Source organism: Streptomyces sp. NPDC090994, from assembly GCF_044768905.1.
Lineage (GTDB): Bacteria > Actinomycetota > Actinomycetes > Streptomycetales > Streptomycetaceae > Streptomyces.
This window is the reverse complement of record NZ_JBIVWS010000004.1, coordinates 1-226,824: the sequence shown is the minus strand read 5'-3', so window position 1 is coordinate 226,824 and position 226,824 is coordinate 1. Positions and strand designations below refer to the sequence as shown.

General features: G+C 72.2%; 193 protein-coding genes, 3 tRNA genes, 2 pseudogenes and 1 riboswitch (1 of these 199 only partly in view). Of the genes and pseudogenes, 112 read left to right on the top strand and 86 right to left on the bottom strand.

The genetic code is table 11. The features are described from left to right. On the top strand, positions 1–1,951 hold the 3' portion of the coding sequence (locus ACIQR3_RS11175; RefSeq protein ID WP_403537789.1) for a fructose-specific PTS transporter subunit EIIC. The gene continues 134 nt to the left of window position 1, outside the view; only the last 1,951 of its 2,085 coding nucleotides appear in the window; the start codon falls outside the window, past its left edge; it ends in the stop codon at positions 1,949–1,951. A 75-nt stretch (positions 1,952–2,026) separates the two neighbouring features. Here ACIQR3_RS11175 and ACIQR3_RS11170 read toward each other — a convergent pair whose 3' ends face one another. From ACIQR3_RS11170 to ACIQR3_RS11160, 3 genes are all read right to left on the bottom strand, one after another. Further along, positions 2,027–2,779, bottom strand: a complete 753-nt coding sequence (locus ACIQR3_RS11170) for a DUF6227 family protein (RefSeq protein WP_403537271.1) — start codon at positions 2,777–2,779, stop codon at positions 2,027–2,029. Positions 2,780–2,936: 157 nt separating this feature from the next. Continuing rightward, complete coding sequence (locus tag ACIQR3_RS11165) at positions 2,937–4,142, bottom strand: Ig-like domain-containing protein (protein ID WP_403537268.1); 1,206 nt, start codon at positions 4,140–4,142, stop codon at positions 2,937–2,939. Positions 4,143–4,321: 179 nt separating this feature from the next. Continuing rightward, complete coding sequence (locus tag ACIQR3_RS11160; RefSeq protein WP_403537266.1) at positions 4,322–5,353, bottom strand: P1 family peptidase; 1,032 nt, start codon at positions 5,351–5,353, stop codon at positions 4,322–4,324. Positions 5,354–5,394: 41 nt separating this feature from the next. Between ACIQR3_RS11160 and ACIQR3_RS11155 the strand changes: the two genes are divergently transcribed. Further along, on the top strand, positions 5,395–5,580 hold the full coding sequence (locus tag ACIQR3_RS11155; RefSeq protein ID WP_403537264.1) for a hypothetical protein: 186 nt from the start codon (positions 5,395–5,397) through the stop codon (positions 5,578–5,580). A gap of 148 nt (positions 5,581–5,728) precedes the next feature. Here ACIQR3_RS11155 and mscL read toward each other — a convergent pair whose 3' ends face one another. From mscL to ACIQR3_RS11125, 6 genes are all read right to left on the bottom strand, one after another. Next, complete coding sequence (gene mscL / locus ACIQR3_RS11150) at positions 5,729–6,202, bottom strand: large conductance mechanosensitive channel protein MscL (protein WP_403537261.1); 474 nt, start codon at positions 6,200–6,202, stop codon at positions 5,729–5,731. A gap of 126 nt (positions 6,203–6,328) precedes the next feature. Next, the gene (locus ACIQR3_RS11145; protein ID WP_403537258.1) at positions 6,329–6,853 is read right to left on the bottom strand and encodes a hypothetical protein; all 525 of its coding nucleotides are present in this window, start codon (positions 6,851–6,853) and stop codon (positions 6,329–6,331) included. A 292-nt stretch (positions 6,854–7,145) separates the two neighbouring features. Further along, on the bottom strand, positions 7,146–7,988 hold the full coding sequence (locus ACIQR3_RS11140; RefSeq protein WP_403537256.1) for an S-methyl-5'-thioadenosine phosphorylase: 843 nt from the start codon (positions 7,986–7,988) through the stop codon (positions 7,146–7,148). 195 nt (positions 7,989–8,183) lie between these two features. Continuing rightward, positions 8,184–8,489, bottom strand: a complete 306-nt coding sequence (locus ACIQR3_RS11135; RefSeq protein ID WP_403537253.1) for an FmdB family zinc ribbon protein — start codon at positions 8,487–8,489, stop codon at positions 8,184–8,186. Positions 8,490–8,556: 67 nt separating this feature from the next. Then, positions 8,557–9,879, bottom strand: coding sequence for an MFS transporter (locus ACIQR3_RS11130; RefSeq protein WP_403537250.1), 1,323 nt, complete (start codon positions 9,877–9,879; stop codon positions 8,557–8,559). Between the two features lie 313 nt (positions 9,880–10,192). Next, the gene (locus ACIQR3_RS11125; RefSeq protein WP_403537787.1) at positions 10,193–11,725 is read right to left on the bottom strand and encodes a potassium/proton antiporter; all 1,533 of its coding nucleotides are present in this window, start codon (positions 11,723–11,725) and stop codon (positions 10,193–10,195) included. 394 nt (positions 11,726–12,119) lie between these two features. On the opposite strand from ACIQR3_RS11125, the gene ACIQR3_RS11120 reads away from it, so the two are divergent. Then, positions 12,120–14,957, top strand: a complete 2,838-nt coding sequence (locus ACIQR3_RS11120) for a penicillin acylase family protein (protein ID WP_403537247.1) — start codon at positions 12,120–12,122, stop codon at positions 14,955–14,957. Positions 14,958–15,027: 70 nt separating this feature from the next. On the opposite strand, the gene ACIQR3_RS11115 is transcribed toward ACIQR3_RS11120, so the two are convergent. Continuing rightward, a complete protein-coding gene (locus tag ACIQR3_RS11115) occupies positions 15,028–15,681 on the bottom strand; it encodes a 5-formyltetrahydrofolate cyclo-ligase (protein WP_403537244.1) in 654 nt (217 codons plus the stop codon). Positions 15,682–15,773: 92 nt separating this feature from the next. Between ACIQR3_RS11115 and galU the strand changes: the two genes are divergently transcribed. From galU to ACIQR3_RS11065, 10 genes are all read left to right on the top strand, one after another. Continuing rightward, complete coding sequence (galU, locus tag ACIQR3_RS11110) at positions 15,774–16,676, top strand: UTP--glucose-1-phosphate uridylyltransferase GalU (RefSeq protein WP_215166186.1); 903 nt, start codon at positions 15,774–15,776, stop codon at positions 16,674–16,676. Positions 16,677–16,681: 5 nt separating this feature from the next. Further along, the gene (gene glp / locus ACIQR3_RS11105) at positions 16,682–18,019 is read left to right on the top strand and encodes a gephyrin-like molybdotransferase Glp (protein WP_403537241.1); all 1,338 of its coding nucleotides are present in this window, start codon (positions 16,682–16,684) and stop codon (positions 18,017–18,019) included. A gap of 117 nt (positions 18,020–18,136) precedes the next feature. Beyond that, entirely contained in the window at positions 18,137–18,616 is a 480-nt protein-coding gene (moaC, locus tag ACIQR3_RS11100) for a cyclic pyranopterin monophosphate synthase MoaC (RefSeq protein ID WP_403537239.1), read from the top strand. Continuing rightward, positions 18,613–19,137 carry a molybdenum cofactor biosynthesis protein B gene (locus ACIQR3_RS11095; protein ID WP_403537236.1) on the top strand — a complete coding sequence of 175 codons (525 nt, stop codon included), beginning with the start codon at positions 18,613–18,615 and terminating at the stop codon, positions 19,135–19,137. Before moaC ends, ACIQR3_RS11095 begins: the two co-directional genes overlap by 4 nt. A gap of 26 nt (positions 19,138–19,163) precedes the next feature. Beyond that, positions 19,164–19,769 (top strand): GNAT family N-acetyltransferase, encoded by a 606-nt coding sequence (locus ACIQR3_RS11090; RefSeq protein ID WP_403537234.1) that lies wholly within the window; start codon positions 19,164–19,166, stop codon positions 19,767–19,769. Between the two features lie 134 nt (positions 19,770–19,903). Further along, the gene (gene glpR, locus ACIQR3_RS11085) at positions 19,904–21,097 is read left to right on the top strand and encodes a gephyrin-like molybdotransferase receptor GlpR (protein WP_403537231.1); all 1,194 of its coding nucleotides are present in this window, start codon (positions 19,904–19,906) and stop codon (positions 21,095–21,097) included. Between the two features lie 77 nt (positions 21,098–21,174). Further along, positions 21,175–21,248 (top strand) — tRNA-Ala (locus ACIQR3_RS11080). Positions 21,249–21,548: 300 nt separating this feature from the next. Next, positions 21,549–22,352: an alpha/beta fold hydrolase gene (locus ACIQR3_RS11075; RefSeq protein ID WP_403537228.1), complete on the top strand. Its 804-nt coding sequence runs from the start codon at positions 21,549–21,551 to the stop codon at positions 22,350–22,352. Further along, entirely contained in the window at positions 22,352–23,638 is a 1,287-nt protein-coding gene (locus ACIQR3_RS11070) for a PP2C family protein-serine/threonine phosphatase (protein WP_403537225.1), read from the top strand. Before ACIQR3_RS11075 ends, ACIQR3_RS11070 begins: the two co-directional genes overlap by 1 nt. Next, positions 23,635–24,003 (top strand): STAS domain-containing protein, encoded by a 369-nt coding sequence (locus ACIQR3_RS11065; protein WP_403537222.1) that lies wholly within the window; start codon positions 23,635–23,637, stop codon positions 24,001–24,003. The genes ACIQR3_RS11070 and ACIQR3_RS11065 overlap by 4 nt, the downstream gene beginning before the upstream one ends. Before the next feature lie 49 nt (positions 24,004–24,052). On the opposite strand, the gene ACIQR3_RS11060 is transcribed toward ACIQR3_RS11065, so the two are convergent. Beyond that, entirely contained in the window at positions 24,053–24,415 is a 363-nt protein-coding gene (locus tag ACIQR3_RS11060; protein WP_403537220.1) for a helix-turn-helix transcriptional regulator, read from the bottom strand. A 182-nt stretch (positions 24,416–24,597) separates the two neighbouring features. On the opposite strand from ACIQR3_RS11060, the gene ACIQR3_RS11055 reads away from it, so the two are divergent. Together ACIQR3_RS11055 and ACIQR3_RS11050 are read left to right on the top strand one after the other, a co-directional pair. Further along, positions 24,598–24,903: an STAS domain-containing protein gene (locus tag ACIQR3_RS11055; RefSeq protein ID WP_308114512.1), complete on the top strand. Its 306-nt coding sequence runs from the start codon at positions 24,598–24,600 to the stop codon at positions 24,901–24,903. 143 nt (positions 24,904–25,046) lie between these two features. Next, entirely contained in the window at positions 25,047–25,289 is a 243-nt protein-coding gene (locus tag ACIQR3_RS11050) for a DUF5133 domain-containing protein (RefSeq protein ID WP_403537217.1), read from the top strand. A gap of 29 nt (positions 25,290–25,318) precedes the next feature. Here ACIQR3_RS11050 and ACIQR3_RS11045 read toward each other — a convergent pair whose 3' ends face one another. Both ACIQR3_RS11045 and ACIQR3_RS11040 read right to left on the bottom strand, forming a co-directional pair. Further along, a complete protein-coding gene (locus tag ACIQR3_RS11045) occupies positions 25,319–27,769 on the bottom strand; it encodes an ABC transporter permease (RefSeq protein WP_403537214.1) in 2,451 nt (816 codons plus the stop codon). Then, positions 27,763–28,536: an ABC transporter ATP-binding protein gene (locus ACIQR3_RS11040; RefSeq protein ID WP_403537212.1), complete on the bottom strand. Its 774-nt coding sequence runs from the start codon at positions 28,534–28,536 to the stop codon at positions 27,763–27,765. Before ACIQR3_RS11040 ends, ACIQR3_RS11045 begins: the two co-directional genes overlap by 7 nt. A gap of 165 nt (positions 28,537–28,701) precedes the next feature. Here ACIQR3_RS11040 and ACIQR3_RS11035 point away from each other — a divergent pair, with 165 nt between their 5' ends. Both ACIQR3_RS11035 and ACIQR3_RS11030 read left to right on the top strand, forming a co-directional pair. Then, a complete protein-coding gene (locus tag ACIQR3_RS11035; RefSeq protein ID WP_215166245.1) occupies positions 28,702–29,964 on the top strand; it encodes a sensor histidine kinase in 1,263 nt (420 codons plus the stop codon). Continuing rightward, positions 29,937–30,596, top strand: a complete 660-nt coding sequence (locus tag ACIQR3_RS11030) for a response regulator (protein ID WP_403537209.1) — start codon at positions 29,937–29,939, stop codon at positions 30,594–30,596. Before ACIQR3_RS11035 ends, ACIQR3_RS11030 begins: the two co-directional genes overlap by 28 nt. Positions 30,597–30,601: 5 nt before the next feature. On the opposite strand, the gene ACIQR3_RS11025 is transcribed toward ACIQR3_RS11030, so the two are convergent. Continuing rightward, positions 30,602–31,438, bottom strand: a complete 837-nt coding sequence (locus ACIQR3_RS11025) for an inositol monophosphatase family protein (protein ID WP_403537206.1) — start codon at positions 31,436–31,438, stop codon at positions 30,602–30,604. Positions 31,439–31,494: 56 nt separating this feature from the next. Between ACIQR3_RS11025 and ACIQR3_RS11020 the strand changes: the two genes are divergently transcribed. Then, positions 31,495–32,394 carry a LysR substrate-binding domain-containing protein gene (locus ACIQR3_RS11020; protein ID WP_403537203.1) on the top strand — a complete coding sequence of 300 codons (900 nt, stop codon included), beginning with the start codon at positions 31,495–31,497 and terminating at the stop codon, positions 32,392–32,394. On the opposite strand, the gene ACIQR3_RS11015 is transcribed toward ACIQR3_RS11020, so the two are convergent. The 4 genes from ACIQR3_RS11015 to ACIQR3_RS11000 form a co-directional block, all read right to left on the bottom strand. Beyond that, positions 32,395–33,003 carry an NAD(P)-dependent oxidoreductase gene (locus ACIQR3_RS11015; RefSeq protein WP_403537200.1) on the bottom strand — a complete coding sequence of 203 codons (609 nt, stop codon included), beginning with the start codon at positions 33,001–33,003 and terminating at the stop codon, positions 32,395–32,397. Between the two features lie 88 nt (positions 33,004–33,091). Beyond that, entirely contained in the window at positions 33,092–33,568 is a 477-nt protein-coding gene (locus ACIQR3_RS11010; RefSeq protein WP_403537197.1) for a GNAT family N-acetyltransferase, read from the bottom strand. Between the two features lie 60 nt (positions 33,569–33,628). Continuing rightward, positions 33,629–33,826 (bottom strand): hypothetical protein, encoded by a 198-nt coding sequence (locus tag ACIQR3_RS11005; RefSeq protein ID WP_403537195.1) that lies wholly within the window; start codon positions 33,824–33,826, stop codon positions 33,629–33,631. Continuing rightward, on the bottom strand, positions 33,823–33,981 hold the full coding sequence (locus ACIQR3_RS11000) for a hypothetical protein (RefSeq protein ID WP_403537192.1): 159 nt from the start codon (positions 33,979–33,981) through the stop codon (positions 33,823–33,825). The genes ACIQR3_RS11005 and ACIQR3_RS11000 overlap by 4 nt, the downstream gene beginning before the upstream one ends. A gap of 165 nt (positions 33,982–34,146) precedes the next feature. Here ACIQR3_RS11000 and ACIQR3_RS10995 point away from each other — a divergent pair, with 165 nt between their 5' ends. After that, a complete protein-coding gene (locus ACIQR3_RS10995; RefSeq protein ID WP_403537189.1) occupies positions 34,147–34,404 on the top strand; it encodes a GntR family transcriptional regulator in 258 nt (85 codons plus the stop codon). Between the two features lie 74 nt (positions 34,405–34,478). Here ACIQR3_RS10995 and ACIQR3_RS10990 read toward each other — a convergent pair whose 3' ends face one another. Then, entirely contained in the window at positions 34,479–34,718 is a 240-nt protein-coding gene (locus ACIQR3_RS10990) for a hypothetical protein (RefSeq protein ID WP_403537186.1), read from the bottom strand. 177 nt (positions 34,719–34,895) lie between these two features. Between ACIQR3_RS10990 and ACIQR3_RS10985 the strand changes: the two genes are divergently transcribed. The 4 genes from ACIQR3_RS10985 (at position 34,896) to ACIQR3_RS10970 (ending at position 37,936) form a co-directional block, all read left to right on the top strand. Next, entirely contained in the window at positions 34,896–35,648 is a 753-nt protein-coding gene (locus tag ACIQR3_RS10985; RefSeq protein WP_403537184.1) for a DUF6879 family protein, read from the top strand. Positions 35,649–35,658: 10 nt separating this feature from the next. Continuing rightward, a complete protein-coding gene (locus tag ACIQR3_RS10980; protein ID WP_403537181.1) occupies positions 35,659–36,513 on the top strand; it encodes a helix-turn-helix domain-containing protein in 855 nt (284 codons plus the stop codon). Between the two features lie 19 nt (positions 36,514–36,532). Continuing rightward, entirely contained in the window at positions 36,533–37,066 is a 534-nt protein-coding gene (locus ACIQR3_RS10975; protein WP_403537178.1) for a DUF6879 family protein, read from the top strand. 63 nt (positions 37,067–37,129) lie between these two features. Then, positions 37,130–37,936, top strand: coding sequence for an exodeoxyribonuclease III (locus ACIQR3_RS10970; protein WP_403537176.1), 807 nt, complete (start codon positions 37,130–37,132; stop codon positions 37,934–37,936). Between the two features lie 72 nt (positions 37,937–38,008). On the opposite strand, the gene ACIQR3_RS10965 is transcribed toward ACIQR3_RS10970, so the two are convergent. Continuing rightward, entirely contained in the window at positions 38,009–38,410 is a 402-nt protein-coding gene (locus ACIQR3_RS10965) for a RidA family protein (protein WP_403537174.1), read from the bottom strand. A 102-nt stretch (positions 38,411–38,512) separates the two neighbouring features. On the opposite strand from ACIQR3_RS10965, the gene ACIQR3_RS10960 reads away from it, so the two are divergent. Next, the gene (locus ACIQR3_RS10960; RefSeq protein ID WP_403537172.1) at positions 38,513–38,896 is read left to right on the top strand and encodes a winged helix-turn-helix transcriptional regulator; all 384 of its coding nucleotides are present in this window, start codon (positions 38,513–38,515) and stop codon (positions 38,894–38,896) included. A gap of 145 nt (positions 38,897–39,041) precedes the next feature. On the opposite strand, the gene ACIQR3_RS10955 is transcribed toward ACIQR3_RS10960, so the two are convergent. After that, complete coding sequence (locus ACIQR3_RS10955; protein WP_403537170.1) at positions 39,042–39,704, bottom strand: MerR family transcriptional regulator; 663 nt, start codon at positions 39,702–39,704, stop codon at positions 39,042–39,044. A gap of 133 nt (positions 39,705–39,837) precedes the next feature. Between ACIQR3_RS10955 and ACIQR3_RS10950 the strand changes: the two genes are divergently transcribed. The 4 genes from ACIQR3_RS10950 (at position 39,838) to ACIQR3_RS10935 (ending at position 43,436) form a co-directional block, all read left to right on the top strand. Next, the gene (locus tag ACIQR3_RS10950; RefSeq protein WP_403537168.1) at positions 39,838–41,352 is read left to right on the top strand and encodes a flavin-containing monooxygenase; all 1,515 of its coding nucleotides are present in this window, start codon (positions 39,838–39,840) and stop codon (positions 41,350–41,352) included. Continuing rightward, positions 41,349–42,278: an alpha/beta fold hydrolase gene (locus ACIQR3_RS10945; RefSeq protein WP_403537166.1), complete on the top strand. Its 930-nt coding sequence runs from the start codon at positions 41,349–41,351 to the stop codon at positions 42,276–42,278. The genes ACIQR3_RS10950 and ACIQR3_RS10945 overlap by 4 nt, the downstream gene beginning before the upstream one ends. After that, complete coding sequence (locus tag ACIQR3_RS10940) at positions 42,275–43,159, top strand: SDR family oxidoreductase (protein WP_403537163.1); 885 nt, start codon at positions 42,275–42,277, stop codon at positions 43,157–43,159. Before ACIQR3_RS10945 ends, ACIQR3_RS10940 begins: the two co-directional genes overlap by 4 nt. 94 nt (positions 43,160–43,253) lie before the next feature. Beyond that, the gene (locus ACIQR3_RS10935; RefSeq protein ID WP_403537161.1) at positions 43,254–43,436 is read left to right on the top strand and encodes a hypothetical protein; all 183 of its coding nucleotides are present in this window, start codon (positions 43,254–43,256) and stop codon (positions 43,434–43,436) included. Between the two features lie 53 nt (positions 43,437–43,489). Here ACIQR3_RS10935 and ACIQR3_RS10930 read toward each other — a convergent pair whose 3' ends face one another. Next, positions 43,490–46,987, bottom strand: a complete 3,498-nt coding sequence (locus tag ACIQR3_RS10930) for a S41 family peptidase (protein WP_403537158.1) — start codon at positions 46,985–46,987, stop codon at positions 43,490–43,492. A gap of 210 nt (positions 46,988–47,197) precedes the next feature. Between ACIQR3_RS10930 and ACIQR3_RS10925 the strand changes: the two genes are divergently transcribed. The 4 genes from ACIQR3_RS10925 (at position 47,198) to ACIQR3_RS10910 (ending at position 51,118) form a co-directional block, all read left to right on the top strand. Next, on the top strand, positions 47,198–47,797 hold the full coding sequence (locus ACIQR3_RS10925; protein WP_403537785.1) for a TetR/AcrR family transcriptional regulator: 600 nt from the start codon (positions 47,198–47,200) through the stop codon (positions 47,795–47,797). 103 nt (positions 47,798–47,900) lie between these two features. Beyond that, positions 47,901–50,123 (top strand): MMPL family transporter, encoded by a 2,223-nt coding sequence (locus tag ACIQR3_RS10920; protein ID WP_403537156.1) that lies wholly within the window; start codon positions 47,901–47,903, stop codon positions 50,121–50,123. A gap of 177 nt (positions 50,124–50,300) precedes the next feature. Then, positions 50,301–50,807, top strand: coding sequence for a YbaK/EbsC family protein (locus ACIQR3_RS10915; RefSeq protein WP_403537153.1), 507 nt, complete (start codon positions 50,301–50,303; stop codon positions 50,805–50,807). Between the two features lie 35 nt (positions 50,808–50,842). Continuing rightward, positions 50,843–51,118, top strand: a complete 276-nt coding sequence (locus ACIQR3_RS10910) for a DUF1876 domain-containing protein (protein WP_403537150.1) — start codon at positions 50,843–50,845, stop codon at positions 51,116–51,118. Positions 51,119–51,173: 55 nt separating this feature from the next. Here ACIQR3_RS10910 and ACIQR3_RS10905 read toward each other — a convergent pair whose 3' ends face one another. From ACIQR3_RS10905 to ACIQR3_RS10890, 4 genes are all read right to left on the bottom strand, one after another. Continuing rightward, positions 51,174–52,349 (bottom strand): serine hydrolase domain-containing protein, encoded by a 1,176-nt coding sequence (locus tag ACIQR3_RS10905; RefSeq protein WP_403537783.1) that lies wholly within the window; start codon positions 52,347–52,349, stop codon positions 51,174–51,176. A gap of 131 nt (positions 52,350–52,480) precedes the next feature. Then, positions 52,481–53,236: an energy-coupling factor ABC transporter ATP-binding protein gene (locus tag ACIQR3_RS10900; RefSeq protein ID WP_403537148.1), complete on the bottom strand. Its 756-nt coding sequence runs from the start codon at positions 53,234–53,236 to the stop codon at positions 52,481–52,483. Next, a complete protein-coding gene (gene cbiQ, locus ACIQR3_RS10895) occupies positions 53,224–53,985 on the bottom strand; it encodes a cobalt ECF transporter T component CbiQ (RefSeq protein ID WP_403537145.1) in 762 nt (253 codons plus the stop codon). Before cbiQ ends, ACIQR3_RS10900 begins: the two co-directional genes overlap by 13 nt. Before the next feature lies 1 nt (position 53,986). After that, on the bottom strand, positions 53,987–55,069 hold the full coding sequence (locus tag ACIQR3_RS10890) for an energy-coupling factor ABC transporter permease (protein ID WP_403537142.1): 1,083 nt from the start codon (positions 55,067–55,069) through the stop codon (positions 53,987–53,989). Between the two features lie 139 nt (positions 55,070–55,208). On the opposite strand from ACIQR3_RS10890, the gene ACIQR3_RS10885 reads away from it, so the two are divergent. Further along, positions 55,209–55,580, top strand: coding sequence for an SsgA family sporulation/cell division regulator (locus ACIQR3_RS10885; RefSeq protein ID WP_403537139.1), 372 nt, complete (start codon positions 55,209–55,211; stop codon positions 55,578–55,580). A 99-nt stretch (positions 55,581–55,679) separates the two neighbouring features. On the opposite strand, the gene ACIQR3_RS10880 is transcribed toward ACIQR3_RS10885, so the two are convergent. From ACIQR3_RS10880 to ACIQR3_RS10870, 3 genes are all read right to left on the bottom strand, one after another. Next, complete coding sequence (locus ACIQR3_RS10880) at positions 55,680–57,347, bottom strand: penicillin-binding transpeptidase domain-containing protein (RefSeq protein ID WP_403537136.1); 1,668 nt, start codon at positions 57,345–57,347, stop codon at positions 55,680–55,682. Between the two features lie 77 nt (positions 57,348–57,424). Further along, positions 57,425–59,038, bottom strand: coding sequence for a penicillin-binding transpeptidase domain-containing protein (locus ACIQR3_RS10875; RefSeq protein WP_403537133.1), 1,614 nt, complete (start codon positions 59,036–59,038; stop codon positions 57,425–57,427). 142 nt (positions 59,039–59,180) lie between these two features. Then, the gene (locus ACIQR3_RS10870) at positions 59,181–60,932 is read right to left on the bottom strand and encodes a dolichyl-phosphate-mannose--protein mannosyltransferase (RefSeq protein ID WP_403537131.1); all 1,752 of its coding nucleotides are present in this window, start codon (positions 60,930–60,932) and stop codon (positions 59,181–59,183) included. A gap of 61 nt (positions 60,933–60,993) precedes the next feature. Between ACIQR3_RS10870 and rsmI the strand changes: the two genes are divergently transcribed. From rsmI to ACIQR3_RS10845, 5 genes are all read left to right on the top strand, one after another. After that, positions 60,994–61,866, top strand: a complete 873-nt coding sequence (gene rsmI / locus ACIQR3_RS10865) for a 16S rRNA (cytidine(1402)-2'-O)-methyltransferase (protein WP_403537128.1) — start codon at positions 60,994–60,996, stop codon at positions 61,864–61,866. Between the two features lie 251 nt (positions 61,867–62,117). Further along, a complete protein-coding gene (locus ACIQR3_RS10860) occupies positions 62,118–62,495 on the top strand; it encodes a hypothetical protein (RefSeq protein WP_403537125.1) in 378 nt (125 codons plus the stop codon). A 22-nt stretch (positions 62,496–62,517) separates the two neighbouring features. After that, a complete protein-coding gene (locus tag ACIQR3_RS10855) occupies positions 62,518–63,402 on the top strand; it encodes a TatD family hydrolase (protein WP_403537122.1) in 885 nt (294 codons plus the stop codon). Positions 63,403–63,445: 43 nt separating this feature from the next. Further along, a complete protein-coding gene (gene rsmA, locus ACIQR3_RS10850; RefSeq protein ID WP_403537120.1) occupies positions 63,446–64,309 on the top strand; it encodes a 16S rRNA (adenine(1518)-N(6)/adenine(1519)-N(6))-dimethyltransferase RsmA in 864 nt (287 codons plus the stop codon). Between the two features lie 29 nt (positions 64,310–64,338). Beyond that, positions 64,339–65,232: a 4-(cytidine 5'-diphospho)-2-C-methyl-D-erythritol kinase gene (locus tag ACIQR3_RS10845; protein WP_403537118.1), complete on the top strand. Its 894-nt coding sequence runs from the start codon at positions 64,339–64,341 to the stop codon at positions 65,230–65,232. 6 nt (positions 65,233–65,238) lie between these two features. Here the strand turns inward: ACIQR3_RS10845 and ACIQR3_RS10840 are convergent, their stop codons facing one another. Beyond that, positions 65,239–65,829, bottom strand: coding sequence for a Uma2 family endonuclease (locus tag ACIQR3_RS10840; protein WP_403537781.1), 591 nt, complete (start codon positions 65,827–65,829; stop codon positions 65,239–65,241). A 155-nt stretch (positions 65,830–65,984) separates the two neighbouring features. On the opposite strand from ACIQR3_RS10840, the gene ACIQR3_RS10835 reads away from it, so the two are divergent. From ACIQR3_RS10835 to ACIQR3_RS10820, 4 genes are all read left to right on the top strand, one after another. After that, on the top strand, positions 65,985–67,793 hold the full coding sequence (locus ACIQR3_RS10835; protein WP_403537115.1) for an ABC-F family ATP-binding cassette domain-containing protein: 1,809 nt from the start codon (positions 65,985–65,987) through the stop codon (positions 67,791–67,793). Positions 67,794–67,935: 142 nt separating this feature from the next. Then, the gene (locus ACIQR3_RS10830) at positions 67,936–68,616 is read left to right on the top strand and encodes a LuxR C-terminal-related transcriptional regulator (RefSeq protein WP_403537112.1); all 681 of its coding nucleotides are present in this window, start codon (positions 67,936–67,938) and stop codon (positions 68,614–68,616) included. 116 nt (positions 68,617–68,732) lie between these two features. Next, positions 68,733–69,263: a hypothetical protein gene (locus ACIQR3_RS10825; protein WP_403537109.1), complete on the top strand. Its 531-nt coding sequence runs from the start codon at positions 68,733–68,735 to the stop codon at positions 69,261–69,263. Next, entirely contained in the window at positions 69,253–72,120 is a 2,868-nt protein-coding gene (locus ACIQR3_RS10820; RefSeq protein ID WP_403537107.1) for a M48 family metalloprotease, read from the top strand. The genes ACIQR3_RS10825 and ACIQR3_RS10820 overlap by 11 nt, the downstream gene beginning before the upstream one ends. A gap of 64 nt (positions 72,121–72,184) precedes the next feature. On the opposite strand, the gene ACIQR3_RS10815 is transcribed toward ACIQR3_RS10820, so the two are convergent. Then, the gene (locus tag ACIQR3_RS10815) at positions 72,185–72,499 is read right to left on the bottom strand and encodes a hypothetical protein (protein WP_403537105.1); all 315 of its coding nucleotides are present in this window, start codon (positions 72,497–72,499) and stop codon (positions 72,185–72,187) included. Positions 72,500–72,520: 21 nt separating this feature from the next. After that, positions 72,521–74,200, bottom strand: coding sequence for a sodium:solute symporter family protein (locus tag ACIQR3_RS10810; RefSeq protein WP_403537101.1), 1,680 nt, complete (start codon positions 74,198–74,200; stop codon positions 72,521–72,523). 183 nt (positions 74,201–74,383) lie between these two features. Here ACIQR3_RS10810 and galT point away from each other — a divergent pair, with 183 nt between their 5' ends. The 3 genes from galT to galK are packed head-to-tail and all read left to right on the top strand — an operon-like array spanning position 74,384 to position 77,596. Further along, complete coding sequence (galT, locus tag ACIQR3_RS10805; RefSeq protein ID WP_403537098.1) at positions 74,384–75,445, top strand: galactose-1-phosphate uridylyltransferase; 1,062 nt, start codon at positions 74,384–74,386, stop codon at positions 75,443–75,445. After that, positions 75,442–76,404, top strand: a complete 963-nt coding sequence (gene galE / locus ACIQR3_RS10800; protein ID WP_403537095.1) for a UDP-glucose 4-epimerase GalE — start codon at positions 75,442–75,444, stop codon at positions 76,402–76,404. Before galT ends, galE begins: the two co-directional genes overlap by 4 nt. Positions 76,405–76,432: 28 nt before the next feature. Then, positions 76,433–77,596, top strand: coding sequence for a galactokinase (gene galK / locus ACIQR3_RS10795; protein WP_403537092.1), 1,164 nt, complete (start codon positions 76,433–76,435; stop codon positions 77,594–77,596). 15 nt (positions 77,597–77,611) lie between these two features. Here the strand turns inward: galK and ACIQR3_RS10790 are convergent, their stop codons facing one another. After that, positions 77,612–78,067, bottom strand: a complete 456-nt coding sequence (locus ACIQR3_RS10790) for a GNAT family N-acetyltransferase (RefSeq protein ID WP_403537090.1) — start codon at positions 78,065–78,067, stop codon at positions 77,612–77,614. 354 nt (positions 78,068–78,421) lie between these two features. Between ACIQR3_RS10790 and ACIQR3_RS10785 the strand changes: the two genes are divergently transcribed. Beyond that, positions 78,422–79,195, top strand: a complete 774-nt coding sequence (locus tag ACIQR3_RS10785; RefSeq protein WP_403537087.1) for a LuxR C-terminal-related transcriptional regulator — start codon at positions 78,422–78,424, stop codon at positions 79,193–79,195. Positions 79,196–79,210: 15 nt separating this feature from the next. Here the strand turns inward: ACIQR3_RS10785 and tamR are convergent, their stop codons facing one another. After that, positions 79,211–79,708, bottom strand: a complete 498-nt coding sequence (gene tamR, locus ACIQR3_RS10780) for a MarR family transcriptional regulator TamR (protein ID WP_403537086.1) — start codon at positions 79,706–79,708, stop codon at positions 79,211–79,213. A gap of 164 nt (positions 79,709–79,872) precedes the next feature. Here tamR and ACIQR3_RS10775 point away from each other — a divergent pair, with 164 nt between their 5' ends. Further along, positions 79,873–80,688, top strand: a complete 816-nt coding sequence (locus ACIQR3_RS10775; protein WP_403537080.1) for a trans-aconitate 2-methyltransferase — start codon at positions 79,873–79,875, stop codon at positions 80,686–80,688. A gap of 13 nt (positions 80,689–80,701) precedes the next feature. On the opposite strand, the gene ACIQR3_RS10770 is transcribed toward ACIQR3_RS10775, so the two are convergent. From ACIQR3_RS10770 to ACIQR3_RS10760, 3 genes are read right to left on the bottom strand one after another with little or no spacing between them, the layout of a single operon-like run. Continuing rightward, entirely contained in the window at positions 80,702–81,877 is a 1,176-nt protein-coding gene (locus tag ACIQR3_RS10770) for a CaiB/BaiF CoA transferase family protein (RefSeq protein WP_403537076.1), read from the bottom strand. A gap of 14 nt (positions 81,878–81,891) precedes the next feature. Further along, on the bottom strand, positions 81,892–82,569 hold the full coding sequence (locus tag ACIQR3_RS10765; RefSeq protein WP_403537073.1) for a TetR family transcriptional regulator: 678 nt from the start codon (positions 82,567–82,569) through the stop codon (positions 81,892–81,894). Then, positions 82,566–83,621, bottom strand: a complete 1,056-nt coding sequence (locus ACIQR3_RS10760; RefSeq protein WP_403537070.1) for an acyl-CoA desaturase — start codon at positions 83,619–83,621, stop codon at positions 82,566–82,568. Before ACIQR3_RS10760 ends, ACIQR3_RS10765 begins: the two co-directional genes overlap by 4 nt. A gap of 293 nt (positions 83,622–83,914) precedes the next feature. On the opposite strand from ACIQR3_RS10760, the gene ppc reads away from it, so the two are divergent. Further along, a complete protein-coding gene (ppc, locus tag ACIQR3_RS10755) occupies positions 83,915–86,653 on the top strand; it encodes a phosphoenolpyruvate carboxylase (protein ID WP_403537067.1) in 2,739 nt (912 codons plus the stop codon). A 58-nt stretch (positions 86,654–86,711) separates the two neighbouring features. Here ppc and ACIQR3_RS10750 read toward each other — a convergent pair whose 3' ends face one another. The 7 genes and pseudogenes from ACIQR3_RS10750 to ACIQR3_RS10720 all read right to left on the bottom strand — a co-directional run bounded on the left by ACIQR3_RS10750 (position 86,712) and on the right by ACIQR3_RS10720 (position 92,234). Next, entirely contained in the window at positions 86,712–87,182 is a 471-nt protein-coding gene (locus tag ACIQR3_RS10750) for a hypothetical protein (RefSeq protein ID WP_403537064.1), read from the bottom strand. A gap of 41 nt (positions 87,183–87,223) precedes the next feature. After that, positions 87,224–87,826, bottom strand: a complete 603-nt coding sequence (gene pth, locus ACIQR3_RS10745; RefSeq protein WP_403537061.1) for an aminoacyl-tRNA hydrolase — start codon at positions 87,824–87,826, stop codon at positions 87,224–87,226. 177 nt (positions 87,827–88,003) lie between these two features. Next, positions 88,004–88,594 carry a 50S ribosomal protein L25/general stress protein Ctc gene (locus ACIQR3_RS10740; protein ID WP_215171578.1) on the bottom strand — a complete coding sequence of 197 codons (591 nt, stop codon included), beginning with the start codon at positions 88,592–88,594 and terminating at the stop codon, positions 88,004–88,006. A 184-nt stretch (positions 88,595–88,778) separates the two neighbouring features. Beyond that, positions 88,779–89,753, bottom strand: coding sequence for a ribose-phosphate diphosphokinase (locus tag ACIQR3_RS10735; protein WP_403537058.1), 975 nt, complete (start codon positions 89,751–89,753; stop codon positions 88,779–88,781). Between the two features lie 111 nt (positions 89,754–89,864). Beyond that, positions 89,865–91,313 (bottom strand): bifunctional UDP-N-acetylglucosamine diphosphorylase/glucosamine-1-phosphate N-acetyltransferase GlmU, encoded by a 1,449-nt coding sequence (glmU, locus tag ACIQR3_RS10730; protein WP_403537055.1) that lies wholly within the window; start codon positions 91,311–91,313, stop codon positions 89,865–89,867. 120 nt (positions 91,314–91,433) lie between these two features. Beyond that, positions 91,434–91,504, bottom strand: a tRNA-Gln gene (locus ACIQR3_RS10725). Positions 91,505–91,510: 6 nt separating this feature from the next. Further along, a pseudogene (locus ACIQR3_RS10720) lies at positions 91,511–92,234 on the bottom strand (hypothetical protein). A gap of 168 nt (positions 92,235–92,402) precedes the next feature. Between ACIQR3_RS10720 and ACIQR3_RS10715 the strand changes: the two are divergent. After that, positions 92,403–93,722 (top strand): sensor histidine kinase, encoded by a 1,320-nt coding sequence (locus ACIQR3_RS10715; RefSeq protein WP_403537053.1) that lies wholly within the window; start codon positions 92,403–92,405, stop codon positions 93,720–93,722. Between the two features lie 64 nt (positions 93,723–93,786). On the opposite strand, the gene ACIQR3_RS10710 is transcribed toward ACIQR3_RS10715, so the two are convergent. After that, on the bottom strand, positions 93,787–94,287 hold the full coding sequence (locus ACIQR3_RS10710) for an SUKH-3 domain-containing protein (protein ID WP_403537050.1): 501 nt from the start codon (positions 94,285–94,287) through the stop codon (positions 93,787–93,789). 40 nt (positions 94,288–94,327) lie between these two features. Further along, entirely contained in the window at positions 94,328–94,858 is a 531-nt protein-coding gene (locus ACIQR3_RS10705) for a YwqJ-related putative deaminase (RefSeq protein ID WP_215171584.1), read from the bottom strand. Positions 94,859–95,243: 385 nt separating this feature from the next. Here ACIQR3_RS10705 and ACIQR3_RS10700 point away from each other — a divergent pair, with 385 nt between their 5' ends. The 3 genes from ACIQR3_RS10700 to ACIQR3_RS10690 all read left to right on the top strand — a co-directional run bounded on the left by ACIQR3_RS10700 (position 95,244) and on the right by ACIQR3_RS10690 (position 99,671). Beyond that, positions 95,244–96,272 (top strand): SMI1/KNR4 family protein, encoded by a 1,029-nt coding sequence (locus tag ACIQR3_RS10700; protein WP_403537047.1) that lies wholly within the window; start codon positions 95,244–95,246, stop codon positions 96,270–96,272. A 7-nt stretch (positions 96,273–96,279) separates the two neighbouring features. Then, on the top strand, positions 96,280–98,673 hold the full coding sequence (locus ACIQR3_RS10695) for an SUKH-4 family immunity protein (RefSeq protein WP_403537045.1): 2,394 nt from the start codon (positions 96,280–96,282) through the stop codon (positions 98,671–98,673). Positions 98,674–98,780: 107 nt separating this feature from the next. After that, positions 98,781–99,671, top strand: a complete 891-nt coding sequence (locus ACIQR3_RS10690) for a cellulose-binding protein (RefSeq protein WP_403537042.1) — start codon at positions 98,781–98,783, stop codon at positions 99,669–99,671. A 146-nt stretch (positions 99,672–99,817) separates the two neighbouring features. Here the strand turns inward: ACIQR3_RS10690 and ACIQR3_RS10685 are convergent, their stop codons facing one another. The 3 genes from ACIQR3_RS10685 to ACIQR3_RS10675 all read right to left on the bottom strand — a co-directional run bounded on the left by ACIQR3_RS10685 (position 99,818) and on the right by ACIQR3_RS10675 (position 103,693). Further along, on the bottom strand, positions 99,818–101,428 hold the full coding sequence (locus ACIQR3_RS10685) for a cation acetate symporter (protein ID WP_403537039.1): 1,611 nt from the start codon (positions 101,426–101,428) through the stop codon (positions 99,818–99,820). After that, on the bottom strand, positions 101,425–101,802 hold the full coding sequence (locus ACIQR3_RS10680) for a DUF485 domain-containing protein (protein WP_403537037.1): 378 nt from the start codon (positions 101,800–101,802) through the stop codon (positions 101,425–101,427). Before ACIQR3_RS10680 ends, ACIQR3_RS10685 begins: the two co-directional genes overlap by 4 nt. A gap of 316 nt (positions 101,803–102,118) precedes the next feature. Further along, entirely contained in the window at positions 102,119–103,693 is a 1,575-nt protein-coding gene (locus ACIQR3_RS10675) for an MFS transporter (protein ID WP_403537034.1), read from the bottom strand. A 525-nt stretch (positions 103,694–104,218) separates the two neighbouring features. On the opposite strand from ACIQR3_RS10675, the gene ACIQR3_RS10670 reads away from it, so the two are divergent. From ACIQR3_RS10670 to ACIQR3_RS10660, 3 genes are all read left to right on the top strand, one after another. Beyond that, positions 104,219–105,007: an ABC transporter ATP-binding protein gene (locus ACIQR3_RS10670; protein ID WP_403537032.1), complete on the top strand. Its 789-nt coding sequence runs from the start codon at positions 104,219–104,221 to the stop codon at positions 105,005–105,007. Then, complete coding sequence (locus ACIQR3_RS10665) at positions 105,004–107,574, top strand: ABC transporter permease (protein ID WP_403537029.1); 2,571 nt, start codon at positions 105,004–105,006, stop codon at positions 107,572–107,574. Before ACIQR3_RS10670 ends, ACIQR3_RS10665 begins: the two co-directional genes overlap by 4 nt. A gap of 245 nt (positions 107,575–107,819) precedes the next feature. After that, the gene (locus tag ACIQR3_RS10660) at positions 107,820–108,695 is read left to right on the top strand and encodes an MHYT domain-containing protein (protein ID WP_403537026.1); all 876 of its coding nucleotides are present in this window, start codon (positions 107,820–107,822) and stop codon (positions 108,693–108,695) included. Between the two features lie 107 nt (positions 108,696–108,802). Here ACIQR3_RS10660 and ACIQR3_RS10655 read toward each other — a convergent pair whose 3' ends face one another. Beyond that, positions 108,803–108,961, bottom strand: a complete 159-nt coding sequence (locus tag ACIQR3_RS10655) for a hypothetical protein (protein ID WP_403537023.1) — start codon at positions 108,959–108,961, stop codon at positions 108,803–108,805. 27 nt (positions 108,962–108,988) lie between these two features. On the opposite strand from ACIQR3_RS10655, the gene ACIQR3_RS10650 reads away from it, so the two are divergent. Then, a complete protein-coding gene (locus ACIQR3_RS10650) occupies positions 108,989–109,444 on the top strand; it encodes a hypothetical protein (protein ID WP_403537020.1) in 456 nt (151 codons plus the stop codon). Between the two features lie 26 nt (positions 109,445–109,470). Next, positions 109,471–110,805 (top strand): hypothetical protein, encoded by a 1,335-nt coding sequence (locus tag ACIQR3_RS10645; RefSeq protein WP_403537017.1) that lies wholly within the window; start codon positions 109,471–109,473, stop codon positions 110,803–110,805. Positions 110,806–110,917: 112 nt separating this feature from the next. On the opposite strand, the gene ACIQR3_RS10640 is transcribed toward ACIQR3_RS10645, so the two are convergent. Next, complete coding sequence (locus tag ACIQR3_RS10640; RefSeq protein WP_403537014.1) at positions 110,918–111,136, bottom strand: hypothetical protein; 219 nt, start codon at positions 111,134–111,136, stop codon at positions 110,918–110,920. 250 nt (positions 111,137–111,386) lie between these two features. On the opposite strand from ACIQR3_RS10640, the gene mfd reads away from it, so the two are divergent. Continuing rightward, the gene (mfd, locus tag ACIQR3_RS10635; protein ID WP_403537011.1) at positions 111,387–114,944 is read left to right on the top strand and encodes a transcription-repair coupling factor; all 3,558 of its coding nucleotides are present in this window, start codon (positions 111,387–111,389) and stop codon (positions 114,942–114,944) included. 75 nt (positions 114,945–115,019) lie between these two features. On the opposite strand, the gene ACIQR3_RS10630 is transcribed toward mfd, so the two are convergent. Next, complete coding sequence (locus ACIQR3_RS10630; RefSeq protein ID WP_215173069.1) at positions 115,020–115,217, bottom strand: antitoxin; 198 nt, start codon at positions 115,215–115,217, stop codon at positions 115,020–115,022. 136 nt (positions 115,218–115,353) lie between these two features. On the opposite strand from ACIQR3_RS10630, the gene ACIQR3_RS10625 reads away from it, so the two are divergent. Beyond that, positions 115,354–116,136, top strand: a complete 783-nt coding sequence (locus tag ACIQR3_RS10625; RefSeq protein ID WP_403537007.1) for an HNH endonuclease family protein — start codon at positions 115,354–115,356, stop codon at positions 116,134–116,136. Between the two features lie 103 nt (positions 116,137–116,239). On the opposite strand, the gene ACIQR3_RS10620 is transcribed toward ACIQR3_RS10625, so the two are convergent. From ACIQR3_RS10620 to ACIQR3_RS10610, 3 genes are all read right to left on the bottom strand, one after another. After that, positions 116,240–118,138, bottom strand: coding sequence for a tachylectin-related carbohydrate-binding protein (locus ACIQR3_RS10620; protein ID WP_403537005.1), 1,899 nt, complete (start codon positions 118,136–118,138; stop codon positions 116,240–116,242). A gap of 189 nt (positions 118,139–118,327) precedes the next feature. After that, complete coding sequence (locus ACIQR3_RS10615) at positions 118,328–120,325, bottom strand: tachylectin-related carbohydrate-binding protein (RefSeq protein WP_403537002.1); 1,998 nt, start codon at positions 120,323–120,325, stop codon at positions 118,328–118,330. 117 nt (positions 120,326–120,442) lie between these two features. Next, complete coding sequence (locus ACIQR3_RS10610; protein ID WP_403536999.1) at positions 120,443–120,799, bottom strand: hypothetical protein; 357 nt, start codon at positions 120,797–120,799, stop codon at positions 120,443–120,445. 246 nt (positions 120,800–121,045) lie between these two features. Between ACIQR3_RS10610 and ACIQR3_RS10605 the strand changes: the two genes are divergently transcribed. Next, positions 121,046–130,801: a LamG-like jellyroll fold domain-containing protein gene (locus ACIQR3_RS10605; RefSeq protein WP_403536996.1), complete on the top strand. Its 9,756-nt coding sequence runs from the start codon at positions 121,046–121,048 to the stop codon at positions 130,799–130,801. After that, positions 130,798–131,259 (top strand): hypothetical protein, encoded by a 462-nt coding sequence (locus ACIQR3_RS10600; RefSeq protein ID WP_403536994.1) that lies wholly within the window; start codon positions 130,798–130,800, stop codon positions 131,257–131,259. The genes ACIQR3_RS10605 and ACIQR3_RS10600 overlap by 4 nt, the downstream gene beginning before the upstream one ends. A gap of 50 nt (positions 131,260–131,309) precedes the next feature. Here ACIQR3_RS10600 and ACIQR3_RS10595 read toward each other — a convergent pair whose 3' ends face one another. Continuing rightward, the gene (locus tag ACIQR3_RS10595; RefSeq protein ID WP_403537814.1) at positions 131,310–131,597 is read right to left on the bottom strand and encodes a hypothetical protein; all 288 of its coding nucleotides are present in this window, start codon (positions 131,595–131,597) and stop codon (positions 131,310–131,312) included. 46 nt (positions 131,598–131,643) lie between these two features. After that, positions 131,644–132,035 (bottom strand): annotated as a pseudogene (locus ACIQR3_RS10590) (Scr1 family TA system antitoxin-like transcriptional regulator); the annotation flags it as partial. A 267-nt stretch (positions 132,036–132,302) separates the two neighbouring features. On the opposite strand from ACIQR3_RS10590, the gene ACIQR3_RS10585 reads away from it, so the two are divergent. The 10 genes from ACIQR3_RS10585 to ACIQR3_RS10540 all read left to right on the top strand — a co-directional run bounded on the left by ACIQR3_RS10585 (position 132,303) and on the right by ACIQR3_RS10540 (position 143,547). Continuing rightward, entirely contained in the window at positions 132,303–134,288 is a 1,986-nt protein-coding gene (locus tag ACIQR3_RS10585) for a tachylectin-related carbohydrate-binding protein (RefSeq protein ID WP_403536991.1), read from the top strand. Positions 134,289–134,443: 155 nt separating this feature from the next. After that, positions 134,444–135,091 (top strand): SurA N-terminal domain-containing protein, encoded by a 648-nt coding sequence (locus ACIQR3_RS10580; protein WP_403536988.1) that lies wholly within the window; start codon positions 134,444–134,446, stop codon positions 135,089–135,091. 69 nt (positions 135,092–135,160) lie between these two features. Continuing rightward, a complete protein-coding gene (locus ACIQR3_RS10575) occupies positions 135,161–136,171 on the top strand; it encodes a nucleoside triphosphate pyrophosphohydrolase (protein ID WP_403536986.1) in 1,011 nt (336 codons plus the stop codon). Between the two features lie 114 nt (positions 136,172–136,285). Next, entirely contained in the window at positions 136,286–137,518 is a 1,233-nt protein-coding gene (locus tag ACIQR3_RS10570; RefSeq protein ID WP_403537779.1) for a cytochrome P450, read from the top strand. Between the two features lie 169 nt (positions 137,519–137,687). Beyond that, a complete protein-coding gene (locus ACIQR3_RS10565) occupies positions 137,688–138,833 on the top strand; it encodes a transglycosylase family protein (RefSeq protein WP_403536983.1) in 1,146 nt (381 codons plus the stop codon). 181 nt (positions 138,834–139,014) lie between these two features. Continuing rightward, positions 139,015–139,182: riboswitch (cyclic di-AMP (ydaO/yuaA leader) on the top strand. 3 nt (positions 139,183–139,185) lie between these two features. Beyond that, complete coding sequence (locus ACIQR3_RS10560) at positions 139,186–139,923, top strand: transglycosylase family protein (RefSeq protein WP_403536980.1); 738 nt, start codon at positions 139,186–139,188, stop codon at positions 139,921–139,923. A gap of 249 nt (positions 139,924–140,172) precedes the next feature. Beyond that, the gene (gene eno, locus ACIQR3_RS10555; RefSeq protein ID WP_215170478.1) at positions 140,173–141,453 is read left to right on the top strand and encodes a phosphopyruvate hydratase; all 1,281 of its coding nucleotides are present in this window, start codon (positions 140,173–140,175) and stop codon (positions 141,451–141,453) included. Positions 141,454–141,550: 97 nt separating this feature from the next. Further along, a complete protein-coding gene (locus tag ACIQR3_RS10550) occupies positions 141,551–142,033 on the top strand; it encodes a septum formation initiator family protein (protein ID WP_403536977.1) in 483 nt (160 codons plus the stop codon). A 30-nt stretch (positions 142,034–142,063) separates the two neighbouring features. After that, positions 142,064–142,597 (top strand): DUF501 domain-containing protein, encoded by a 534-nt coding sequence (locus ACIQR3_RS10545; RefSeq protein ID WP_215170482.1) that lies wholly within the window; start codon positions 142,064–142,066, stop codon positions 142,595–142,597. Beyond that, complete coding sequence (locus ACIQR3_RS10540) at positions 142,594–143,547, top strand: exopolyphosphatase (RefSeq protein ID WP_403536974.1); 954 nt, start codon at positions 142,594–142,596, stop codon at positions 143,545–143,547. Before ACIQR3_RS10545 ends, ACIQR3_RS10540 begins: the two co-directional genes overlap by 4 nt. A 56-nt stretch (positions 143,548–143,603) precedes the next feature. On the opposite strand, the gene ACIQR3_RS10535 is transcribed toward ACIQR3_RS10540, so the two are convergent. Beyond that, on the bottom strand, positions 143,604–144,764 hold the full coding sequence (locus tag ACIQR3_RS10535; RefSeq protein WP_403536971.1) for a PP2C family protein-serine/threonine phosphatase: 1,161 nt from the start codon (positions 144,762–144,764) through the stop codon (positions 143,604–143,606). 485 nt (positions 144,765–145,249) lie between these two features. On the opposite strand from ACIQR3_RS10535, the gene ACIQR3_RS10530 reads away from it, so the two are divergent. Next, positions 145,250–146,629, top strand: coding sequence for an NAD(P)/FAD-dependent oxidoreductase (locus ACIQR3_RS10530; protein ID WP_403536969.1), 1,380 nt, complete (start codon positions 145,250–145,252; stop codon positions 146,627–146,629). 203 nt (positions 146,630–146,832) lie between these two features. Then, on the top strand, positions 146,833–148,134 hold the full coding sequence (locus ACIQR3_RS10525; RefSeq protein ID WP_403536966.1) for a class I SAM-dependent methyltransferase: 1,302 nt from the start codon (positions 146,833–146,835) through the stop codon (positions 148,132–148,134). Positions 148,135–148,205: 71 nt separating this feature from the next. Here ACIQR3_RS10525 and ACIQR3_RS10520 read toward each other — a convergent pair whose 3' ends face one another. Next, on the bottom strand, positions 148,206–150,725 hold the full coding sequence (locus ACIQR3_RS10520; RefSeq protein ID WP_403536963.1) for an ABC transporter permease: 2,520 nt from the start codon (positions 150,723–150,725) through the stop codon (positions 148,206–148,208). A 54-nt stretch (positions 150,726–150,779) separates the two neighbouring features. Next, on the bottom strand, positions 150,780–151,550 hold the full coding sequence (locus ACIQR3_RS10515; RefSeq protein WP_403536960.1) for an ABC transporter ATP-binding protein: 771 nt from the start codon (positions 151,548–151,550) through the stop codon (positions 150,780–150,782). Positions 151,551–151,974: 424 nt separating this feature from the next. On the opposite strand from ACIQR3_RS10515, the gene ACIQR3_RS10510 reads away from it, so the two are divergent. The 3 genes from ACIQR3_RS10510 to ACIQR3_RS10500 all read left to right on the top strand — a co-directional run bounded on the left by ACIQR3_RS10510 (position 151,975) and on the right by ACIQR3_RS10500 (position 154,546). Beyond that, positions 151,975–152,058 (top strand) — tRNA-Leu (locus ACIQR3_RS10510). Between the two features lie 259 nt (positions 152,059–152,317). Beyond that, complete coding sequence (locus tag ACIQR3_RS10505) at positions 152,318–153,493, top strand: 4-hydroxybenzoate 3-monooxygenase (RefSeq protein WP_403536957.1); 1,176 nt, start codon at positions 152,318–152,320, stop codon at positions 153,491–153,493. Between the two features lie 165 nt (positions 153,494–153,658). After that, on the top strand, positions 153,659–154,546 hold the full coding sequence (locus ACIQR3_RS10500; protein WP_215170506.1) for a Bax inhibitor-1/YccA family protein: 888 nt from the start codon (positions 153,659–153,661) through the stop codon (positions 154,544–154,546). 74 nt (positions 154,547–154,620) lie between these two features. Here the strand turns inward: ACIQR3_RS10500 and ACIQR3_RS10495 are convergent, their stop codons facing one another. Next, positions 154,621–154,851 carry a DUF4287 domain-containing protein gene (locus ACIQR3_RS10495; RefSeq protein WP_215170508.1) on the bottom strand — a complete coding sequence of 77 codons (231 nt, stop codon included), beginning with the start codon at positions 154,849–154,851 and terminating at the stop codon, positions 154,621–154,623. A gap of 104 nt (positions 154,852–154,955) precedes the next feature. On the opposite strand from ACIQR3_RS10495, the gene ACIQR3_RS10490 reads away from it, so the two are divergent. Continuing rightward, positions 154,956–155,267: a hypothetical protein gene (locus tag ACIQR3_RS10490; protein ID WP_403536953.1), complete on the top strand. Its 312-nt coding sequence runs from the start codon at positions 154,956–154,958 to the stop codon at positions 155,265–155,267. 19 nt (positions 155,268–155,286) lie between these two features. Here ACIQR3_RS10490 and ACIQR3_RS10485 read toward each other — a convergent pair whose 3' ends face one another. The 3 genes from ACIQR3_RS10485 to ACIQR3_RS10475 form a co-directional block, all read right to left on the bottom strand. Continuing rightward, complete coding sequence (locus tag ACIQR3_RS10485; RefSeq protein WP_403536950.1) at positions 155,287–156,066, bottom strand: hypothetical protein; 780 nt, start codon at positions 156,064–156,066, stop codon at positions 155,287–155,289. Between the two features lie 278 nt (positions 156,067–156,344). After that, positions 156,345–157,565, bottom strand: a complete 1,221-nt coding sequence (locus ACIQR3_RS10480; protein WP_403536948.1) for an acetyl-CoA C-acetyltransferase — start codon at positions 157,563–157,565, stop codon at positions 156,345–156,347. 190 nt (positions 157,566–157,755) lie between these two features. Further along, on the bottom strand, positions 157,756–158,781 hold the full coding sequence (locus ACIQR3_RS10475; RefSeq protein ID WP_403536945.1) for an SGNH/GDSL hydrolase family protein: 1,026 nt from the start codon (positions 158,779–158,781) through the stop codon (positions 157,756–157,758). A gap of 171 nt (positions 158,782–158,952) precedes the next feature. On the opposite strand from ACIQR3_RS10475, the gene ACIQR3_RS10470 reads away from it, so the two are divergent. Beyond that, a complete protein-coding gene (locus ACIQR3_RS10470) occupies positions 158,953–160,341 on the top strand; it encodes a cystathionine beta-synthase (protein WP_403536942.1) in 1,389 nt (462 codons plus the stop codon). Between the two features lie 389 nt (positions 160,342–160,730). On the opposite strand, the gene ACIQR3_RS10465 is transcribed toward ACIQR3_RS10470, so the two are convergent. Further along, entirely contained in the window at positions 160,731–161,141 is a 411-nt protein-coding gene (locus tag ACIQR3_RS10465; protein WP_403537778.1) for a hypothetical protein, read from the bottom strand. 166 nt (positions 161,142–161,307) lie between these two features. Here ACIQR3_RS10465 and ACIQR3_RS10460 point away from each other — a divergent pair, with 166 nt between their 5' ends. After that, positions 161,308–162,150, top strand: coding sequence for a MurR/RpiR family transcriptional regulator (locus ACIQR3_RS10460; protein ID WP_403536939.1), 843 nt, complete (start codon positions 161,308–161,310; stop codon positions 162,148–162,150). A gap of 110 nt (positions 162,151–162,260) precedes the next feature. Further along, positions 162,261–162,845 carry a hypothetical protein gene (locus ACIQR3_RS10455; RefSeq protein WP_403536936.1) on the top strand — a complete coding sequence of 195 codons (585 nt, stop codon included), beginning with the start codon at positions 162,261–162,263 and terminating at the stop codon, positions 162,843–162,845. 107 nt (positions 162,846–162,952) lie between these two features. Here ACIQR3_RS10455 and ACIQR3_RS10450 read toward each other — a convergent pair whose 3' ends face one another. Beyond that, positions 162,953–164,338, bottom strand: coding sequence for a diaminopimelate decarboxylase (locus tag ACIQR3_RS10450; protein WP_403536933.1), 1,386 nt, complete (start codon positions 164,336–164,338; stop codon positions 162,953–162,955). 106 nt (positions 164,339–164,444) lie between these two features. On the opposite strand from ACIQR3_RS10450, the gene hutU reads away from it, so the two are divergent. Genes hutU through hutI form a run of 4 tightly spaced genes read left to right on the top strand, consistent with a single transcriptional unit; the run spans position 164,445 to position 169,919 of the window. Continuing rightward, positions 164,445–166,136 carry a urocanate hydratase gene (hutU, locus tag ACIQR3_RS10445; RefSeq protein ID WP_403536929.1) on the top strand — a complete coding sequence of 564 codons (1,692 nt, stop codon included), beginning with the start codon at positions 164,445–164,447 and terminating at the stop codon, positions 166,134–166,136. Then, positions 166,133–167,368: an allantoate amidohydrolase gene (locus ACIQR3_RS10440; protein WP_403536926.1), complete on the top strand. Its 1,236-nt coding sequence runs from the start codon at positions 166,133–166,135 to the stop codon at positions 167,366–167,368. Before hutU ends, ACIQR3_RS10440 begins: the two co-directional genes overlap by 4 nt. Continuing rightward, on the top strand, positions 167,359–168,705 hold the full coding sequence (locus ACIQR3_RS10435) for a formimidoylglutamate deiminase (protein ID WP_403536923.1): 1,347 nt from the start codon (positions 167,359–167,361) through the stop codon (positions 168,703–168,705). Before ACIQR3_RS10440 ends, ACIQR3_RS10435 begins: the two co-directional genes overlap by 10 nt. A 23-nt stretch (positions 168,706–168,728) precedes the next feature. Beyond that, positions 168,729–169,919 (top strand): imidazolonepropionase, encoded by a 1,191-nt coding sequence (gene hutI, locus ACIQR3_RS10430; protein WP_403536921.1) that lies wholly within the window; start codon positions 168,729–168,731, stop codon positions 169,917–169,919. A gap of 44 nt (positions 169,920–169,963) precedes the next feature. Here hutI and ACIQR3_RS10425 read toward each other — a convergent pair whose 3' ends face one another. Further along, the gene (locus ACIQR3_RS10425) at positions 169,964–170,878 is read right to left on the bottom strand and encodes an RNA polymerase sigma factor SigF (protein WP_403536918.1); all 915 of its coding nucleotides are present in this window, start codon (positions 170,876–170,878) and stop codon (positions 169,964–169,966) included. A 252-nt stretch (positions 170,879–171,130) separates the two neighbouring features. On the opposite strand from ACIQR3_RS10425, the gene ACIQR3_RS10420 reads away from it, so the two are divergent. Both ACIQR3_RS10420 and ACIQR3_RS10415 read left to right on the top strand, forming a co-directional pair. Next, positions 171,131–171,508 (top strand): STAS domain-containing protein, encoded by a 378-nt coding sequence (locus tag ACIQR3_RS10420; protein ID WP_403536915.1) that lies wholly within the window; start codon positions 171,131–171,133, stop codon positions 171,506–171,508. Positions 171,509–171,705: 197 nt separating this feature from the next. After that, a complete protein-coding gene (locus tag ACIQR3_RS10415) occupies positions 171,706–172,260 on the top strand; it encodes an ATP-binding protein (RefSeq protein ID WP_403536913.1) in 555 nt (184 codons plus the stop codon). Between the two features lie 190 nt (positions 172,261–172,450). On the opposite strand, the gene ACIQR3_RS10410 is transcribed toward ACIQR3_RS10415, so the two are convergent. Continuing rightward, positions 172,451–173,947 carry an MFS transporter gene (locus ACIQR3_RS10410; RefSeq protein ID WP_403536910.1) on the bottom strand — a complete coding sequence of 499 codons (1,497 nt, stop codon included), beginning with the start codon at positions 173,945–173,947 and terminating at the stop codon, positions 172,451–172,453. 523 nt (positions 173,948–174,470) lie between these two features. Here ACIQR3_RS10410 and ACIQR3_RS10405 point away from each other — a divergent pair. Next, on the top strand, positions 174,471–175,148 hold the full coding sequence (locus ACIQR3_RS10405) for a response regulator transcription factor (RefSeq protein WP_215165007.1): 678 nt from the start codon (positions 174,471–174,473) through the stop codon (positions 175,146–175,148). Positions 175,149–175,198: 50 nt separating this feature from the next. Further along, positions 175,199–176,473 (top strand): ATP-binding protein, encoded by a 1,275-nt coding sequence (locus tag ACIQR3_RS10400; protein ID WP_403536907.1) that lies wholly within the window; start codon positions 175,199–175,201, stop codon positions 176,471–176,473. Between the two features lie 9 nt (positions 176,474–176,482). Here ACIQR3_RS10400 and ACIQR3_RS10395 read toward each other — a convergent pair whose 3' ends face one another. Further along, positions 176,483–177,031, bottom strand: a complete 549-nt coding sequence (locus ACIQR3_RS10395) for a GtrA family protein (RefSeq protein WP_403536904.1) — start codon at positions 177,029–177,031, stop codon at positions 176,483–176,485. 175 nt (positions 177,032–177,206) lie between these two features. Between ACIQR3_RS10395 and ACIQR3_RS10390 the strand changes: the two genes are divergently transcribed. The 4 genes from ACIQR3_RS10390 to ACIQR3_RS10375 all read left to right on the top strand — a co-directional run bounded on the left by ACIQR3_RS10390 (position 177,207) and on the right by ACIQR3_RS10375 (position 181,314). After that, positions 177,207–178,349 carry a 5-(carboxyamino)imidazole ribonucleotide synthase gene (locus ACIQR3_RS10390; RefSeq protein WP_403536901.1) on the top strand — a complete coding sequence of 381 codons (1,143 nt, stop codon included), beginning with the start codon at positions 177,207–177,209 and terminating at the stop codon, positions 178,347–178,349. After that, positions 178,346–178,879 (top strand): 5-(carboxyamino)imidazole ribonucleotide mutase, encoded by a 534-nt coding sequence (gene purE, locus ACIQR3_RS10385; protein WP_215165011.1) that lies wholly within the window; start codon positions 178,346–178,348, stop codon positions 178,877–178,879. The genes ACIQR3_RS10390 and purE overlap by 4 nt, the downstream gene beginning before the upstream one ends. 6 nt (positions 178,880–178,885) lie before the next feature. Next, complete coding sequence (locus tag ACIQR3_RS10380) at positions 178,886–180,064, top strand: dipeptidase (RefSeq protein ID WP_403536898.1); 1,179 nt, start codon at positions 178,886–178,888, stop codon at positions 180,062–180,064. Between the two features lie 119 nt (positions 180,065–180,183). After that, a complete protein-coding gene (locus ACIQR3_RS10375) occupies positions 180,184–181,314 on the top strand; it encodes a dipeptidase (protein WP_403536895.1) in 1,131 nt (376 codons plus the stop codon). 137 nt (positions 181,315–181,451) lie between these two features. Here ACIQR3_RS10375 and ACIQR3_RS10370 read toward each other — a convergent pair whose 3' ends face one another. Both ACIQR3_RS10370 and ACIQR3_RS10365 read right to left on the bottom strand, forming a co-directional pair. Then, positions 181,452–181,844 carry a VOC family protein gene (locus tag ACIQR3_RS10370; RefSeq protein ID WP_403536892.1) on the bottom strand — a complete coding sequence of 131 codons (393 nt, stop codon included), beginning with the start codon at positions 181,842–181,844 and terminating at the stop codon, positions 181,452–181,454. A 17-nt stretch (positions 181,845–181,861) separates the two neighbouring features. Then, positions 181,862–182,221 carry a VOC family protein gene (locus tag ACIQR3_RS10365; RefSeq protein WP_403536890.1) on the bottom strand — a complete coding sequence of 120 codons (360 nt, stop codon included), beginning with the start codon at positions 182,219–182,221 and terminating at the stop codon, positions 181,862–181,864. Between the two features lie 109 nt (positions 182,222–182,330). On the opposite strand from ACIQR3_RS10365, the gene ACIQR3_RS10360 reads away from it, so the two are divergent. Beyond that, positions 182,331–182,837 carry a CGNR zinc finger domain-containing protein gene (locus ACIQR3_RS10360; RefSeq protein WP_403536887.1) on the top strand — a complete coding sequence of 169 codons (507 nt, stop codon included), beginning with the start codon at positions 182,331–182,333 and terminating at the stop codon, positions 182,835–182,837. A 66-nt stretch (positions 182,838–182,903) separates the two neighbouring features. On the opposite strand, the gene ACIQR3_RS10355 is transcribed toward ACIQR3_RS10360, so the two are convergent. Then, positions 182,904–184,247, bottom strand: a complete 1,344-nt coding sequence (locus ACIQR3_RS10355) for a UDP-glucose dehydrogenase family protein (protein WP_403536884.1) — start codon at positions 184,245–184,247, stop codon at positions 182,904–182,906. A gap of 186 nt (positions 184,248–184,433) precedes the next feature. On the opposite strand from ACIQR3_RS10355, the gene ACIQR3_RS10350 reads away from it, so the two are divergent. After that, positions 184,434–185,591 carry an acyl-CoA dehydrogenase family protein gene (locus tag ACIQR3_RS10350; protein ID WP_403536881.1) on the top strand — a complete coding sequence of 386 codons (1,158 nt, stop codon included), beginning with the start codon at positions 184,434–184,436 and terminating at the stop codon, positions 185,589–185,591. Positions 185,592–185,644: 53 nt separating this feature from the next. Here ACIQR3_RS10350 and ACIQR3_RS10345 read toward each other — a convergent pair whose 3' ends face one another. Beyond that, positions 185,645–186,586, bottom strand: a complete 942-nt coding sequence (locus ACIQR3_RS10345) for an alpha/beta hydrolase (RefSeq protein ID WP_403536878.1) — start codon at positions 186,584–186,586, stop codon at positions 185,645–185,647. Positions 186,587–186,693: 107 nt separating this feature from the next. Here ACIQR3_RS10345 and ACIQR3_RS10340 point away from each other — a divergent pair, with 107 nt between their 5' ends. Beyond that, entirely contained in the window at positions 186,694–187,329 is a 636-nt protein-coding gene (locus tag ACIQR3_RS10340; protein ID WP_403536875.1) for a TetR/AcrR family transcriptional regulator, read from the top strand. Positions 187,330–187,410: 81 nt separating this feature from the next. On the opposite strand, the gene ACIQR3_RS10335 is transcribed toward ACIQR3_RS10340, so the two are convergent. Beyond that, positions 187,411–187,977: an acyl-CoA thioesterase gene (locus ACIQR3_RS10335; protein ID WP_403536872.1), complete on the bottom strand. Its 567-nt coding sequence runs from the start codon at positions 187,975–187,977 to the stop codon at positions 187,411–187,413. A 119-nt stretch (positions 187,978–188,096) separates the two neighbouring features. Here ACIQR3_RS10335 and ACIQR3_RS10330 point away from each other — a divergent pair, with 119 nt between their 5' ends. After that, positions 188,097–189,368 carry an LCP family protein gene (locus ACIQR3_RS10330; RefSeq protein ID WP_215165025.1) on the top strand — a complete coding sequence of 424 codons (1,272 nt, stop codon included), beginning with the start codon at positions 188,097–188,099 and terminating at the stop codon, positions 189,366–189,368. 39 nt (positions 189,369–189,407) lie between these two features. On the opposite strand, the gene ACIQR3_RS10325 is transcribed toward ACIQR3_RS10330, so the two are convergent. Continuing rightward, complete coding sequence (locus tag ACIQR3_RS10325) at positions 189,408–190,787, bottom strand: LCP family protein (protein ID WP_403537776.1); 1,380 nt, start codon at positions 190,785–190,787, stop codon at positions 189,408–189,410. Between the two features lie 272 nt (positions 190,788–191,059). On the opposite strand from ACIQR3_RS10325, the gene ACIQR3_RS10320 reads away from it, so the two are divergent. Continuing rightward, positions 191,060–192,112, top strand: coding sequence for a glycosyltransferase family 2 protein (locus ACIQR3_RS10320; RefSeq protein ID WP_215165026.1), 1,053 nt, complete (start codon positions 191,060–191,062; stop codon positions 192,110–192,112). Positions 192,113–192,114: 2 nt separating this feature from the next. Here the strand turns inward: ACIQR3_RS10320 and ACIQR3_RS10315 are convergent, their stop codons facing one another. The 5 genes from ACIQR3_RS10315 to ACIQR3_RS10295 form a co-directional block, all read right to left on the bottom strand. Further along, a complete protein-coding gene (locus ACIQR3_RS10315; protein WP_403536868.1) occupies positions 192,115–193,731 on the bottom strand; it encodes an LCP family protein in 1,617 nt (538 codons plus the stop codon). A 64-nt stretch (positions 193,732–193,795) separates the two neighbouring features. Next, entirely contained in the window at positions 193,796–195,550 is a 1,755-nt protein-coding gene (locus ACIQR3_RS10310) for an LCP family protein (protein ID WP_403536865.1), read from the bottom strand. A 334-nt stretch (positions 195,551–195,884) separates the two neighbouring features. Beyond that, positions 195,885–197,651, bottom strand: coding sequence for an LCP family protein (locus ACIQR3_RS10305; RefSeq protein ID WP_403536863.1), 1,767 nt, complete (start codon positions 197,649–197,651; stop codon positions 195,885–195,887). Positions 197,652–197,892: 241 nt separating this feature from the next. After that, entirely contained in the window at positions 197,893–199,179 is a 1,287-nt protein-coding gene (locus tag ACIQR3_RS10300; protein ID WP_403536860.1) for an LCP family protein, read from the bottom strand. Between the two features lie 142 nt (positions 199,180–199,321). Then, positions 199,322–200,083 carry a TIGR03089 family protein gene (locus tag ACIQR3_RS10295; RefSeq protein ID WP_403536856.1) on the bottom strand — a complete coding sequence of 254 codons (762 nt, stop codon included), beginning with the start codon at positions 200,081–200,083 and terminating at the stop codon, positions 199,322–199,324. A 138-nt stretch (positions 200,084–200,221) separates the two neighbouring features. On the opposite strand from ACIQR3_RS10295, the gene ACIQR3_RS10290 reads away from it, so the two are divergent. Then, entirely contained in the window at positions 200,222–201,460 is a 1,239-nt protein-coding gene (locus tag ACIQR3_RS10290; protein WP_403536854.1) for a peptidoglycan recognition protein, read from the top strand. Between the two features lie 90 nt (positions 201,461–201,550). Beyond that, complete coding sequence (locus ACIQR3_RS10285) at positions 201,551–202,633, top strand: sugar phosphate nucleotidyltransferase (RefSeq protein ID WP_403536851.1); 1,083 nt, start codon at positions 201,551–201,553, stop codon at positions 202,631–202,633. A 407-nt stretch (positions 202,634–203,040) separates the two neighbouring features. Here ACIQR3_RS10285 and ACIQR3_RS10280 read toward each other — a convergent pair whose 3' ends face one another. From ACIQR3_RS10280 to ACIQR3_RS10265, 4 genes are all read right to left on the bottom strand, one after another. Next, positions 203,041–204,048: a DNA-3-methyladenine glycosylase family protein gene (locus tag ACIQR3_RS10280; RefSeq protein ID WP_403536848.1), complete on the bottom strand. Its 1,008-nt coding sequence runs from the start codon at positions 204,046–204,048 to the stop codon at positions 203,041–203,043. A gap of 63 nt (positions 204,049–204,111) precedes the next feature. Then, entirely contained in the window at positions 204,112–205,416 is a 1,305-nt protein-coding gene (locus ACIQR3_RS10275; RefSeq protein WP_403536845.1) for a coenzyme F420-0:L-glutamate ligase, read from the bottom strand. Beyond that, positions 205,413–206,372, bottom strand: coding sequence for a 2-phospho-L-lactate transferase (gene cofD, locus ACIQR3_RS10270; protein ID WP_403536842.1), 960 nt, complete (start codon positions 206,370–206,372; stop codon positions 205,413–205,415). The genes ACIQR3_RS10275 and cofD overlap by 4 nt, the downstream gene beginning before the upstream one ends. Before the next feature lie 33 nt (positions 206,373–206,405). Beyond that, positions 206,406–206,906 carry a cysteine dioxygenase gene (locus ACIQR3_RS10265; protein ID WP_403536839.1) on the bottom strand — a complete coding sequence of 167 codons (501 nt, stop codon included), beginning with the start codon at positions 206,904–206,906 and terminating at the stop codon, positions 206,406–206,408. 676 nt (positions 206,907–207,582) lie between these two features. Here ACIQR3_RS10265 and ACIQR3_RS10260 point away from each other — a divergent pair. The 3 genes from ACIQR3_RS10260 to ACIQR3_RS10250 all read left to right on the top strand — a co-directional run bounded on the left by ACIQR3_RS10260 (position 207,583) and on the right by ACIQR3_RS10250 (position 213,274). Beyond that, entirely contained in the window at positions 207,583–207,846 is a 264-nt protein-coding gene (locus ACIQR3_RS10260) for a WhiB family transcriptional regulator (protein ID WP_003975777.1), read from the top strand. 185 nt (positions 207,847–208,031) lie between these two features. Next, positions 208,032–211,808, top strand: a complete 3,777-nt coding sequence (locus ACIQR3_RS10255) for a glycosyltransferase (RefSeq protein ID WP_403536836.1) — start codon at positions 208,032–208,034, stop codon at positions 211,806–211,808. Further along, positions 211,805–213,274 carry a DUF5719 family protein gene (locus ACIQR3_RS10250; RefSeq protein WP_403536833.1) on the top strand — a complete coding sequence of 490 codons (1,470 nt, stop codon included), beginning with the start codon at positions 211,805–211,807 and terminating at the stop codon, positions 213,272–213,274. Before ACIQR3_RS10255 ends, ACIQR3_RS10250 begins: the two co-directional genes overlap by 4 nt. A gap of 51 nt (positions 213,275–213,325) precedes the next feature. Here ACIQR3_RS10250 and ACIQR3_RS10245 read toward each other — a convergent pair whose 3' ends face one another. Next, a complete protein-coding gene (locus ACIQR3_RS10245) occupies positions 213,326–213,775 on the bottom strand; it encodes a metallopeptidase family protein (protein WP_403537775.1) in 450 nt (149 codons plus the stop codon). 304 nt (positions 213,776–214,079) lie between these two features. Between ACIQR3_RS10245 and ACIQR3_RS10240 the strand changes: the two genes are divergently transcribed. The 9 genes from ACIQR3_RS10240 to ACIQR3_RS10200 all read left to right on the top strand — a co-directional run bounded on the left by ACIQR3_RS10240 (position 214,080) and on the right by ACIQR3_RS10200 (position 224,259). Further along, the gene (locus tag ACIQR3_RS10240) at positions 214,080–214,499 is read left to right on the top strand and encodes a DUF3499 domain-containing protein (RefSeq protein ID WP_215165051.1); all 420 of its coding nucleotides are present in this window, start codon (positions 214,080–214,082) and stop codon (positions 214,497–214,499) included. Positions 214,500–214,624: 125 nt separating this feature from the next. Further along, on the top strand, positions 214,625–216,241 hold the full coding sequence (locus tag ACIQR3_RS10235; RefSeq protein ID WP_403536830.1) for an L-lactate permease: 1,617 nt from the start codon (positions 214,625–214,627) through the stop codon (positions 216,239–216,241). A 243-nt stretch (positions 216,242–216,484) separates the two neighbouring features. Then, positions 216,485–217,858: a phosphomannomutase/phosphoglucomutase gene (locus tag ACIQR3_RS10230; RefSeq protein ID WP_403536827.1), complete on the top strand. Its 1,374-nt coding sequence runs from the start codon at positions 216,485–216,487 to the stop codon at positions 217,856–217,858. A gap of 160 nt (positions 217,859–218,018) precedes the next feature. After that, positions 218,019–218,189: a Trm112 family protein gene (locus ACIQR3_RS10225; protein WP_403536824.1), complete on the top strand. Its 171-nt coding sequence runs from the start codon at positions 218,019–218,021 to the stop codon at positions 218,187–218,189. A 54-nt stretch (positions 218,190–218,243) separates the two neighbouring features. After that, positions 218,244–219,371: an SIS domain-containing protein gene (locus ACIQR3_RS10220; RefSeq protein WP_403536821.1), complete on the top strand. Its 1,128-nt coding sequence runs from the start codon at positions 218,244–218,246 to the stop codon at positions 219,369–219,371. A 59-nt stretch (positions 219,372–219,430) separates the two neighbouring features. Then, positions 219,431–220,582: a mannose-6-phosphate isomerase, class I gene (gene manA, locus ACIQR3_RS10215; RefSeq protein WP_403536818.1), complete on the top strand. Its 1,152-nt coding sequence runs from the start codon at positions 219,431–219,433 to the stop codon at positions 220,580–220,582. A gap of 160 nt (positions 220,583–220,742) precedes the next feature. Then, the gene (locus ACIQR3_RS10210) at positions 220,743–221,723 is read left to right on the top strand and encodes a cation diffusion facilitator family transporter (protein ID WP_403536815.1); all 981 of its coding nucleotides are present in this window, start codon (positions 220,743–220,745) and stop codon (positions 221,721–221,723) included. A 302-nt stretch (positions 221,724–222,025) separates the two neighbouring features. Then, positions 222,026–223,483: an adenosylhomocysteinase gene (gene ahcY / locus ACIQR3_RS10205; protein ID WP_403536812.1), complete on the top strand. Its 1,458-nt coding sequence runs from the start codon at positions 222,026–222,028 to the stop codon at positions 223,481–223,483. Between the two features lie 161 nt (positions 223,484–223,644). Further along, positions 223,645–224,259, top strand: coding sequence for a hypothetical protein (locus tag ACIQR3_RS10200; RefSeq protein ID WP_403536809.1), 615 nt, complete (start codon positions 223,645–223,647; stop codon positions 224,257–224,259). A gap of 44 nt (positions 224,260–224,303) precedes the next feature. Here the strand turns inward: ACIQR3_RS10200 and ACIQR3_RS10195 are convergent, their stop codons facing one another. Beyond that, positions 224,304–225,302, bottom strand: a complete 999-nt coding sequence (locus ACIQR3_RS10195; protein WP_403537773.1) for an RDD family protein — start codon at positions 225,300–225,302, stop codon at positions 224,304–224,306. Positions 225,303–225,429: 127 nt separating this feature from the next. On the opposite strand from ACIQR3_RS10195, the gene ACIQR3_RS10190 reads away from it, so the two are divergent. Beyond that, positions 225,430–226,437, top strand: a complete 1,008-nt coding sequence (locus ACIQR3_RS10190) for a stage II sporulation protein M (RefSeq protein WP_403536806.1) — start codon at positions 225,430–225,432, stop codon at positions 226,435–226,437. Positions 226,438–226,824 lie beyond the last annotated feature (387 nt).

Sequence of the window (226,824 nt, the reverse complement as noted above, 5' to 3'; positions counted from 1 at the left end):
CGCCGACGTGGCCGCCCGGGAGGCGCAGATGCCGACCGGCCTCGACGGCGGCATCGGCATCCCGCACTGCCGCAGCGCGCACGTCACCGAGCCGACGCTCGCCTTCGGGCGCAGCGCGCGGGGCATCGACTTCGGGGCGCCGGACGGACCGGCCGACCTGATCTTCCTGATCGCCGCGCCGGCCGGTGCCGACGACGCCCACCTGACGATCCTCTCCTCGCTCGCCCGGCAGCTGATGAACACCGAGTTCACGGACGCCCTGCGGGCGGCACGGGACGCGGGCGCGGTGGTGGCGCTGATCCGGGGGGACGCGACACCGCAGGCCTCCGCACCCGAGGCACCCTCCGCGCCGGAAGTGTCCTCCGCGCCGGAAGCGTCCTCCGCGCCGGAAGCGTCCTCCGCGCCCGAAGCGTCCTCCGCGACGCCGACGGCCGAGGCCCCGTTCCGTATCGTCGCCGTCACCTCCTGCCCCACCGGCATCGCCCACACCTACATGGCGGCCGAGGCGCTGGAGAACGCGGCCCGCGACGCCGGAGTCGAACTCGTCGTCGAGACCCAGGGCTCGGCCGGATTCACCCGCCTCGACCCGGCCCTGATCGAGGCCGCCGACGGCGTCATCCTCGCCCACGACGTGGCCGTACGCGACAAGGCCCGGTTCGCCGGGAAGGCCACCGTCGACACCGGCGTCAAGGCGGCCGTCAACCGGCCCGCCGAACTGATCGCCGAGGTCCGCGCCAAGGCCGCCCGCGGCGAGGTCACCTCGGACGCGACCCCCGTCGAACGCACCGGCGACTCCCACGAGGGCTACGGCAGCAAGCTCCGCAAGTGGCTGATGTCCGGCGTCAGTTACATGGTCCCGTTCGTCGCCGCCGGCGGCCTCCTCATCGCCCTCGGCTTCGCGCTCGGCGGCTACGAGATCAACAAGGCCCCCTCGGTCATGGACCACTTCCTGTGGACCCAGGCCGACAGCTGGGCGGCGCTGCTGTTCCAGATCGGCAACGTGGCCTTCGGCTTCCTCGTTCCCGTACTCGCCGGATACATCGCCTACGGCATGGCCGACCGGCCCGGTCTCGTCCCCGGCTTCGTCGGCGGTTCCATCGCGCTGAGCATCGAGGCGGGCTTCCTCGGCGGACTGGCGGCCGGACTGCTCTCCGGCGCCGTCGTCCTGGCGATCCAGCGGGTACGCATCCCGGCCCCGCTGCGCGGCATCATGCCGGTCGTGGTCATCCCGCTGATCTCCGCCGCGGTCGTCGGGTTCCTGATGTTCGTGGTGATCGGCAAGCCCATCGCCTCCGCGCAGCAGGCGATGACCGACTGGCTCGGCGGACTGTCCGGCACCAACGCCGTGCTGCTGGGCGCCCTGCTCGGCCTGATGATGTGCTTCGACCTCGGCGGCCCCGTCAACAAGGTCGCCTACACCTTCGCCACCGCCGGCATCGCGGTCGCCGACCCCAGCGACTCGGCGATGAAGATCATGGCGGCGGCGATGGCGGCCGGCATGGTCCCGCCGCTGGCGATGGCCCTGGCGACGACCGTGCGCGGCAAGCTCTTCGACGCCACCGAGCGGGAGAACGGCAAGGCCGCCTGGGTGCTGGGCGCGTCCTTCATCTCCGAGGGCGCCATCCCGTTCGCCGCCGCCGACCCGCTGCGGGTCATCCCGTCCTCCATGGTGGGCGGCGCGCTCACCGGCGCCCTGTCGATGACCTTCGACGCCACCCTGCGCGCCCCGCACGGCGGCATCTTCGTGGTCCCGCTGATCGGCAGCCCGCTGCTGTACCTGGTCGCGGTCGCGGCGGGCGTCTGCGTCACCACCGCCCTGGTGGTCCTGCTGAAGGGGCTGCGCACCCGGACCCCGGGCGCGCCGGCCGCCGGGACCCCCGACGGCACCGCGCCGGCGGCACCCGCGGCGGAGGCGGTGGCGAAGACGACGCAGGCGCCGGTGCGGGCGTAGGGGACGCGACCAGCAGTACGCAGCAGGACCACCGGGCGGGCGGTGCCGTGGCGGGCACCGCCCGCCCGGCCGGCGTCAGGACAGCCGCGCCGCCCGCCGCTCCATCGCACACCGGGCGGCGTCCTCGCTGACGTACACCTCGCACATGTGCCGCCCGTCGGGCGTCGCCGTGTGCTCGACCTCCCAGAGGGAGACCTCCTCGCCGCCCCGCAGCAGGAACGCGTGCTCGTAGAGCGAGAACGGCAGCCCGGCGCGGCCCGCGCGGCTGGGGCGGCCGAACGCCTGCGTGATCCGGTGCGCGCACGCCGTCGCCAGCCGCTCGGCGGTGTCGGCGCCGGGCCGGTCCGGGTTCTCCGCGCGGCGCAGCAACCGGCGCGCGTGGTCCGCCGAACCCTCGGACAGATAACCGAGCCGCGGAACGGGCACCGGGGACAGCTCGACCTGCACCACCACCGGCAGCTCGAACTCCGCCGTGTCCGGCGGCAGCGGGAGCCGGGCGGTGGCGGTGCGCAGCTCCTCCTCGTCGACGTAGACCTCGTGCTGCGCCGCGCCGCCCGGGGTGGTGTTGTGGACCAGCTCCCAGAGGGTGAGCGCCGAGCCGTCGGCGAGCAGCCAGGTGTGCCGGTACGTCTCACGGTGCAGGCCCGCGCTGTGGTGCGCGGAGTGCAGCGAGGCGTCGTGCGCCAGCGCGCACTCCAGTGCGCCGAGCGTGTCGTCGGGCAGCTCGAACGAGTTCAGGGCGCGGCCGAGCAGTCGCGCGAGGTGCTCCTGAGGAGACTCGGGCGACTCGGGTGGTTCGTACGCTGCGGTCTCGTACGGAACGCTCAAGGTCTCTCCCGGCGTTGCTGCATGTCACCTGGTGAGTGCATACCGTAGCCCCTCGGTCGGACATCGTGTCCAGGAACCGGGAAAACGTACGCATGAAAAACACGCGGCCCGCGCGAAAAGTTCCCGCGCGGGGCCGCGTGTGCTCAAAATCCGCTGCTCAGACGGCACTTCCGGCGATCCACTCGCTCCACGCCATGTTCCAGCCGTTGAGTCCGTTGTCCGGGGCGACCGTCTTGTCCGCCGAGTTCTTGACGATCACGACGTCCCCGATGAGCGAGTTGTCGTAGAACCACGCGGCCTCGGTGTCGCCCTGCGCGCCCTGCACGTCGGCCAGGCCGACGCAACCGTGACTGGTGCCCTGGCTGCCGAAGGGCGGATTGCTCCTGCTGTACCAGTAGTTGCCGTGGACGAAGGTCCCGGAGGTCGTCAGCCGCATCGCGTGCGGCACGTCCGGGATGTTGTACTCGCTGCCCAGCCCGACCGTCTGGCTGTCCATCTGGGTCTCCTCGAACTTCTCGGAGATCACCATCTGCCCGTTGTAGGTGGTGTGTTCCGGGCTGCCCGCCGAGATCGGGACCGTCCTGACGGTGCTGCCGTCGCGCACGACCGTCATGGTCTGGGTCGCGGCGTCGACCGTGGAGACCTGGGAGCGGCCGACGGTGAAGGTGAACGTCTTCTTCTGCACCCCCTGGATGCCGTCGGCGCCCTCGACCCCGTCCAGGTCGATCTTGGTCGTCACCTTCGAGCCGGCCTTCCAGTACTCCTCGGGCCGGAAGTCCAGCCGCTGCGAGTCGAACCAGTGCCCGACCACCTTCTGCCCGCTGCTGGAGGTGACCTCGATGCCCGACTGCACGGCCTTCTTGTCGGTGATCGCCTTGTCGAACGTGAACGACACCGGCATGCCGACGCCCACCGTCGCCCCGCCGTCCGGCGTGTACGTGCCGATGAAGCTGTTCTCCTCGGAGACGGTCGTGAAGGTGGAGCCGGCGGACAGCTTCTTGCCGTCGTCCGCCTTCGCCGTCGCCGTGATCCGGTACTTCGTCCCGCGCTCCAGCTGCTCCTTCGGCTTCCAGCTCGCCCCGTCCCCGGCCACGGCCCCCGGCACCTCCGCACCCGACTCCACCGCCGTCATCCGTACGTCGGTCAGCGTGCCGTCGCTGACCTCGACGCCGGTGCTGTTGATCGACGCGCCGGTCGAGCCGTCCTTCGCCGAGATGGCGATCCCGGCGCTCGCCTTCTCGGCGCCGGTGTCGGTGCCGGCGCTGGCGTCGCCGCCACAGGCGGTGAGGGCGAGAGCGCCGACCATCAGGACGGCACTGGCCCCCAGTGCGCGCCGCCGCGTTGCTATGTCCGGCGTTGTCACGGGCTGCTCCAGGTTCGTGGGAAGTACGCGATCCGTTCCAGTACGTGGAGGAGGAGCGAACCCGGTGCCGGTCGGGTTCCCGCCGTTCCCGACGGAGGTCACCGCGTGACAGAACCGCGACAATGCGACGGAGCCGGTGCCCCGCAGCCGACCGGGGGCAGTCTCCCGGTGTCCCGGCCTCAGCTACCGGTCCCGTACAGCTCCCGGTACGACGGCCACGTCCCGCCCACGCCGTCCACCGGGTCGGCCGCGCGCACGGCCCGTACGATCGCGCGCGTCACCATGTCCGCGCCGGCCGCCAGCAGCTCGTTCAGGGCGAGCGGCTGCCCGGCGTCCAGCGGACGCTCCCCGGTCGCCATGGCGAACACCGTGTCCCCGTCGTTGAGCAGGTGCACCGGACGTACGGCCCGGGCGATGCCGTCGTGCGCGGTGCCGGCCAGCTTCTGGGCCTGTGCCTTGGACAGGCCGGCGTCCGTGGCGACGACGGCGAGCGTGGTGTTCAGCGGCGGCAGCGTGTTCCTCTCCGCCGCCTCGGCCAGGCGCCGCCGCGCGGCCTCCCGCACCTGCGCCGCCGGATACTCCACACGTCCGTCCAGCAGTTCCCCGTACAGCACCCCCCTCTCCGGATCCAGCGCCGATCCCGCCGCGTTGGCCACCACCAGCGCCGCCACCGTGAACCCCGAGCCCACGACGGTGCTCGCGGTGCCGACCCCGCCCTTCAGCAGACCGAGTGCGGCGCCCGTACCGGCCCCCACGCACCCTTCGGCCACAGCGGCGCCCGGCGCGCTCGCGGCAGCCGCCTCCACCGCCGCCCGGCCGGTCGCCGCGTCCGGCCGGGCCCGGAAATCGCCCCCGCGCCCCAGGTCGAAGACACAGGCGGCCGGCACGACCGGCACCACGTGCGAGGGGTCCGGCCCGACGCGCACGCCCCGTCCCCGCTCCTCCAGCCAGGCCATCACGCCCGACGCCGCGTCCAGGCCGTAGGCGCTGCCGCCGGTCAGGACGAGGGCCTCCACCTTCTGCACCACGTTGCGCGGATCGAGCGCGTCGGTCTCCTTGGTGCCGGGCCCGCCGCCGCGCACGTCCACCGCGGTGACCGCACCGCCCTCCGGCGCGAGCACGACCGTCGTGCCCGTGAGCCACCCGTCACCGGTCCGCGTCGCGTGGCCCACCCGCACACCGGCGACGTCCGTCAATGCGTCAACTGTCATGACGCCAGTGTGGTCCAGCGCGGGCGCCGTACCCTGGACCTATGAGCACCGCCCCCGACCCCGCCCCCGAGCCGCGCGCGCCCAAGCCGGCGCTGATCTTCGACGACCCGCTGGACCAGCAGTCCGCGGACGACACCGACCGCGGGTGGGGCGATCGGCCGGCCGACGGGGACCCGGCGGGCGATCTCAAGCGCTTCCTCGACGAGAAGCCGCCGCACCACCTCTGAGCGCCCGGGTCGGCCCGCGGTGACCGGCGCACCGACGACCGCCGCACCGGAAGCCGGTGCCCCGCCAACCGCCGTATCGACGATCGCCGCACCGGAAGCCGGTGCCCCGCCAACCGCCGTATCGACGATCGCCACACCGGCGACCGGCCTACCGCTGGTCGTGCCCCGACCCGCGCTGTGCGATCAGCGCGTCCCGGATCTCCTTCAGCACCTCCAGCTCGGTCACCTCGATGACCTCCTGCGTGCCCTCCTTGGCCTTGCGGCGGGCCTCCAGCCGGGCCAGGTACTTCGACATGGGCAGCACCATCAGGAAGTAGACGACGGCCGCGGTGATCAAGAAGGTGAGCGTGGCGCCGAGGACGGAGCCCCACATGATCGGGATACCGCTGGTGACCGTGCCGTCGTCCGCCACCTTGCAGGGGGCCTTGAGGCACGAGCTGTAGTGCTCCAGGCTCTTGGTGCCGAATGCCCCGACGAGCGGGTTGATGACCCCCTTCACCACCGAGTTCACGATGTTGGTGAAGGCGGCGCCGATGACCACCGCGACGGCCAGGTCGATGACGTTCCCGCGCATCAGGAAGGCCTTGAAGCCCTGCCAGACACTTGGATTCTTCTCGCTCACCTCGGGCGCACTCCTCGCATGAACAGCTTGTGGAACAAAACGCTCCGCAACCTACGTCAGCGTTGGGCCGCCCTGTCCAATCGGGCCGTCCGAACGAGGGGCGCGACGCGGTCGTCGGCGCCGGACTCAGCACAGGGTCACCGCCAGCCGGGACCCCGCTCCCGCGCCGACCAGCCGGGCCGCCGTGTCGCGCGGCACCGCGAGCACCACCAGCGCCCCGCCTGCACCGCCCGGGTCCAGGACTTCCGGCACCTCGGTCACCCGCGCACCCCGGGCGATCACCGAGGCCGCACCTCCCGTGACGTCGCCCGTGACGCCGCCCGCGACACCGTCCGCACCGCCGGCCCCCGCGCCGGTCGCCACGACGTCGACGCGGTCGCCGGGCCGGAGCAGCCGCACCGTCTCCGCGTCGGCGATCCGCACCGGCGCCGACACCATCCGTGGGACGGGACGCTGCGACGGCTGACCGGTCACCGGATGCCCCCGCGCACGCCGACCGTCGCGGGTGTCGGCGGCCGTGTGCGGGCCCGCCGCCACCAGGGCCGCGGCGGTGACGGCCAGCCCGGCGGCCACGGCACGCCGCCGGTGCCGCAGCAGCCGCTGCAACGGGTGGCGTCCGCCGCGCACCCGTACCGGCGCGAAGTGCGGCACCTCGCACGTGGGCGGGGCGTCCGTCCCCGGCGGACGGGGAGCGGGGGAGGAGAGGGCCGAGGGCGACGACGAGTGCGAAGAAGCCCGCGAAGAAGCCCAAGAAGGAGCGGAAGAGGAGGAGCGGTTGTAGGACACGGTGACCACCACCTGCGACGAGGGACCGGCTTGCGGACACCACGATGAGGCTTCGCGTCGCCGCTCGCCGAGGCCCGTGTACTACCGACGGGTTGTGGAAAACTCGCTCACTCGAAGGGGACGTTCCGCAACCCCCGACGTACTCGCCGCCCCGGCGTCACGGCAGCACGATCCCCGGATCCATCCCGCCCAGGGCCCGCCCGCACGCACAGTCTCGCGCCCCGTCGGCGGGCAGCGCGGCCACCGTGTCGAACAGGACACCCCGCAGCCGGTCCACGTTGGCGGCGAACACCCGCAGCACCTCGTCGTGCGAGACGCCCTCGCCGGTCTCGGCGCCCGCGTCGAGGTCGGTGACGAGGGTCAGCGACGTGTAGCAGAGTTCCAGCTCACGGGCGAGCGCGGCCTCCGGATGCCCGGTCATGCCCACCACCGACCAGCCCTGCGCCCGGTGCCACAGCGATTCGGCGCGCGTCCCGAAGCGCGGCCCCTCGACCACGACGAGGGTGCCGCCGTCCACCGGCTCCCAGTCCCGGCCGCGCGCCGCCTTCAGCGCGGCGGACCGCCCGGCGGGACAGTACGGGTCGGCCAGCGACACGTGCACCACGTTCGGCAGGGTGCCGTCGGGCAGCGGCAGCCCGTCGAAGTACGTGGAGATCCGCGACTTGGTCCGGTCGACGAACTGGTCGGGCACGAGCAGCGTCCCGGGCCCGTACTCGGGGCGCAGCCCGCCGACCGCGCAGGGGCCGAGGACCTGGCGCACGCCGACCGAGCGCAGGGCCCACAGATTGGCGCGGTAGTTGATCCGGTGCGGCGGCAGGTGGTGGCCGCGACCGTGCCGGGGGAGGAAGGCGACCCGCCGGCCGGCGACCTCGCCGACGAAGAGCGAGTCGCTGGGCGCCCCGTAGGGGGTGTCCACCCGGACCTCGGTCACGTCGTCGAGGAACGAGTAGAAACCGGAGCCGCCGATCACGCCGATCTCGGCGTTCGCCTTGTTCGCCATGGACCGCACCCTAGCCCGCCCCGTCAAGCCGAAGACCCCGCCGTCACGACCGATGACCACCGCCGTCACGACCGATGCCCCCCCAACGCCGAAGCCCCCCGTCAACGCCGAAGCCCCCCGGTCAACGCCAAAGCCCCCGTCAATGCCGAAGACCCCGCCGTCGGACGACGGCAGGGCCTTGCGCGCAAAGGGTCCTCAGGCGGCGGAGCTGCTGCTGGAGGAGGTGCTCGTGCCCGACGACTTGGAGTCGGAGGACGACGAGGACGACTTCGTGTCGGAGGACGTCGACTTGGTGGACGACGCCGGGGAGCTGCTGGACGACGAGCCGCGGCTGTCGTTGCGGTAGAAGCCGGAGCCCTTGAAGACGATGCCGACGGCCGAGAAGACCTTCTTCAGGCGCCCGCTGCAGGCGGGACACTCGGTGAGGGCGTCGTCGGTGAACTTCTGCACCGCCTCGAGGCCCTCGCCGCACTCGGTGCACTGGTACTGGTACGTCGGCACTGTCTTCCTCCTGGCACTCTCACTCGATGAGTGCTAACGACGGTCCATAGTGACGTATTCCTCGGGATCAGTCCACTGCGGCGGGCTCGCGGTGACCGACGCCACGTGTCACGGTCCGCCCGGACGGCCGAGCCGTCAGCCGGGACCGCAGCGCCACGAGGGTCAGCAGGGCGAGCACCGTGCCCCCCATCGGCACCAGGAACCCGGCGCCTTCCCGGACCCTGTCCTCCAGCTGTCCGGCGACCGTGACGGCGGCCGCCTGGCCGAGCGCGACCGCGCCGGTCAGCCAGGTGAACGCCTCGGTGCGCGCCCCGGCCGGGACCAGGGACTCGACGAGGGTGTAGCCGGTGATCAGGGTGGGCGCGATGCACATGCCGACGAGCAGGCCGAGGCCCGCGAGGAGCGGCACGGACTGCGCGGCCCACAGGCCGGAGGCGGTCAGGGCCAGGGCGGTGTAGCCGACGAGGAGGCGCCGCTGCGGGGCCGCCTTCCAGGCGACGGCGCCGCAGACGACGCCGGAGAGCATGTTGCCCGCGGCGAAGGTGCCGTACAGGACGCCGTTCAGGCCGGGCTCGCCGATCGACTCGGTGAACGCGGCCAGCGCGACCTGCATGCCGCCGAAGACGGAACCGATGCCCAGGAAGGTCACGGCCAGCACTCGCACCCCGGGGACGCGCAGCGCCGGAACGTGCTCCACGCGCGCGTGCCCGCCGTCCTGCCCCGCGTCCTGCCCGGCGGCGCCGTCCGTGCCGACGGGCGGCTGGGTGCGCTTCTGCGCGGCGAAGAGCAGGCCGCCCAGCAGGGTCAGCGCGGCCTCCGTGACCAACCCGGCGGCCGGGTGCAGGGCCGTGCACAGGGCGGTGGCCAGGAGCGGGCCGACGACGAAGGTCAGCTCGTCGGTGACGGACTCGAAGGCCGCCGCGGTGGACATCAGCGGCGACCCCTTGAGCCGTACGCCCCAGCGGGCGCGGACCATGGGCCCGATCTGCGGCACCGAGGCGCCGGTGGGCACCGCCGCCGCGAACAGCGCCCACAACGGCGCGTCCGCCAGTGCCAGTCCCGTCAGGGCCAGCCCCGACAGCACATGGACCAGGACGCCGGGGACGAGGACCGCGCGCTGCCCGTGGCGGTCGGCGAGCCGTCCGCTGTAGGGGGCGAACAGCGCCATGGAGACGCCGGTGACGGCCGCGGCGGCGCCCGCGGCCCCGTAGGAGCCGGTGGTGTGCTGGACGAGGAGGACGATGGAGATCGTCAGCATCGCGAAGGGCTGGCGGGCGGCGAAGCCGGGGACCAGGAAGGTCCAGGCGCCGCGGGTGCGCAGCAGTTGCCCGTATCCCGGGCGCCGCTTCGTCTCTCGCGTCGTCTTCGACTCGGTGACCGTGGGTGCCACGGCCCGTGCCTTTCTGCCGCCTGGTGGCGCGGCCCCCCGTGCAAGGGCGGGTACGGGCGCCGAGAGCTGTCCTCTTGCGCGGACTGCGGTAGATACCGGAGCCGTCGAACAGGTGCAGCCCGGCCGCCATACGGTCGCGCCAGCTCTGCGTCAGGCAGAGTTGGTTCGATCAGGTGACCGTCCCATTGTATACAGCAGCCGTACAACAGCAGCGTGTACAGCACATACCGCAGCGTGTACAGCACATACCGCAGCCGTGTGCAGCCGCCGCCGCCGGAAATCCTCCGGAAACGAACGCGCCCAGGGCCTCACCTCACCCGGAACGTTCCTCCGCCCCGTCCGTCCCCAGCCACCCGGCGAGCTTGCCGCCCCGGCCCACCGCGCGCAGCCGCTTCTCGGCGGCGTCCCGTACCGGATCGGTGGCGACCACCAGCAGCTCGTCCCCGAGCCGCAGCACCGTCGACGGCAGCGGCACGAAGGAGGTGCCCTCGCGCACGACGAGGGTGACGGCGGCCCCGGCCGGCAGCCGCAGCTCGGCCACCTCCACGCCGCTCATCTTCGACCCGTCGGGGATCGCCACGGAGAGCAGATGCCCGCGCAGCCGTTCCAGGGGCGCCGACTCGATACCGAGGTCGGCCGCCCCGGAACCGCCGCCCAGGCTGAGCTTGCGGGCCAGCCACGGCAGCGTCGGCCCCTGGACCAGGGTGTAGACGACGACCAGGACGAAGACGATGTTGAAGATCCGCCGGCTGCCGTCGACGCCCTGCACCATGGGAATCGTGGCGAGCACGATCGGCACCGCGCCGCGCAGTCCCGCCCAGGACATCAGCGTCTGCTCCTGCCACGGCACCCGGAACGGCAGCAGGCACAGCACGACGCTCAGCGGTCTGGCCACCATGGTCAGCACCAGGCCGATGACGAGGGCGGGCAGGATGTCGTCGCCCAGTTCGTGCGGGGTGACCAGCAGGCCGAGCAGGACGAACATGCCGATCTGGGCGATCCAGCCGAGCCCGTCGGCGAACCCGCGGGTGGCCGGCCAGTGCGGCAGCTTGGCGTTGCCCATCACCATGGAGGCCAGGTAGACGGCGAGGAATCCGCTGCCGTGCGCCAGGGCACCGGCCGCGTAGGCGGTGACGGCGATCGCCATCACGGCGATCGGGTACAGGCCGGAGGCGGGCAGCGCGACGTGCCTGAGCCCCCAGGAGCCCAGCCAGCCCACCGCGAGCCCGATGGCCGCGCCGATGGCCAGCTCCAGGGCGATCTCGCCGACCAGCACGTACCAGTGCTCCATGGGGCCGGCCGTGGAGAAGGCGACCACCAGGATGACCACCGGGGCGTCGTTGAACCCCGACTCGGCCTCCAGGGTGCCCGTTATGCGGGAGGGCAGGGGGATGCGGCGCAGCACGGAGAAGACGGCCGCGGCGTCGGTCGAGGACACCACCGCCCCGATGATCAGTGCCTGCCGCCACTCCAGCCCCGTCAGGTAGTGGGCGCCCGCCGCGGTGACGCCGACGCTCACCGCGACGCCGGCCAGGGCCAGCGCGGAGGCGGCCGGCAGGGCGGGTCTCACCTCCTTCCACTTCGTGCCGAGGCCGCCCTCGGCCAGGATCACGACCAGGGCGGCGTAGCCGATGACCTGGGTCAGTTCGGCGTTGTCGAACTTGACGTCGCCGATGCCGTCCTGGCCCATGGCGATGCCGATCGCCAGGTAGACGAGCAGGCTCGGCAGCCCGCTGCGCGAGGAGATCCGGACCGCCGCGACGGCGATGAGCAGGACGAGCGAGCAGACGAGCAGGAGCTGGTTGAGGTGGTGGACAGTCAGGGGCCGTTCCTTCCGGCAGATGATGCGAACGTGACCGGCATGGAAAACATGACGGATGGTGCAGATGTGACGGATGCCGCAGATGTGCCCGGTGCCGCGAAGGTGACGGATGCTGCGAATGTGACGACGCGGCGGCCGGGCCGACGCCTGCGGACAGGTCCATCGAAGCCAACTACTTCGTTACCTTACCTAACTCTTGACGCTTTCTTGACGCGGACCTTGGCATGATCGAACGCCCGTCCACGCCTGTTCCCGACTCCGCGTCAAGGCCGGGCGAGCCCTGCGCCTATGGTTGCTCCAGCGTTCATTCAGTAGGAAGCGCAGCAGACAGCGCAGTAGAAAAGCAGCGCAGTAGTAAGCAGCGCAGAAGAAAGCACAGCCCGCCCCTGCCGCTCGTGTTAGGACAGCAAGGACAGCGATGCCCCCCACCAACACCGCCTCTTCGGGCCACCGGCCCGCCAAGTCCGCGAGGAAGAAGGGGCGCAGAGCCAAACTGATGGTCCTCGTGCTGGTGCTGGCCGTCATCGGTGGCCTCGCCTACGGGGCGTACTGGTCGATCAGCACCGTCCGGGCCTCGTTCCCGCAGACCAAGGGATCGATCACGCTGGACGGCCTGTCGGGGCCCGTCGACGTCAAGCGCGACTCGTACGGCATCCCGCAGATCTACGCCTCCTCCGACGCGGACCTGTTCATGGCGCAGGGCTACGTGCAGGCGCAAGACCGGTTCTACGAGATGGACGTGCGCCGGCACATGACCTCGGGGCGCCTGTCGGAGATGTTCGGCAAGGGCCAGGTCGAGAACGACGAGTTCCTGCGCACGCTGGGCTGGGACCGGGTGGCGGAGAAGGAGTACGAGGAGACGCTCTCCGACTCCACCAAGGAGTACCTCCAGGCGTACGCCAAGGGGGTCAACGCCTATCTGAAGGGCAAGGACGGCGCGGACATCTCCCTGGAGTACGCCGCGCTCGGCTTCACCAACGACTATCGGCCCGAGGAGTGGACCCCGGTCGACTCCGTCGCGTGGCTCAAGGCGATGGCCTGGGACCTGCGCGGCAACATGCAGGACGAGATCGACCGCGCCCTGATGACCAGCCGCCTGGGCCCGGAGCAGATCGCCGACCTGTACCCGGACTACCCGTACGACCGCAACAAGGCGATCGTCCAGGAGGGCCAGTACGACGAACTGACGGGCACCTTCGCGGGCGGCAACAGCGGTACGAGCGACAGCTCGGGCACGGCGGGCACGTCGGGAACGGCGGGCACCTCCGGTACGTCCGGTACGGCCGTCTCCGACGCCGCCGGCACGGCCACGGGCACCGCCACCGGCACCTCCGACGCCACCGGCACCTCGGTGCTGGAGAGCCAGCTCTCCGGCCTCCAGGACGTCCTGGACGACCTGCCCACCGCCGTCGGCGTGAACGGCGACGGCATCGGCTCCAACTCCTGGGTGGTCTCCGGCAAGCACACCATCACCGGCAAGCCGCTGCTGGCCAACGACCCGCACCTGTCCCCGTCGCTGCCCTCGGTCTGGTACCAGATGGGCCTGCACTGCCGCAGCGTCTCGGCCAAGTGCCAGTACGACGTCACCGGCTACACCTTCGCGGGCATGCCCGGCGTGATAATCGGACACAACCAGGAGATCGCCTGGGGCCTGACCAACTCCGGGATCGACGCCACCGACCTCTACCTGGAGAAGATCACCGGCGACGGCTACCAGTACGACGGCAAGGTGGTCCCCTTCGAGACGCGTGAGGAGACCATCAAGGTCGCCGGCGGTGCCTCCAAGAAGATCGTCGTCCGCGAGACCAACAACGGGCCCCTGCTCTCCGACCGCGACGACGAACTGGTCAAGGTCGGCAAGAAGGCCACCGTCGACGCCGCCGCGCCCGACCGCGGCGACGGCTACGGCGTCGCCCTGCGCTGGACCGCGCTGGAGGCCGGCACCACCATGGACGCCGTCTTCGAGATGGACCGCGCGGGGGACTGGAGCGAGTTCCGCGCCGCGGCGGCCAAGTTCGACGTGCCCTCGCAGAACCTGGTCTACGCCGACACCGAGGGCAACATCGGCTACACCCTGCCCGGCCGGATCCCGGTCCGCGCCGACGGCCACGACGGCTCCCTGCCGGCGCCGGGCTGGGACCCCGACTACAACTGGACCGGCAAGTACGTCGAGGACGACGAGCTGCCCTACGAGTACAACCCCGACCGCGGCTACATCGTCACCGCCAACCAGGCCGTCGTCGACGAGGACGCGTACCCGTACACCCTCACCACCGACTGGGGCTACGGCACCCGCAGCCAGCGGATCACCTCCCTGATCGAGGCGAAGATCAAGGACGGCGGCAAGGTCTCCACCGACGACATGCGCCAGATGCAGCTGGACAACAGCAGCGAGATCGCCAAGCTGCTGGTGCCCACGCTGCTGAAGATCGACGTCGAGGACGAGGACGTCCGCGAGGCGCAGAAGCTCCTGGAGGGCTGGGACTACACCCAGGACGCCGACTCGGCCGCCGCCGCGTACTTCAACGCCACCTGGCGCAACATCGTCAAGCTGGCCTTCGGCAACAAGCTGCCCAAGGAGCTGCGGGTCAAGGGCCAGTGCCTGTGGGTCGACCCGGTCAACACCACCGGCCCCGCCGACGAGACGCAGAAGGTCCGCGAGTGCGGCCAGCGCGAGGCGGACCAGGCCCAGCCGGACGGCGGCGACCGCTGGTTCGAGGTGGTCCGCACGCTGATGGACGACACCGACAGCGACTGGTGGACGACGCCCGACAACGGCACCCGCGACGGCGCCGACCACAACCGCGACGATCTGTTCAAGCGCGCCATGGTCGACGCCCGCTGGGAGCTGACCGCCAAGCTCGGCAAGGACATCGACACCTGGAGCTGGGGCCGGCTGCACCGCCTGTTCCTGAAGAACCAGACCCTGGGCACCGACGGCCCGAGCTTCCTGAAGTACGCCCTCAACCGCGGCCCCTGGGAGCTGAGCGGCGGCCAGGCCGCCGTCAACGCCACCGGCTGGAACGCGGCCGGCGGCTACGGAGTGCTCTGGGTGCCGTCCATGCGGATGGTGGTCAACCTCGACGACCTCGACAAGTCGCGGTGGATCAACCTCTCCGGCGCCTCCGGGCACGCCTTCAGCGCCCACTACACCGACCAGACCGAGAAGTGGGCCGAGGGCGAGCTGCTGCCCTGGTCGTTCTCGGAGAAGGCGGTCGACAAGAGCACGAGCGACACCCTGGTGCTCAAGCCGTAGCCATCCATCGTCGAGCACGGAAAACGGCCTCCACGCGCGCGTGGAGGCCGTTTTCCGTCTTCCGGGGCGCTCAGCGGAACCGCCGTACCCCCTCCGGCGTGACCACCGCGTCCACCGGCCGGTCGTGCGGCTCCCGCGGGACCCGGTCGACGACCTCGCCGCCGTACAGCAGCACCACCAGCACCGGCCGCACCCCTCCCCGCGCCCCTCCCCGCGCCGCTCCCGACCGTTCCAGCCGCGCCAGCACCCGGTCGTAGGAGCCGCCGCCGCGCCCCAGCCGCATGCCGCGTCCGTCGACCGCCAGCCCCGGCAGCAGCACCACGTCGGCCTCCGTCACCGCCTCCGGACCCAGCCGCCGCCCGGCGGGCTCCAGCAGCTCCATCCGCCCCCCGTGCCGCACACGCGCGAGCGAGCCCTCCCCGGTGGCCGCCCCCGTGTACGCGCCCCAGTCCAGGTCGCCGTCGGGGAGCAGGACGGGCAACAGCACGCGCACCCCCCGCGCGCACAGCGCGTCGAGCAGCGCGCGGGTGCCCGGTTCGGCGCCCACCGAGACGTACGCCGCCACCGTGCGCGCCCGCGCCAGCTCCGGCAGCCCGAGCGCCCGCTCCGCCAACGCCCGCGCCGTCACCCGCAGCTCATCGGCCGTCAACCTGTTCCTCGCCGCGACGACTTCGCGGCGCAACGTGCGCTTGTCAGGCTCGTCAGCGCGTCCGGTCCCGGTCAAGGTCGCTCCCGTACTGTGCCAATGTGCTCATATGAGCACTATCTCTTCGCAGGTGCTGATTCCCTGCGAAGGCAGCGGATATGGTGGCGGGCATGACTCAGTCGCACCCCAGGATCAGCAAGGCTGTCATTCCAGCAGCAGGTCTGGGCACCCGGTTCCTGCCGGCCACCAAGGCCACTCCCAAGGAGATGCTGCCGGTCGTGGACAAGCCGGCGATCCAGTACGTGGTCGAGGAGGCCGTCGCCGCCGGTCTCGACGACGTCCTCATGGTGACGGGCCGCAACAAGCGCCCCCTGGAGGACCACTTCGACCGCAACTACGAGCTGGAGTCGGCCCTGCAGAAGAAGGGCGACGCGGACCGGCTGGCCAAGGTGCAGGAGTCCAGCGACCTCGCGATGATCCACTACGTCCGCCAGGGCGACCCCAAGGGCCTCGGTCACGCCGTCCTCGCCGCCGCCCCGCACGTCGGCGACGAGCCCTTCGCGGTCCTCCTCGGCGACGACCTGATCGACCCGCGCGACCCTCTGCTCCAGCGCATGATCGAGGTCCAGGGGCAGTACGGCGGCAGCGTCATCGCCCTCATGGAGGTCGCCCCCGAGCAGATCCACCTCTACGGCTGCGCCGCCGTCGACACCACCGAGGACGGCGACGTCGTCAAGGTCAGCGGCCTGGTCGAGAAGCCCGACCCGGCCGACGCCCCCTCGAACTACGCCGTCATCGGCCGCTACGTCCTCGACCCGCACGTCTTCGACATACTGCGCCGGACCGAGCCGGGCCGCGGCGGCGAGATCCAGCTCACCGACGCCCTCCAGCAGCTCGCCACCGACGAGAAGGTCGGCGGCCCCGTGCACGGCGTCGTCTTCAAGGGCCGCCGCTATGACACCGGCGACCGCGGCGACTACCTGCGTGCCATTGTCAGACTCGCATGCGAACGTGAAGACCTGGGCCCGGACTTCCGGACCTGGCTTCGCAGTTACGTAGCCGAGGAGATGTAACGACGTTGAGCAGCCCCGCGCCCCGCACCACCGGTCACGACGGTCCCGCCGAGGACCGGCTGTGGTCGGTGGAGGACCACCTGGAGGACATCCTCGCCACGGTCCGGCCCCTGGAACCCATCGAGCTGAACCTCCTCGACGCCCAGGGCTGCGTCCTGGTCGAGGACGTCACGGTGCCGGTCTCCCTGCCACCGTTCGACAACAGCTCCATGGACGGGTACGCGGTGCGGGTCGCGGACGTCGCGGGCGCGAGCGAGGAGTTCCCGGCCTGCCTGGAAGTGGTCGGGGACGTCGCCGCGGGCGCCGCCGGGCAGCTCACCGTTGGCCCCGGCCAGGCCGCCCGCATCATGACCGGCGCCCCGCTGCCGCCCGGCGCCGAGACCGTCGTCCCCGTCGAGTGGACCGACGGCGGGCTCGGCGAGGGCCCGGTCACCGGGATGCGCGCCCGCAGCGCGGCCCCCGAGGGCGCCGCGGGCCAGGTGTACGTGTACCGCCCCGCCGAGGCCCGCGCGCACGTCCGCGCGGCGGGCAGCGACGTCAGGGCCGGCGACCGCGCCCTGGCGGCCGGCACCGTCCTCGGCCCGCCCCAGCTCGGCCTGCTCGCCGCGATCGGCCGGGGCAGGGTCCGCGTCCGCCCCCGCCCCCGCGTGGTCGTCCTGTCCACCGGCAGCGAACTCGTCCAGCCCGACGAGCAGCTGACCCACGGCCAGATCTACGACTCCAACAGCTTCGCCCTCACCGCCGCCGCCCGCGACGCCGGAGCCATCGCCTACCGCGTCGGCGCCGTCGCCGACGACGCCGAGACCCTGCGCTCCACCATCGAGGACCAGCTCGTCCGCGCCGACCTGATGGTCACCACCGGCGGCGTCAGCGTCGGCGCCTACGACGTCGTCAAGGAGGCCCTCGCCCACGTCGCCGACGAGGACGAGCCGGGCAGCGGCGTCGAGTTCCGCAAGCTCGCCATGCAGCCCGGCAAACCCCAGGGCTTCGGCTCCGTCGGCCCCGACCACACCCCGCTGCTCGCCCTGCCGGGCAACCCGGTGTCGTCGTACGTCTCCTTCGAGCTGTTCGTCCGCCCCGCGATCCGCACCCTCATGGGCCTCCCGGACGTCCACCGCCCCCGCACCACGGCGACCCTCACCGCCGAGCAGGCCCTGACCTCCCCGAAGGGCCGCCGCCAGTTCCTGCGCGGCACGTGCGCCGACGGCTCGGTCACCCCGGTCGGCGGCGCCGGTTCGCACCTGGTGGCCGCGCTCGCCCACGCCGACGCGCTGATCGTCGTACCCGAGGACGTGGAGAGCGTCGAGCCCGGCACCGAGGTCGAGGTCGTCCTGCTCGGCTGAGCGCGTCCGGCGGGCGGTCCTGCCCGGGTGCGCCGACCGGCAGGGGAGTACCGTGTCGCGCACAACTGGCCCCGCGCGGCGCACCGCGCCGGGCCCGGACCGGGAGCGCCACACAGCATGAGCACGCAGGACCGACTCACCCACCTCGACGAGGCGGGCGCCGCCCGTATGGTCGACGTCTCCCAGAAGGACGTGACCGCCCGCACCGCCCGCGCCAGCGGACGGGTGCTGGTCGCCCCCGAGGTCGTCGAGCTGCTGCGCGGCGCGGGCGTCCCCAAGGGCGACGCCCTGGCCACCGCGCGGATCGCGGGCATCATGGGCGCCAAGCGCACCCCCGACCTGATCCCGCTGTGCCACCCGTTGTCGGTGTCGGGTGTGACACTGGACCTGTCGGTCGCGGACGACGCCGTGGAGATCGTCGCCACCGTGAAGACGACGGACCGCACGGGCGTCGAGATGGAGGCGCTCACCGCGGTCTCCGTCGCCGCGCTCACCGTGATCGACATGGTGAAGGCGGTCGACAAGGGAGCGGTCATCACGGACGTACGGGTCGAGGAGAAGACGGGCGGCAAGTCGGGCGACTGGAGCCGGGCATGACGTCCGGTACCGGATACCGCGCTCTGGTCGTCACCGCCTCCAACCGGGCCGCCGCCGGGATCTACGAGGACAAGGGCGGCCCCCTGATCGCCGAGGGCCTCGCCCGCCTCGGCTTCGCCGTCGACGGCCCCCGCGTCGTCCCCGACGGCGACCCGGTCGAGGCCGCCCTGCGTGCGGGCGTCGACGCCGGGTACGACGTGATCGTCACCACCGGCGGCACGGGCCTGTCGCCCACCGACCGCACCCCCGAGGCGACCCGCGCGGTGATCGGCCACGAGGTGCCGGGCATCGCGGAGGCGATCCGGGCCTACGGCCGGGACAAGGTGCCCACCGCGGCGCTCTCCCGCGGCCTGGCCGGGGTGGCGGGGAGCACGCTCGTCGTCAACCTGCCCGGGTCCACCGGCGGAGTGAAGGACGGACTGGCCGTACTGGAACCCCTCCTGCGCCACGCCGTCGACCAGATCCGCGGCGGCGACCACCCCAGACCGAACAGCAGCCCGAACGGCGGGGGTGCGAGCTGAACAGCCCCTCCTGGCCCGCGGAGCTGGTGGACGGCGACATCGTCCTGCGGCCCATAAAGCTGCGCGACCAGCGGGCCTGGCGCGAGGTCAACCGGCGCAACCGGGACTGGCTGCGGCCCTGGGAGGCCACCATCCCGCCGCCCGGCCCGGGCGGGCCGCTCGCCCACCGGCCGACCTACCGCCAGATGGTGCGCCACCTGCGCTCCGAGGCGAACGCGGGCCGGATGCTGCCGTTCGTCATCGAGTACCAGGGCCGGCTGGTGGGGCAGCTGACCGTCGCCGGCATCACCTGGGGGTCGATGTGCTCCGGGCACGTCGGCTACTGGGTGGACGAGGCGGTGGCCGGCCGCGGGGTGATGCCGACGGCCGTGGCACTCGCCGTCGACCACTGTTTCCACACCGTCGGCCTGCACCGCATCGAGGTCTGCATTCGCCCCGAGAACGGCCCCAGCCGCCGGGTCGTGGAGAAACTCGGATTCCGCGAAGAGGGTCTCAGGCCGCGCTATCTCCACATCGACGGCGCCTGGCGCGACCACCTCGTCTTCGCGCTGACCGCGGAGGAGGTGCCGGAGGGCCTGCTGCGCCGCTGGCGCCGCAGCCGGGCCACTCAGGACACCTCCGGAATTGAATAAACGTTCGAATTAAGCTCACCCGGACCCGTGAATTGTCATCAGTCCGAAAAAAATTTTGAAATATCAGCCAGATCGTGCGACACACCGGCTCAATTGGCGGATCCCCTCGCGCACATCCCTCTACCGTGTGAGGCGTGAGCAGCAGCGGCCTCATCTACGCAGTCATTGTCGGGGCCTGGGCCGCCTACTTGGTGCCGATGTGGCTCCGTAGGCAGGACGAGCTGAACGAGGCCCGTCCGACGGAACGCTTCAGCACCGCCATCCGGCTCCTGTCCGGACGGGCGGGCATGGAGCGCCGGTACGCCAAGGACCTGCGGGCGCGCTCCGCCGACGAGGGGGAGCCCGACGCCGGCGACCCGGACGCCGTCACCGACTCGGTGGACGTCCGGGCCTTCGCCGTGTCCCGGACCAGAACGGAGGTCCGCCCGCCGGCCCCCGCCGCCCCGCAGTCCCCGCAGCCGGCGGCCCCCGGGCGTCCCGCCCGGCGCGACGCCGGTGACCGGGCGGCGGCCCAGGCCGCGGCGGCCCGCGCCCGGCGCACCAAGGTGCTGGCCCGCCGGCGGCGGACCACCGTGGTGCTCTTCCTCGCCTTCACGCTCGGCGCGATGGTCGCCGCGGTGGGCGGGCTCGCGTTCCTGTGGGCGCCCGCCGTGCCCGCCGTGCTGCTCAGCGCGTACATCGCCTACCTCCGGGCCCAGGAGCGGCGCCGCTTCGCCTTCCAGATGGACCGCCGCCGCGCCGAGGTCGCCGCCCAGCGGCTGCGGGAGCGCGGCACCCGGCCCCGCAGGCGGGCCACGGCCGACGCCGGCGCCGAGCCCGACGCCGAGGAACCGCACGAGGCCCCCGGCGCGGAGACCGACCCCGGCCTGTCGGCGCTGGCCGCCGACCGGCGGGCGCTGGTCGAGCAGACCGACCACGCCGAGTGGGTCGACCAGCAGCGCGAGCGGCAGCGGCGCCCCGGGCAGGGCGAGAGCTGGGACCCGGTGCCGGTGCCGCTGCCGACGTACGTGACCGCGCCGGTCGCCCCCCGGGCCACGGCCGGTGTGGACCTCAGCGCGCCCGACGCGTGGAGCTCCGCGCGCTCCAGCGCCGCCGCCCCGGACCGTCCGGAGGAGACCGGCGGCGACACGGCCTCCGACGCCGAGCCGGACACCGCGCCCGGCCGTGCCGAGTCGTCCGCCGAGTCCGCCGCCGAGGACCGGCAGCAGGGACCGGCCCGCCGCGGCGGACGCCGCGCCGCGTCCGCCCGCCGGTCCCGGGAGCGGGGCCGCACCCCGCTGTTCGACCAGTACGAGGACGGCGACCGCCCCAAGGCCGCCAACGAGTAGCCCGCCGGGCCCTCCCGCTGCTCCGGAACGGATTTTTGAGCAGGCCGGGAGGGGTGCTAGAGTTTCACTCGTTGCAAGGGCCTGTGGCGCAGTCCGGTAGCGCACCTCGTTCGCATCGAGGGGGCCAGGGGTTCAAATCCCCTCAGGTCCACCGCAATGACTGTCCTTGAGTCGTCTCAGGGGCGGTTGACCGAGGATCCCGTCCGATCGTGATGATCGGGCGGGATCTTCGGCGTTTCCGAGGCTTTGTCGTGTGGGGGAGCGGTGCGTGGGGCGATCCCCCGCGCACCGGCGGGAGTTGTACGGCACACGGCGGGCCGGGCCACTCGGCGGGCGGGAGTTGGACGGCGGCCCGGCGGCGGTGGCCGCGCCAGCCCGGGGGCGCCGGCGGCAGTCCCGCCGGCGAGGAGTGGAGACGCCGGGTCGGACGGTGCCTGAGAGAGTGGTGCGTATGGATGTCGAACGCAGGAACAATGTGACGGTCACCGGGAACCCGCGGGGGCGGACGGTGGTGCTCGCCCACGGGTTCGGATGTGATCAGAACATGTGGCGGCTGACGGTGCCCGCCCTGGTGGACGACTACCGGGTGGTGCTGTTCGACTACGTGGGTTCCGGCCGCTCGGACCTGTCCGCGTTCTCCCCGGAGCGCTACGCGGCGCTGGACGGCTACGCCCGTGACGCGGTCGAGGTGTGCGAGGCGCTCGACCTGCGCGACGCCGTGTTCGTGGGGCACTCGGTGAGCGCGATGATCGGAGTGCTGGCCGCCGGAATGGCGCCGGAGCGGATCGGGGCGCTGGTGATGGTGGCGCCGTCGCCGCGCTACATCGACGACGAGGGCTACCGGGGCGGGTTCAGCGCCGAGGACATCGACGAACTGCTGGCCTCCCTGGAGGCGAACTACCTGGGCTGGTCGGCGACGATGGCGCCCCTGATCATGGGCAACGCGGACCGGCCCGAGCTGGGCGAGGAACTGACGAACAGCTTCTGCGCCACGGATCCGGCCATGGCGCGCGTCTTCGCCCAGGCCACGTTCCTGTCGGACTCGCGGGACGACCTGAAGGGCGTGAGCGTGCCGACGCTGGTGCTGGAGTGCCTCCAGGACGTCATCGCCCCCCGGGAGGTCGGTGCGTTCGTCCACCGGACGGTATCCGGGTCGGAGCTGGTCACGCTCGACGCCACGGGGCACTGCCCCCACCTGTCCGCGCCGGAGGCGACCAACGAGGCGATCACCGACTTCCTGGCGCGTCTGCGGTGATGTGCCGCACCGGCCAGCAGCCGGACCCGTACGACGCCGACGACCCACGGACCGCGGGCGCGGCTTTCGCCTCGCTCCTGGAGGACAGCGCCGAGGAGTTGTACGAGAGCGCGCCGTGCGGCTATCTGTCGACGCTGATGGACGGCACCATCGCCAAGGTCAACGCGACGCTGCTGGACTGGCTGGGTCTCGAACGGGAGGCCGTGGTGGGCCGCATGCGGTTCACCGACCTGCTGACCGTGGGCGGCAAGCTGTACCACGAGACCCACTTCGCGCCGCTGCTGCGGATGCAGGGGGAGGTCAGCGGAATAGCCCTGGAGATCAGACAGGCCGGCGGCGGCCGGATACCGGTGCTGGTCTCCTCCGTGGTCAAGCACGGCAGTACCGGTGAGTCCCTGCTGATCCGCAGCACCGTCTTCGACGCCCGGCAGCGCCGCGCCTACGAAGAGGAACTGCTGCGAGCCCGCAAGGAGGCGGAGGAGGCACGCGCCGCGGCGGAGGCCGACCGGGCCCGGTTGCAGGACGCCCTGGCCGCGCTCCAGCAGTCGCTGCTGCCGGCCACCCTGCCGTCGGTACCGGGGGTGGAGGCGGCCGTGCACTACCGCACCGCGTCCCCGGACCGGCTCGGCGGCGACTTCTACGACCTCTTCCCCATCGGCGGCGGACGCTTCGCCTTCTTCCTCGGCGACGTGTGCGGCAAGGGGCCCCAGGCCGCCGCGGTCACCTCGCTGACCCGCTACACCCTGCGCGCCGCCGCCGTGCACGACCCCGACCCCGTCTCCGCCCTGACGACGCTCAACCAGGTGCTCCACGAGCGCTACACCGGCGGCGACCCGCGCTACTGCACCGTCATCTTCGGCGTCCTCGACCCCGACCCGCGCACCGGCCAGGTCACCGTCCGTATCGCCTCCGGCGGGCACCCCCCGGCCCTGGTCCTGCGCGCCGACGGTACCGCCGGCTTCCTGCCGACCCCCGGTGGTCTCCTCGTCGGTGTCCTGCCCGACGCCACCTTCGCCACCGCCACGACCCTCGTCGGCCCCGGCGACACCCTGGTGCTGTACACCGACGGCCTCACCGAAGCCCGTACCAGCGAGGACCGCGCCAGCCTCTACGGCGACGAGGCCCTGCTCGATTTCGCCCGGGACCGCGCCGGCCGGTCCCCGCAGGCCGTGATCCAGGACCTGACCGGCCTGCTGGACTCCTTCGGTGACGGCCTCGACGACGACACCGCCCTGCTCGCTCTGGGCGTCCCCGCCCACGCCCCCCGGACCGAAGCCACCGCATGAGCCCGCTGAACATCACCACCCGGAACGCCCCCGACGGCCCTGTCCTGGAGATCGTCGGCGACCTCGACTACGCCACCGCGGGCCGCCTGCGCGAACTGCTCGCCACCCTCACCCTCCGGCCGGGGCAGCGCCTCGTGCTGGATCTGGCCGGGATGGAGTTCTGCGACTCCAGCGGCATCACCGCCCTGATCGTCGCCCACAACCAGGCCCAGGCAGCCCGGGCCGGCATCGCGCTGACCGGGGTGCCCGGCCACACCCTGCGGGTGCTGCGCCTCGTGGGCCTGGACCAGATCTTCGCGCTGGACCCCGACAGCGGCGCCGCCGACGGCCCCGACCCGTCCGGGCGTCCCGCTGGGGCAGCCTGAGACGACCGGCCGTGGCGGTCCTTCGCTCCGCCGTTACCGCGAGCCGCCGTTACCGCGTGCCGTTGCTGCCGGCCAGGTGGGGCAGCTGCCCGCTGGGCCCGTGCGCGCGGTCGCTCTCGTCCCGCACCAGGAGGGACAGCAGAGAGGCCACGGTCAGGCCCGCCTCCGCCGGGTGACGCAGCACCTTGTCCGGCTGGACGCGGTAGGTGTTGGTGCGGCCGTCGCGGGTGTGGGAGAGGTAACCGTCCTGTTCGAGGTCGGAGATGATCCGCTGGACGGCGCGCTCGGTCAGCCGGCAGTGAGCGGCGATGTCGCGGATCCGGACGTTGGGGTTGTCGGCGATGACCGCCAGCACACGGGCGTGGTTGGTGACGAACGTCCATCCGGAGTGGGATTCAGGCACTGGAACCATGCACAGCATTTTAGGGACGACTTTTGCCGGACGCTCGTTACATGACATAGTTTTCACGTAACGAAGAACCGTCTTGTCTCGGGGAGTGCAGGAGGGACCCCAGGGTGTCAGTGAACGAAGCGGCAACAGGGTGTGCGAGCCAGGACGACACGCGTCGGCCGCGAGCGGTGGACGGGGCCACGGTGGCGCAGTACGAATGGCGCGGCGCCCGGGTCATCGGTGCGAGAGGCGCCTACGACGCGTCCTCGATCGAGCCCTTGGCGCAGGCGCTGGCCGCCGCGGCCGAGGAGTGTCCGAGAGTGGTCCTGGACGCCTCGGAGATCACCTTCGCGGACTCCGCGCTGTTGAACCTGCTGATTCTCACCCGCCGGACGGTCGACCTCCGGGTGGCCGCCCCGGCGCGCCAGGTGCGGCGGCTGCTGCAGTTGACCGGGGTCGACACCCTGCTCACGGTGCGGGAGACGGTGGCGGAGGCCGCCGTCTGCTAGCCGCCCCCCTCCTGCCGGGGATCCACGTCGGCCCCGGCTCTTCGCGCAGGCGTGAATCCGCCGAGGAGGGGCATTCGTCGACGTGCCGCTGTCCAAGGCTTCGCGGTGTCCCCGTACGGGGCTTGTGAGGGAGAGGTATCACCATGATCGTTCCGGCGGAGAAGGAACTGCGCGCGGTGCTGGCCCGGTTCGCCCAGGCGCGCATCGACCACGATGTGCACCCCACCGGCCGCACGAGCAAGGCTCTCGAGGACGCCACGTACACGTTGTGCGTGATGACCGGGGCCCGCACCGCCGAGCAGGCGCTGCGCACGGCGGACGCGCTGCTCGAGCAGTACGCCGGCCGTACGGGGGTCTCCCGCGAGAGCGCGACGCTGGCGGCGTAGGGCGGCGTGGAGGCGTCGTCCTCGCGGGACTACGGGCGCCGTCCTCGCGGACGTCCGGCAGAGGCGGCCGTGCGCGTCATGCGCGTCGCCGGCAGCACCGCGGAGACCACGGCCGTCAGCGCGCAGCCGCCCGCCGCCGCGCCGAGCGCGGGCCACGGGAGTACCGGGGCGGACGGGGCCGACAGCAGGGACAGGGCGCCGGTCATGGTGAGCAGGTTCAGGACCGCCACCAGGACGCCGAGCAGCGCGCCGACGGCGGCCACGGTGAGCGCCTCCGCCGCGACCAGGCGCAGGACCTGGGGCGCGGTGGCGCCGGCCAGGCGCAGAGCCGTCAGCTCGCGGCGCCGGCCGGCCGTCGCCATGACCTGGGTGCCGGCCAGGGCGATGGCCGCGTAGACCAGGGCGATGCCCAGGACCAGCAGGAAGCCGAGCCGGGTCGTGCCGTCGGAGCGGGGCGCGGTGGCCGCCGGCCAGGCGGCGGCGGTGCGGACCCGGGCGTCCGAGGAACGCACCGCCTCCCGCAGTCCCGCCGCCACGGCGTCCCGGTCGGCGCCGTCCGCCACCGTCACCTCCACCCGGTCCACCGGGGCGCGCGGCGCGTTGGCCGGGGTGACGTACACGCCGTTGTCGCCCGTGCCGACGGCCAGGACGGCGGCGACGCGCAGGGTCCGGCGGGTGCCGTCGCCGAGGAGGACCGGGATCCGCTCGCCCACCGTGTGCCGTTCCCACTCCTCGTTGACGACGATCGAGTCGTCGTCCAGGCCGGTGAGCCGGCCAGCCGTCACCGGCAGCCGGGTGGTCGCGGCCAGCGCCCGCGGATCGGCCGCCCGGGCGGCGGACCGGACCAGGGCCACGCCCTCCTCCACGACGTACACCGCGGCGGTCGCCGTCGCCGAGACCGCCGCCGTGCCGGGCACCGCCCTCAGCCGCCGTACCGCCGCCTCGTCCAGGTCCGGGGCCGTCACCACGAAGTCGGCCGCCGTCCGGGCCCGCGCCTCGGCCGCCCCCGCCGCGTCCAGGGTGGCCGTCGCCCCGAGCAGCGAGCCCGTCAGCGCCACCGTCACCAGGACCGGCGCCGCCACGGACGCGGCCCGGCGGACGCCCGCCGCCGCGTTCTCCCGTACGAGGACGCCGCCCGCGCCCGGCAGCCGCGACGCCGGCCAGGCGACCAGCCGGATCAGGGGCCGTACGAGGAGAGGGGAGAGCAGGGCGACCGCCGTGATCAGCAGCATCGGGCGGCTGACGTACGTCTTGCGGTGCAGCAGCTCGCCCGGGTCGGTCAGCAGCGCCCACCCGGCCGTCCCGGCGGCCGTCGCCAGCAGCGCCGTACCGGCCAGCAGCCGGCCCCGGGTGAGGGCGCCGTGATCCACCGACGCCTCGCGCAGCGCCTCGGCCGGCCGGGTCCGCCCCGCCCGCCAGGACGCCGCCGTCACCCCGCACAGCGCCACCGTCAGCCCGGTCCAGAACGCCGCGTGGTACGGCCAGGTGTGGTCGCCGATCGCGAACCAGTCCGGCGCGAGTCCGCCCGCCACGGTGCGGGCCGCCAGGTGCGGGGCGGCGTACCCGCCCAGCGCGCAGCCCGCCGCCGAGGCAGCCACGCCGACCAGCAGCGCCTCCGCGGTCACCGTCCGCCGGACCTGGCCCGGCGTCGCGCCGGCCAGCCGCAGCAGCCCGAACTCCCGGCGCCGCTGCGCCACCGTGAACGCGAACGTCGACGCCACCACGAACACGGACACGAAGGCGGCCACCCCGCCCGCCGTCCCGAACAGGGAGTTCAGCGCGGTCACCGCCGCCGCGTCCCGGCCGGGGTCCGGGTCCGCCAGCCGCCGCGCGTCCCCGGTCAGCACCTGGGCCCGGTCACCGACGACGCGGCGTACGTCGGCCGGGTCCGCGTCCACCACCAGCTGGTCGCTCACCGGGGCCAGGCGGGCGGCGCGGGCATCGGTGCAGAAGACGGCGTCCTCCACGCCGGGGCCGGTGACCGTCCCCACGACGCGCACGGTGCCGTGACCCGTGCGCAGCCGGTCGCCGGGCGCGGCCCAGCGGCCGGTGGTCACGACCTCGTCGGCGGTCCGGGGCGCGCGGCCCGCGCTCAGCTCGTACGGGGCGAAGGCGGCGGTCGACCAGGGGTGGCCCACCAGGGAGGGCGGCCCGCCCTCGATCCGTACCGGGAAGGAGCGGTCCTCGGTGACCTCGCCCAGCGCGCGCAGGGCGGCGACCGTACGGGGCGGTACGGGGCGCGGGCGGTCCAGTGCCGCGGTCCGCACACCGGTCGGGGTCGGCACGCGGAGCGTGTCCTCGCCGCGCACCACCACCGGCGCGGCGGCGAACCGCCGCGGGGCGCGGTCGGGGGCGTCCGCCGCCGAGGCCAGGGCCAGGCCCATCACGGTGAGCAGCGCGACGCCGAGCGCGAGGGCGACGAAGCCGCCGGTGAAGGCGGTCCAGCGGGTGCGCAGGGTGCGCAGGGCGAGGGTCAGCACGGGGCGGCCTCCGCGTCGCGCGTCTCCAGGGACGTCGCGCGCGTCTCCAGAGAGGTCATACGGGCCGCGATCTCCCCGGCCGACGAGCCCGGCAGCTCGCCGTGCACCCGCCCGTCCACCAGGAACACCACCCGGTCCGCGTACGCGGCGGCCACCGGATCGTGCGTCACCATGACCAGCGTGCCGCCGTCGGCGTCCACCATCTCCCGCAGCAGCGCCAGGACCTGACGGCCCGTCGTCGAGTCGAGCGCGCCGGTCGGTTCGTCGGCGAACAGCACCTCGGGGCGGGTGATCAGGGCGCGGGCCAGCGCGATCCGCTGCTGCTGGCCGCCGGACAGCTCCGACGGCCGGTGCCGTGCCCGGTCCGCGAGACCGACCCGGCGCAGCACCTCCCGCACCTCGGACCGCTTCGGGCGGCGGCCGGCCAGGCGCAGCGGCAGGGCGACGTTCTGCTCGGCGGTCAGGGACGGCAGCAGGTTGAACGCCTGGAACACGAACCCGATCCGCTCCCGGCGCAGCAGCGTCAGCCGCCGCTCGCTCAGCCCGGTCAGCTCCGTCCCGCCGAGCCGCACCGAACCGGAGGTGGGCCGGTCCAGGCCCGCCGCGCACTGCAACAGTGTCGACTTGCCCGAGCCGGACGGGCCCATCACGGCGGTGAAGGTGCCGGCGCGGAAGGCGAGGGAGACGCCGTCCAGCGCCCGCACCCCGCCGTCCCCTGTTCCGTACCGCCTGCTCACGTCCCGCACGTCGATCGCGTCGCTCGCCATGTCGCCGCCCTTCCTCGCTGGTCAGGGCTCTACGAAACCCCGGGAGGGCGGGCCGGGTCAGTGCGGCAGGGGCGAGAGTCGGGGTAGGGCCAGGCCTACCCCTGAGGCTCCGGTCACGGTGATGGTGAGGGCGGGCCGACCGCCCGTACGGTGAGCCGCATGACGATGTGGGGGGCGCTCGCGAGGCGCGGATACCTGGGGTCGGGGTGGCCCTGGCGGGCGGTCGCGTACCTGGTGAGCGGGGCGCTGTTCGGGGCGGTCGTCCTGGTGGTGCTCGCCGGCGGGGTGGTGGTCGGGGGCGCCCTGGCCGTCGTACTGCTCGGGTTCCCGGTACTGGGGCTGACCGCGCTGTCCGGGATACCCGTGGCCGCCGTCGAGCGCCGGCGGCTGCGGCTGGCGGGGGTGGGGCCGGTGTTCGCCGGGCAGCACCGGGTGCCCGGCCGGCCGGGACTGCCCGCGTGGCTGACCACCCGGGTACGGGAGGCGGCGACCTGGCGGGAGCTGGCGTACGCGCTGCTGCTCGGCCTCGTCCTGTGGCCGCTGGACGCGGCGGCCGTCCTGACCTGCGTGTTCCTGCCCCTGTCGATGGTCGCCGCGCCGGTGCTGGTGGCCGTCGGCGGCGAGGCGAAGGTGCTGAAGGTCTGGCTCGTGGACGGCTGGCCGGCCGCCTCGGTGGCCGCCGGGCTGGGGTTGGTGCTGCTGGCCGCCGGGGCCTACGCCCTGGGAGTGCTGGCGGGGGCGCGGGCCGAGCTGGCGCGGGCGCTGCTGACGGCGCGGGGCGGCGACCGGGTCACCGAACTCGTCCGGTCCCGGGCCCGCCTTGTCGACGCCTTCGAGGCGGAGCGCCGGCGCATCGAACGGGACCTGCACGACGGGGCCCAGCAGCGGCTGGTCGCCCTCGGGATGGCCCTGGGCCTCGCCCGCCTCGACGCCCCGCCCGGCACTCCCCTCGCCGAGCAGCTCGCCCGCGCCCACCGGGAGGCCGAGCTGGCCCTGGCCGACCTGCGCGAACTCATCCACGGCATCCATCCCAAGGTGCTGGCCGACTACGGGCTCGAAGCCGCCGTCGCCGACGCCGCCGACCGCAGCCCGGTACCGGTGGACCTGGAGCTGTCCGTTCCCGGGCGGCTGCCGCGGCCCGTCGAGAGCGCCGCGTACTTCGTGGTGTGCGAGGCGCTGGCCAACGTGGCCAAGCACAGCGGCGCGGCGCGGGCGACGGTGCGCGGCGGGCACGCGGACGGACGGCTGTGGCTGGAGATCGGTGACGACGGGCGCGGCGGCGCGGACCCGGCCGGCGGCAGCGGACTGACCGGACTCGCGGACCGGGTGTCGGTCCTCGATGGCACACTCTCCCTGTCCAGCCCGCCGGGCGGACCGACCCTGCTGCGAGTGGAGCTCCCTTGCCGGCCGACCGACCCTTGCGGATAGTCCTCGCCGAGGACAGCGTGCTGCTGCGGGAGGGGCTCATCGGCCTGCTCACCCGCTTCGGGCACGAGGTCGTCGCGGCGGTCGGGGACGCGGACGCCCTCGTCACCGCGGTCGGGGAGCACGGGCCGGACGTGGTGGTGACGGACGTACGGATGCCGCCGGGGCTGCACGACGAAGGGCTGCGGGCCGCCGTGACGCTGCGCGCGGAGCGGCCCGGACTGCCGGTGCTGGTGCTCAGCCAGTACGTGCAGCGCGCCTACGCCGCCGAACTGCTCGACTCCGGGGACGGCACCGGCGTCGGGTACCTGCTCAAGGACCGGATCGGCCAGGTCGAGGAGTTCGTGGACGCCCTGACGCGCGTCGCGGCCGGCGGCACGGTCGTCGACCCCGAGGTGGTACGGCAGTTGCTGCGCCGCCGCCGGGACCCGCTGGCCCGGCTGACCCCGCGCGAGCGGGAGGTGCTGGCGCAGGTCGCGGAGGGCAAGTCCAACGGGGCGATCGCCCGGACACTGGTGGTGTCCGAGGCGGCCGTCGGCAAGCACATCGGGTCCATCCTGACCAAGCTGGACCTGCCGCTGGCCGACGACAGCCACCGGCGGGTGCTGGCGGTGCTGGCGTTCTTGCGGGCGTAGGAGCCTCAGGCGGTCAGGATCTCCAGCGCGGCGGCGTGCAGGCCCGGCGCGGCGGCGAGGTAGTTCTCGCTCGCCGCTTCCCAGGGCTTGCCGTCGAGGTCGGTCACGACGCCGCCGGCCTCCTGGACCAGCAGCACACCCGCCACGTGGGACCGGACGTTGTCGAACTGCCAGTGCAGGTCCATCCGGCCCGCGGCGACCTGGGCGAGCTGCTGGGTCACCGGTACGGAGACGCGCACATGGAGGGCGGAGTCCGACATCGCGGCGAACGCGGCGCCCGTCCGCCGGGCCGGCTCGGGGTCGTGACCCGGCTTGGCCTGGCCCGTTCCGGCCAGCGCGCCGTCCAGCGACGTCTTCCCGGAGACCCGCAGCCGTACACCGTTGAGGAACGCCCCGCCGCCCTCGGTCGCGGTGAACGTCTCGTCGAGGACCGGGAAGTGGACCACCGCCAGCACCGGGCGCCCGTCCCGGACGAGGCTCACGCCGATGTTCCAGTCGGGCATGCCGTGCACGGCGTTGACGTTGCCCCCGACCGGGTCGACGAGCCACCACTCGCCCGAGGGCAGCGGTCCCGATCCGTGCTCGTCGTCGAGCCAGCCGGCGCCCGGCAGCGCCTCGGCCAGCGCCGGGCGCAGCGTGTCGGCCACGGCGGCGTCGTTGGCCTTGAGGCTCGTGAGCAGTTCGGGGAGTCCGGGCGGGCGGGACCCGGTGGACCAGCGCGTCATCATCCGGGCGCCGGCGCGGCGGACGGCGGCGACGGTGGCGGCGGCCAGCGGGTCCTGGTTCGGGCTCGGGTTCGGGTCCTGGTTCGGGCTCGGGTTCGGGCTCGGGTTCGGGCTCATGGGAGGCTCCTGGGAATCGACCGAAGTGGATCTGTCTGTTGTTACGGTGTGCTTCTATGCACGTGGACTTGAATCTGCTGACCGTGCTGGACGCCCTGCTCGAAGAGGGCAGTGTGATGGGCGCGGCCGAGCGGCTGAACCTGTCCTCCCCGGCGGTCAGCCGCACCCTCGGCCGGCTCCGGGCCGTCACCGGGGACGACATCCTGGTGCGCACCGGGCACTCGATGACGCCCACCCCGTACGCGGTGTCGGTGCGGGAGGACGTGCACCGGCTGGTCGGGCAGGCCCGTGCGGTGCTCTCGCCGGTCCGGGAGCTGAACCTGGCCGAACTGGACCGCACGTTCACGATCAGGTGTCACGACGCGGTGGCCGCGTCACTGGTACCGGTCCTGGTCGGCAGGGTCCGGCAGCGGGCCTCCGGGGTGCGGTTGCGGGTGCTGTCGGAAGGGCCGGTCGACACCGACGACCTCAGACACGGCCGGGTCGACCTGGAACTCGGCGGCGGCGAGCCCGCCCTGCCCGAGTTCCGCTCCGAGCCGCTCGGCGACGACCGGCTGGTCGTGGCGATGCGCGCGGACCACCCGTGCGCCGACGGCCTCGACCTGGCCGCCTACGCCGCCCAGCCGCACGTCGTGGTCTCCCGGCGGGGCCGGCTCACCGCGCCGGTCGACGACGCGCTGGCCGCCGAGGGCCTGCGGCGCCAGGTGGTCGCGGCGGTGGCGACCTTGTCCACGGCGCTGCGGATCGCCGCCCGCGGCGACGCGCTGGTCACCTGCACGGAGGTGCTGGGCCGGCCGCTCGTCGAGGCGTTCGGGCTCCTCGCCCGGCCGCTGCCGATCGCGTTCCCGGCGGCGACGGTCAACTGCAACTGGCACCAGCGCTACGACTCCGACCCCGCCCACCGCTGGCTGCGCGAACAGGTCCGGGCGTCGTTCGAGGAGATCACCGCCGGCTGACTACGCGGCCAACGGCAGGGCCACGGCGCCGGGGAAGCCGGGCTCCTCGGCCTCGTCGAGCATCGCCGCGGCGACGGTTTCCCGGCTGACCTTCGCACCGAGGTCGAAGGGCGGCGCGGCGTCCAGGCCGACCGTGCGCCGGCGGGGGCTCTCCGGACCGTCGGTGAGCATCCCGGCGTGGAAGACGGTGCCGCCGGCCGCGAGCACGGTGTCGTCGGCCTCGACCTTGTCCGGGAGCCGGTCGCCCAGCACCCCGGCGAGCATGCCCGCGCCCGCTCCCGCCGCCGCGGCCGACCGGCCGGTGCCGTAGGCGCCGAGCCAGATGACGCGCCGTGGGCCGGCGGCGACGACGGCCCGGGCGCCGGTCAGGAGGGTCCCGGCCCGGTCCGTGCCGAGGGCGGACAGGACCACGGAATCCCCGTCCACGACGGCGGCGATGCTCGCCGCGTCGTGCACGTCTCCCGTCACCCTGCGCAGTGCGGGGGTGTCGGGCAGGGGGATGCGGCGGGGGTCGCGCGCGATGGCGGTCACCGTGTGACCACGTCGCAGTGCCTGCCGGGTGAGGGCGATGCCGGTGCGGCCGGAGGCCGCGAGGACGGTGAGGTTCATGCCGAGAACGCTAGGGAGTCCACTTCTTAACATCAAGTGCAAGTAACTGACTTGATGAGTTACCCAGATGCAATCGGCGGCCTCGGATCTACAGGGCCTTGGCGTAGCAGAGGCTCTCCTCGTGGAAGCGGTAGTAGCCGAAGCTCTCGCACCGCTCGTACCCGCTGGAGAGGTACAGCACCACGGCCTCCGGCTGCTTGGTCCCGGTCTCCAGCACCATCCGCGTGCGGCCCGCCGCGCGGGCGTCCGCCTCCAGCGCGGCCAGGATGCGGCGGGCCAGCCCCCGCCCGCGCATCTGCTCGATCACGAACATCCGCTTCAGCTCGGCGTCCCCGTCCCGGTAGTTCTCCTCGTTGGCCTCCTGGGAACGCCAGCCGCCCGTCGCCACCGGCACGTCGCCCTCGTCGTACGCGATGAGGTAGAGGCCGTTCGGCGGCGCGAAGTGCGAGGGCTCCAGGTAGGTGGCGTCGCCGTCGTCGCCGTAGCGGAGGGCGTACTCGGCCTGGACCTCGTCGTTGAGCTTCACGGCGTCGGGGTGGTCGAAGGGGACGGGGCGTATCTCCATTTTTCCTGCCGGGTGTGTATGCGGGTGGGTGCGGGACGTCGTCCAGTGTGCCTCACGGGGTTACCGCGCCCCGCGGCTCCGGCAGAGGTGGCAGCGGCAGGGCGGCCAGGTCAGGGAGTCGGGGATCGAGTAAGGGGTACCGGCGGCGGCGTAGACGCGGGTCGTGGTCCCGCTGGACCGGTGTCCTTCCCGGGTGACGCGGTAGGTGGTGATGGTCATGCGGGACTGGCCCGGCTCGGGCGGAGTGCCGGCGTTCACAGGCCGCCTCCGGGGAGGGCGGCGCCCCGGTGGTGGCGCATGCGGGCGCGCTGCCGCGCGAGGGGGCAGGGGGTGATGGGTGCGGTTGTCGTTCCGGCTCGCCTTTGGCCCGTCGCGGGCAGCAGTGCGTTCAGCAGCGCGTGGATAATGCGCATGTCGTCAGCTCCTCAGTAGCTGGTGGCCGTGCCCCGGGAGGTCCCACAACCTCGCCGGGGTCTTCGCGTAGAAGGAGCGTAGGTTGGCCTGTTAGGTGTTGTCATGTGTTGTCACCTGTACGTGTATGACAAGAGGCATCGTTACAGGGCAAATAGGGTCGTTATATGACCGTGGATCTCGAAGGACCTGAGCCCCTGTACGAGCAGATCGCCGCGATACTCGCCGCCCGCATCTCGGACGGGACGTACGCACCCCGTCGCAGAGTCCCCTCCGAGGCCGCCATCTGTGAGGAGTTCGCGGTGTCGCGCCCGACGGCCCGGGCCGCTCTTCAGCTGCTCGGCAAGCGGGGGCTGATCGTGACGGTGCGGGGCAAGGGGTCGTTCGTCGTCGACGATCCGTCTGCGGACCGACCCGAGCCGTGAGTCTCGACCACGAGTCCGGCCGCCTCCCTACATGCAGCTGGCCGACCTGATCGATTCCAGGATCCGCACTTGTTTCAGGCGTTGCTCACTGGATGGTGCGTACTCGCCTGTCCGCCGCCGAGGGAGTCCGCGAGGCGCAGAGCCACGTCGGCTCGGACCCGGCCGAGGTCGATGAGGCGAAGGGCCGGGGAAGCCGGGTCGACGGCGAGTGACGGCAGAACGATGCCGACCTCGTCGAGTGCCGCCCTCAAGGATTCCACGGCCGCGAAAGGATCGATGTACTGCGACTGGTGCGACTGCGATGCGGTTTCCATGTCCAGGACGCTATGGCCGTGATCCTGCGGGACGCCATGAGATGTTCTCGTTTGTTCTCGCAGACTGTCCGACTGTTCTCGAGTGGTCTCATGGGGACTGGCATGCCCCGTGGAACCAGGCGCGCCGAGTCGTGAAGGCTGTTCGCAGCAGGTGTCAGCGATGGAGGGAGCGGGTTCATGGCGCGGCGACTGAGGTTCCACGGGACGGACAGCAAGAACGGCGGGTGCCCGGCCGTGCATGAGGACCTGGACAGCGGTGAAATCATCGTCCAGGGGCGGCCGGTCACCGATCCCGAGGACGTGGCCCAGCTCCGCTACCTCGGTGAGGGCGATGTTGCGGTGGCCGTACCACGGGAGTTGCTCGTGCATCACGGGCCGAAGGAGGTGTATCGCGTGCCGGAGATCATCGACTTGGAGGAGTTCGGTCGTCTCTTCCACCACTTCGAGCACTCGGCGTGGCATCTCGAAACCCGTTCCGGTTACGCGTCGGACCGAGAAGACCCGGCCTACGCGGAGTTCCTGCGCACCGGCACGGCGCCGATGGACCTGGACAGCGACTGGTGCCGGAACATCACGCGGCAGACGGCGGCCGGGAAATACGTCGGACGCGCCCGGATCGTCGACCGGCCACCGACCGAGGGTCAGCTGTTCCTGCTCTCCTACGCGCGGTGCAATGCCGCCACGGGTGAGGACGCGCGCAACCTGTGGCGGGAAGACGCCGAACGGGTTCGCCTGCCTGCGGAAGACTTCTGGATCTTCGACAGCCGGCTCGTCGCCATCCTCCGCTTCGACGACCAGGATGTCTTCCGCGATGCGGAGATCGTGACCGAGCCCGCCGAAGTGCTGCGCTACTGCCAGGTCCGCGACGCCGCGGTCCACGCGTCCGCGCCGTACGACGTCTTCGCGGCGCGACTGGGGACGAGAGGCTGACCGGACAGCGGTGAGTACGGACTACCAGCGGGCCCGGGAGGCACTCGGCATGCGGCTGCGGGAGTTGCGTCTCTCGGCCGTTGGTGGTCGGCTGACCGGCACACAGCTTGCCCGGCGGATCGGTTGGCCGCACTCCAAGGTCTACAAACTGGAAGGCGGCCGGCAGACCGCGACCAGCGACGATCTGCGGTTGTGGGCGCAGGCCGTCGGCCGACCCGACACCTTCGCCGAACTCGACGTACGCCTCAAGGGCTTCGAGTCCCACATCCGCTCGTGGCGTCGCCAGCTCGCCGCGGGCCACCGCCCCGTCCAGGACACGTGGAATGCCGCCGTCGACAGGGCGCACACCATCCACGCCTGGGAAGAGTCCGTGGTCCCCGGCATGCTTCAGACCGCCGACTACGCCCGGCACATCTTCCTGCGGTACGCCGACCTGTTCGGGACGGCGCGGGACGCCGACGACGCGGTCCGTGCCCGGCTGGAGCGGCAGGCGTGGCTCTACCGTGGCGGCCGGCGACTTCACACGCTGGTGTGGGAGGCCGCGCTGCACGCGTTGGTCTGCCCGCCGTCCGTGCTCAGGGCTCAGTTGGACCGGCTGACAGGGACGGTCGGAATGGACACCGTTGAGCTGGGGATCATCCCCCTTTCAGCATCGTTGCGGGTTCCCGCCGCGAACGGGTTCTGGGTACTGGACGAGGAACTGGTCATCGCGGAGGACTGGCACGCGGAGCTGTGGCTGGACGACTCCGACGCGGTGGCCACGTACCTGCGTGTCTGGAACACGCTTCGGGAGTCCGCGGTGTACGGGACGGACGCGCAGGGTGTGATCGCCCGAGCCCGGCGATCTGTGGACTCCCGGACATGACGGAAGAGAGAGGCGCAGGATGTCGCAGAACGGTGTGCCGAGCTTCGCTGAGCTGCTGGCCGGTACGCGCCGCAGCGCGGTGCACCTGGAGATGCGTGACGCGTACGGCGTCGGAGCCGAGGCCGAGGAATTCGAGCAGTTCAGACGTACCGGTCGCGTCGATCTCGACCCGACGGCGCGGTGGTGGCCCGAGTGGCTGGGGATCGTGCGGGAGGCGGTTGGTCGTGGCGTGGTGATGCGTCGGGCCCGGATCGTTTCCGAACCCGTGACGGACTACATCCGGTGGGAGCACGCCGCCACCTCGTTGAATATCGAGGCGGGTGAGCTGGTGCGCTGGCTGCCCCGTCGGCGGGCCCTGGACGTGGCTCTGCCGGGAGCGGACTTCTGGCTGCTGGACGGTCGCCTGATTCAGTTCAACCTCTTCACCGGGGACGGTGACTGGGCTGACCCGCCCAAGGAGTTCAGCGAGGACCCTGGCGTGGTCAAGCTGTGCTCCGACGCGTTCGAGACGGTGTGGGAACGTGGCATCGACCACGCGGAATACACATGCTGAAACCCTTTGGTCACAGTATGTGAGCCAATGTCTCTGGAAAGCCCCGCCCGGTACCCTTCCCGAATGCTCACCGTCACCACCGTCAACGTCAACGGTCTCCGTGCCGCCGCCAAGAAGGGCTTCGTCGAGTGGCTCGCCGCCACCTCCGCCGATGTGCTGTGCCTCCAGGAGGTGCGGGCCGAGCCGCAGCAGCTGCCCGAGGGCGTCCGGGAGCCCGAGGGGTGGTACGTCACGCACGCGCCCGCCGCGGCCAAGGGGCGGGCCGGGGTCTCCCTCTACACGCGCCGTGAGCCCGACCGGGTGCGGGTCGGTTTCGGGTCGTCGGAGTTCGACGGCAGCGGGCGGTACGTGGAGGCCGACCTGCCCGGTGTGACGGTCGCCTCCCTCTACCTCCCTTCCGGCGAGGTGGGCACCGAGCGGCAGGACGAGAAGGTCCGGTTCATGGGCGAGTTCCTCGCCTACCTCAAGGAGCTGCGCGAGCGGGCCGCCGCCGACGGGCGGGAGGTCGTCGTCTGCGGTGACTGGAACATCGCCCACCAGGAGGCCGACCTCAAGAACTGGCGCGCCAACCGGAAGAACTCCGGGTTCCTGCCCGAGGAGCGGGAGTGGCTGGGGCGAGTGCTCGACCCGGGCGAGGGCGGGTACGTCGACGTCGTACGGGCGCTGCACCCGGAGGGCGAGGGGCCGTACTCGTGGTGGTCGTACCGGGGGCGGGCCTTCGACAACGATGCGGGATGGCGCATCGACTACCACGTGTCCACCCCCGGGCTGGCCGCCTGTGCCGTCAAGGGCTTCGTCGAGCGGGCCGCCCGTCACGAGGAGCGGTGGTCGGACCACGCGCCGGTGACGGTGGTCTACGAGCGGCCCTAGCCGGACGGCGCGCGGGAGCGCCACCAGCGGGTTCGGGCCGACCGCCTCTTGACGCGGGACGGATGCGAGCCCTCAAGCGGGCATCCTCGTGTCGACGACGCAGCTGATCTCGACGAGCTGGCCGGGCATGGTCAGTTCGGTGACGCCCAGGACCGTGCTGGCCGGGCGGTGGTCGCCGAAGTACCCGCGGTTGCCCTGGGCCGCCGCCGCGGCGTTGCGCCGCAGGTCCACCACGTACACGGTCTGCGACACGACCTGGTTCCGGGTGGCGCCGTAGTGGTCCAGGACCCGGTCCAGGTTGACGTGGGTCCGCGCGAGCTGGGCGGCGAAGTCGTCCGCGTGACGGAATTCGCCCGCCTCGTCGAACGCGAGCTGCCCGGAGACGTGGATCAGCTCGCCGGACCTGATCGCCTGCGCGTAGCCGAACTCGCTCTCGGCCGGCACGTCGTACTGGAAGACATCCATGGTGGCCACGGTTCTCGCCCTTTCCCGGCTGCTCTCTTGTGGTTACTCGGGAACTGTAAGAGAGTCAGGGTCGACCTGGAAGAACGCACTTTTCGGTGACTGAGGAACCTCATGGTGACCAAGCGACTGCTCACGGGCCTGCCCGAGGACGCCGATCTGCGGCGCGCGGACTCCCTGGCCCGGGAGATCTTCTCGGACGTCGCCAACAAGTGGGCGCTCCTGATCATCGAGGCACTCGGCGAGCGCACCCTGCGCTTCAGCGAGTTGCGGAACGAGGTCGAGGGCGTCAGCCACAAGATGCTCACCCAGAACCTGCGCATGCTGGAGCGCAACGGCCTGGTCGACCGGAAGGTGTACCCCACTGTGCCGCCGCGGGTCGAGTACACCCTCACCGAGCCGGGCCGGGGCCTGCTCGCCGCGGTCGACGCCATCTGCGGCTGGACCCACCAGCACCTCGGCCACATCGAGAGCGCACGCGGCCGTTTCGACGCCTGAACCGCGCGAGAGGCGCGAGAGCGGTCGCGGGGTGGCGGTGGTGTGTGTGGGCTGCGCCCGGGGTGAGCCGCGAGCGCTGGTGTGCGCCGACGGCTCCCGCCACGTCGACGTCCGTCAGCGGAGGGCCCCGGGCCCCCGCCCCCGCCTACGCCCCTTGCCCTTCCCCTTCCCCCTTCCGCAGCCGCCGGTCCAGTGCCAGCGACAGTTCCGCCTCCACCACGCTGCGCGCCAGCGGCCGTAGCCGGGGCAGGTCGGCCTCGGTCGCGTGGCGCAGGACCAGGTCGGTGAAGAGGCCGGCCAGGGCCTCGGCGTGGGTGCGGACGCGGCGGCCGGCGGCCAGGACCTCGGCGAGCGGGACGCCCTCGCGGACCAGGGCGGTGGACGCGTCCAGCAGGCTCCGGCTTATGTGGACGATCTCGTCGCCGTCGGTGCCCAGGTAGCCGAGGTCCATCGCGGCGGCGAGGTTCTCCGGGGTGTCCTGGCCCTGGAAGCGGTCGGCGAGTTCCTCGGGGGTGAGGCGGACCGGGGTCTCCTCGGTGGGCTCGCCGAGGCCGAGCAGGTCGCCGACGTCGCGGCCGTGGTCGAAGGCGTCGGCCAGTTCCGCGATGCCGTTGAGGGTGTGACCGCGGTCCAGGAGCGCCGAGATGGTGCGCAGGCGGGCCAGGTGGTGGTCGTCGTACCAGGCGATGCGGCCCTCGCGGCGGGGCGGCGGGAGCAGTTTGCGTTCGCGGTAGAAGCGCAGGGTGCGCACCGTGATGCCGGCCAGCCGGGCCAGCTCCTCCATGCGGTACTCGCGCTTGTCCGTCACGCCCCGACCTTACGGCGTACCGCCGGTAACTTTCTTTTCCCCGACCCCTACCCATTGGTAGGACGCTGTTCTACGCTCCCCATTGCGCCAGTGTTCACTGGCAGAGTCTACGGCGGTGCGTGGAGGCGTCGGGATGACCGAGCACGAGCATGTACGGGTCGCGGTGGTCGGGTCCGGGTTCGGCGGGCTGGGTGCCGCCGTGCGGCTGCGCCGGGAGGGGATCACGGACTTCGTGATTCTGGAACGGGCGGGCGAGGTCGGCGGGACCTGGCGGGACAACAGTTATCCGGGGTGCGCGTGCGACGTGCCGTCACACCTGTACTCGTTCTCCTTCGCGCCCAATCCGGAGTGGCCGCGCACCTTCTCCGGGCAGCGCCACATCCGCGCCTACCTGGAGCACGTCGCCGACACCTTCGGGCTGCGCCCGCACCTGCGCCTCCACTCGGAGGTGCGGCGGATGACCTGGGACGCGCGGGAGCTGCGGTGGGAGATCGAGACGGCGAGCGGGCGCCTCACCGCCGACGTCGTCGTCTCCGCCACCGGACCGCTGTCCGACCCGAAGATCCCGGACATCCCGGGGCTGGACTCCTTCCCCGGCACGGTCTTCCACTCCGCGCGCTGGGACCACGACCACGACCTCACGGGCAAGCGCGTCGCCGTCGTCGGCACCGGCGCCTCCGCCATCCAGTTCGTGCCCGCCGTCCAGCCCAAGGCCGCCCGGCTGACGCTGTTCCAGCGCACCCCCGCCTGGGTCATGCCCCGCATGGACCGGCCGATCAGCGGCGCCGAGCGCTTCCTGCACCGGACGGTCCCCGTCACCACGCGGCTGCGCCGGGGCCTGCTGTGGGGCATCCGGGAACTCCAGGTGCAGGCGTTCACCAAGCACCCCGAGGAACTCGGGTTCGTCGAACTCCTCGCCAAGCGCAACATCGCCCGCGCCGTCAAGGACCCGGCCCTGCGCGCCAAGCTGACCCCCGACTACCGCATCGGCTGCAAGCGCATCCTGCTCTCCAACGACTACTATCCGGCGCTCGCCCGGCCCAACACGGACGTCGTCGCGAGCGGACTGAGCGAGGTGCGCGGCTCCACCCTCGTCGCCGCCGACGGCACCGAGACCGAGGCCGACGTCATCATCTTCGGGACCGGTTTCCACGTCACCGACATGCCGATCGCGGAGCGCGTCGTCGGCGCGGACGGGCACACCCTCGCCCAGAGCTGGAAGAGCGGCATGGAGGCGCTGCGCGGCGCCTCGGCGGCCGGGTTCCCGAACTTCCTCACGGTCATCGGGCCCAACACCGGCCTCGCGAACACGTCCATGATCCTCATGATCGAGTCCCAGCTGAACTACCTCGCCGACTATCTGCGGCAGTTGCGCGTGCTGGGCGGGCGGGCCGCCCTCGACGCCCGGCCCGCCGCCGTCGACGCCTGGAACCGGCGGGTGCAGGAGCGGATGGAGCGGACGGTGTGGAACACCGGCGGCTGCACGAGCTGGTACCTGGACGCCAGCGGCCGCAACACCACCATCTGGCCCGGTACGACCACCGAGTTCCGGCGCGCGACCCGGCGCGTGGACCTCGCGGAGTACGACGTCCTGCGGCCGGCCGCGAGCCAGGCACCGGCCGGGCGGAGCGCGGAGGTGGGCGCGTGAGCCGGATGTCCGCCGTCGCCTCCGGCCCGTACGCGCCGCCCGTCCCCGTCCGTGAGCTGACCGCCGTGTCCGCCGACGGCGCCCGGCTGCACGTAGAGGTGCACGGCGGGCCCCAGGGAGCCCCCGCCGTCGTCCTCGCCCACGGCTGGACCTGCTCGACCGCCTTCTGGGCCGCGCAGATACGGGCCCTGGCCGCCGACGGCCACCGGGTCATCGCCTACGACCAGCGCGGGCACGGCCGCAGCCCGGCGAGCCCCGCCTGCACCACCGAGGCCCTCGCCGACGACCTCGAAGCCGTACTGCACGCCACCCTCGCCCCCGGCGAACGGGCCGTCGTCGCCGGGCACTCCATGGGCGGGATGACCGTCCTGGCCGCCGGCGCCCGCCCCGCGGTGCGCGAGCACGTGGCCGCCGTCCTGCTGTGCAGCACGGGCGCGGCGCGGCTGGTCGCCTCCTCCACGGTGCTGCCGCTGCCGGCGGGGCCGGTACGGACCTGGCTGACCCGGCGCGTCCTCGGCTCCCGCGCGCCGCTCGGACCGGTCACGCCCGCCGCCCGGCGCGTCCTCAAGTACGGGACGATGGGCCCGGGTTCGGCGCCGGACATGGTCGAGGCGTGCGCCCGGATCGTGCACGCCTGCCCGCGCGGAGTGCGGCACGCCTGGTCCCGGGTGCTGGACCGGCTCGACCTGGAGCACGGCATACGGGAGTTGACGGTGCCGGCCGAGGTGGTCGTCGGCACCGCCGACCGACTGACCCCGCCGGTGCACGCACGCGAGCTGGCCGCCGCGCTGCCCCGCCCCGTCGGCCTCACCGAACTGCCCGGGGTCGGTCACATGACGCCCCTGGAGGCCCCGGACCTCATCACCGCGAAGATACGCACACTCGCCGAGACCCACATACCCGTAGCTGCCGAGGAGAGCGCATGAACAGGGTGAGCCTGGAGGGACGGGTCGCCGTCGTCACCGGAGCGGCGCGCGGCGTCGGGGAACTGCTGGCCCGCAAGCTGTCCGTGCGCGGCGTGCGGGTGGCGCTGGTCGGGCTGGAGCCGGACGGGCTGAAGCAGGTCGCCGGCCGGCTGCACGGGGAGAGCGAGATCTGGCACGCCGACGTCACCGACCACGAGGTGATGGCCCGGGTCGCCGCTGAGGTGAAGGAACGGTTCGGCCGCGTCGACATCGTCGTCGCCAACGCCGGTGTCGCCACCGGCGGCCCGTTCGTCGACTCCGACCCGGTCTCCTGGCGGCGGGTCGTCGAGGTCAACCTGATCGGCTCGGCGGTGACCGGCCGCGCCTTCCTGCCGGCGCTCCTGGAGACCCGCGGCTACCTGCTCCAGATCGCGTCGCTGGCCGCGCTCACGCCCGCCCCGATGATGTCCGCGTACTGCGCCTCCAAGTCGGGCGTGGAGGCCTACGCGCACGCCCTGCGCGCCGAGGTCGGGCACCGGGGCGTGAAGGTCGGCGTCGGCTACCTCTCCTGGACCGACACCGACATGGTGCGCGGCGCCGACCAGGACGACGTGATGCGGGAGCTGCGGCAGCGGCTGCCCTGGCCGTCGAACAAGACGTACCCGCTGGGCCCGGCGGTCGACCGGCTGGTCGAGGGCATCGAACGGCGCCGGACGCACGTCTACGGGCAGTGGTGGCTGCGCGGCATGCAGGGCGTGCGCGGCTACCTCCCCGGGCTCATCGGCACGGTCGGGCAGCGGGAGATGCGGCGGTTCGGCGACCGGCTGTCCGGCGTCGGAAAAGGCCTGGTCGGAGCGGGTGGCGCCGCCGACGAACAGCAGCGCGCCACGCTCCGTGACTGATCGACATGCGCACGGTCACCGCCCGTGTGAATCTGATCGGGCCCGGCCAACACCGCCGTCGGCCGGGTCCGATCTCACCCAGGAGTGAACCCACATGGGTATGAAGGACCAGTTCCAGGAGAAGGCCGAGCGGATGCAGCAGCAGGGCCGGCAGAAGGCCGAGCAGGCCCGCGACCGGATGCAGGACCGTGCGGGTCGTCGGGACGACGACGAGGGCTTGGACCAGCCGCTGCACCAGGAGCCGTCGGAGCGTTCCCGCCGGGACCGCGAAGCCTGACGCGCCGCTGACGGCCGTGAAGGCGCCCCCCGTTCCGGACGGGGGGCGCCCCTTCATGCCCGGCCCTGCTCGCGGGGCGGCAGCGGCGGACGGGAGCGGTCCGGTACGTCGTGGAGGCCGGGCGGGGTGGCGGGCGGCTCGGTCTCCAGCAGCCGCAGCGCCAGCCGGACCGCCTCGTCCAGCACCGGGTAGCGGCCCTCGGCCCAGTCCAGCGGGGTGCGCAGGGCCGGCACGTCGGGGTCGACGCCCCGGTTCTCCACCGACCAGCCGTACGCGTCGAACCAGGCCGCGTTCATCGGCACCGTGATCACCGTGCCGTCGCCGAGGCGGTGCCGGCCGGTCATGCCGACCACCCCGCCCCAGGTGCGCTGCCCGACCACCGGCCCCAGCCCCAGCAGCTTGAACGCCGCCGTGATCATGTCGCCGTCGGAGGAGGTCGCCTCGTCCGCCAGCGCCACGACCGGCCCGCGCGGTGCGTTGGAGGCGTACGACACCGGCTGCGCGTTCCTCGTCAGGTCCCAGCCCAGGATGGTGCGGCTCAGCGTCTCCACCACCAGCTCGCTGATGTGCCCGCCCGCGTTGCCGCGCACGTCCACGATCAGCGCGGGCCGGGACACCTCCATCCGCAGGTCCCGGTTGAACTGCGCCCAGCCCGAGCCGCCCATGTCCGGGATGTGCAGGTAGCCGCACCGCCCGCCGCTCAACTCCCGTACCACCTCCCGGCGTTTGGCCACCCAGTCCTGGTAGCGCAGCGGCCGGTCGTCGACGAGCGGGACGACGGCGACCCGGCGGGCGGGGCCGTCCTCGGCCGGTACGAAGGTCAGCTCCACCGTCGTGCCGCCCGCGCCCGCCAGCAGGGGGAAGGGCCCGGCGGCCGGGTCCACGGGGCGGCCGTCGACGTGGGTGAGGGCGGCGCCCTCGCGGATGCCGGTGCCGGCCAGCGGGGAGCGGGCCTTGGAGTCGGAGGAGTCGCCGGGCAGCACCCGCCGCACGGTCCAGCGGCCGTCCCGGCAGGTGAAGTCGGCGCCCAGCAGGCCCTGGAGGCGCTGGTAGTGCGCCGGGCCCTCGTTGCGGCGGGCGGCGGCGACGTAGGCGTGCGAGGTGCCCAGCTCGCCCAGGACCTCGCGCAGCAGGTCGGCGAAGTCGTCCGGGGTGGCGACCCGCTCCACCAGCGGGCGGTACTGGGCCAGCACCGCGTCCCAGTCGATGCCGCACATGCCCGGTTCCCAGAAGAAGGCACGGGTCAGCCGGCCGGCCTCCGCGTACGCCTGCCGCCACTCGGCGCCCGGGTCCACCTGGTGCAGGATGCGGCGGGCGTCGATCCAGGTGGTCGAGTCGCCGTCGCCGGGCTCGGTGGCGGGTACGGCGCGCAGGTCGCCCTCGTCGAGGACGACGAGCCGGGTGCCGTCGCCGCTGACCGAGAACCAGTCCAGGTGGTCGACGAGTTCGGACTTGCGTGCCTTGGCGAGGCTGAAGTGCTCCAGCGTGGGCCGTTCGCTGGGGTCGTTCGGGTTGGCGAAGGTCTCGCCGAGCGCGCCGGAGATCGGCCAGCGCAGCCAGACCAGTCCGCCGCCGTCCACCGGGTGCAGCGCCGAGTACTTGGACGCGGTGACCGGGAACGGCGTCACCCTGCTGGCCAGGCCCTCCACCTCGACGGTCACCGCGCCGCCCTCGCCGGTCCCCTCCTCCACCGGGTCCAGTCCGCCGGCGGCCGGGCGGCCCTCCGGGTTCAGCGCGAAGGGGGAGGGGGTGGCCGAGGAGAGCGGGACCAGGTAGGGGCGGCAGCCCAGCGGGAAGGAGAGGTCGCCGGTGTGCACGTCGTAGACCGGGTCGAAGCCGCGCCAGGACAGGAAGGCGAGGTAGCGGCCGTCGCGGGTGAAGACGGGGTTCTCGTCCTCGAAGCGGCCGTCGGTGACGTCGATGACGACGGGGCCGTCCGCCCGGCCGCCGATCCGGGCCATCTTGATCTGCCGGAGGGTGCGGCCGATGCCGGGGTGGGACCAGGTCAGCCAGCACCCGTCCGGGGAGAAGGCGAGGTCGCGCACGGGACCGTTGACGGAGCGGATCAGCTCGGTGAGGCCGTGGGTCTCCGCGCCGGAGCCGGAGCCGGAGCCGGAGCCGGAGCCGGTCCCGGCGTCCGGCCCCGCACCGGGCTCCGTACCGTTGGGCTCCGTACCGTTGGGCTCCGTCCCGGTCCCCGTCCCGGTCCCGGTCCCCGTCTCGGTCCCGGTCCCCGTCCCGTCGGCCCCCGCGTCGGCCCCCACACCGGACCCCGCCCCCGCCCCGGCTGCCGCCTCCGCCTCCGCCCCCGCCTCCGTGTCGGAGACATCGAGCAGCAGGAGCCGCCCGTCATGCGTGGCGAGGGCCAGGCGTTCGCCCTGGGGGTCGGAGACCGTCTCCAGGACGCGGCCGAGCTGCCCGGAGGCCAGCCGCCTAGGTGCCCGCCCCCCGGTGGCGCGCGGCAGGTGGGCGATCTCGACGGCGTCCTCGCCCTCGGCGTCCGTGACGTAGGCGACCCGCCCGCTGGCGCCGAGCATCTCCGGCAGCCGCACCCGTACCCCCGGGGTGTCGGCGAGGGTGCGGGCCGGACCGTCCCGGTGGGTGAGCCAGTACAGGCTGCCGCGCACCACCACCGCGCTGGCCCGCCCCGTCTCGTCCACGGAGACGCCGGCCACGTGCTGGGCGGCGGGCACCTGGTACGTACGCCGTCCTGCCCGCGCACCGTCCAGCCGTACGTCGAGCCGGCGCGGCACCGAGTCCGGCGCGAGGTCGTCGACGATCCACAGCTCGCCCGCGCACTGGTAGACCACGCGGGTGCCGTCGCTCGCCGCGTGCCGGGCGTAGAAGGCGTCGTGGTCGGTGTGGCGGCGCAGGCCGGAGCCGTCGTACGCGCACGAGTACAGGTTGCCGACGCCCTCGTGGTCGGAGAGGAAGGCGATCCGGCCGCCGACGAACATGGGGGAGTGCAGATGGCCGTCCAGGCCCTCCAGCAGCCGTTGCCCGTGCAGCCAGAGGCGGCCGGTGGCGCCGCCCCGGTAGCGCTTCCAGGCGGCGGGTTCGTGCGGCGGGGTGCCGGTGAGCAGGAGGGTCCTGCGCTCGCCGTCGACCTCGGCGGCCTGGAGGTCGGAGACCGGCCCCCAGGGCAGCTTGCGGCCGGGATCGCCGTCGCAGGAGATCTTGTACGCCCAGGTCAGATGGGAGAACGGCTCGCCCTGCGAGGTGACGGCGAGCACGGCGGACCGGCCGTCCTCGTCCGGCGGCGCCCAGCCGCAGACCCGGGTGTCCAGCGAGCCCCAGTGGGTGAGCTGCCGCCCCGGACCGCCCGTCACGGGCACCAGGTGCACCTCCGGCAGGAGGCTGCGCCAGCTCGTGTACGCGATGTGGCGGCCGTCGGGCGAGAAGCGGGGGTGGGAGACCTTGGTGCGGTCGACGGTGAGCCGCCGGGCGCGGCCCGGGTCGGCCGGCGACGCCAGCCAGAGGTCGTCCTCGGCCACGAAGCACAGCAGGCCGGCGTGGAGATGCGGAAAACGCAGATAGCTCACCCTGTCCATGCTTTTCCGGGGACCGTGGCGCAGCAACTCGTGACGGGGCGCGGGCGGCGGCCTTACAGGGAACTGACAACCGTGACCGAGGACACGTACGAAACCGTTTCGTTTCGCTAGCGGGGATGGGTTATCTTCGACACACAAGCAGACCGTGTTGTCCATGACCGTTCATGACCGTTCACGACCGTGACCGTCACGGAGGAGGGAGTGAGGGAGATGGCCGAGGCCGCGACGGCGCGCCGCAGCCGGATCACTCCCGAGCGCGAGGCCGAGCTGTACGGGGCCGTGCTCGACCTGCTCCGCGAAGTCGGTTACGACGCCCTCACCATGGACGCCGTGGCCGCCCGTACGCGGTCCAGCAAGGCCACGCTCTACCGCCAGTGGGGCGGCAAGGCCGAACTGGTCGTCAAGGCCATCCGGCACGACAAGCCGGGAAAGATCGCCGACATCGACACCGGGTCGCTCCGCGGTGACCTGCACTGTCTGCTGACCCGCGAGGACGACTGCGCCATGGAACAGAACTCCGCGCTGCTGCGGGGCGTCGCCATGGCCCTGCACCGCAACCCGGACCTGCGCCAGGCGTTCCGGGACCAGCTGATCGAACCCGAGATGGCCGAGTTCCGGCGCGTGCTGCAACGCGCCGTCGACCGGGGGGAGATCAGACCGGACTGCCCGGCCCTGGACTTCCTCGTCCACATGATGGTCGGCGGCTACGCCACGACCGTACTGCTGGACGAACAGCCACCCACCCGGGCCTTCCTCGCCTCCTACATCGACGCCGTGATCCTCCCCGCCCTCGGCGTCTCCGCCTCCTGACACCTCCCCTCCTGCAAGCCCCCACCTGACGTCACCGCTCACGTCGCCGGGCTGATCACCCCTGCCCTGAATCACTCCACGACATGACCGGGAGTACGCCCTCGTGGCCACGTTCCTCTACAAACTCGGCCGCCTCGCCTTCCGGCGACGGCATTTCGTCGCCCTGATCTGGGTCGCGCTGCTCGCCGTCGCCGGCATCGGCGCGGCCAGCGCCCCGTCCGCCGGCAACTCCTCCTTCTCCATTCCCGGCACCGAGGCCCAGAAGGCCTTCGACCTGCTGGAACAGCGCTTCCCCGGCCAGAGCGCCGACGGGGCGACCGCACGCGTCGTCTTCAAGGCACCCGACGGCGAGAAGATGACGGACGCCGACAACAAGGCGACCGTCCTCAAGGCCGTCGACGAACTCTCCGACGGCTCCCAGGTCACCTCCGTCGCCGACCCCTACGAGGCCGACACCGTCAGCGAGGACGGCACCATCGCCTATACGTCGGTGACGTACGACGTCTCCGGCATGGAACTGGAGGAGGCCGGCAAGGAGGCCCTGGAGGACGCCGCCCAGCAGGCGCGGGACGCCGGGCTGACCGTCGAGATCGGCGGTGACGCGCTCCAGGCCGTCCCGGAGACCGGCTCGACGGAGATCATCGGCATCGCGGTCGCCGCCGTCGTCCTCGTCATCACCTTCGGCTCCCTGGTCGCGGCCGGACTGCCGCTGCTCACCGCGCTCATCGGCGTCGGCATCGGCGTCTCCTCCATCACCGCCCTGGCCAGCGCCCTGGAACTGGGCTCCACCACCTCCATCCTGGCGATGATGATCGGCCTCGCGGTCGGCATCGACTACGCCCTGTTCATCGTCTCCCGCTACCGGGCCGAACTCGCCGAGGGACGCGAACGCGAGGAGGCGGCCGGCCGGGCCGTCGGCACCGCCGGCTCGGCGGTGGTCTTCGCCGGCCTCACCGTCGTCATCGCCCTGGTCGGCCTGGCGGTCGTCAACATCCCGATGCTGACCAAGATGGGCGTCGCGGCGGCCGGCACGGTCGCCATCGCGGTCCTCATCGCGCTCACCATGGTCCCGGCGCTGCTCGGTCACGCGGGCCGCAGGGTCAAGCCGGCCGGCGCCAAGAGCAAGTTCCTGGGCGGTGCCCGCGCCGAGCGCGACCAGCGGCAGGACAAGCCCAACATGGGCACCCGCTGGGCCCGCTTCGTCGTCCGCCGCCCGGTCGCCGTCCTCCTCCTGGGCATCGTCGGCCTCGGCGCGGCGGCCGTCCCGGCGGGCTCCCTCGAACTGGGCCTGGGTGACGACGGCTCCCAGCCGACCTCCACCACCCAGCGCCGCGCCTACGACCTGCTGTCCGAGGGCTTCGGGCCCGGCTTCAACGGACCGCTGATGGTCGTGGTGGACGCCAAGGGCAGCGACGACGCGCAGGGCGCGTTCACCGAGGTGTCCGACGAGATCAAGAAGCTCGACGGCGTCGTCACGGTGACCCCCGCGGCGCCGAACAAGGCGGGCGACACGGCGACCATCACCGTGATCCCCGACTCCAAGCCGTCCTCCGTCGAAACCGAGGACCTGGTGCACGGCATCCGCGACGCGGGGGCCGGCGTCGAGGCGGACACCGGGGCGCAGACCCTGGTCACCGGCTCCACGGCGATGAACATCGACGTCAGCGAGAAGCTGAACGACGCGCTGATTCCGTACCTGGTCCTGGTCGTCGGCCTGGCCTTCCTCCTCCTGATCGTGGTCTTCCGCTCGATCCTGGTCCCGCTGAAGGCGGCCCTCGGCTTCCTGCTGAGCGTGCTGGCGGCCCTGGGCGCCGTGGTCGCGGTCTTCCAGTGGGGCTGGCTGGCCGGCCTGATGGGCGTCGAGGAGACCGGCCCGGTCATGTCGATGATGCCGATCTTCATGGTCGGCGTGGTCTTCGGCCTGGCCATGGACTACGAGGTCTTCCTCGTGACCCGCATGCGGGAGGCGTACGTCCACGGCGAGCAGCCCGGCGAAGCGATCGTCACCGGCTTCAAGCACGGCGCACGGGTCGTCACCGCCGCCGCGGTCATCATGATGGCGGTCTTCGCGGGCTTCATCGGTTCCAGCGAGTCCATGGTCAAGATGATCGGCTTCGGCCTCGCGATCGCGGTCTTCTTCGACGCGTTCGTCGTCCGCATGGCCATCGTCCCGGCGGTACTCGCCCTGCTCGGCAAGCGCGCCTGGTGGCTGCCGAAGTGGCTGGACCGCGCGCTGCCCAACGTGGACGTCGAGGGCGAGGGCCTGAAGACCCTGTCCGACGGCCGCAAGGACCCCGACGAGGACAAGGAACTGGCGCGCGCCTGACACCGCGTGGCCGAGTGAGACCAGCCGGTGAGGGTCCCGTGGGGACGGGTGGCCCTCACCGGCTTCCTCGTCCCCCCGTACGTACGCCGTGAGCGGCTCTCGTACGTCGTGAGCGGCCGTGCCGGCCACCGGACAACCCGGTCGCCCGTCACGCCCGGCACTCGCTACCGTGCCGCCATGACGACGACCGACGACACTCCCGACGCCCACCCCCGCTTCGCCGCCGCCCTGCGCGACATGGGGCTCGACGACCTCAACGGCCGGGTCCGGCGCTTCCCGGAAGCCACCCGCACCGCCGCCGAGGCCGCCGCGGCGATCGGCTGCGAGCTGAGCCAGATCTGCAAGTCGCTGATCTTCGCGGCGGACGGCGTCCCCGTGCTGGTCCTCATGGACGGCGCCTCCCGCGTCGACGTGGACCGGGTCCGCGAGGAACTCGGCGCCGAGCAGGTCACCCGCGCCAAGGCCGACGTCGTACGGGAGACCACCGGGTACGCCATCGGCGGCGTTCCGCCCTTCGGCCACCGCACCCGCACCCGCGTCCTCGCCGACCGCTCCCTGCTCGCCCACGAGACGGTCTGGGCCGCCGCCGGCACCCCGTACACCGTCTTCCCCATGGCCCCGCGGGACCTCGTCACCCACGCCGGAGCGACCCTCGTGGACGTGCGCGAACACTCCCGTCGGTAGCACCCTGGAAAGAGGGGCCCACGGAGGTGAACGACATGATGCCCACACCGGTCGGATGGCATGTAGAGGTCGAGTTCACGGAGGACGATCGGCATACGCGGGCGGTCGCGATGGTGCGGCTGTCGGACGGTACGGAGGTACGGGCGCACGGGCATGCCAGCAGGCACCGCGCCGACGCCCGGCAGCCCCGGGTCGGTGAGGAGGTCGCCGCGGCGCGGGCGCTGAACGAGCTGGCGATGCGGCTGCTCGACAAGGCGCACGGGGAGATCGACGAGGCGTCGGGGAGGGTGTCGCACCCGATCCACGTCTGAGCACCCGGTCCGGGTGTCAGCGTCCGGTCCGGGTGTCAGCGCCCGGGTCCGGAAGTCAGCGCCCGGCGTCCAGCGCCGTCCGTACCGCCCGGACCAGGGCCTGCGCCCGCGGGTCCGCCGTCACGGTCTTGCGGAAGCCGTTGGTGACGTAGCCGAAGGCGATGCCCGACTCCGGGTCGGCGAAGCCGAGCGCGCCGCCGCGGCCCGGATGCCCGAAGGAGCCGGGGGCGAGGAACGGGGACGCGCTGCCGTGCAGCATGTAGCCCAGGCCGAAACGGGTGCCGACGACGAGGACCCGGTCCGGGCCCGCCGACTCCTGCGCCCGGGCCGCCGCCAGCGTCCGGGCGTCGAAGAGCCGGACGCCGTCGACCTCGCCGGTCAGCGCGGCGTAGAAGCGGGCCAGCGCGTCGGCGGTCGCGATGCCGTTGGTGGCGGGCAGCGCCGCCGCCCGGTACGCCGGGTCGTTCTGGTCGGGGAACGGCGTGATCGCGCCGAAGGCGCGGCGGGTGAGGGAGCCGGGATCGTCGTAGGCGGCGGTGACGGAGCGCTTGGGACGCATGCGCAGGCCCCCGGACGGCGGCTGCACGTCCTCGACGCGGCCGGTCCGGCCCGCGCGGCCGGCCGCCTCCTCGTGTGCCGGGAGCCCGAGCCACAGGTCCAGGCCGAGGGGGCGGGCGATCTGGTCGGCGATCCACTCGCCGGTGCCGCGGCCGGTCACCCGGCGGACCAGCCCGTCCAGCAGCCAGCCGTAGGTGAGCGCGTGGTAGCCGTGGTCGGTGCCGGGTTCCCAGACGGGAGCCTGGGCGGCGACCGCCTCGGTCCCGGGCAGCGGATCGAGCGCCTCGGCGGGGGTGAGGGGACGGTCGAGGACGGGGAGGCCGGCCCGGTGGGCCAGTACGTGCCGGACCAGGACGCCTTCCTTGCCGTGCGCCTTGAACTCCGGCCAGTACGTGTGCACCGGCGCGTCCAGGTCCAGTTCGCCGCGCTGGTGCAGCAGCAGCGGTACGGCGGCGGCGACGCCCTTGGTGGCCGAGCGGATCACCTGGGCGGTGCCCCGCTGCCAGGGCTCGGTGCCGTCGAGGTCACGGGTGCCGGCCCACAGGTCGACGACCTTGCGGCCGTCGCGGTAGACGGCGACGGCGGCGCCCCGGTCGCCGAGGGTGGTGAAGTTCCGCAGGAACGCGTCCCTGACCGGTTCGAACTCCTCGGCCACTGTGCCGCGTACGGCCACGTCCACGTCCACGGCCACGTCCATGCTCCTCATCCCTTGCCGCTGCCACTCGCCCACAACAGTGCGTGCAACACGCACCGTTCACGGGCGATTCCTCATGTGGCCGCCGTCACGCCGCCGTCACGCCGCCGTCAGGCCGTCGTCACCGAGCGGGGGTCGAAGCCGAAGGGGAGTTCCAGGCGGTGCGCGCGCATCAGGGCGTCGTCGGAGAGCAGGTCCGCGGTCGGGCCGTCCGCCGCGATCACGCCGTCGCTGAGGATCAGCGAGCGCGGGCAGAGCTGGAGGGCGTAGGGCAGGTCGTGGGTGACCATCAGGACGGTCACGTCCAGGGAGAGCAGGATGTCGGCGAGTTCGCGGCGGGAGGCCGGGTCCAGGTTGGAGGAGGGTTCGTCCAGGACGAGGATCTCCGGTTCCATGGCGAGGACCGTCGCCACCGCCACCCGGCGGCGCTGTCCGAAGGACAGGTGGTGCGGCGGGCGGTCCTGGAAGCCGTCCATGCCGACCCGGGCCAGCGCCCGGTCCACCCGTTCCTCCAGTGCGGCGCCCTTCACCCCGGCCGCCGCCGGTCCGAACGCCACGTCCTCCCGGACCGTCGGCATGAAGAGCTGGTCGTCGGGGTCCTGGAAGACGATGCCGACCCGGCGCCGGATCTCGGCCATGTGCTTCTTGCCCACGGGCAGCCCGGCCACCGTCACCGTGCCCGCGCCGCCGGTCAGGATGCCGTTGAGGTGGAGCACGAGGGTCGTCTTGCCGGCGCCGTTGGGGCCGAGCAACGCGACCCGTTCGCCGCGCGCGACCGAGAAGTCGACGCCGAAGAGGGCCTGGTGCCCGTCGGGGTAGGCGTAGGCGAGGCCGGAGACCTCCAGGGAAGCAGTCACAGCACCCATCCCAGCAGACAGACCAGCAGCGCGGTGCACGGGAGGGCCAGCGCGTACGACCACTGCGCCCGGGAGGCGGTCACCTCGTCGATGACCGGCATCGCACCGGCGTAACCGCGGCTGACCATCGCCAGGTGGACGCGTTCGCCGCGCTCGTAGGAGCGGATGAACAACGCCCCGGCGGATTTCGCCAGCACGCCCCAGTGCCGTACCCCGCTCGCCTCGAAGCCGCGCGACTCCCGGGCGATCCGCATCCGCCGCATCTCGTCGGTGACGACGTCGCCGTAGCGGATCATGAAGGACGCGATCTGGACGAGGAGGGGCGGCAGCCTCAGGCGCTGGAGGCCCAGCAGGAGGGCGCGGAGTTCGGTGGTGGAGGCCAGGAGCACGGACGTGGCGACGCCCAGGGTGCCCTTGGCCAGGACGTTCCAGGCGCCCCACAGGCCGTTCACGCTCAGGGACAGGCCCAGTACGCCGACCCGGTCGCCCTCGGCCACGAACGGCATGAGGACCGCGAAGGCGACGAACGGCACCTCGATCAGCAGCCGCTTCAGCAGGAAGCCGGCCGGGACGCGGGCCGCGCAGGCGACCGACGCGAGCAGCAGCGCGTAGAGCCCGAACGCCCACATCGCCTCGCGCGGCGTGGACACCACGACGACCACGAAGCCGAAGGCCGCGGCGAGCTTGGTGTGCGGCGGCAGGGCGTGCACGGGGGAGTCCCCGTGCCGGTAGAGCCGGTGGGCGTGGCCCGCGCCCATCTCAGACGTCCGTGCCGGTCGGGGAGGTGTCCGCGGTGCGGCGCCGGCGGAGCGCCCAGAACACCGTGCTGCCCGCGACGACCGTGACGCCGACGCCGATCACGCCCGCGAGGCCGCCGGAGAGCCGGGCGTCGGCGATGTCCTTGACGCCGTAGTCGGCGAGCGGGGAGTCGGCGGCGGCGTGCTCCTCGGCCTTGGCGTCGATGCCCTGGTCGGCGGCGACCTTCTCCAGGCCGTCGGGGGAGGCGGAGGCGTAGAAGCTGACGAACCCGGCGAGGACGACGCAGACCGCCAGGCCGGTGAGCCAGATCGTGCGGCGGGAGCGGGGCGCCGCCACCGGGGCGGGCTCGGCGGCGGGCGCGTCGACCAGTTCGCCGCCGACCCGCAGCTTCAGCCGCTGCTGGAGCCCGCGCGCCCCGTACACCAGGTCCGGGCGTACGGCGATGACGGCGCCGACGGTCAGCGCGGTGATGACGGCCTCGCCGATGCCGATCAGGACGTGCACGCCGATCATGGCGGTGGCGACCTTGCCGATCGGGACGTCGGTGGTGCCGCCGATCCAGTAGACGAGGGTGAAGGCGACGGCGGCGGCCGGGACGGAGAGCAGCGCCGCGACGAACGAGGCGGCGGTCACCGAGCGCCGGGTGCGCGGCAGCACCTTCAGCAGGCCCCGGAAGACGGCGTAGGCGACGACCGTCGTGACGATCGCCATGTCGGTGATGTTGACGCCGAGCGCGGTCAGGCCGCCGTCCGCGAAGAGGATGCCCTGCATGAGGAGGACGACGGAGACGCACAGGACTCCGGTCCAGGGGCCGACGAGTATCGCGGCCAGGGCCCCGCCGAGGAGGTGTCCGCTGGTTCCCGCGGCGACCGGGAAGTTCAGCATCTGCACGGCGAAGATGAACGCCGCGACGAGGCCGGCCAACGGGGCCGTGCGCTCTCCCCCACGCTCGGCTTCGCCCGCGCGGGAGGTGCCCCCGAGTTCCCGCCGCGCGCCGCGCAGACTGACCGCCACGGCGCCGGCGGCGACGACTCCGGTGACCGCGGAGACCGGGGCGTTGATGAATCCGTCAGGTACGTGCACCTTCCGATGATAAGGAGTAGTTGCGACTCCTGTGCAAGAGCGAAGTAAAGGCTTATCTCATAACAGGTATATAGCTCAAAAGGCGTGATGCGTGAAATATGGGACATTGGAGAGGGGCCGAGGGTGAAGGAGCCGGTCGATGTCGGTGGTCGAACAGTACGCACGGGTCCAGGTGCTCACCGACGCGGACATACCCGAAGAGGGCGACGGCCGCTGCGTACCGGCGGTGCTGCGCTACGACCCCGCGGACGACCCCCGGTCGGTACGGATAGGACTGCCCGGCCCGCGCTGGTTCCGCTTCGCGCGCGAGCTGCTCGAACGGGGGCTGCGGGCGCCGGCCGGGACCGGGGAGGTGCGGGTGTGGCCGTGCGGGCGGGTGCGGGCCGTGGTCGAGTTCCACCCGGAGCGGGGCGGCTGCTCGGTGGTCCAGTTCGACACGGACGACCTGCTGCGCTTCCTGCGCCGGACGTACGCGGCGAACCCCGCGCTGGCGCAGCCCGTCCCGCGCTGAGCCGTCAGCCGTCAGCCGCCCGCCTTGTGAGCCGCCCGCCTTGAGCCGCCCGCCGTGAGCCGTCAGCCGCCCGCCTTGCGAGCCGCCCGCCGTGAGCCGTCAGCCGCCCGCCTTGAGCAGCGCCGCCACGATCGGTCCGGCCGTCTCGCCGCCGTGGCCGCCGGCCTGCACCACGCCCGCCGCGGCGAGATCGTCCCGGTAGGCGGTGAACCAGCCGTTCGGCTTCTTCTGGCCGTCGACCTCCGCCGAGCCGGTCTTCGCGCCGGCGTCCCCGCCGACCCCCGCCATCGCCTCCGCCGCCGTGCCGTAGTCGGCCGTGTAGGCCATCAGCTCGCGCAGCTGGGAGAGGGTGCCGGCGGACATCGTGCGGGAGGCGGTGGCCAGCTCGCGGTCGTCCACCGACGGGGCGACCAGGTACGGCTGGTGGAAGGTGCCGGACTTCACGGTCGCCGCCACGGACGCCATGTTCAGCGGGTTCATCCGCACCCCGCCCTGCCCGATGAGGGACGCCGCCATCTGGGCGTCGCTCTGCACGGGGACCGAGCCGTCGAAGGTGGGCACCCCGATGGCCCAGTTGTTCATGCCGAGGCCGAAGACCTCCTGGGCCTGCTTGGTCAGGTCGTCGTCGGAGAGCTTCCCGGCCTGGCTGATGAAGGCGGTGTTGCAGGAGCGGGCGAAGCTCGCCTTGAAGGTGCCGCCCTTGATGGAGAACTTGTCGTCGTTCTGGAACTTCCAGCCGCCGTAGGTGAAGTACTTCGGGCAGGGGTGCGCCTTGTCGGCGGAGGCCAGGCCCTTCTCGATCAGCAGCGACGAGGTGACGACCTTCATCGTGGAGCCGGGGGCCAGCGAGCCCTGGAAGGCGGTGTTGAAGCCATGGCCGCTGTTGGCGACCGCGAGGATCTCGCCGGTCGAGGCCCGGGTGAGGACGACGGACGCCCGCTCGGTCTCCTCCACCTGCGCCTCGGCGAGGGTCTGCAGCTCCGGGTCGAGGGTCGTCTTCACCGTGCCCGGCGTGCCCTCGCTCAGCTCCAGCAGGGTCTTGTCGGAGAGCTTCTTCGCCTTCGACTCCTTGCCGCGCACGATCCGCAGCTCGATCCCGGCCGTGCCGCCCGCCTTCTCGCCGTACTTCTCGCGCAGCCCGTCCAGGACGGTGCCCAGCGACGGGTACTTCACGGCGGTGATCTCGCCGCCGTCCCGGTCCACCGCCTTCACGGGCGGCGTCCCGGCCTCCCCGGTGACCAGCTCGTCGCCCTCGCCGAGGTCGGGGTGGACGACGGCGGGAGTGAAGGCGACCCGGGGTTCGCCGTCGCCGTCGCGGCGCACGACGGTCAGGGCACTGTCGTACGCCAGCGCCTTGCGGACGTCCTCGTACACCACCGTCGCCTTGACGGAGAACGGGACCTCGGCGCCGCTGCGGGTGCCCGGGGTGAGGGTGACGTCCTCGATGCGGGCGTCCTTCGCGTACGAGGTGAGCAGGGCCTTCGCCGCGGCGGTGGCGTCGGTGGCGGCGGCCGCCTCGGCGACCTCGCCCCGCTGCCAGGCGGTGAGGAACCGCTCGGCCGCCGTGGTGACCTCGGTGGCCGACAGAGGGCCGGTCTTCACGTTCTTCCCGGCCGCCGTGGTGCGCGCGTCGTCCCCGGCGTCCGCGCCGGCGGACAGCGCCCAGGCGCCGATCCCGGCCCCGGCGACGACCGCGGCGATCACCCCGCCGATCACGACGGGCCGCCTGCTGTTGCGTCGCTCGGCGACACGCCTTCTGTTGCCCACTGCTTTCCGTTCCCCTCGGTGCCGTCACGCTTCCAACGACGGCACACGGTCTTCGGTCCCGCCCTGCGCGGGTGAGGTCAGCCGCCGGCCCGCAGGACGTCCGCGACGATCGGCCCGGCCGCGTCGCCGCCGTGGCCGCCCTCCTCCGTCATGGCCGCCGCGGCGATGTCGCCCCGGAAGCCGGTGAACCAGCTGTTGGACACGGTCTGCCCGTCGACCTCCGCCGACCCGGTCTTCGCGCCGATGTCGCCGCCGAGCCCGGACATCGCCTCCATCGCGGTGCCCTGCGTGGCGGTGAGCCGCATCATCTGCTTGAGCTGGGACGACGTCTCGGACGACAGGCCCTCGGCGGTGGCCATCTCGCGGTCGTCCAGGTCGGGCGAGACCAGGTAGGGCTGGCGGAACGTGCCGGTGATCGCGGTGGCCGTCACCGACGCCATGTTGAGCGGGTTCATCTGGACCTGGCCCTGGCCGATGGCGTTGGCCGCCCGGTCCGGACCGGTGGAGGCGGGCACGCTGCCGTCGAAGGAGACGATGCCGGTCTTCCAGTTGTCCTTGCCGAGGCCGAACCGCTCCTGGGCCTCCTCCGTCAGCGAGGAGTCGGTGAGCGGCTTCTCGTCGATGAGCTTGATGAAGGCGGTGTTGCAGGACCGCTGGAAGCTGTTGGCCAGCGTGGCGGACTCGTCGGGCTCCATGCCGGTGAGGTTCTTGAAGACCTGACCCTGCCAGATCGCCTTGTCGGGGCAGGGGGCGGCGCCGGTCATCGAGGTCACGCCGTTGTCTATGAGCATCGCCGCGGTGATGATCTTCATCGTGGAGCCGGGCGCGACCCGGCCCTGGAAGGCCGCGTTGAAGCCGTCCGCGCGGTGGTTGGCGACCGCCAGCACCTCACCGGTGCTGGGCTTGACGGCCACCACCGACGACTCGTCGAACTCCTCGACCGCCTTCTCCGCCGCCGCCTGCACGCCCGCGCTCAGCGTCGTCTCCAGCTTGCCGGGCTCACCCTCGGTGAGGGTCACCAGCGGGGTGTCCGCCACCTCCTGGGAGGCGTGCCGGACCATCAGCTCGATGCCGGGCTCGCCGCCCGCCTGGTCGCCGTACTTCTCCCGCAGCGTGTCCAGGACCGGGCCGAGCGAGGGGTACTTCTCCTTGGTCAGCACCTTGCCGTCCCGGTCGACGGCCTCGATCGGCGGGTTCGACGCCTCGGCGGTGACCAGCGTGTCGCCGTCGGCCGACAGCTCCGGGTGGACGACGGACGGCTCCCAGTCGACCAGCGCCCGCCCGGTGGTCTTCCCGCGCACCACGCTCAACTGGCTCTTGTACGTCAGCGGCTCGGTCGCGCCCTGGTACGACACCTCCGCCTTCACGGTGAACGGCACCTTGGTGCCGGTCGCCGTGCCCGGGGTGATGGTGACGCCGCTGATGTGGGCGTCCTCGGCGTACGCCGTCAGCAGCTTCAGGGCCGAGGCGTCGTCGTTGGTGTACGAGGCCGCCGTGTCGGCCTTCCCGTCCTCCCAGGCCGCGAAGAACTTCTCGGTCGTCTCCGCGACCTCGTCACCGCTCGGCGGCCCGGTCTTCACCTCGTCCCCGCCGCCCAGCGCGGAGACCACGTTGTACGCGCCGTATCCGGCCCCTCCGACCATCACGGCGAACACTCCGCCGATGACGGCGGCCTTCATCCCCCTGCCCATCGGCAGTCCCCTCCCCATCGAGCTCCCGGACGCGTCGTTGAACGCGTTCAGAAAGTGGTCACACTGGCACTCTATGTGCCGCAAGTGACTTGCGGTACGCCTGTTTCCGTTTGGTGGCCGAACGGAGACACGGCGGTCCCGGTCACACCCAGGTGTCCAGCCACATCCGCGCCCGCCAGTCCTCCATCGGGATCGCCGTACCGGTGTAGATGGGCCAGAAATAGATGAAGTTCCACGCGACGAGGAGGAACAGGACACCGGCGGCCACCACGCCGCCCACCCGCCGCGCCTCGCTCGCCCCCGGCCGGCCGATCACCGCCCCCAGCAGCATCGCCACCGCCAGGCACAGGAACGGCAGGAAGACCACGGCGTAGAAGAGGAAGATCGTGCGCTCCTGGTACAGGAACCAGGGCAGGTAGCCGGCCGCGACGCCGCAGGCGATGGCGCCCGCGCGCCAGTCCCGGCGCAGCGCCCAGCGCCACAGCACGTACAGGAGCGCGAAGCAGCCCAGCCACCACAGCACCGGCGTGCCCAGCGCCAGCACCTCGCGGGCGCACTTCTCGCCCGCGTCCGCCGGACAGCCGTCCGTGCCGGGCGAGGGCGACTCGTAGAAGTAGGAGACCGGGCGGCCCAGGACGATCCAGCTCCACGGGTTCGACTGGTACGTGTGCGGCGAGGTCAGGTGGGTGTGGAACTCGTAGACCTGCGACTCGTAGTGCCACAGGCTGCGCCACCAGTCCGGGAACAGCCACGACCAGTCGCTGTTCTTCCCGTCGGTCGCCGCCCAGTCGCGGTAGTAGCCGCCCGTGCCGTCGCTCGGGGAGAGGATCCAGGCCGTCCAGGAGACCAGGTAGGTGACGAGCGCGACCGGGACGGTGGCGAGGAACGCCAGGCCCAGGTCGTACTTGAGCACCGCCGTGCGCGGGCGCACCGCGCCGGCCACCCGGCGGGCGCCCACGTCCCACAGCACCGCCATCACGCAGAACGCGACCATGATGTACAGGCCGTTCCACTTGGTGCCGATGGCCAGGCCCAGCATCAGCCCCGCCGCCCAGCGCCACGGCCGCCACCCGAGCCGGGTGGTCTCGGCGACACGCGCGTCCGGGCGGACCAGGCCGTCGCTGTCCACCGGCAGCGCGGCGGCCAGTCTCGCCCGCGCCCGGTCCCGGTCGACCAGGAGGCAGCCGAAGGCGGCCAGCACGAAGAAGACCAGCACGCTGTCGAGCAGCGCGGTCCGGCTCATCACGAAGGCCAGCCCGTCCAGCGCCAGCAGCGCGCCCGCCAGACAGCCGAGGAACGTGGAGCGCAACAGGCGGCGGCCGATCCGGCACAGCAGCAGCACCGAGAGGGTGCCGAGCAGCGCCGTCATGAACCGCCAGCCGAACGGATCGAACCCGAACAGCCACTCGCCGGCCCCGATCACGAACTTGCCGACCGGCGGATGGACGACGTACGACGCGTCCGTGGGGACCGTGACGTCCCCGCCGGAGTTCAGGACCAGGTCGTTGGCGTTCTTGTCCCAGTTGACCTCGAAACCGCGGTTGATCAGCGCCCACGCGTCCTTGGCGTAGTACGTCTCGTCGAATATCACCGCCTTCGGGCTGCCCAGGTTCCAGAACCGCAGCACCCCCGCCACCAGCGTGACCAGCAGCGGACCGCCCCAGCCCGACCAGCGCACCAGCCGGTCGGCGGCCTTCTCGGACACGCCGAGGACGGCCCACAGCCGGGGGCCGGGCCGCGTGTACGGCGGCACCAGCCGCTCGCGGACGTCGCTGCGGGCGGGGGCCGTGTAGCCGAAGCGGCGCAGCCGCCGCTGCCACGGCGGCCGCCTCTCGTGCGGCGCCTGGTCCTGGCCGGTGTCCGTGGAATCCATGGACGACGCTGTACTGGTCACCGCGCCATCGTAGGGAACCGGTCTGTGCGAGTCCCGTGCTTGCCCCTGCGAGGATGGAAACGTGACAGTCGCAACCGGAATCCTGGTCCTCGCCGGCACCCCCATCGGCGACCTCGCCGACGCCCCGCCCCGGCTCGCCGACGAGCTGACGGCCGCCGATGTCGTCGCCGCGGAGGACACCCGGCGGCTGCGCCGGCTCACCCAGGGGCTCGGCGTGACGCCCAAGGGGCGCGTGGTGTCGTACTTCGAGGGCAACGAGGCGGCGCGCACGCCGGAGCTGGTCGAGGAACTGGTGAACGGCGCGCGGGTGGTGCTGGTGACCGACGCCGGGATGCCGTCCGTCTCCGACCCCGGCTACCGGCTGGTCGCGGCGGCCGTCGAGCGGGGCGTCAAGGTCACCGCCGTGCCCGGACCGTCCGCCGTGCTGACCGCGCTGGCACTGTCCGGGCTGCCGGTGGACCGGTTCTGCTTCGAGGGGTTCCCGCCGCGCAGGACGGGCGAGCGGCTGAGCCGGCTGCGGGAGGTCGCGGGCGAGCGCCGCACGCTCGTCTACTTCGAGTCCCCGCACCGCGTCGCCGACACCCTCGCCGCGATGGCCGAGGTCTTCGGCGGCGAGCGGCGCGCCGCGGTCTGCCGGGAACTGACCAAGACGTACGAGGAGATCAAGCGCGGCCCGCTGGGCGAGCTGGCGGCGTGGGCGGCCGAGGGCGTGCGCGGCGAGATCACCGTCGTCGTCGAGGGCGCGCCGGAGACGGGCCCCGGGGAGATCGACGCGGCGGAGCTGGTGCGCCGGGTGCGGGTGCGCGAGGAGGCGGGGGAGCGGCGCAAGGAGGCCATCGCGGCGGTGGCCGTCGAGGCGGGCGTACCGAAGCGGGACGTCTTCGACGCCGTGGTCGCGGCGAAGAACGCGGGGGCGGCGGCCTCGGGGGCGTGAGGCGCCGGGGCGTGCGGGGCGGCGGCCTCGGGGGCGTGAGGCGCCGGGGCGTGCGGGGGCGGGCGTCCCATGGCCCGGTAAACGGGCGGTCGGCAAGGCAAAGCCCCGCGCCGCTGTGGACGGCCGTTCGGCAAAGGTCTGCCAAATCGCCGCCAACACTTGACATCCCTGGGGATTCCGGGCCGATCCGGGCATCCACTGGAGGAACGGGACGCGTCCACGCCCCACCTCCGCGGACCTAGGGAGTCGGTATGAGCGAGACCACGGTGCACGAGTCGTACTCCTTCGCCTGCATGCGCTGCGGCAGCGGCTGGGAGCAGTCCTACGAGATAGAGCACCACACGGACGCCCAGGGCCGGACGTCCGTGGTGTACCTGGCCGACGGGCGGATCGTGCCCTCCCCGCTCTCCCGGCCCACCTGCCACAACTGCGACGGGCACGTCGTACGGATCATGCGGCCGGGGCGGGTGGCCTCGGCGCGGAAGGCCGCGGCGCACGGGCCGTACGCCGCCGTGCCCCGGCAGGCCGGGCCGGTCGAGGCACCGGTGGCGGGCGGCGTGGCCGAGCGGCGGCACTGGCACGTCGCCGACCTGCTGCACGCCCTGCACCTGCACCGCAAGGCGGGCTGACCGGCGTTTGTAGGATCGGGGCATGCCTTCCCACGCCCCAGCCGACAAGAACGCGGCGCCCCCGCCGCCCGAGCCCCTGCGGGTGCCGGTCGCCGACTCGCACACCCACCTCGACATGCAGTCCGGCACGGTCGAGGAGGGCCTCGCGAAGGCCGCGTCCGTGGGCGTGACCACGGTCGTCCAGGTCGGCTGCGACCTCGCCGGCTCCCGCTGGGCGGCCGAGACGGCGGCGGCGCACGAGAACGTCCACGCCGCCGTCGCCCTGCACCCCAACGAGGCGCCGCGCATCGTCCACGGCGACCCCGACGGCTGGTCCCGGCAGGGGGCGCGGGGACCCGGCGGGGACGCCGCCCTCGACGACGCGCTCGCGGAGATCGACCGGCTGGCCGCGCTGGCGCAGGTCAAGGCCGTCGGCGAGACGGGACTGGACTACTTCCGCACCGGCGAGGAGGGCAAGGAGGCGCAGGAGCGCTCCTTCCGCGCCCACATCGAGATCGCCAAGCGGCACGGCAAGGCGCTGGTCATCCACGACCGCGACGCCCACGCCGACGTCCTGCGGGTGCTGAAGGAGGAGGGCGCCCCCGAGCGGACCGTCTTCCACTGCTACTCCGGCGACGCCGAGATGGCCGAGGTCTGCGCCGCGGCCGGCTACTTCATGTCCTTCGCCGGCAACGTCACGTTCAAGAACGCCCAGAACCTGCGCGACGCTCTCGCGGTGGCCCCGCTGGAGCTGGTGCTGGTGGAGACCGACGCGCCGTTCCTGACCCCGGCGCCCTACCGGGGGCGGCCCAACGCGCCCTACCTGATCCCGGTCACCGTGCGCGCGATGGCCGCCGTACGGGGCATCGACGAGGACACGCTGGCGACCGCGCTGGCGGCGAACACGGCGCGGGCCTTCGGCTACTGACCGGCGGGACGGGCGGGCGCGCGGGCCCGGCTACCCTTGCGGGGTGAGCAGCCCCACCCCGCAAGACGCCCTGCTGGGCCCCGCCGACGTCCGTGAACTGGCGGCCGCCCTCGGCGTCCGCCCCACCAAGCAGCGCGGCCAGAACTTCGTCATCGACGCCAACACGGTCCGCCGCATCGTGCGCACCGCCGAGGTCCGCCCCGACGACGTGGTGGTCGAGGTGGGCCCGGGTCTCGGCTCGCTCACCCTGGCCCTGTTGGAGGTGGCCGACCGGGTCACCGCCGTCGAGATCGACGACGTACTGGCCGCGGCGCTGCCCGCCACCGTCGCGGCCCGGATGCCCGAGCGCGCCGACCGGTTCGCGCTGGTCCACTCCGACGCCATGCGGGTCACCGAGCTGCCGGGCCCCGCCCCGACCGCGCTCGTCGCCAACCTGCCGTACAACGTGGCCGTCCCCGTCCTCCTGCACATGCTGGAGACCTTCCCGAGCGTGGAACGCACCCTCGTCATGGTCCAGGCGGAGGTCGCCGACCGGCTCGCCGCCGGGCCCGGCTCCAAGGTGTACGGCGTGCCGTCCGTGAAGGCCAACTGGTACGCCGAGGTCAAGCGGGCCGGCTCCATCGGGCGTAACGTCTTCTGGCCGGCGCCCAACGTCGACAGCGGACTGGTGTCCCTGGTGCGGCGCGCGGAGCCGCTGGGCACGACCGCGTCGCGGGCCGAGGTGTTCGCCGTCGTCGACGCCGCCTTCGCCCAGCGCCGCAAGACCCTGCGGGCCGCCCTGTCCGGGTGGGCCGGGTCGGCGGCGGCGGCCGAGGCGGCACTGGTCGCCGCGGGTGTGTCGCCGCAGGCGCGTGGAGAGTCCCTGACCGTGGAAGAGTTCGCGCGGATCGCCGAACACAAGCAGTGACACAAGCAGTGACGGAAGGCAGCGAGCACGTGAGCGTAACCGTACGGGTCCCCGCCAAGGTCAACGTCCAGCTCGCGGTGGGCCCGGCCCGCCCCGACGGCTTCCACGACCTGGCCAACGTCTTCCTCGCCGTCGGCCTGTACGACGAGGTCACGGCGACCCCCGCCGACGCGCTGCGCGTCACCTGCGACGGGCCGGGCGCGGACCAGGTGCCCCTGGACCGCACCAACCTCGCCGCCCGCGCCGCGCTCGCCCTCGCCGAGCGCTACGGCCGCGCCCCCGACGTGCACCTCCACATCGACAAGGACATCCCCGTGGCCGGCGGCATGGCGGGCGGCAGCGCGGACGGCGCGGCGGCGCTGGTCGCCTGCGACGCGCTGTGGGGGACGGGCGCGTCCCGTGACGAGCTGCTGGAGATCTGCGCCGAACTGGGCAGCGACGTGCCGTTCAGCCTGGTCGGCGGGGCGGCGCTGGGCACCGGGCGGGGCGAGAAGCTGACCGAGCTGAAGGTGGGGGGCACCTTCCACTGGGTGTTCGCGATGGCGGAGCGGGGGCTGTCGACGCCGGCGGTGTTCCGGGAGTTCGACCGGCTGGGCGAGGGGGCGGACGTCCCCGACCCGGTGGCCTCGCAGGCGGTGCTCGACGCCCTCGCGGGCGGCGACCCCGGTGCGCTGGCGGTGGCCGTCTCCAACGACCTCCAGCCGGCCGCGCTGTCGCTGTTCCCGGAGCTGGCGGACACGCTGGCCGCGGGGCGCGCGGCGGGGGCGCTGGCGGCGATCGTCTCGGGCTCGGGCCCGACCACGGCGTTCCTCGCGGGGGACGCGGACGCGGCGACGGTCGTCGCCGGGGTGCTGCGGGCCTCCGGCACGTGTGGGACGGTGCGGGTGGCGGAGGCGCCGGCGGTGGGGGCGACGGTGGTCTGAGCAGGCTCAGGTGAGGGCCAGGTCGATGGCGATGGTGTGCGGCTTGTCGACCTTGATGTGGTCGCGGTGGATGCCCATGTGCACGTACGCCTGAGTCATCGGGTCGAGTTCGTAGACGTGGATGAGGGGCTTGCCCTCCGTGCCGCTCTGCTCCACCCGCCAGAAGTGCGGAATGCCGGCGGCGGCGTACTTGTGGGGCTTGGTCGTGCGGTCGCGGGACTCGGAGTCGGGGGAGACGACTTCGATGGCGAGCAGGACGTCCTCGACTTGGAAGCGAGTTTGGTTGACGCCGGTGACCGCGTCGGCCCGGACGACGCTGATGTCGGGTTCCGGGCCATTGCGGTCGTCCAGGACGACGGTCATCTCCCGCTCGATGCTGTACCTCTCGTCGAGGCAGTCGCGCAGCCCGTTGAACAGCAGGTTGATCATGAGGTAATGGAAACGGCGCTGCGGACTCACGAAAACCAGGCTCCCGTCGATCAGCTCGGTGTGCGGCGGGAGATCCGGCAGTGTGAACAGGTCGTCCACGGTGTAGCCGTCCACGGGAGGCACCGGCCAGCGCTGGGTGCTGCGGTGCTCTACGGACTCGGCGGTCATGGTTCCTCCCATGGACGGGATCCTGCTGCCTGCCCTCCACGGTAGCGGGACGATCTGACATGCGTCACTACAAAGAGTGACGACCTTTGTCCGTGTCACCCCGCCTCCCGAAGGGCCTACGCTTGAAAGCTGATCGTCCCCCAGTCAGGAGAGAAATGGCCGTCAACCTGGTCAATGTCGAGAACGTCAGCAAGGTGTACGGCACCCGTGCCCTGCTGGACGGGGTGTCCCTCGGTGTCTCCGAGGGGGACCGCATCGGCGTCGTGGGCCGCAACGGTGACGGCAAGACCACGCTGATCCGGATGCTCGCCAAGCTGGAGGAGGCCGACACCGGCCGGGTCACCCACTCCGGCGGGCTGCGGCTCGGGGTGCTGACCCAGCACGACTCCCTCGACCCCGCCGCCACGGTGCGGCACGAGGTCATCGGTGACCTCGCCGACCACGAGTGGGCGGGCAACGCCAAGATCCGGGACGTGCTGACGGGACTGTTCGGCGGGCTGGACCTGCCGGGGTTCCCGCAGGGGCTGGACACCGTCATCGGGCCGCTGTCCGGTGGTGAGCGGCGGCGGATCGCGCTGGCCAAGCTGCTCATCGACGAGCAGGACCTGATCGTCCTGGACGAGCCCACCAACCACCTCGACGTCGAGGGCATCTCCTGGCTCGCCCGGCACCTGAGCGCACGGCGCTCCGCGCTGGTCTGCGTCACCCACGACCGCTGGTTCCTCGACCAGGTCTGCACCCGCATGTGGGACGTGCAGCGCGGTGACGTCTACGAGTACGAGGGCGGCTACTCGGACTACGTCTTCGCCCGCGCCGAGCGGGAGCGGATCGCCGCGACCGAGGAGGCCAAGCGGCAGAACCTGGTCCGCAAGGAGCTGGCGTGGCTGCGGCGCGGGGCGCCCGCGCGGACCTCGAAGCCGCGGTTCCGGGTGGAGGCGGCGAACGAGCTGATCGCGGACGTGCCGCCGCCCCGGGACAGCAGCGAGCTGATGAAGTTCGCGTCGTCGCGGCTGGGGAAGACGGTCTTCGACCTGGAGGACGTGACGGTCCAGGCGGGTCCGAAGGTGCTGCTGAAGCACCTGACCTGGCAGCTCGGGCCGGGGGACCGGATCGGTCTGGTCGGGGTCAACGGCGCGGGCAAGACGTCGCTGCTGCGGGCGCTCGCGGAGGCCGCCACCAGTGAGGGCGAGCGGCAGCCGGCGGGCGGGCAGATCAAGGTCGGCCGGACGGTGAAGCTGGCCTACCTGTCGCAGGAGGTCGCCGAGCTGAACCCGGACTGGCGGGTGCTGGAGGCCGTGCAGCAGGTGCGGGAACGCGTCGACCTGGGCAAGGGGCGCGAGATGACCGCCGGGCAGCTGTGCGAGACGTTCGGCTTCGGCAAGGAGAAGCAGTGGACGCCGGTCGGGGACCTGTCGGGCGGTGAGCGGCGCCGGCTGCAGATCCTGCGGCTGCTGATGGACGAGCCGAATGTGCTGTTCCTCGACGAGCCGACGAACGACCTCGACATCGAGACGCTGACCCAGCTGGAGGACCTGCTCGACGGCTGGCCCGGGTCGATGATCGTCATCTCCCACGACCGGTTCTTCGTGGAGCGGACCACGGACCGGGTGTACGCGCTGCTCGGCGACGGCGCGCTGCGGATGCTGCCGCGCGGCATCGACGAGTACCTGGAGCGGCGGCAGCGGATGGAGGAGGCCGCGGCGGCCTCGGCGCCCGCGCCGGTGGTGGAGAAGGCCGCCGCCGAGCGGAGCGCCGCTGACCAGCGGGCCGCGAAGAAGGAACTGCAGAAGATCGAGCGGCAGTTGGACAAGATCTCCGAGAAGGAGAGCACGCTGCACGCGCGGATCGCCGAGCACGCCACGGACTTCGCGAAGGTCGCCGAGCTGGACGCCGAACTGCGGGAACTGTCCGGTCAGCGGGACGAGTTGGAGCTGCGCTGGCTGGAACTGGCGGAGGACGCCTGACTCGGTCGTATTGCGAGGAATTTCGGTGATCCGGGGCAGTTCTCGCCGGTAGGGGGAGCGCGACGTCGAACAAGCGTGTAGCTTCCGGGGGCAGGTCGGGGGACTGTGCCGGGGGACTGTGGGGCGGGACTGGGGGGTTGCAGTGGGAGTGCGGCTGATGGTGGTCGACGACCACCGATTGCTCGCCGAGGCGTTGGCCTCGGCGTTGAAGCTGCGGGGGCACCGGGTGCTGGCCGCGGCGGCTCCGGCCGCGGGGGCGGCGGAGCTGGTGATCAGCCGGGCGCCGGAGGTGTGCCTGATGGGGACGGCGACGCCGGCCGAACCGGGGATCTTCGACCCGGTGGTACGGATCAAGCGGGACCGGCCGCAGGTGGCGGTACTGGTCCTGGGGCCGGTGCCGAGCCCGCGCGGGATCGCGGCGGCGTTCGCGTCGGGGGCGTCCGGGTACGTCCGGCACGACGAGCGGATAGAGGGCGTCGAGCGAGCGATCATGAAGGCCCGGGCGGGGGAGGCGGCGGTGGCCCCCGCGTTGCTGCAGGGCGCCTTCGCCGAACTGCTCAATCCCGCCGCGCAGCCCGACGACGAGGGCCAGCGGCTGCTGCAACTGCTGACCCCCCGGGAACTGGAGGTCCTGGTCCGGGTCGCCGACGGCGAGGACACGCGGCTGATCGCGGCGGGGATGGGGATCGCGCCGTCGACCGCGCGGACCCATGTCCAGCGGGTGCTGATGAAGCTGGGCGTCGGGTCCCGACTGGAGGCGGCGGCACTGGCGGCCCGGACGGGGTTGCTGGACCGGGCGGGGGCGGGGGCCTCCGGCGGTTGAGCGGATGGGGGAGGCGTCCGTTCCGAAACGCTTGTCTCCCAGGGGCCCGTTCAGTCAGGCTGGTAACCGGTGCGCGGGTCGGTCCCGGCGTACCGGTGATGATCACGGGGGTGTTCATGGATTCCGACGCCGTGCGGCGTGCTGGCGGGGCGGGCCGGACGCGGGTCCGCGACGTGGTCCGCGACGTGGTGGCCGAAGTGGCCCCGGAGGAAACGCCGTTGGTGGCGGGACTGGCCGGGATCGACGACGCCACCGCCGTACGGAGACTGTCCGGTCGAGGCCGGCGGGAGCCGTTGGGGTTCGGGCTCGGCGAGGTGGCCGCGCTGGTGACCCCCGTGGTGTGGCTCGTGGTGCACCAGGTGGCGCAGCAGGTCGCGGGGACGGTGGTGGACAGCGCCACCGGCCGGGTGAGATCGGCGGCGCGTCGGCTGCTGCGCAGGCCGGCCGAGGTCGTTACGGTTCCGCCGCTGACCCCTGAGCAGCTCGCCGACGTGCGTGACGCGGTGCTGGAGACGGCCGCGCGGCGCGGAGTGGAACCGGAGCGCGCGGCGGTGATCGCCGACGCGGTGGTGGCCAGGCTGGTGCTGGCCGAACAGGAGGAAGACGGTCCGGCGAGCTCGACCGGTGCGGCCGACAGTGCGGCGTGACGGTCGGCTCACCCGCCGGCGCGCTCCCCGGAGCGGGGAACCGCCCGGCCCGGCCCGGCTCGACGAACGGGTGCTCGCGGCCGGTACGACGCTGCGGTTCGTGCTGCTGTTGCTGCTGTTGGTGACAGCCGGCGTCGCCATGATCCCGCAGGCCGTCTGGCAGCTTCTCGCGTCGTCCGCGACGGCCAATAAGGAGGGTGCCTGCTATTTGGCGGCAGGTGTCGATCCCGGCTGGTCGTTCGTCGACCGGCTCTTGCAGTCCACCCGCAACGAGTCCGCCCTGGAGGCCTGCTTCGACCGGTACAGCCAGGACTTCACCGGCGTGTCGGTCGGCGTGGGAGCCGTGGCGGTCGCCGCGGCCGTAGCGCTGTACTGGCTGCTGCCCGCGTGGAAGGCACGGCGGTCCAAGGTCGTACCGCTGGACGCGGTGGACGTGCACGGCACGCTGCGCCCGCTGCTGGACGAACTGGTGGCCGTCGCGGGCCTCTCCCGCCCGCCCCGTTTCGTCGTCGCCCCGGCCGCGCCGGCGGCGAGTGCCGTCGTCTTCGGCCGGTGGCGCAGGCCCACGATCCGCCTGGACGGCGGTCTGATCGCCACGAGCGACACCCAGCGCGACCGTTTCCGTGCCGTGGTGCTGCACGAACTGGCGCATGTGCGCAACGGTGACGTCGGTATCACCTATGCCACGGTCGCCCTGTGGCGGGTGTTCCTCGTCATGGTCCTGCCCGCATGGGTGGTGACAGGCCTGAACGCCCTCTTGTTCACCGGAACGCCGGGCGGTCGGGGCCAGTACGCCCCGTTCAACACGCACAACCTGGTCTTCGGCTGTCTGATCGTGGTGGCGGTGTATCTCACCCGTGCGAGCATCCTGCGCAACCGTGAGATGTACGCCGACCTCATGGCGGCGCGCTGGGGAGCGAGCCAGGAACCCTGGGCCGGCCCCGTCGCGCGGCAGCACCCCGGCGTGTTCGCCGGAGCCCTCTCCGGCTTCGTCGAACTCTGGCACACACACCCGTCCTGGGATGCGCGCCGGACGTCGCTGTCCGACCCGAAGGCGTTGTTCGGGCTGGAGCGACTGCCCCTGTTCCTCACCGGCTTCGCGGCCGACATCCTGGCCTGGAACCTGTCTTTGCCACCGGACCTGATGGTGGCCGAGGCGGTACTGGTCGCCGGGCTCGTCGTGGGGACCGGCGGTGTCACGCTGTGGCGGGCCGTGGTGTACGCCCTGCTCACGGGGCGGCCGGTGCCTTCGGGGTGGTCGGTGGGCCTGTGGCTCGGCTGCGGCCTCGCGACGGGCGAGCTGATCGGCCCGGGAGCGGCGGGGAACCAGTGGCTGCCCGCGCATCCGGAGGCTCTGCTGATCCTGGTGGCCGCGCTGGTACTGGTCATGACGTGGACTGCCCAGAACGCCGGGTGGTGGATCAGGTCATGGCGCGGACGTTCGCTCGGCCCGGCCATGTTCCTGGGCGTGGCGGCGCCCGCCCTCGTCTTCACCACGGTGCTGCACTGGTGGTACTCGTGGGCCGAGGATCTGACACAGGGGTGGCCGTTCTCGGCGGCGGGAGTCCTGAGCACGTACGAGATGCCCGGCGTGCCGCCCCCGCACCTCAGCACGCTTCAGGAAGTCATCGCGGTGGTGGGCTGGTTTCCCGGTTCGGCGGGCGAAGCGGACAGCCTGTGGTTCGCCCCGGTCCTGCTCTGGGTGCTGCCGCTGCTCGCGCTGACGGTCCGGCCGCCGGCGACCCGTCCGGGCTGGCTCGACCGGGCCCTGCCGGAGACGGCGGCGCCTCTCGTCCCGTGCGTGTCGGGGCCGGCCCGGCCGCTGGTGGCGGGACTGGCGGGCGGAGTCGTCTGCTGGGCCGGGCTTGCCCTGTCACTGGCCCACCAGCACACGCCGGACCCGTCGGCGGTGCGCATGACCGGTCCGTTCCAGCTCGCGCACATGTGGTGGCCCGTCCTCGTCATCTGGTGCGCGATGGCCCTGACGGCCGCCGGTGCCGCCGCGGTGACGGACTCGGGCTGGCTGCCGTCCGGTCTGATCGCGGCGGGTACCACCGCGTTGCTGGGCGCGGGCGGCGCCTACCTGTCGATGCGGGCGGACGGCTGCCTCGGCCCGTTCAACACCATGACCACCACGTGCCGGTGGTGGCCGAGCACGGTCGCGGGGACCCTGGTGGAGTTCGGCATGTCGTTCGTGCTGTGCTTCGGGACGCTGGCGGCGGGCCTGGCCGCCTTCGCGGGGCGGGGCGTGGGGCTGCTCCTGCGGCGGTTGCGCCGCACCGGGCCGCACCCGGTGGTACGGCCGCGGCGCGGGCAAGGGCGGCGCGGTGCCCGGGCGGTGGCCCTGGCGGTCGTCGTGGCCGGTGTGGGCGTGACGGGAGCGACCGTCGTCACGTCCGCCCCGACCGGCGACTCCCACCAGCCGCCCGAAGTGATGCTGGACCAGTCGGTGCCCGCCCCCTCGGCGTCGACAGCGCGGCTCCAGGGCAACGCCTGGGCGGTGCTCGGAGGGCTGGAGCACATCAAAGCGCTCGCCGACGCCGAGAAGGACTTCTACGCTGCCTTCGCGCCCCGCACGACGCTCGACACGCTGACTCCCACCTGCGGCGGGCTGGCCCGCGCGGTGCAGGGGGCCGAGGCGTACTTCACCGTGCCGAGCCCGGCCGGTCAGCAGACGTGGTCCGACATGCTGACCGGCTTCCGGCGGCTGGCCACCGCGTGCCGGGAGTTCGGCGAGCGGCCCGGTCCCTGGACCTTCGAGGCCGCCGCCCGCGCGGACCAGGAGGCGTACGACGCGAAGCTGGCGATGTACGACTGGATCGAGGCGTCGGGCGCCGCCCGGCGCAAGCCCTCCTGACCCGCACCACACCGCCGGCCCTCTGGACCGGCCCGTCGCGCGGACGACCGGACGGCCCCGGGCCTCAGTGCCCCTGGTCGGCCGGCACCCCGTCCACCGGGGGTGGCGGCGGAACCGTGGGCCGCAGCTTCAGCCAGGCCAGGAAGAACAGCCCCAGGACCAGCATCCCGAGCCCGGTCCACAGGTTGATGTTCACGCCCTCCGCCTTGTCGATGTCGGCGTCGGACGCGGTGAGGCCGGCGATCGTGACGATGACGCCGTAGAGGGCGAAGAGGCCGCCGATGATGCGGCGGATGTCGAACAGGCGGGCGGCCGTCGCCGACTTGGTCTCCAGTTCGGAGACCTCCTCCTGGACGTTCTTCTCGTGGAACTCAGACATGCTCTCTCAATCCTTCCGCGATCAGAACGAGAACGGGATGTAGCAGGCGGCCGCCAGCACGACCGCGCCCCAGCCCAGCAGCGCCGGCTTGCGGTACCACGCGTCGTCGCCCTCGCCGGGCGCCTCGGACATGCCGGGGGAACGCGTGCCGTAGACCAGGCCCTGGAGTTCGGCCGCCGGCTTCGGGGCCGTGAAGAGGGACACGGCGACCATGACCACCGCGCCGGCGACGAAGCCGACGATCGCGGAGACGAAGTTGGCACCCTGGTCGGAGGGGATGTCGATGACGCCCTGCTTGTAGATCCAGAAGTAGTTGACCATCGCCGCGACCGTGCCCGCCAGCAGGCCCCAGAAGCCGGACTTGACCGACGCCCGCTTCCAGAACATGCCGATGATGAAGACGACGAACATCGGCACGTTGAAGAAGGAGAACAGCGTCTGGAGGTACGCCATGATGTTGGAGAAGGACTGGGCGAGGAAGGCCGTACCGATCGAGGCCAGTACGCCGATGACCGTGATGACGCGGCCGAACTTCAGGTAGTACTCGTCGGGCTGGTCCTTCTTGACGTACTTCGCCCAGATGTCGGTCGTGAACACCGTGTTGAAGGACGAGACGTTGGCCGCCATGCCGGCCATGAACGCCGCCAGCAGACCGGTGACCGCGATGCCGAGCACGCCGTTGGGCAGGAACTGCTCCATCAGGTACGGGATCGCGTCGTTGTACTGGAGGTCGGAGCCGGGCGTGCCGATCTTGGGGACCAGGGCGGCGGCGACCAGGCCGGGGATCATCACCAGGAAGACGATGAAGATCTTCGGGAACGCGGCGATGAGCGGGGTGCGCTTGGCGGCGGAGAGGTTCTTCGCGGACAGGGCGCGCTGCACCTCGGCGAAGTTGGTGGTCCAGTAGCCGAAGCCGAGGACGAAGCCGAGGCCGAGGACGATGGTCAGCCAGTTGGCGCCGAGCGGGTTGTCGCTGCCGATGCCCGTGCCGCCCCAGGACGTCATGAAGTCGCCGCCGTGCTGCGCGGAGAGGTTGTCGGTCAGGCCGTCCCAGCCGCCGACCTTCTTCAGGCCGAGGATGGTGATCGGGATCAGGGCCGCCAGGATCACGAAGAACTGGAGGACCTCGTTGTAGATCGCGGAGGAGAGGCCGCCCAGGGTGATGTAGGCGAGCACGAAGACGCCGGCCACGACGATGGAGACCCACAGGGGCCAGCCGAGGAGGGCCTCCACGACGATGGCGAGGGCGTAGAGGTTGACGCCCGCGATCAGGATCGCGGCGATGGCGAACAGGATCGAGCTGAGCAGGTGGGCCGACCGGTCGAAGCGCAGGAGCAGGAACTCCGGGACCGAGCGGACCTTGCTGCCGTAGTAGAACGGCATCATCACCAGGCCCAGGAAGACCATCGCCGGGATCGCGCCGATCCAGTACCAGTGGGTCGTGTAGACGCCGTACTGGGCACTGTTGGCGGCCATGCCGAGGATCTCGGTGGCGCCCAGGTTGGCCGCGACGAAGGCGAGTCCGGTGACCCAGGCGGGCAGGGAACGGCCGGACAGGAAGAAGTCGAGGCTGGTCTTGACCGAGCGGCGGGCGGCGAGGCCGATGCCCAGGACGACCACGAAGTAGATGGCGAGGATCGTGTAGTCGAGCCAGTTGGTGGGGAGCCGGAGCTCCGCCGCCAGGTATGTGGGGGTTTGCATGCGTACTCGCTTCGTTGCGTGAACTGATCCGAGCGGAACCTAACCCTCCGCCTTCAGAAAATGAACACTTTCGATGGTGTTCTTTGATTGATTGTGATGATCGGCGGGGGTGGTGGGTTGTGAAGTGTTATGTTTGATTGTGTTGAGTGCTTGGGTGCGGGTAGTGGCGTGAGGAGTCCGGCAGTGAAGAAGACCTCGACCCGGCTGGCCGACGGTCGCGAGCTGATCTACTACGACTCGCGCGACGACGTCGTGCGCGACGCGGTGGACCGACGCCCGCTGGATCCGACCGTGACCTCGTCCGAGATCCGCCGGGACGTGCTGCTCGGCGACGCGGTCGCGATCGCGTCGCACCGCCAGGGGCGGACCTACCACCCGCCGGCCGACCAGTGCCCCCTGTGCCCCACGCGGGGCGAGCGGCTGAGCGAGATCCCCGACTCGTCGTACGACGTCGTGGTCTTCGAGAACCGTTTCCCCTCGCTGGCCGGCGACTCCGGACGGTGCGAGGTCGTCTGCTTCACCTCCGACCACGACTCGTCCTTCGCCGACCTGAGCGAGGAGCAGGCCCGGCTCGTGCTGGACGCCTGGACGGACCGCACCTCCGAGCTGTCCCATCTGCCCTCCGTCGAACAGGTCTTCTGCTTCGAGAACCGCGGCGCCGAGATCGGTGTGACGCTGGGTCACCCCCACGGGCAGATCTACGCCTACCCCTTCACCACCCCCCGCACCGCCCTGATGCTCCGGTCCCTCGCGGCCCACAAGGAGGCGACCGGCGGGGAGAACCTCTTCGACGCCGTGGTGGAGGAGGAGCTGGGCGGGGAGCGGGTGGTGCTGGAGGGCGAGCACTGGGTCGCCTTCGTGCCGTACGCCGCCCACTGGCCCTACGAGGTGCACCTGTATCCGAAGCGGCGGGTTCCTGACCTGCTGGGTCTCGACGAGGCGGCGCGCACAGAGTTCCCCCAGGTCTATCTGGAACTGTTGCGGCGGTTCGACCGGATCTTCGGGGAGGGCGAGCCTCCGACGCCCTACATCGCCGCCTGGCACCAGGCGCCGTTCGGGCAGCTGGAGGAGTTCGAGGGCGTCACGCGTGACGACTTCGCGCTGCACCTGGAGCTTTTCACCATCCGCCGTACGTCCGGCAAGCTGAAGTTCCTCGCGGGCTCCGAGTCCGGCATGAACGTGTTCATCAACGACGTGCCGCCGGAGCGCGCGGCCGAGCGACTGCGAGAGGTAGCGAGTTCATGAGCGGGAAGTACCTGGTCACGGGTGGCGCGGGGTATGTCGGCAGCGTCGTCGCCCAGCATCTGGTGGAGGCCGGGCACGAGGTCGTCGTCCTCGACAACCTCTCGACCGGCTTCCGGGAGGGCGTCCCGGCCGGCGCCGCGTTCGTGGAGGGGGACATCCGCGACGCCGGGAAGTGGCTGGACGCCTCGTTCGACGGGGTGCTGCACTTCGCCGCCTTCTCGCAGGTCGGCGAGTCCGTCGTCAAGCCCGAGAAGTACTGGGACAACAACGTCGGCGGGACCATGGCCCTGCTCGGCGCCATGCGCGAGGCGGGCGTGCGGCGGCTCGTCTTCTCCTCCACGGCCGCCACCTACGGCGAGCCGGAGCAGGTGCCGATCGTCGAGACCGCGCCGACCGCGCCGACCAACCCCTACGGCGCCTCCAAGCTCGCCGTCGACCACATGATCACCGGGGAGGCCGCCGCCCACGGGCTGGGGGCCGTCTCGCTGCGGTACTTCAACGTCGCGGGGGCGTACGGACAGTACGGCGAGCGGCACGACCCCGAGTCGCACCTGATCCCGCTGGTGCTCCAGGTCGCGCAGGGGCGCCGGGACGCCATCTCGGTGTTCGGGGACGACTACCCGACCCCGGACGGGACGTGCGTACGGGACTACATCCACGTCGCCGACCTGGCGGAAGCGCACCTGCTGGCGCTGGGCAAGGCCACCGCCGGCGAGCACCTGATCTGCAACCTCGGCAACGGGAACGGGTTCTCGGTCCGCGAGGTCATCGAGACCGTGCGCCGGGTGACGGGGCATCCGATCCCCGAGGTCGTCGCACCGCGGCGCGGTGGCGATCCGGCCGTGCTGGTGGCCTCGGCCGACGCCGCCCGCGAGAAGCTGGGCTGGCAGCCGTCGCGCGCCGACCTCGCGGGGATCGTCGCGGACGCCTGGGAGTTCGCGCAGCAGCGCGCCAACTGAAACGCAGGAAAGGTCAGGGATTCAGGGGATGAGCGTCGACACGGCGGCCGAGGTCGCCGAGCGGTTCACGCGGCTGTACGGGAGCGAGCCGGAGGGGGTGTGGGCGGCCCCCGGGCGCGTCAACCTCATCGGGGAGCACACCGACTACAACGACGGCTTCGTGATGCCGTTCGCGCTGCCGCACACGGCGGTGGCGGCCGTCTCGCCGCGCACCGACGGCGTACTGCGGCTGCACTCGGCGGACGTCGAGGGCGGTGTCGTCGAGCTGCGGGTGGCCGACCTGGCCCCGGAGAGCGACCGGAACTGGACGGCGTACCCGTCGGGTGTGGTGTGGGCGCTGCGCGAGGCCGGGCACGAGATCACCGGCGCCGACGTCCATCTGGCGTCGACAGTTCCGGCGGGCGCGGGGCTGTCGTCCTCGGCGGCGCTGGAGGTGGTGGTCGCGCTCGCGCTGAACGACCTGTTCGGGCTCGGGCTGCGCGGCTGGCAGCTGGCCCGGCTGTGCCAGCGGGCGGAGAACGTGTACGTGGGGGCGCCGGTCGGCATCATGGACCAGACGGCTTCCGCCTGCTGCGAGGCCGGGCACGCGCTGTTCCTGGACACCCGGGACCTGTCCCAGCGGCAGATCCCGTTCGACCTGGCGGCCGAGGGGCTGCGGCTGCTCGTCGTCGACACGCAGGTCAAGCACTCCCACAGCGAGGGCGAGTACGGCAAGCGCCGCGCCGGCTGCGAGAAGGGCGCCGCGCTGCTGGGCGTCGACGCCCTGCGGGACATCCCCTACGAGGAACGGGACGCCGCCCTGGAGCGGCTCGGGGACGAGGAGGAGGTGCGGCGGCTGGTGCGGCACGTGGTCACCGAGGACGAGCGGGTCGAGCGGGTCGTGTCCCTGCTGGAGGCGGGTGACCCGCGGGCCATCGGGCCGGTGCTGGTCGAGGGGCACGCCTCGCTGCGGGACGACTTCCGGATCTCCTGCCCGGAGCTGGACCTCGTCGTCGACACCGCCCTGGAGACCGGTGCCCTCGGGGCGCGGATGACGGGCGGCGGGTTCGGCGGCTCGGCGATCGTGCTGGTGGAGGCCGCCGACGTGGAGGCCGTCGGCAAGGCGGTGGAAGCCGCGTTCGCGGCGGCCGGGTTCACCGCGCCGCGGACGTTCGAGGCGGTGCCGTCGGCGGGGGCGCGGCGGCTGGTGTAGCCCGCGCGGCCCGGTTCAGGCCAACCTTTTGACCAAGGTGTACTCCGTGATCCCCGGCGGGTAGTCGGGGATCACGCACATCACGTCGTAGCCCCGGCGGCGGTAGAACTCCGGGGCCTGGAAGTCCCAGGTCTCCACCCGGGCCGCCCGGCAGGCCCGTTCGCGCACCGCGCACCGCTCCGCCTCGGCGAGGAGACGGGAGCCCAGTCCGGCGCCCCGGTGGCGGCCGTCCACCCACAGGTACGTGACGTGCAGCCAGGTCGCCCAGGTGTGGCCGACCAGACCGCCGGCCACCCGATCGTGCCCGTCCATGATCCAGACGTGCAGCGGGACTTCGCGATCGTGAGGGGTTCCGCGCAACGCGCGCAGGACGGGCGAGGCCGCCGTGTTCGTCTCCTTCAGACGAGTGTGCAGGATGTCGCGTCGTGCCTTGTCGACTTCTGTCTCAAGACGAAACATGCGGCTCACCATAAACGTGCCGGACCGCCAGTTCTGCAAATAACCTTCCGCTCCCGCCCCTCGCCCGTACCCTGATGAACAGCACCGGTGGGGGCCGGTGCCGATCAGGGGGCGAGACAGTCGGGTACGGCGTCCGGGGCGGGGTAGCGATCTGAGTGCGGCGGCGGCCGCGCGGCGATGGCGGCCGGTCCCGGGCCGTGGTGTCGGACGCCGCGTCGGCGGGCACAGCCGCGTCGGCAGCACAGCGGCGTCAACCGGCACAGCGGATACGGGCACGGACGAGTTCCGGGTGCCGTACCCGCGCTGATGTCGTCCTTTGAGACTGGGAATCCCCCGCTCCGTGAGGAGCGCGGGGAAGGGGGTCACGTGGTTCGCATCCGAGTCCTGGTCGTCGACGACCATCGCATCTTCGCCGAGTCGCTCGCCGCGGCCCTGGCCGCCGAGCCGGACGTCGACGTGTCCGCGGCGGGCAGCGGTCCGGCCGCGATGCGCTGCCTGGAGCGGGCGGCGTCCGAGGGGCGCCGGTTCGACGTGCTGCTCGTCGACGCCGACCTCGGCGGCGGCAGGCCCGGGGCGCGGCCCGCCGTGCCCGTGCCCGACACCGACGAGGACCGTCTCGTCGACGGGATCTCCCTGGTCACGGGGGTGCGGTCGGCGCAGCCCGGCGTACGGACCGTCGTGCTCGCCGAGAAGGACGATCCGCGGCGCGCGGCGCTCGCCCTCCAGGCCGGGGCGTCCGGCTGGGTGGCGAAGGACTGCTCGCTGTCGCGGCTGCTCACCGTCATCCGCGGCGTGCTGCGCGACGAGACGCACCTGCCGCCCGCCCTGCTCACCGGCGTCCTGCGCGAACTGACCGCCGCCCGCAAGCACCGCACCGAGAGCGAGCGGCTGGTGGAGTCGCTGACGCCGCGGGAACGGGAAGTACTGCGCTGCATGGTCGCCGGACTGGGCCGCAAGGCCGTCGCCGAACGGCTGTTCCTGTCCCCGCACACCGTGCGCACGCACATGCAGAACGTCCTCGGCAAACTCGGCGTGCACTCCACGCTGGCCGCCGTCGCGCTGGCCCGGCGGGCCGGCGTCGGCCCGGTCGACCTGGGGTCCGGCGGGCGGGTCGGCGCGGAGGAGACGCACAGCGCCTGAGCCGCTCCCTCCGGCTCAGCCCGGGATGTTGTCGAACGGCGCGGTGAGCCGGCGCAGCAGCCCCGCCAGCTCCGTGCGCTGGGCGCCGGTCAGCTCCGCGAGGATGGCCCGCTCCTGGGCCAGCAGCCCGGCCAGGGCCTGGTCGGCGCGGTCCCGGCCCTCGTCCGTGAGCCGGACCAGCACGCCGCGCCGGTCGCTCGGGTCGGGCAGCCGCTCCACCAGGCCCTTCTTCGCCAGCCGGTCGATACGGTTGGTCATGGTGCCCGACGTGACCAGGGTCTGGGTGAGGAGCTGCCCGGGGGAGAGCTGGTAGGGGGCGCCCGCGCGGCGCAGCGCCGTGAGCACGTCGAACTCCCAGGGCTCCAGCTGGTGCTCGGAGAAGGCCAGGCGGCGCGCGCGGTCGAGGTGCCGGGCCAGCCTGCTCACCCGGCTGAGCACCTCAAGCGGTTCCACGTCGAGGTCAGGGCGCTCCCGGCGCCACGCTGCGACCAGTCGATCGACCTCGTCCTCCATGACGATCAGTGTAGTGGTTGTGTCGACGTGAAGTCTCTTGACGTTGACTATCTTGACGTGAAGACAGATACGGGCCGAGGCTGGAAACCCGTCCACCACGACTCGTCCACCGCGACCCGTCACCGGCATTCCTGCTCCGGCAGTCCTGCCCCGGGAGGCCCCCCATGTCCGCCACCGCCCCCACCTGGGACCCCGCCCAGTACCTGCGCCACGCCGGCCACCGCGCCCGCCCCTTCACCGACCTCCTCGCCCACGTCCCCGACCCGCCCCGCACCCCCGCCCGCATCGCCGACCTCGGCTGCGGCCCCGGCAACGCCACCGTGCTGCTCACCGAACGCTGGCCCACCGCCCGCGTCACCGGCTACGACAGCTCGCCCGACATGCTGGAACGGGCCCGCGAGCACGCCGGCCCCACCCCCGGCGGCGGACACCTCGGCTTCGCCCCCGCCGACGCCCGCACCTGGACCCCCGCCGCACCGCACGACCTGATCATCAGCAGCGCCACCCTCCAGTGGGTCCCCGGCCACCGCGAACGCTTCCCCGACTGGATCGCCGCCCTCGCCCCCGGCGGCACCCTCGCCTTCCAGGTCCCCGGCAACTTCGACGCCCCCAGCCACCGCCTGCTGCGCGACCTGGCCGCCGCCCCGCGCTGGCGCACCCGCCTCGCCGGCACCCTGCGCCACGGCGACGCCGTCCACACCCCCGAGGAGTACCTCGCCGCCCTCACCGCCCTCGGCTGCACCGCCGACGTGTGGGAGACGACCTACGTCCACCTGCTGACCGGCGAGGACCCCGTGCTGGACTGGGTCCGCGGCACCGCGCTGCGCCCGGTGCTCGACGTCCTCGGCGACGACCCCGAGGCCCGGGACGCGTTCGTCGCCGAGTACCGCACCGCCCTGCGCGCCGCCTATCCGCAGGGGGCGCGGGGCACGCCGTTCCCGTTCCGGCGCGTGTTCGCGGTGGCCCGCAAGACGGCCTGACATCCGCCCCCGCTCACACCACCCCGTCCGCCACCAGCCCCTCGACCTCCCCCGCCGTCAGGCCCAGCTCCATGAGGACGGCCCGGGTGTGCTCGCCCAGCGCCGGTACCGCCTCCATCCGGGGCGCACCGGCGGCCGGGCCGGGCGGTGCCAGGGCCGGGACCGGGCCGGCCGGGGTCGGCAGCGCATGCCAGCGGCCCCGGGCCGCCAGCTGGGGGTGGTCCCACACCTCGGCCAGGGTGTTCACCCGGGCGTTGGCCACCGGCACGGCACCGAGCAGCTCGACCGCCTCCGCCCCGGTCAGCTCCCCGAACCGGGCCGCGATCAGCCCGCCCAGCTCCTCCCGGCGCGCGTCCCGGTCCGCGTTGGCGGCGTAGCGCGGGTCGTCGGCCAGGTCGGGGCGGCCCAGGAAGCCCGTACAGAAGCCGCGCCACTCGCGGTCGTTCTGGACCGCCATCATCACGACCTGGCCGTCCCCCGCCGCGAACGGGCCGTACGGACAGATCGTGGGGTGCGCGGCCCCCGCCCGGGGCGGCGGCGGGGCGCCGTCGAAGGCGTAGTAGAGGGGGAAGCCCATCCAGTCGACGGTCGCCTCCAGCATCGACACGTCCAGGTGCGTGCCCTGACCGGTCCGTACGCGCTCCAGCAGCGCCGCCAGGACCGAGCCGTACGCGTGCATTCCGGCCGCGATGTCCGACACCGCGATCCCCGCCTTGGCCATGGCGTCCGGCGTACCGGTCACCGACAGCAGCCCCGACTCGCACTGCACCAGCAGGTCGTACGCCTTGCGGTCCGCGTAGGGCCCCGAGGAGCCGTAACCGGAGATGTCGCAGACGATCAGGCGGGGATGGCGGGCCCGCAGCTCCGCCGCGCCGAGCCCGGCCCGAGCGGCGGCCCCCGGCGCCAGGTTCTGCAGGAAGACGTCCGCGCCGGCGATCAGCCGCCGCAGCACGTCCAGGCCGCGCGGGTCCTTGAAGTCGAGGGTCACCGACTCCTTGTTGCGGTTGGCCCACACGAAGTGCGAACTCAGCCCGCGCACCCGGCCGTCGTAGGCCCGCGCGAAGTCGCCCGACCCCGGCCGCTCCACCTTGATCACCCGCGCGCCCAGATCGGCGAGCTGACGGCTGGCGTAGGGGCCGGCGACCGCCTGCTCCAGGGCGACGACGGTGACTCCGCGCAGCGGCTGCATCAGACTCCCCGGGGTCAGCTCTTGCGGTGGCCGATCAGCCGCGGCTTCGGCTCCAGCCCGTCCAGCCCGTGCCACGCCAGATTGACCAGGTGCGCGGCGACCTCCGCCTTCTTCGGCTTGCGCACGTCCAGCCACCACTGCCCGGTCAGCGCGACCATCCCGACCAGCGCCTGCGCGTACAGCGGGGCCAGCTTCGAGTCGAAGCCGCGGTTCTTGAACTCGCGGCCCAGGATGTCCTCCACCTGGGTGGCGATGTCCGAGATCAGGGAGGCGAAGGAACCCGTGGACTGGGGGATGGGGGAGTCACGGACCAGGATGCGGAAACCGTCCGTGTACTCCTCGATGTAGTCCAGGAGGGCGAACGCCGCCTGCTCGCACAGCTCCCGGGGGTGCCCGGCGGTCAGGGACGACGTCACCATGTCGAGCAGCCGCCGCATCTCGCGGTCCACCACCACCGCGTAGAGCCCCTCCTTGCCGCCGAAGTGCTCGTACACCACCGGCTTGGACACCCCCGCCTTCGCGGCGATCTCCTCCACCGACGTGGCCTCGAAGCCCTTGGCGGCGAAGAGCGTGCGGCCGATCTCCAGCAGCTGTTGGCGGCGCTCGGCGCCGGTCATCCGGGTGCGGCGCACGCGCCGCGGCTTCTCATTGCCTGAGGTGCTGCTGGAGTCGGTCGCCACGGCTTCCATCATGCCGCCTCGACCGTCTCCTTCCGGCGGCGGGAGCGGTCTTCGCCCGTGGTACGGCGCGAATCGATACGCGAGCGTGACGGCCAGCGCACGTCATAGGCCCAGCCGAGCAGCTCGAAGAGGCGGATGAACCGCGCCGAGGAGTCGATCTGCCCGCGCTCCACACCGTGCCGCGCGGAGGTCGGGTCGGCGTGGTGCAGGTTGTGCCAGGACTCGCCGCAGGACAGGACCGCCAGCCACCACACGTTGCCGGAGCGGTCCCGGGACTTGAACGGGCGCTTGCCGACCGCGTGACAGATCGAGTTGATCGACCAGGTGACGTGGTGCAGCAGCGCCACCCGGACGAGTGAACCCCAGAAGAACGCGGTGAACGCGCCCCACCAGGACATCGTCACCAGACCGCCGATCAGCGCCGGAAGCAGCAGCGAGGCCGCGGTCCACAGCACGAACTGGCGGGAGATCGCGCGCAGCGTACCGTCCTTGATCAGATCCGGCGCGTACTTGTCCTGCGGCGTCTGCTCCTCGTCGAACATCCAGGCGATGTGGGCCCACCACAGGCCCTTGATCAGGGCCGGCACCGTCTCCCCGTACCGCCACGGCGAATGCGGATCGCCCTCGGCGTCGGAGAACTTGTGGTGCTTGCGGTGATCGGCGACCCAGCGGACCAGCGGCCCCTCCACCGCCATCGACCCCGCGATCGCCAGCGCGATCTTCAACGGCCGCTTCGCCTTGAAGGACCCGTGGGTGAAGTGACGGTGGAAACCGATGGTGATGCCGTGGCACCCGAGGAAGTAGAAGAAGACGAGGAGACCGAGGTCCAGCCAGCTCACCCCCCACCCCCAGGCCAGCGGCACCGCCGCCACCAGCGCCAGGAACGGGACCGTGATGAAGAGCAGCAGGGTGATCTGCTCGATCGAACGCTTCTGTTCACCGCCCAGCGTCGCGGAGTCGGCGGCGAAGGCAGCGGAAGCGGCGGAAGAAGCGGCGGGAGAAGCGGCGGGAGAGTCGTCGGGCACCTTCGGAGAGTCCGGGATCGCATCGGAACTCGTGGTCATGCGCGTCCCCTGGGGGGTCGAGGGTAGAGGTCAGCATGCCGGGTCGCGGATACCTGCGGTCGTTCCTACGGGTCCGTAACCTACGGCAACGTAAGTATGGCAGCGCGTAACCACTCAGCAAGAGCCCCAGAGCCTGCGCGTCCCGGTGGACACCTATCCTGGGAGTCGGTCGGACAGCGCGGTCCGCTCTGACTCTTTCCCGGACGCCCGGCCCCGTAAGCGGCACCCGCCGCGCGGAGACGCCGTCCGGGTTCCCTCCCAGACGAGCTTCAACACTGCAAGGAGCCGCACCTGTGAGCAGTGCCGACGACCAGACCACCACGGCGACCACCAGCAGCGAACTGCGCGCCGACATCCGCCGGCTGGGCGATCTTCTGGGCGAGACCCTCGTCCGCCAGGAGGGCCCCGAGCTGCTGGAGCTCGTCGAAAAGGTCCGCCGACTCACCCGAGAGGACGGCGAGGCCGCCGCGGAGCTGCTGCGCGGCACCGAACTGCAGACCGCGGCCAAGCTGGTCCGCGCCTTCTCCACCTACTTCCACCTCGCCAACGTCACCGAGCAGGTCCACCGCGGCCGCGAACTGCGCGCCAAGCGCGCCGCCGAAGGCGGCCTCCTCGCCCGTACGGCCGACCGGCTGAAGGACGCCGACCCCGACCACCTGCGGGAGACCGTCGCCAACCTCAACGTGCGCCCCGTCTTCACCGCGCACCCCACCGAGGCCGCCCGCCGCTCCGTCCTCAACAAGCTCCGCCGCATCGCCACCCTCCTCGACACCCCCGTCATCGAGTCCGACCGGCGCCGCCTGGACACCCGCCTCGCCGAGAACATCGACCTGGTCTGGCAGACCGACGAACTGCGCGTCGTCCGCCCCGAACCGGCCGACGAGGCCCGCAACGCCATCTACTACCTGGACGAGCTGCACGCCGGCGCCGTCGGCGACGTCCTGGAGGACCTGACCGCCGAGCTGGAGCGGGTCGGCGTCAAGCTCCCCGACGACACCCGCCCCCTCACCTTCGGCACCTGGATCGGCGGCGACCGCGACGGCAACCCCAACGTCACCCCCCAGGTCACCTGGGACGTCCTCATCCTCCAGCACGAACACGGCATCAACGACGCCCTGGAGATGATCGACGAGCTGCGCGGCTTCCTCTCCAACTCCATCCGCTACACGGGTGCGACGCAGGAACTGCTCGACTCCCTCACCGCCGACCTCGACCGCCTCCCCGAGATCAGCCCCCGCTACAAGCGCCTCAACGCCGAGGAGCCCTACCGCCTCAAGGCCACCGCCATCCGGCAGAAGCTGGAGAACACCAAGACGCGGCTGGCCACCAACACCCCGCACAAGCCGGGCCACGACTACCTCGGCACCGCCGAACTCCTCGACGACCTGCGCCTGCTCCAGACCTCCCTGCGCGAGCACCGCGGCGGCCTCTTCGCCGACGGCCGCCTCGCCCGCACCATCCGCACGCTGGCCGCCTTCGGCCTCCAGCTCGCCACCATGGACGTCCGCGAACACGCCGACGCCCACCACCACGCCCTCGGCCAGCTCTTCGACCGGCTCGGCGAGGAATCCTGGCGCTACGCCGACATGCCCCGCGAGTACCGCACCAAGCTCCTCGCCAAGGAACTGCGCAGCCGCAGGCCGCTCGCCCCCACCCCGGCCCCCGTCGACGCCGCCGGCGAGAAGACCCTCGGCGTCTTCCAGACCGTCAAGCGCGCCCTGGAGGTCTTCGGCCCCGAGGTCATCGAGTCCTACATCATCTCCATGTGCCAGGGCGCCGACGACGTCTTCGCCGCCGCCGTCCTCGCGCGGGAAGCCGGTCTCATCGACCTGCACGCCGGCTGGGCCAAGATCGGCATCGTGCCGCTCCTGGAGACCACGGACGAGCTGAAGGCCGCCGACACCATCCTGGAGGACCTGCTCTCCGACCCCTCCTACCGGCGCCTGGTCGCCCTGCGCGGCGACGTGCAGGAAGTCATGCTCGGCTACTCGGACTCGTCGAAGTTCGGCGGCATCACCACGTCGCAGTGGGAGATCCACCGCGCCCAGCGGCGACTGCGCGACGTCGCCCACCGCTACGGCGTACGCCTGCGCCTCTTCCACGGCCGCGGCGGCACCGTCGGCCGCGGCGGCGGCCCCTCCCACGACGCCATCCTCGCCCAGCCCTGGGGCACCCTGGAAGGCGAGATCAAGGTGACGGAACAGGGCGAGGTCATCAGCGACAAGTACCTCGTACCGTCCCTCGCCCGGGAGAACCTGGAGCTGACGGTCGCCGCCACCCTCCAGGCCTCCGCCCTGCACACCGCCCCCCGCCAGTCCGACGAGGCCCTCGCCCGCTGGGACGCCGCCATGGACGTCGTCTCCGACGCCGCCCACACCGCCTACCGCAAGCTCGTCGAGGACCCGGACCTGCCGTCCTACTTCCTCGCCTCCACACCCGTCGACCAGCTCGCCGACCTGCACCTGGGCTCCCGGCCCTCCCGCCGCCCCGGCTCGGGCGTCTCGCTCGACGGACTGCGCGCCATCCCCTGGGTGTTCGGCTGGACCCAGTCCCGGCAGATCGTCCCCGGCTGGTTCGGCGTCGGCTCCGGACTGAAGGCCCTGCGCGAGGCCGGCCTCGACACCGTCCTGGACGAGATGCACCAGCAGTGGCACTTCTTCCAGAACTTCATCTCCAACGTCGAGATGACCCTCGCCAAGACCGACCTCAGGATCGCCCAGCACTACGTCGACACCCTCGTCCCCGACGAGCTGAAGCACGTCTTCGACGTCATCAAGGCCGAACACGAGCTGACCGTCACCGAAGTCCTCAAGGTCACCGGCGAGACCGAACTCCTCGACGCGCAGCCCGTCCTCAAGCAGACCTTCAGCATCCGCGACGCCTACCTCGACCCGATCTCCTACCTCCAGGTCGCCCTGCTCAAGCGCCACCGCGACGCCGCCGCCGGCGACACCGACCCCGACCCGCTGCTCGCCCGAGCCCTGCTGCTCACCGTCAACGGAGTCGCCGCCGGCCTGCGCAACACCGGCTGACCCCCGTACACACGCACGCCCCCGCGCCGGCCGCACACCGCCCGGCGCGGGGGCGTCGTCATACCGCCACGAACGCCGCCGTCAGCAACACCACACCCGACCCCGCCAGCACCCACCCCGCCCGCGCCGCCCGCAGCCCGCCCGCCACCACCACCGACGCCAGCAGCAGCGCACCGCCCATCGGCACCCACGCGTACAGCACCCCGCCCGGCCCCGACCGCACCGCCACGTGCTCGTCGGCGGACCCCGGCTTCAGCACGACCGCGTACGTCTCCCCCTTCGCCACGGCCGGCGAATCCTCCAGCACCACCCGGTCCCGGGCCACCGACCCCACCGACACCGGCGTGTACGGGCCCGCGCACACCCCGTCGGCGCACCCCGTCACCTCGACGGTGCCGCGCTCCCGGCCCTTGGTCAGCATCACGTACTGCGCGGTGCCCCACGACGCCCACACCCCGGCGACGAGGATCAGCACGGTGACCGTGCCCATCGCCGCGACCCGCCCGAAAGAGACCACCGCAGAAGGCATGGCCGCGATCCTTGGCCATGCCCGCACACGCGGTCAAGTTCTCAGGAGTTGTACGCCGACTGGGCCCGCTCCAGACCCTCTGACACCAGACACTCCACCGCGTCCGCCGCCCGGTCCACGAACCAGTCCAGCTCCTTGCGCTCCACCGACGAGAAGTCCTTCAGCACGAAGTCCGCCACCTGCATCCGCCCCGGCGGACGCCCGATCCCGCACCGCACCCGGTGGTAGTCCGGCCCCATCGCCTTCGTCATCGACTTCAGACCGTTGTGCCCGTTGTCCCCGCCGCCCAGCTTCAGCCGCAGCACCCCGAAGTCGATGTCCAACTCGTCGTGGACCGCCACCACCCGGTCGGCCGGCACCTTGTAGAAGTCCCGCAGCGCCGTCACCGGACCACCCGACAGGTTCATGTACGACATCGGCTTGGCCAGCACCACCCGCCGCGACCCCGGCCCCGGCGGACCCACCCGCCCCTCCACGACCTGCGCCTGCGCCTTGCCGTGCCGCTTGAACCGCCCGCCCATCCGCTCCGCCAGCAGATCGGCCACCATGAAACCGACGTTGTGCCGGTTCCCCGCGTACTCCGGACCGGGATTGCCCAGCCCCGCGATCAGCCAGGGCACACCGGAATCGGTCGTCACGTCCATGTCTCCCTCGATACGCGCCAGCCGCTGTCCCCCGGCGAAACAGGGGAACAGCGGCTGACGAAACGACGACTGCGCTACTGCGAAGACGACGACTGCGCTACTGCGAAGACTACGAGCCCGCGAAGACCACGGGACTGCGCAGCCACGAGCCCGCGCAGGTCACGAAGACCGCGAGGCTCAGGCCTCCGCGCCCTCGCCCTCGGCGCCCTCGCCCTCGGACTCCTCGGCCTGCGCGGCCAGGACCTGCAGGACCACCGTGTCACCGTCGACACCCAGCTTGGTGCCGGCCGGCAGCGGGATGTCCTTCGCCAGGATCGACGCACCGGCCTCCAGGCCCTGCACCGACACCGTGACCGACTCGGGGATGTGCGTGGCCTCGGCCTCGACCGGCAGCGCGTTCAGCACGTGCTCCAGCAGGTTGCCGCCCGGCGCCAGCTCACCCTCGGTCTGCACGTAGATCTCGACGCTGACCGTCTCGCCACGCTGCACCAGCTGCAGGTCGACGTGCTCCAGGAAACCCTTGATCGGGTCACGCTGCACCGACTTCGGGATCGCCAGCTCGTTCGTCTTGCCGTCGATGTCCAGCGCGATCAGCACGTTCGGCGTACGCAGCGCCAGCAGCAGCTCGTGACCCGGCAGCGTCAGGTGCAGCGGGTCCGAACCGTGCCCGTACAGAACACCCGGAACCTTGTCCTCACGACGGATACGGCGCGCGGCACCCTTGCCGAACTCGCTGCGCGTCTCGGCGGAGATCTTCACCTCGGACATGCTCACTCCTCGTAATAAGTACAGAACGGACGTGGTCACCCGGCCACGAACGGCCTGCTACGAAGAGCGCGTCGATAACGGACCGCCGCGAACCTGCATGAACAGGCGCGGCCTCCCTCGCCGAGCAACTTCGACAGTCTACTCGGCGAGGGAGGCCGCACCCAAAACGATCTCCTGCGACGACCTACTGCTCGTCGAACAGGCTCGTCACCGAACCGTCCTCGAACACCTCACGCACCGCACGCGCGATCGTCGGCGCGATCGACAGCACCGTGATCTTGTCCAGCTCCAGCTCACCCGGCGTCGGCAGCGTGTTCGTCAGCACGAACTCGCTCACCTTCGAGTTCTTCAGCCGGTCCGCCGCCGGACCCGACAGCACACCGTGCGTCGCCGTCACGATGACGTCCTCCGCACCGTGCGCGAACAGCGCGTCCGCCGCCGCGCAGATCGTGCCACCCGTGTCGATCATGTCGTCGACCAGGACACAGATCCGGCCCTTCACATCACCCACGACCTCGTGCACGGTGACCTGATTCGCCACGTCCTTGTCACGCCGCTTGTGCACGATCGCCAGCGGTGCCCCCAGCCGGTCGCACCAGCGGTCCGCGACCCGCACCCGGCCCGCGTCCGGAGACACCACCGTCAGCTTGTCCCGGTCCACCTTCGCACCCACGTAGTCCGCCAGCAGCGGCAGCGCGAAGAGGTGGTCCACCGGCCCGTCGAAGAAGCCCTGGATCTGGTCCGTGTGCAGATCCACGGCCAGGATCCGGTCAGCGCCCGCCGTCTTCATCAGATCCGCGATCAGACGCGCCGAGATCGGTTCACGGCCCCGGTGCTTCTTGTCCTGCCGCGCGTAACCGTAGAACGGCACGATGACGGTGATGGAGCGGGCCGACGCGCGCTTCAACGCGTCGATCATGATCAACTGCTCCATGACCCACTTGTTGATCGGAGCCGTGTGGCTCTGGATCAGGAAGCAGTCCGCACCGCGGGCCGACTCCTGATAGCGCACGTAGATCTCACCGTTGGCGAAATCGAAGGCCTTCGTCGGGACGACCCCGACACCCAGTTCGTGGGCGACCTCCTCGGCAAGCTCGGGGTGGGCGCGGCCGGAGAAGAACATCATCTTCTTCTCGCCGGTCGTCTTGATCCCGGTCACAGCACTGTCTCCTCAGAGGTCTCGCAGCCGGAGCAGAGCGGACGTCCCGGCTGGTAAGGGTGCGGGTGTGCACTTATCACGGTACGACGACTTCGACGCACCGGTTTCCGGTCACTCTCCGGCGCCCGGCTCCCGGGACGCCTCCTCGGCCGCCCGCGCCGCCGCACTCCCCGGCCGCTTACGAGCCACCCAACCCTCGATATTCCGCTGCTGGCCCCGGGCCACGGCCAGCGAACCGGGCGGCACGTCCTTCGTGATCACGGACCCGGCGGCGGTGTAAGCACCGTCCCCGACCGTGACAGGAGCCACAAACATGTTGTCCGAACCCGTACGGCAGTGAGACCCCACGGTGGTGTGATGCTTGTCCTGCCCGTCGTAATTCACGAACACACTCGCCGCGCCGATGTTCGTGTACTCGCCGATCGTCGCGTCCCCGACATACGACAGGTGCGGCACCTTCGTACCCTCACCGATCGACGCGTTCTTCGTCTCGACGTACGTACCGATCTTGCCCTTCACGCCCAGCCGCGTCCCCGGACGCAGATACGCGAACGGCCCGACCGTCGCCTGGGCACCCACCTCCGCGCCTTGCGCCACCGTGTTGTCCACCCGCGCGCCGGCCCCCACCCGGGTGTCCGTCAGCCGCGAGTTAGGCCCGACCTCCGCACCCTCGCCGAGATGCGTGACACCGTGCAGCTGCGTGTTCGGATGCACGATCGCGTCCCGCTCGAAGGACACGGTCACGTCCAGCCACGTCGACGCCGGGTCCACGACCGTCACCCCGGCCAGCATCGCCGCCGTCAGCAGCCGGTCGTTCAGAATCCGCCGCGCCTCGGCCAGCTGCACCCGGTTGTTGATCCCGGCGATCTCCCGGTGATCCGCCGCGACACACGCCCCGACCCGGTGACCGGCCTGCCGCAGGATGCCCAGCACGTCCGTCAGGTACTCCTCGCCCTGACTGTTGTCCGTCCGCACCTTGCCGAGCGCGTCCGAGAGCAACTGCCCGTCGAACGCGAACACCCCCGAGTTGATCTCCCGGATCGCCCGCTGCGCGTCGTCGGCGTCCTTGTGCTCCACGATCGCGGTGACGGCACCGGTGCTCTCGTCCCGCACGATCCGCCCGTACCCCGTCGCGTCCGGCACCTCGGCCGTCAGCACGGTCACGGCATTGCCGTCGGCGGTGTGGGTGGCGGCGAGCGAGGCGAGCGTGCCGGCGGTGAGCAGCGGGGTGTCCCCGCACACGACCACGACCGTCCCCTCCACGGTGCCGCCCAGCTCCTCCAGCCCCATCCGCACGGCGTGCCCGGTGCCGTTCTGCTGCTCCTGGACGGCGGTACGGACGGCGGGGGCGACCTCGGCGAGGTGGGCGGTGACCTGTTCGCGGGCGTGCCCGACGACGACGACCAGGTTCTCGGGGTCCAGTTCGCCTGCGGCGGCGAGCACATGGCCCACGAGGGAGCGGCCGCAGATGTCGTGCAGGACCTTCGGGGTGGCCGACTTCATACGGGTGCCCTCACCCGCTGCGAGAACGACGACGGCTGCCGGGCGGTTGGCGCTCACGGGATGCCCTTCGGCTGTGGGTGGGGGTGGACATCCGCAGGATACCGGGGGGATTTGTGGGGGACATGGGTGCGGGCCCTGACGGGGCTGTCACCGGTCAGGACCCGAACTGAGTATGTGCTCCCGGGGGAGGACTCGAACCCCCATGATCAGAACCAAAATCTGACGTCTTGCCCTTAGACGACCCGGGATTACCGCTATGTCCGATTCGCTTGATCGGCGTCGCGTGCAGACAACACTATGCCGCACCACCAGCCCTCGATGCGACGGTGCATCTCACCTCCATCCCTCACGTCGACCCGGAGGCATCCGTAGTAGTCAGCGCCCGTGTTCTTCCGGTTGGTGCGGGGACTGTGCTTCTTCGTCACCGTTTTCAGGAACTGGGACGGCTGGACGCCGACATGGCCCGCCCAGAACCGCACGGCGGCGGACGCGTCCGCCGTCTCGTGAATGTGCACGGCGAACCGGAGGCGTTCGGGTGGGACGTCCAGCAGTCTCAGCCAGGCCAGGAAGACGGTGATCATGTCGGGGTCGCTGTTGACGAACGTGATGCGCTCGCGTCGGCTCCAAGGCTTGCTCTTGGATCCCTCGGCCCAATAAAGCCCGACGCCCACCATGAACAGCTCACGGTCGGTCAGATCACCGACCTCGGCTGCGGCCGACTGTCGTGTCCGTCGGCGTTCCTCCTCGCGCAACCGCAGCTTGGCCTCCCACCCGCGCTTGGCGATCGCCGATGCCTCTTCGCTCGATCGCCGCCGCCGTCCGGCCTCGGCAGATCCCGCATCCACAGTTGAGGATGTCGTTGTTGTCGACGTGGAGCCGGTCGCGGATCCGGCGTCGGCTGAGGCCCGCGCGGCGCAGGGCCAGTGCCTGTTCGCGGAGGCCCTCGAAGTCGGCGTACTTGTTCGGTGAACGGGTCATGGGGACACCGTCCGGGCGGAATGTGGGGCTCCGGGGGTGGTCGGTGATCGGTTCACGCGTTCGAGGGATATCGCGTCGTATCGCTACCGTACTGTCACCCTCCGTGGTGCGGCCCAATCCATCGAAACTCCCCGGAAATGCGCTGCCGCGCGCCCGTAGGCTGGAGGCATGACCACGACGGGGGACATGCAGGTGACGGCCCGCGGAGGGCCTTGGTGGTGGGAGCGGCGGCGCGGTGCGGTGCTCGATGTGGGCCTCGCGGCGGTGTCGGCGCTGGAGTGCGCGGCGGAGGGGGTTCCGTTCGCGTGGGACGCGGGGATTCCGGCCGCGGCGGGGGTGCTGTTCGGTCTGCTGGCCGGCTCGGTGCTGCTGGTGCGGCGGAAGTGGCCGATCGCGGTGGTGCTGGTGGCGATCGCCGTCACGCCGGCGCAGATGGGCTTCCTGATGGGGATCGTCGGTCTGTACACGCTGGCGGCGTGTGAGCTGCCGCGCCGGATCATCGGGTCGCTGGCGGGGATGTCGCTGCTGGGGACGTTGATCGTGACGTTCGTGCGGGTGCGGCAGGACATGGCGCGGGGGGATCTGGGGATCGGCGACTGGTTCGTGCCGTTCGCCGCTGTCACGACGTCGTTGGGGCTGACGGCGCCTCCGGTGCTGCTGGGGCTGTACGTGGGGGCGCGGCGGCGGCTGATGGAGAGCTTGCGGGAGCGGGCGGACGATCTGGAGCGGGAGCTCCAGTTGCTCGCGGAGCGGGCGGAGGAGCGGGCCGAGTGGGCGCGCAATGAGGAGCGGACGCGGATCGCGCGGGAGATGCACGACGTGGTCGCGCATCGGGTGAGCCTGATGGTGGTGCACGCCGCCGCGCTTCAGGCGGTGGCGCGGAAGGATCCGGAGAAGGCGGTGAAGAACGCCGCGCTGGTGGGGGACATGGGGCGGCAGGCGCTGACCGAGTTGCGGGAGATGCTCGGGGTGTTGCGCAGCGGGGGGCAGGAGACGCCGCGGGAGCGGGCGTCGGTGCCGTTGGCGGCGGTGGGGGCGGCGGCCGCGGCGGCGGCTTCGCGGGCGGCCGAGGCGGACGGGGAGGGGCCGTCGTTGGCGGAGCTGGACGAGTTGGTGGGGCAGTCGGCGGCGGCGGGGATGGTGGTGGACCTGTCGGTGCAGGGGGAGTCGCGGTCGTATGCGCCGGTGGTGGAGCAGACGGCGTTCCGGGTGGTGCAGGAGGCGTTGACGAACGTGCACAAGCACGCGTCGGGTGCGAAGACGTACGTGCGGCTGGCGCATCGGGCGTCGGAGATCGCGATGCAGGTGGAGAACGATCCGCCGCCGGAGCCGGCGTCGGCGTCGGCGGCGGGGCTGCCGTCGGGGGGCAACGGTCTGGTGGGGATGAAGGAGCGGGTCGCGGCGCTGGGCGGGGTGTTCGTGTCGGGGCCGACGGATGCGGGGGGTTTCCGGGTGTCGGCGGTGATTCCCGCTTCGTCTGTTTCGTGAGACGGACGAGTCAGGTGAGACGGACGAGTCAGGTGAGACAGATGAGTCAGGTGAGCCAGATGAGTCAGACGGTGCTGAGGCGGGCAGGTTCGGCGCCGGTGACGAGGGCGCCGAGGGCGTGGTCGATGTCGGGGCCGAGGTACCAGTCGCCGGTGTGGTCGAGGGCGTAGACGCGGCCGTGGGTGTCGATGGCGAGGAGGGCCTGGGTGTCGGTCTCGGTGCCGAGGGGGCAGACCTCGGTGTCGAGGGCGCGGCCGAGGTCGCCGAGGGTGCGGGCGAGGTGGAGGCCGTGCAGGGGGTCGAGGTGGAGGGGGGCGGGGGCGATCTGCCGGCCGGGTCCGGTGGGGGTGAGGGTGAGGCCGCCGAATTCGGCCCAGGCTTCGACGGCGGCGGGGAAGACGGTGTGGCGGTGGCCGGCGGGTGAGGTGTGGCCGCGGAGGGTGTCGGCCCAGTATTCGGCTTGTTCGATGTCCCAGCGTCCGGGTTGCCAGCCGGCGTCGCGCAGGGCGGCGTCGACGGGGACGGGGAACCGGGTGGTGCTGGTCTTGGTGCGGTCGGGGTGCATCGGCCTTCGTTCGTCGTCCGTACGGGGGTTGCGGGTGGGGTCAGCCGGTGGTCGGCGTGGGGTCGACGATGCGGACGCCGAAGTGGGCGCTGAGGGCGGTGCAGGTGCGGCAGGGCGGGGCGAAGGTGCCGTGCAGGGGGTCGCCGTCCTCGCGGATGTGACGGGTGGTGAGTTTGGCGTGTTTGAGGGCCTTGCGGGCCTCGCCGTTGGTCATGGGTCTGCGGGCGGCGCGTTTGCTGCGGGCGGCGTCGGCGGTGGTGAGGTGCCGGGAGATGAGGATGGTCTCGGCGCAGCGGCCGGTGAAGCGGTCGCGTTGTGAGCTGGTGAGGGTGTCGAGGAAGTCCTGTACGAGGGGGTGCAGGGCGGGGGGTGTGTCGCCGCGGGCGGCGGTGCCGGTGAGGGTGGTGCCGCGGACGGAGAGGGCGGCGGCGACGGTGGGGAGGATGCCGTCGCGGCGGTGGCGCAGGGTGGGGGCGTGGGGTGTTTCGGCGCTGCTCCAGCCGATGCGGGGGTCGCCGGTGCGGGGGTCGTCGGACCTGCCGGTCCGGTGTCCCGTCTGTGTCGCGCTCATGAACGTCATCCCCTCCTGAACCTCCCCCGGTGGTCACAGACTGCCAAATGGCGTGGCTGGTGGGGAAGCTGGGGCGTGGCGACACGCCCGGTTATGGGCGGTCTGTCACCGGTACGTGACGGATGGTCACGGAAGTGGAGGGGTGGGCCGTCGGTGCCGGCGGCTGGTGCCGGTGACCGGTGTCGTTGTACCGCATAGGCTGTCGTCACCGCGTGTGGTGCGGGGTTCCTGGCGGTTCCGGACGTGTTTTCGGACCGGTTGCGTACAACCCCGTACAGCCTCACGCAACTCCTTACAGCTCCATACAGTTTCAGTCAGCTCCAGACAGTCAGACACAGCGTCCGTACGGACGGCTGACGGACATACGCCGCAGGGGGCAACCGCCATGACGACAGGTCGGCTCGGGCTGGGGGTTCCTCCCGGCCGCCAGGTTGAGGGACGGGCCGTGCCGCCGAACGCGGCCTACGCCGGGCAGGTCGTGCATTTTCCCGATCCGGTGCGGGCGGCGCGTCACCCGCGAGGGGTACGGGTGGACGGCAGCGGTTACCCGGATTTCTCGCCGTACGCGCGGGCGGCGGCGGAGGTCGCGGAGCCGCCGGGCGGGTTCGGTGTCGACGAGTTGCGGCTGACGGACTACGTGTCGGCGAACGCGGCGTTGTCCGCGTCGGGTCACGAGTTGTGGGACACGGTGCCGGCGGTGGCGACGCCGCACGGCTGGACGTGGCACCACGTGGTGGGGTCGCGGCGGCTGGAGCTGGTGCCGGTCGAGGTGAAGGCGTTGCTGCGGCATCACGGCGGCATCGCGACGGCGGCGGTGGACCAGGGCAAGCGGGGGACGCGGCCGTTGGAGGAGACGCGTCCGGCCCATTTCGGTCTGCCGAAGTCGGGGGTGGCGGTGTCGGAGCAGCAGGTGCTGGGGGTGGAGGAGGACCTCGGGTACCGGTTGCCGGGCGCGTACCGGTCGTTCCTGAAGGCGGCGGGGGGCTGTGCGCCGGTGGGGACGGCGCTGGACGCGGAGTTGGGGCTGCTGGTCGATCAGCCGTTCTTCACGGTGCGTGAGGAGGCGGCGGTCAATGACCTGGTCTATGTCAACAAGTGTCTGCGGGACCACCTGACCAAGGACTATCTGGGTGTCGCGTTCGTACAGGGCGGGCTGCTGGCGGTGAAGGTGAAGGGCGAGCGCACCGGTTCGGTGTGGTTCTGCGCGTACGACGACGCGCGGGACGTCGATCCGGGGTGGTCGCCGGCCGAGCGGGCGGAGCGGTTGCTGTTGCCGTGCGGCGAGGACTTCGACGCGTTCCTGTCGCGGCTGGCGGGGTCGCCGCCGGAGCTGGAGACGGTGGCGGATCTGATGGTGGACGGCGGGTTCGCGCGGGCGGTGCCGGTGTCGTCCGCGGCGGCTGCGGGAGAGTGAGCTGGCGATGGTGACGTTCGCGCAGGCGCAGGAGCGCGCCGAGGAATGGATCAACGGGGACGTTCCGGCGTACCAGCACCGTGCGGTGCGGGTGCGGGAGTTCGGGCTCGGGTTCGTGGTGTGGGGCGAGGACCGGGAGGGCGGGCCGCGTTCGGACGGCGGTGCGCAGCGGTTGGTGATCGCCCGGGACAGCGGGGACGCGACGCTGTGGCCGGGGCTGCCGGTGGGTGAGGTGATCCGCCGGTACGAGGAGGAGTACGGCCGCTCGGAGGTGGTCGCCGGGCCGGTGCCGGCGGCGCGGGCGGATCTGAACCAGACGTCGTTCCTGCTGAGTCCGCCGGAGTGGTTGCAGGAGGCGGCGGACAAGCTGGGGATTCCGGACCGGCGGCGTGGGGGTGGGACGGAGGCGGGTGCGGGGGGCCCGGGGGTTCCGGGTGCTTCGGCTGCTTTGGCTGCTTCGGCTGTTTCGGGGGACACGCCGTGGGCCGGGACCGACACCAACGGGGACGGGGGTGAGGACCGTTCCGTTCCGCTGCCCGAGACCGTGTTCGCGTCGCAGTTGAGCGATGACGACACGGCCGCCGACGCTGACGCCGACGCCATTGATACTGACGACGCCGAGCCGGCCGGGGCGATCGTGGACGCCGGCACGGCTCGGCTGACGCGGGGCGGCGGGCTGCCGCGGACGAAGGGGACGGGTACGGGGGCGGGGGCGGGGGCAGGTACGGCTACGGCCACGGCTACGGATACGGCCACAGCTACGGATACGGCTACGGGGGAGGCGGCCGGGTCGGGTACGCCGTCGACCCCTTCGGTGCCGGGCGTGCCGCTGCCTCCGCAGGCGGCGCCTGACACGCGGCCGGGAAACCCGTCCGGGCCGCCGGTGCCGGGGGCGCCGCCGGTGGCGGGGGCGCCGTCCCAGTCCTCCGGTGTGCCGCAGCCGCCCGCCGCGCCGCCGGTGCCGGGCGCTCCGCCCCAGCCCTCCGGTGTGCCGCAGGCTGCTGGCGCCCCTGGCGTGACGCAGCCGCCCCCTCCGATGCCGCCCGGTGTTCCGGGTGCCCCCGCGGCACCTCCCGCCGCCCCCGGCGTGCCCGGCGTGCCCGGTCCCGCAGGGGCGCAGGCCGGTGTTCAGCACGCCCCCGCCGGGCCGGCCGCGCCCCCGCACGGCCCCGGCGTACCCCCGCCCCCGCACGCCCCCGGCATGCCGCCGGGCGCACCGCAGGCGATGCCGCAGGGCGCCGTACCGCCCCCCGCGCCACCGCAGCCGCAGCCCCACCCGCAGCCCCACCCGCAGCCCCACCCGCAGGGCGCCGTCCCCCCGCCTGGTCAGCCGCAGCCGCAGCCCCACCCTCAGACCCCGCCCCCGCCGGTGCCCCAAGCCCCCGTGCCGCCGCCGGCGTACGGGTATCCGCCGCGGCCCGCCGGGCAGCCGACCGTCGGTCCCGGTTACCAGGCGGTGCTGCGCTACCGGGCGCAGGACGGTTCCGAGCAGCAGCTGATCCGGCGGTCCGCGCCGGGCACCCCGCACCCGGAGTGGCAGATCTACCACGAGCTGCGGGCCATGAACGTGCCGCCGGACCAGGTGCTGGAGCTGCACACGGAGCTGGAGTCCTGTGAGCTGCCGGGCGCCTACTGCGCGCGGATGATCCGGGAGCAGTGGCCGCAGGCGCGGATCACGTCGATCGCGCCGTACGGCACGGATCACGCGAGCCGGCAGCAGGGCATGGCCCAGCTGCTGAGTCACCAGGGCGAGTTGCACCAGGTCGCGGACGGTCCGGCGCGTCCGGCGCCGGTGCGCGCGCCGTTGCCGGCGGTGCAGCCGGCCCCGCCGTTGCCGCCGGAGGGCATCGGGCAGGAGATGGCGGCGGCGTTCGGGCCGGGGGTGTTCCGGTTCGAGCAGGCGGCGGTGGACCGGCAGGGGGTGCCGCCGGTCGTGGCGCACACGCTGGTGGTGGCCGGGCTGCCGGTGGACATGGGACCGTTCTTCTGGGCGCAGGCGCAGCCGGGCCGTCCGGTGCCGACGCTGGCGGAGCTGGCGGCGGAGCGGGGGGTCCAGCCGGCCTCGGACGCCGGGTCGTACCTGGTCGTGGGCAGTGACTTCGGCAAGGCGATCTGTGTGCAGTACGGGACGGCGAACATCGTCGCGGTGCCGGTGGAGGCCGGGCCGGGCGGTGCGCCGGTGCCGCCGCAGTTCGTGAACACGGGGCTGCCGGAGTTCGCGCGCTGCCTGGCGCTGCTGGGGCGGATGTGGCGGCTGAGGTACGGGCTGAACCAGGAGCAGGCGGGTCGCTGGACCGTCGATTTCCAGGCGCAGTTGGCCGCGCTGGACGCGGTGGCGCTCGGTTCGCCGGAGAGCTGGTGGTCGGTGCTGCTGGAGGAGATGTGGGACGGGTTGCTGTGACTGCTGTGACGCCTCCACGGAGTGTCACATTATGAATACTTACGTCTAATCCCTAAAGTCCCTTTCGTCCGTTTGGTATGTGATGTCGGGCGAACAGGGGTTCCCGCATGAGCAGCGCGAGCGCGTCGGTGCCGGCCCACGGTTTCGTGACCGTACGAGGACGCGGCTACCGGCCCGAGCAGGTCGAGGTGTGTGCCGCGGCCCTCTCCCAGGAGCGTGACGCCGCCTGGGAGCGGGCCGCCCGGCTCACCGTGCTGGCCCGGAAGATGGAGGAGGAACTGGCCGGGCTGCGCGAGACGGTGGCCGGACTGGCTCCGCAGACCTACGAGGCGCTCGGCGAGAGCGCACACGCCTTGTTCCGGCGCGCGCGGGGAGAGGCGGACGCCCTGCGCGAGCGGGCGCGGGCGGACGGCGAGCGCCTGGTGGAGGAGGCGCGGGCGTACGCGGAAGGCGTGACGGAGTCCGTGCGGGCGCACGCCGACGCCGTACGCGCCGAGGCCGACGCGTGGGCCCGGCAGCGGCTGCTCGCGGCGCGGGCCGAGGCCGACGAGGTGCGGATCGGGGCCCGGCGCGAGGTGAAGGCGGGGCGCGGTGAGGCACTGGGTGTACTGCGCGAGGCGCGGCGGCGCTGCGCCGGGATCCTCGCCGAGCAGGCCGGGGAGCACGAGGCGCGGTGGGCGGCGGCCGAGCGGGAGGACGCCGAGCGCGCCGCGGCGGTGGACGCGCACCACGCGGAGCTGCTGGCGCGCGCCGAACGGCTGCTGGAGGACGCCGGACGGGACTTGGCCGACGCCGAGGAGACGGCTCGGCGGCTGCCGGAGGAGGCGCGGGCCCGGGCGGACGAGGTGCTCGCCGGGGCCCGGGCGTACGAGGCCCGGGTCGCCCGGGAGACGGAGCGGGTGCTGCGCGAGCACGGGGAGCGGTGGGACGACGTCCAGGCGCAGACGGACCGGGTCCGCCGCCGCCTGCGCACGCTGACGGCGCGGGCCACGCGGTGACCGGCGGGGGTGTCTCGGGAACCGCCGCGGATGGTCTCGGGAACCACTGCGGAGTGTCTCGGGAACCGCCGCGGACTGACTCAGGAACCGCCGCGGAGTGTCTCGGGAACCACCGCTGAGTGTCTCGGGAACCGCCGCGGGCTGACTCAGGAACCGCCGCGCGCCGTGCCCGCGTAGAGGCCGGCCTCCAGCGCTTCGTACCGTACGCGTTGTTCCTCCGCCTGTTTCCGGCCGGAGAGCACCGTGCCCAGCCAGCCGAAGGCGAAGCCGGCGGGTATGGAGACCAGGCCGGTGGTGGTGAACGGGAACCAGTTGAAGTCGGCGTCGGGGAAGGCGGCGACGGGGGTGCCGGAGACCAGGCTGGTGCCCGGGGTGAGGGCGAGCACGACGGCGCTGCCGCCAATGAGGGTCCACAGCAGGCCGGCGCGGGTGTAGCGGCGCCAGAAGAGGCTGTAGACCAGGGCGGGGCACAGGGCCGACGCGCCCAGGCAGAAGGAGAGGGTGGCCAGCGGCTGGAGGCTGCGGTGCTGCACCAAGACGGCCAGGCCGATGGTGGGAATGCCGACGGCGACGGCGGACAGCCGGGCCAGCGTCATCTCCCGGCGGGGCGTGAGCGGGCGGGTCCGGGTGGCGAAGACGTCGTGGGCGAGGGAGTTGGCGCAGGCCAGGATCATGCCGGCGACCGAGGCGAGCAGGGTGAGGAACATGGCGGTGCCGACGGTGGTGAACAGGGCGGTCTCCACCATGGTCACGTCGGTGCCGAAGGCGGCGCGGGAGCCCAGCAAGTAGGCAGAGTTGCCGGCGGCGTCGGTCTCGGCGACCGTCTCCCGCCCGACCAGCGCCGTCGCCCCGAACCCGACCACGGTGACGACCACCACGAACAGGGCCGTCAGGGAGACCGCCCAGGACATCGACCGGCGGACCTGGCGGGCGCTGGAGGCGGTGTACATGCGCATGGTGACGTGCGGCAGGCAGGCACCGCCGAGGACCACGGCGAGCTGGGAGGAGAGCATGTCCAGGCCGGGCCGCGGTCCGGCGGCGTACTCCAGGCCGGGGTGCAGGAACGCCTGTCCCGCACCGCTGTTGCGGGCGGCGGCGTCGAACAGGGCGCCCGGGTTCCAGTCGAACCGGTGCAGGAGCAGCAGCGTGACCACGGCGCCCGAGCCGAGCAGCATGACGATCTTCAGTATCTGGATGAGGGCCGTGCCCTTCATGCCGCCGATCGCCGCGTAACTGATCATCAGCGCACCCACACCGATGACGCAGCCGGTCTGGTACGACTCGCTGCTGAAGCCGAGCAGGAACGCCATCAGCTGCCCGGTCCCGGCCAGTTGCACCAGCATCATCGGCACCAGCGCCGCGAGGGTGACCGCGCAGGCGGTGACGCGCACGCTCCGGCCGGTCGTCCGGCGGGCCAGTACGTCGCCCATGGTGAACCGGCCCGCGTTGCGCAGGGGTTCGGCCATCAGGACCATCAGCAGGAGCAGGGAGAGCGCGGTGCTCAGGGCGAGCACGACCCCGTCGAAGCCGAACAGGGCGATCACGCCGCCGGTGCCGAGGACGGTCGCGGCGGAGATGTAGTCGCCGGCGATCGCCATTCCGTTGCGCATCGCGGACAGCGAGCCGTAGCCGGTGTAGAACTCGTCCAGGTCGTCGCGGTCGGGGCCGGTCATCACGCACAGCAGCAGCGTGACGGCGGCGACGGCGGAGAAGCCGACCAGGGACATCGCCTGGGCGCTGTCGCTGAAGCCGGTCACCGTTTTGCCTCCATACGGTCCACGAGCGGGTCGACGCGGCGCCGCGCGATCTGCTCGTACAGGACGATCGCCAGCCAGATGACAGGCAGTTGGAGCAGTGCGAGGAGCATGCCGAGCGGCAGGCCGGCGGTGACGTCACCGGTCAGCGCGGACGGGGCGAACGCGGCCAGGCACAGGAACGCCAGGAAGTAGCCGAGCGCGGCGAACGTGGCGACGCGCCGCAGTCCGCGGTAGGCGCCGCGCAGCGCGCGTACGTCGCCGCGCGCGCGGATCTGGGGCAGGCGGAGTGTCGCGGAGTCCTCCGGTGCGGGTGCGGGTGCGGGTGTGGGGGCGCGGGTGGGCGCGGATGGTGACGTGTACGGGTCATGGGACATCCCGTGCTCCTTGCGAGGCTCGGGTCCGCTGTGGACGGACCGCAGGGAGTGGGGGGTGCGGTGCTCGCACGTTACCGGCCGGTTCCGGGGCGTGTGGGGTTTTCCCCAAACTGAGCGGTCGGTATGTGGAAACCCCCGGTTCCGCCGCGACTTGAGCCTCCGCTTCCGCTTCCGCCTCTGCCTCCACCGAGCCCGGCCGGTCGGTACCGTCAGTCCCGTCGGTCTCGCCAGTCCCGTCGGTCCCGTCAGTCCCGTCGGTCCCGTCAGTCCCGTCGGTCCCGTCAGTCCCGTCGGTCCCGTCGGTCGGTCGGTCCCGTCAGTCCTTCAAGACCGGGAACTTCCGCGGGGCCAGCGTCAGCAGCACCAGGAACGCCAGGGCCGCCGCCCCGGCCGCCCCGAGGTAGACGGCGTGCACGGCGTCGGCGATGGCGTGCCGTACGGCCTCGTCCGCCACGCCCGCACCCGCACCCGCACCCGCACCGGCGTTCGCGCCCGCGCCCGCCCCCGTACCCCCGTCCAGCGCCCGCGTCACCGAGTCGAGGTCGCTCGCGCCGCCGAGCCGCGCGGCCAGCACCCCGTTGGCGATGGCGCCGAAGACGGCCGCGCCGACGGTCTGCCCGGTCTGGCGGCAGAACAGGATCGACGCGGTCGCGGTGCCCCGCTCCGACCAGCCGACCGTCGACTGCACGCCCACGATCAGCGGGAGCTGGAACAGGCCGAGCGCGGCGCCGAGCAGCAGCATCAGCAGCGTCGGCTGCCAGGCCGCGCCGGGATACGGCAGGAACGGGAACGCGAACAGGATGAGCGAGGCGGTGCCGATGCCGAGCAGGGCGGTGTCGCGGAAGCCGATCCTGCGGTACACGTGCTGACTGAGCGCCGCCGACACCGGCCAGCTCAGCGTCCACACCGACAGCACGAACCCGGCGGCCACCGGCGCCAGTCCCAGCACCGACTGCGCGTACGTCGGCAGGAACACCGTGGGCGCCACCATCAGCAGGCCGAGCGCGCCGAGCGCCAGGTTGACGGCGGCGATCGTACGGCGCCGCCACACCCAGCCGGGCATGATCGGGTCGGCCGCCCGGCGTTCGATCACGACGACGGCCGCCAGCAGGACCAGCCCCGTCCCGAACAGGGCGAGCGACGGCGCGGACAGCCACGGCCAGGCCACCCCGCCCTGCACCAGCGCGGTGAGCAGGACGCCGCCGCACGCGAACACCGTGAGCGCGCCCGCCCAGTCGACACGCGCGCGCGTGCCGTGATCCTTCCGCTCGGGCTCGTGCAGGTGGCGGACGATGAGCCACAGGGCGACCGCGCCGACCGGCAGGTTGACGAGGAAGATCCACCGCCAGTCGGCGTACGCGGCCAGGACCCCGCCCAGGCCGGGCCCGGCGACCGCGGAGACCGCCCACACCGTGGAGAGACGCGCTTGTATCTTCGGGCGGTCCTTGAGCGGGTACAGGTCGGCGGCGAGGGTCTGCACGGTGCCCTGGAGCGCGCCGCCGCCCAGGCCCTGCACGACGCGGAAGGCGATCAGGGCGGCCATGTTCCAGGCGAGTGCGCACAGCAGTGAGCCCAGCAGGAACAGGGCGGCGCCCGCGACCAGGACGGGTTTGCGGCCGAACGTGTCGGAGAGCTTGCCGTACACGGGGAGGGTGACGGTGACGGCCAGCAGGTAGCCGGAGAAGAGCCAGGAGAAGACGGAGAAGCCGCCGAGGTCGCCGACGATCTGCGGGACGGCGGTGGAGACGATCGTGGCGTCCAGGGCCGCCAGCGCCATCGCCAGCATGAGCGCGGCGACGACCGCGCCCCGCCGTCCGCCGCCGCCGGCCCGCGCGGTGTCCCGTACCGCGTCCTTGGTGCCGTCCGCCGAACCGCCTACCGTGCCGTCCACCGCGCCGTCCACTGTGCGGACCTCCTCAACCGGGGACATCAGCTTCGCACTTGATGTGGACGCGGCGGGAGAGCGCGGGCCGGGAGGTCAGGAGCGCGCGGCCGGGGGCAGGCTGGTGCAGGCCGGGGGCAGGCTGGTGCAGGCCGGGCGCAGGCTGGGGCAGGCCGGGTGCAGGCCGGGTGGGCCCGAGGGTGGAGACCGACCCTGAGACGTTCTCCACCGTTCGGTGGACTGCCCCTAGGGGTACCTCCGTACTACGGCCCGGGGAGGGTTCGTACCGACGGAGGACGAGAGGGGCGCGGCCCCGTCCTTAACCTTGCCTTACGCCGCTGGGGGGCGGTGAACCGGACCTTCGGGGGTGGGGTTTTCCTCAGGAGAAGACTGCGCTGAACACCATCGCGGACGGGTACCGCGGGCGGCCAGACTTCTTTCGCGGGGCGGCCACGTCGGCCGCCCGGCCTTCACACGCGTTACGTACGCCGGGGCACCGGCGGCTCACTCGATGACCGACATAGGAGACTTGCCATGACATCGGCCGTGACCATTCCCAGGCACGGGAGTACTGGAGGACGTACGGCCGTCGCCGCGCGGGCGCGGCAGGTCGTGAAGGCGTACGGGTCGGGGGAGACCCGCGTCGTCGCCCTGGACCAGGTCGACGTGGACATCGCGCGGGGGGAGTTCACCGCGATCATGGGGCCGTCGGGCTCCGGCAAGTCGACGCTGATGCACTGCCTCGCCGGGCTCGACACGGTGACGTCCGGGCAGATCTACCTGGACGAGACCGAGATCACCGGCCTGAAGGACAAGAAGCTCACGCAGCTGCGCCGGGACCGGATCGGTTTCATCTTCCAGGCGTTCAACCTGCTGCCGACGCTGAACGCGCTGGAGAACATCACGCTGCCGATGGACATAGCCGGCCGCAAGCCCGACAAGGCGTGGCTCGGCCAGGTCGTGGACACCGTGGGGCTGGCCGGGCGGCTCAAGCACCGGCCCACCCAGCTCTCCGGCGGCCAGCAGCAGCGGGTGGCGGTGGCGCGGGCGCTCGCCGCCCGGCCGGAGATCATCTTCGGTGACGAGCCGACCGGCAACCTGGACTCCCGCGCGGGCGCGGAGGTACTGGGCTTCCTGCGCAAGTCGGTGGACGAGCTGGGCCAGACCATCGTGATGGTCACCCACGACCCGGTGGCCGCGAGCTACGCGGACCGGGTGCTGTACCTGGCGGACGGCCGCATCGTCGACGAGATGCGCAACCCCACCGCCGACGCCGTCCTGGACCGGATGAAGGACTTCGACGCCCGGGGGCGTACGTCATGACCGTGCTGAAGACCTCGATGCGCAACTTCTTCGCGCACAAGGGCCGGATGGCGCTGTCGGCGGTGGCGGTGCTGCTGTCGGTGGCGTTCGTCTGCGGCACGCTGGTGTTCACCGACACGATGAACACGACGTTCGACAAGCTCTTCGCGGTCACCTCCTCGGACGTGACGGTCGCCCCGAAGGACGCCGAAGCCGAGGACACGCCCCAGAGCGGGGTGCCGGCCTCGCTGCCGGCGTCCGAGCTGGAGAAGGTCCGCTCGGTGGAGGGCGTGCGGGCGGTCGAGGGCGCGGTCGTCTCGATGAACGTGACGGTCGTCGACGACGCCAACGACAATGTGGGAGCCACCAGCGGCGCCCCGACCATCGCCGGCAACTGGACCAGGAACGACCTGCGGTCGATGGAAATCACCGAGGGGCACGCGCCGCGCGGTCCCACCGAGACGATGGTCGACTCCGACACCGCCGACAAGCACGACCTGAAGATCGGCGACGAGCTGCGCACCATCGCGCAGACCGGTGACTTCAAGGCGCGGATCGTCGGTATCGCCTCCTTCACCGTCACCAACCCCGGCGCCGCGGTGGTCTACTTCGACACCGCCACAGCCCAGCGCCAACTGCTCGGCGGCGCGGACCGGTTCAGCCAGCTCAACGTGACGGCGGCGGCCGGTGTCTCCGACGAGACCCTCAAGCGGGACGTCTCCCGGGCCCTGGACGGCGGCGCCGGCTACAAGATCCAGACGGCGAAGGAGGCGTCCGACGAGGCCCGTTCGGACGTCGGCGAGTTCATGGACGTCATCAAGTACGCCATGCTCGGCTTCGCCGGGATCGCGTTCCTGGTCGGCATCTTCCTGATCATCAACACCTTCTCGATGCTGGTCGCCCAGCGCACCCGCGAGATCGGCCTGCTGCGGGCCATCGGCTCCTCCCGCCGCCAGGTCAACCGTTCGGTGCTGATCGAGGCGCTGTTCCTCGGTGTCGTCGGGTCGGTCCTCGGTGTCGCGGCGGGGGTCGGCATCGCGGTCGGCCTGATGCAGCTGATGTCGGCGGCGGGCATGAACCTGTCCACCGACGACCTGACGGTGAAGGCGGCCACCCCGGTCGTCGGCCTGGTCCTCGGTGTCGTGGTCACCGTCCTCGCCGCCTATCTGCCGGCCCGCCGCGCCGGCAAGGTCTCTCCGATGGCCGCGCTGCGCGACGCCGGAACTCCGGCCGACGGCCGGGCGGGCGTGCTGCGCGCAGTGATCGGCCTCGTCCTCACGGGCGCGGGCGGCGCGGCGCTGTACCTGGCCGGTACGGCGGACAAGGCGAGCGACGGCGCGCTGATGCTCGGCGCGGGCGTGGTCCTGTCGCTGATCGGCTTCGTCGTCATCGGCCCGCTGCTGGCCGGTGTGGTCGTCCGCGTGATCAGCACGGTGCTGCTGCGGGCCTTCGGACCGGTGGGCCGCATGGCCGAGCGCAACGCCCTGCGCAACCCGCGCCGCACCGGCGCGACCGGCGCGGCCCTGATGATCGGCCTGGCCCTGGTGGCCTGCCTGTCGGTGGTCGGCTCCTCGATGGTCGCCTCGGCCACCAGCGAGCTGGACAAGTCGGTCGGCGCGGACTTCATCGTCCAGGGCAACCAGCGGATCGTCCCGCAGGCCGAGCAGGCGATGCTGGACACGCCGGGCCTCGATCACGTCACCCGTTACAAGGTCCTCGACGCCACGCTGACCTCGCCCGACGGCAAGCAGGACGACAGCGGAGTCACGGCCGCCGACGCCACCTACGCCGAGGACCTGCGCCGCCCGACCACGGCCGGCGACCTGTCGGACGCGTACGGCGCGGACGCGATGTCGGTCGGCTCGGACTACGCGAAGAAGCACGGCGTCGGCATCGGCGACACGATCTCCGTCGCCTTCGAGGGCGGCAGGACGGCCAAGCTCAAGGTCGCCGCCATCACCGACGACGACACGGCGATCGACCAGGGTGCCCGGTACATCAGCATCGACACGATGCGGAAGTACCTCCCGGCCTCCGCGATCCCCCCGAACACGATCATGTTCGCCAAGGCGGCGGACGGCCGGACGGACCAGGCGTACGCGGCGCTGAAGAAGTCCCTCGACCCCTACCCGCAGTACCAGGTCCGCGACCAGACCGACTACAAGCAGGAACTGAAGGACCAGATAGGCCAGCTCCTGAACATGGTCTACGGCCTCCTCGCCCTGGCGATCATCGTCGCGGTCCTCGGCGTGGTGAACACCCTGGCCCTCTCGGTCGTCGAACGCACCCGCGAGATCGGCCTGCTGCGCGCCATCGGCCTCTCCCGCCGCCAGCTGCGCCGCATGATCCGCCTGGAGTCCGTGGTCATCGCCCTCTTCGGCGCCCTGCTCGGACTCGGCCTCGGCATGGGCTGGGGCACCACCGCCCAGCAACTCCTCGCCCTGGAGGGCCTGAACGTCCTGGACATCCCCTGGCCGACCATCACCGGCGTCTTCATCGCCTCCGCCTTCGTGGGCCTGTTCGCCGCACTGATCCCGGCGTTCCGCGCGGGCCGCATGAACGTCCTGAACGCGATCGCGACGGAGTAGCCACCGGGCAACCACCGAAGAACCACCGTGGACGGGGACACGGGGGCACGGGGGACACGGGGGACGGCGCCGGGGAGTCACATGACTCCCCGGCGCCGTGCGTGCCGGCGGACTGCTCCGGACCCGGCTGACGCATGTACCGAACGCATATGCCACACAGTTCAGGTTTCAATCAATCCCCTGAATGCCTTGTGGCGGGGACGGATTCCTGTGCATAGTTTGCGGACAGCAACGCGCAGAAACGTTTGTTCTGTGGTGCCGCATGGCGCCTATCGCGAGACGGGGTTATTTCGGTGAACGGGGCCGTAACACAATTCGACTTCGGGATGATTCCGCCGGTCATCGCCTATCTGATGGCATGCGTGGGAGGAGCGCTGGGCCTGCGCTGCATCACCCGGTCACTTCGCAAGATCCGCTCGGGCCGCCGGAATGCGTGGCTGGCGCTGGGTGCCGTGTGCCTCGGCACCGGCATATGGACCATGCACTTCATCGCCATGATGGGCTTCCACGTCCACGGCGCGACGATCACCTATGACACGGCGCTGACCTTCCTCAGCCTCGGTGTCGCCGTGGTCGTGGTCGCGATCGGCGTCTTCATCGTCGGCCACCGGGGCGCCACGCCGCTCAATCTCGGCGTGGCGGGGATCATCACCGGCGGCGGTGTCGCCGCCATGCACTACCTGGGCATGAGCAGTATGCGCTTCTCCGGTCACCTGTCGTTCGACCTGGTGACCGTGGTGCTGTCCGTCCTGATAGCCGTGCTGGCGGCGACGGCGGCGCTGTGGGCCGCCATCAATCTGCGCGCGCTGTGGGCCGCCATCGCGGCGAGTGCGGTGATGGGCGCGGCCGTGGCCGGCATGCACTACACCGGCATGGCCGCGATGCACGTCCACCTCGACGGGCCCGTCGACGGCCTCGCCGAGGACTCGTTGGACCTGCTCACCTTCCTGCTGCCGGTGGTCGCGGGTCCGGTCGGTGTCCTGGTCATCGCCTCCGTCATCATCATGTTCGACCCCGACATGCTCGTCGGCGAGGAAAGCCGTGCGCCCCGGTTTTCGGCCGCCGCGGAAACCGAAGTGCCGAACAGCGCCGCCGACCGCCACGCCCGGAACGGCACCTGAGGGATTCCGACGCGAATAGGCCGCAGGGCTGGAAAAAAAGATACGCGGAGCCCGAAGAATCCGTTGCTCGACGAAACTAGCGAACGGCGCCGGGAATCCATGAACCATCACCGGCGCCGGTCACTCTCGGCGGCAACGAGGACAGGCGCACACGGCGGAAACCGGCCGAAGAGTTCCGGCAGCGAGTCCGGGGTGACGGTCCGCTTCTCCCGCACCTGGGTCCGCGCGCCGGTCCGCGGGTCGATCCGGTAGACCTCGATGGTCATGGCCACTACGCGCCCCCGGAGTCGATCTTGACTGAGCGCTCGGTGACCATCACCGGCACCCGCAGCACGGGGCATCGTGGTCCCACCGAGTACACCGCTCTGTTCGGTGAGTACCTCGGACCCTTCGCGGACGGTGCGCACTTCTACGTCGGCGGTGCGAGGGGCATCGACTCCCTCGCGCTGCTCTGGCTTGCCCGCAACACCGAGGCAGGTCTGACCGTGGTCGTCCCCGGCACGGTGGAGCAGCAGCCGGAGGAGGCACGGCAGGCCATCGTCCGGGTGCGTGACCGCCTCACAGACATCGTCCAGCTCCGAGCCCCGGAACTGAACACGGCCGCGTACCACGCGCGCAACCGGTGGATGGTCGACCACAGCGCGATGACGATCGGTTTCCCTCGGGCAGGGCAGGCGCAGTCGGGAACATGGCAGACGTTGACGTACACACGCGATATGGGGAAACCCCACTTGATCGTGCCCGTGTAGGCAGCCGTCCGCTGCATCATGAGGACATGGCGGACAAGGCCGCGGGAGCGGCCGCACTGAAAGCACTGCGCAAGCGGCGCGGTCTGTCGTTGGCCGGCCTCGCCCGTGCGCTGATCTCGGGTGCGGCTGACCTCGGTCAGCCTTCGCTGCCGGGCGTCGCCGCCGTCCAGCGCTCGGTCGCCCGCTGGGAGTCAGCGAAACCGACGACTCTCCCGGACGAGCGGTACCAACTGCTCCTCGCGCACGTCTACGCCCGTTCCCCTGCCGGCGAGACCGCCCTCGGCACCGGCTCCGACTTCGCGTACTACCTGGACGCCCTCGGCCTGCTGGGGGAGAGCGAGGGGCGCGTCTGCGAACTACGCAGCGCCATGCTCCGTGCGGCCACCGACGACGGCGGGATGTTCGCACTTCTCGCTCCCGGTGTGCACACCGGCCTGGCCGCTGCCCTGGCCGACCCGGCGCGGACCGACGAGGACACCCTGGTCGGACTCGCCTCGATCATCGAGGACGTCAACGCGGAGGTCGGCTCACTCCCGATGGTCCGCCTCCAGGTGCTCCTCGCCCCCGCTGTCGAAGCCGCCCGGCGCCTTCTCGCCGGCCCGGTCCCGGAGTCGCTCGTCGCACGACTGCGGGTGATCGCGGTCGCGGGAGCGGTGCTGGCCGGCAGACTGGCTTTCGAGACGAGGGACGACTCCGCGGCGCGAGCGCTGTACACCGAGGCCACTCGGGAGGCCGGTCTGCTCGGTCAACCGTGGACGCAGGCCGGGGTCCACATGAGTCACGCGCTCGTCGCCCTCTACTCGGCCCCGGGGCTCGACAGCGCCACGCGCCTGGCGGACCGAGCGGTACGGTCGGCCCGCACCGGGGAGAGCACACTGGTCCGGGCTCGCGCGCACGCGTTGCAGGCCGAACTGGCCGCCCGGGCCGGACACGACCGGCAGGCAGCCGCCGCCTTGGAGCTCGCCTGGTACGACATGAATGCCGATCACGCCGGAGATCCGGCGCCCACGGCGTTCTCGGCAGCGCATCTGCGCGGCTTCGAGGGGGTCTGTGAACTGTATGTCGGCGACCCGGCGGCGGCACACGACCGGTTCGCCCGGGCGGTCGGTGCGCTGGCCACCCCCCGGGAGCGGGTACAACGCGCGATCATCACCACCGACCAGGCGCTGGCGCGGGTTCGGCTCGGTGAACCGCGGGCGGCGGCCGAACTCCTTCACGACTGCGTGGCCGCGGCCGCCGGCACCGGCGGGCGGGTACCGGCGCTGCGGTTGCGGCAGGTACGGCGGGAGCTGAGGCCCTGGCGGCGTGAGCGCTGGGCCGCCGACCTGGACGATCACCTGATGGACATGCTCGGGGCGTAGTGGAGGCAGCCTTGCCGCTGACCGCTGACCGCTGACCGCTGACCGCTGACCGCTGACCGCTGACCGCTGTGCGAAGTGTCAGCGGCAGGCCCGTGCCGGAGATTCCTCGCCGTCATCGCCGGTCGCGGAACCTGTCCCCCAGCGGCAGCGTGTCGTGCTGGGAGAGCGCACTGTACGAGCGCCGGGCCTGGTCGGCCGCTCGGCGGTGGGTCTGTTCGATGCGCAGCCCCTCGGGGTTCCGCGTCGGCCCGCTTCCGCGCCGGGAGATCTTCCAGGCCAGACCCGCCACCGCGACCATGAGGATCCCGAAGAACACTCCCAGCGTCACCATCACACACCCCCGTCGCCCGAGCGGGCCGGGCGGGCCGGTGCCCGCGCCGTGCCGCTGACGGTAGCCGTTGTGTGATCGGCGGGGAAGGAGACGTCGTCCGGGGACCCGTGCCGGCGCTGTCCACAGGCTCCGGCGTCCGTCGCCGTGGCGACGTACGCTGGACACCCCCGGCCCGCACGGCGTGTCGGGCCCGTCGTGTTGCACACCCGGGACATCCCACGTACTCCCACGGACGGAAAGCGCCCCCTCCATGAGCCTGCACGGTCTGCTCGACGCCGTCGTCAAGGACACCGCCCTCGCGGAAGCGATCGCGGCGGCCGGCGACGGCAACCGCATGCATGTCGATCTGGTCGGCCCGCCCGCCGCCCGGCCCTTCTCGGTGGCCGCGCTGGCCCGTGAGACGGGCAGGCCGGTCCTCGCCGTCACGGCGACCGGGCGGGAGGCGGAGGACCTGGTCGCGGCCCTGCGTTCGCTGCTGCCGCCCGAGGGCGTGGTCGAGTACCCGTCCTGGGAGACGCTGCCGCACGAGCGGCTCAGCCCGCGCAGCGACACCGTGGGGCGGCGGCTGGCGGTGCTGCGGCGGCTGGTCCACCCCCGCGCCGACGACCCCGAGACCGGGCCCGTCTCGGTCGTCGTCGCGCCCGTGCGGTCTGTGCTCCAGCCGCAGGTCAAGGGGCTGGGGGACCTGGAGCCGGTGGCGCTGAGGAGCGGGCAGAGCGCTGACCTCGAAGAGGTCGTGCAGGCCCTCGCCGCCGCCGCGTACGCCCGGGTGGAGCTGGTGGAGAAGCGGGGCGAGTTCGCCGTGCGCGGCGGGATCCTCGACGTGTTCCCGCCGACCGAGGAACACCCCCTGCGGATCGAGTTCTGGGGCGACGACGTCGAGGAGATCCGCTACTTCAAGGTCGCCGACCAGCGCTCCCTGGAGGTCGCCGAACACGGACTGTGGGCGCCGCCCTGCCGGGAGCTGCTGCTCACGGACGAGGTGCGGGAGCGGGCCGCCGCCCTCGCCGAGGAGCACCCGGAGCTGGGGGAGCTGCTCGGCAAGATCGCCGAGGGGATCGCGGTCGAGGGCATGGAGTCCCTCGCGCCGGTGCTCGTCGACGACATGGAGCTGCTGCTCGACGTACTGCCGCAGGGACCCGGCGGCGCCATGACCGTCGTGTGCGACCCCGAGCGGGTGCGGACGCGGGCCGCCGACCTGGTGGCGACCAGCCAGGAGTTCCTCCAGGCGTCCTGGGCGGCCACCGCCGGGGGCGGCGAGGCGCCGATCGACGTCGGCGCGGCCTCCCTGTGGTCCCTCGCGGACGTCCGGGAGCGGGCCCGTGAGCTGGGGATGATGTGGTGGTCGGTGTCGCCGTTCGCCGCCGACGAGGAACTGGACGCCGGCACCCTCAAGCTCGGCATGCACGCCCCCGAGACCTACCGCGGCGACACCGCCAAGGCGCTGGCCGACACCAAGGGCTGGCTCGCCGACGGCTGGCGGGTGGCGTACGTGACCGAGGGGCACGGCACCGCCGCCCGCACGGTGGAGGTGCTGGGCGGCGAGGGGATCGCGGCCCGCCTCGACGTCCCCGGTGCCAAGTCGGCCGGGCTCGGTGAGCTGAGTCCGTCCGTCGTGCACGTGGCCTGCGGGTCGATCGACCACGGGTTCGTGGAGCCGGGGCTCAAGCTCGCCGTGCTCACCGAGACCGATCTCTCCGGGCAGAAGGCCGCCGGGCGCGAGGGCGCGCGGATGCCGGCCCGGCGCCGCAAGACCATCGACCCGCTCACCCTGGAGGCGGGCGACTACATCGTCCACGAGCAGCACGGCGTGGGCCGGTACATCGAGATGGTGCAGCGCACCGTGCAGGGGGCGACCAGGGAGTACCTGGTGGTGGAGTACGCGCCCGCCAAGCGCGGCCAGCCCGGTGACCGCCTCTACATCCCCACCGACCAGCTGGAGCAGATCACCAAGTACGTCGGTGGCGAGGCGCCCACCCTGCACCGGCTCGGCGGCGCCGACTGGACCAAGACCAAGGCGCGGGCGAAGAAGGCGGTCAAGGAGATCGCCGCCGATCTCATCAAGCTCTACAGCGCCCGGATGGCGGCGCCGGGGCACGCCTTCGGGGCCGACACGCCGTGGCAGCGGGAGCTGGAGGACGCCTTCCCCTACGCGGAGACCCCCGACCAGCTCACCACCATCGCCGAGGTCAAGGAGGACATGGAGAAGACGGTGCCCATGGACCGTCTGATCTGCGGTGATGTGGGGTACGGCAAGACCGAGATCGCGGTGCGGGCCGCGTTCAAGGCCGTACAGGACGGCAAGCAGGTCGCCGTACTGGTCCCCACCACCCTGCTGGTGCAGCAGCACTTCGGGACGTTCAGCGAGCGGTACGCGCAGTTCCCGGTGAAGGTGCGGGCGCTGTCCCGGTTCCAGACCGACACCGAGGCCAAGGCGACCCTGGAGGGGCTGCGGGACGGCTCGGTGGACGTCGTCATCGGCACCCACCGGCTGTTCTCCTCCGAGACCAAGTTCAAGGACCTCGGGCTGGTCATCGTCGACGAGGAGCAGCGCTTCGGCGTCGAGCACAAGGAGCAGCTGAAGAAGCTGCGGGCCAACGTGGACGTGCTGACGATGTCCGCCACCCCCATTCCCCGCACCCTGGAGATGGCGGTCACCGGCATCCGCGAGATGTCGACGATCACCACCCCGCCGGAGGAACGGCACCCGGTGCTGACCTTCGTCGGCCCCTACGAGCAGAAGCAGATCGGCGCCGCCATCCGCCGTGAGCTGCTGCGCGAGGGCCAGGTCTTCTACATCCACAACCGCGTCGAGTCCATCGACCGGGCGGCGGCGCGGCTGCGCGAGATCGTGCCCGAGGCGCGCATCGCCACCGCCCACGGCCAGATGTCCGAGCAGGCCCTGGAACAGGTCGTGGTCGACTTCTGGGAGAAGCGGTTCGACGTGCTCGTGTCGACCACGATCGTCGAGTCCGGCATCGACATCTCCAACGCCAACACGCTCATCGTCGAGCGCGGCGACAACTTCGGGCTCAGCCAGCTCCACCAGCTGCGCGGCCGGGTCGGGCGGGGGCGCGAGCGCGGGTACGCGTACTTCCTCTACCCGCCGGAGAAGCCGCTGACGGAGACGGCTCACGAGCGGCTCGCCACCATCGCCCAGCACACCGAGATGGGCGCGGGCATGTACGTGGCCATGAAGGACCTGGAGATCCGCGGCGCGGGCAACCTGCTCGGCGGCGAGCAGTCCGGGCACATCGCCGGCGTCGGCTTCGACCTGTACGTGCGGATGGTCGGCGAGGCGGTGGCCGACTACCGGGCCGCCCTGGAGGGCGGGGCGGAGGAGGAGCCGCCGCTGGAGGTCAAGATCGAGCTGCCGGTCGACGCGCACGTCCCGCACGACTACGCCCCCGGCGAGCGGCTGCGCCTCCAGGCGTACCGCTCCATCGCCTCCGCCAACAGCGAGGAGGACATCAAGGCCGTACGGGAGGAACTGGTCGACCGGTACGGCAAACTCCCCGAGCCCGTGGAGAACCTGCTGCTGGTGGCGGGGCTGCGGATGCTCGCGCGGGCGTGCGCCGTCGGCGAGATCGTGCTCCAGGGCAACAACATCCGGTTCGCGCCGGTCGAGCTGCGGGAGTCGCAGGAGCTGCGGCTCAAGCGGCTGTACCCGGGAACGGTCATCAAGGCGACCGCCCACCAGGTGCTGGTGCCGCGTCCGAAGACCGCGAAGGTCGGCGGGAAACCGCTGGTCGGGCGGGAGCTGCTGGGCTGGGTCGGGGAGTTCCTGACGTCCGTGCTGGGGTCGTAGCGGCCCGGTGGGGAGTGGCGTGAGGCCGCCCGTGGTGCCCGGTGGCACCGCGGACGGCCTCACGCCCCTGTGGGGTCAGTGCTGGTCCGGCTTGCCGCCGCCCCGCCTGCCCATGCCGAGCCGGCTCTCGGCCTGCCGCTGGGCGGCGTCGACCTGCTTCCCGTACTTGCCGCCGGTCCGCTTGTTGACCTGCTTCTCGGCGGCGTCGGACATCTTCCGTGACCTGTCCTTGTCCTTGCCGGCCATGCTCTTGACCTTGTCGAGGAAGCCCATGCAGGAACTCCTTCCGAGACGAGACTCTTTTCCGACCGTACGCCCCATGTGCCGCATACGCCCATTAAGGCCCTATATGGTCTGGACCTCTCGCTCGCTACGGTGGTACGGCGAGGAACAGCAAGGGGAGGCGCGTGTGACGCGGCACAGCAGGATGCGAAACGGATGGGCCGCGTGCGCGGCTCTGGCTCTGGCCCTGGTCACCGGGTGCGACAGTCTGGAGGACGGCGGGACCGCGTCGTCGGGGAGCGGCGGCAGCGGGGCGGAAGCGGAACCCGCCGCCGGGCACGCCGTGAGCCCGCTGAGCAACCCGGACGGGACCAAGCCCGGCCTCGCGGCGGTCACCGGCGACGCCGGCCGGACCTCCGCCCGCGAACTCATCGAGCAACTGGACACCAAGGGCCGCGGCCCGAAGACCGGCTACGACCGGGACGAGTTCGGCTACGCCTGGATGGACACCGCCGACGGCGTCCCGCTGGCCCGCAACGGCTGCGACACCCGCAACGACATCCTCCAGCGCGACGGCCAGGAGCTGGAGTTCAAGTCCGGCTCCGACTGCGTGGTCGTCTCCATGACGCTGGACGACCCGTACACCGCCAAGACCATCGAGTGGCGCAAGCAGGACGCCGCCGAGGTGCAGATCGACCACGTCGTCCCGCTCTCCTACAGCTGGCAGATGGGCTCTTCGCGCTGGGAGGAGAAGAAGCGGCGGCAACTGGCCAACGACCCCCTCAACCTCATGCCGGTCGACGGCCCCGCCAACTCGGCCAAGGGCGACTCCGGGCCGGCGTCCTGGCTCCCGCCGAACAAGAAGATCCGGTGCGCGTACGCCGTCCGGTTCGCCCAGGTCGCCGTGAAGTACGAGCTGGCGGTGACCACGTCGGACCGGGACGCGCTGCTCGAGCAGTGCGGGGCCTGAGCCCGCGCGGCACCCTCCCGACGGCGGACCGGGACCGGGACCGGGACCGGCCCGCTGTCGGCGCCGGTCCCGGTCATGGTGCCGGTCGTGCTGTTCGGGGTGGTTACGGGGCGGGAGGCGCGGGCAGCTCGTTCTTCTCGAAGACGGGAGCGGGCTCGGCCTTGCTGTCGCCGCTGTCGCTGCTCTCGCTGCGGAAGGCGGTGGCGGCGCTGGAGGCGCGGTAGACGCGGGTCTGGTTGCTGCTGGTGCGGTAGGAGAAGGCCCAGGTGGGGCCGGAGGCGTTGGTGTAGGTGAAGGCGGTGGGGTCGGTGGCCGCCGCTTCGTAGGTCTCCTGGTTCCAGGCGCGCCAGGTGCCCGAGCCCTGGGTCTGCTCGCCGGTGTTGTACATGAAGCCGTCCTCGCCGCGGGCCACGATCTCGGTGATGCCGGTGAGCGGGCTGATGACGACGGAGGGCGATCCGGCGAAGGTCTTGTCGCCGACCTGGGACCAGGCGGCGGGGAAGGCGGCGCCCTCGGACGTCTGAGTGAGGCCGATGATGTGGCCGGTGGTGTCGCGGGCGTAGACGCCGAGGCGGTAGCCGGGGTAGACGATGACGGACGGGGTGCCGGTGATGGTCCGGTCGCCCAGGGTGGTCCAGGTGCCGACGGTGCCGTTGCTGAAGGTCGCGGTGCGCAGGGTGCCGTTCGCGTCGGTGCCGAAGAGCTGGATGCCGTTGCGGACGGTGACGGCGGTGAGCGGGCCGGTGAAGCCCTCGCCGCTCAGCGGCATCCAGCCCAGGAAGTCGGTGCGGTACCAGGGCTCGCCCTCCGCATCCACCGCGAACTGGGCGATCGCCCCGTCCGGCGTCTTCACGGTGACGGGGTGCTGGGCCATGGCCCCGGCGAAGTTGTACCAGTCCTCCCAGTCCGGGCTGCTCGCGGCGTGCCGCCGGTACCAGATCTGGCTGTTGACGTTCTGCGCCGTCACCGTTGTCCGGCCGTCCGTCTGCTCCGCCAGCTGCGGCTGCCCGGAGAACGCGTCGTTGCCGGAAATGGTCGTCCACTGGACGGAGTTGAAGTCCGACGCGTCGGTCTGCCGGCCGTGGACCAGACGCCCGATGTTGTCGGTGTAGGCGTACTCGACCTCCCCGCTGGACGCCTGGAGCACGCTGCTCGGTGTGAAGGCGTCGACGGTGATCGCCGGGCTCGGCGGCGTGTGACTGGCGTTGAGCAGGCAGGACCGCACGGACCCGACGACACTGGTGTACCCGGCGACGTACGTACCGCCGCCCAGCAGCTTGTTGTACGGGTCGAAGTCGCCGGTGGCCTCCCGGAACCGGTAGTGGCGGACCTCGCCGTCGGGCAGCACGCGCAGGATCACATCGCCGCCGAACGAGGTGAGGTCCTCCGTCTCCCGCCAGTCGGCCGAACTGGCCAGCCGGTCGCGCTCGATCCAGCGCTGGCTCTCGAAGTCGTAGCGGGACCGCAGCAGATGACCGGTGGCGGAGTCCACGCCGTACAGCACGCCCACATCGGTGGCGACGATCATGGAGAAGCGGCCCCAGCCGGAACCCATCTTCTTGCTGCCGCCCGCGGGCTCCCAGGTCTGGGTGTCGCTGTCGTAGCGGGTCCAGCGCAGGTCACCGTCGCCGTCGATGAACCAGAGGTGGCCATCGGTGTCGATGGTGATCTTGTTCCGGTTCTCGTCCAGGCGGTAGTCGGCGTACCCCGCGCTGATCTTCTGGTGGTGGATGTCCCAGGTGCCCGCGGAGTCGCGGTGGCTGAGGTAGAGACCGTCGGACTTGATCCCGTAGAACGTGGCGCTGGGGCCGGCCAGTACGCGGGGGTACTGGTCCCACCCGGTGTCGATGGTGGCCGATTCGGGCCAGGTGCCCGTGCCGCCGGCCGGGTCGCTCAGGCTGCGGCGCAGCAGACCGCCGGCCGTGGTGACCGAGTAGAGGGACCCGGTCGCGGCGCAGGTCACGTCGGTGTCGGCGGCCTGCGCGTCGGTCGACGTGGTCATGGCGAGGGGGAGCAAGGCGGCCGTGGTCAGAAGTGCGGCCGTACGGCGGCCGAGCCTTGCTCGCAAAGCGTGTCTCATGGGCTTCCTTCCGAACTGGTTGAGGACCGACCGCCCCGGCCTGGACGGAACCGGGGCGGTCGGAAGCCGGTGCTCTGACGGGGACGAGCCTGATCGTGTCGCCGGGCGTGGTTACTCGGCGGGCGGTGCCGGAAGCTCGCGCTCGGTGAAGGTCGGCGCCGGCTTGGCCGCGCTGTCGCCGGTGGTGGAGCGGGAGGCGGCGAAGGTGGTCGGGGTGACCGTGTAGACGCGGGTCTGGTTGCTGCTGGTGCGGTAGGAGTAGGCCCAGGTGGGGCCGGAGGCGTTGGTGTAGGTGAAGGCGGTGGGGTCGGTCGCCGCCGCCTCGAAGCTCTCCTGGTTCCAGGCGCGCCAGGTGCCCGAGCCCTGGGTCTGCTCGCCGGTGTTGTACATGAAGCCGTCCTCGCCGCGGGCCACGATCTCGGTGATGCCGGTGAGCGGGCTGATGACGACGGAGGGCGATCCGGCGAAGGTCTTGTCGCCGACCTGGGACCAGGCGGCGGGGAAGGCGGCGCCCTCGGCGGACTGCGTGAGGTGGACGATCCGCCCGTCGGCGTCGCGGGCGTAGACGCCGAGGCGGTAGCCGGGGTAGACGATGACGGACGGGGTGCCGGTGATGGTCCGGTCGCCCAGGGTGGTCCAGGTGCCGACGGTGCCGTTGCTGAAGGTCGCGGTCCGGAGCGTGCCGTTCGCATCGGTGCCGAAGAGCTGGATGCCGTTGCGGACGGTGACGGCGGTGAGCGGGCCGGTGAAGCCCTCGCCGCTCAGCGGCATCCAGCCCATGAAGTCGACGTTGGCCCGCTGCTGGACGCGGTACCAGGGCTTGCCGTCGGCGTCCACGGCGAACTGCGCGAGCACTCCGTCCGCCGTCTTCCCGGTCGTCGGGTGCTCCGCCATCGCGCCGGCGAGGTTGATCCAGTCGCCCCAGTCCGGGCTGCTCGCGGCGTGCCGCCGCCACCAGATGTCGCTGCTGACGTTCTGCGCGGTCAGCGCCGTCCGGCCGTCCGGCTGTTCGGAGAGCGTCGGCTGCCCCGAGAACGCCTCGTTGCCCGAGACCGTCGTCCACTGCACGGAGTTGAAGTCCGACGGGTCGGTCTGCCGGCCGTGGACCAGACGCCCGATGTTGTCGGTGTAGGCGTACTCGACCTCCCCGCTGGACGCCTGGAGCACACTGGTCGGGGTCGCGGACTCGACACTGATCGAGGGCTTCGCCGGCGTGTGGTTCGCGGCCAGGCGGCAGGCGTCCGGCGCGCCGGTCACGCTGGTGTAGCCGGCCCACCAGGTGCCGCTGCCGAGGAGCACGTTGTAGGGGTCGAAGTTGCCCGCGTCCTCCCGGAAGCGGTACTGGCGCACCTCTCCGTTGGGCTTGACGCGGAGGATGGTGTCGCCGCCGAAGGAGGTGAGGTCCTCGGTGTCGCGCCAGTCCGCCCAGCTGACCGTGCGGTGCTGCTCGATCCACCGCTGGCTGGTGAAGTCGTAGCGCGAGCGCGTCAGGTCGCCGGTGGCCGAGTCGACTCCGTAGACCACGCCCAGCTCGGTGGCGACGATGAAGCTGTAACGCCCCCAGCCCGAGGCGATCTTCTTGTTGCTGTCCGCGCTCCATGTGTCGGTGGAGCTGGTGTAGCGGGCGTAGCGCAGGTCGCCGTCGCCGTCGACGAACCAGAGGTTGCCGCCCCGGTCCGCGGTGATCTTGTTGCGGTTGGCGTCCAGGCGGTAACTGCCGTACGAGTCGCTGATCTTGCGGTGGTGGATGTCCCAGGTGCCGGTCGATCCGTCCCGGTGGCTGAAGTACAGGCCGTCCGATTTGATGCCGTAGAAGGTCGCTCCGTTGGCGGTCAGTACGCGCGGGTACTGGTCCCAGCCGGAGTCGATGGTGCCGGCCTCGGGGAGCGAGCCCGTCGCGCCGGCCGGGTCGGCGACGTTGCGCCGCAGCAGGCTTCCCTCGGTGGTGACCGAGTAGAGGGCGCCGGTCGACGTGCAGGTGATCTCGTCCGCGGCCTGGGCGGTGCCCGAGGTGGTGGTCACGGCTATCGGCAGCGCGGCGGCCGCGGTGGTGATCGCGATCACCCGACGGCTGAGCCGTCCACGGGACAGGGGTGACAGGGGTCTCATCGGCATCCTTCCGGACTTCGTGTGATCTGGTCGCCCCGGGTCACGGGACGGCCGGAGGAGGGGGCGGCGCGTCTGCGGTGACGGCTCCCCCCGAGTGGGACATTCGTGGGTCCGGCGCTACCTGCCCGACGGTGCGGACAGGCCGTGCTCCGCACGGACCGGCGCGGCATCGGGGGTGCCGTCGCCGGTGGTGGGGCGGGCGGCGGCGGGGCCGGCCGGGGCCTTGGGGATCTGCGGCCCCCGGGTGCGCCGGACGCCCGGCCCCCGTGTCCGGTCACCGGCGCCGCGGAGGGTGTCCCCGCCGCGGGCGGACCGGGTCGTCGCCCCCGTCGGCCCGGTGCGGGCGCCGCACAGGACGCCGTCCGCGGCGTACGGGTGTGGTGTCGACATGCGGACGACGGGCGGGGCGGCGGCTGCCGGCGCGGTCGACGTGACCGCGCGACGGCCGAACCGTCTGCCCGATGCGGATCTCATGGACGTCCTTCCAGCTCAGTGCGGTGATTCCGAGCAGGGAAGCAGCGGTTCGACACGAGTGCGCACCCCCTGGCAGGGGGACGGTAAGCAGCTTTGGGTTAACGATGCAGTGGCGCGGAGATGAACAGCTGACGCGTGTACATGACAAGCAGGTGGACAGTTGGTGATCGTCTGGACAGAATCTTCATACAACTCTCAGGATCCATAAGTCGATTCATGACCCACGTGTGGTGCTGAGGGGGAGCTGTGCCTGACTACCGGAGAGTCGCCCGAAGACTGCTGTCCCGTCGGCTGCGCCGCAGTCGCTGGGGCATGGCCCTCGGCATCCTCCTGGCGTCGGTGATCACGGCCAGTTCCCTGGCCCTGTCCGGCACCGGCATCCCGCTGTTCCCCGCGGACCCCCAGGGCCGCGACGCCCCCGACCAGCGGTGGGCGTCCGCCGACGGCAAGGACCACCTGGTCGGCGAGCGGGACGCCAACACCAAGGCCCCGCGGACCCTGCGGTCGAAGTATCCGACGACGGTGAAGAAGGGCAGTGTCGCCGCCGCCGAGAAGAAGGCCCGCAACAAGGCCGAGGCCGTCGCCCCGCCGGCCACCGAGGTCACCGGCTTCGACGCCGAGCGCAGCAGGGAACTGCCCGCCGAGCGCGACGGGTTCAGCCGTACCTACGCCAACGAGGACGGCACCCGGACCACCGAGCTGTCCCCGACACCGGTCAACTACCGGGACGCGGACGGTGACTGGCAGCCCATCGACACGGACCTGCGGGCGGACGGCGACGGCTGGCGCAACACCGCCGACGCGGTCGGCGTACGCATCGACGAGCGGGCCGACTCCGCGCGCCTGGCCACCGTGGAACTCCCCGGCGGCCGCAGCCTGTCGTACGGCCTGAGCGGCGCCGCCGGCGTCGAGGGCAGCGCCGAGGGCAGCGCCGTCACCTACCAGGGCGTCCTCGCGGACACCGACCTGACGCTGGAGTCCCAGGCCGGCGGCGTCAAGGAGACCCTCGTCCTGCACTCGGCCGACGCCCCGACGACCTTCGACTTCCCCCTCGCCCTGGACGGGCTGACGGCACGGATCGCGGACGGCGCCGTGGAGCTGACCGACGCCAGGGGCCGCGTCGCCGGAGTCATCCCCGCCGGGTTCATGGAGGACTCGGGACACGGCGGTGAGCAGGGCGCCCCCGCCCGCTCCGAGGACGTCGCCTACGACCTCGTCGAGCGGGCCGGCGGCGGCCAGGCCCTGCGGATCACCGTCGACGCGGACTGGCTGCGGGCCCCGGAGCGGGTCTTCCCGGTCAAGGTCGACCCCTCCGTGGACACCTCGTCCGCCGAGACCAGCGTCTACGTCAAGAGCGGCGGCTCCGTCGTCGGCACCAGCGAACTCCAGGCCGGCAAGGGCGCCGACGGCGCGACCGCCACCTACCTGGGCTTCCCGTCACTGGACGAGGAGCTGAAGCACCACAAGATCTTCGGCGCCCAGCTCCAGCTCACCAACTACGACTCCGCCTCCTGCAAGGCCCGCCCGGTGTCGGTCCACCCGGTCACCGAGTCCTGGTCCGCCGGCACCGGCCTCAGCTACCCCGGCCCCTCGGTCGGCGGCAGCCTCGCGTCGAAGTCCTTCGCCTACGGCTACATCGCCACCGGCAAGTCCAAGTCCGCCTGCCCCGCCGCCTCCGAGCTGTTCGACCTCGGCAAGTCCGGCCGCGACCTCGTCCAGCGCTGGGTCGACGGTGACCAGGCCAACTACGGCCTGTCGGTGCGGGCCTCGGCCACCGACTCCCTGGGCTGGAAGAAGTTCGCCGGGCACGGCACGGCCAACCCGCCCAAGCTGTACGTCACCCACTCGCCGTACAACGCGAGCTACTCCTTCACCCAGCCCGTCCCCGACCCGCCCGTCCTGCAGAACCAGGCCGGCCAGGTCAAGGTCGCCGTCACCAACAAGGGCGCGCAGACCTGGACGCCCGGCGCCTACTACCTGGCCTACCGGGCGTACGACAAGGACGGCAAGCTGGTCACCCAGCAGCGCGCCGCCAACCTGGCCACCAACGTCGCCCACGGCGCCAGGACCACCTTCACCGCCACCATCAAGGCGCTGCCGCCGGGCGCCTACCTGCTCGACTTCACCATGGTCAAGTCCGGCGGCCCGGTCTTCACCGACGAGCAGGTCGCCCCCGGCCGGCTCTCCCTCCAGGTCTTCGACATCGCGCCCGTGGTGCAGGAGCAGTACCCGCCCAACGGCTACCAGGCGCAGACGCTCAGCCCGCAGCTGTGGGCCAGCGCCGTGGACATCGACGCGCCCGCCGGGCAGACGCTCCAGTACAAGTTCGAGGTCTGCGAGCAGGGCGACGACGACAAGCCCGTCGACTGCGTCACCTCCGCCTACCAGTCCAGCCCCGCCTATTCCGTCCCGGCCGGCCGGCTGTCCTGGAACAAGACCTACCTGTGGCGCGGCTTCGCCAAGGACGCGAGCAACGAGGTGCCCACGGCGCAGATCGCCCTGCTCACCTCGGTCCCGCAGCCGGAGATCACCTCCCGGCTGAGCGAGGGGCAGGACCTGGAGTTCGACCCGCAGGTCGGCAACTACGCGACCTCGGCGATCGACGCCTCCCTGGCCGGCGTCGGCCCGGACATGACGCTGGTGCGGACCTACAACAGCCTCGACCCGCGCACCGACCTCGCCTTCGGCACCGGCTGGACCACCCGCTACGACATCCGGCTCACCCCCGACAACGACGGCACCGGCAACGTCGTCATCCGCTACCCGGACGGCCGCGACGTCCGCTTCGGCAAGAACCCCGACGGCTCCTACGCGCCGCCGCCCGGCCGGTTCGCCAAGCTGACCCAGGACACCACCGCCGGCACCTGGACCCTCCAGGACAAGTCGGGCACCACGTACTCCTTCAGCAACACCGGCCTGCTCGTCAAGATCACCGACGCCACCTCCAACGTCGTCAACTACACCTACTCGGGCGGCAAGCTCGTCAAGGCCGAGAACCCGCGCAGCAAGCGCTCCCTGACCTTCACCTGGACCGGCTCCCACGTCACCCGCGTCGCCACCAACGCGGTCGACGGGGCCGCGCTGGCCTGGACGTACACCTACACCGGTGACGTCCTGGACCAGGTCTGCGACCCCACGGGCGGCTGCACCGCCTACACCTACACCGCCGGCAGCCACTACGCGGCGGGGGTGCGCGACTCGCGCCCCGAGTCCTACTGGCGGCTCGGTGAGGAGGAGGGCACCTCCGCCGAGAGCGCCATCGAGGTCAACCTCGGCAAGGACCGCGGCACCTACGGCGACGTCACCCTCGGCGGCGCCGGCGCGGTCACCGGCGACCCCTCCACCGCCGCGGCCTTCAACGGCACCACCTCCCGGGTCACCCTGCCCGGCGGCACCCTGAAGGCGAGCCGGGACGCGGCCGTCGAGGTGTGGTTCAAGACCATCGCCACCGGCGTCGGCGGCCCGCTGATCGGCTACCAGGACAAGGCGTGGGGCACCGCCCCCGGCACCGGCGTACCCACCCTGTACGTCGGCACCGACGGCAAGCTGCGCGGCCAGTTCTGGGACGGCACCGCCCACCCCATGACCGCCACCACCACCAACGTCAACGACGGCAAGTGGCACCACGCCGTGCTCTCCGTCTCCGGCGCCACCCAGACCCTCTACCTGGACGGCAAGCAGGCCGCCACCCTGGCCGGCGGCCAGATCCAGGCGCAGAACCTCACCCACAACCAGATCGGCGCGGCCCGGCCCAGCTCCCCGGCGAGCTGGCCCGGCTGGGGCGGCGCCCAGGCCCGCTCCTTCGCGGGCTCGATCGACGAGGTCGCCGTCTACCACCACCCGCTGGGCTCCCAGGCCGTCTCCACCCACTACGCCCTGGGCACCAAGGCCGCCGACCTGCTCACCAGGACGACCCTGCCCAGCGGCCGGACCGCCGCCGAGGTGTCCTACGACACCGCCCGCGACCGGGTCAGCGAGTACACCGACGCCAACGGCGGCACCTGGGCGGTGGGCGCCCCCGCCGTCTTCGGCGACGAGGACGACCTGCGCCGCACCGTCGAGGTGCACGACCCGGTCGGCCAGCCGTACTTCTACGAGTACGACGGCATGACCTCCCAGCTGCTGCGCTACGGCGAACCGCTGGGCCTGGGCACCCGCGAGTACGACGGAACCCCCGAGCCGTCCCCCTCCACCTCCCCGCCGACCGAGGTCTGCTCGGAGCCCGACCCCGGCGACCCGATGTTCTGCACCACCCCGCCGGGCAACGACGACGGCAGCCCCGACTTCATCCGGCACCCCGTCGACGGCGTCGCGATCCGCAGCTACACCTACGACGACCGCGGCTACCAGACCATCACCACCAGCGAGACCGGCGACACCGTCACCCTCGGCTACGACGACCGGGGCAACGTCAACAGCCAGACCACCTGCCGGGCCAAGGGCGACTGCCACACCTCGTACACCACCTACCCGGCCGGCCTGGACGAGCTGGACCTGCGGATCGACCTGCCCACCGAGACCCGCGACGCCCGCTCCAGCAGCGCCACCGACAACCGCTACCTGACCACGTACAAGTACGACGACAACGGCAATCTGCTCTCCCAGAAGAACCCCGACGGCGGCTCGGTCGTCAACACCTACACCACCGGCGTGGAACCGGCCCGCGACGGCGGCAACACCCCCACCGGCCTGCTGCGGACCAGCACCGACCCGCGCGGCGCCGTCACCCGCTACGCCTACTTCAACAGCGGTGACATCGCCGAGGTCGTCGAACCGTCCGGTCTCATCACCCGCTACACCTACGACGCCCTCGGCCGCCGTACCAGCGAGACCGAGATCTCCGACAGCCAGCCGAACGGCGTCACCACCACCTACCAGTACGACAAGCTGTCCCGTCTGGTGTCCTCCACGGACCCGCAGGTCGGCGACGCCGTCACCGGGGCGCAGCACCAGCAGCGCACCACGACGACGTACGACCCGGACGGCGTGGTGACGGCCACCGAGATCGACGACATCGTCGGCGCGGACCTGCCGCGCTCGATGACGTACGAACTCGACGACCACGGCCGCCCGGTGCGGGTCACCGACGCCGAGGGCAACGAGACCTCCTACGGCTACGACCCGTTCGGCAACCAGACCTTCATGGTCGACGGCAACGGCAACCGCTTCGAGTACGCCTACACCGCGCGCAACATGATCGCCGAGGTGCGCCTGACCGACTGGGACAGCGACCCCGACGGCGCCGACGGGTCCGGCGAGGACCTGGTCATGCAGTCCTACGCCTACGACATGGCCGGCCGCCTCGCCCAGCACACCGACGCCATGGGCCGCACCCTGGAGTACCAGTACTACGGCGACGACCTGGTCAAGTCGATCACCCTCAAGGGCTTCCACAACCCCGACGGCACCACCCGCGACATCGTCGTGGAGGCCAACGAGTACGACGGCGCCGGCAACGTCACCCAGGAGACCACCGACAACGGGCGGACGGTCACCAGGACCACCTACGACGCCGTCGGCCGGGTCGCCTCCACCGTGACCGACCCGGGCGGCCTGTCCCGCTCCACCAGCTACACCTACGACCTGGCCGGCAACGTCACCACGACGAAGAACGGCGGCAACCCGTCCCACGTGCCGTGGCCGGTGAGCGCCACCCCCGAGCAGGTCGACTACGTCTACGACCTCGCGGGCAACGCCACCAAGGAGATCACCCACAACGGCTCCGGGACGCTGACCACGACGTACGCCTACGACCAGCGCGGCCTGACCAAGACCGTGACCGATCCCGCCGGGAACGTCACCGACTACGGCTACGACACGCTGGGCCGCCAGATCTCCACCCTGGCGCCCGCCGTCGACACCGAACAGGCCGGCGCCGCCGCGCAGCACACCCGTCCGCTGACCATCGTCGGCCTGGACACCTACGGCGCCGCCACCTCCGTCCAGGACCCCCTGGGCAACGTCACCCGCACCGCGTACGACCGGCTGGGCCGGCAGATCAGCACCACGGGCGCCGCGTACACCGCGCCCGGCAGCAGCACGCCGGTCACCCCGACCGCCCAGTACCGCTACGACGCGCTGGGCAACCTGGTCGAGGCGACCGACCCCCTCGACCAGGTCACCCGCTACAGCTACGACCGGCTGAACCGGGTCACCGTCCGCGACGAACCCACCGGCACCGGCGACGACCGCGCCCAGTGGAAGTACACCTACACCCGCACCGGCGAGGTCCTCTCCGTCACCGGCCCGACCGGCGCCCGCGCCGAGACGACCTACGACGACCTGGACCGCCCGGTCACCCAGACGCAGATCGACCGCGAGCCGTACGAGGACGCGTTCACCACCCGCTACACCTACGACGACGCGGGCAACGTCACCGAGCAGACCGCCCCGAGCGGCGCGAAGACGTCGTTCACCTACGACAGCCTCGGCCAGGTCGTCCGCCTGACCGAACCCAGCGGCACGGTCACCGAGTTCGGCTACGACCTGGCCGGCCGCGAGGTCCGCCGCGCCGACGGCCTCGGCCGCACCTCCTCGTTCCTCTACGACCAGGCCGGACGCCTCGTCTCCGAGTCCGACCTGGCCCCGAACAGCAACGCCCTGCGCACCATCGGCTACGACTACGACGACGCGGGCAACCTGGTGGCGTCGACCGACCCGCTGGGCCACACCACCAGCTACGCCTACGACGCGCTGGGCAGGCTCACCAAGCAGACCGAGCCGGTCACCGACACCGAGTCCATCACCACGTCCTTCGGCTACGACGCGGCCGGCCACCGCACCCGCTACACCGACGGCCGCGGCAACTCCACGTACTACACGTTCAACACCCTCGGACTCGCCGAGTCGGTGATCGAACCGGCCACCGAGGCCGACCCCGACGCCGCCGACCGCACCTGGACCACGGCCTACGACGCGGTCGGCCAGGCGGTGCGCGCCACCGCCCCCGGCGGCGTCACCCAGACCCGCGTCTACGACAACACCGGCCAGTTGATCAAGGAGACCGGCACCGGCGCCGAGGCCGCCACCGCCGACCGCAGCTACGGCTACGACGCGGCGGGCCGCCTGACCTCCGCCGCCACCCCCGACGGCGACAACACCTACACCTACAACGACCGCGGCCTGCTGCTGTCGGCCGAGGGCCCGTCCGGCGAGGCGAGCTACGCCTACGACGACGACGGCCTGCTGACCAGCCGCACCGACGCCACCGGCACGTCCCTGTTCACGTACGCCAAGCAGCAGCTGTCCACCGCCACCGACTCCCTGACCGGCACCAGCCAGAGCTACGCCTACGACACCTCCGGCATGCTCCGCCAGGTCTCCTACGGCGCCGGACAGAGCCGCAGCTACGGCTACGACGACCTGGGCCGCATCGACACCGACACCCTGACCAACAGCACCGGCCAGGCCGTCACCTCCATCGACTACGGCTACGACGACAACGACCACCTGACCTCGAAGAAGGTCACCGGCAGCAACGCGGCCGACAACACCTACGGCTACGACCAGGCCGGCCGCCTCACCTCCTGGACCGCCGACGGCGACACCACCGAGTACGGGTGGGACGCCTCCGGCAACCGCACCCGGGAGGGCGACAAGACCGCCGTCTACGACGAACGCAACCGCGTCCAGTCCGACGGCGACTACACCTACACGTACAGCCCGCGCGGCACCCTGTCCTCCCGCACCAGCTCCGGGCTGACCGAGGACTTCGCCTTCGACGCCTTCGACCGCCTCCTCCAGGCCGGCGACGTGTCGTACTCCTACGACTCCCTGGACCGCGTCGACTCCCGCAACGGCACCGACTTCACCTACGCGGGCCTCAGCCCCGACCCGGTCAGCGACGGCGCCTCCTCCTACGGCCGCGGCCCGATGGACGAGCTGATGTCGGTCTCCGAGAACGGCACCGCGCAACTGGTCCTGACCGACTCCCACGGCGACGTGGTCGGTGACTTCGACGCGACGGACTCGGACCTGACGGAGCTGGCGGACTCGACGACGTACAGCCCGTTCGGCGAGGAGGTGGAGTCCGAGGACGGGGGCGAGAGCGGGGTCGCGGGCGAACTGGGCTACCAGGGCGACTACACGGACCCCGACACCGACCAGGTGAACATGGGGGCCCGCTGGTACAACTCGGACACCGGAACCTTCGACTCCCGCGACTCGGTGGACTACGCGGGAGGCGCCTCCATCCTCGCCAACCGCTACACCTACGGCGCCGGCGCACCGCTGGACTACGTCGACCCCGACGGCCACTGGCCGAGCTGCGGCTGGTGCAAGAAGGTCGCCTCCGGGGTGAAGAAGGTCGGCAGCGCCATCAAGAGCGGCGTCAAGAAGGCCGCGAGGGCGGTCAAGAGGGTCGTCAAGAAGGCGTGGCGGGCCGCGGTCTCCGCGGTGAAGGCGGTCGGCCGGGCTATCAGCAACGCGGCCAAGTGGGTCTACAACAAGGCCAGGTCGGCCGTCAGCTGGGTCGCGCAGAAGGTGTCCTCGGCGGTCAGCTGGGTGGCGAGCAAGGCGACGTCGGCGGCGAAATCGGCGGCGGCGTGGGCCCGCGAGAAAGCGGCGGCGGCGAAACGGGCCGCGGTGGCCCGCGCCAAGGCCATCACCAAGAAGGCCAAGGCGGCCGTCTCCTACGCCATCCAGCACAGCCCGCTCCCGGAGATAGCGGCGGCGGTGAAGCCGTTGATCTCGGTGACCAAGGACATCGTCTCCGCGGCGGCGAACCTGCCCGCGGCGGTGGTGGACACCGCGCGCAACGTCATCGCGGACGCGGCACAGGCCGCGACCGACCTGCGGGACGCGGTGGTCGCGGCGGCCGGTGAGGTTGTCGAGACGGTCTCCACCGCGGTCCAGGCCGCGACGGAGTTCGCCCGTGCCGCCGCCCCCTACATCCGGGACGGTCTGAAGGCCGGCCTGGAGTTCGCGGCCGAGGCCTCCGGCTTCAACGACTTCAAGAACTGCCTCACCAAGGGCGACATGGAGGCCTGCGCCTGGGCGGCGGCCACGGTGGCCGGTGCCCTGGCGGGCGGCGCCGGAGCCGGCGTGGTCCGCGCGGCCAAGGCGGGCCGGATGGCGACCAAGGCGGCGAAGTACGCGGATGACATCTCCGAGGCCGCGGACAAGCTGGACACGGCGGTGGAGTACACGTCCTGCGCCGCGGACCTCGCCGGGGTCGCGGCCTCGGCCAACAGCTTCACCGAGGGCACGCTCGTCCTCATGGCCGACGGCAGCCGCAAACCCATCGAGGACGTGGACGTCGGCGACGAGGTGAAGGCGACCGACCCGACGACGGACGAGTCCCCGTCGTCGGAGAAGGTCACCGACACGATCACCGGCAAGGGCGAGAAGCACCTGGTCGCCCTGACGATCGACACGGACGGCGCCGCCGGCGACGCGACAGCCGTCCTGACCGCCACGGAGGGCCACCCCTTCTGGGTCCCCGACCTGAAGGAATGGCTGGACGCCGGCGACCTGAAGCCGGGCCAGTGGCTGAGCACGGGCTCGGGCACGAAGGTCGAACTGACGGCGGTACGGGCATGGACCCAGAGCACGACGGTCCACAACCTGACGGTGGACCGGGCGCACACGTTCTTCGTGGCGGCGGGGGCTGCGCCGGTACTCGTCCACAACTGTGGCGGCTCGGTCAAGGGACACTCGAGCACCTGCTCTTGTGATGTAAATGACCCCAGGAGTGAGGTAACCCTGGACCGCGACTCCTTCGAGGCGGCGAGAAACACCGCGTTGGAGATCACGGGGACGCTTGACGTCGGAACGAGAAAGACCCTCAGGGGACGGCTTGAGAGCGCAGTCGAGACCTTCGGTAAGGTGACCGGGTTCACTGGAAAGAGCGGTGGGGACTACAGAGAGTTCCGCTTGGATGTCGACCCTCATAAGGGTGCACACATCAACGTGATGACGGGTAAGGGTGCGGCGGTTCGCAAGTACGCGATCAGGTGGCCTTCCGAGACCGTCACGCCCTGGCTCAGGAAGCTTCAGCGATGACAGCAGACAGTTTCTATGGAATCCGACCAGATCACCTTCCGGACTTTATGAAGGATCCGGACAGTGACGACGGACGTGACGTCGTGAAGTTGCGTCTTGCCGAGAGCCGGAAGCTGGAAGCGGTGAGTCTCCACAGATTCCCTCCCACTTTCAGCGCGGCGCTCGACTGGGAATCCGCCCCGTACGAGGACCGCCGCTGGTGGGACGACGAGGACGACTGGGCGAGGATGGCGGCAGAACTGCTCTCCCGATATGCGGGGGAGGGATCTCGCGTCGCCATCTTCTGGGGCGACCTCGAGTTGCCGACCGTCACGCTGAGCGTGGACGCGGTTGTGCGGCATGCGCGGGAGTTCTTGGAGGTGGGTCCGCACTTCTGGATCTATCCGCTCGATGGTTCCGTTCTCATCGAATGCCTGATGGATGGTCAAGTGACCGTAGCGGCCATTCCGCCGACTTAACCCGCCGAGCGGGACAGCCTCGCCTTGCAGGCCATGTCCATCAGCAGCTGTCAGGCCCAAGTGGACTCGGAGACCGGACGCCACTCCTCGTCGGACTCCGCCACTGCCCAGGAGGCGGCCTGCCAGTACTGCAGTGCGTCGCGGCCGAGCAGGATCTGGGTGGGGGCGTCCTCTCGGCCAGCGAGGCCGACGACGATGGCCGCCGCCTTGGCGGAGTCGGCGGCCACGGCCTCGGGGTCTGAACTCCTGATCATGTCAGCGAAGGCACCGGCGGACTGCTCGTAGGGCCGGCTGATGGGCGGGACGGTCATGGAGGAGCCGGCCCAGTCGGTGCGCATACCGCCCGCCTGGGGGACCGTGACCTTGATGCCTTCGTACGGGGGTGGGGGACACCCCCTCGAAGATCACGCGGGCGTAGTCCTCCGTTTGCAGCATTCCGGGTACGAACAGCATCACGACCTCGTGCAGAGGTGCGGCGTGGTGTTCCAGCTCGACCAGGTCGAGGAACGGCCGCGGCAGCACGCCTCGGTACTCCCCCCGCCACCCGCGGGTTCGGCCGGTGGCCATCGTGACCAGGTGGTCGATCAGCCTCTCGTCCGCACAGGCGGCGTAGTGGGCCGCGAGGAGGCACAGCCGCTTCTCGCCGACGCCCTCGCTGAGCACACTCCGAGCAGTGACGCTGTTACACGGGCGTTGAGGCCGGCGGCTTGCCGGAGGCTGGACAGTTCGACCACCAGGCGCATCTGTCGTGCCGTCGGTTCGCGCCTCAGGGCCATCGCTGACGCGGTGGCCACTCTGGGCACCAGGGACCTCGGAAGCGCACCGCTCCGTCCTGCCATCGCGGCACGGCAATAGGGAGTCACCGTCAGCCGCCGCACCCTCCGCCTGATCCGTGTGACGTCCCTGTCAGCCGTTTCACCGATAATTCAGCGGATCCACACAGCGAAACACGAGCTGTTCCCCCGCACGACACTGCCGCGTTCACCGAGCGTTGCCTAACGTCCCGTGATCAAGAGCATCGGCTCCGTGAGGGAAGGACATCGATGAGAGAGACGACGCGAGGCCGGGCCGGTCGCCGGCTGGCCGTGTTCGTGACCGCCGCCGCCGCGCTGCCCGTCGTGGCGCTCGCCCCGACCCCCGCACAGGCCGCCGCCGCGGTCACCTGTGCCAGTACGGGACCGACGTACGCCGTCGACACGGCCGGGAACCTGCTGCGCCAGGCCATGCCCACCCCCCTCACCGGCGGCACGATGCCGTCGCCCAGCACGATCGACACCGGCTGGTCCGGCTACGGGCAGGTCATGGCCGGCCCGGACCAGGAGCTGTACGGGGTCAAGTCCGACGGCCTCTACCTGAGCCGGCGTACCAGCTCGGGCACCTGGGACATCCACCACAAGAAGATCAGCAACAACTTCGGCCAGTACCAGCAGGCCGCGAACCGCGACAAGATAACCGTCGACCGCGCCGGCCACATCTGGCGGCTCGACGAGAACGGCGCCCTGCGCTGGCACAAGTACTACGCGGACACCAGCTCCTGGTACCCGGGCGGCGACAAGATCGTCGACGCGGACTGGAGCCGCTACGACGCCGTCGTCGCCGGTGACGAAGGGGTGATCTACGGCCGGGAGGCCGCGACCGGGTCCCTGTACCGCTCCCGCTACGACTTCACCAGCCAGCGCTGGATCGAGCGTCACATACGGGTGTCCTACTCCGGCTGGAACACCGAGGGCGACCTGGCGTCCCTCGGCGGCGACACCCTGCTGCGCGTGATGCCGGACGGCAACCTCCGCTACTACCGCTACGACGAGGACACCGACGCCTGGGCCGTCGCCGCCAAGGTCATCGGCTCCGACCGCTGGGCCGGCTACCGCGACGTGACCGCCGCCCCCGACACCTGCTCCATCACCGCCGACCACACCCCGCCGGCCCCGCAGATCACGGTGGAAGCCCACAGCACCACCAGCGTCCTCCAGGCCTCCGCCGGCACCGTGGAGTACGCCTACACGGACGGCATCGGCCGGCTCGTGCACGGACGCCAGTCGGACCCCTCCGACTTCAACAGCGTCCAGTGGACCGTCGTCGACGACCAGGAGGGGTTCACCGGCCGGCCCTCGCTCGCCGAGCACTCCGACGGCCGCCTGGTGCTGACCGCCCACAACCTGAACAGCGACATCTGGACGCGCGACCAGGCCGCGCCGGCCGGCGCCGACTGGTCGAACTGGACCGACCTGGCCGGTCGGATGGCCCAGCACGCCACCACCGCGGAACTGCCCGACGGCCGTCTGGTCCAGTTCTCCGTCGACGCGGACGGCAGGCCCTGGTACCGCGCCGAGCAGGAGGCCGACGGCTACTTCATGAGCTGGCTGCCGCTGAGCGGCGGCAGCCACACCCAGCCGCTGACCGCCGTCACGGTCCGCGACGGCATCCAGCTGTTCGGCGTCAACGCCTCCGGCACCCTGACCACCGCCCACTTCAGCGACGGCACCCTCTCGGCCTGGACCAACCTCGCCGGTACGGGCTTCACCGGCACGCCGTCCGTCGTGGTTTACCCGGGCTACCGGCTCGCCGTCTTCGCCCGTGACGCCGACGGGCACATCGTCACCCTGGCCCAGTCGTCCGAGGGCGGCGCCTTCCCCGGCACCTGGTCCCAGGTCGGCGACAAGACCTTCGCCGGTTCCCCGTCCGTCGTCATCAGCCCGCTGACCGGCATCACCGAGATCATGGCCCGCGCCGACGACGGCTACCTCTACAACACCGGCGAGCAGACCCAGGGCTCCGGCACCTGGCGCACCTGGAAGCAGGAGACCTACGAGGCGGCGGCCACCGACCCCACCGCCTTCACCTACACCAACGCCTCCGGCCCCACCTGGGCCTTCTCCTACCGCACCGGCACCAACCAGACCCGCGTCTACGAGGCATCCAGCGCCACCGCCTTCGCCGCCGCCCGCACCACCGCGGCCACGGCCCCGCCGGCGCCTGTCTTCACCGTCCACGCACTCCCGGCGCCGACGGACGAGCCGTCCCGCTAGTCCGGCACCCGCCAACACCGGCCGGTGCGGTGCGGCGGTGCCCGACGTCCCGGTGAATCGTTGGTCGAATGGGTTGGCCGGAGCCCGCCCACTGCCTACCATCGATCACCGCAAGACCTTGTGCACCGTCGCACAATCTCCAACGGGAGGTCCCCTTGCACCGCCGCCGTCGCACCGCGCTCGTCCTCACCGCCGCGATCGCCGCGGCGGCACCGCTCCTCACCGCCTGCGGGAACGACGCGCACCCCGGCGCGGCGGCCGTCGTCGACGGCCGGCGGATCACCGTCGCGCAACTGGAGGCCCGGGTCAGCGAGGTACGCGCGGCCCAGCGCGCGGCCGTGCCCGACGAGGCGCAGTACGCGCAGGCCATCTCCAGGACCGGCAGCCTCACCCGCGACACCCTCCAGAGCATGGTCCTCGACCGGGTACTGCACCGCGCCGCCCAGGACGCGGGCGTCACCGTCACCCGCAAGGAGGTCCAGCGGATGCGCACCGGGCTGGAGCAGCAGGCCGGGGGAGCCAAGGCGCTGGAGACGGTCTGGCTCCAGCAGTACGGCATCGCCCCGGGGCGGGTGGACGACAACCTCCGCCTCCAGCTGGAGGCCCAGAAGCTCGCCGAGCACCTCGGCACCGACACCGGCCAGCCCGCCTTCTGGAAGGCCCTGTCGCAGACGTCGGAGAAGCTCGACATCGACCTCAACCCGCGCTACGGCACCTGGGACGTCGAGAAGAGCAGCCGCGCCGACGCGAAGACGCCCTGGGTACGGGAGGTCGCGCCGGCGGGAGTGCCCCAGGCGACGTGACGGCACAGCCGTAAGCCGCCCCTGTGGACAACTCCTGGGGCGTCCGGCGCCGTGCGTTACGTTCGAGGTGTGAACGCCACGAGTCCCGAAGCCGTCGCCGGCCGGGCCCCCGCCCCCGGCCGCGTCGTCCTGCTCACCACCAGCCACCGCGTCGCCCCCGGCCTGCTGTCCTGGCCGGCCTGGCAGGCGCTGCGCGGCGCCGACCGCGTGCTGTGCGCGGACGGCGCGCATCCGCAGCTCCCGTATCTGCGGGAGGCGGGGATACGGGTCGACGAGTCGGCCCCCACCGCCGAGGAACTGGTCGACGCCTGCGCGGGCGGACACACCGTGGTGGTCGTGGCGACCGGCGAGGGGGAGCCGGCCCTGACGGACGGTCTGGCCCGGCTGGCCGGCTCCGGCCGCGTCCGCATGCCCGAGCTGGAGCTGCTGCCCGCCTCCTACGACCTGCCCGGCGCCCGCCTGCTCGACCTCGTCCAGGTCATGGACCGCATCCGCGCCGAGTGCCCGTGGTCGTCCCGGCGGACCCACGAGGGCCTGGCGAAGTACGCCATCGAGGAGGCGTACGAACTCGTCGAGGCGATCGAGGACGGCGACCGCGAGGACCTGCGCGAGGAACTGGGCGACGTCCTGCTCCAGGTCGTCTTCCACGCCCGGATCGCCGAGGAAGGCCGCCCGGAGGACGGTGCCGACCCCTTCTCCATCGACGACGTGGCCGCGACCATCGTCAGCAAGCTGATCCACCGCCACCCGCACGTCTTCGGGGACGAGACCGCCACCACCCCCGAGGAGGTCAGGGAGCACTGGCTGCGCACCAAGGCGGTGGAGAAGCAGCGCACCTCCGTCACCGAGGGCGTCCCGCTCGGCCAGCCCGGCCTGGCCCTCGCCGCCAAGCTGGCCTCCCGGGTGCGCACGGCCGGCCTGGACGTCCCGCTGCCCCGCGCCGAGGGCCCCGGCTACGAGCTGCTGGCGCTGGCGGTGCGCGCCGAGGCGGAGGGCGTGGACCCGGAGGCGGCCCTGCGCGCGGCGGCACGGGCCTACCGGGACGCGATCCGGGAGACGGAGGCGCGGACGCGGTCATAAAAGAGGGACGGATACGGTCGGGGGGTGACCGAGCAAGCCGAGCCCCGCCGCACCACCCCCACCTCCGCCCCCACCACCCCGGCCCCCGCCACCCCGGCCCCTGTCGCCCCCGAGCTGTTCACCTGGGAGTTCGCGAGCGACCCGTACCCCGCGTACGCCTGGCTGCGCGAGCACGCCCCCGTGCACCGCACCCGGCTGCCCAGCGGGGTGGAGGCATGGCTGGTCACCCGGTACGCCGACGCCCGGCAGGCGCTCGCCGACCCCCGGCTGTCGAAGAACCCGGCGCATCACGCCGAACCCGCGCACGCCAAGGGCAAGACCGGCATCCCGGGGGAGCGCAAGGCGGAGCTGATGACGCACCTGCTCAACATCGACCCACCGGACCACACCCGGCTGCGCCGGCTGGTGAGCAAGGCGTTCACCCCGCGCCGCGTCGCCGAGTTCGCGCCCCGCGTGCAGGAACTCGCCGACCAGCTCATCGACCGGTTCGCGCGCGCCGGCAGCGCCGACCTCATCCACGACTACGCCTTCCCGCTCCCCATCTACGCCATCTGCGACCTGCTCGGCGTACCCCGCGAGGACCAGGACGACTTCCGGGACTGGGCGGGCATGATGATCCGGCACGGCGGAGGCCCCCGGGGCGGGGTCGCGCGGTCGGTGAAGAAGATGCGCGGCTACCTCGCCGACCTCATCCACCGCAAACGCCAGGCGCTGCCGCCCGAGCCGGCGCCCGGCGAGGACCTCATCTCCGGCCTGATCCGCGCCTCCGACGAGGGCGAGCACCTCACCGAGAACGAGGCCGCCGCGATGGCGTTCATCCTCCTCTTCGCCGGTTTCGAGACCACCGTCAACCTCATCGGCAACGGCACGTACGCCCTGCTCACCCACCCCGGCCAGCGCACCCGCCTCCAGGAGTCGCTGGCGGCCGGTGAGCGCGGCCTGCTGGAGACCGGCGTGGAGGAACTCCTGCGCTACGACGGCCCGGTGGAGCTGGCCACCTGGCGGTTCGCCACCCGGCCGCTCACCCTCGGCGGGCAGGACATCGCCGTCGGCGACCCGGTCCTCGTCGTCCTCGCCGCCGCCGACCGCGACCCGGCGCGCTTCACGGACCCCGACACCCTGGACCTTTCCCGCAAGGACAGCCAGCACCTCGGCTACGGCCACGGCATCCACTACTGCCTCGGCGCCCCGCTGGCCCGCCTGGAGGGCCAGACCGCGCTCGCCACGCTCCTGACCCGCCTGCCCGACCTGCGCCTCGCCGTCGATCCGGCCGAACTGCGCTGGCGCGGCGGCCTCATCATGAGGGGGCTGCGCACCCTGCCGGTGTCGTTCACCGCACCTGAGTGAACGATCCGTCGCACCAGCAAAGGTGACGCGCCGTCACCACTGTGATCTCCATGTGATCTACACGGCATGAACTTGTGATGAGTGATCGTATGCCTATACGTTCACGGATCAGCGCGGCACCGAGCACCAACCGCCGTGCGGGCCCTGCTGTCTCGTGAAAGGTCTCCGCATGCTCTCCGGGAACGGCCGACACCGTCGCCCCCGCCAGGCCCCGGCCCTGGTCGTCGCTGCCGGAGTCACCGGCTCCGCCATCGCGATCCCGCTCCTCGGAGCCACCGGCGCCCACGCGGCCGACGGCGCGTCCTGGGACCGTGTCGCCGAGTGCGAGACCGGCGGCGCGTGGAGCCAGAACAGCGGCAACGGCTATTACGGCGGTCTGCAGTTGTCCCAGGAGGACTGGGAGGCGTTCGGCGGCCTCGAGTACGCCACCACCGCCGACCAGGCCAGCCGCTCGCAGCAGATCCGCGTGGCCGAGAAGGTCCTGGCGGCCCAGGGCATCGCCGCCTGGCCGACCTGCGGACTGCTCGCCGGGCTGGACGGCGGCACGTCGGGTGACGGCTCGTCGGGCGATTCGTCCGAGTCGTCGTCATCGGATGCGGAGTCGGATGGTTCGAGTGGTTCAGGTGGTTCGGATGGTTCATCCGGTTCGACCGATTCCTCCGCCTCCTCGGGATCTGCCGGTTCGAAGGACTCGACCGGTACCAGTGACACCACCGACTCGGCCGACAAGGGCGACACTTCGGACGGCTCCGACTCGGGCTCCGCCTCCGGCTCTGGTTCCGGCTCCTCGGCCTCCCCGTCGGACACTCCGTCAGCCGACACTTCGGACACCGACGACGAATCGGCTGACTCCGACACATCGTCCGAATCCGCCTCCCCCGTCGAGGAGGCGGGCGACGCGGCCACCACCAAGCGCGACACCACGGACACCTCCGGCACCAGCGGCAGCGCCGGCAACCTCGAACCGACCCCCGCCATTTCGAGCCTCACCAAGACCGGCGAGGACGACACGGCCGGCGGGACCGGCACCGGCCGGCACCGCGGCGGCAGTGCCGACGAGGAGACGGCGAAGGGCCGTTCGGGGTCGTCCTCGGGGCGGCATGCCTCGCGCGACGACGAGACGGCGCGCGGGGCGGGCGACGGGACGTACACCGTCCGCGCCGGCGACAGTCTGTGGACCATCGCCGACTCCCTTGAGCTCGCCGGGGGATGGTCCTCCCTCTACGCCGCGAACAAGGACGCCGTCGGTACCGACCCCGACCACATCCTGCCCGGTCAGAAGCTTGCTGTTGGGGTCGAACCGGTCGAAAAGTGACGGCAGTTCGCGTCACGGTTAAGGGTGAATGTCCGTATTAAACGCCGTGAGAGATAGGTCTCAGAAGCCCTGATCGTCTTTGAAAATCCACCCGGGGCCTGTCTACGGTCATGACCGCTCGCCATCGCGGGCCCCGGCCGCCGCAACGCCGAATCCTGCCAGCGGCAGTCCGGGAACAGTCGTCGCGCAAGCGCCGAAGGCAGGAGCGGGGGACCCAAGGTAAGTCGCCGCACCGGGCAGTTGAGCCGGAGCGGCTAGGGGTGGAGCCGAGTCCCGTGAGGGACCCGGCCGGGCAACTCAACCGGCCCGAACCCGACAGCTCACCTCGCAGGCGTCGGTGAGGGGATCTTCCATGCTGTTCTCCAGCAAGGGCAAGCACCGTCGTCCGTCCAAGGCCACTCGCGCCATCGCCATCGCCGGCGTGACCGGTGCCGCCGTCGCCGCCCCGCTGATGGCGGCCGGCAACGCCTCCGCCGCCACCGAGTCGGAGTGGGACACCGTCGCCCAGTGCGAGTCCGGCGGCAACTGGTCCATCAACACCGGCAACGGCTACTACGGCGGTCTGCAGTTCTCCGCGTCCACCTGGGCGGCGTACGGCGGCACGCAGTACGCCTCCACCGCCGACCAGGCCAGCAAGGACCAGCAGATCCAGGTCGCCGAGAAGGTCCTCGCGGCCCAGGGCAAGGGCGCCTGGCCGACCTGCGGCACGGGCCTGTCGGGCGCCGGCGGCTACACCGGCTCCTCGTCCTCCTCGTCCTCCTCCTCCTCCTCCGACAGCCAGAGCAGCGGCTCCAGCAGCTCCAGCGGCTCCACCGAGACCCGTGAGACGCAGGAGCAGCCGGCCTCCCGTTCCCAGGAGCGCCCGGCCGCCGAGACCGCGCAGAAGTCCGAGGAGACCGTCACCACTCCGACCGGCACGAAGGTCGAGAAGGGTGACGGCGAGTACAAGGTCGTCAAGGGCGACACCCTCAGCTCCATCGCCGAGGCGCACGACGTCGACGGCGGCTGGGCGAAGCTGTTCGAGCTGAACGACGACATCGTCGACGACGCCGACCTCATCTACCCGGGCCAGCAGCTGCACCTCGGCTGACGGCTCACAGGCTCCCCGCCCCGGCGCGTTCTCCCCCGTACGCGCCGGGGCGGGGGCATGTCCGGAACATGACGGCCGAAACGCCCCCCTGCTTTGTTCCGTTCAGAAACAATTTACTCTCGGTTCCGCACAACGGGTGGGTGACCGGCTGGCCGATCTCCCGGAGCCGGTTAGGCTCGGACCCGCAGAGCCGCTGCGTGCCGCGCACCCGCGTCACACAGAAGCGTCACATTGAAGAAGGAGATGCTCGTGCCGTCCATCGACGTCGTCGTAGCCCGGGAAATCCTGGACTCCCGAGGCAACCCCACGGTCGAGGTCGAGGTCGGCCTCGACGACGGCAGCACGGGTCGTGCCGCCGTTCCGTCCGGTGCCTCCACCGGTGCCTTCGAGGCCATCGAGCTGCGTGACGGTGACTCGAACCGCTACCTGGGCAAGGGCGTGGAGAAGGCCGTCCTCGCCGTCATCGAGCAGATCGGCCCGGAGCTGGTCGGCTACGACGCCACCGAGCAGCGCCTGATCGACCAGGCCATGTTCGACCTGGACGCCACCGACAACAAGGGCTCGCTCGGCGCCAACGCCATCCTCGGCGTCTCCCTGGCCGTCGCGCACGCCGCCTCCGAGGCGTCCGACCTCCCCCTCTTCCGCTACCTGGGCGGCCCGAACGCGCACCTGCTGCCCGTTCCGATGATGAACATCCTGAACGGCGGCTCGCACGCCGACTCCAACGTGGACATCCAGGAGTTCATGATCGCCCCGATCGGCGCGGAGTCCTTCTCCGAGGCCCTGCGCTGGGGCGCCGAGGTCTACCACACGCTGAAGAAGGTCCTGAAGAACAAGGGCCTGTCCACCGGCCTCGGCGACGAGGGCGGCTTCGCCCCGAACCTGGACTCCAACCGCGCCGCCCTCGACCTCATCCTGGAGGCGATCAAGGAGGCCGGCTACACCCCCGGCGAGCAGATCGCCCTGGCCCTGGACGTCGCCGCCTCCGAGTTCTACAAGGACGGCGTCTACTCCTTCGAGGGCAAGGAGCGCACCGCCGCCGAGATGACGGAGTACTACGCGGAGCTGGTCGACGCCTACCCGCTGGTCTCCATCGAGGACCCGCTGTTCGAGGACGACTGGGAGGGCTGGAAGACCATCACCGACAAGCTCGGTGACAAGGTCCAGCTCGTCGGTGACGACCTGTTCGTCACCAACCCGGAGCGCCTGGCCCGCGGCATCGAGGAGGGCGCCGCCAACGCGCTGCTCGTCAAGGTCAACCAGATCGGCTCGCTGACCGAGACGCTGGACGCCGTCGAGCTGGCCCAGCGCAACGGCTTCAAGTGCATGATGTCCCACCGCTCCGGCGAGACCGAGGACGTCACCATCGCCGACCTCGCCGTCGCCACCAACTGCGGCCAGATCAAGACCGGCGCCCCGGCCCGCTCCGAGCGCGTCGCCAAGTACAACCAGCTGCTGCGCATCGAGGAGATCCTCGACGACGCCGCGGTGTACGCCGGCCGCAGCGCCTTCCCGCGCTTCAAGGGCTGACCAGCCCGGCAGAAGGCAGCGTCGTACGTACGTCCCCGTACCCGGTCCCGTACCGTGTGCGGGGACGTACGCGTGTGCACGGGAGGCGGGAAACGAGATGGCCGTGAGGGACCGGGACCGTTTCTCCACCGCGACCAGGATCAGGGCGCTCGGCGAGCAGACCGCCGCCCGGGTCTACCGCTCGCAGACCAAGCGCCAGGCCCGCCGCTCCCGGCTGACCGGCCGGGCGGCCCTGCTGGTGATGGTGATCTGCTCCCTGGTCGTGGTGCTCGCCTACCCGATACGGCAGTACGTCGCCCAGCGCGCCGAGATCGCCGAGCTCCAGCGGGAGAAGGAGCAGGCGCGGCAGCGGGTCGAGGACCTGCGCGACCTCAAGGCACGCTGGCAGGACGACGCCTACGCCGAGCAGCAGATCCGGCAGCGGCTGCACTACGTGATGCCGGGGGAGACGGGCTACATCGTCGTCGACCCGGGCGCCGCCGAGCAGTCGCGGGCCGGTCTCGGGGCCGCCGGCCGGCCCTGGTACCGCACGCTCTGGGACGGCGTCGACAAGGCCGACGCCGCCACCAGCCACCAGTAGGACTTACAGGAAGACCGACAGAAGCCAGCCATGCACACGCCCCCGCCGCCCACCCCGCGCACCGAGCCCACCGACGCGGACGTCGACGCGTTCCGCCAGCAACTGGGCCGTCCGCCGCGCGGACTGCGCGCGATCGCGCACCGGTGCCCCTGCGGGCAGCCGGACGTCGTGGAGACCGCCCCCCGGCTGCCGGACGGGACGCCGTTCCCGACGCTGTACTACCTGACGTGCCCCAGGGCGGCCTCCGCGATCGGCACCCTGGAGGCCGACGGGGTGATGAAGGAGATGACCGAGCGGCTCGCCACCGACCCGGAGCTGGCCGCCGCGTACCGCGCCGCGCACGAGGACTACATCCGGCGCCGCGACGAGATCGAGGAGCTGACCGGCTTCCCGAGCGCGGGCGGCATGCCCGACCGGGTCAAGTGCCTGCATGTGCTGGTCGCCCACTCGCTGGCCGCCGGGCCCGGCGTGAACCCGCTGGGCGACGAGGCGATCGGGATGCTGCCCGAGTGGTGGCGCAAGGGCCCGTGCGTGACCACCGCCTGCGGGGAGGACGAGAAGTGACCCGTGTCGCCGCCGTGGACTGCGGTACCAACTCCATCCGGCTGCTGGTCGCCGACGCGGACCCGGCCACGGGCGAGCTGACCGAACTGGACCGCCGGATGACGATCGTCCGCCTCGGCCAGGGCGTCGACCGCACCGGACGGCTCGCCCCCGAGGCGCTGGAGCGGACCTTCGCCGCCTGCCGCGAGTACGCGCAGATCATCGAGCGGCACGGCGCCGAGCGGGTCCGCTTCGTGGCGACCTCCGCCTCCCGCGACGCCGAGAACCGCGACGACTTCGTGCGCGGGGTGCTGGACATCCTCGGCGTCGAACCCGAGGTGATCACCGGCGACCAGGAGGCCGAGTTCTCCTTCACCGGCGCCACCAGGGAGCTGACCGGCCGCGCCGACCTGCACCGCCCCTTCCTGGTCGTGGACATCGGCGGCGGCTCCACGGAGTTCGTCGTCGGCGACGACCACGTCCGCGCCGCCCGCTCCGTCGACGTCGGCTGCGTCCGGATGACCGAACGGCACCTGGTGCGCGACGGCGCGGTGACCGACCCGCCCGCCGAGGAGCAGATCGCGGCGATGCGGGCCGACATCGAGGCGGCCCTGGACCTGGCGGAGCAGACGGTTCCGCTGGGCGAGGCGCGCACGCTGGTCGGTCTGGCCGGCTCGGTGACGACGATCTCCGCGATCGCGCAGGACCTTCCGGAGTACGACTCCACGGCCATCCACCACTCCCGCGTCACCCGCGCCCAGGTCGACGAGATCACCGCCCGCCTCCTCCACTCCACCCACGCCGAACGCGCCGCGATCCCCTCCATGCACCCGGGCCGCGTCGACGTGATCGGCGCGGGGGCTCTCGTCCTGCGGACGATCATGGAACGGACGGGTGCGGCGGAGGTCGTGGTCAGCGAGCACGACATCCTGGACGGGATCGCCTGGAGTTGCGCCTCCGAGGCGCGCTGAGGAGCGATCCTCGACGGGATCGCCTGGTCGGTGGCGTAGCCGCGGCGGTCGGTGGATCACGCGGGCGGCGGCCCCGTCTCCGACACGGTGACCGCGATCAGCGCCAGGTCGTCCGGCAGGACGCCGCCGGCGTGCCGGTGGACGAGGTGGGTCTGGTGGTCGGCCGTGATCGGCGGGCCCTCGCGCCAGGTGTCGCGCAGGCCCGCCTCGGGGGAGTAGAAGGCGCCCTGCGCGTCGCGGGCCTCCAGCAGGCCGTCCGTGCAGAGCAGGAGCAGGTCGCCGGGGGCGAAGGGGCGGCTCTCGTGGTCCCACGGACCGGGGTCCAGGTCGCCGAGGCCGAGGGGGAGACCCGGGTCGGCCGGCTCCCAGCGCTCCACCCCCGCCCGGGTGGCGAGGAACGCGGGGCAGTGGCCGCGGCTCAGCAGCCGCACCTCGCCGCCGTGCGGGGGCAGTTCGGCGACGGCGGCGGTGACGAACTCCTCGCCCGGACCCGACGGCGAGGTGTCGGCCTGGACGGCGGCCGTCTCCCGGATGTGCCGGGTCACCGCCGCGTCGAGGTGGCGGGCGAGCAGCGTCAGCGTCGGCGTGTGGTGCGCGGCCTCCCGGAAGCACCCCACCAGCGCCGCCACGGCGGGGAGCGCGGCGGGCCCCTTGCCGCGTACGTCGCCGATGAGCAGCCGGACCCCGTACGGCGTCCGCTCGACGGCGTAGAGGTCGCCGCCGACGGCCGCCGCGTGCGAGGCCGCCTCGTAGCGCACCGCGATCCAGGTGCTGCCGAGCCAGGCGCGCACCGGCGGCAGTACGGCCCGCTGGGCGTACTCCGCGGCCCGCGAGGTGTCCCGCAGCCGCCGGTCCAGGAAGAGCCGCAGCCGGCACAGCGGGACGGTCGCCCAGACCAGGACCAGCAGGGCGAAGAAGTCGACCACGGCGTGGTGGCCGTCGGTGTGCCGGTGCCGGACGAGGAGGAAGAGCAGGCCGGCGCCGGTGTTGAGGAGCGCGGTCAGGACCGCCCGGCGCAGCGGGAGGACGCAGGCGGCCGTCATGGAGCTGAGGATGAGCAGCCCGTCGCCGCTCACCCCGCCCGGGGTGGGCAGGTCCACGGCGCAGGCCAGCGCGGTCAGCGCCGCCGGCGCCCACCACGCCCACCGGGGCACGGTCGGGGCGTCGGGGTCCGGGGCGTGGGACAGCAGCCCCGTGACACGGCGGTGTGGGCTCATGGAACAAACGTAATGAAAGGGGCGGCCCGGGAGGGGGTGACGGCTCCGTGGGGGGAGGGGGAGCCCGGTCCGGAGTCCGTCGTATGAGCAGGTGGGGGAACGTCTGAGCGGGTGGGGCGGGGTTCCGGGGCGGCTCGCGGAGGGTCCTCGCCGGAAAGTTCGTGAAGTTCTTCACAAGAGATTGGGCCTCGAAGAGCGACAAACGGCCGCGCGTTGACCCTTTTGGGGGCCCAACTGCCCTTTGAACGTGTTCAGAAGCGTGGTATGGGGGAGTCGCGGACGGGCGCGCGGGACGGGTCTGCGGACGGGGCCGGAGCGTCGGAGCGGCAGCTCACGCGGCATTGACAACGGAGCGCACCGCACGGCGGTTCCCGTTTCGTGTCATGACCTCCGTCACGCGGGCGGAGGAGTGTAACACGACCCTTACCGGAGCTTGTGAAGGGGCGCACGAAGCACCCCCCCGGGGCAGGTGGATACTCGATGCCATGAGCACCACGGAGCGTCCCAGGATCCTCGTAGTAGGCGGTGGGTACGTAGGCCTGTACGCAGCTCGGCGCATCCTCAAGAAGATGCGCTACGGCGAGGCGACCGTCACGGTCGTCGACCCCCGGTCGTACATGACCTACCAGCCCTTCCTCCCCGAAACCGCCGCCGGCAACATCTCCCCGCGCCACGTCGTCGTACCCCTGCGACGCGTGCTGCCGAAGGCGGAGGTGCTCACCGGCCGGGTCACCACCATCGACCAGGACCGCAAGGTCGCCACGATCGCCCCGCTGACGGGCGAGGCGTACGAGCTGCCGTTCGACTACCTGGTCATCGCCATGGGAGCGGTCTCCCGGACCTTCCCGATCCCCGGCCTCGCCGAGCAGGGCATCGGCATGAAGGGCGTGGAGGAGGCCATCGGCCTGCGCAACCACGTCCTGGAGCAGCTGGACAAGGCCGACTCCACCACCGACGAGGAGATCCGCCGCAGGGCGCTCACCTTCGTCTTCATCGGCGGCGGCTTCGCGGGCGCGGAGACCATCGGCGAGGTCGAGGACATGGCCCGGGACGCGGCCAAGGAGTACAACAACGTGTCCCGCGAGGACATGCGGTTCATCCTGGTCGACGCCGCCGACAAGATCCTCCCCGAGGTCGGCCCCAAGCTCGGCCAGTACGGCAAGGAGCACCTGGAGAGCCGCGGGGTCGAGATCTACCTCTCCACCTCCATGGACTCCTGCGTCGACGGCCACGTGGTGCTCAAGAACGGCCTCGAGGTCGACGCCAACACGATCGTGTGGACGGCGGGCGTCAAGCCCAACCCGGTGCTGTCCCGCTTCGGTCTCCCGCTCGGCCCGCGCGGCCACGTCGACACCGCCGCCACCCTCCAGGTGCAGGGCACCGACTACATCTGGGCCGCCGGCGACAACGCCCAGGTCCCGGACCTGGTCGGCCGCAAGAACGGCAACCCGAACGCGTGGTGCCCGCCCAACGCCCAGCACGCGCTGCGCCAGGCCAAGGTCCTCGGCGACAACGTCGTCTCCGGCATGCGGGGCTTCCCGCAGAAGGAGTACAGCCACGCCAACAAGGGCGCGGTCGCGGGCCTCGGCCTGCACAAGGGCGTCGCGATGATCGTCATGGGCAAGATGAAGATCAAGCTCAAGGGCCGGCTCGCCTGGTACATGCACCGCGCCTACCACGGCATGGCGATGCCGACGTTCAACCGCAAGATCCGCGTCTTCGCGGACTGGACGCTCGGGATGTTCCTCAAGCGCGAGGTCGTCTCGCTCGGCGCCGTCGAGACGCCGCGCGAGGAGTTCTACGAGGCCGCCAAGCCGGCCCCGGTCGCCGCCGCCAAGACCGAGGAGAAGGCCAAGGCCTCCTGACCTCGGGTCAGCTCGCCCAGCGGTTTCCGAAGGGGCCGTCCGCCATCCGTGGTGCGGACGGCCCCTTCGCCGTCCCGGACCCCGGGTAACTGGGTGCGCCGTACAACTATTTTGCGGAGTCGTGACTCCGATGCGGGACTGCGCGTCGCGCCGTCCGGTGTTTACGTGGTGAGTAAACATCCGGTCTCACGGAGGTGTGCGCCATGGCAGACGCCGCGTTGCGGCTGAAGAGCCTCGTCGAACAGGTGCTGGGAACCCCGCTCCCGGTCCGCATCCGCGCATGGGACGGCTCCGAGGCCGGCCCGCCCGAAGCACCCGCGCTCGTCGTCCGCAACCGCCGCGCCCTGCGCCGACTGCTGTTCAAACCCGGCGAACTGGGCCTGGCCCGCGCCTGGGTGGCCGGCGACCTCGACATCGACGGCGACCTCTACACCGCCCTCGACCTGCTCGCCGAGCTGATCTGGGAGCGCGGCGAGGACGCCCGTACGCTCGGCCAGGCGCTGCGCGACCCCGAGGTGCGCGCCGCCGTCCGCGGCCTGGTCAAGCTGGCCGGCCCCCCGCTGCCGCCCGCCCCGCCCGCCGAGGAGATCCGCCGGCGCCGCGGCCACCTGCACACCCGCCGCACCGACAAGCGCGCCATCAGCCACCACTACGACGTCGGCAACGACTTCTACGAACTCGTCCTCGGCCCCTCCATGGTGTACTCCTGCGCCTACTGGCCGGCCCCCGAGGACGCGGGCGCCACCCTGGAGACCGCCCAGCGCGACAAGCTCGAACTCGTCTCCCGCAAGCTCGGCCTCAAGCCCGGCATGCGGTTGCTCGACGTCGGCTGCGGCTGGGGCTCCATGGCGATCCACGCCGCCCGCGAGCACGGCGTCACCGTCGTCGGCGTCACCCTCTCGCAGGAACAGGCCGCCTACGCCCGCAAGCGCATCGCCGAGGAGGGCCTCACCGACCGGATCGAGATCCGCGTCCAGGACTACCGGGACGTCACCGACGGCCCCTACGACGCGATCTCCTCCATCGGCATGGCCGAGCACGTCGGCGCCGAGAAGTACCTGGAGTACGCCCGCGACCTGTACGCCCTGCTCAAGCCCGGCGGGCGGCTGCTGAACCACCAGATCGCCCGGCGCCCGCAGCGCGACGAGTCGGCGTACTCCGTGGACGACTTCATCGACTCCTACGTCTTCCCCGACGGCGAGCTGGCCCCCGTCGGCACCACCGTCGGGCAGTTGGAGCGCGCCGGGTTCGAGGTGCGCGACGTGGAGGCGATCCGCGAGCACTACGCGCACACCCTGCGCCGCTGGGTCGCCAACCTGGAGGCCGGCTGGGACCGGGCGGTGCGGCTGGTCAGCCCCGGCCGGGCCCGGGTCTGGCGGCTGTACATGGCGGCCTCCGCGCTCTCCTTCGAGCGCAACCGCATCGGCGTCAACCAGGTCCTCGCCGTGAAGACCCCCGAGTCCGGCGCCTCGGGCCTGCCGCTGCGCAGCCGTACCTGGAACTGACCCGCGGTACGGCGAAGACGCCGAAGGGCCCCTTCCCCGCCGGGGGAAGGGGCCCTTCGCCGCGCGTACGGCTACTCCGTCTTGATGGCCGTCAGCAGGTTCAGGCGGGCCGCGCGCCGGGCCGGCCACAGGGCGGCCAGGACGCCGACCAGCGCGGCCAGCAGCAGGAAGATCCCGATCCGGCCCCACGGCAGCACCAGCTCGTACGTCGCCAGCTCGGTGCCCACCAGCTCACCCGCGGCCCAGCCGAAGAACACGCCCAGGCCGATGCCCAGGACCGCGCCGAACAGGGAGATGACCAGCGACTCCAGCCGGACCATCCGCTTGATCCCCTTGCGGTCCAGGCCGACCGCGCGGAGCATGCCGATCTCCTGGGAGCGCTCGAACACCGACATGGCCAGGGTGTTGACGACACCGAGGACCGCCACGATCACCGCCATGGCCAGCAGGCCGTACAGGATGTTCAGCATCAGAGTGATCATCCGGGCGATGCCCTCGGAGATGTCCTGCTTGTCCTGGACGACGATGGCCGGGCTGTCGCCGAGGGCCCCGGCCAGCGCGTCCTTGGCCGCCTCGGACGTCCCGCCGTCCGTCTTCACCATGACGTTCATGTCGCCCGGCTCCTCCTGGTGCGGGGCGAGCGTCGCCAGGTCGAGCATGATGCCGCGGAACATCTCGTTGGGCTCGTAGACCCCGGCGACCGTCAGCTTCTGCTGCGCGTCGTCCTCCAGGACGGCGGTGAACGCGGACCCGCTCCTCCAGCCGTGCTCCTTCGCGGTCTCCTCGTCGACGACCACTCGGGTGCCGGCGATCTCGAAGGCGCCGTCCGTCACCGGCAGGTCGGTCAGCTTCCCGAACGTGGAGCCGGTGACGCCGGTCAGGGACGTGTCCCGGCCGCCGACGGTCGCGTAGGAGCTGCGCATCGGGCTGACGGCGGTGACGCCGTCGACCGCGGCCAGGTCCTGCTCGACGTCCGGGGAGAGGTAGCCGCCGTTCGCCATCGACACGACGTAGTCGGCCCTGATCGAGTCCGAGGCCATCTTGTCGATCGCGTTCTGCACGCCGGTCGCCGCCACCGTCATGCCGGTGATGAGGGTGAGCCCGATCATCAGCGCGGAGGCCGTGGCCGCCGTACGGCGCGGATTGCGCACCGCGTTCTGGCGGGCCAGCTTGCCCGAGACTCCGAAGATCCGCAGCACCGGGGCCGAGGCCGCGATCAGCGGGCGGGACAGCAGCGGGGTGAGGACGAAGACGCCGATGACGACCAGTCCCGCGCCGAGCGCCATGGGGCCCTGGGCGCCCGTGGCGTCGCCCGCCGTGGTCGCGGACAGGACGACGGCGACACCCGCCGCCGTGATCAGGGAGCCGAGCGTGTTGCGCAGCACCAGCGACCGGGTGGTCGGCTTGGCGTGCAGGCTGTTCATCGCGGCCACCGGCGGGATCTTCGCGGCCCGGCGGCCGGGCAGCCAGGCGGCCAGCACGGTGATGAGGATGCCGACGGCGAGCGCCGCGACGACCGTGCTGCCGCCGATGACGAGCGGGCCGTCCGGGAAGTTCGCGCCGAGCGAGTCCATCAGGGCGCGCAGCCCGGCGCCGATGCCGATGCCCGCGAGGAGACCGGCGACCGCGGCGACCGTGCCGACGACCAGTGCCTCGAACAGCACGGACCGGGTGACCTGGCGGCGCGAGGCGCCGACGGCGCGCAGCAGCGCCAGTTCCTTGGTGCGCTGGGCGACCAGCATGGTGAACGTGTTGGCGATGAGGAAGGTGCCGACGAACAGCGAGAGGCCGGCGGCGACCAGCAGGGTCTGCTTCAGGCTGTCCATCGACGAGGCGGTCATCTCGGCCTGCTCGGCGGCCAGCTCCGCGCCGGTCGTCATCTCGACGCTGTCCTTCGGCAGGGCCTTGCCGAGCGCGGCCGTCAGGGCGCTCTCGCCGACGCCCGGGTCCGCCTTCACGATGATCTCGTCGTAGGTGCCCTGCTGGTCGAAGAGTTTCTGCGCGGTGGCCGTGTCGAACAGGGCGAGGGTGCCGCCCGCCGCGACGTTGCCGTCGTCGGTACTGAAGATGCCGCTGACGGTGGGGGTGAGGACCGGGCCGTCGACGGACATGCGGACCGTGTCGCCGACCCGGTAGCCGGTGCGGTCGGCGGTCTGCGCGTCGAGGGCGACCTCGCCGGCGCCCTTCGGCGCGTGGCCCGCGGTGATCGGGTAGCGGGGGTCGTCGCTGCCCCAGTAGTTGCTCCCCTGGACCTGCCAGCCGTTGCCGACCGGGTCGCCGTTCTTGTCGGCGAGGGCGACGGAGGCGGTGACGCTGCCGATGGCCGAGGCCACGCCGTCGGTCCGGGTCACCTGGCCGAGGAGGGCCGGGGTCAGCTCGGTCTCCTCCTCGTCCTCCTCGTTCCAGGAGGCGGTGAGGGAGACGTCGACCTGGTCGAAGCCCTTGGCGGACGACTTCTCGTACGCCGCGGAGACGGTGTTGGTGAAGACCAGGGTGCCCGACACGAAGGCCACGCCGAGCATCACGGCGAGCACGGTCATCAGCAGCCTGGCCTTGTGCGCGAGGACGTTGCGCAAGGCGGTACGGAGCATGGGGGTTTTCTCAGTCCAGACGTGAGGCGGCGGGGGACTTTTTCCGGGGGACGGTCAGCTGGTGCGGCCCTTGGCGTCGAACTGCTTCATCCGGTCCAGCACCTTGTCGGCGGTCGGCCCGTACACCTCGTCGACGATCCGTCCGTCCGCCAGGAAGACCACGCGGTCCGCGTAGGCCGCGGCGACCGGGTCGTGGGTCACCATCACCACCGTCTGCCCCAGCTCCCGCACCGAGTTGCGCAGGAAGCCCAGCACCTCGGCGCCCGAGCGGGAGTCGAGGTTGCCGGTCGGCTCGTCACCGAAGATGATCTCCGGCCGGGAGGCCAGCGCCCGGGCCACGGCGACGCGCTGCTGCTGGCCGCCGGAGAGCTGGGTGGGCCGGTGCCCGAGCCGGTCGGCCAGCCCCACCATCCCGATCACGGTCTCCAGCCACTGCTTGTCCGGCTTGCGGCCCGCGATGTCCATGGGGAGCGTGATGTTCTCCAGGGCGGTCAGGGTCGGCAGCAGGTTGAACGCCTGGAAGATGAACCCGATCTTGTCCCGCCGCAACCTGGTGAGCTGCCGGTCCTTCAGGGAGCCCAGCTCGGTGTCCCCGATGCGGACCGAACCCGAGGAGAAGGTGTCCAGTCCGGCGACGCAGTGCATCAGCGTGGACTTGCCGGAGCCGGACGGCCCCATGATCGCGGTGAACTCGGCCTGCCGGAAGTCGACGGAGACCCGGTCCAGGGCGACCACCTGGGTCTCGCCCTGGCCGTAGATCTTGGACAGTTCCACCGCGCGGGCGGCGACGGCGGTCGACCGGTCGATGGGGGTTGCGGTGGTCACGGAGGCGCTCCTGTGAGGACGACGACGGGGAGGAATCCTGTGCGGTGGATCGTGAACCATCGTTCCGGTCGCCGGCCGCCGTGTAGTCAGCCGCTGTTCCCGTTCCGGGGGGCGACTTCGGTCGGACGCCGGGGGCTCGCGTCATACCTGCGGATGACCCCGCGCCCTGACGGCCCGTCAACCACGGCCCGGACGCGGCCATGGTCGAGAACCGGTGGAGCGCCCTCGTTCGGACGGTGAAATTCCGTCATTCCGCATGCGCGGCGGACCGTCGCACGCAAGGCTATTGGCAAGTGCGGATGGTCTGTTCGGGTGGCTGATGGCCCCTCAGGCATCAATAAAATAAGACAACATCAGTCCACCCTTCCGCTGTCCGGGGGATGCGCCCCGATAGGCTCGATCCTCGACGCGGAGCCCATGGCCTGCCCGGATGGTGGAATGCAGACACGGCGAGCTTAAACCTCGCTGCCCCTTCGCGGGCGTGCCGGTTCGAGTCCGGCTCCGGGCACAATCTCTTCCTGCTCCAGCACCCCGGCCGTGCCGGTGTACCGCGCCGTACACCGACGGCGGCCGTGCCCTCTTCACTCCTTCACGCCTTCACTCCTCGGCCTCGTGGACGACCGGCACCGCGACCCGCGCGCCCGTTCCGGGACGCGCCCTTCTCTTGACAGCGGGCGGACGCGGCCGGAAACTCACGTCAGCCATCAGTGAAGGAAACTTCACTGTGCGAACAAGACGGCAATGACGCCAACCGAAAGGAACGCCCGATGCGCACCACCGTCGGCATCATCGGAGCCGGCCCCGCGGGGCTCCTGCTCGCCCGGCTGCTGCACAACGCCGGGATCGACTCGGTCGTCCTGGAGAGCCGCGACCGGGAGTACGTCGAGCGGCGGCAGCGGGCCGGGATCCTGGAGCAGGGGACGGTGGACGTGCTGCGCTCGGCCGGCGCGGGCGAGCGCATGGACCGGGAGGGGCTGCGGCACGACGGCATCGAGCTGCGGTTCGGCAGGAAGCGGCACCGCGTCGACTTCCCGGCGCTGACCGGCGGGAAGTCCGTGACGGTCTACGCCCAGACCGAGGTGTGCAAGGACCTCATCGCCCTCCAGCTCCAGGACGGCGGCCCGCTGCTGTTCGAGACGGAGGCGCTGGCCGTGGAGGGGGCGGAGAGCGACAGCCCCCGGGTGCGGTTCCGGCGGGACGGGGTCGAGGACGTGCTGGAGTGCGAGTACGTCGTCGGGTGCGACGGGTTCTGGGGCGTCGCCCGCAAGGCGATACCCGAGGCGATAGCGCAGACGTTCGAGCGTACGTATCCGTTCGGCTGGCTCGGCATCCTCGCCGACGTCGCCCCCTCGCACGACGAACTGGTCTACGCCCGCCACGACCGCGGCTTCGCCCTGCTCTCCATGCGCTCCCCGTCCGTCTCCCGCCTCTACCTCCAGGTGCCCGAGGGCACGGACGCCGAGGCGTGGGGCGACGAGGAGATCTGGGACGAGCTGGAGCGGCGGTTCGAGACCGACGACGACTGGACGCTCCGCCGGGGGCCCATCACCCAGAAGTCCGTCACGCCGATGCGGTCGTACGTCCACGAGCCCATGCGGCACGGGCGCCTCTTCCTGGCCGGCGACGCCGCCCACATCGTGCCGCCGACCGGCGCCAAGGGGCTGAACCTCGCCGTCGGCGACGTCGTCACCTTCGCGCGGGCCCTGGTCCACCGGCGCGAGACCGGCTCCGACGGACTGCTCGACGCCTACTCCGCCACCTGCCTGCGCCGCGTCTGGCAGGCCGAGCGGTTCTCCTACGACATGACGACGCTGCTGCACCCCGACCCCGGCGCCACCGGCTTCGACGGCCGCCTCCAGCTGGCCCGGCTGGAGCGGATCGCCGCCTCCCGCGCCGCCGAGACCGACCTCGCGGAGGCGTACACCGGCTTCCCCTTCGCGTAAGGAGCCGGTGAAGGGGCAGTAGGGACCAGTGAGGGGAATCACCCGGGCGGACAGCGTGTTCTCTCGCAGGACGAGGGAAAGATCCTCCCCAAGCACTAGGGTCATTCCTTTGCCGTTCTATTACTCTTGAGCCAAGGCCACGCACGGTGGCCATGGAGGAGTGAAATGAGGAGCAGAAACCCGGTCTTCTCGCGACGGGGGTTCAGCCGCGACAACGGCTACGCGGGCTTCAACACCGCGCCGCAGGCCGGGGGACCCGCCGTCGCCACGCAGGCCAACCCGTACGCCCAGCCGACCGGCAACCCGTACGCGCAGAACCCGTACGCCCAGACGGACCTCGGCGCTCCGCCGCAGGCGCCGGCCGCAACCGGCCGGATGACCATCGACGACGTCGTCCTGCGGACCGGCAGCACGCTCGGCGTGCTCATCGTCACCGCCGCGCTCTCCTGGGCCCTCCTGCCGGTCGACGACGCCAACATCGGCCGGTCCTACGGCATCGCCATCGGCGCCGCCCTGATCGGCATGGTCCTGGCGCTCGTCCAGTCCTTCAAGCGGACGCCGACCCCGGCGCTGATCCTCGCCTACGCGGCGTTCGAGGGCGTCTTCCTCGGTGTGGTCTCCAGCGTCGTCGACAACCGCATCGCCGACGGCGCCGCCATGCAGGCGGTCATCGGCACCATGGCGACCTTCGCCGCCGTGCTGGTGGCCTACAAGGCCGGATGGATCCGCGTCAACCGCCGCTTCGTCGGCTTCGTGATGGCGGCCTCGCTCGGCTTCGTGCTGCTGATGATGGTCAACCTGCTGTTCGCCGTCTTCGGCGGCGGTGACGGCCTCGGCTTCCGCAGCGGCGGCCTCGGCATCCTCTTCGGCGTCATCGGCGTCATCCTCGGCGCCTGCTTCCTCGCCCTGGACTTCAAGCAGGTCGAGGACGGCATCGCCTACGGCGCTCCGCGCAACGAGGCCTGGTTCGCGGCCTTCGGCCTCACCCTGACGCTGGTGTGGCTGTACCTGGAGTTCCTGCGGCTCATCGCGATCCTCAACAGCAGCGACTGACGCACCGTGTGAGACGTGTGAGGAAGGGCCCCGGGCGGCGTGCCGCCCGGGGCCCTTCGCGTGTCCGGTCGCGCTCAGCGCAGCCTGCGCGCGGCCCTTCTCAGGTCGTACTCGTGGACGATGGCCTTGGCGTGGCCGTAGGCGAGGTCGTACTCGTGCCGCAGCCAGCTGACCTTCTCCTCGAAGCGGAAGAGAGCCGGGCCTTCTTCGACGGTGCGCAACCAGTCGGAGACCTCACGACCGGTGCAGTGGGGGATGCGGGCGAGCAGATTGCGATGGGTCTCCTCGGAGAGGACATGGGACATCGGCGCCTCCGGACGACAGGGGATGTAAGCCGGTCCTTCAGGTTCACCGTGCCTGAGCGTTCGCCCGTTGGCAACAGTCCCGGAGGGCCGCGTACGCTCACGCCGTGGTTGATACGACGCCTCTGACCGGTGCGCTGGAGCACTTCGCCGACCGTCTGCGGGCCGCCCCGCAGAGCAGACTGCAACGGGGGGCCGCCGCCGAGGCGCTGGAACTGGCCAGGGAGCTGTCCCGGCGGGCCCAGCTCGCCGAGGACCCCGCCGCCGAGCCCCGGATGATGCCCGACGCCGGCATGTTCGCCGTCGCCGACCAGATCACCGTCGCCGGGCACGACCTGGCGCTCGTACTGGGGAGCGCGGAGGAGGTGGAGGAGGCGGTACGGCTCGTCGCGGAGGCACAGAAACGCGCCGGGGTGTGAGCGGGCGGTCCGCGGTCCGTCAGAGGGACGCGATGACGCGGTCCGCCAGTACGTACACGCTCTCCTCGCCGCAGGCGAAGGTCAGGGCGTAGGCGCCGGAGACGCCGGAGCCGCCGAGCAGCACCGGGGTGTCGCCCGCGCGCAGCGCGGCGGCCAGGCGTTCCGCGGTCTCGCGGTGGCCCGGGGTCATGCACAGGGTGGTGCCGTCGGCGAAGACGTAGACGTCGAGGGTGCCCAGCGGGCCCGGGCGGACGTCCGCCAGCTCGACGCGGCCGGCGGCCAGCTCCTCCAGGGCGGTGACGGTGCGCTCGTGGTCGTTGACCGGGGAGGGGTTCGGTACGAAGTCCGGGTGCGAGGGGTGACGGCGGCGGGCCGCGGCCAGCTCGGCGGAGTCGGGGGACGGCTCGTCGGCGTCCGCGCCCGGCTCCGTCACCGGCTCCAGCCCCGCCAGGTCGGCCGGGTGGGGCAGGTACGGCTCGCTGTCGGCGAAGCCCAGCAGCAGCGGGGCGTCGGAGGCGTCGCGGCTCTCCTGCGCGGCCCAGAACGCGCGGGCCTCGGCCAGTTCCCGCTCCCGTTCCTCGGCCAGCGCCGCGGCGACGGCGGCGCGTATCTCGTCCGTGCCGGCCGCGGTGCGGGCGGCGGGCACCCGGCCGCGCAGGGCGGCGGCGTTGCTCTCGGCCAGTTCGGTGTGCAGGGCCGCGACCTGGCGGCGCAGCACCAGCACGCTGCGCAGGACCGCGACGCCCACGGCGCCGGTGGCTGCCGTGGTGAGCAGCAGGGCGATCGATGTGGCGCTCACTGACGTACTCCCGGTTCAAAGTCGACCCCCGACTTCCTACATCAGCTTGATGGGCGAACTGAGCCGCTGTCAGTGCGTAACGTCACGAAACGGACATGACTTTGAGTCCCGGTGGGGCCGGTGAGACCGGTGGGTCCGGCCTGACCTGCGTAAATCACCGGGGTGAGCGAGATAGGTCACATCCTGGGGGAGTTTGGGTCACGGAACGGCCCGGAGCCCTGGGGTCTCCAGGGCTCCGGGCCGGGCGTCACGGGGGGTCCCGCAGGGGCTACCGAACGTCAGCTGAGGCGCTCGATGACCATGGCCATGCCCTGGCCGCCGCCGACGCACATCGTCTCCAGGCCGAACTGCTTGTCGTGCCACTGGAGGGAGTTGATCAGCGTGCCGGTGATGCGGGCGCCGGTCATGCCGAAGGGGTGGCCGACGGCGATGGCGCCGCCGTTGACGTTCAGCTTCTCCAGCGGGATGCCGAGGTCCCGGTAGGAGGGGATGACCTGCGCGGCGAACGCCTCGTTGATCTCGACCAGGTCGATGTCGCCGATGGTCAGACCGGCGCGGCCGAGGGCCTGCTTCGACGCCTCGACCGGGCCGAGGCCCATGATCTCCGGGGAGAGGCCGGAGACGCCGGTGGAGACGATCCGCGCCAGCGGGGTCAGGCCCAGCTCGCGGGCCTTGGTGTCGCTCATGATGACGAGGGCGGCGGCGCCGTCGTTGAGCGGGCAGCAGTTGCCGGCGGTGACCATGCCGTCGGGGCGGAAGACGGGCTTGAGGCCCGCGACGCCCTCCATCGTGACGCCGGCGCGGGGGCCGTCGTCCTTGCTGACGACCGTGCCGTCGGGCAGCGTGACGGGGGTGATCTCGCGCTCCCAGAAGCCGTTCTTGACGGCCTCCTCGGCGAGGTTCTGGGAGCGGACGCCGAACTCGTCCATGTCCTGCCGGGTGACGCCCTTGGCGCGGGCCAGGTTCTCGGCGGTCTGGCCCATCGCGATGTACGGGTCGGGCAGCAGGCCGTCCTCGCGCGGGTCGTGCCAGGTGGCCCCCTCGGAGGCGGCGACCGCGGCGGTGCGGGCCTCGGCCTCGGCGAACAGCGGGTTGTGCGTGTCGGGCAGGCCGTCGGAGCTGCCCTTGCCGAAGCGGGAGACCATCTCGACGCCGGCCGAGATGAAGACGTCTCCCTCGCCGGCCTTGATGGCGTGCAGCGCCATGCGGCTGGTCTGCAGGGAGGAGGAGCAGTACCGGGTGACGGTGCAGCCCGGCAGGTGGTCCATCCCCATCTGCACGGCGACGATCCGGCCGAGGTTGTGGCCCTGCTCGCCGCCGGGCAGGCCGCAGCCGAGCATCAGGTCGTCGATGTCCTTCGGGTCCAGCTCCGGGACCTTGGCGAGGGCCGCCTGGATGATCGTGGCGGCCAGGTCGTCGGGGCGCAGCTCCTTGAGGGAACCCTTGCCGGCACGGCCGATGGGGGAGCGGGCGGCGGAAACGATCACGGCTTCGGGCATCACGGCTCCATGGGCGTTCGCGTACGGGCGGCTGGACTGCATGACTGCCTGGGAAGTTACCCGTACGTAGAGGTCAGGTCACGGGTGCGGGGGTGTGACGCTGACCGCAATTTACTAAGCGCTTGCTTTTTTCGGTAGGGGGTGGGTGAGGGTCGGGTGGAGGCGAGGCTGGGGCAGGACTGGGGACGCGTCAGGACGGCTGCGCCGTATGCTCCGGCTCCGCCTCCGGCACCCTCCGCCGCCTCCGCCGCTTGAGCAGCGCCCAGGGTCCTCGCGGTCCCGTCGGCATCGCCGCCGCGACCTCCGTGCCCGCCTCGTCGACGGCCTCCGCCGCCGCCCGCGCCACCGGCAGGAAGCCCTCGCGGCGGGAGACGTCGGGACGCTCCTCCTCGGCCGGCCACAGGCCGAGCGCCGCGCACACCGTCGGCAGCACCGCCATCGCGGCGGTGGCGTAGCCGTCCGCGGAGGGGTGGTAGTTGTCGGGGCCGAACATCTCCCGCGGGTTGCGCGCGAACTCCGGGCCCAGCAGGTCGCCCAGCGACACCGTGCGCCCGCCCTGCTCCACCACGCCGATGGTCTGCGCCGCCGCGAGCTGCCGTGAGGCCCGCCGGGCCAGCCAGCGCAGCGGCTGCCGCACCGGCTCGATCGTGCCCAGGTCGGGACAGGTGCCCACGACCACCTCCGCGCCGGCCGTGCGCAGCCGCCGTACCGCCCCCGCCAGGTGGCGGACCGAGCGGGTGGCCGGCATGCGGTGGGTCACGTCATTGGCGCCCACCATGATCACGCAGACGTCCGGCAGCCGCACCGGGTCCGCCAGCACCACCGCCACCTGCCGGTCCAGGTCGTCCGACCGCGCCCCCGGCAGCGCCACCGACCGCAGCTCCACCGGGCGCTCGGCCACCGCCGCCAGCCCGGACGCCAGCAGCGCCCCCGGCGTCTGTCCGGCCCGGTGCACGCCCTGCCCGGCCGCCGTGGAATCGCCCAGCATCACCAGCCGCAGGGGCGGCTCACCGGCCGTGGGGAACGCCCCGCCGTACAGTCCCTCCGCGTTAGGCACCCGGGTGGGGGTGCCGATGCCCACCCGCCGCCTGGCCAGCTGCAGCTCCGCCAGCAGCAGACCGACCGTCGCCGCGCCGGCCAGACCGATGCCGCCGCCGCCGTATGCCGCGCCGGCCGCGATCCGCCGGGCCACCCTCGCCCTCGACATGCTCGTCATGCGTCGCCGCCACCTCCTCACGAGCCGTACATCCCCTACTTGCCCTGTACAGACCGTCGCCCAATCTCAACGACGAGTGAACGACCGTCCCGGAGCCGCCCGGGACCGGCAGGCCATAGGCTGGCCGGCGGAACCATCATCACCAGACATTTGCGGCATCCGGAGACAACGGTGCAATTTCACGACTCGATGATCAGCCTCGTCGGCAACACCCCGCTGGTGCGGCTCAACAGCGTGACCAAGGGCATCAGGGCCACCGTCCTGGCCAAGGTGGAGTACTTCAACCCGGGCGGCTCGGTGAAGGACCGCATCGCCCTGCGCATGATCGAGGCCGCCGAACAGAGCGGCGAACTGAGGCCGGGCGGCACGATCGTCGAGCCGACCAGCGGCAACACGGGCGTCGGCCTGGCCATCGTGGCCCAGCAGAAGGGCTACAAGTGCGTCTTCGTCTGCCCGGACAAGGTGTCGACGGACAAGATCAACGTCCTGCGCGCGTACGGCGCCGAGGTCGTCGTCTGCCCCACCGCCGTGGACCCGGAGCACCCGGATTCCTACTACAACGTCTCCGACCGGCTGGTCCGTGAGACGCCCGGAGCCTGGAAGCCCGACCAGTACTCCAACCCGCACAACCCGCTCTCCCACTACCACTCGACCGGTCCCGAGCTGTGGAAGCAGACCGAGGGCCGGATCACCCACTTCGTGACCGGCGTCGGCACCGGCGGCACCATCTCCGGCACCGGCCGCTACCTCAAGGACGCCAGCGACGGCCGGGTGAAGGTGATCGGCGCCGACCCCGAGGGCTCGGTCTACTCCGGCGGCTCGGGCCGCCCGTACCTCGTCGAGGGCGTCGGTGAGGACTTCTGGCCGACCGCCTACGACCGCGAGGTCGCCGACGAGATCGTCGCCGTCTCCGACAAGGACTCCTTCCAGATGACCCGGCGCCTGGCCAAGGAGGAGGGCCTGCTGGTGGGCGGCTCCTGCGGCATGGCGGTGGTCGCCGCGCTGCGGGTCGCCGAGCGGCTGACCGAGGACGACGTGGTCGTCGTACTCCTCCCGGACAGCGGACGCGGTTACCTGTCGAAGATCTTCAACGACGAGTGGATGGCCGACTACGGCTTCCTGGACGACTCCGGGCCCAGCGCCCGCGTCGGTGACGTCCTCAACCACAAGGAGGGCGACGCCATCCCCTCCCTCGTCCACATGCACCCGGACGAGACGGTCGGTCAGGCCATCGAGGTACTGCGCGAGTACGGCGTCTCCCAGATGCCGATCGTCAAGCCCGGCGCGGGACACCCGGACGTGATGGCCGCCGAGGTCGTCGGCTCGGTGGTCGAACGCGAGCTGCTCGACGCCCTGTTCACCCGGCGGGCCTCGCTCGAGGACCCGCTGGAGCGGCACATGTCGGCGCCGCTGCCGCAGGTCGGCTCCGGCGAGCCGGTCGAGGACCTGATGAGCGTGCTCGGCACGGCCGACGCCGCGATCGTCCTGGTCGAGGGCAAGCCGACCGGTGTGGTGAGCCGGCAGGACCTGCTGGCCTTCCTGGCCGGTTCGGGGAAGTAGCGGAAAATCTCCGGTGAACGGCGGGTGACGGCGGCGAACTCGCGGTAGATGCCGGGTTGTCAGGTCTTCCCGAACTGGTACGCGGGCGTCACGTTCGCGCAGCACACGCTTAACACAGGTCAGGCACATTGGTGGATGTCGGCAGGGCGGTGGGGGTACCACCCAGGTGTTCAGCACTGGGGGAGGCTCCCCGTCCCGGCCGGCACCGAACGGCGCCAAGGACCTCCGGAGCGGCTCCCGGACCTCCATGGACGCCAGGACGCGGGCGCCCGGTCCCTGACCCGGCACCGTGTCCCTCGCGGGGACCGCCGTCGTCCCGCCCCCCGGCAACGGGGGTGCGGCGGTCCCCGCGCATGACTTTCCCCGCGCGCCCGCTTCCCGGCCGGCCGTCAGTCGGTCTCGCGGGGGCCGCGCCGGCGGAACAGCCCCGGGTTGGTGCGGGCGGCCTGCACGACGTTCACCCCGACGATGCCGGCCCAGGCGGTCAGCAGCCCCGGCAGGTGGGCGACGCCCCCGCCGATCGCGGACAGCGGGACCGCCAGCACCAACGAGACGATGCCGAAGCCGAACCGCTCCCCGAAGGAGTCGGTGGCCCTGGCGGCCCGCGAGTCCCGGGCCGACACCATCTGCTGCTCGGCGAACTGCCGGCGCACCCGCCGCTCGACCGCGCCGTCGATCCGCTGGTCGACCTTCTCCAGGAACGACTCCACCAGCGCGGAGTCGTAGTCCTCACCCAACTCCCTGCGGGCCCGCAGAGTCGCGTCGAGTTCCTTCTTCAGCTCGGTGTCGCGCGCGTCCATTCCCGTCATGCCGTCCACGCTACGGAGCGGGGGTGCCCGTCGCACTGGGGTTAGCCCCCGTCTCCACGGCTGACTGCATGGGCGTATGCAGAGGTGAGGGATACTGAATAGGGTGACCGGGCCGGGGCGACCGGCCGGGGCGACTGGATCGGAGGGGGAGCGCGTCATGGGTGTGACCGACAGTCCGGCCGCGCGGCTGCAGGCGCTGTTCGAGGGGCACCGGCTGACGCCGACGCAGCGGCGCATCGCGCACAGCATGGTGCGGCGCGCCGCCGACGTGCCGTTCCTGTCCAGCGTGGAACTGGCCGAACTGGCCGGGGTCAGCCAGCCGTCCGTGACCCGCTTCGCCGTCGCCCTGGGCTTCGACGGCTACCCGGACCTGCGCCGGCACCTGCGCGAGGTGGCCCCCGCCGAGCCGGTGCCGGAGACCGCCTCCAGCAACGAGTACCAGCAGGCCGTCGAGGCCGAGATCGAGAACCTGCGGCACCTCGCCGAGGTGCTGGCCGACCCCCGTCCGGTGCGGCGGGCCGGGCGTCTGCTCGCGGCGAGCCGTCCCCTGCTCGTCCTCGGCCTGCGGGCCGCCGCCGCCCAGGCACAGGGGTTCGCCTACTTCGCCGCCAAGGTCCACCCCGACGTCCGGCTGCTCGGCGAGGGCGGCTCGATGGTCCGGGACCGGATCGACGGCGCCGTACGGGCCGGGGCGAGCGCGCTGCTCTGCTTCGCGCTGCCGCGCCACCCCCGGGAGGTCGTCGACGCCTTGGAGTGCGCCCAGGAGGCCGGGCTGACCGTCGTCACCGTCGCCGACTCCGCCTTCGCGCCCGTCGCCAAGGTCTCCGACCTGCTGCTGCCCGCCGCCGTCGGCACCGGGCTCGCCTTCGACACCGCCTGCGCGCCGATGCTGCTGGGCCGGGTGCTGCTGGAGGCCATGTGCGACGACCTGCCGGACGCCCAGGCCCGCCTGGAGGAGTTCGACGCCCACGCGGCGGCGCGGGGGCTGTTCGTGGACTGACGGCGCTCCGGCGCAGCGCCGCGCGCTCTCAGACTCGTCTCACCTTGCGCCGTTAATCTGCCGTCCTTGCACACCCCTCGGACGCTTGGCAGATGTGACGGGAGGCAGACGTGGCGCGCGGAGGACAGGGGCTGGCCCGGGTGGCCGTCGTCGTACGGGCGGGCGCGGCGCCCATGTGGTGGCTCGGCGTGATCGCGGCGGGCATCGGCGTACTGGTGCCGGGACTGACCGGGCGCCGGATCGGTGTCCTGGCCGGAGCGGCGCTCTTCATCATCGCCGCCGTCGTGGTGGCGTACGTCCGTCGCAAGCGGTACACCCGGCTGGCCGGTGCGGCGGCCCGCGCCGGCAAGCACGACGTCCTCCAGGACCGGGCGGTGACCTCGCGCAACTGGCGCCGGGGCCACCGCTGGTGGCTGCTGCTCGCCTTCCTCGCGGCGCTGGGCAGCGCGTTCGCCGTCCCGGCGGCCGGCGGGCTGCTGCTGGCCGGCTGCGGGGTGGGCCTCTGGCTGAAGGCGGCGTGGCTCGGCCGCCGGGAGCGTGCCGGGGACGCGCTGCTGTGGGTGCGGGTCGACTGGCTCGACCGGAGGGCGGGTCGCCCCGCGGGCAAGGCGGTCAAGGCGTACCGGGGGACCGGGATCGCGGCCGGGGATGCCGCCCCGGGCGGGGCACGGCGGAAGACGGCGGCGCTGGTGTGACGCCGGGGCCGCGGGCGCGGGCGCGTGGTCGGGCGCGGGTGCGTCGTGGCCGGTCGCGCGGTTCCCCGCGCCCCGGCGTGGTGCGGTTCCGTGTGTCCCTGAGGGTGTCACTGGGCCGGCGTCGGGGACGTCAGGGCGTCCACGTGTGCTCCGCCCGCCTCGGTCACGATCTCCTCCAGTGACTGGGGCCGCCGTACCACCGCGAAGCGCACGTCCCCGGTGTCGTCCGCGGTGAACCCGAACACCCCCGGCCGCGCGAGCGAGTTGTACGCGTAGTGGTGCGCGAAGCAGTACGCCCCCGTGTCCAGCGCCGCCGCGTAGTCCCCCTGCTCCAGGCGGGGCAACGCCCGCCCCGTCGCCAGCAGGTCCCCCGCGAAACAGGCGGGGCCCGCCACGTCCTGCACCACCGGGGGCCCTTCCTTGGGGCGGCCCGCCCCGTCGTACGCGGCGATCCGCAGCGGCCACGCGTCCGGCGCGTACACCGTCCGCGTCGCCACCTGCACCCCCGCGTGCGTCACGGCGACCGGCCGGCCCCCGGCGCTCTTGGCGTACTCGACCCGCGCCACCACCGTGCCGTGCTTGGCCAGCAGTGACCGCCCGAACTCCGTCACCAGCCCGTACCGCCCCTCGAACAGCCCCGGCACCGCCTCCCGCAGCGCCCGCGCATACTGCCCGTAGGTCGGCGTCGTCGCCTCCGAGGCGAAGTTCACCGGCAGCCCGCCGCCGATGTCGACGGTGTCGACCTGCCGCCGTCCGCACCGCTGGTTGATCTCCTCGGCCAGCGCGTGCACGGCCGCCACCCCCTCGGCCATCCGGGCCGGCGCGATGCCCTGGGAGCCGGTGTGCACATGCAGCCGGGTCAGCCAGGGCCGGTCCCGGTACGCCCGCACCACCCACTCCCGCGCCCCCTCGTCCCGCAGCGCCACCCCGAACTTCGAGGTCGCCGTCGCCGTGGCGAGCGCCTCGATGGAGCCGCCGCCGACCTGCGGGTTGACCCGGAGGCCGAGGGGCGAGGCGGTCGGGGCCGACCGCAGCAGGCCGTCGAGCCGGTCCAGCTCCTGCGGATTGTCCGCGTTGACGGCGATCCCCAGCGTCAGCGCCTCGCGCAGCTCCTCGGGCGTCTTGGCCGGCGAGTCCAGCACCGTGCGCTCCGCCGGCACCCCCGCCGCCCGCGCCAGCGCCAGTTCGCCGGGGCTCGCCACCTCCGCGCCGATGCCCTCGTCCCGCAGCAGCCGCAGCACCGGCACCAGCGGGGCCGCCTTCACCGCGAAGGCGTGCAGCACGGGCGTGCCGGGCGCGGTCACCGCCGTGAACGCCGCCCGCAGCGCCGCCGCCGACTCCCGGATGCCGGTGACGTCCAGCAGCGCCAGCACGGGTGTGCCGGGCCCGAGCAGCCCCTGCTCCACGGCCGCCCGGACCGCCCGGTCCCGCCGCGCCGCCCGCCGCTCACCGGTGCCGTCGTCATCACTCATGCGGTCCAGCCAAACACCCATGGGCCGAGGATGCGGGCCCCACGACGTATTGACTAGCTATATTCATGAAGTGAGGATGTGAATAGAAGTAGTGACATCCGTGGAGAGCCGGCCTCAGGAGGCAGCCATGTCAGGACCCCGCCCCGTCCGTGCGCCGCGCGGCACACAGCCGAGCGCCCTGGGATGGCAGCAGGAGGCCGCCCTGCGCATGCTGCAGAACAACCTCGACCCGGAGGTCGCCGAGCACCCCGACAAGCTCGTCGTCTACGGCGGCACCGGCAAGGCCGCCCGCGACTGGCGCTCCTTCGACGCGATGGTGCGGACGCTGCGGACCCTCGAGCAGGACGAGACGATGCTCGTCCAGTCGGGCCGCCCGGTCGGCGTCATGCGGACCCACGAGTGGGCCCCGCGCGTCCTCATCGCCAACTCCAACCTCGTCGGCGACTGGGCGAACTGGGAGGAGTTCCGCCGCCTGGAGGCGCTCGGCCTGACCATGTACGGGCAGATGACGGCCGGCTCCTGGATCTACATCGGCACCCAGGGCATCCTCCAGGGCACCTACGAGACCTTCGCCGCCGTCGCCGCCAAGAGGTTCGGCGGCACCCTCGCCGGGACCATCACCCTCACCGCCGGACTCGGCGGCATGGGCGGCGCCCAGCCCCTGGCCGTGACCATGAACGACGGCGTCGCGATCTGCATCGACTGCGACCCGCGCGCCATCGACCGGCGTATCGAGCACCGCTACCTGGACGTCCGCGCCGACTCCCTCGACCACGCCCTCCGGCTGGCCGTCGAGGCCCGCGACGCCCGCCGCCCGCTCTCCATCGGCCTGCTCGGCAACGCGGCCGAAGTCGTCCCCCGGCTCCTCGCCATGAGCGCGCCGGTCGACATCGTCACCGACCAGACCTCGGCGCACGACCCGCTGGCCTACCTGCCCGCCGGGATCGCCTTCGACGACATGGCGGACGCCGCCGCCAAGGACCCGGCGGGCTTCACCGCCCGCGCCCGCGCCTCCATGGCCCGGCACGTGGAGGCCATGGTCGGCTTCCAGGACGCCGGCGCCGAGGTGTTCGACTACGGCAACTCCCTCCGCGGCGAGGCCCGGCTCGCCGGATACGACCGGGCCTTCGCCTTCCCCGGCTTCGTCCCCGCCTACATCCGCCCCCTCTTCTGCGAGGGCAAGGGCCCCTTCCGCTGGGCCGCCCTCTCCGGCGACCCCGCCGACATCGCCAAGACCGACAAGGCGGTCCTCGACCTCTTCCCGGAGAACGAGTCCCTGGCCCGCTGGATCAGGATGGCGGGGGAGCGGGTCCACTTCCAGGGCCTGCCCGCCCGCATCTGCTGGCTCGGCTACGGCGAGCGGGACAAGGCCGGTGAGCGGTTCAACGACATGGTGGCGAGCGGCGAGCTGGCCGCGCCCGTCGTCATCGGCCGCGACCACCTGGACTGCGGCTCCGTCGCCTCTCCGTACCGGGAGACCGAGGCGATGCGCGACGGCTCCGACGCGATCGCCGACTGGCCGCTGCTGAACGCCATGGTGAACGTCGCCTCCGGGGCCTCCTGGGTGTCGGTCCACCACGGCGGCGGCGTCGGCATGGGGCGGTCGATCCACGCCGGGCAGGTCACGGTCGCCGACGGCACCCCGCTCGCCGGGGAGAAGATCCGCCGCGTGCTCACCAACGACCCCGGCATGGGCGTCATCCGGCACGTGGACGCCGGGTACGACCTCGCGGAGTCGGTCGCCGGGGAGCGCGGCGTCCGCGTCCCCATGCGCGAGGGCGACGCGCGGCCGGGCGGCCCCGAGGGCGGCGCCGCGTGAGCTTCCACAGCATGTGGGCCGAGCTGCTGCCGGTCGGCCGCGGCTCCGCCTCCGGCGGCTACCGGCGGTTCGCCTGGACCGGCGCCGACGCCGACTGCCGGGCCTGGTTCCGGCAGCAGGCCGAGACACGCGGCCTGGCCTACGAGACCGACCGCAACGGCAACCAGTGGGCCTGGCTCGGTGACCCGGCCGCCGGGGACGCCGTCGTCACCGGCTCCCACCTGGACTCCGTCCCCGACGGCGGCGCCTTCGACGGCCCCCTGGGCGTCGTCTCCGCCTTCGCCGCGCTGGACGAACTGCGCCACCGGGGAGCGCGGTTCACCAAGCCGCTCGGCATCGTCAACTTCGGCGACGAGGAGGGCGCCCGCTTCGGCCTCGCCTGCGTCGGCTCCCGCCTCACCGCCGGAGCGCTCACCGCGGCCGACGCCCACCGCCTCACCGACGCCGACGGCATCACCCTCCCGCACGCCATGGAGGCCGCCGGTCACGACCCGGACGCCATCGGCCCGGACCCCGAGCGGCTCGCCCGCATCGGCGCCTTCGTCGAACTCCACGTCGAACAGGGCCGCGCCCTGGACCTGACCGGCGACCCGGTCGGCATCGCCTCCGCCATCTGGCCGCACGGCCGCTGGCGGTTCGACTTCCGCGGCGAGGCCAACCACGCCGGCACCACCCGCCTCACCGACCGGCACGACCCGATGCTGCCGTACGCCGAGACCGTGCTCGCCGCCCGCCGGGAGGCCGCACGCGCCGGTGCCGTCGCCACCTTCGGCAAGGTCGCCGTGGAGCCGAACGGCGTCAACGCCGTGCCCTCCCTGGTGCGCGGCTGGCTGGACTCCCGGGCCGAGGGACAGGAGACCCTGGACGCCGTGGTCGGCTCCGTCGAGCGGGCCGCCCGCGCCCACGCCGAGGCGCACGGCGTCGGCCTCACCGTCGCCCGGGAGTCCTTCACCCCGGTCGTCGAGTTCGACCACGCCCTGCGCGACGAACTCGCCCGCATCCTCGGCACCGAAGGCACCGAAGGCACCGGCACGGACCTGAAGGTGCCCGTCCTCGGCACCGGCGCCGGACACGACGCCGGAATCCTCTCCGCACACGTCCCGACCGCCATGCTGTTCGTGCGCAACCCCACCGGCGTCTCGCACTCCCCGGCCGAGTCCGCCACCGAGGACGACTGCGCGGCCGGGGTACTCGCCCTCGCCGACGTACTGGAAGGACTCGCGTGCCCGTGACCGCCCCCCGGACGTACTGGCTCGAACACGCCTGGCTCGGCGGCCACGTCGAACCGGGCGTCGCCGTCGACGTGGCGGACGGCCGCATCCGTGCCGTCCGCACCGGGACCGGCACCCCGCCGCCCGGCGCCGGGATCCTGCGCGGACTGACCCTGCCGGGACTGGCCAACGCCCACAGCCACGCCTTCCACCGCGCCCTGCGCGGCACCGTCCAGGTGGGCTCCGGCACCTTCTGGACCTGGCGCGAGGTGATGTACTCCGTCGCCGACCGCCTCACCCCCGACACCTACCACGCCCTCGCCCGGGCCGTGTACGCCGAGATGGCCCTGGCCGGCATCACCGCCGTCGGCGAGTTCCACTACGTGCACCACGCTCCCGGCGGCACGCCCTACGCCGACCCCAACGCCATGGGCGAGGCGCTGATCGAGGCCGCCGCCGACGCCGGCATCCGCATCACCCTCCTCGACACCTGCTACCTCTCCGCCGGTTTCGGACGGCCGCCCACCGCGCACCAGCTGCGCTTCTCCGACGGGAGCGCGGAGGACTGGGCAGCACGCTGTTCAGTTCTCAAAGAACGGGATCACGCGCGGATCGGGGCCGCCGTGCACTCCGTACGGGCCGTGCCCGCCGGCCAGTTGGCGACCGTGGCCCGCTGGGCCGAGGAGCGGCGGGCCCCGCTCCACGTCCACCTGTCCGAGCAGACCGCCGAGAACGACGCCTGCCGGCAGGCGCACGGCCGCACCCCCGCCCGCCTCCTCGCCGACCACGGCGTCCTCGGGCCGCGCACCACCGGCGTGCACAACACCCACCTCACCGACGAGGACATCGCCCTCATCGGCAGGAGCGGCACCGGCACCTGCATGTGCCCGACCACCGAACGGGACCTCGCGGACGGCATCGGACCCGCCACCGCGCTCCAGAAGGCGGGCTCACCACTCTGTCTCGGCTCCGACAGCCACGCCGTCGTCGACCTGCTCGAAGAGGCGCGCGCGCTGGAGCTGAACGAGCGGCTGCGCACCCGTACCCGGGGCCACTGGACGGTCACCGCACTGCTGCGCGCCGCCACCGCCGACGGTCACGCGGCGCTCGGCTGGGACGACGCCGGCGCCATCGAGACCGGCGCCCGCGCCGACCTGACGACCGTCGCCCTGGACTCGGTCAGAACAGCGGGGCCGCCGCCCAGGCTCGGCGCCGAGGCCGCCGTATTCGCGGCGACCGCGGCGGACGTACGGCACACGGTCGTCGGCGGACGGCACGTCGTGCGCGACGGGGCCCACACCCTCGTACCGGACGTGCCGCGAGCACTGGCGCGGGCCGTGGCGGCCCTGCGCGCCTGACGACGCCGACCGCGAAGGACATCATGAGCACCAGCGCCAGCACCACCAGCACCGTCATCACCGACATCGCCACGCTGGTCACCAACGACCCCTCCCTCGAAGACGGATCCCCCCTGGGCCTGATCCGGGACGCGGCCGTCGTCATCGACGGCGACCGCGTCGCGTGGACCGGTGAATCCAGCAAAGCACCCGCCACTGACAATCGGGTCGACGCCGGCGGCCGGGCCGTCCTGCCGGGCTTCGTGGACTCCCACTCCCACCTGCTCTTCGCGGGCGACCGCACCGAGGAGTTCAACGCCCGCATGTCCGGCCGCCCCTACAGCGCGGGCGGCATCCGCACCACCGTCGCCGCCACCCGCGCCGCGACCGACGCGGAACTGGAAGCCGGCCTCACCCGTTACCTCACCGAGGCCCTCCGCCAGGGCACCACGACCTTCGAGACCAAGTCCGGGTACGGCCTGACCACCGCCGACGAGTCCCGTGCCCTGCGCGTCGCCGCCCGCCACACCGACGAGGTCACCTTCCTCGGCGCCCACATCGTCGCCCCCGAACACGCCGACGACCCCGCCGCCTACGTCGACCTCGTCACCGGCGAGATGCTGGACGCCTGTGCCCCGTACGCCCGTTGGATCGACGTCTTCTGCGAGCGGGGCGCCTTCGACGGGGACCAGGCCCGCGCGATCCTCACCGCGGGCAAGGCCAAGGGCCTGCACCCCCGCATCCACGCCAACCAGCTCTCCCACGGCCCCGGCGTGCAGCTCGCCGTCGAACTCGACGCGGCCAGCGCCGACCACTGCACCCACCTCACCGACGCCGACGTGGACGCCCTCGCCAACAGCCGCACGGTCGCCACGCTGCTGCCCGGCGCCGAGTTCTCCACCCGCGCCGACTGGCCCGACGCCCGGCGGCTGCTCGACGCCGGTGCCACGGTCGCCCTCTCCACCGACTGCAACCCCGGCTCGTCCTTCACGTCCTCCGTGCCGTTCTGCGTCGCCCTCGCCGTACGGGACATGGGGATGACCCCGGACGAGGCGGTGTGGTCGGCGACGGCGGGCGGTGCGGCGGCCCTGCGCCGGGACGACGTCGGGCGCCTCGCGCCGGGGGCGTACGCCGACCTGGTCCTGCTGGACGCCCCGAGCCACGTCCACCTGGCGTACCGGCCCGGCGTACCGCTGGTCGCGGGGGTGTGGCGGCGGGGCGTGCGCGCGGTGTGAGGACAGGCCGAAGGGGCGGCCGCAGCCGCCCCTTCGCGTCACCTTCACTCCTCGACCGTCAGCCCCTTGCGCAGTTTCACCAGCGTCCTCGACAGCAGGCGGGAGACGTGCATCTGGGAGATGCCCAGTTCCTCGCCGATCTCCGACTGGGTCATGCCCGCGACGAAGCGGAGGGAGAGGATCTTCCGGTCGCGCGGCGGCAGTCCGGCGATCATGGGCTTCAACGACTCGACGTACTCGATGCCTTCGAGCCCGTGGTCCTCGTAACCGATCCGGTCCGCGAGCGCGCCCTCGGCGTCGTCCTCCTCCGGCTGGGCGTCCAGCGAGGCGGCGGTGTACGCGTTCGACGCGGCCATGCCCTCGACGACCTCGTCGTTGGTGATGCCGAGGCGCTCGGCCAGCTCGGCCACCGTCGGCGCGCGGTCGAGCTGCTGGGCCAGTTCGTCGCCGGCCTTGGCGAGGTCCAGGCGCAGTTCCTGGAGGCGGCGCGGGACGCGCACGGACCACGAGGTGTCGCGGAAGAACCGCTTGATCTCGCCGATGATGGTCGGCATGGCGAACGTGGGGAACTCCACGCCCCGCGACAGTTCGAAGCGGTCGATCGCCTTGATCAGGCCGATCGTGCCGACCTGGATGATGTCCTCCATCGGCTCGCTGCGCGAGCGGAAGCGGGAGGCGGCGAACTTGACCAGCGCGAGGTTCAGCTCGACGAGCGTGTTGCGTACGTACGCGTACTCGTGCGTGCCTTCCTCCAGCGACTCCAGGCGCTCGAAAAGGGTCTTGGACAGGGCCCGGGCGTCCGCCGGGGCGACCTCGTCGTACGCGGGGATGTCCGGAAGCCCGGCGAGGGCGCCGTCGTGCTCGACGGCTCGCTCGAAGTGGTCGATGGGATCCAGATGTTCCGGAGGGGGTGTCGACGTCGCTGTCCGGGTACGCGATCCGTCGAGCCGGGGTGACATGATGTCCTCCATCGTTCTCGGCATGCGGCTGCCGAAGCCAAATACGTGCACTGCGGTGTGCGGCGCCTCCAAAGCCGGCCGTGTCGGTTGCGTGTTCCTACTAGCCCTACCGGCTTCACCGAGCCCACCGCAAGTGCTTTTTGTTCTGGTATGTCCGTTTGTGTGCGGATGTTCGGGTGTTGAAGGACGTACAGAAGGCGTAGTGTTCGAGGGCGTCAGTAAGCAGCCTCGACGTCGGGAGAGAGAGACGGCATGGACCGCGGGACGGTCGGCAGCGCACAGTCTGGCCGGCTTCTGGTGGAGGTGCGGCAGGAAGGCCCCAGTGCCGTCGTGACCCCGGCGGGTGAGTTGGATCACCACACCGCCGACCTGTTGCGCGAGCCGCTGGACGACTGCCTGGACAAGGGTTTCAGCCGGCTGGTCGTCGACTGCTCGCGTCTGGAGTTCTGCGACTCCACGGGACTCAACGTCCTGCTCGGCGCGCGGCTGAAGGCGGAGGCCGCGGGGGGTGGCGTCCACCTGGTCGGCATGCGGCCCGTGGTGGCGAGAGTCTTCGAGATCACCGGTGCGGACGCCGTCTTCACCGTTCATGACACCCTTGAGACGGCCTTGGCGGACGAGAGCGGCTGAGCCGCCCCCACGGGCCCGGCGGGACGTCTCGCGCGTCCCCTGTGGCCGGTGGTTCCGGCCCGTCCTGTGTTTCCTGCCCAATACAGGGGTGTTCTGTCGGTCCGGTCGGGCAGGAGACATCCTGAACAGGTCGGCCGACCGACCGGCTGTGTACGACGTTGAATCATGAATTGGTGAATCGGTGAGGTGAAGCGCTGATGAGCACCACCCGGCCCTACTCGCCGGGCGACCGCGGTCCGGAGCCCAGCGGCGCTTCCGGCGCCTCCGGGGCGCCCGAGGGGGGTATGCCCGTGACCGGGGCGTCCGAAGGGCACGTGGGCGCGCAGACCGCTGCCGCCGCCGGTGGCCAGTCCCGCAGGCTGAGCTTCGACGGCGCGAGCGGTGTCGTGCCGCTCGCCCGTGACTTCACCCGCCAGGCGCTGTACGCCTGGGGCTGGCTGCCGGCCGACTCGGCCGACCAGCGGGCCGCCGCCGAGGACGTCCTGCTGGTCGTCTCCGAACTGGTCACCAACGCCTGCCTGCACGCCGAGGGCCCGGACGAGCTGTCGATCAGCCGCGACCGCAAGGTGATCCGGCTGGAGGTCTCCGACCGGGGCACGGGCCAGCCGGCCCCCCGCACCCCGCACCGCGCCGGGCGCCCCGGCGGCCACGGCATGTTCATCGTGCAGCGGCTCTGCCTCGACTGGGGGGTCGTACGGTCCCCGGGCGTCGCGGGCAAGACCGTGTGGGCGGAGCTGGCCGCACCGGCGTAGGCGGAGGCCCTGCGGACGGAGACCTGCGCGGGGGCTCGGCGGCTTTCCGCGCGGGCCCGCCACCCGACCCTCCCCATCACTCGCCGACACCCGTGACCCCCGAAGGCCCCGGCAGCCCCACGAAACCCCGAAGGGCCACCGCGTCCCAAGGACACGGTGACCCTCCGACGGAAAGCCGGGCCGGCAGGTCTCAGTGGACGTCGCCCATCAGCGTCCGGACGCGCTTGCGGTACATCCACACCGCCACGCCGGCGACCACGGCGAGGGTGGCCTCCGCGGCGACGATGCCGGTCTTGTTCAGGTCCACGCCGGCGATGGAGAGCAGGCCCGTGGTCGCGTCACCGGCGGTGACCGCGAGGAACCAGACGCCCATCATCTGCGAGGCGTACTTCACCGGCGCCATCTTCGTCGTCACCGACAGGCCGACCGGGGAGAGCAGCAGCTCACCGCAGGTCTGGACGAAGTAGATCGCCACCAGCCACAGCGCCGCGGCCTTGTGGCCGCCGTCCGCGATCGCCAGCGGGGCGAGGAAGAGGAAGAAGGACGCGCCGATCAGCACCAGGCCGAACGAGAACTTCACGACCGTGCTCGGCTCCTTGCCGCGCCGGGCCAGCGCCAGCCACAGCGTCGCGAAGACCGGGGCCAGCGCCATGATGATGACCGGGTTGACCGACTGGTACCAGGAGACCGGGAACGACCAGCCCAGGACGCTGTTCTCGGCGGAGGACTCGGCGAAGATCGACAGGGTCGAGCCGCCCTGGTCGTAGATCATCCAGAAGACGGCCGCGGCGACGAAGAACCAGATGTACGCGGACATCTTCGACTGCTCGGCGCGGTCCAGGGACTTGTCGCGCTTGATGCGGGTCAGCACCAGGATCGGGATGATCACGCCGAGCAGGGTCAGCGGGACCAGGATCCAGTTCAGCGTGTAGTGGCCGGAGAAGCCGACGATCGCGTAGAAGACGACCGCGATCACGGCCCAGAACGCCGACTTGCGCAGCGTCGAGGTCTTCTCGGCGGCCGTCAGCGGCTTGGGGACGACGCTGGAGTGCGGGTCGAGGTTGCGGCTGCCGATCAGGAACTGGGCGACACCGATCGCCATGCCGACCGCGGCCAGCGCGAAGCCCAAGTGCCAGTTGACGTTCTCCCCGATGGTGCCGATGACCAGCGGCGCGACGAAGGCGCCGAGGTTGATGCCCATGTAGAAGACGGTGAAGCCACCGTCCCGGCGCGGGTCGTCGGGGCCCTTGTACAGGTGGCCGACCATCGTGGAGATGTTGGCCTTCAGCAGGCCCGAGCCGATGGCGACCAGGCCGAGACCGGCGAAGAACGTGCCGGAGGAGGGCAGGGCCAGGGTGAGGTGGCCGAGCATGATGACGCCGCCGGCGATGGCGACGGTCTTGCGCGGACCCCACACGCGGTCGCCGAACCAGCCGCCCGGCATCGTGAGCAGGTACACCAGCGAGAGGTACACCGAGTAGATCGCGGTGGCGGTGCCGGCGTTCATGCCCAGCCCGCCCGGGGCCACGAGGTACAGCGGGAGCAGAGCCCTCATGCCGTAGTAGGAGAAACGCTCCCACATCTCGGTCATGAAGAGGGTGGCCAGACCCCGGGGGTGGCCGAAGAAGGACTTCTCGGATCCGGGGGTGCCCGGGGTGACCGAGTCCTTCGTCAGGCTGGACGCCATGGTCGATCCTTGCTGGTCGGGACGCGCTCACGGAGGCGATGCGCGCCCGGTGGGGGGCAGGCCGGCACCGGCGGGTCGGACCGTCCACCCCACGCCTACGGGGAGCCCGCCCCGGGTCACGGGGCGGCGGACGGTGACCACCGGGATCCACGCCTCGGCGCGCGGCTCTGCGCTGCGAGGCCCGGCCACAGGTCATTCCTTTCGAGGCCGGCGGACGGCCGGCCCGCACACACGAAGAAGACCTTCGGCGTCACGAGCTCAAGAGCTTGGGAGAGCCGGAGCCGCCAAAGGTCCCTGTGGTGCTACAGGCGTTTGTCCACCATAAGGCAAGGTACTGCCCGGTATGGAAGGACTTGAGATGCGTATCACAGGGAGTGATGGAACCGGAATACTACATTCCGAAGTCTTCCGGGAGATCGCGTCCCGCCGCGCGATCCGGGCACGTGTCCGGCATGTCCGGAGGTAAGGACGGCCCGCACCGATCTCACCTCGGACGTTGCTCCGGGCGGACTACCATCGGGTCATGACCCGTGTACTGCTCGCCGAGGACGACGCGTCCATCTCGGAGCCGCTGGCCCGCGCACTGCGCCGGGAAGGGTACGAGGTCGAGGTGCGTGAGGACGGACCCACGGCACTCGACGCCGGGATGCAGGGCGGTGTGGACCTGGTCGTGCTGGACCTGGGCCTGCCCGGCATGGACGGCCTGGAGGTCGCCCGCCGGCTGCGTTCCGAGGGCCACTCGGTGCCGATCCTCATCCTGACCGCGCGCGCCGACGAGGTGGACACCGTCGTCGGCCTGGACGCGGGCGCCGACGACTACGTCACCAAGCCCTTCCGCCTCGCCGAGCTGCTCGCCCGGGTCCGGGCCCTGCTGCGGCGCGGTGCCACCGAGCCCCAGCAGCCGCCGGCCACGCACGGCGTGCGCATCGACGTCGAGTCGCACCGCGCCTGGATGGGCGACGAGGAGCTCCAGCTCACCGCCAAGGAGTTCGACCTGCTGCGGGTGCTGGTGCGCGACGCCGGCCGGGTGGTCACCCGCGACCAGCTGATGCGCGAGGTCTGGGACACCACCTGGTGGTCGTCGACCAAGACCCTCGACATGCACATCTCCTGGCTGCGCAAGAAGCTGGGCGACGACGCGGCCAACCCGCGCTACATCGCCACCGTGCGGGGCGTGGGCTTCCGCTTCGAGAAGAACTGAGCCCGCACGGGCGTACACGGTCACGTAGTCACGTTGTCACGTAGGGAAACATGCGCCGTCGACTGATCCAGTCCACGCTCGCCGTGGTGCTCGTCGTGATCGCCGTCTTCGGCGTCTCCCTGGTCATCGTCGAGACGCAGACGATCAGCAGCACGGCCCAGGAACGGGTGGACCTGGAGGCGGCCCGGCTGGCCAGCATCGTGGACAGCCGGCTGCTGGGCACCGGCAGCGTCGACGCCGAGGTCCTGCGCGGCCAGGTCGAGGGCAACCGGTACGCCGCGATCCGCATCCCCGGCGAGCCGCTCATCGAGATCGGCAGCGAGCCGACCGGCGAGGTCATCCGGGGCGAGGCCACCGGCGAGGAGGGCGAGACGGTCATCGTCCAGGAGCCGCGCTCCTCGGTGACCCGCGAGGTCGGCCGGACCCTGCTGATCATCGGGCTGGTGGCGCTGCTCGCGGTGATCGCCGCCGTCCTGCTCGCGGTCCGCCAGGCCAACCGCCTCGCCTCCCCGCTCACCGACCTCGCCGAGACCGCCGAACGCCTCGGCTCCGGCGACCCGCGCCCCCGCCACAAGCGGTACGGCGTCCCCGAGCTGGACCGGGTCGCCGACGTGCTGGACTCCTCCGCCGAGCGCATCGCCCGGATGCTCACCGCCGAGCGCCGCCTGGCCGCCGACGCCTCCCATCAGCTGCGTACGCCGCTGACCGCGCTGTCGATGCGCCTGGAGGAGATCACCCTCACCGACGAACCGGAGACGGTGAAGGAGGAGGCGACCATCGCGCTGGCCCAGGTGGAGCGGCTCACGGACGTCGTCGAGCGGCTGCTGACCAACTCCCGCGACCCGCGCAGCGGCTCCGCCGTCGTCTTCGAACTGGACGACGTCATCCAGCAGCAGATCGCCGAGTGGCGCCCCGCCTACCGCAGCGCGGGCCGGGCCATCGTCTCCTCCGGCAAGCGGCACCTGACGGCCGTCGGCACGCCGGGCGCGGTCGCCCAGGTGCTGGCGGCGCTGATCGAGAACTCGCTGATGCACGGCGGCGGCACGGTCGCGCTGCGCACCCGGGTCACCGGCAACCAGGCCGTGGTCGAGGTCACCGACGAGGGACCGGGCGTCCCCGCCGACCTGGGCGCGCGGATCTTCGAGCGCACCATCAGCGGACGGAACTCCACGGGCATCGGGCTGGCCGTCGCCCGCGACCTGGCGGAGGCGGACGGCGGGCGCCTGGAGCTGCTCCAGTCCAAGCCGCCGGTGTTCGGGCTGTTCCTGTCCCGCACCCAGCCGTCGAAGGCCGAGGCGTCGGAGGCGGACCGGACGGTCAGGTGAGGACGGGGCTCAGCGGGTGCGCCCCGGAGCGGGCACAGTGGTCGGGCTCTCGTGCTCCAGGAACGATTCCGCGCGGGCGACGGCGTCCCGGGCGGGCAGGGCGCGGAAGACCCAGGACCGGTAGGACCAGAAGCGGAACAGCGTCGCCACCCCGATGCCGACGAACTTGAAGATGTTGCTCTGCAGCGGGCTGTCCCAGCCGAAGCCGTACGTCGCCGTGTAGAGCACGCCGTTCTCGATCACCAGGCCGACCGCGCTGAACAGCAGGAAGAGGGACATCTCCTTGGTCCGGCCGCTCTTGTCCCGGTCGCGGTAGGTGAAATAGCGGAAGCCCACGTAGTTGAAGACGATGGAGACGACCGTCGCCACGATGCTGGCCCGGACCACCTGGAGGTCGGTCGTGTGCCGCACCAGGTTGAAGACGAGCAGGTTGACCAGGACGCCCGCGCCGCCGACCGCGCCGAACTTCAGCACCTCCCGCAGGACGCCTTCGAGCCGCTGCCGCAGCGCGCCGCGGGCGGCCGGGGGCGCGGTGTGCGCCGAGGAACCATGTCCCATGGTCGTGCAGGCCCCCGCTCGGTCGGTTGGCTGGTGGCGTCAACCCGGCCATGCTAACCACCCGACCGCGCTGATTTCCTGTGGACGACCGGGGGGAAGATCCCCGCAGGACGCTTCCTGCCCGGCGGAACGGCCGGGAAGCGCCCTCCCCCCGGCCTGCCGATACGCTAGGGGGGTGACGTTCCCGGTAGTCGGCATGGTCGGCGGGGGCCAGCTCGCGCGTATGACGCACGAAGCGGGCATCCCGTTGGGCATCAGGTTCAAGCTTCTCAGTGACACTCCCCAGGACTCAGCGGCCCAGGTGGTGAGCGATGTCGTCGTCGGCGACTACCGCGACCTGGACACGCTCCGTGAGTTCGCGCGCGGCTGTGACGTGATCACCTTCGATCACGAGCACGTGCCCACCGAGCACCTCCGGGCCCTGGAGGCGGACGGCATCCCCGTGCGCCCCGGCCCGGACGCGCTGGTGCACGCCCAGGACAAGGGCGTGATGCGGGCGAAGCTCACGGCGATCGGTGTGCCGTGCCCGCGGCACCGGATCGTGCGGGACCCGGCCGACGTGGCCGCGTTCGCGGCGGAGAGCGGGGGAGGATTTCCGGTCGTACTGAAGACCGTGCGCGGCGGGTACGACGGCAAGGGCGTGTGGGTCGTGGACTCCGAGGCGGAGGCCGCCGAGCCGTTCCGCGCGGGCGTGCCCGTCCTCGCCGAGGAGAAGGTCGACTTCGTCCGCGAGCTGGCCGCCAACGTCGTACGGTCCCCGCACGGCCAGGCCGTCGCCTACCCGGTCGTCGAGTCCCGGCAGGTGAACGGCGTCTGCGACACCGTCATCGCCCCCGCGCCCGGCCTCGACGAGGACCTGGCGCTCCGGGCCGAGGAGATGGCCCTGTCCATCGCCAAGGAACTCGGCGTCGTCGGCCACCTCGCCGTCGAGCTGTTCCAGACCCGCGACGGCCGCATCCTGGTCAACGAGCTGGCGATGCGACCGCACAACTCCGGCCACTGGTCGATGGACGGCGCGATCACCTCGCAGTTCGCCAACCACGTCCGCGCCGTCCTCGACCTCCCCCTCGGCGACCCGCGCCCGCGCGTGCCCTGGACGGTCATGGTCAACGTCCTCGGCGGCGACTACCCGGACATGTACTCGGCGTACCTGCACTGCATGGCCCGCGACCCCCAGCTGAAGATCCACATGTACGGCAAGGACGTCAAGCCCGGCCGCAAGGTGGGCCACGTCAACACCTACGGCGACGACCTGGACGACGTCCTGGAGCGCGCCCGGCACGCTGCCGGTTACCTGAGAGGGACGATCACCGAATGAGCCCCGCCGCCCGTCCCGTCGTCGGCATCGTCATGGGGTCGGACTCCGACTGGCCCGTCATGGAGGCCGCCGCCAAGGCGCTCGACGAGTTCGAGATCGCCTACGAGGTCGACGTCGTCTCCGCGCACCGCATGCCCCGCGAGATGATCGCGTACGGCGAGGAGGCGGCCGGACGCGGACTGAAGGCCATCATCGCCGGGGCCGGCGGCGCCGCCCACCTGCCCGGCATGCTCGCCTCGGTCACCCCGCTGCCGGTCATCGGCGTACCCGTCCCGCTGAAGTACCTCGACGGCATGGACTCGCTGCTGTCGATCGTGCAGATGCCCGCGGGCGTGCCCGTCGCCACCGTCTCCGTCGGCGGTGCCCGCAACGCCGGACTGCTGGCCGCCCGCATCCTCGCCGCGCACGACGAGGAGCTGCTGGGCCGGATGCGCGAGTTCCAGCAGGAGCTGAACGACCAGGCCACCGAGAAGGGCAAGCGGCTGCGCACCAAGGTCGAGGGGTCGGCCTCCTTCGGTTTCGGGAAGTGACCGCCCATGACCCCACTGCACGAGGCACGCGAGCTGCTCCGCGAGTTCCCCGTCGTCGACGGCCACAACGACCTGCCCTGGGCGCTGCGCGAACAGGTCCGCTACGACCTCGACGCCCGCGACATCGCCACCGACCAGTCCGCCCACCTGCACACCGACCTGGCCCGGCTGCGGGCCGGCGGGGTCGGCGCGCAGTACTGGTCGGTGTACGTCCGCTCCGACCTGCCCGGCGCGCTCACCGCGACGCTGGAGCAGATCGACTGCGTACGGCGGCTCATCGACCGCCACCCGGGTCAGCTGCGGGCCGCGCTGACCGCCGCCGACATGGAGGCCGCGCGGGCCGAGGGCCGGATCGCGTCGCTGATGGGCGCGGAGGGCGGGCACTCGATCGACAACTCCCTCGCCGCGCTGCGCGGCCTGTACGCGCTCGGCGTGCGCTACATGACCCTCACCCACAACGACAACGTGGCGTGGGCGGACTCCGCGACCGACGAGCCCGGCGTCGGCGGGCTGTCGGCCTTCGGCCGAGAGGTCGTGCGCGAGATGAACCGCGAGGGCATGCTGGTCGACCTCTCGCACGTCGCCGCGACGACCATGCGGGACGCGCTGGACACCTCCACGGCGCCGGTCATCTTCTCCCACTCCTCCGCGCGGGCCGTCTGCGACCACCCCCGCAACATCCCCGACGACGTGCTGGAACGCCTCCCCGCCAACGGCGGCGTGGCGATGGTGACGTTCGTGCCGAAGTTCGTGCTCCAGGCGGCCGTGGACTGGACGGCCGAGGCCGACGAGAACATGCGCGCGCACGGCTTCCACCACCTGGACACCAGCCCGGACGCGATGAAGGTCCACCGCGCCTTCGAGGAGAGCCGGCCGCGTCCGGTCGCCACCGTCGCCACGGTCGCCGACCACCTCGACCACATGCGCGAGGTCGCCGGCGTCGACCACCTCGGCATCGGCGGCGACTACGACGGCACGCCGTTCACCCCGGCCGGCCTCGACGACGTCTCCGGCTACCCCAACCTGATCGCCGAGCTGCTCGACCGAGGCTGGTCCAAGGCCGACCTGGCCAAGCTGACCTGGAAGAACGCGGTACGGGTGCTGGGTGACGCGGAGGACGTGGCCCGTTCCCTCAAGGGCACCCGGGGACCGTCGAACGCCACGCTGGACGCGCTCGACGGCTGACCCCGGGCCGTGTGCGGGGGTACGCCGGGCGGCGTACCCCTGACGGCCCACCCACCAGGAAGCCCGTCACGCTCCGTGCGACGGTGTCGGTACTGCACGACGACCGTACGGAGCCCGCCATGGCAGACCTCCAGGACGACCTGCACCCGAGCACCGAGGCCGGCGAGCTGGACGACCTGCCCACGCCCTCCCCCACCCGCGTCCCCGCACCGGAGCCCTGCCCACCCGCCCCGGACCCGGACGCCGCGCCGCTGGAGCGGGCGCACGCCGTACTCGCCGCACACCCCGTCGCCGACGGGTACAGCGGACTGCCCTGGGCGCTCAAGCACCTGCCCTGGTACGACCTGGAACTCGGCGAGACCGCCGTCGGCACCGACGTGCCCCGGCTGCGCGAGGGGCACGTCGGAGTGCTGTTCGCGTCCCTGCACCTGCCCGAGGCGCTCGCCGGCGACCGGGCCGTCGGTGCCACGCTGGAACAGCTTGACCTGGTCAAGACGGTCGTCCGGGACCACCCCGAGGGGCTGCGCCTGGCCTACGACGCGGGCGAGGCCATCGACGCCCGCAACTGCGGCCGGGTCGCCGTGCTGCCCGGACCGGCCGGCGCCGCCGCCGTCGGCGACTCCCTCGGCATCCTGCGCTCGCTGCACCTGCTCGGCCTGCGCGTGCTCACGCTGACCGGGGCCAGCTGGGCGAGCGAGGCCGGACTGACCCGGTTCGGCGAGGAGGTCGTCCGCGAGATGAACCGGCTCGGGGTGATCGTCGACCTCTCCGGGGCCTCCGCGCCGACGGTCCGCCGCACCTTCGCCGTCTCCAAGGCGCCCGCGCTGTGCACCCGCTCCGCCGCCCGCGCCCTGCGCCCGCACCCCGCCAACCTCCCCGACGACCTGCTGGCCGAGCTGGGCGCGGCCGGGGGCCTGTGCATGGTGCCGCTGACCGCCGAGCAGACGGGCCCGACCGTCCGCGACGTCGCCGACCACCTCGACCACGTCCGTGACGTCGCCGGCCCGCGGGGCGTCGGCCTGTCCGGTACGTACGACACCGGCACCGCCCATCCGCAGGAGCTGGGCGACCCCTCCTGCTACCCCCGGATCGTCGCCGAGCTGCTGCGGCGCGGCTGGGACGAGGCCGACGTGGCGCTGCTGACCTGGGGCAACGTCCAGCGGGTGCTGCGCGACGCGGCGTTCACCGCGCGGACGTTCCAGGTGCGCCGCCAGCCGTCCACGGCGACGATCACCGACCTGGACGGCTGACGGGTCAACGGCAGAGGGACAACCGCCGGCGGTCAACGGCCGACGGCTGACGGTCAACGGCGGCGGTCAACGGCTGACGGCTGACGGTCAACGGCTGACGGCCGACGGCTGACGGTCAACGGCCGACCGCGGCCGGCCTACGGGTGCTCGATCCGGCACAGGCAGAAGGGGTGCCCCGCCGGGTCGGCGTACACCACGAAGTCCTTCTTCTCCCGGTCCTCCGCGTCGAGCACCCGGGCCCCCAGCGCCAGCACCTTCTCGTGCGCGGCGTCCATCTCCTCCCACGTCGACCCGCCGTCGAAGTCGAGGTGGAACTGCTGGGCGTTGCGGTCGGCGCGCGGCCACTCCGGCGGGGTCAGGCCCGGCGCCCGCTGGAAGGCGATGCGGGGCCCGCCGGGTACCCGGAGCACCACCCAGTCGGGGTCTTCCTCCTCGGGCGTGCCGCCCACGATCTGCGCGTAGAAGCGGGCCAGCGCCCGCGGGTCGGGACAGTCGACGACGACGGAACGGAAACGTGCCACGGATGCCATGCGGGCAACCTCCTCGGTCAGGCGGCGCAGAGACAGAACGGGTGCCCGGCCGGGTCCGCGTAGACCCGGAAGGACCGGGCGCGGTCCTCCGCGTCCAGCGGCTTCGCGCCCAGCGCCAGCACGGCCCGCTCGGCCGCGTCGAGGTCGGGCACGTCCAGGTCCAGGTGGAACTGCTGCGAGTGGTCGGCCGCGGGCCACCGCGGCGGTACGAACCCGGGGGCGGCCTGGAAGGCCAGCGCCTGCCCGTCCGGCAGCTTCAGGTCGACCCAGTCGCCCTGGTCCTCCACGGTCCCGCCGAGCACCTCGGCGTAGAAACCGGCCAGGGCGTGGGGGTCGGGACAGTCCAGGACGACGACGCCCAGTTCGGCGACAGCCATGACTTCCTCCTTGGAGTCCGGTGAAGTCCGGTCCGGTGGTTACCGGTAAAGGGAGAGTAGCCAGTAACGGGTTACTCCATGCATCCTCAACGGCGGTAACGTCGCAGGCATGAGTGAGAGAGCGCCCGCGCCGGGGGGCCTCGCGCTGGTCGAGTCCCTGGTCAACACCCTGGACGTGGAGACGGGCGCCGACTCGCTCGGCACGCCCGAGGGCCGGGCGCGGTTCGGCCTCACGGAGGACGAGGTGCCGGCGGCCGTCGAACTGCGCGAGTCGCTGCGGGCCGTCCTGCTCGCCCACGCCGGCCATCCGCCGCACCGCACGGTGACACCGCTGGCCGAGCTGCTGGCCGAGGGCCCCCTGCTGGTGACGGTCGACGCCGCAGACGGCTCCGCCGCGCTCGCCCCGGCCCGGCCGGGGTCCCTGACCGCCCGGATCGCCGCCGCCGTCGCGGAGGCGCTGATCGCGGGGACCTGGACGCGGCTGAAGGCGTGCGAGGCGGCCGACTGTCTCTGGGCGTACTACGACCGCAGTCCCGCCGGACGCGGACGCTGGTGCTCGATGCGAGTGTGCGGGGCGCGCGCCAAGATGCGGAGGTACCGCGCGAAGGGCGCGTGAGCGCGGCGCGAAGGGTGGTGCGAGGGGCGCGTGTCGCGACTGCCGAGTGGCTGCCGCGCGGAGCGCCTACGCCGTCGGCCGGCCCATCGCCCGGTACGTCCACCCGGCCCGCCGCCACGCTTCCGGGTCCAGCGCGTTGCGCCCGTCCAGGATCACCCGGGCCCCCGCGACCTCGCCCAGCGCCTCCGCGTCCAGCTCGCGGAACTCCCGCCACTCCGTCAGGTGCAGCACGACGTCCGCGCCGCGCACCGCCTCCGTCACCGACTCGGCGTACCCGAGGGTCGGGAACAGCCGCCGGGCGTTGGCCATGCCCTTGGGGTCGTACACCGTGACCTGGCCGCCCTGGAGGTGGATCTGCCCGGCGACGTTGAGCGCGGGGGAGTCCCGTACGTCGTCGGAGTCGGGCTTGAAGGTGGCGCCGAGGACCGCGACCCGCTTGCCGAGGAACGGGCCGCCGCCCAGCGCCTCCCGGGTCAGCTCGACCATCCGGCCGCGCTGGCGCATGTTGATGGAGTCGATCTCGCGCAGGAAGGTCAGCGCCTGGTCGGCGCCCAGCTCACCGGCGCGGGCCATGAACGCCCGGATGTCCTTGGGCAGGCACCCGCCGCCGAAGCCGATCCCGGCCCGCAGGAACTTCTTGCCGATCCGGTCGTCGTACCCGATCGCCTCGGCCAGCTTGGCGACGTCCCCGTCGGCGGCCTCGCACACCTCGGCCATCGCGTTGATGAAGGAGATCTTGGTGGCGAGGAAGGAGTTGGCGGAGGTCTTCACCAGCTCGGCGGTCGGGAAGTCGGTGACGACGAACGGAGACCCTTCACCGACCGGCGTCGCGTACACCTCCCGCAGCAGCTTCTCCGCCCGCTCGCTGCGCACGCCGACCACGATCCGGTCCGGGTGCAGCGTGTCCTGGACGGCGAAGCCCTCGCGCAGGAACTCCGGGTTCCAGGCCAGCTCGGCGTCGCCGCCCGCCGGGGCGTGCTCGACGAGGTAGGCGGCCAGCCGGTCGGCCGACCCGACCGGCACCGTCGACTTGCCGACGACCAGGGCGGAGCCGCGCAGGTGCGGGGCGAGCGAGGCCAGCGCCGACTCGACGTAGCTCATGTCGCAGGCGTACTCGCCGTGCTTCTGCGGCGTGTTCACGCACAGGAAGTGCACGTCGCCGAAGGCCGCGACCTCCTCGAAGTCGGTGGTGAAGCGCAGCCGCCCGCTGGACCCCTCGATCCCGGCGACATGCCTGCGCAGCAGCTCCTCGAGTCCCGGCTCGTACATCGGGACCTCGCCGCGCCGCAGCATCTCGATCTTCTCCGGCACCACGTCCAGACCGAGCACCTCGAACCCCAGCTCCGCCATGGCCGCCGCGTGGGTCGCGCCGAGATAGCCGGTGCCGATCACGGTGATCTTGAGGGCCATGGATGCTCCAGAGACGTACGGCGGGTGCGGGAGTGAGCATAACCGGGGGCATGGCGCGGCCCCTGGACGGGCAGCCTGCGGCTGTCGTCAAGCTCACCTACCCATGGCCGCCGACGCGGTTCTAAAATCTGGGTTACTTAACAGTAGTTAGCGTCGTCATCACTTCGTCCTGGAGCGTGAGAGACCTTGGCCGGATCGGCTGACTTCGACCTGTACCGCCCGTCCGAGGAGCACGGCATGCTCCGCGACGCCGTCCGCGCGCTGGCCGAGGCGAAGATCGCGCCGCACGCCGCCGCGGTGGACGAGGAGGCCCGCTTCCCGCGCGAGGCGCTGGCCGCCCTGACCGCGAACGACCTGCACGCGGTGCATGTCCCCGAGTCCTACGGCGGCGCGGGCGCCGACGCCCTCGCCACGGTGATCGTCATCGAGGAGGTGGCCCGCGTCTGCGCCAGCTCGTCCCTCATCCCGGCGGTGAACAAGCTCGGCTCCCTCCCGGTGATCCTCTCCGGCTCGGAGGAGCTGAAGAAGAAGTACCTGGCGCCGCTCGCCAAGGGCGACGCGATGTTCTCGTACTGCCTCTCCGAGCCGGACGCGGGCTCGGACGCGGCCGGCATGAAGACGAAGGCGGTCCGCGACGGGGACTTCTACGTCCTCGACGGCGTGAAGCGCTGGATCACCAACGCCGGCGAGTCCGAGTACTACACGGTCATGGCGGTCACCGACCCGGCCAAGCGGTCCAAGGGCATCTCCGCCTTCGTCGTGGAGAAGTCGGACGAGGGCGTCTCCTTCGGCGCCCCGGAGAAGAAGCTCGGCATCAAGGGCTCGCCCACCCGCGAGGTCTACCTCGACAACGTCCGCATCCCCGCCGACCGCATGATCGGAGAGGAGGGCACCGGCTTCGCCACGGCGATGAAGACCCTGGACCACACCCGCATCACCATCGCCGCCCAGGCCCTCGGCATCGCCCAGGGCGCCCTGGACTACGCCAAGGGCTACGTGCGGGAGCGCAAGCAGTTCGGCAGGCCGATCGCCGACTTCCAGGGCATCCAGTTCATGCTCGCCGACATGGCCATGAAGATCGAGGCCGCCCGCCAGCTCACGTACGCCGCAGCGGCCAAGTCCGAGCGCGGCGACGCCGACCTCACCTTCCAGGGCGCGGCGGCCAAGTGCTTCGCCTCGGACGTGGCGATGGAGGTCACCACGGACGCGGTGCAGTTGCTGGGCGGGTACGGCTACACCCGCGACTACCCGGTGGAGCGCATGATGCGCGACGCCAAGATCACGCAGATCTACGAGGGCACCAACCAGGTCCAGCGGATCGTGATGGCCCGGAACCTCCCGTAGGAACCCCCCCGCGGCGAGCGCCCGGGGGGCGGCCGGCGACCGTGCGGCCCCGGTCAGTCGAAGGCCGCGGCCACGGCGTCGCCCAACTGGCCGAGGACGTCCCGGGAGAGCTTCACCGGCCCGGTGAACGACAGGAAGCCGTGGACGGCGCCCGCGACCGGGAGGTGGCGGACCGCCACGCCCGCCTCCGCCAGGGCGCGGGCGTAGCGGTCGCCCTGGTCGCGCAGCGGGTCGTGTCCGGCGGTGACGACGACGGCGGGCGGGAGTCCGGTCAGGTCGTCCGCGCGCAGCGGTGAGACGCGGGGGTCGGCGCCCTGGTCGGGGGTGCTGAGGTAGGCGCCCCAGAACCACTCCAGGTAGGAGCGGGACAGGACCGGTCCGGCCATGTGCTCGTACATCGACGGGCTGTCGTCGAACCGGTCGACCGCCGGGTAGGCGAGCACCTGGAGCGCGATGCGCGGCCCGCCCCGGCGCCGGGCCTCCTGGGCGAGGACCGCGGCCAGGTTGCCGCCCGCGCTCTCGCCGAACACGGCGATCCGCCCGCCGTCGCCCCCGAACTCCGCGGCGCGGTCCGCGACCCAGGTCAGCGCGGCGTAGGCGTCCTCGATCGCGGCCGGGAAGCGGTGTTCGGGGGCCAGCCGGTAGTCGACGGAGACCACGATCGTGCCGGAGCGGGCGGCCATGGCGCGGGCCATGTGGTCCTGGGTGTCGAGGTCGCCGAAGACCCAGCCGCCGCCGTGGAGGAAGACGGTCACGGGCAGCGGACCGGACCGCGGCCCGGGGCCGGCGGGCCGGTAGAGGCGTACGGGGATGTCCCGGCCGTCGGCGGGGACGGCGGTGTCCGTCACGTCCGCGACCGGCACGGGATCGCCGGCCAGGGCGGCGAAGGCGGCCCCGGCGGCACGGTTCTCCGCGACCGTCAGGGTCTCCGGGGCCGGTCCGGCGTGCTCGGCGGTCTGCCGGAGCAGGGTCTTGATCTGGGGGTCGAGCGACATGGCGCACCTCACTGGAGCCGCGGGAGAACCGCACGGGCTGGAATGACTTCTCCAACCTCTCGGTCGAGTGATTGGAATGTCAATTCCAACTTCGGTAGGGTGCATCCATGAACACGCCAGTGCGGGCGGACCGCCCGGAGCAGCCCCGGCTCACCGAGGCCGGCCGCAGGACCCGGGACCGCATCGTCGAGACGGCCGCGGAACTGATGCACCAGCGGGGTGTGGGCGGCACGAGCATCCCGGACATCCAGTCCGCCGCCGGGGTCAGCGCGTCGCAGATCTACCACTACTTCGGCGACAAGCAGGGCCTGGTCCTCGCCGTCATCGACCACCAGACCGACGCCAGGCTCGCCCAGCAGCGCCCCCTGCTCGATCATCTGGACAGCATCGAGGCGCTGCGGGAGTGGTGCGACCGGGCCGGGGACCGGCAGGACGCCGCCGGGTGCGAGGGCGGCTGCGAGATCGGCTCGCTCGCCAGTGAACTGGCCGACACCGCTCCGGCGGCGCGCACCGGACTGGCCGCCGCCTTCGACCGGTGGGAGAGCCCCATCAGATCGGGGCTGGAGCGCATGAAGGCGCGGGGCGAACTGAACGAGCACGCGGACCCGGCGGTACTCGCCACCGCCCTGCTGGCCGCGATCCAGGGCGGCATGCTGCTGTCCCAGGTCCGCCGGTCGAGCACCGCCTACCGGCAGGCCGTGACGACGGTGATCGACCACATCGAGAGCTACGTCGTCCGGTAGCCCTCCGCGTACGCAGCCGCGGGTACGCGTAGCCCCGCGTACCCGTAGCCCTCGGTACGCGTAGCCCCCCTGTACGCCGGACTAGTCCGCGAACCCCTCCGCCGCCCTCCGCTCCCGCAGCTCCATGATCGCGCGGCGGCGGGCCAGGCGGTGGGTGCGGCGGATCTGGGCCTCCTGGTGGCGCCGCTTGTCGCGCTCGGTCTCCGGGATCACCGGCGGCACCGCGCGCGGCTTGCCGTCGGCGTCCACCGCGGCGAAGACCAGGTAGGCGGAGCCGACCTGGGTGGGCGGGGCGGACTGGTTCCAGCGCTCGGCCAGGACCCGCACCCCGACCTCCATCGAGGTCCGGCCGGTCCAGTTGACCTGGGCCTTCACATGGACGAGGTCGCCGACGCGGACCGGTTCGAGGAACGCCATCTCGTCCATCGACGCCGTGACGGCGGGGCCGCCCGAGTGGCGCCCGGCGACGGCGCCCGCCGCGTCGTCCACCAGCTTCATGATCACGCCGCCGTGCACCGTGCCCAGCAGATTGGTGTCGTTGTGGGTCATGATGTGGCTCAGGGTGGTGCGGGAGGCCGAGGTCGGCTTGCCCGGGATCTCCGGCGTCGCCGGCCGCTCGGCCGAGGCCTGGGGTGCCTGGTCTGTCATGACCTCCACCCTAAGCCGAGCCGACATGGGTGTGATTTGTGTCAGCTTCGCAACAGCGCGGCCCTGATTTTCCGACGACCCTTGTATGGGGCACAGCAGGGACCTGCACACTGGTCCGCATGAGCGATTGGCCCGAGGGAAGGCCCGGCGACAACGGCGGCCGGTACGGACGCGGCAGCGCGAGCGCGCAGCCCGAGAGCGCCCGCGTGATGCGGCAGGTCCGGCGCGGCCAGTCGCCGCCCGGACAGGGCCCGGCGGCACCGCCGTACGGCGGGGTGCCGCAGCAGCCGACGTACGTCGACGGCGGCGGCGGACCCGGCGGATACGACAGCGGCTACAACACCGGCCAGGTCTACGGCACCCCCGGCGGCCACGGCCCGGCCGGTCCCGGCGGCCCGGGGCGCCCCGCGCCGGACTGGCGCCGCCGGATCAAGTGGACCGCGATCACCGTGGCGACCGTGCTGGTCGTCACCAGCGTCGGCACCTACTTCTGGGCCGACTCCAAGCTCAACCGCGACGTCGACCTCTCCAAGGTCATCGACCGGCCCGACGCCGGCGAGGGCACCAACTACCTGATCGTCGGCTCCGACAGCCGTGAGGGCATGACCGACGAGGAGAAGAAGGAACTGCACACCGGTTCCGCCGAGGGCAAGCGCACGGACTCGATGATGATCCTGCACACCGGCGACAACGGCTCCACGCTGGTGTCGCTGCCCCGTGACTCGGACGTCGAGATCCCCACCTTCAAGGGCTCCGAGTCCGGCAAGACCTACCAGGGCACCGGCCGGCACGTGAAGCTGAACGCCGCGTACGCCGAGGACGGCCCCGAGCTGCTGGTGCGCACCGTCGAGTACAACACCGGGCTGCGCATCGACCACTACGTCGAGATCGGCTTCGGCGGCTTCGCCAACATCGTGGACGCGGTCGGCGGCGTCACCATCGACATCCCGCAGGACATCAAGGACACCAAGTCCGGCGCCGACTTCAAGAAGGGCGAGCAGACCCTGAACGGCGAGGAGGCCCTCGCCTTCGTCCGCACCCGGTACGCGCTGGCCGGCTCCGACCTGGACCGCACCAAGAACCAGCAGAAGTTCCTGTCGGCCCTGGCCAACCAGGTCGCCACCCCGTCCACCGTCCTCAACCCGTTCAAGCTCTACCCGACCATGGGCGCGGGCCTGGACTCCCTCGTCGTCGACAAGGACATGGGCCTGTTCGACCTGGCGGGCATGTTCTGGGCGATGAAGGGCGTCAGCGGCGGCGACGGCACCTCCATGAACATGCCGATCGCGGGGAACGCCTCGAACGGCAACCTCCAGTGGGACACCGCGAAGGTCAAGACGCTGGTCGACGAGTTGAAGAACGACGAGAAGGTCACCGTCTCCGCCGACTGAGACCGGCCGGTGCCGGCCGGGTGCTCCCGGCCGCCCGCCTCAGCGCTCGCCGCACACCACCTCGTCGCCCCGGACCACCGCTCCCGTCCCGGTGTCCCGCGCCGGCTCCGCCGGCCGCACCTCGCGGACCTTCTCGAAGTCGGCGCCCGCGATCACCCTCAGCGTGGCGCCCTGGCCCTCGACCGGCCGCAGCTCCGCTCCGGGCAGGGCCGCGGCCAGCGACTTCGCCGAGTTGTCCCAGCGCGGGTCGTAGACGACGACGGTCCGCCGCACGGTGGGCTCCGCCGCGTTGACCGGGGCGCCCGTGGTGCGGAAACCGGCCTGTGCCAGCGCCTGGTCGACGCGTTTGCCGAGCCCGGTCGTACGGGTGCCGTTGGCGACCTGCACGCTGATCCGCCCGGGGTCGACCGGGACCCGGGGCACCGGGGAACGGGGCGCGGACTCCGGCTCCGGCGCGGCCAGCGGACGGTCCTCGCGCAGCGCCGCGAACAGCCGGCCGGCCGCGTCGTCGTCCCACTTCACGGTCGAGCCGACGCCCTTCACGGCGTACTCGGTCCGCGCGACGGGGACGGTCGTGAACTCGGACGACGACGGCGAGAAGTTCCGCATCGCGCGGCCCAGCGCCAGCAGCTCGTCGGCGCCGAAGCCCTTGTCGGCGCGGACCGAGCCCAGCACCGCCCGGGTCACGTCCCGGAACCGCACCGGGTTCAGCAGGATGCCGGAGGAGGTCGCCCGGTCGATGACGGCCGCCATGAAACGCTGCTGGCGCCGCATCCGGCTCAGGTCGGACGCCCCGTCCAGGTGGCGGGAGCGGACGTACTGGAGGGCCTGTCCGCCCTTCAGGGTGTGCGTGCCGGCCGGCAGGTCCAGGCCGGTGTGGCTGTCCTTCAGCGGCCGCGCGGTGCAGATCCGTACGCCGCCGAGCACGTCGACCGTCTTCATGAAGCTGGTGAAGTCGACCTCCAGATAGTGGTCGATCTTCACGCGGGTCATGGACTCCACCGTGCGCACGGTCAGCTGCGGGCCGCCCTCGGCGTACGCCGCGTTCAGCTTCAGCGGGTGACCCTCGTGCCGCTTGCCGGTGGTGCGGTCGGTGTGCGGCGGGGTCCGGGCGTAGGAGTCGCGCGGCAGGCTGACCACGCTCGCCCGCTTCCGGTCCGCCGAGAGGTGCACGATCATGATCGTGTCGGTGCAGTGGCAGGGCTCGCCGCCCAGCCGGAACCGGCGCCGCTCCTGCTCGGAGATCCGGTCCCGGCCGTCGGTGCCGACCAGCAGGACGTTCATGCCGTGACCGGCCCGCGGGCGGTTCTTCATGTCCTTGAAGGCGTCGACCCGGTCGATGTCGGAGTCCAGCCCGGTCAGCACCGCGTGCCCGATCCCGGCCGAGGCGAGCACCACCACCGACAGCGCGCTCGACATCCGTACGGCCCAGCGCGGCTTCCTCCGCCGTACGGGCGCGCGACGGCCGGTGCGCGCCCCTGGCCGCTCCGGGGGCGCGGCCGGGACCCGGGGGGCGGGGGAGCGGGGCGGCGTGGACAAGGGGACACCTCCGCGAGGACAGTCCCTGGTGTGCCGGGACGGTGTGCCGGACGTGGGATCCTGAGCACCGTAGGCCCATACGATCTGCGGACCGGGGCACCGGACCCCGCGGCGCGCACCCGTGTCCCCCGTTCGCGGTAACGTGAGCCCCGATGAACGCCAAGTCCGATGTGCGGCTCCCCGCCGTTTCCGTGATCATGCCCGTCCTCAACGAGGAACGTCATCTGCGCGGCGCCGTCCAGGCCATCCTCGCCCAGGAGTATCCGGGCGAGATGGAGGTCGTGATCGCCGTCGGTCCGTCCGCGGACCGTACGGAGGAGATCGCCGCCGAACTCGTCCGCGAGGACCCCCGCGTCCACGTGGTCCCGAACCCCACCGGCCGTACGCCCGCCGCGCTGAACGCCGCGATCAAGGCGTCCCGGCACCCGGTCGTGGTCCGCGTCGACGGCCACGGCATGCTGTCGCCGGGCTACATCGCCACGGCGGTACGGCTCCTGGAGGAGACCGGCGCGCAGAACGTCGGCGGCATCATGCACGCCGAGGGCGAGAACGACTGGGAGCACGCCGTCGCCGCCGCCATGACGTCGAAGATCGGCGTCGGCAACGCGGCCTTCCACACCGGCGGCGAGGCCGCCCCGGCCGAGACCGTCTACCTCGGCGTCTTCCGCCGCGAGGCGCTGGAGCGGCAGGGCGGCTACAACGAGGAGTTCATCCGCGCCCAGGACTGGGAGCTGAACTTCCGCATCCGCGAGGCCGGCGGCCTGATCTGGTTCTCGCCCGAGCTGAAGGTCTCCTACCGGCCCCGGCCGAGCGTGAAGGCGCTGGCCAAGCAGTACAAGGACTACGGCCGCTGGCGGCACGTCGTCGCCCGCTACCACTCCGGCTCCATCAACCTGCGCTACCTCGCCCCGCCGACCGCCGTGTGCGCGATAGCCGCCGGGATCGTGGTGGGCGCGGTGCTCACCCCGTGGGGCTTCGTGATCCCCGGCGGCTACCTGGCGGCGATCGTCGCCGGGTCGCTGCCCGCCGGGAAGGGGCTGCCGCTCAAGGCCCGCCTCCAGATCCCGGTGGCCCTGGCGACCATGCACATGTCGTGGGGCTGGGGCTTCCTGACCAGCCCGAAGTCGCTGGCCCGCAAGGTGATCGCCTCGCGGCGGGCGGCGGTGCTGCCGGACGCCGACGCGGACACCGCCGGCGCCCACTGAGGTCAGGACCAGGTGAACGCCGGGTTCACGTGCATGCAGGCCGACTCGTCGGCGCCGTTGAGGGCCTCCGCCGACTTCGGCGTGGTGTTGTCCTCCTTCGGCGCCTCGTAGGCGCCGTCGTCCCGCCAGTCGGCGCCGACGACGAGCGTCACGCCGGTGACGGAGGTCGACTTCTTCACCGCGCTCGACGGGATGCCCAGCGACTCGGCGACCCGCCGGGCGTCGCCCTCCAGGTCGGCGCTCGGGTACCGGACGACCGTGGTCTCCTCGCCGGTGTACGCGCCCTGGTCCGCGACCGCCTTGCCGAAGCCGTCCGCCACCAGCGCGTCCGCCACCGCGCTCGCCCGCCCGCCGGCCGCACCCTGGGTCTCGGTGGCGGTGCCGTTGCGCACCTGCACGGCGATCTCGCCGTCGGCGGCGGCCGGGTCCTCCGGTGTCCCGGACGCCGACGCCGCCTCCGATGCCTCCGCCGCCTTCTCCGTCTTCTCCGTCTTGTCCTTCGCGTCCTTGCCGTCCAGCGCGATGTCCTCCCGCACCAGCCGGAAGAGCTGCTCGGCGTCCTCGGTGGGCTCGACGCGTGAGCCCACGTAGCGGTTGGGCATCGTCGTCATGGTGATCCGCTTCGGCTCGACCTTGCGCAGCTCGTTGCTGAGGTCGTAGAGCTTGGAGACGGAGCCCAGGCCCGAGTCGACGGTGAGCGCCCCGGTGGCCTCCTCGGCCAGCTTCCGCAGCTTGTTGGGACTGCTCAGGGTGGCGTTCTCCCGCAGTACGCGGACCATCGAGTTCATGTACATGTGCTGCGCCTTGGCGCGGGCCAGGTCGCTGCCGTCCTCGAAGCCGTACCGGGTGCGCAGCCACTGCAGGGCCTGCTCGCCCTTGATGGAGTGGGTGCCCTTCTCCAGCTTCAGACCGGAGCCGTGGCCCTCGCTGTCCCGGGAGTGGATGTTGGCGTCCACGCACACCGGGACGCCGCCGATGGCGTCCGCCATCGACACCACGCCGGCGAAGTCGACCATGACGAAGTGGTCGATGTGGATGCCGGTCAGCTCCTGCCAGGTGGCGACCGTGCAGCCGGGGCCGCCGTGGCCGAGGCTCTGGTTGGTCATCGTCCGGCCGTCGCTCGCCGGATAGACGGTGCCGTCGTCGGGGTCGGTGCACTTGGGGATCTGCACCAGGGTGTCGCGGGGCATGCTGACCACCGACATGTTGGTGCGGTCGGCCGAGAGGTGCACCAGCATCTGGACGTCCGCGAGCGGCGCCGAGCCGAACGTCTCCTTGGCGCCGCCGAGTTTCTGGTTCTCCTCGGTGTCCCGCGCGTCGGAGCCGATGACCAGGATGTTCAGCGGCGTCTGCCCGGCCGCGTTCGGCGTCGGCTCGGCGACCTTGCTGTCGCCGAGGTTCAGCTCGTCCTTCTTGATGTTGCTGTTGAGGTGGCGGTAGTAGAGGTAGCCGGCGCCGGCCGTCCCGCATATCACCACGGCGAGGGTGATCGCGGTCCAGCGGAGCGCGCGCCCGCGCCCGCGGCGGCGGCGCGGGCGGGGCCCGCTGTCCTCCCCGTCGCCGGCGTCACCGGCGTCACCGGGTGCGCCGGTGACGGGTGCGCTGTTGTCCGTCTTCACTGCGTGTCCCTCCCCGCCCACGGGCGGCGGCACCGTGCCGCCGCCCGAGCCGCCCCGGTCGCGTTCAACTGGCGCACTTCACCTGGTCGGCCGTGGTCTTGTTCTTCACCTGCGTCGAAGCGGACGAGGCGTTGAGCTTCACGCCGGCGCCCTTGAAGTCCTTGCCCAGGGTCAAGGTCATCGTCGGCAGTCCCTGGGCGTTGGTGACGCTCTCGCCGGGCTTCATGGCCGAGCCGGACAGGCCGAGCAGGTCGGCGAGGCGGCGGGCCTGGTCGGCCTGGTCGGGGCCGTACTCCAGCTGGGTCTTGGCGAGGTCCTTCTCCGCGTTGCCGCCGTTCTCGGACTTGGCGACGCCGGCCGTGCCCTGGAGCCAGTTGAGTTCGTACTGCGCGCTGCCGCTCGGGGCGCCGCCGTTGAGGACACGGACGCGGACCTCGGAGGCGTCCGCCTTGGTGCCCTTGAGGCGGGCGGCGACGGCGGCCTTCTCGCTCTTCTCCCGCTGCTCGACCTCGGTGAGGGAGACGTCGTTCTTGATCAGGTCGAAGAGCTGGGGGGCCTCCGACTGCCGCAGCACCACCGTGGCCTTGACCGTCTCCGCGGGGTTGTCGTCGACCGGCACCGTCGTGAACGAGATGTTCTTCGTCGGCACCTTCTTCAGCTCCAGGGCGATGTCCTTGAGCGTGCCGACGTTGCCGATGGCGCTGTCGACGGTGAGCGCCTTGGTCGCGGCCTCGGCCAGCTTCAGCAGCTTCGTGGGGCTGGTGAGGGTGTCGCCGGAGGACATCTTGCGCATCAGCGAGCCGAGGAACTGCTGCTGTACTCCGATCCGGTCCAGGTCGCCCCGGTTGCCGAAGGAGTGCCGGGTGCGCAGGAAGGCGAGGGCCTGCTCGCCCTCCACCGTGGACTCGCCGGCCTTCAGCTTGAGCTTGGACTCCTTGTCGTCGACGGCGTGGCTCACACACACCTCCACGCCGTCGACCGCGGTGGTCAGCGTCTTGACCGCGTTGAAGTCCGCCATCATGAAGTGGTCGGGCTTGATGCCGGTCACCGCCTCGACGGTCCGCATCGTGCAGCCCGGGTCCCGGCCGTCCTGGCCCAGGCTGTTGTTGAAGCGCTGGCCGGTGGTGCCGGGGATGACCTTCTCGGTGCCGTCCTCCAGCGTGGTCGGGCAGTCCGGGATGTCGACGATCAGGTCGCGGGGGATGCTCAGCGCGGTGGCGTTGGAGCGGTCCTTGGCGACGTGCAGCAGGATGTTGGTGTCGGCGTGGCCGACGCTGCCGGTGTCGCCGTAGCCCTCGTTGCCCGCGCCGGTGCGTTTGTCGGTGCCGATGACGAGGATGTTGAACGCCTCGTTCTTGCGGAAGCTGCTGGCGCCCGCGTCGCCGACGTCCGTCGTGGCGACGTTGCCCTCCAGGTGCTTGAGGTAGAAGTAGCCGCCGGTGCCGGCCGCGAGGATCACGAAGGCCATCGTGCCGCCGGTCCACAGCAGGATCTTGCCGGCCTTGCCCTTCTTCTTCTCCGGGCGGCGTCCGCGCCGGCCGGGCGGCGCCTCCTCGGGGCCGGAGGGGCGTCTTCGCTGGGGCGGGACGTCAGGGCCGGGGCCGGGAGTGGTCCGGGGGCCGGGCACGCCTGCGGGTGGCCCGGCGGGCGAGCCCGGGGGCGAGGCGGTGCGGGGGTTGTGCTGCCGGGGCCAGGACGGCTCCGGCTGCTGCGGCGCGGACTGCGGCATTCGCAGTTCGTATTCGCCGGTCTGCGGGTTGCGTACCCACTGGTCTGCGGGGTCCACGTCGTCCGCCCGCCCACGGCCTTGCGCGTCCACGGTTGTCCGAATCCTCCGTCGGGAGCCACGCGGCACCTTGTCCGGAAGGTGCGCGGTCAGAATCAGCAAGTGCGCGACGCCGGGCGGGCCGCACGGCAGTGGGCACGGTGAGCGCTGGGGACGCTCACATTATCCGCCTGGTTCAGCGTCGAACGACTACGGGTGTCTCTCGGCATCCAGGTGGTTCAGGGACACCCTCCCCGCGTGTGCGCACCGCTCAGTGACATCCCGGTCTCCGCCCTTGTGACGTGTCCACCATGAGGTGGACGAACGGCGGCCCCGATGGGTTGTACGCCGGAGCCGCCCTGTCAGACGTGAGACGTGGCCGCGGGGTTCACTCGGCGCACTTCACCTCGTCGGCCGTGGACTTGTCGACGTCCACCGACGTGTTCGACGTGGCGTTGAGCTTGACCCCGGCGCCCTTGAAGTCCTTGCCGAGGGTCAGCGTCATGGTGGGCAGGCCCTGGGCGTTGGTGACGGACTCGCCGGGCTTCATGGCCGAGCCGGACAGGCCGAGCAGGTCGGCGAGGCGGCGGGCCTGGTCGGCCTGGTCGGGGTCGTACTCCAGCTGGGTCTTGCTCAGCTCCTTCTCCGCGTTGCCGCCGTTCTCGGACTTGGTGACGCCGGCCTCCGTCTGCAGCCAGGTCAGCTCCTCCTGGGCGCTGCCGCTCGGCGCGCCGCCGTTGAGGACGCGGACGCGGACCTCGGAGGCGTCCGCCTTGGTGCCCTTGAGGCGGGCGGCGACGGCGGCCTTCTCCTTCTTCTTCTGCTGCTTGACCTCGGTGAACGAGACATCGTTCTGGATCATGTTGAAGACCTCGGGGGCCGTCGACTCGTTCAGGACGACCGTCGTCTTGACCGTCTCCTCCGGGTTGTCGATGACCGGCACCGTGGTGAACGTCAGGTTCTTGACGTTGAGCTTGCCCAGCTCCAGACCGAGGTCCTTCAGCTTGCTGATGCTGTCGAGCTGGGAGTCGACGGTGAGCGCCTCGGTGCCCGCCTCGGCGAGCTTCAGCATCTTCGAGGGGCTGGTGAGGGTGTCGTTCGACTTCAGCTTGCGCATCAGCGCGCTGAGGAACTGCTGCTGGAGACCGATCCGGCTCAGGTCGCCGCCGAAGCCGACCGAGTGCCGGGTGCGGACGAAGGCGAGGGCCTGCTCGCCCTCGATGGTGTGGGTGCCCGCCGACAGCTTGAGGTGCGAGTCCGGGTCGTCGATGTCCTTGGCCAGGCACACCTCGACCCCGCCGACCGCCGTGGTCAGCGTCTTGACCGCGTTGAAGTCGGCCACCATGAAGTTGTCGGGCTGGACCCCGGTCAGCTCGGTCACCGTGCGCACGGTGCAGCTGGGCGTACGGCCGTCCTGGCCCAGGCTGGTGTTGAAGCGGACGCCGGTGGTGCCGGGGATGACCTTCGTCGAGCCGTCCTCCTGCTCGGTCGGGCAGTCGGGGACGTCGACGATCAGGTCGCGGGGGATGCTCAGCGCGGTGGCGTTGGAGCGGTCCTTGGAGACGTGCAGCAGGATCGTGGTGTCGGCGTGGCCGACGCTGCCGGCGTCGCCGTAGCTCTCGTTGCCCGCGCCGGTGCGCTTGTCGGTGCCGATCAGCAGGATGTTGATCGCCTTGTCCTTCTGGAAGCCACCGGTGCTCGCGCCGTCGTCGGAGACGGCCGTGATGTTGTCGTTGAGGTGCTCCAGGTAGAAGTACCCGGCCGAGGCCGTGCCGAGGATCAGGAAGGCCATCGTGCCGCCGGTCCACAGCAGGACCTTGCGGCCCTTGGACTTCTTCTTCTCCGGGCGACGGCCGCGCCGGCCGGGCGGCGGCTCCTCGGGGGCGCCGCGCCGCCGCCGCTGGGGCGGGACGTCCCGGGGCGGGGCCGGTGCGGCCCGGTTTCCGCGCGGGGCGTCCGCGGTGCCGGTCCCGTCCGCGCCCGCACCGGTGCCGTCAGCGGCGGTCCTCTTCCGGGCGGATCTGCGGGGGCCCGGTACCGACGGCTGCGGTGCGGAAGGGGTCAGTCGCAGTTCGTATTCGCCAGTGTGCGGGTTGAGTACCCACTGGTCTGCGGGGTCGATGTCGTCCGCCCGCCCACGGCCTTGCGAGTCCACGGTTGTCCGAATCCTCCGTCGGGGCCACGTGGCGCCTTTCCCCTCCAAGGCGCTCGGGTCTCTCGGTCGTTCAGGGCCCGACCGAGAAGGAACTCGCGGTAGGGCACACCGGATCGCTCACACTAACCGCCCCGTTCGGGGTACGGCGACGCTGGTGACGTATTCCACGGTGCTTACACCCGGCAATCCGCACATTCTCGCGAACCGGCGTCCGATGTTGTGCGCTTCCTTGGAGTCCGCTTTACCCGCACGGGTCCTCGGCGGCCGTGTTCCCGGGGAATGCCGGCGTGGGCGAAAGGCCGTCCGCGGGCTCGCCGGACCGCTTTTCCGGCGACGGACCGTCGCCGTGCTCGTACGGCCCGTGGTCGCCGGAGTCCGCGCCACCGGCATCGCCGGACCGGCCGGGGGCGTGCCGGCCGCCCGGGCGGGGCTCGGCGGCGCGGGCGACCGTGACCGGCTCGTCCGTCCGCAGCCGGGCGAAGAGTCTCCGGGCCGCGGGCTCCACGAGCTGGTCGCGGTTGGGGTTCGGGGGCCACGACTCCCGTGGCACGGTGAGGAATTGCACCCGTTCCGTGGGGATGTCGCGCAGTCCCCGCGCGAGTTCGTACAAACCACGCAGACTCGCCAGGCCGGGGTCGGTCGTCAGCGAGGACGTGGCCGCGTCCAGCACGGGATACAGCTTCACCGGATTCAGCAGGACCCGATTGCTCCGCACCTTGTTGACCAGTGCCCCGAGAAACCGCTGCTGCCGTTCCATCCGCTCGGTGTCGCTGCCGTCGCCGAGCGACTTGCGGGCGCGGACGTAACCGAGCGCCTGCTCCCCGCTCAGCGTCACCCGGCCCGCCGGCAGCCGCAGCCTGGCCGCCTTGTCGGTGACCGGCTCGCGCAGGCACATCTCGACGCCGTCGACCGCGTCGACCATCTTCTTGAAACCGTGGAAGTCGACGACCACGTGATGGTCGATCCGGATGCGCGTCAGCTTCTCCACCGTCCGGATCGCGCAGGCCGAACCCCCCACTTCGAAAGCGTAGTTGAACTGCGCGAAGGCCGGCGCCGACCGGGAGCCGTCCGGGCGGCGGCAGCCCGGCACGGCCACCATCAGGTCGCGGGGCAGGGAGACGGCGGTGGCGCTGCGCCGGTCCGCCGACAGGTGCAGCAGCATCGCGGTGTCCGACCGCTCGGTGCCCGGGTCGCGCCCGTAGCGGGAGTTGTCCTCGCCCGACCGCGAGTCCGAGCCGAGCAACAGGATGTTCCGCGCCCCGCGCACCAGTGAGGCGGGGCGTTCCTTCTCGTACCGGGCCAGTTCGGCGGCGGCGGCCTCGTCGGGCGTGATGTTGCCGTCCAGCTCGGTGTAGACCGTCCAGCCGATACCCGCGGCGCCGGTCAGGGCGACGGCCGTGCCGAGCGCCGACCAGCGCAGCCAACGTCGACCGCGGCGGCGCCGGAGTCCGCTCCCGGTCGCGGACGCCCCCGCTCCCGGACCGGGGGCGCCGTCGCCGTCCCCGGGGCCTCCTGCGGTGCCGGTCACCTCTGGCCACCCCTCCTGCCGTACGAGCGTCCTGCGGGCCTGCTGCTCCTACGACCATGGCCCGGATGCGGGGCGGGAGGGAGGTGGGGATGCGCCGAACGGGGGGGGAAGGGAAGGGGGGCGGGCGGGGGACCGGCCGGGTTCAGCGGGCCGTGGCCGTGACCCGCTCGGTCTCGATGCGCTGGTCGAGGGCGTCGGCGGCCAGCCGGTCCAGGTTGCGGCACAGCACCACGGAGCCGCCTGTGGCGAGCGGCCCGTACAGCCCGGCGTTCAGCCCCTCCCAGGTGTCGTACGGCAGCCCGGACAGGATGCGCGCCCCCGGTCCCGTCAGCCCCAGTCCCGTCGCCTCCGCGCGGGCCCGCTCCACCACCTCCGCGCCGCTGAACTCCCGTCCCGCGACGATCAGCGCGGGCTCCTCGGGGTCCACCGGCGCGTACGGCACGAACCGGTCGCCCTGTCCTGGCACCTCCACCGCGTAGTCGGCGAAGCCCTCCGGCGGCTCGGGGAACCGTCCGCCCAGCGGCCGCAGGGCGAGCGCGATCCGCGCCCCCGGGCACGCGCGGGCCGCCGCCAGTGACCCGGCGTCAGGGCCGCTGACGACGACGTCCGCCGCGGCCGGGTCGCCGGCCATGTCGGCGACCACGCCGACCGACGCGCACGCCAGCAGCCACACGGCCGTCTGCCAGTGCGCGGGCAGCAGCAGCGCGACCCGGTCGCCGGGCTCGGCCGACAGTTCGTCCTGGAGCAGGTTGGCGGTCTTGGCCACCCAATTGGCGAAGGTGGCGACGGACAGTTCGACACGTTCGCCCGTGGCGTCGTCGTAGAAGGTCACCAGGGGGCGTCCCGGGTCCGCGGCGAGCGCGGAACTCAGCAGGTCGGCAGGGGTGCGGTCGGTCGCGTTCACCCGCGCAAGCGTACGCGGGGGCGGGGGGTGGGGGAGGCTCCGCGCGCCACCGGTCCGGGCGAACGTGCCCTCGCGGCGGACAAGTTCCGGGAAGTTTCGAATAGACAGATTTGTACAACTATGTCCAGGATCAGGGGCATGCATGGATTCCTCGCTTCCTCGATCGGCGTCACCTGCGCGGCGGCCCTCGCCCTCCCGCTCGTCCCGCCCGCCGCGGCGGGCACGCCCGCTCCCGCCTCCGCCTCGGCCGCCGCGCGGGCGGCGCGCGCCGAGGCGTCCGTGTCCGGCAGCACGCAGTCGCTGCCGCTGAGAGCCCTGGCCCAGGACCGCTCCGCCGACCCGGCCGGTCCCTCGGGCGCCACCGTCGAACAGGGCGTGCCCCGCCGTGACGTACGGCCCTTCTCGCTGGTCGGCGTCGTCTGGGACGACCCCGACCGCGAACTGCACGGCAGCGTCCGGGTCCGCGTCCGCGACGCCGCCACCGGCGCCTGGTCCGGCTGGCAGGACCTGGCCACCCACAACGCCGACCACGGCGCCGACCCGGGCACCCCCGAGCGCGCCTCGGACCGGGTGCGGGGCGCCACCGCGCCGCTGTGGGTCGGCGCGTCGGACGGGGTGGAACTGCGGGTACGGGCGGACGACGACTGGGAGTTCGCGTTCCCGGAGGGCCTGCGCCTCGAACTCGTCGACCCCGGCGGAGAAGAGGACGGGGGCACGTCGGAGTACAGCCCGCTCGCCGCCGACCAGGCCGCGCCCGCGAAGGCCAAACCCTATGTCGGCCCGCGCCCCGCGATCGTGACGCGGCGCGGGTGGGGCGCGGACGAGGGGCTGCGGGAGAAGGGGTTCAAGTACACGAAGAAGGTCAAGGCGGCCTTCGTGCACCACTCGGCCACCGGCAACAACTACACCTGCGCGCAGGCCCCGTCGGTCATCCGCAGTATCTACCGCTACCACGTCAAGAGCATGGGCTGGCGGGACATCGGCTACAACTTCCTCATCGACAAGTGCGGGAAGATCTACGAGGGCCGGGCGGGCGGCGTGGCGAAGCCGGTCCTCGGCGCGCACACCCTCGGCTTCAACTCCGACAGCATGGGGATCGCCGTACTCGGCACGTACAGCACGAAGAAGCCCTCCGCAGCGGCGGTCCGGGGGGTGGCCCGCCTGAGCGCGTGGAAGCTCGGCCTGTACGGCATGAATCCCCGCGGCAAGACATACCTGAAGTCCGGTGGTGGCAATCTCTACCGAAAAGGCAAGAACGTACGACTCAGTGTGATCTCCGGTCACCGGGACGGCTTCAACACGAGCTGTCCGGGTGCGCAGCTGTACAAGAAACTCGGCACGGCCCGCTCGACCGCGGCCAAGTACCAGGGCCGTTGAGCGGCGGGGCACGGACGGATTCACCGGTCTGCATACACTGGCCGGCCGAAAGACAGTTCGGCCGGTCCCGGCAGGAAGCAGAGACGACAGGTGACAGAAGCGATCCTCCTGGTCGGCGGCAAGGGCACACGGCTGCGCCCGCTCACGGTGCACACGCCGAAGCCGATGGTCAGGGCAGCGGGGGTGCCGTTCCTCACGCACCAGTTGGCGCGGGCGAAGGCGGCGGGGGTCGAGCACATCGTGCTCGCGACGAGCTATCTGGCGGAGGTGTTCGAGCCGTACTTCGGGGATGGCTCGTCACTCGGGCTGCACATCGAGTACGTGACGGAGAAGGAGCCGCTCGGCACGGGCGGGGCGATCCGCAACGTGGCCTCGCGGCTGCGGTCGGGGCCGGACGAGCCGGTGCTGATCTTCAACGGCGACATCCTGACGGGGCTGGACATCAGGGCGCTGGTGGACACCCACGAGGCGACGGGCGCGGACGTCTCCCTGCACCTGACGAGGGTGACGGACCCCCGGGCGTACGGGCTGGTGCCGACGGACGGGGCGGGCCGGGTGCTGGCCTTCCTGGAGAAGCCGCAGACGCCGGAGGAGATCGTCACCGACCAGATCAACGCGGGGGCGTACGTCTTCCGCCGTTCGGTCATCGACACGATCCCGGTGGGGCGGCCGGTGTCGGTGGAACGGGAGACGTTCCCGGAGCTGCTGGCGACGGGGGCGCATCTGCAGGGGATGGTCGACTCCACGTACTGGCTGGACCTCGGCACCCCGGCCGCGTTCGTACGGGGGTCCGCCGACCTGGTCCTGGGCCGCGCCCCGTCCCCGGCCGTACCGGGCCGCTGCGGCGACCGGCTCGTCCTGCCGACGGCGCGGGTGGCGCCGGACGCCAAGCTGTCGGGCGGGACGGTGGTGGGCGAGGGGGCGTTCGTCGCGGAGGGGACGCGGATATTCGGCAGCACGATCCTGCCGGGCGCGGTGATCGAGCCGGGCGCGGTCGTCACGGACTCGCTGGTCGGCAACGGGGCGCGGGTCGGGAGACGGTCGGTGGTCACCGGGACGGTGATCGGGGACGGGGCGGTGATCGGCGCGGACAACGAGTTGAGGGAGGGCGTCCGGGTGTGGTGCGACGCGCGGATTCCGGCGGGGGCGGTGCGGTTCTCGTCCGATCAGTAGGGGGTGCCTGCGGCGCATCTGCGGGTTCGGTGGGGGTGCGGGTAGCGCACAGTGGTGTGCGGGTGGGTCGGGGCCGGGGTGGGGGGTGTCCGTCCTCGGAGCGGCGCGGAATCGGTCTCCTACGGGACTTACCCGGGTCGACGCGCCAACCGCTGCGGGCGGACACCCCCCACCCCGTCCCCTTCCCGCCGTACGCGGGTGCGGGTCCGTACCCCGTCCAACCGCGGGCAGTCGTGCCTCCCCCAGTGCCTGAACGGCCTGGGAGGTACCCCCAGGGGCGATGGGGGTCACCCCGCTCGAGCGAAGGCGAGAGTGGGGGAGGGTGGGCGCGGCGGCAACCGGTCAGCGCCGGGTTGCGCCACCCACCCCGCCTCGGCCGCGACGCCGCACACGCCGTACGGCACCCGTCAGAACCCCGCATAACCCCGCGGAGCCATCCGCGGCCCCCGCCGCTCCGGCACCCGCCCGCTCAGCAGGATCAACCGCGCCGCCCGATGCCGCTGCCCGGCATACGGCTCCAGCAGCCGCAGCATCTCCTCGTCGTCCGCGTCCCGGTCCCCGGCCAGCGCGAACCCCACGATCCCCGGCAGGTGCAGGTCCCCGACCGTCACCGCGTCCGGCGCCCCGTGACTGCGCTGCACCACCTCCGCCGAGGTCCACGGCCCCACCCCCGGCACGACCTCCAGCCGCGCCTGTGCCGCCGCCGGCTCCATCCCGGCCGCCTCCTCCAGCCGCGCGGCGACCCGTACGGCCCGCAGGACGGTGGACGCCCGCTTGTCGTCGACCCCGGCCTTGTGCCACTCCCAGGACGGGATCAGCGCCCACGTCCGCGGCGCCGGCATCACGCACAGGCCGCCGGGCGCCGGCCCCGGCGCCGGTGCACCGAACGCCCGTACCAGCAGCCGCCACGCCCGGTACGCCTCCACCGCCGTGACCTTCTGCTCCAGCACCGACGGGATCAGCGACTCCAGCACCAGCCCGGTCCGGCCCAGCCGCAGCCCCGGCCGCCGGTGCCGGGTCACCGCCAGCAGCCGGTGCCTCGGCACGAACGCGGCCGGATCGTCGTCGGCGCCCAGCAACCCCGGCAGCCGGTCCAGCAGCCACTCCGCGCCCGGACCCCACGCCTCACCCCGTACCTCACCGCCCCGGGCGGAGACCCGCAGTGTGCCGGGCCCGGCAGGCGTCAGGCTGGCCCGCCACACCGACCCGTCCGGCGTCGCCCGGAAGGTGGGGTCCCCGGGGCCGCGCCGCAGCGGGCCGAGGACCAGGCCGACGTCGAGCGGCCCGTCCGGGACCCAGACGCGGACCTTCGCCGGTGCCGGGGCCTGGCGCGGCACGCTCCCGCCGGGTACGGCGCCCTGCCCGCCGTACGACATCGACGTACGCGCGGGTCGGGGAGCGAAGCGTCCGGCCACGAATGGTGTCCCTGGGGATGGTGAGAGTTCCCTACGAGGGTAGGCGCTCGCCGGGCGATCCGGTCAGCGCACCTCGATGAAGGCCCCGGGGTCGCGCTCCGGCCGCGGGCGGGGTTCCTCCGCCGGGTGGCCGACCGCGACGGCTCCCATCGGGTCCCAGCCGGCCGGCAGGTCCAGGACCTCCCGGACGACCTCCCGGCAGAACATCGTCGAGGACACCCACGCGGAGCCGAGCCGCTCGCCGGCCAGGGCGACCAGCAGGTTCTGCACGCCCGCGCCGGTCGCGACCACGAACATCTCCCGCTCCGCCCCGTCCCGCCGCGCGTCCCCGTAGGTGTGCGAGCCGTCCATGACCAGGCAGGGGACGACGAGGTACGGCGCGTTCCGCAGGACGTCGCCGCGGCGGACCCGCTGGGCGATGGACTCCTCGGTCCTGCCGTCGCGGCGCAGGTCCGCGATCCAGGCGTCCCGCATCGCGTCCAGCAGGCGGGTGCGGGACTCCGGTGACTCCAGGAGGACGAAGCGCCAGGGCGTGGTGTGGTGCGGGGCCGGTGCCGTGACCGCCGCGGCCACCGCGCGGCGGACCGCGCCGGGGTCGACGGGAGCGTCCGTGAACGCCCGTACGGTACGGCGCTGGGTGACCGCCTGCCGCACGGCTTCGGAGGTGCCCAGGCGGAACATGTCGTCGCGGGCGCCGCGGACCAGGGCGCGGGCGCCCTCGCCGTCGTCCTCGGTCAGGGTGTGCGGCAGGCCGCGGACCACCGCGACCGGCAGCCCGGTGACCTTGCCCTTGACCAGGTCGCCCGCGGCGGCCAGCTCGTCGGCGGTGGCGACGACGGTGGCGGCGAGGGGGTTGCCGTGGGTGTCCGTGCCGCCGCGCAGGTCGTCGAGGACGCGGACGCCGGCCGCGCCGATCGCCACGTCGGTCAGGCCCGAGCGCCAGGGGCGGCCGGAGGTGTCGGTGACGATGACGCCGACCCGGACGCCGAGGGCGTCGCGCAGCCCGTCGCGGAGGGCGCGGGCGGAGGCGTCGGGGTCCTCGGGGAGGAGCAGGACGGTGCCGGCGGGGGTGTTCGACGCGTCGACGCCCGCCGCGGCCATGACCAGTCCCTGGCGGTTCTCGACGATGCGCAGCGTGCCGCGCCGGGCGACCACCCGTACCGTCTCCGCGTCGATGGCCGCCTCCCGGTCGGCGGCCTTCAGCACGCGGCCCTCGGCCTTGGAGACGATCTTGGAGGTGACGAGGAGCACGTCCCCGTCGGCCAGCCCCGGCTCGGCGGCGGCGATCAGCTCGGCCAGGTCGTCGCCCCGCCGCACCTCCGGCAGTCCGGGCACGGCCCAGACCCGGTACCCGTTCCCGTCGCTCAAGCCGCCCGCACCTCCTCGGCCAGCTCCAGCGCCTCCCGCGCCATCCGCGCGGCGGCGTCGACGTCGGTCATCATCAGCGGGACGGCCTTGCAGAGGATGCCGGCGGCCTTCACGCGCGTGACCGAGCCGGCGTCCACGGTGTCGACCAGCCAGCCGTCGAGGAGGCCGGAGCCGTAGTGCTCGGCGACCGCGGCGGCGGTGGACTCGACGCCGACGGCGGCGAGGACCTTGTCGGCCATGCCGCGCACGGGCGCGTCCCCGACGATGGGGGACAGGCCGACCACCGGCACGCCCGCCTCGGCGATCGCCTCCCGGATGCCGGGCACGGCGAGGATCGTGCCGACGGAGACGACCGGGTTGGAGGGCGGGAAGAGGATGACGTCGGCGTCGGCGATCGCTTCGAGGACGCCGGGGGCCGGCTTGGACTGCTCGGCACCGACCGGGACGACCGCCTCGGCGGGGACCGAGGCCCGCAGCCGTACCCAGTACTCCTGGAAGTGGATCGCCTTGCGCTCGCCGTCCAGTTCGACGGCGACGTGCGTCTCCACGCGGTCGTCGGTCATCGGGAGCAGGCGCACGCCGGGCTGCCAGCGGTCGCAGAGCGCCTCGGTCACCGCGCTGAGCGGATAACCGGCGGAGATCATCTGCGTGCGGACGATGTGGGTGGCGAAGTCGCGGTCGCCCAGGCCGAACCACTCGGGGCCGACGCCGTAGGCCGCGAGTTCCTCCTTGACGTGGAAGGTCTCGTCGGTCCGTCCCCAGCCCTGCTCCTCGTTGATGCCGCCGCCGAGCGTGTACATCACCGTGTCGAGGTCCGGGCAGACCTTCAGCCCGAAGAGGTGGATGTCGTCGCCGGTGTTGCCGATGACCGTGATCTCCGCGTCCGGCGCGGCCCGCTTCAGACCGCGCAGGAACCGGGCACCACCGATGCCGCCTGCCAGAACCACAATGCGCATGCGCCCAGTCTGGCAGGCGGGTACGACAGTGCGTCAGGCGGTCGCCGGGGCGGGCGTGCAGCGCGCCGAGTACGCCGAGTGCATCGTCATGCCGGTCAGGCCCGGGTGGTAGACGTGCAGACTGACCGCCGGCTCCAGGGTCTCGTTGACCACCTCGTGCACGTAGCCCGGCGCGAACACCCGCTGCGCGCCCGGCCGCAACGCGCGCGTGCCGCGCCGGCTGTGCTCGGTGAGCGTGCCGTCCAGGACGGTCAGCACCCCGGAGGACGGGCCGTGGTCGTGCCGGCCGCTGCCCTGGCCGGGTACCCAGGACAGCAGCCACACCTCGTAGCCGGGGCCGGTGCGCAGCCGGTGGTACCAGCGGGAGAGGGCGTCGTAGCGGACGAGGTGCTCCCACTGGGCGCGGTCCGCGGCGAGGGAGCGGGCCAGGCCGGCGAACTCGGCCACCGTTTCCGGGTGCTCGCGCGGTGCTTGCAGGAGGTGCGGTACTTCGAGGATGTCGCCGGCGATCTGCAGGTCGCTGTCGCTGTTCATGGGTGGGGTGGTTCCTCGGCGGAAGAGTGCGGGGAGGACAAGTGCGGGGAGGACTAGGGCGCCCTGGTGGGGCGGGGAGAACGCGGGGCGGGTCGAGTGGACCCGGGGCGGCCGGAGCGGGCTTGGCTCAACAGCCGGAACAGCGACAGCTACAGCGAGCGCGGGCAGCACCGTGGGACCCGGCGGGGCGGGTCGAGGTGAGTGCCGAATTCGCGAGCATGCCCACAAGGACAGCGGCTCACACCTGCACTGTCAACTCGACGCCCGAAATGTGGGACATGGTTCACCTCATCCGGTTCACCTGAAAGATGAAAGGTTTGCTCACCCGGACTCCGGGACACATGGCGCACAAGCCGGGCGCACAACCCCCGTTGCGATCCTGTGATCCGAATGTGATCAAGGCCGCTTCGGCGCGTGCGCAGGAACGGGACCGCATGCCGGGGCGTCCTCCCCTGTGACGGGGGTGACGGCCTTGCGTGCCCGGTCGGTGTGTCGAGCTTTATGCCGATTTGAACACTTTCCGCTCGGCCTTGGTTCCGCAGAGTGAATAAGGGGCTCAATAGCAGATCTCGGCTTGACTCGCCCGGAGCAGCACACTTGTAATTTCACTCGTGTCGTTCAGCCGGAATCGGTAACGGCCACATCACGGGGACGCGAAGACAGACGAGGGGCGCACATGACCGAGCTGGTGCAGCAACTGCTGGTCGACGACGCGGACGAGGAACTCGGCTGGCAGGAGCGCGCGCTGTGCGCCCAGACCGACCCCGAGTCCTTCTTCCCCGAGAAGGGCGGCTCCACCCGGGAGGCCAAGAAGGTCTGCCTCGCCTGCGAGGTGCGCTCCGAGTGCCTCGAATACGCCCTGGCGAACGACGAGCGGTTCGGCATCTGGGGCGGTCTGTCCGAGCGGGAGCGCCGCCGGCTGAAGAAGGCGGCGGTCTGACGGGTGCCGTCAGCGCGGGTCAACCGGGCATAGGCAGACGAACGGCCCGTCGCGGGTGGGTTGTCCACAGGCGGCGGGCCGTCCTCATGGCCAGCCGATAGTGTGGGCGCTCGTCCGAGACGCCCCGCCCTTCCCACCGGGCACCGGCGTCCACCGCAGTCCACCGAACCGGGGCCCGTACCTCGATGTCCGTGCACAGCCACACGGCAGCAGATCACGACACCGCTGCCTCACCTGAGTTCCCGCGTCATGTGGTGACCGCGGTCCTCGTCTCCCACGACGGCGCCCGCTGGCTGCCCGACGCGCTGTCCGGCCTGCTCGGCCAGGAACGGCCCGTCCAGTACGCCGTCGCCGCCGACACCGGAAGCGCCGACGCGTCCGCCGAGTTGGTCACCGAGGCGCTCGGCGACGACCGGGTCCTGCACCTCGCCCGGCGCACCGGCTTCGGCCAGGCCGTCGAGGAGGCCGCCCGCACCGCACCCGTCCTCACCCCGGACGACCTGCCGTACCTGAAGCGGCCCAGCGGCTGGGACCCCGTCACGCGCACCTGGCGCGACGACGCCTACGACCTGCCGGACCTCCCCCACGGGGAGCCCGTGCACTGGCTGTGGCTGCTGCACGACGACTGCGCCCCCGAACCCGACGCCCTCGCCCAGCTGCTGCGCGTCGTGGACAACGAGTACGGCCTCGGCCGCGAGGACGTCGCCGTCGTCGGCCCCAAGCTCCGCGGCTGGTACGACCGGCGGCAACTGCTGGAGGTCGGCGTCTCCATCGCCAACTCCGGCCGCCGCTGGACCGGCCTGGACCGGCGCGAGCAGGACCAGGGCCAGCACGACCACGTCCGCAGCGTGCTGTCGGTGTCCACCGCGGGCATGCTGGTGCGCCGCGACGTCTTCGAGGCGCTCGGCGGCTTCGACCGGCGACTGCCCCTCATGCGCGACGACGTCGACCTGTGCTGGCGCGCCCACGCCGCCGGGCACCGCGTCCTCGTCGCCCCCGAGGCGGTCGTCCGGCACGCCGAGGCGGCCTCCCGCGAGCGCCGCGCCGTCGACTGCGCGGGGCGCACCACCGCCTCACCGCACAAGGTCGACAAGGCCGGCGCCGTCCACACCCTGCTCGTCAACACCCGTACCGCCGCCCTGCCCTGGACGCTGTTCCGCATCGTCCTCGGCACGCTGCTGCGCACCCTCGCCTACCTTGTCGGCAAGGTGCCCGGACAGGCCCTCGACGAGGTCAGCGGCCTGCTGAGCGTGGTGCTGCGCCCCGAACGGATCCTCGCCGGACGGCGCGTCAGAGGCCGCCCGCAGATCGACAAGGACGAGCTGCGCGCCCTGTTCCCGCCGCCCGGCGCCACCATCCGGGCCACCGTCGAACAGGCCGCGGGCAGCTTCACCAGCCGCTCCGACGCCGAGGTCGCCTCGGGCGCCGGACGGCACGGCGGCGCCGTCGAGTCCGGACCCGGCGGCGACGACGCCGACTTCCTGGAGATCGAGCAGTTCGCCCGCCTCAAGCGCATCGCCCGCAAGCCGGGCCCGGTGCTCTTCCTGGTGCTGCTGCTGGTCTCGCTGGCCGCCTGCCGCGCCCTGCTGGGCGGTGGCGCGCTGGCCGGCGGCGCCCTGCTGCCCGCACCGGACGGCGCCGGCGAACTCTGGTCGCGCTACGCCGACTCCTGGCACGCGGTCGGCGCCGGCGGCACCGCCTCCGCACCGCCCTACCTGGCCGTCGTCGCCCTGCTCGCCTCCGTACTGCTGGGCTCCACCGGACTCGCCGTCACCCTGCTGCTGGTCTGCTCGGTCCCGCTGGCCGGCCTCACCGCGTACTTCGCCTCCCGCCCGCTGGTCACCTCCCGGCTGCTGCGCGCCTGGGCGGCCGTCGTCTACGCCTTCCTGCCCGCTGCCACCGGCGCCCTGGCCGGCGGCCGGATCGGCACCGCGGTCCTCGCCGTGCTGCTGCCGCTGATCGCCCGCGCGGGCGTCGCGGCGGCCGGCCTGACCCGCCCCGCGGGCGGCCGCGGCACCTGGCGGGCCACCTGGGCCTACGCGCTGCTGCTGACCGTCACCACCGCCTTCACCCCCGTGGTGTGGCCGGTGGCGCTGGTCCTCGGCCTCGGCGTACTGGCCCTGCGCCGCGGCGAGATCACCGCCTACGGTCTCCGCTTCCTCGCCCAGCTCGGCACCCCGCTGCTGGTGCTCGCCCCCTGGTCGCTGTCGCTGCTCCCGTTCGGCTTCTTCCAGGAGGCCGGCCTGGAGTACGGCTCCTCGGCCGCCTCCGCGCTCGACCTGCTCGGCGCGAGCCCCGGCGGCCCCGGCGCGGTCGGCGGGGTGCTGCTCCTCGGCATCGTGCTGGCCGCGCTGGCCGCACTGCTGCGCTCCGAGCGGCAGTTGGGCATCCGGACGGCCTGGGTGGCCGCCCTGGCCGGCCTCGTCTTCGCGGTCCTGTCCAACGGCTCCGCCTGGGCCGGCCCGGCCACCCTCGTCTACGGCATCGCCCTGCTGTCCGCCGCCGCCCTCGGCGCGGACGGGGCACGCGCGCGGGTCGCCGAACAGAGCTTCGGCTGGCGCCAGCCGGTCGCCGTGCTGATCGCCCTGGCCTCCGCTGTCGGGCCGCTGATCGCCGCCGCGACCTGGGTGATCGGCGGTGCCGACGGCCCGCTGGAGCGGCGCGACCCCGTGCAGGTGCCCGCGTTCGTCGCCGAGGAGAGCGGCGGCCGCGACCAGGCCCGCACCCTCGTCCTCGACAGCGACTCCGCCACCCACGTGCGCTACACCCTGGTGCGCGGCTCCGGCGCCCGCCTCGGCGACGCCGAACTGGCCGCCGCCGGCGGCTCGGACAGCGGCCTCGGCAAGGTCGTCGCCAACCTCGTCGCCGGCTCCGGCGCCGACCAGGCCGACCAGCTCGGCGGCTACGCCGTGCGCTACGTCCTCGTCCACAAGGGAGCCCCCCGCGAGGTCACCCGCGTCCTGGACACCACCCCCGGCCTGAGCCGGCTCAGCCAGCAGGACGGCAGCGGCCTGTGGCGGGTCGACCAGGAGGTCGCGCGGGCCACCGTCGTCACCGGGTCCGGTACGCCCGAGCCGGTCGCCGCCGGACCGGTCGAGATCCACACCACGATCGAGGCCGGCGCCGAGGGCCGCGTCCTGCGCCTCGCCGACACCGCCGACGCCGGCTGGACCGCCACCCTGGACGGCAAGCCGCTGACCCGTACCACGGTCGACGGCTGGGCCCAGGGCTTCGAACTCCCGGCGGCGGGCGGCAAGCTGGACGTCACCTACGACGAGCCGCTCACCCACACCGCCTGGCTGTGGGCCCAAGGGCTGCTCGCCGTCGTCCTCGTCGTCCTTGCCCTGCCCGGGCGGCGCCGCGACGTCGACGACGACCTGCCCGACGAGCCGGCCGCCCCGGCGGAGGCCCTGGCCGGCGAGGGCCGCCGGGCCCGGCGGCTGCGCGCACAGGCCGAGTCGGAAGCGGAGGAGGAACAGCCGCTTCCCGAGGCCGAGGAGACCCCCGCGGCGGTCCCCCGGCAGCAGTCCTACGACGACTGGCAGGCGGACGCGGGCGGCGGCACGTACGACGCCTACGGCACGCCGCAGCACCAGGAGCAGTACGCGACGGACACCGCCGGCACCGCCGACGCCTACGAGCAGGTGCCGCAGCCGTACCCGGCGGGCGCGTACCAGGAGGTCCCGTACCCGCAAGAGGAGTACCAGGGCGGCCAGTACGACCCGTACGCCTATGGCGGCCAGGGCGGCGCTGAGGCCTACGACCAGGGGTACGGCGGTCAGGGGTACGACCAGGCCTACGGCCAGGGGTACGGCCGGGACTACGGGCAGGATTTCGACCAGACCTACGGCCAGGGCCAGGGCCAGGGCCAGGGCCAAGGCCAGGGCCAAGGCCAAGGAGGCCACGAGGCGCCGTACCGTCACGGCACGGGCAGTGAGCGTCCCGACGGGAGTCAGCAGTGAACCGCACCACCCTGTCCCTCATCGCCGGTACGGCCGCGCTCGCCGCCGTCACCGGGTTCGCGGTGGTCTCCGCCCCGGAGGCCACCGGCACCGACCCGGCCGGGTCGGCCGCCCTGCTGCCCGTCGAGCGCACCGGCCTGGTGTGCCCGGCGCCCAGCACCTCCGACCTCGCCGAGACCACGTACACGTCCTTCACGCCCGTCACCGAGGGCACCGAGAGCGAGGGCGAGGCGCGGCTGACGGCGGCCGGGGAGCGGGACGACGAGCAGGACGCCAAGGCCGTACTGAAGTCGAAGGAGCCCGGCACGCCGGTCACCACCGAGGTCGACGGCGGCGAGGAGCCCGCCCTGATCGGCACGGCGGAGGGCCGGTTCGCGCCCGGCTGGACCGTGCAGCAGACCACGGAGGTCGCCGCCGGCACCGGACGCGGACTCCTCGGCCTCAACTGCACCCAGGCGGACACGGAGTTCTGGTTCCCCGGCGCCAGCACGGACCCCGGCCGCACCGACTACGTGCACCTGACCAACCCGGACGACTCGGCCGCCGTGGTCGACATCGAGCTGTACGGCAAGGACGGCGCCGTGGAGTCGACGGCGGGGGAGGGCATCACCGTCAAGCCGCACGCCACCGAGTCGATCCTGCTCTCCACGCTCAGCGAGGAGGCGGAGTCCGACCTCACCGTGCACGTCGGCGTCCGCAGCGGCCGGGTCGGCGCCGCCGTGCAGGCCCTGCACGAGAAGCTGGGCGGCGACTGGCTCGCCGCGTCCACCGACCCGGCGGGCAGCCTGGTCCTGCCGGGCATCCCGGAGGACGCCGAGGACGTACGGCTGGTGGTGTTCACGCCCGGGGACACCGACGCCGATCTCCAGGTCAAGCTCGCCTCGCCGTCCGGGCTGATCACCCCCGCCGGGTACGAGACGGTGCGGGTGAAGGCGGGCATGACGACCGCCGTCGACCTCGCCGACGTGACCCGGGGCGAGGCCGGCTCGCTGGTGCTGACGCCCACCGACCGGTCCGTACCCGTCGTCGCGGCGGCCCGCGTGGTGCGGGGGAAGAACTCCGGCCAGGAGACCGCGTTCATCCCCGCCACGAGCCCGATCGAGACCCGCGCGACCGCGGTGGACAACCGCGCCAAGGGGACGACGCTGTCCGTCACGGCCCCCAAGGCCGCCGCGAAGGTCAAGGTCACGGCGTCGGCGGGCAGCGAGGGCGGTACGCAGGCGACGAAGACGTACTCCATCAAGGGCGGCACCACCCAGAACGTCGAGATCCCGGTCCCCGAGGGCCTGAAGGGCACGTACGCCCTGACGGTCGAGCCGGTGTCGGGCGGCCCGGTGTACGCGGCCCGCACGCTCACGGCGACGGAGGACGGCGTCTCGGCCTTCACCACCCAGACCCTCCCGGACGACCGGGGGACGGTGTCCGTGCCGGCGGCAGAGGAGGACCTGTCGGTCCTTCAGGAGTGACGGGCCCGGGGCGATGGGCGCCGGGGTGACGGCGGCCGGTGCGGCGGCGGCTCAGTCCTCGCCGTAGCGCGGATCGACCGTCTCCGGCGTCAGCCCCAGCAGGTCCGCGACCTGTTCGACCACGACCTCGTGCACCAGCACGGCCCGCTCGTCCCGTCCCTTGGTACGGATCTCGACCGGCCGCCGGTACACCACCACCCGCGCCCGCCGCCCGTCCCGCGCGGGCACCGTGCGGCCCAGCGGCACGGCCTCGTCGCTCCACGCCTCGCCGCCCTCGTCCGGCCGCGGCACCTCCAGGACGAGGAAATCGATGTCGGCGAGCTGCGGCCACCGCCGCTCCAGCCGTTCCACGGAGTCCTCCACCAGGTCCCGGAACACGTCACCGCGGCTCGCGGCGAGCGGTACCTGCGGGGGAGCGATCGGGCCGCGCATGCCCCGGCCGTGGCGGTCACGGCGGCGGGGGCCGGGGGCGGCGTCGCGGGGCGTCACGGGGTTGTCCATCACTGGTGAAGGGTAGTCCTCGCGGGGCCCCGGCGGCGGGCTCCACACCGGATACGGGACCGCCGGCGGTGCGCGGGGAGGCGACCGTTCAAGCCAAGGTCGGGGCTCGATTCCGTATCTCTCCGGTATCTCCCGGCGGCCGTCCGGGCGGCGGGAGGGTGGGCCGATTGGTGTGGTTTGTGTGGGATCATGTCCGGTTTCCGGCTCGCCCGGCCGTGTGGCGGACGGTGTCCACGCAGGTCAGCGCAGTGGGCCCGGACGGGTGTGTGGGGCGTCTCACACCGCGACACGGTGGAGTGACCCGGTGGGGAGTCGTCGCGGCCCGCTCAAGAGTGCGGTACCGTCCAACATCGTGAGCCCTGTACGTCGCTGTTCGCGCACCGCTTGCGGCCGTCCCGCCGTAGCGACGCTGACGTACGTCTACGCCGACTCGACCGCCGTCCTCGGCCCGCTCGCCACCTACGCCGAACCGCACTGCTACGACCTGTGCGCCGAGCACTCCGAGCGCCTCACCGCCCCGCGCGGCTGGGAGGTCGTCCGGCTTCTCGACGGTTCCGCCCCGGCCCGCCCCAGCGGCGACGACCTGGAGGCGCTGGCGAACGCGGTGCGCGAGGCGGCCCGGCCCCAGGAGCGGGCCGCGGAAGCCGGCGGGGCGCGGTCGGCCGACCCGATGGAGGTCGCCCGGCGCGGGCACCTGAGGGTCCTGCGGTCGCCGGACAACTGAGCCGCTCCTCTCCCGACTTGTTGCTGCACGGCCATTGACGTGCCGTTGTCGCGGACACGACGATTCCGTCTCAGTGACTCAGCGGCGAGAAATCGCTTTCGCATGGCGGAACCGGGGAGGCGCCCGTGTACGTCCAGGAACTCGAACCCGTCGCCGGCTCGCTCGGCCTGTCCGCCCTGGTCGCGGCCCTGCCCCTGGTGCTCGTCCTCGTCCTGCTCGGCGGCGTGCGGATGAAGGCGCACCTGGCGGGCCTGACGGGCCTGCTGGCGGCCGTCCTGGTCGCCTGGCTCGCCTACGGCATGCCGCTCGGCCAGACCCTCTCCAGCGGCGTCCAGGGTGCCGTCTTCGGCCTCTTCCCCATCCTGTGGATCGTGGTCAACGCCCTGTGGGTGTACCGCATGACCGTCCGCACCCGGCACTTCGACATCCTGCGGCGGTCGTTCGGCCGCCTCTCCGACGACCCACGCATTCAGGCGCTCGTCGTCGCCTTCTGCTTCGGCGCCCTCCTGGAGGCGCTCGCCGGGTTCGGGGCGCCGGTCGCCATCTGCTCGGTCATGCTCGTGGCGCTCGGCTTCGACCCCGTCCGCGCGGCGGTGGTGTCGCTGGTCGCCAACACCGCGCCGGTCGCGTTCGGGGCGATGGGGACGCCGGTGGTGACCCTCGCCCAGGTGACCGGGCTGCCGCTGGACGACGTCGCCTCCGTGGTGGGCCGTCAGACACCGCTGCTCGCCCTGGTCGTCCCCCTGGTCCTGGTCGGCCTGGTGGACGGACGGCGCGGACTGCGCGAGACCTGGGTGCCCGCGCTGGTCTGCGGAACGGCCTTCGCCGTCGCCCAGTTCGCCGCCTCCAACTACGTCTCCGCCCAGCTCGCCGACATCGGCGCCGCCCTCGCCGGAGCGGGCGCCCTGGTCGCCGTACCGCACGCGCGGCGGCCCGCCGCCGAACCCGTACGGACCGCCGTCCTGACCGGCGCGCGCAGCGAGGAACTCGACGAACGCGACCCCGCGCGGGAGGTCGTCCGCGCCTACGCCCCCTACGCGCTGATCGTCGTGGTCTTCTCGGTCGCGCAGATCCCGGCGGTCAAGGACTGGCTGGCCGGGGCGACCCGGACGTACGACTGGCCCTTCCTCGACGTCGCCGGCCCGGACGGCGAGCGGGTCGGCGGCAACGTCTTCACCTGGCCGATCGTCTCCACCGGCGGCACGCTGGTGCTGTTCGCGGGCGTGGCCACGGCGTTCGTCATCGGCGTCCACGCGCGCGTGGCGGTGAAGGAGTGGCTCGCCACCGTCCACGAACTCCGCTTCGCCCTCCTCACCGTGACCTCCGTCCTGGCCCTCGCCTACGTCATGAACCTCTCCGGACAGGCCGCCACCATCGGCCACTTCGTCGCGGCGGCCGGCGCCGGACTCGCCTTCCTCTCCCCGGTCCTGGGCTGGTTCGGCGTCGCCGTCTCCGGCTCCGACACCTCCGCCAACGCCCTCTTCGGCGCCCTCCAGGTCACCGCCGCGCGGGAGTCGGGCCTGTCGCCCGAACTGCTCGCCGCCGCCAACAGTTCCGGCGGCGTCCTCGGCAAGATGATCTCCCCGCAGAACCTCACCATCGCCTGCGCCGCCGTCGGTCTCGCCGGCCGCGAGGGCGACCTGCTGCGCAAGGTGCTGCCCTGGAGCCTCGGCCTGCTGCTGGTGATGTGCCTGATCGTGGTGGGCCAGTCCTCGCCGGTCCTGGGGTGGATGCTGCCTTGACGACGGGGCTGTCAGTGGCGCCGGGTAGTTTGTGACCACCGACGGGACTCCTGTCCGTCGGCCGGACCGCTGCTCACCGTTTCAACCCGATCAACCCGATCAACCCGAACAACGTGATCAACGTGATCACCCGGTCGACCCGGTCGACCCGATCAGCCCGGTCAGCCCGATCGACCCGACCGGCTGGTCACCTGATCACCTGATCACCTGATCACCGACAGGAATTCCCAGGAAGGCTGGCCCGTGACTGCTGATCTGTCCGATCTGTCGCAGATCGTGAAGGCGTACGACGTACGCGGAGTGGTCCCGGACCAGTGGGACGAGACGACGGCCGAGCTGTTCGGCGCCGCCTTCGTCCGGATGACCGGCGCGAGCGCCGTCGTCACCGGCCACGACATGCGCCCCTCGTCCCCCGGCCTCTCCGGCGCCTTCGCGCGCGGGGCGGCGGCCCAGGGCGCCGACGTCACCGAGATCGGCCTGTGCTCCACCGACCAGCTCTACTACGCCTCCGGCGCGCTGGACCTGCCGGGCGCCATGTTCACGGCGTCGCACAACCCGGCCCGCTACAACGGCATCAAGTTGTGCCGCGCGGGCGCCGCCCCGGTCGGCCAGGACACCGGCCTCGCGGAGATCCGCGCCTTGGTGGAGGGCTGGGCCGCGACCGGCGCCCCGGAACCGGCGGCCCGGCAGGGCACCGTGACCCGCCGCGACACGCTGGCCGACTACGCGGCCCACCTGCGCGGACTGGTCGACCTGACCGCCGTCCGCCCGCTGAGGGTCGTCGTCGACGCGGGCAACGGCATGGGCGGCCACACCGTCCCGTCCGTCTTCGCCGGCCTTCCCCTCGACCTGGTGCCGATGTACTTCGAACTGGACGGCACCTTCCCCAACCACGAGGCCAACCCCCTCGACCCGGCCAACCTCGTCGACCTCCAGCGGCGCGTCCGCGAGGCAGGCGCCGACCTGGGCCTCGCCTTCGACGGCGACGCCGACCGCTGCTTCGTCGTCGACGAGAACGGCGACCCGGTCTCACCGTCCGCGATCACCGCCCTGGTCGCCGTCCGCGAACTCGCCCGGCACGGCGGCAGCGGCACGGTCATCCACAACCTGATCACGTCCTGGTCCGTCCCGGAGATCGTCCGCGAGAACGGCGGCAGCCCGGTCCGCACCCGCGTGGGCCACTCCTTCATCAAGGCCGAGATGGCCCGCACCGGCGCGATCTTCGGCGGCGAGCACTCCGCGCACTACTACTTCCGCGACTTCTGGAACGCGGACACGGGCATGCTCGCCGCCCTCCATGTCCTGGCCGCCCTCGGCGGTCAGCAGGGCCCCCTGTCCGCCCTGGTCGCCGCGTACGACCGCTACACCGGCTCCGGCGAGATCAACTCCACGGTCGCCGACCAGACGGCCCGCCTGGCCGCGATCAGAGCCGCCTACGAGGGCCGCGACGACGTCACCCTGGACGACCTCGACGGCCTCACCGTGTCGTCGGCCGACTGGTGGTTCAACGTCCGCCCCTCCAACACCGAACCCCTCCTGCGCCTGAACGCGGAGGCCCGCGACGAGGCGACGATGACGAAGATCCGGGACGAGGCGTTGGCGATCATCCGGGGCTGAGGTTCCTCCCCCCCCCGGTACCTCTCAGCGGACGGCGCCGGGCGGCGGGTGGGCGAAGGCCGGGGTCACCAGGGGGCGGAGCCCCCTGGTGGGAACTCCAGGAGCGGTACCCTGACCAGCACATCCACCACACCACCCACAGCGCCCCGAAGGATGATCCATGCCACTCGAAGCCGGCCTTTTGGAAATCCTCGCCTGCCCGGCCTGCCACGCCCCCCTCAAGGAGCAGGACGCGGAACTGATCTGCACGGGTCAGGACTGCGGCCTGGCCTACCCGGTGCGCGACGGCATTCCCGTCCTCCTCATCGACGAGGCCCGCCGCCCCGAGTAGCCGGGCCGCCCGGACCCCGCGACCTGAACACTCCGGCGAACGGAGCCTGCCGCCATGCTCGACGAAACGCTGCTCGACAACCCCGAAGGCCTCGCCGCCGCCGACCGCCGGGGCCTGCTCCGCGGCGCCGCCGAAGCCGGCGCCCGCGTCCGCACCGCCGCCCGGCTGGCCGCCGAGGCCGGCGTCGGGAGCCTCAAGCCGGACGGCCGCCCCCGCGCCGTCCTCATCGCCGGCCCCGGCGCCGCCGCCACCCACGCCGCCGACCTCCTCGGCACGCTGGCCGGCCCCGGCAGCCCCGTCACCCGCCTCGCCCCCAGCGGCGTGGCCCCCGCCGCGGGCGCCCTGCGCTGGGACCTCCCCGGCTGGGCCGGCTCCGTCGACCTGCTGCTCATCGCCACCCCCGACGGCAGCGAACCCGGCCTGTCCCTGCTCGCCGAATCCGCCTACCGGCGCGGCTGCACGGTCGTCGCCGTGGCCCCGCCCGGCTCCCCGCTCAGCGAGACGGTCGCCGGTTCCCACGGCATGTTCCTCCCGATGGCGACGGCCCCCTACGACCACGAGGAACCCCTCGCCGGTTCCGCCCCCGGCGTCCTGTGGGCCCTGCTCACGCCCCTCCTCGCCCTCCTGGACCGGGTCGGCCTGCTCACCGCCCCGCCCGACGCCCTGGAGAAGGTCGCCGACCGCCTCGACCAGGTCGCCGAACGCTGCGGGCCCGCCATCGCCACGTACAGCAACCCGGCCAAGACCCTCGCGGCCGAACTGGCCGACGCCCTCCCGGTCGTATGGACCGAGGGCACCTCCGCGGGCCCCGCCGGCCGCCGCTTCGCCGCCGCGCTCGCCGAACTCTCCGGCACCCCGGCCGTCGTGGCCGAACTCCCCGAGGCCCTCGCCGCCCACAGCGTCCTGCTGGCCGGCCCGCTCGCCGCCGGCGCCGACCCCGACGACTTCTTCCGCGACCGCGTGGAAGAGCCGTCCGCCCTGCACGCCCGCGTCGTCCTGCTGCGCGACCGCCCCATCGGCGGCCTCACCGCCGCGCCCGCCGCCCGCGACCTGGCCCTCGGCCACGACACGCCGATCAGCGAACTGGAACCCGAGGCCGGCGGCGAACTGGAGACCCTCGCCGAGCTGATCGCCATCACGGATTTCGCCGCCGTTTACCTGGCGCTCGCTTCCGGCGCCTGATCTCGTAGGCGAACCGTCCGCTGAAGCAAGAACACCAGCAGAGAGAGCCCACGGAAGCCATGGACCGCCTCGTCAACACCGTCCGCCCCTACGCCTGGGGTTCCACCACCGCGATCCCCGCCCTGCTCGGCACCGAGCCGACCGGCGAACCCCAGGCCGAGATGTGGATGGGCGCCCACCCGGGCGCCCCCTCCCGCACCGCCCGGGGCACCCTCGACGAGGTCATCGCGGCCGCTCCCGAACAAGAACTGGGCACCGCCGCCGTTGCCGCGTTCGGCCCCCGGCTGCCCTTCCTCCTCAAGATCCTCGCCGCCGGCGCCCCGCTCTCCCTCCAGGTCCACCCCGACCTGGAACAGGCACGCGCGGGCTACGACGACGAGGAGCGCCGCGGCATCCCGGCCGACGCCCCCCACCGCAACTACAAGGACGCCAACCACAAGCCCGAACTGATCTGCGCCCTCACCGAGTTCGACGGCCTGTGCGGCTTCCGCGCCCCCGAGGAGGCCGCCGCCCTCCTCGACGGCCTCGGCGTCCCCTCCCTCAAGCCGTACGCCGACCTGCTGCGCGCCCACCCCGAGGACGCCGCCCTGCGCGAGGTCCTCACCGCCGTCCTCACGGCCGACCCCGCCGAGATGTCCCGCACGGTCACCGAGACCGCCGCCGCCTGTGCTCGGCTCGGTGGCGCGTACGCCCCCTACGCCGACATCGCCCACCACTACCCGGGCGACCCCGGCGTCCTCGCCGCCCTGCTCCTCAACCACGTCCGGCTCCAGCCCGGCGAGGCCCTCTACCTCGGCGCCGGCGTCCCGCACGCCTACCTGAACGGCCTCGGCGTCGAGATCATGGCCAACTCCGACAACGTCCTGCGCTGCGGCCTGACCCCCAAGCACGTCGACGTCCCCGAACTGCTGCGCGTCGTCCGCTTCCAGCCCGCCGACCCCGGCGTCCTGCGCCCCGAGGCGTCCCCCGACGGCGAAGAGGTCTACGACACCCCCATCGACGAGTTCCGCCTCTCCCGCCACGTCCTGGCCGAGGGCACCCACGCCCACGACCTGACCCGCCCCGCCCCGCAGATCCTCCTCTGCACGGCGGGCACCGTCCGCGCGGGCGACCACGAACTGACCCCCGGCGCCTCCGTCTTCGTCCCGGCAGGTGAAAAAGCCGAAGTGTCGGGTACGGGAACGGTCTTCCGGGCCACCGTCCGGGTGTGACGCGGACACGGCAGCCCGGTCCGCGCGCCGCCGCTCGACCGGGCTGCAACAATGGCCCACCGCAAAGGACGGGCAAAGCCGGGCACCGGCCGAGCCCCGGGCGGCACGCGCGGGCAGACGGCACGCGCGGGCAGACGAAGGCGAAGGGACAACGCGACACATGAGCGCGTCAGGCGGGACCAAGGCGATCGTGGCGGCGCTGGCCGCCAATCTGGCCATCGCGGTATCGAAATTCGTGGCGTTCCTCTTCAGCGGCTCGTCATCGATGCTCGCCGAGTCGGTCCACTCGCTCGCGGACTCCGGCAACCAGGCACTGCTCCTGCTCGGCGGCAAACGCGCCCAGCGCGCGGCCACCCCGCAGCACCCCTTCGGCTACGGCCGCGAACGCTACATCTACGCCTTCCTCGTCTCCATCGTGCTGTTCTCGGTCGGCGGCATGTTCGCCCTCTACGAGGGCTACGAGAAGATCAAGCACCCGCACGAACTGGAGCACTGGTACTGGCCGGTGGGCGTCCTGGTCTTCGCGATCATCGCGGAGAGCTTCTCCTTCCGGACGGCCATCAAGGAGTCCAACGCCCTGCGCGGCAAGCAGTCCTGGACCGAGTTCGTCCGCCGAGCCAAGGCGCCCGAGCTGCCGGTCGTCCTCCTGGAGGACCTCGGCGCCCTCGTCGGCCTCGTCCTCGCCCTCGGCGGCGTCGGCCTCGCCCTGCTCACCGGCAACGGCGTCTGGGACGGCATCGGCACCCTGTGCATCGGCGTCCTGCTGATCCTGATCGCGCTCGTCCTGGCCGCCGAGACCAAGTCCCTGCTGCTCGGCGAGTCCGCCGGCACCGAGGCGGTCGAGAAGATCGAGACCGCGATCGTCGCCGGCGACACCGTCACCGGCATCATCCACATGCGCACCCTCCACCTCGGCCCCGAGGAACTCCTCGTCGCCGCCAAGATCGCCGTCCGCCACGACGGCACGGCCACCGAGATCGCCGCCGCCATCGACGCGGCCGAGGCCCGTATCCGGGAGGCCGTCCCGATCGCCCGCGTGATCTACCTGGAGCCGGACATCTACAGCGAGGCCGAAGCGGCCAAGGGCGCCGACCGCGAAGCCACCCCCGGCGGCCCGGCCACCTCACCCTCCGGCCACTGACCCACCCGCACCTCCCCGCGGCCCGCCGGCACCCCCGGCGGGCCGCTTTCCGTGATCGGCCGGATGTGTGCGGAGGCGGACTGGGGACGGCGGGGGCCACCGGTGTAGCTTGGGACGGAGCCAGACGTCGCTGCTGATGGCGGTCGGGCGGCCCGGACACGGGCCGGCCGAGGGAGAGAGGGCCTCCGACGGACTGCGCTGCGCGCACCGGGCATGCCTGTGTCCTCTTCGGGCACCCCTGTGTCCGCCGCCGCGCAGATCAGCCGTATCCACCTCGACCCGATCCCGAGGAGCAGCTCGTCATGACGACTGTCGACAACCGGCAGGACTTCAAGGTCGCCGACCTCTCCCTGGCCGCCTTCGGCCGCAAGGAGATCACCCTCGCCGAGCACGAGATGCCCGGCCTGATGGCCATCCGCAAGGAGTACGCCGAGGCCCAGCCTCTCGCCGGCGCCCGCGTCACCGGCTCCCTGCACATGACCGTGCAGACCGCCGTCCTCATCGAGACCCTGGTCGCCCTCGGCGCCCGGGTCCGCTGGGCCTCCTGCAACATCTTCTCCACCCAGGACCACGCGGCCGCCGCCATCGCCGTCGGCCCGAACGGCACCCCGGACGACCCCCAGGGCGTCCCGGTCTTCGCCTGGAAGGGCGAGACCCTGGAGGAGTACTGGTGGTGCACGGAGCAGGCGCTGACCTGGCCGGACAGCCCCACCGGCGGCCCGAACATGATCCTGGACGACGGCGGCGACGCCACCCTCCTCGTCCACAAGGGCGTCGAGTACGAGAAGGACGGCAAGGTCCCCTCGCCCGACACCGCCGAGTCCGACGAGCACCGCGTCATCCTCGAACTGCTCAACCGCACCATCACCGACGGCTCGCAGAAGTGGACCCAGCTGGCGTCCGAGATCCGCGGCGTCACCGAGGAGACCACGACCGGCGTCCACCGGCTGTACGAGATGCAGCGTGACGGCACCCTCCTGTTCCCGGCGATCAACGTCAACGACGCCGTCACCAAGTCGAAGTTCGACAACAAGTACGGCTGCCGCCACTCCCTGATCGACGGCATCAACCGCGCCACCGACACCCTGATCGGCGGCAAGACCGCGGTCGTCTGCGGCTACGGCGACGTGGGCAAGGGCTGCGCCGAGTCCCTGCGCGGACAGGGCGCCCGCGTGATCATCACGGAGATCGACCCGATCTGCGCCCTCCAGGCGGCCATGGACGGCTACCAGGTCACCACGCTGGACGAGGTGATCGACAAGGCCGACATCTTCGTCACCACGACCGGCAACAAGGACATCATCATGGCCTCGGACATGGCCAAGATGAAGCACCAGGCCATCGTGGGCAACATCGGCCACTTCGACAACGAGATCGACATGGCCGGCCTGGCGCAGATCCCGGGCATCGTCAAGGACGAGGTCAAGCCCCAGGTGCACACCTGGACCTTCCCCGACGGCAAGGTCCTCATCGTGCTGTCCGAGGGCCGCCTGCTGAACCTGGGCAACGCCACCGGCCACCCGTCGTTCGTGATGTCCAACTCGTTCGCGGACCAGACGCTGGCCCAGATCGAGCTGTTCACCAAGCCCGACGAGTACCCGACCGGTGTGTACGTGCTGCCCAAGCACCTCGACGAGAAGGTCGCCCGGCTCCACCTCGACGCCCTCGGCGTCAAGCTGACCACGCTCCGCCCGGAGCAGGCCGAGTACATCGGCGTGCAGGTCGAGGGCCCGTTCAAGCCGGACCACTACCGCTACTGAGCCCGCCCGCAGCTCGCCACGAGCGTGCGTGAGCGTGTCCGTGCACTGACACGCTCACCGCGGCAGTTCCTCCGAGGCAGGCCCCCGCACCCCCGTGCCGGGGGCCTGCCCCGTCGGCGGACCGGCAGCACCGGCCCAGCCCGTCACGACCCAGGACCCCCATGCCCCGCGGCCGTTATTCGCTCCACGATCCGCACGATCACACCCCCCTCGCGGAAGAACACTTCCAGTGCGCCCCCGGCCCTTCCGGCTGGCGCTACGTCTCCCAGTCGGTCACACCGACCGGAGACCACAGCGGCTCCGTCGACCTCACCCTCGACGAACTCGGCCGCCCCATCCGCCTCGAACTCCACGCCGCCGGCTGGCAGGTCCGCGGCGCCGCCCTCGACGGCGTCACCTGGGTCCGCTCCGACGCCACCGGGACCCATGCCACCGAAGGCAATGTGCGCGCCCACGCCTTCACCGGCACCTCCCCGGCCTTCCTCGTCGCCACGGCCCGTCTCCTGCGCCTCACCCCCTCCCCCTCGGCAACCCGAGTACGCCTCGTAGCCCTCACGGACCCGGTCCTCGCCCCCCGCACCGTGGACCAGTCCTGGGCCTTGCTGGAAAGAGAAGCACACGCCACTGACAGTGGCCCCCTCACCGTGGAGGAATACCAGGTCACAGCCTTGGACACGGGCGAGCAGCACACCGTGCACCTCGCCGGCGACGTGGTCCTGGCCGCCCCCGGCATCGAGCTCGAGGACCTCGAATCACCGCCGTCCGTCTTCCCCTGACCCGGCCACCGCCGACCGCCCCACCCACTGCCGCTCCTCGCCCCCTACGAGGGCGGCACGAAACCGGTGCCCGGAGGCTTCTCCGCCGGCGCCCCCTCCGACGCCGCCGGCCGCTGCCCGCCACCCGACGGCCCCGCAGCCCCACCAAACGGCCCAGACGGCCCCCCGGACCCGTGCGGCGGCGCCGACGGCCGTATCGCGGACGGCCCGAACCCACCGGCGGAGCCACCCGCGACCCCGACGCCCGTCCCGGACGGCCATGCCTCCCCACCAGGACCCGGGACCCCGGCACCACCGGCCCCGAAAGCCCGCCGCGCCTCACGGTCCTGCCGCTCCCGCACCACAGCCGCCAGATAGGCGGCCGCCGGGACATCCTGCGGCGCGGGCACCCCCGTACGGGCCGCGAGATCACCGGCGAGCCGTCCCGCCATGTCCTGACCCACCCGAGGATCCAGCTGGTGCATCCGCGTCAGGTACTGCCGGACGGCCAGCCACAGATGGTCCGGCACGGCCGACAGGTCCAGCCCCGAGAACCGCCCCGCCAGCCACGGCGGAGGCGGCGGCACAAAACCCCCGGGCGCGGCCGGCACCCGCTCCCGCACGACCAGCGTGCCCGCGAACACGTCTCCGATCCGCCGCCCACGCGCCGACGCCAGCGAGGCGATACAGGCCGCGACCCCGAAGGTCATCAGGATCTCGACCACCCCGATGAGACCGCGCACGAGCGCGTGCCGGAAGCGGATCGGCCCGCCGTCGTCCCGCACCACCCGCAGCCCGCACGCCAACTTGCCGAGCGACCGCCCGTGGCTGAGCGTCTCGACCGCGATGGGCACGCCCACCAGCAGCAGCACGAAGGCGGCGATCGACAATGCCGTCTGCGCCGCCTCGTCCAGGGACGCCGTGGCAACGACGAGCGCGATCGTCACCGCCACGTAGAGCGCCACGGCCACCGCCAGATCGAGCAGCACCGCCAGTGCCCTGCTGGGCAGTTTCGCGGGACGCAGCTCCAACGCCACCGCCTCGCCGGTCACCAGCTCACTCACGCCCTGCCGCCCTTCCCCTGACCTGCCCCCGACATGGCCAGTCTGCCAAGCTGAGGGCACATCGCGCCGCAGTGCGACAAGCTGATCCACGACGAGCCCCGACGAGAGCCCAGGAGCAGGCACACCGATGGACCTCGACGTCTTCGTCTCCGCCCACCGAGCGGAGTGGGACCGCCTCGACGCCCTGCTCAAGCGCCAGCGTCGCCTCACCGGCGCGGAGACCGACGAACTCGTCACCCTCTACCAGCGCACGGCCACCCACCTGTCCCTGATCCAGTCCAGTGCCCCGGACCCTCAGCTGACCGGCCGGCTCAGCCAACTCGTGGCACGCGCGCGTGCCACCGTGACAGGCACCCGACGCGCCTCCTGGCGCGACGTCACCCGCTTCCTCGCCCACGGCTTTCCGGCCGCCGTCTACAAAGCACGCCACTGGTGGGTCCCCACCGCTCTCCTCTCCACCGCCGTGGCAGCCCTCCTGGGCTGGTGGATCGGCACCCACCCCGAGGTACAGGCCACCATCGCGGCCCCGAACGAACTGCGCGAGCTCACCCGCCCGGGCGGCCAGTACGAGGCGTACTACTCCACCCACCCGGCGACCTCCTTCGCCGCCCAGGTCTGGACGAACAACGCCTGGGCCGCCGCCCTCTGCCTGATCCTGGGCGTCTTCCTCGGCCTGCCGGTCCTCTGGATCCTCTTCCAGAACATGCTCAACCTCGGTGTCGGCTTCGGCCTGATGTCCTCGGCCGGCCGCCTCGACACCTTCCTCGGCCTCGTCCTCCCGCACGGCCTGCTCGAACTGACCGCCGTCTTCGTCGCCGCGGGCACCGGCCTGCGTCTCGGCTGGACCCTCATCGACCCTGGTCCGCGCACCCGCCGCACGGCCCTCGCCGAAGAAGGGCGCGCTGCCATCGGCATGGCGATAGGCCTGGCCCTGGTCCTCTTCGTCTCCGGCGCCATCGAAGGCTTCGTCACCCCGTCCGGCCTGCCCACCTGGGCCCGCCTGACCATCGGAGTCCTGGCCGAGCTGGCCTTCCTCGCCTACGTCTACGTCCTCGGCGGCCGAGCCGCGCGTGCCGGAACGACCGGCGACGTCGACGCCGCCGAGCGCAGCGCCACCGTGCCGACGGCCGCCTGATGTGCGCGCACACCTGGTGAGCTGCTAATCTCCTCTTCGCCCCACAAGAGCCGTTGACACGGCAGGAGCGGGGAGGTAGATTCAAACAGTTGCCTGCTGGAGGCCATGCCCCGAGGCGACTGGAAGCATCTACCTGCTTCTCGATTCCTACGAGATTCGAAGAAGCCACTCCCGATGAATCGGAAACGAACCGCGCCGGTCAAACCGGCCGAGAACTTCTGATAAAGTCGGAGCCGCCGGAAAGGGAAACGCGGAAGCGGGAACCTGGAAAGCACCGAGGAAATCGGATCGAAAAAAGATCTGATAGAGTCGGAAACGCAAGACCGAAGGGAAGCGCCCGGAGGAAAGCCTGAGAGAGTCTCTCGGGTGAGTACAAAGGAAGCGTCC

What these genes read in the sequence shown, in the direction of transcription:
- ACIQR3_RS10370 (WP_403536892.1), bottom strand. Translation starts at nt 181,844, where the DNA reads ATGGCATCCGTGGCACGTTTCCGTTCCGTCGTCGTCGACTGTCCCGAC.
- cofD (WP_403536842.1), bottom strand. Translation starts at nt 206,372, where the DNA reads ATGCGCATTGTGGTTCTGGCAGGCGGCATCGGTGGTGCCCGGTTCCTG.
- ACIQR3_RS10765 (WP_403537073.1), bottom strand. Translation starts at nt 82,569, where the DNA reads ATGATGGAAGCCGTGGCGACCGACTCCAGCAGCACCTCAGGCAATGAG.
- ACIQR3_RS10750 (WP_403537064.1), bottom strand. Translation starts at nt 87,182, where the DNA reads ATGCCTTCTGCGGTGGTCTCTTTCGGGCGGGTCGCGGCGATGGGCACG.
- ACIQR3_RS11025 (WP_403537206.1), bottom strand. Translation starts at nt 31,438, where the DNA reads ATGAGCCCGAACCCGAGCCCGAACCCGAGCCCGAACCAGGACCCGAAC.
- ACIQR3_RS10380 (WP_403536898.1), top strand. Translation starts at nt 178,886, where the DNA reads ATGACCCCACTGCACGAGGCACGCGAGCTGCTCCGCGAGTTCCCCGTC.
- pth (WP_403537061.1), bottom strand. Translation starts at nt 87,826, where the DNA reads ATGGACGTGACGACCGATTCCGGTGTGCCCTGGCTGATCGCGGGGCTG.
- ACIQR3_RS11155 (WP_403537264.1), top strand. Translation starts at nt 5,395, where the DNA reads ATGAGCACCGCCCCCGACCCCGCCCCCGAGCCGCGCGCGCCCAAGCCG.
- ACIQR3_RS10290 (WP_403536854.1), top strand. Translation starts at nt 200,222, where the DNA reads ATGCATGGATTCCTCGCTTCCTCGATCGGCGTCACCTGCGCGGCGGCC.
- ACIQR3_RS10405 (WP_215165007.1), top strand. Translation starts at nt 174,471, where the DNA reads ATGACCCGTGTACTGCTCGCCGAGGACGACGCGTCCATCTCGGAGCCG.
- ACIQR3_RS10400 (WP_403536907.1), top strand. Translation starts at nt 175,199, where the DNA reads ATGCGCCGTCGACTGATCCAGTCCACGCTCGCCGTGGTGCTCGTCGTG.
- ACIQR3_RS10835 (WP_403537115.1), top strand. Translation starts at nt 65,985, where the DNA reads ATGGCCGTCAACCTGGTCAATGTCGAGAACGTCAGCAAGGTGTACGGC.
- ACIQR3_RS10910 (WP_403537150.1), top strand. Translation starts at nt 50,843, where the DNA reads ATGATGCCCACACCGGTCGGATGGCATGTAGAGGTCGAGTTCACGGAG.
- ACIQR3_RS10695 (WP_403537045.1), top strand. Translation starts at nt 96,280, where the DNA reads ATGGTGACGTTCGCGCAGGCGCAGGAGCGCGCCGAGGAATGGATCAAC.
- ACIQR3_RS10395 (WP_403536904.1), bottom strand. Translation starts at nt 177,031, where the DNA reads ATGGGACATGGTTCCTCGGCGCACACCGCGCCCCCGGCCGCCCGCGGC.
- ACIQR3_RS11010 (WP_403537197.1), bottom strand. Translation starts at nt 33,568, where the DNA reads ATGGAGATACGCCCCGTCCCCTTCGACCACCCCGACGCCGTGAAGCTC.
- ACIQR3_RS11160 (WP_403537266.1), bottom strand. Translation starts at nt 5,353, where the DNA reads ATGACAGTTGACGCATTGACGGACGTCGCCGGTGTGCGGGTGGGCCAC.
- ACIQR3_RS10375 (WP_403536895.1), top strand. Translation starts at nt 180,184, where the DNA reads ATGGCAGACCTCCAGGACGACCTGCACCCGAGCACCGAGGCCGGCGAG.
- ACIQR3_RS10790 (WP_403537090.1), bottom strand. Translation starts at nt 78,067, where the DNA reads ATGGTGAGCCGCATGTTTCGTCTTGAGACAGAAGTCGACAAGGCACGA.
- ACIQR3_RS10335 (WP_403536872.1), bottom strand. Translation starts at nt 187,977, where the DNA reads ATGACAGACCAGGCACCCCAGGCCTCGGCCGAGCGGCCGGCGACGCCG.
- ACIQR3_RS10190 (WP_403536806.1), top strand. Translation starts at nt 225,430, where the DNA reads ATGGACCTCGACGTCTTCGTCTCCGCCCACCGAGCGGAGTGGGACCGC.
- ACIQR3_RS10520 (WP_403536963.1), bottom strand. Translation starts at nt 150,725, where the DNA reads ATGCTCCGTACCGCCTTGCGCAACGTCCTCGCGCACAAGGCCAGGCTG.
- ACIQR3_RS11050 (WP_403537217.1), top strand. Translation starts at nt 25,047, where the DNA reads ATGATCGTTCCGGCGGAGAAGGAACTGCGCGCGGTGCTGGCCCGGTTC.
- ACIQR3_RS10345 (WP_403536878.1), bottom strand. Translation starts at nt 186,586, where the DNA reads ATGTCGCTCGACCCCCAGATCAAGACCCTGCTCCGGCAGACCGCCGAG.
- ACIQR3_RS10535 (WP_403536971.1), bottom strand. Translation starts at nt 144,764, where the DNA reads ATGAGCCCACACCGCCGTGTCACGGGGCTGCTGTCCCACGCCCCGGAC.
- ACIQR3_RS11000 (WP_403537192.1), bottom strand. Translation starts at nt 33,981, where the DNA reads ATGCGCATTATCCACGCGCTGCTGAACGCACTGCTGCCCGCGACGGGC.
- ACIQR3_RS10530 (WP_403536969.1), top strand. Translation starts at nt 145,250, where the DNA reads ATGAGCACCACGGAGCGTCCCAGGATCCTCGTAGTAGGCGGTGGGTAC.
- mfd (WP_403537011.1), top strand. Translation starts at nt 111,387, where the DNA reads ATGAGCCTGCACGGTCTGCTCGACGCCGTCGTCAAGGACACCGCCCTC.
- ACIQR3_RS10715 (WP_403537053.1), top strand. Translation starts at nt 92,403, where the DNA reads ATGACCACGACGGGGGACATGCAGGTGACGGCCCGCGGAGGGCCTTGG.
- ACIQR3_RS10420 (WP_403536915.1), top strand. Translation starts at nt 171,131, where the DNA reads ATGGACCGCGGGACGGTCGGCAGCGCACAGTCTGGCCGGCTTCTGGTG.
- ACIQR3_RS10950 (WP_403537168.1), top strand. Translation starts at nt 39,838, where the DNA reads ATGACCGAGCACGAGCATGTACGGGTCGCGGTGGTCGGGTCCGGGTTC.
- ACIQR3_RS10365 (WP_403536890.1), bottom strand. Translation starts at nt 182,221, where the DNA reads ATGGCTGTCGCCGAACTGGGCGTCGTCGTCCTGGACTGTCCCGACCCC.
- ACIQR3_RS10410 (WP_403536910.1), bottom strand. Translation starts at nt 173,947, where the DNA reads ATGGCGTCCAGCCTGACGAAGGACTCGGTCACCCCGGGCACCCCCGGA.
- ACIQR3_RS10355 (WP_403536884.1), bottom strand. Translation starts at nt 184,247, where the DNA reads ATGGCCCTCAAGATCACCGTGATCGGCACCGGCTATCTCGGCGCGACC.
- ACIQR3_RS10930 (WP_403537158.1), bottom strand. Translation starts at nt 46,987, where the DNA reads ATGGACAGGGTGAGCTATCTGCGTTTTCCGCATCTCCACGCCGGCCTG.
- ahcY (WP_403536812.1), top strand. Translation starts at nt 222,026, where the DNA reads ATGACGACTGTCGACAACCGGCAGGACTTCAAGGTCGCCGACCTCTCC.
- ACIQR3_RS10550 (WP_403536977.1), top strand. Translation starts at nt 141,551, where the DNA reads ATGGCCGTGAGGGACCGGGACCGTTTCTCCACCGCGACCAGGATCAGG.
- ACIQR3_RS10340 (WP_403536875.1), top strand. Translation starts at nt 186,694, where the DNA reads ATGAACACGCCAGTGCGGGCGGACCGCCCGGAGCAGCCCCGGCTCACC.
- ACIQR3_RS10970 (WP_403537176.1), top strand. Translation starts at nt 37,130, where the DNA reads ATGCTCACCGTCACCACCGTCAACGTCAACGGTCTCCGTGCCGCCGCC.
- ACIQR3_RS10925 (WP_403537785.1), top strand. Translation starts at nt 47,198, where the DNA reads ATGGCCGAGGCCGCGACGGCGCGCCGCAGCCGGATCACTCCCGAGCGC.
- ACIQR3_RS10680 (WP_403537037.1), bottom strand. Translation starts at nt 101,802, where the DNA reads ATGTCCCATGACCCGTACACGTCACCATCCGCGCCCACCCGCGCCCCC.
- ACIQR3_RS10760 (WP_403537070.1), bottom strand. Translation starts at nt 83,621, where the DNA reads ATGACCACGAGTTCCGATGCGATCCCGGACTCTCCGAAGGTGCCCGAC.
- ACIQR3_RS10640 (WP_403537014.1), bottom strand. Translation starts at nt 111,136, where the DNA reads ATGGTGACGCTGGGAGTGTTCTTCGGGATCCTCATGGTCGCGGTGGCG.
- ACIQR3_RS10645 (WP_403537017.1), top strand. Translation starts at nt 109,471, where the DNA reads ATGGCGGACAAGGCCGCGGGAGCGGCCGCACTGAAAGCACTGCGCAAG.
- hutU (WP_403536929.1), top strand. Translation starts at nt 164,445, where the DNA reads ATGTCAGGACCCCGCCCCGTCCGTGCGCCGCGCGGCACACAGCCGAGC.
- ACIQR3_RS10990 (WP_403537186.1), bottom strand. Translation starts at nt 34,718, where the DNA reads ATGGAAACCGCATCGCAGTCGCACCAGTCGCAGTACATCGATCCTTTC.
- ACIQR3_RS11120 (WP_403537247.1), top strand. Translation starts at nt 12,120, where the DNA reads ATGCCCCCCACCAACACCGCCTCTTCGGGCCACCGGCCCGCCAAGTCC.
- ACIQR3_RS11020 (WP_403537203.1), top strand. Translation starts at nt 31,495, where the DNA reads ATGCACGTGGACTTGAATCTGCTGACCGTGCTGGACGCCCTGCTCGAA.
- ACIQR3_RS10810 (WP_403537101.1), bottom strand. Translation starts at nt 74,200, where the DNA reads ATGCAAACCCCCACATACCTGGCGGCGGAGCTCCGGCTCCCCACCAAC.
- ACIQR3_RS10700 (WP_403537047.1), top strand. Translation starts at nt 95,244, where the DNA reads ATGACGACAGGTCGGCTCGGGCTGGGGGTTCCTCCCGGCCGCCAGGTT.
- ACIQR3_RS11040 (WP_403537212.1), bottom strand. Translation starts at nt 28,536, where the DNA reads ATGGCGAGCGACGCGATCGACGTGCGGGACGTGAGCAGGCGGTACGGA.
- ACIQR3_RS10860 (WP_403537125.1), top strand. Translation starts at nt 62,118, where the DNA reads ATGAGCGAGACCACGGTGCACGAGTCGTACTCCTTCGCCTGCATGCGC.
- ACIQR3_RS11035 (WP_215166245.1), top strand. Translation starts at nt 28,702, where the DNA reads ATGTGGGGGGCGCTCGCGAGGCGCGGATACCTGGGGTCGGGGTGGCCC.
- ACIQR3_RS10705 (WP_215171584.1), bottom strand. Translation starts at nt 94,858, where the DNA reads ATGAGCGCGACACAGACGGGACACCGGACCGGCAGGTCCGACGACCCC.
- tamR (WP_403537086.1), bottom strand. Translation starts at nt 79,708, where the DNA reads ATGGAGGACGAGGTCGATCGACTGGTCGCAGCGTGGCGCCGGGAGCGC.
- ACIQR3_RS10495 (WP_215170508.1), bottom strand. Translation starts at nt 154,851, where the DNA reads ATGTCCCATGTCCTCTCCGAGGAGACCCATCGCAATCTGCTCGCCCGC.
- ACIQR3_RS10630 (WP_215173069.1), bottom strand. Translation starts at nt 115,217, where the DNA reads ATGGGCTTCCTCGACAAGGTCAAGAGCATGGCCGGCAAGGACAAGGAC.
- ACIQR3_RS11070 (WP_403537225.1), top strand. Translation starts at nt 22,352, where the DNA reads ATGTGCCGCACCGGCCAGCAGCCGGACCCGTACGACGCCGACGACCCA.
- ACIQR3_RS10505 (WP_403536957.1), top strand. Translation starts at nt 152,318, where the DNA reads ATGCGCACCACCGTCGGCATCATCGGAGCCGGCCCCGCGGGGCTCCTG.
- ACIQR3_RS10655 (WP_403537023.1), bottom strand. Translation starts at nt 108,961, where the DNA reads ATGACCATCGAGGTCTACCGGATCGACCCGCGGACCGGCGCGCGGACC.
- ACIQR3_RS10500 (WP_215170506.1), top strand. Translation starts at nt 153,659, where the DNA reads ATGAGGAGCAGAAACCCGGTCTTCTCGCGACGGGGGTTCAGCCGCGAC.
- galE (WP_403537095.1), top strand. Translation starts at nt 75,442, where the DNA reads ATGAGCGGGAAGTACCTGGTCACGGGTGGCGCGGGGTATGTCGGCAGC.
- ACIQR3_RS10740 (WP_215171578.1), bottom strand. Translation starts at nt 88,594, where the DNA reads ATGTCCGAGGTGAAGATCTCCGCCGAGACGCGCAGCGAGTTCGGCAAG.
- ACIQR3_RS10620 (WP_403537005.1), bottom strand. Translation starts at nt 118,138, where the DNA reads ATGACCACGTCGACCGACGCGCAGGCCGCCGACACCGACGTGACCTGC.
- ACIQR3_RS10200 (WP_403536809.1), top strand. Translation starts at nt 223,645, where the DNA reads ATGCCCCGCGGCCGTTATTCGCTCCACGATCCGCACGATCACACCCCC.
- ACIQR3_RS10770 (WP_403537076.1), bottom strand. Translation starts at nt 81,877, where the DNA reads ATGCAGCCGCTGCGCGGAGTCACCGTCGTCGCCCTGGAGCAGGCGGTC.
- ACIQR3_RS10475 (WP_403536945.1), bottom strand. Translation starts at nt 158,781, where the DNA reads ATGACGAGCATGTCGAGGGCGAGGGTGGCCCGGCGGATCGCGGCCGGC.
- ACIQR3_RS10245 (WP_403537775.1), bottom strand. Translation starts at nt 213,775, where the DNA reads ATGGACAACCCCGTGACGCCCCGCGACGCCGCCCCCGGCCCCCGCCGC.
- manA (WP_403536818.1), top strand. Translation starts at nt 219,431, where the DNA reads ATGGACCGCCTCGTCAACACCGTCCGCCCCTACGCCTGGGGTTCCACC.
- galK (WP_403537092.1), top strand. Translation starts at nt 76,433, where the DNA reads ATGAGCGTCGACACGGCGGCCGAGGTCGCCGAGCGGTTCACGCGGCTG.
- ACIQR3_RS10940 (WP_403537163.1), top strand. Translation starts at nt 42,275, where the DNA reads ATGAACAGGGTGAGCCTGGAGGGACGGGTCGCCGTCGTCACCGGAGCG.
- ACIQR3_RS10935 (WP_403537161.1), top strand. Translation starts at nt 43,254, where the DNA reads ATGGGTATGAAGGACCAGTTCCAGGAGAAGGCCGAGCGGATGCAGCAG.
- ACIQR3_RS10775 (WP_403537080.1), top strand. Translation starts at nt 79,873, where the DNA reads ATGTCCGCCACCGCCCCCACCTGGGACCCCGCCCAGTACCTGCGCCAC.
- ACIQR3_RS10465 (WP_403537778.1), bottom strand. Translation starts at nt 161,141, where the DNA reads ATGGACGCGCGCGACACCGAGCTGAAGAAGGAACTCGACGCGACTCTG.
- ACIQR3_RS10220 (WP_403536821.1), top strand. Translation starts at nt 218,244, where the DNA reads ATGCTCGACGAAACGCTGCTCGACAACCCCGAAGGCCTCGCCGCCGCC.
- ACIQR3_RS10260 (WP_003975777.1), top strand. Translation starts at nt 207,583, where the DNA reads ATGACCGAGCTGGTGCAGCAACTGCTGGTCGACGACGCGGACGAGGAA.
- ACIQR3_RS10610 (WP_403536999.1), bottom strand. Translation starts at nt 120,799, where the DNA reads ATGAGATCCGCATCGGGCAGACGGTTCGGCCGTCGCGCGGTCACGTCG.
- ACIQR3_RS10900 (WP_403537148.1), bottom strand. Translation starts at nt 53,236, where the DNA reads ATGGGTGCTGTGACTGCTTCCCTGGAGGTCTCCGGCCTCGCCTACGCC.
- ACIQR3_RS10975 (WP_403537178.1), top strand. Translation starts at nt 36,533, where the DNA reads ATGTCGCAGAACGGTGTGCCGAGCTTCGCTGAGCTGCTGGCCGGTACG.
- ACIQR3_RS11140 (WP_403537256.1), bottom strand. Translation starts at nt 7,988, where the DNA reads ATGGCGAACAAGGCGAACGCCGAGATCGGCGTGATCGGCGGCTCCGGT.
- ACIQR3_RS10595 (WP_403537814.1), bottom strand. Translation starts at nt 131,597, where the DNA reads ATGCGCACCGACTGGGCCGGCTCCTCCATGACCGTCCCGCCCATCAGC.
- ACIQR3_RS10885 (WP_403537139.1), top strand. Translation starts at nt 55,209, where the DNA reads ATGTCGGTGGTCGAACAGTACGCACGGGTCCAGGTGCTCACCGACGCG.
- ACIQR3_RS11015 (WP_403537200.1), bottom strand. Translation starts at nt 33,003, where the DNA reads ATGAACCTCACCGTCCTCGCGGCCTCCGGCCGCACCGGCATCGCCCTC.
- ACIQR3_RS10450 (WP_403536933.1), bottom strand. Translation starts at nt 164,338, where the DNA reads ATGGGTGTTTGGCTGGACCGCATGAGTGATGACGACGGCACCGGTGAG.
- ACIQR3_RS10330 (WP_215165025.1), top strand. Translation starts at nt 188,097, where the DNA reads ATGAGCGATTGGCCCGAGGGAAGGCCCGGCGACAACGGCGGCCGGTAC.
- ACIQR3_RS10815 (WP_403537105.1), bottom strand. Translation starts at nt 72,499, where the DNA reads ATGTCTGAGTTCCACGAGAAGAACGTCCAGGAGGAGGTCTCCGAACTG.
- ACIQR3_RS10425 (WP_403536918.1), bottom strand. Translation starts at nt 170,878, where the DNA reads ATGTCACCCCGGCTCGACGGATCGCGTACCCGGACAGCGACGTCGACA.
- ACIQR3_RS10855 (WP_403537122.1), top strand. Translation starts at nt 62,518, where the DNA reads ATGCCTTCCCACGCCCCAGCCGACAAGAACGCGGCGCCCCCGCCGCCC.
- ACIQR3_RS10565 (WP_403536983.1), top strand. Translation starts at nt 137,688, where the DNA reads ATGCTCTCCGGGAACGGCCGACACCGTCGCCCCCGCCAGGCCCCGGCC.
- ACIQR3_RS10545 (WP_215170482.1), top strand. Translation starts at nt 142,064, where the DNA reads ATGCACACGCCCCCGCCGCCCACCCCGCGCACCGAGCCCACCGACGCG.
- ACIQR3_RS10960 (WP_403537172.1), top strand. Translation starts at nt 38,513, where the DNA reads ATGGTGACCAAGCGACTGCTCACGGGCCTGCCCGAGGACGCCGATCTG.
- ACIQR3_RS10480 (WP_403536948.1), bottom strand. Translation starts at nt 157,565, where the DNA reads ATGCCCGAAGCCGTGATCGTTTCCGCCGCCCGCTCCCCCATCGGCCGT.
- ACIQR3_RS10825 (WP_403537109.1), top strand. Translation starts at nt 68,733, where the DNA reads ATGGATTCCGACGCCGTGCGGCGTGCTGGCGGGGCGGGCCGGACGCGG.
- ACIQR3_RS10710 (WP_403537050.1), bottom strand. Translation starts at nt 94,287, where the DNA reads ATGCACCCCGACCGCACCAAGACCAGCACCACCCGGTTCCCCGTCCCC.
- ACIQR3_RS10325 (WP_403537776.1), bottom strand. Translation starts at nt 190,787, where the DNA reads ATGTCGAGCGCGCTGTCGGTGGTGGTGCTCGCCTCGGCCGGGATCGGG.
- ACIQR3_RS10915 (WP_403537153.1), top strand. Translation starts at nt 50,301, where the DNA reads ATGACGACGACCGACGACACTCCCGACGCCCACCCCCGCTTCGCCGCC.
- ACIQR3_RS10525 (WP_403536966.1), top strand. Translation starts at nt 146,833, where the DNA reads ATGGCAGACGCCGCGTTGCGGCTGAAGAGCCTCGTCGAACAGGTGCTG.
- ACIQR3_RS10320 (WP_215165026.1), top strand. Translation starts at nt 191,060, where the DNA reads ATGAACGCCAAGTCCGATGTGCGGCTCCCCGCCGTTTCCGTGATCATG.
- ACIQR3_RS10690 (WP_403537042.1), top strand. Translation starts at nt 98,781, where the DNA reads ATGAGCAGCGCGAGCGCGTCGGTGCCGGCCCACGGTTTCGTGACCGTA.
- ACIQR3_RS10415 (WP_403536913.1), top strand. Translation starts at nt 171,706, where the DNA reads ATGAGCACCACCCGGCCCTACTCGCCGGGCGACCGCGGTCCGGAGCCC.
- galU (WP_215166186.1), top strand. Translation starts at nt 15,774, where the DNA reads ATGACTCAGTCGCACCCCAGGATCAGCAAGGCTGTCATTCCAGCAGCA.
- ACIQR3_RS10225 (WP_403536824.1), top strand. Translation starts at nt 218,019, where the DNA reads ATGCCACTCGAAGCCGGCCTTTTGGAAATCCTCGCCTGCCCGGCCTGC.
- ACIQR3_RS11060 (WP_403537220.1), bottom strand. Translation starts at nt 24,415, where the DNA reads ATGGTTCCAGTGCCTGAATCCCACTCCGGATGGACGTTCGTCACCAAC.
- ACIQR3_RS10665 (WP_403537029.1), top strand. Translation starts at nt 105,004, where the DNA reads ATGACCGTGCTGAAGACCTCGATGCGCAACTTCTTCGCGCACAAGGGC.
- ACIQR3_RS10670 (WP_403537032.1), top strand. Translation starts at nt 104,219, where the DNA reads ATGACATCGGCCGTGACCATTCCCAGGCACGGGAGTACTGGAGGACGT.
- ACIQR3_RS10360 (WP_403536887.1), top strand. Translation starts at nt 182,331, where the DNA reads ATGAGTGAGAGAGCGCCCGCGCCGGGGGGCCTCGCGCTGGTCGAGTCC.
- ACIQR3_RS10210 (WP_403536815.1), top strand. Translation starts at nt 220,743, where the DNA reads ATGAGCGCGTCAGGCGGGACCAAGGCGATCGTGGCGGCGCTGGCCGCC.
- ACIQR3_RS10615 (WP_403537002.1), bottom strand. Translation starts at nt 120,325, where the DNA reads ATGAGACCCCTGTCACCCCTGTCCCGTGGACGGCTCAGCCGTCGGGTG.
- ACIQR3_RS10875 (WP_403537133.1), bottom strand. Translation starts at nt 59,038, where the DNA reads ATGGGCAGGGGGATGAAGGCCGCCGTCATCGGCGGAGTGTTCGCCGTG.
- ACIQR3_RS10585 (WP_403536991.1), top strand. Translation starts at nt 132,303, where the DNA reads ATGAGAGAGACGACGCGAGGCCGGGCCGGTCGCCGGCTGGCCGTGTTC.
- cbiQ (WP_403537145.1), bottom strand. Translation starts at nt 53,985, where the DNA reads ATGGGCGCGGGCCACGCCCACCGGCTCTACCGGCACGGGGACTCCCCC.
- ACIQR3_RS10600 (WP_403536994.1), top strand. Translation starts at nt 130,798, where the DNA reads ATGACAGCAGACAGTTTCTATGGAATCCGACCAGATCACCTTCCGGAC.
- ACIQR3_RS11075 (WP_403537228.1), top strand. Translation starts at nt 21,549, where the DNA reads ATGGATGTCGAACGCAGGAACAATGTGACGGTCACCGGGAACCCGCGG.
- ACIQR3_RS11095 (WP_403537236.1), top strand. Translation starts at nt 18,613, where the DNA reads ATGACGTCCGGTACCGGATACCGCGCTCTGGTCGTCACCGCCTCCAAC.
- ACIQR3_RS10265 (WP_403536839.1), bottom strand. Translation starts at nt 206,906, where the DNA reads ATGAACAGCGACAGCGACCTGCAGATCGCCGGCGACATCCTCGAAGTA.
- ACIQR3_RS10255 (WP_403536836.1), top strand. Translation starts at nt 208,032, where the DNA reads ATGTCCGTGCACAGCCACACGGCAGCAGATCACGACACCGCTGCCTCA.
- ACIQR3_RS10560 (WP_403536980.1), top strand. Translation starts at nt 139,186, where the DNA reads ATGCTGTTCTCCAGCAAGGGCAAGCACCGTCGTCCGTCCAAGGCCACT.
- ACIQR3_RS10460 (WP_403536939.1), top strand. Translation starts at nt 161,308, where the DNA reads ATGGGTGTGACCGACAGTCCGGCCGCGCGGCTGCAGGCGCTGTTCGAG.
- ACIQR3_RS10985 (WP_403537184.1), top strand. Translation starts at nt 34,896, where the DNA reads ATGGCGCGGCGACTGAGGTTCCACGGGACGGACAGCAAGAACGGCGGG.
- hutI (WP_403536921.1), top strand. Translation starts at nt 168,729, where the DNA reads ATGAGCACCAGCGCCAGCACCACCAGCACCGTCATCACCGACATCGCC.
- ACIQR3_RS10840 (WP_403537781.1), bottom strand. Translation starts at nt 65,829, where the DNA reads ATGACCGCCGAGTCCGTAGAGCACCGCAGCACCCAGCGCTGGCCGGTG.
- ACIQR3_RS11065 (WP_403537222.1), top strand. Translation starts at nt 23,635, where the DNA reads ATGAGCCCGCTGAACATCACCACCCGGAACGCCCCCGACGGCCCTGTC.
- moaC (WP_403537239.1), top strand. Translation starts at nt 18,137, where the DNA reads ATGAGCACGCAGGACCGACTCACCCACCTCGACGAGGCGGGCGCCGCC.
- ACIQR3_RS10995 (WP_403537189.1), top strand. Translation starts at nt 34,147, where the DNA reads ATGACCGTGGATCTCGAAGGACCTGAGCCCCTGTACGAGCAGATCGCC.
- purE (WP_215165011.1), top strand. Translation starts at nt 178,346, where the DNA reads ATGAGCCCCGCCGCCCGTCCCGTCGTCGGCATCGTCATGGGGTCGGAC.